At 44.0% G+C, this 230,686-nt stretch carries 196 protein-coding genes, 4 tRNA genes and 1 riboswitch (2 of these 201 cut by a window edge); of the genes, 113 read left to right on the forward strand and 87 right to left on the reverse strand.

Annotated elements, in window-relative coordinates; translation table 11 throughout:
• Positions 1–300 carry the end of a T9SS type A sorting domain-containing protein gene (locus AC0J2F_RS09000; RefSeq protein ID WP_473007363.1) on the forward strand. The gene continues 2,508 nt to the left of window position 1, outside the view, so the window shows 300 of its 2,808 coding nt (coding positions 2,509–2,808); its start codon lies off the left edge, out of view; its stop codon occupies positions 298–300.
• 59 nt (positions 301–359) lie between these two features.
• Here the strand turns inward: AC0J2F_RS09000 and AC0J2F_RS09005 are convergent, their stop codons facing one another.
• On the reverse strand, positions 360–2,126 hold the full coding sequence (locus AC0J2F_RS09005) for a 1-deoxy-D-xylulose-5-phosphate synthase (RefSeq protein ID WP_473007364.1): 1,767 nt from the start codon (positions 2,124–2,126) through the stop codon (positions 360–362).
• Positions 2,127–2,194: 68 nt separating this feature from the next.
• Here AC0J2F_RS09005 and AC0J2F_RS09010 point away from each other — a divergent pair, with 68 nt between their 5' ends.
• On the forward strand, positions 2,195–2,644 hold the full coding sequence (locus AC0J2F_RS09010) for a nucleoside deaminase (RefSeq protein ID WP_473007365.1): 450 nt from the start codon (positions 2,195–2,197) through the stop codon (positions 2,642–2,644).
• Here the strand turns inward: AC0J2F_RS09010 and AC0J2F_RS09015 are convergent, their stop codons facing one another.
• The 6 genes from AC0J2F_RS09015 to AC0J2F_RS09040 all read right to left on the reverse strand — a co-directional run bounded on the left by AC0J2F_RS09015 (position 2,645) and on the right by AC0J2F_RS09040 (position 11,517).
• Positions 2,645–2,893, reverse strand: a complete 249-nt coding sequence (locus tag AC0J2F_RS09015; protein ID WP_473007366.1) for a hypothetical protein — start codon at positions 2,891–2,893, stop codon at positions 2,645–2,647.
• Positions 2,894–2,902: 9 nt separating this feature from the next.
• Positions 2,903–4,657 carry an aspartate--tRNA ligase gene (gene aspS / locus AC0J2F_RS09020; protein ID WP_473007367.1) on the reverse strand — a complete coding sequence of 585 codons (1,755 nt, stop codon included), beginning with the start codon at positions 4,655–4,657 and terminating at the stop codon, positions 2,903–2,905.
• 120 nt (positions 4,658–4,777) lie between these two features.
• Positions 4,778–8,305 (reverse strand): efflux RND transporter permease subunit, encoded by a 3,528-nt coding sequence (locus AC0J2F_RS09025; protein ID WP_473007368.1) that lies wholly within the window; start codon positions 8,303–8,305, stop codon positions 4,778–4,780.
• A gap of 1 nt (position 8,306) precedes the next feature.
• Positions 8,307–9,485 (reverse strand): efflux RND transporter periplasmic adaptor subunit, encoded by a 1,179-nt coding sequence (locus AC0J2F_RS09030; protein ID WP_473007369.1) that lies wholly within the window; start codon positions 9,483–9,485, stop codon positions 8,307–8,309.
• Between the two features lie 11 nt (positions 9,486–9,496).
• Positions 9,497–10,915, reverse strand: coding sequence for a TolC family protein (locus AC0J2F_RS09035; protein ID WP_374957274.1), 1,419 nt, complete (start codon positions 10,913–10,915; stop codon positions 9,497–9,499).
• A complete protein-coding gene (locus AC0J2F_RS09040) occupies positions 10,915–11,517 on the reverse strand; it encodes a TetR/AcrR family transcriptional regulator (protein ID WP_473007370.1) in 603 nt (200 codons plus the stop codon). Before AC0J2F_RS09040 ends, AC0J2F_RS09035 begins: the two co-directional genes overlap by 1 nt.
• A gap of 194 nt (positions 11,518–11,711) precedes the next feature.
• Between AC0J2F_RS09040 and AC0J2F_RS09045 the strand changes: the two genes are divergently transcribed.
• The 4 genes from AC0J2F_RS09045 to AC0J2F_RS09060 all read left to right on the forward strand — a co-directional run bounded on the left by AC0J2F_RS09045 (position 11,712) and on the right by AC0J2F_RS09060 (position 17,820).
• Positions 11,712–12,686: a polyprenyl synthetase family protein gene (locus tag AC0J2F_RS09045; RefSeq protein ID WP_473007371.1), complete on the forward strand. Its 975-nt coding sequence runs from the start codon at positions 11,712–11,714 to the stop codon at positions 12,684–12,686.
• A 108-nt stretch (positions 12,687–12,794) separates the two neighbouring features.
• On the forward strand, positions 12,795–15,530 hold the full coding sequence (locus AC0J2F_RS09050; RefSeq protein ID WP_473007372.1) for a 2-oxoglutarate dehydrogenase E1 component: 2,736 nt from the start codon (positions 12,795–12,797) through the stop codon (positions 15,528–15,530).
• A 27-nt stretch (positions 15,531–15,557) separates the two neighbouring features.
• Positions 15,558–16,778, forward strand: a complete 1,221-nt coding sequence (odhB, locus tag AC0J2F_RS09055; protein WP_473007374.1) for a 2-oxoglutarate dehydrogenase complex dihydrolipoyllysine-residue succinyltransferase — start codon at positions 15,558–15,560, stop codon at positions 16,776–16,778.
• Positions 16,779–17,010: 232 nt separating this feature from the next.
• Positions 17,011–17,820 carry a T9SS type A sorting domain-containing protein gene (locus AC0J2F_RS09060; RefSeq protein ID WP_473007375.1) on the forward strand — a complete coding sequence of 270 codons (810 nt, stop codon included), beginning with the start codon at positions 17,011–17,013 and terminating at the stop codon, positions 17,818–17,820.
• Between the two features lie 279 nt (positions 17,821–18,099).
• Here the strand turns inward: AC0J2F_RS09060 and AC0J2F_RS09065 are convergent, their stop codons facing one another.
• From AC0J2F_RS09065 to AC0J2F_RS09080, 4 genes are read right to left on the reverse strand one after another with little or no spacing between them, the layout of a single operon-like run.
• Positions 18,100–18,732, reverse strand: a complete 633-nt coding sequence (locus tag AC0J2F_RS09065) for a response regulator transcription factor (RefSeq protein WP_473007377.1) — start codon at positions 18,730–18,732, stop codon at positions 18,100–18,102.
• A 3-nt stretch (positions 18,733–18,735) separates the two neighbouring features.
• Positions 18,736–20,508, reverse strand: a complete 1,773-nt coding sequence (locus AC0J2F_RS09070) for a sensor histidine kinase (protein ID WP_473007378.1) — start codon at positions 20,506–20,508, stop codon at positions 18,736–18,738.
• Positions 20,490–20,735: a hypothetical protein gene (locus tag AC0J2F_RS09075; RefSeq protein WP_473007379.1), complete on the reverse strand. Its 246-nt coding sequence runs from the start codon at positions 20,733–20,735 to the stop codon at positions 20,490–20,492. Before AC0J2F_RS09075 ends, AC0J2F_RS09070 begins: the two co-directional genes overlap by 19 nt.
• Before the next feature lie 51 nt (positions 20,736–20,786).
• On the reverse strand, positions 20,787–21,227 hold the full coding sequence (locus AC0J2F_RS09080) for a retropepsin-like aspartic protease family protein (protein ID WP_473007380.1): 441 nt from the start codon (positions 21,225–21,227) through the stop codon (positions 20,787–20,789).
• Between the two features lie 53 nt (positions 21,228–21,280).
• Here AC0J2F_RS09080 and AC0J2F_RS09085 point away from each other — a divergent pair, with 53 nt between their 5' ends.
• From AC0J2F_RS09085 to AC0J2F_RS09130, 10 genes are all read left to right on the forward strand, one after another.
• Positions 21,281–22,051, forward strand: a complete 771-nt coding sequence (locus AC0J2F_RS09085) for a TatD family hydrolase (RefSeq protein WP_473007381.1) — start codon at positions 21,281–21,283, stop codon at positions 22,049–22,051.
• A gap of 9 nt (positions 22,052–22,060) precedes the next feature.
• Positions 22,061–23,101: an asparaginase gene (locus AC0J2F_RS09090; RefSeq protein ID WP_473007382.1), complete on the forward strand. Its 1,041-nt coding sequence runs from the start codon at positions 22,061–22,063 to the stop codon at positions 23,099–23,101.
• A 79-nt stretch (positions 23,102–23,180) separates the two neighbouring features.
• Positions 23,181–23,271 (forward strand) — tRNA-Ser (locus AC0J2F_RS09095).
• A 620-nt stretch (positions 23,272–23,891) separates the two neighbouring features.
• A complete protein-coding gene (locus AC0J2F_RS09100; RefSeq protein WP_473007383.1) occupies positions 23,892–24,545 on the forward strand; it encodes a hypothetical protein in 654 nt (217 codons plus the stop codon).
• A gap of 286 nt (positions 24,546–24,831) precedes the next feature.
• A complete protein-coding gene (locus AC0J2F_RS09105; protein ID WP_473007384.1) occupies positions 24,832–25,974 on the forward strand; it encodes a ligand-binding sensor domain-containing protein in 1,143 nt (380 codons plus the stop codon).
• 218 nt (positions 25,975–26,192) lie between these two features.
• Entirely contained in the window at positions 26,193–26,996 is an 804-nt protein-coding gene (locus AC0J2F_RS09110; protein WP_473007385.1) for a MotA/TolQ/ExbB proton channel family protein, read from the forward strand.
• Between the two features lie 20 nt (positions 26,997–27,016).
• Entirely contained in the window at positions 27,017–27,457 is a 441-nt protein-coding gene (locus AC0J2F_RS09115) for a hypothetical protein (protein WP_087523523.1), read from the forward strand.
• Positions 27,458–27,466: 9 nt separating this feature from the next.
• A complete protein-coding gene (locus AC0J2F_RS09120; protein WP_473007386.1) occupies positions 27,467–28,075 on the forward strand; it encodes an ExbD/TolR family protein in 609 nt (202 codons plus the stop codon).
• Between the two features lie 27 nt (positions 28,076–28,102).
• On the forward strand, positions 28,103–28,597 hold the full coding sequence (locus tag AC0J2F_RS09125; RefSeq protein WP_087523519.1) for an ExbD/TolR family protein: 495 nt from the start codon (positions 28,103–28,105) through the stop codon (positions 28,595–28,597).
• Between the two features lie 71 nt (positions 28,598–28,668).
• The gene (locus tag AC0J2F_RS09130; protein WP_473007387.1) at positions 28,669–29,385 is read left to right on the forward strand and encodes an outer membrane beta-barrel protein; all 717 of its coding nucleotides are present in this window, start codon (positions 28,669–28,671) and stop codon (positions 29,383–29,385) included.
• Here AC0J2F_RS09130 and AC0J2F_RS09135 read toward each other — a convergent pair.
• From AC0J2F_RS09135 to pyrH, 7 genes are all read right to left on the reverse strand, one after another.
• Positions 29,380–29,985, reverse strand: a complete 606-nt coding sequence (locus tag AC0J2F_RS09135) for a hypothetical protein (protein WP_473007388.1) — start codon at positions 29,983–29,985, stop codon at positions 29,380–29,382. The genes AC0J2F_RS09130 and AC0J2F_RS09135 overlap by 6 nt on opposite strands.
• Positions 29,985–31,439 (reverse strand): RNA polymerase factor sigma-54, encoded by a 1,455-nt coding sequence (rpoN, locus tag AC0J2F_RS09140; protein WP_473007389.1) that lies wholly within the window; start codon positions 31,437–31,439, stop codon positions 29,985–29,987. The genes AC0J2F_RS09135 and rpoN overlap by 1 nt, the downstream gene beginning before the upstream one ends.
• An 81-nt stretch (positions 31,440–31,520) precedes the next feature.
• Positions 31,521–32,963, reverse strand: a complete 1,443-nt coding sequence (asnS, locus tag AC0J2F_RS09145; protein WP_374957288.1) for an asparagine--tRNA ligase — start codon at positions 32,961–32,963, stop codon at positions 31,521–31,523.
• Positions 32,964–33,022: 59 nt separating this feature from the next.
• Positions 33,023–35,425: an efflux RND transporter permease subunit gene (locus tag AC0J2F_RS09150; protein WP_473007391.1), complete on the reverse strand. Its 2,403-nt coding sequence runs from the start codon at positions 35,423–35,425 to the stop codon at positions 33,023–33,025.
• A 67-nt stretch (positions 35,426–35,492) separates the two neighbouring features.
• Positions 35,493–36,716: a hypothetical protein gene (locus AC0J2F_RS09155; protein WP_473007393.1), complete on the reverse strand. Its 1,224-nt coding sequence runs from the start codon at positions 36,714–36,716 to the stop codon at positions 35,493–35,495.
• A gap of 81 nt (positions 36,717–36,797) precedes the next feature.
• Positions 36,798–37,352: a ribosome recycling factor gene (gene frr, locus AC0J2F_RS09160; RefSeq protein WP_374957290.1), complete on the reverse strand. Its 555-nt coding sequence runs from the start codon at positions 37,350–37,352 to the stop codon at positions 36,798–36,800.
• A gap of 47 nt (positions 37,353–37,399) precedes the next feature.
• The gene (gene pyrH / locus AC0J2F_RS09165) at positions 37,400–38,107 is read right to left on the reverse strand and encodes a UMP kinase (RefSeq protein ID WP_374957291.1); all 708 of its coding nucleotides are present in this window, start codon (positions 38,105–38,107) and stop codon (positions 37,400–37,402) included.
• 111 nt (positions 38,108–38,218) lie between these two features.
• Between pyrH and AC0J2F_RS09170 the strand changes: the two genes are divergently transcribed.
• Positions 38,219–38,923 carry a spondin domain-containing protein gene (locus AC0J2F_RS09170; RefSeq protein ID WP_374957292.1) on the forward strand — a complete coding sequence of 235 codons (705 nt, stop codon included), beginning with the start codon at positions 38,219–38,221 and terminating at the stop codon, positions 38,921–38,923.
• Between the two features lie 70 nt (positions 38,924–38,993).
• Here AC0J2F_RS09170 and tsf read toward each other — a convergent pair whose 3' ends face one another.
• The 4 genes from tsf to rplM all read right to left on the reverse strand — a co-directional run bounded on the left by tsf (position 38,994) and on the right by rplM (position 41,620).
• Positions 38,994–39,815, reverse strand: a complete 822-nt coding sequence (tsf, locus tag AC0J2F_RS09175) for a translation elongation factor Ts (RefSeq protein ID WP_473007394.1) — start codon at positions 39,813–39,815, stop codon at positions 38,994–38,996.
• 52 nt (positions 39,816–39,867) lie between these two features.
• On the reverse strand, positions 39,868–40,632 hold the full coding sequence (gene rpsB / locus AC0J2F_RS09180; protein WP_473007395.1) for a 30S ribosomal protein S2: 765 nt from the start codon (positions 40,630–40,632) through the stop codon (positions 39,868–39,870).
• 149 nt (positions 40,633–40,781) lie between these two features.
• Positions 40,782–41,168 (reverse strand): 30S ribosomal protein S9, encoded by a 387-nt coding sequence (gene rpsI / locus AC0J2F_RS09185; RefSeq protein WP_374957294.1) that lies wholly within the window; start codon positions 41,166–41,168, stop codon positions 40,782–40,784.
• Positions 41,168–41,620 carry a 50S ribosomal protein L13 gene (rplM, locus tag AC0J2F_RS09190; RefSeq protein WP_087523494.1) on the reverse strand — a complete coding sequence of 151 codons (453 nt, stop codon included), beginning with the start codon at positions 41,618–41,620 and terminating at the stop codon, positions 41,168–41,170. The genes rpsI and rplM overlap by 1 nt, the downstream gene beginning before the upstream one ends.
• 204 nt (positions 41,621–41,824) lie before the next feature.
• Between rplM and AC0J2F_RS09195 the strand changes: the two genes are divergently transcribed.
• Positions 41,825–44,482: a DUF5916 domain-containing protein gene (locus AC0J2F_RS09195; RefSeq protein ID WP_473007396.1), complete on the forward strand. Its 2,658-nt coding sequence runs from the start codon at positions 41,825–41,827 to the stop codon at positions 44,480–44,482.
• Positions 44,483–44,484: 2 nt separating this feature from the next.
• Here AC0J2F_RS09195 and polA read toward each other — a convergent pair whose 3' ends face one another.
• The 5 genes from polA to AC0J2F_RS09220 form a co-directional block, all read right to left on the reverse strand.
• Positions 44,485–47,316, reverse strand: coding sequence for a DNA polymerase I (gene polA, locus AC0J2F_RS09200; protein ID WP_473007397.1), 2,832 nt, complete (start codon positions 47,314–47,316; stop codon positions 44,485–44,487).
• A gap of 163 nt (positions 47,317–47,479) precedes the next feature.
• On the reverse strand, positions 47,480–48,685 hold the full coding sequence (locus tag AC0J2F_RS09205) for a tail fiber domain-containing protein (RefSeq protein WP_374957297.1): 1,206 nt from the start codon (positions 48,683–48,685) through the stop codon (positions 47,480–47,482).
• Between the two features lie 141 nt (positions 48,686–48,826).
• The gene (locus AC0J2F_RS09210) at positions 48,827–49,573 is read right to left on the reverse strand and encodes a response regulator (protein ID WP_374957298.1); all 747 of its coding nucleotides are present in this window, start codon (positions 49,571–49,573) and stop codon (positions 48,827–48,829) included.
• Between the two features lie 327 nt (positions 49,574–49,900).
• Entirely contained in the window at positions 49,901–50,890 is a 990-nt protein-coding gene (locus tag AC0J2F_RS09215; RefSeq protein WP_374959854.1) for an isoaspartyl peptidase/L-asparaginase family protein, read from the reverse strand.
• A 9-nt stretch (positions 50,891–50,899) separates the two neighbouring features.
• Entirely contained in the window at positions 50,900–53,821 is a 2,922-nt protein-coding gene (locus tag AC0J2F_RS09220) for a GH92 family glycosyl hydrolase (protein WP_473007398.1), read from the reverse strand.
• Positions 53,822–53,910: 89 nt separating this feature from the next.
• Between AC0J2F_RS09220 and AC0J2F_RS09225 the strand changes: the two genes are divergently transcribed.
• Entirely contained in the window at positions 53,911–55,146 is a 1,236-nt protein-coding gene (locus AC0J2F_RS09225) for a metallophosphoesterase (protein ID WP_473007399.1), read from the forward strand.
• A 55-nt stretch (positions 55,147–55,201) separates the two neighbouring features.
• Positions 55,202–55,498, forward strand: a complete 297-nt coding sequence (locus tag AC0J2F_RS09230; protein ID WP_374959856.1) for a thioredoxin family protein — start codon at positions 55,202–55,204, stop codon at positions 55,496–55,498.
• Here the strand turns inward: AC0J2F_RS09230 and AC0J2F_RS09235 are convergent.
• Both AC0J2F_RS09235 and AC0J2F_RS09240 read right to left on the reverse strand, forming a co-directional pair.
• Positions 55,482–56,120 (reverse strand): polysaccharide deacetylase family protein, encoded by a 639-nt coding sequence (locus AC0J2F_RS09235; RefSeq protein WP_473007400.1) that lies wholly within the window; start codon positions 56,118–56,120, stop codon positions 55,482–55,484. The two genes, AC0J2F_RS09230 and AC0J2F_RS09235, sit on opposite strands and share 17 nt — an antisense overlap.
• A gap of 4 nt (positions 56,121–56,124) precedes the next feature.
• Positions 56,125–59,433: a glycosyltransferase family 117 protein gene (locus AC0J2F_RS09240; protein ID WP_473007401.1), complete on the reverse strand. Its 3,309-nt coding sequence runs from the start codon at positions 59,431–59,433 to the stop codon at positions 56,125–56,127.
• 166 nt (positions 59,434–59,599) lie between these two features.
• Between AC0J2F_RS09240 and AC0J2F_RS09245 the strand changes: the two genes are divergently transcribed.
• Positions 59,600–59,672: transfer RNA gene (locus AC0J2F_RS09245), tRNA-Gln, on the forward strand.
• Positions 59,673–59,889: 217 nt separating this feature from the next.
• Here AC0J2F_RS09245 and AC0J2F_RS09250 read toward each other — a convergent pair.
• The 11 genes from AC0J2F_RS09250 to AC0J2F_RS09300 all read right to left on the reverse strand — a co-directional run bounded on the left by AC0J2F_RS09250 (position 59,890) and on the right by AC0J2F_RS09300 (position 69,439).
• Positions 59,890–60,363, reverse strand: coding sequence for a cupin domain-containing protein (locus tag AC0J2F_RS09250; RefSeq protein WP_473007402.1), 474 nt, complete (start codon positions 60,361–60,363; stop codon positions 59,890–59,892).
• Positions 60,364–60,796: 433 nt separating this feature from the next.
• Positions 60,797–61,150, reverse strand: coding sequence for a DUF6686 family protein (locus AC0J2F_RS09255; protein ID WP_374957305.1), 354 nt, complete (start codon positions 61,148–61,150; stop codon positions 60,797–60,799).
• 177 nt (positions 61,151–61,327) lie between these two features.
• Positions 61,328–61,480, reverse strand: coding sequence for a hypothetical protein (locus AC0J2F_RS09260; protein WP_473007403.1), 153 nt, complete (start codon positions 61,478–61,480; stop codon positions 61,328–61,330).
• A 45-nt stretch (positions 61,481–61,525) separates the two neighbouring features.
• Positions 61,526–62,392: a sigma-70 family RNA polymerase sigma factor gene (locus AC0J2F_RS09265; protein WP_087523450.1), complete on the reverse strand. Its 867-nt coding sequence runs from the start codon at positions 62,390–62,392 to the stop codon at positions 61,526–61,528.
• A 149-nt stretch (positions 62,393–62,541) separates the two neighbouring features.
• Positions 62,542–63,507, reverse strand: coding sequence for a succinylglutamate desuccinylase/aspartoacylase family protein (locus tag AC0J2F_RS09270; protein ID WP_473007404.1), 966 nt, complete (start codon positions 63,505–63,507; stop codon positions 62,542–62,544).
• Positions 63,508–64,923, reverse strand: coding sequence for a hypothetical protein (locus tag AC0J2F_RS09275; RefSeq protein WP_473007405.1), 1,416 nt, complete (start codon positions 64,921–64,923; stop codon positions 63,508–63,510). It abuts the gene before it with no gap.
• Between the two features lie 16 nt (positions 64,924–64,939).
• A complete protein-coding gene (locus AC0J2F_RS09280) occupies positions 64,940–65,743 on the reverse strand; it encodes an RMD1 family protein (protein WP_473007406.1) in 804 nt (267 codons plus the stop codon).
• A 4-nt stretch (positions 65,744–65,747) separates the two neighbouring features.
• Positions 65,748–66,074, reverse strand: coding sequence for a hypothetical protein (locus AC0J2F_RS09285; protein WP_473007407.1), 327 nt, complete (start codon positions 66,072–66,074; stop codon positions 65,748–65,750).
• 2 nt (positions 66,075–66,076) lie between these two features.
• Positions 66,077–67,051, reverse strand: a complete 975-nt coding sequence (locus AC0J2F_RS09290; RefSeq protein WP_473009382.1) for a deoxyhypusine synthase family protein — start codon at positions 67,049–67,051, stop codon at positions 66,077–66,079.
• The gene (speB, locus tag AC0J2F_RS09295) at positions 67,041–67,982 is read right to left on the reverse strand and encodes an agmatinase (RefSeq protein WP_473007408.1); all 942 of its coding nucleotides are present in this window, start codon (positions 67,980–67,982) and stop codon (positions 67,041–67,043) included. Before speB ends, AC0J2F_RS09290 begins: the two co-directional genes overlap by 11 nt.
• 5 nt (positions 67,983–67,987) lie before the next feature.
• Positions 67,988–69,439 (reverse strand): type III PLP-dependent enzyme domain-containing protein, encoded by a 1,452-nt coding sequence (locus AC0J2F_RS09300; RefSeq protein ID WP_473007409.1) that lies wholly within the window; start codon positions 69,437–69,439, stop codon positions 67,988–67,990.
• A 422-nt stretch (positions 69,440–69,861) separates the two neighbouring features.
• Here AC0J2F_RS09300 and AC0J2F_RS09305 point away from each other — a divergent pair, with 422 nt between their 5' ends.
• Together AC0J2F_RS09305 and AC0J2F_RS09310 are read left to right on the forward strand one after the other, a co-directional pair.
• Positions 69,862–70,398 (forward strand): mechanosensitive ion channel domain-containing protein, encoded by a 537-nt coding sequence (locus AC0J2F_RS09305; RefSeq protein WP_473007410.1) that lies wholly within the window; start codon positions 69,862–69,864, stop codon positions 70,396–70,398.
• Positions 70,399–70,532: 134 nt separating this feature from the next.
• A complete protein-coding gene (locus AC0J2F_RS09310) occupies positions 70,533–70,754 on the forward strand; it encodes a hypothetical protein (RefSeq protein ID WP_087523442.1) in 222 nt (73 codons plus the stop codon).
• A 55-nt stretch (positions 70,755–70,809) separates the two neighbouring features.
• Here the strand turns inward: AC0J2F_RS09310 and AC0J2F_RS09315 are convergent, their stop codons facing one another.
• A complete protein-coding gene (locus AC0J2F_RS09315; RefSeq protein ID WP_473007411.1) occupies positions 70,810–71,631 on the reverse strand; it encodes a universal stress protein in 822 nt (273 codons plus the stop codon).
• Positions 71,632–71,779: 148 nt separating this feature from the next.
• Here AC0J2F_RS09315 and rimP point away from each other — a divergent pair, with 148 nt between their 5' ends.
• From rimP to infB, 3 genes are read left to right on the forward strand one after another with little or no spacing between them, the layout of a single operon-like run.
• Positions 71,780–72,247 (forward strand): ribosome assembly cofactor RimP, encoded by a 468-nt coding sequence (gene rimP, locus AC0J2F_RS09320; protein WP_420378728.1) that lies wholly within the window; start codon positions 71,780–71,782, stop codon positions 72,245–72,247.
• Between the two features lie 10 nt (positions 72,248–72,257).
• Positions 72,258–73,490, forward strand: coding sequence for a transcription termination factor NusA (nusA, locus tag AC0J2F_RS09325; RefSeq protein ID WP_087523439.1), 1,233 nt, complete (start codon positions 72,258–72,260; stop codon positions 73,488–73,490).
• Between the two features lie 44 nt (positions 73,491–73,534).
• Positions 73,535–76,183: a translation initiation factor IF-2 gene (infB, locus tag AC0J2F_RS09330; RefSeq protein WP_473007412.1), complete on the forward strand. Its 2,649-nt coding sequence runs from the start codon at positions 73,535–73,537 to the stop codon at positions 76,181–76,183.
• A gap of 54 nt (positions 76,184–76,237) precedes the next feature.
• On the opposite strand, the gene AC0J2F_RS09335 is transcribed toward infB, so the two are convergent.
• The gene (locus AC0J2F_RS09335; RefSeq protein WP_473007413.1) at positions 76,238–76,642 is read right to left on the reverse strand and encodes an SPOR domain-containing protein; all 405 of its coding nucleotides are present in this window, start codon (positions 76,640–76,642) and stop codon (positions 76,238–76,240) included.
• Positions 76,643–76,869: 227 nt separating this feature from the next.
• Here AC0J2F_RS09335 and AC0J2F_RS09340 point away from each other — a divergent pair, with 227 nt between their 5' ends.
• From AC0J2F_RS09340 to AC0J2F_RS09380, 9 genes are all read left to right on the forward strand, one after another.
• A complete protein-coding gene (locus AC0J2F_RS09340; RefSeq protein ID WP_473007414.1) occupies positions 76,870–78,201 on the forward strand; it encodes a c-type cytochrome in 1,332 nt (443 codons plus the stop codon).
• A gap of 27 nt (positions 78,202–78,228) precedes the next feature.
• Positions 78,229–81,291, forward strand: coding sequence for a TAT-variant-translocated molybdopterin oxidoreductase (locus AC0J2F_RS09345; RefSeq protein WP_473007415.1), 3,063 nt, complete (start codon positions 78,229–78,231; stop codon positions 81,289–81,291).
• Between the two features lie 25 nt (positions 81,292–81,316).
• A complete protein-coding gene (nrfD, locus tag AC0J2F_RS09350) occupies positions 81,317–83,047 on the forward strand; it encodes an NrfD/PsrC family molybdoenzyme membrane anchor subunit (protein ID WP_473007416.1) in 1,731 nt (576 codons plus the stop codon).
• A 3-nt stretch (positions 83,048–83,050) separates the two neighbouring features.
• A complete protein-coding gene (locus AC0J2F_RS09355; protein ID WP_473007417.1) occupies positions 83,051–83,587 on the forward strand; it encodes a DUF3341 domain-containing protein in 537 nt (178 codons plus the stop codon).
• A 4-nt stretch (positions 83,588–83,591) separates the two neighbouring features.
• A complete protein-coding gene (locus AC0J2F_RS09360) occupies positions 83,592–84,260 on the forward strand; it encodes a c-type cytochrome (protein WP_473007418.1) in 669 nt (222 codons plus the stop codon).
• Positions 84,261–84,286: 26 nt separating this feature from the next.
• Positions 84,287–85,639 (forward strand): quinol:cytochrome C oxidoreductase, encoded by a 1,353-nt coding sequence (locus AC0J2F_RS09365; RefSeq protein ID WP_473007419.1) that lies wholly within the window; start codon positions 84,287–84,289, stop codon positions 85,637–85,639.
• Between the two features lie 31 nt (positions 85,640–85,670).
• The gene (locus AC0J2F_RS09370; RefSeq protein WP_473007420.1) at positions 85,671–86,735 is read left to right on the forward strand and encodes a cytochrome c oxidase subunit II; all 1,065 of its coding nucleotides are present in this window, start codon (positions 85,671–85,673) and stop codon (positions 86,733–86,735) included.
• A 19-nt stretch (positions 86,736–86,754) separates the two neighbouring features.
• A complete protein-coding gene (locus tag AC0J2F_RS09375; RefSeq protein WP_087523429.1) occupies positions 86,755–88,578 on the forward strand; it encodes a cytochrome c oxidase subunit I in 1,824 nt (607 codons plus the stop codon).
• 89 nt (positions 88,579–88,667) lie between these two features.
• Entirely contained in the window at positions 88,668–90,074 is a 1,407-nt protein-coding gene (locus tag AC0J2F_RS09380) for an MATE family efflux transporter (protein ID WP_473007421.1), read from the forward strand.
• Here the strand turns inward: AC0J2F_RS09380 and AC0J2F_RS09385 are convergent.
• The gene (locus tag AC0J2F_RS09385; protein ID WP_473007422.1) at positions 90,071–92,266 is read right to left on the reverse strand and encodes a DUF5916 domain-containing protein; all 2,196 of its coding nucleotides are present in this window, start codon (positions 92,264–92,266) and stop codon (positions 90,071–90,073) included. The genes AC0J2F_RS09380 and AC0J2F_RS09385 overlap by 4 nt on opposite strands.
• Before the next feature lie 131 nt (positions 92,267–92,397).
• Here AC0J2F_RS09385 and ruvB point away from each other — a divergent pair, with 131 nt between their 5' ends.
• From ruvB to tsaB, 26 genes are all read left to right on the forward strand, one after another.
• Positions 92,398–93,423 (forward strand): Holliday junction branch migration DNA helicase RuvB, encoded by a 1,026-nt coding sequence (gene ruvB / locus AC0J2F_RS09390; protein WP_473007423.1) that lies wholly within the window; start codon positions 92,398–92,400, stop codon positions 93,421–93,423.
• Positions 93,420–94,766: a cytochrome P450 gene (locus AC0J2F_RS09395; RefSeq protein WP_473007424.1), complete on the forward strand. Its 1,347-nt coding sequence runs from the start codon at positions 93,420–93,422 to the stop codon at positions 94,764–94,766. The genes ruvB and AC0J2F_RS09395 overlap by 4 nt, the downstream gene beginning before the upstream one ends.
• A 140-nt stretch (positions 94,767–94,906) precedes the next feature.
• Entirely contained in the window at positions 94,907–96,250 is a 1,344-nt protein-coding gene (locus AC0J2F_RS09400; protein ID WP_473007425.1) for a cytochrome-c peroxidase, read from the forward strand.
• A gap of 35 nt (positions 96,251–96,285) precedes the next feature.
• Positions 96,286–97,224 carry a tRNA epoxyqueuosine(34) reductase QueG gene (gene queG / locus AC0J2F_RS09405; protein ID WP_473007426.1) on the forward strand — a complete coding sequence of 313 codons (939 nt, stop codon included), beginning with the start codon at positions 96,286–96,288 and terminating at the stop codon, positions 97,222–97,224.
• 82 nt (positions 97,225–97,306) lie between these two features.
• Positions 97,307–99,607, forward strand: a complete 2,301-nt coding sequence (locus AC0J2F_RS09410; protein WP_473007427.1) for an NADP-dependent malic enzyme — start codon at positions 97,307–97,309, stop codon at positions 99,605–99,607.
• Between the two features lie 80 nt (positions 99,608–99,687).
• Positions 99,688–100,269: a Holliday junction branch migration protein RuvA gene (ruvA, locus tag AC0J2F_RS09415; protein WP_473007428.1), complete on the forward strand. Its 582-nt coding sequence runs from the start codon at positions 99,688–99,690 to the stop codon at positions 100,267–100,269.
• Between the two features lie 3 nt (positions 100,270–100,272).
• Positions 100,273–107,658 (forward strand): T9SS outer membrane translocon Sov/SprA, encoded by a 7,386-nt coding sequence (gene sov, locus AC0J2F_RS09420; protein ID WP_473007429.1) that lies wholly within the window; start codon positions 100,273–100,275, stop codon positions 107,656–107,658.
• Positions 107,659–107,684: 26 nt separating this feature from the next.
• Positions 107,685–108,065, forward strand: coding sequence for a glycine cleavage system protein GcvH (gene gcvH, locus AC0J2F_RS09425; RefSeq protein ID WP_087523421.1), 381 nt, complete (start codon positions 107,685–107,687; stop codon positions 108,063–108,065).
• Between the two features lie 55 nt (positions 108,066–108,120).
• Positions 108,121–108,444 (forward strand): VanZ family protein, encoded by a 324-nt coding sequence (locus tag AC0J2F_RS09430; RefSeq protein ID WP_473007430.1) that lies wholly within the window; start codon positions 108,121–108,123, stop codon positions 108,442–108,444.
• A gap of 55 nt (positions 108,445–108,499) precedes the next feature.
• Complete coding sequence (locus AC0J2F_RS09435) at positions 108,500–109,222, forward strand: energy transducer TonB (protein ID WP_473007431.1); 723 nt, start codon at positions 108,500–108,502, stop codon at positions 109,220–109,222.
• A 145-nt stretch (positions 109,223–109,367) separates the two neighbouring features.
• Positions 109,368–110,150 carry an energy transducer TonB gene (locus AC0J2F_RS09440; protein ID WP_473007432.1) on the forward strand — a complete coding sequence of 261 codons (783 nt, stop codon included), beginning with the start codon at positions 109,368–109,370 and terminating at the stop codon, positions 110,148–110,150.
• Positions 110,151–110,368: 218 nt separating this feature from the next.
• The gene (locus AC0J2F_RS09445) at positions 110,369–112,477 is read left to right on the forward strand and encodes a gliding motility protein RemB (protein ID WP_473007433.1); all 2,109 of its coding nucleotides are present in this window, start codon (positions 110,369–110,371) and stop codon (positions 112,475–112,477) included.
• Between the two features lie 106 nt (positions 112,478–112,583).
• The gene (cyoE, locus tag AC0J2F_RS09450) at positions 112,584–113,492 is read left to right on the forward strand and encodes a heme o synthase (protein ID WP_473007434.1); all 909 of its coding nucleotides are present in this window, start codon (positions 112,584–112,586) and stop codon (positions 113,490–113,492) included.
• Positions 113,489–114,073, forward strand: coding sequence for a cytochrome c oxidase subunit 3 (locus tag AC0J2F_RS09455; protein ID WP_473007435.1), 585 nt, complete (start codon positions 113,489–113,491; stop codon positions 114,071–114,073). Before cyoE ends, AC0J2F_RS09455 begins: the two co-directional genes overlap by 4 nt.
• Positions 114,074–114,118: 45 nt before the next feature.
• A complete protein-coding gene (locus AC0J2F_RS09460; protein WP_087523414.1) occupies positions 114,119–115,096 on the forward strand; it encodes a cytochrome c oxidase subunit 3 in 978 nt (325 codons plus the stop codon).
• An 18-nt stretch (positions 115,097–115,114) separates the two neighbouring features.
• Complete coding sequence (locus tag AC0J2F_RS09465) at positions 115,115–115,498, forward strand: cytochrome C oxidase subunit IV family protein (RefSeq protein WP_087523413.1); 384 nt, start codon at positions 115,115–115,117, stop codon at positions 115,496–115,498.
• A gap of 201 nt (positions 115,499–115,699) precedes the next feature.
• Entirely contained in the window at positions 115,700–116,353 is a 654-nt protein-coding gene (locus AC0J2F_RS09470; protein WP_473007436.1) for a hypothetical protein, read from the forward strand.
• A 3-nt stretch (positions 116,354–116,356) separates the two neighbouring features.
• Complete coding sequence (locus tag AC0J2F_RS09475; RefSeq protein WP_473007437.1) at positions 116,357–116,986, forward strand: SCO family protein; 630 nt, start codon at positions 116,357–116,359, stop codon at positions 116,984–116,986.
• The gene (locus AC0J2F_RS09480; protein ID WP_473007438.1) at positions 116,983–117,519 is read left to right on the forward strand and encodes a DUF420 domain-containing protein; all 537 of its coding nucleotides are present in this window, start codon (positions 116,983–116,985) and stop codon (positions 117,517–117,519) included. The genes AC0J2F_RS09475 and AC0J2F_RS09480 overlap by 4 nt, the downstream gene beginning before the upstream one ends.
• Positions 117,520–117,862: 343 nt before the next feature.
• Positions 117,863–118,570, forward strand: coding sequence for an ABC transporter ATP-binding protein (locus AC0J2F_RS09485; RefSeq protein ID WP_473007439.1), 708 nt, complete (start codon positions 117,863–117,865; stop codon positions 118,568–118,570).
• Positions 118,563–119,807, forward strand: coding sequence for an ABC transporter permease (locus AC0J2F_RS09490; protein WP_473007440.1), 1,245 nt, complete (start codon positions 118,563–118,565; stop codon positions 119,805–119,807). The genes AC0J2F_RS09485 and AC0J2F_RS09490 overlap by 8 nt, the downstream gene beginning before the upstream one ends.
• A gap of 1 nt (position 119,808) precedes the next feature.
• Positions 119,809–121,068 (forward strand): ABC transporter permease, encoded by a 1,260-nt coding sequence (locus tag AC0J2F_RS09495; protein ID WP_473007441.1) that lies wholly within the window; start codon positions 119,809–119,811, stop codon positions 121,066–121,068.
• Positions 121,069–121,098: 30 nt separating this feature from the next.
• Positions 121,099–122,259 (forward strand): efflux RND transporter periplasmic adaptor subunit, encoded by a 1,161-nt coding sequence (locus AC0J2F_RS09500; RefSeq protein WP_473007442.1) that lies wholly within the window; start codon positions 121,099–121,101, stop codon positions 122,257–122,259.
• 62 nt (positions 122,260–122,321) lie between these two features.
• Positions 122,322–123,764, forward strand: coding sequence for a TolC family protein (locus AC0J2F_RS09505; RefSeq protein WP_473007443.1), 1,443 nt, complete (start codon positions 122,322–122,324; stop codon positions 123,762–123,764).
• Between the two features lie 3 nt (positions 123,765–123,767).
• The gene (locus AC0J2F_RS09510; protein ID WP_473007444.1) at positions 123,768–125,051 is read left to right on the forward strand and encodes an efflux RND transporter periplasmic adaptor subunit; all 1,284 of its coding nucleotides are present in this window, start codon (positions 123,768–123,770) and stop codon (positions 125,049–125,051) included.
• A gap of 4 nt (positions 125,052–125,055) precedes the next feature.
• Positions 125,056–125,715 carry a tRNA (adenosine(37)-N6)-threonylcarbamoyltransferase complex dimerization subunit type 1 TsaB gene (gene tsaB, locus AC0J2F_RS09515; RefSeq protein WP_473007445.1) on the forward strand — a complete coding sequence of 220 codons (660 nt, stop codon included), beginning with the start codon at positions 125,056–125,058 and terminating at the stop codon, positions 125,713–125,715.
• Here tsaB and AC0J2F_RS09520 read toward each other — a convergent pair.
• The 3 genes from AC0J2F_RS09520 to AC0J2F_RS09530 form a co-directional block, all read right to left on the reverse strand.
• A complete protein-coding gene (locus tag AC0J2F_RS09520) occupies positions 125,712–127,826 on the reverse strand; it encodes a thioredoxin domain-containing protein (protein WP_473007446.1) in 2,115 nt (704 codons plus the stop codon). The two genes, tsaB and AC0J2F_RS09520, sit on opposite strands and share 4 nt — an antisense overlap.
• Before the next feature lie 64 nt (positions 127,827–127,890).
• Positions 127,891–128,091 carry a dodecin family protein gene (locus tag AC0J2F_RS09525; protein WP_473007447.1) on the reverse strand — a complete coding sequence of 67 codons (201 nt, stop codon included), beginning with the start codon at positions 128,089–128,091 and terminating at the stop codon, positions 127,891–127,893.
• Between the two features lie 109 nt (positions 128,092–128,200).
• The gene (locus AC0J2F_RS09530; protein WP_473007448.1) at positions 128,201–129,106 is read right to left on the reverse strand and encodes a NifU family protein; all 906 of its coding nucleotides are present in this window, start codon (positions 129,104–129,106) and stop codon (positions 128,201–128,203) included.
• A 341-nt stretch (positions 129,107–129,447) separates the two neighbouring features.
• On the opposite strand from AC0J2F_RS09530, the gene AC0J2F_RS09535 reads away from it, so the two are divergent.
• On the forward strand, positions 129,448–136,842 hold the full coding sequence (locus AC0J2F_RS09535; RefSeq protein ID WP_473007449.1) for a choice-of-anchor L domain-containing protein: 7,395 nt from the start codon (positions 129,448–129,450) through the stop codon (positions 136,840–136,842).
• Positions 136,843–136,846: 4 nt separating this feature from the next.
• Complete coding sequence (locus tag AC0J2F_RS09540) at positions 136,847–137,845, forward strand: PorP/SprF family type IX secretion system membrane protein (protein WP_473007450.1); 999 nt, start codon at positions 136,847–136,849, stop codon at positions 137,843–137,845.
• Between the two features lie 46 nt (positions 137,846–137,891).
• Here AC0J2F_RS09540 and AC0J2F_RS09545 read toward each other — a convergent pair whose 3' ends face one another.
• Positions 137,892–139,058 (reverse strand): vWA domain-containing protein, encoded by a 1,167-nt coding sequence (locus tag AC0J2F_RS09545; RefSeq protein ID WP_473007451.1) that lies wholly within the window; start codon positions 139,056–139,058, stop codon positions 137,892–137,894.
• 197 nt (positions 139,059–139,255) lie between these two features.
• On the opposite strand from AC0J2F_RS09545, the gene AC0J2F_RS09550 reads away from it, so the two are divergent.
• From AC0J2F_RS09550 to AC0J2F_RS09560, 3 genes are read left to right on the forward strand one after another with little or no spacing between them, the layout of a single operon-like run.
• Complete coding sequence (locus AC0J2F_RS09550; protein WP_473007452.1) at positions 139,256–141,505, forward strand: histidine kinase; 2,250 nt, start codon at positions 139,256–139,258, stop codon at positions 141,503–141,505.
• Entirely contained in the window at positions 141,502–142,233 is a 732-nt protein-coding gene (locus AC0J2F_RS09555; protein ID WP_473007453.1) for a LytR/AlgR family response regulator transcription factor, read from the forward strand. Before AC0J2F_RS09550 ends, AC0J2F_RS09555 begins: the two co-directional genes overlap by 4 nt.
• A gap of 6 nt (positions 142,234–142,239) precedes the next feature.
• Entirely contained in the window at positions 142,240–142,770 is a 531-nt protein-coding gene (locus AC0J2F_RS09560; RefSeq protein WP_473007454.1) for a gamma carbonic anhydrase family protein, read from the forward strand.
• Here the strand turns inward: AC0J2F_RS09560 and murI are convergent.
• The 8 genes from murI to AC0J2F_RS09600 all read right to left on the reverse strand — a co-directional run bounded on the left by murI (position 142,755) and on the right by AC0J2F_RS09600 (position 150,751).
• Entirely contained in the window at positions 142,755–143,543 is a 789-nt protein-coding gene (murI, locus tag AC0J2F_RS09565) for a glutamate racemase (RefSeq protein ID WP_473007455.1), read from the reverse strand. The genes AC0J2F_RS09560 and murI overlap by 16 nt on opposite strands.
• A 68-nt stretch (positions 143,544–143,611) precedes the next feature.
• Positions 143,612–144,127, reverse strand: a complete 516-nt coding sequence (locus tag AC0J2F_RS09570; protein WP_473007456.1) for an OmpH/Skp family outer membrane protein — start codon at positions 144,125–144,127, stop codon at positions 143,612–143,614.
• A gap of 52 nt (positions 144,128–144,179) precedes the next feature.
• Positions 144,180–145,049, reverse strand: a complete 870-nt coding sequence (locus AC0J2F_RS09575; protein ID WP_473007457.1) for an OmpH/Skp family outer membrane protein — start codon at positions 145,047–145,049, stop codon at positions 144,180–144,182.
• Between the two features lie 43 nt (positions 145,050–145,092).
• A complete protein-coding gene (gene bamA / locus AC0J2F_RS09580; protein ID WP_473009383.1) occupies positions 145,093–147,642 on the reverse strand; it encodes an outer membrane protein assembly factor BamA in 2,550 nt (849 codons plus the stop codon).
• 4 nt (positions 147,643–147,646) lie between these two features.
• Entirely contained in the window at positions 147,647–148,387 is a 741-nt protein-coding gene (locus AC0J2F_RS09585; protein ID WP_473007458.1) for an isoprenyl transferase, read from the reverse strand.
• Between the two features lie 2 nt (positions 148,388–148,389).
• The gene (porG, locus tag AC0J2F_RS09590) at positions 148,390–149,085 is read right to left on the reverse strand and encodes a type IX secretion system protein PorG (protein ID WP_473007459.1); all 696 of its coding nucleotides are present in this window, start codon (positions 149,083–149,085) and stop codon (positions 148,390–148,392) included.
• Between the two features lie 93 nt (positions 149,086–149,178).
• Positions 149,179–150,072 carry an NAD kinase gene (locus AC0J2F_RS09595; protein ID WP_473007460.1) on the reverse strand — a complete coding sequence of 298 codons (894 nt, stop codon included), beginning with the start codon at positions 150,070–150,072 and terminating at the stop codon, positions 149,179–149,181.
• 22 nt (positions 150,073–150,094) lie between these two features.
• Positions 150,095–150,751, reverse strand: a complete 657-nt coding sequence (locus AC0J2F_RS09600; RefSeq protein ID WP_473007461.1) for a CBS domain-containing protein — start codon at positions 150,749–150,751, stop codon at positions 150,095–150,097.
• A gap of 84 nt (positions 150,752–150,835) precedes the next feature.
• Here AC0J2F_RS09600 and AC0J2F_RS09605 point away from each other — a divergent pair, with 84 nt between their 5' ends.
• The 8 genes from AC0J2F_RS09605 to clpX all read left to right on the forward strand — a co-directional run bounded on the left by AC0J2F_RS09605 (position 150,836) and on the right by clpX (position 159,073).
• Positions 150,836–151,549, forward strand: a complete 714-nt coding sequence (locus tag AC0J2F_RS09605) for a pyridoxine 5'-phosphate synthase (RefSeq protein WP_473007462.1) — start codon at positions 150,836–150,838, stop codon at positions 151,547–151,549.
• Entirely contained in the window at positions 151,549–152,313 is a 765-nt protein-coding gene (locus tag AC0J2F_RS09610) for an alpha/beta fold hydrolase (RefSeq protein ID WP_473007463.1), read from the forward strand. The genes AC0J2F_RS09605 and AC0J2F_RS09610 overlap by 1 nt, the downstream gene beginning before the upstream one ends.
• 104 nt (positions 152,314–152,417) lie before the next feature.
• Positions 152,418–153,668, forward strand: coding sequence for an OmpP1/FadL family transporter (locus AC0J2F_RS09615; protein WP_473007464.1), 1,251 nt, complete (start codon positions 152,418–152,420; stop codon positions 153,666–153,668).
• Between the two features lie 23 nt (positions 153,669–153,691).
• Complete coding sequence (locus AC0J2F_RS09620; RefSeq protein ID WP_473007465.1) at positions 153,692–155,224, forward strand: G-D-S-L family lipolytic protein; 1,533 nt, start codon at positions 153,692–153,694, stop codon at positions 155,222–155,224.
• Between the two features lie 59 nt (positions 155,225–155,283).
• Positions 155,284–155,637, forward strand: a complete 354-nt coding sequence (locus tag AC0J2F_RS09625; protein WP_087523379.1) for a phage holin family protein — start codon at positions 155,284–155,286, stop codon at positions 155,635–155,637.
• Positions 155,638–155,715: 78 nt separating this feature from the next.
• The gene (gene tig, locus AC0J2F_RS09630) at positions 155,716–157,038 is read left to right on the forward strand and encodes a trigger factor (RefSeq protein WP_087523378.1); all 1,323 of its coding nucleotides are present in this window, start codon (positions 155,716–155,718) and stop codon (positions 157,036–157,038) included.
• 93 nt (positions 157,039–157,131) lie between these two features.
• On the forward strand, positions 157,132–157,806 hold the full coding sequence (gene clpP / locus AC0J2F_RS09635; protein WP_473007466.1) for an ATP-dependent Clp endopeptidase proteolytic subunit ClpP: 675 nt from the start codon (positions 157,132–157,134) through the stop codon (positions 157,804–157,806).
• A gap of 34 nt (positions 157,807–157,840) precedes the next feature.
• On the forward strand, positions 157,841–159,073 hold the full coding sequence (clpX, locus tag AC0J2F_RS09640) for an ATP-dependent Clp protease ATP-binding subunit ClpX (RefSeq protein WP_087523376.1): 1,233 nt from the start codon (positions 157,841–157,843) through the stop codon (positions 159,071–159,073).
• Here clpX and AC0J2F_RS09645 read toward each other — a convergent pair.
• Positions 159,070–160,584 (reverse strand): GH3 auxin-responsive promoter family protein, encoded by a 1,515-nt coding sequence (locus AC0J2F_RS09645; RefSeq protein ID WP_473007467.1) that lies wholly within the window; start codon positions 160,582–160,584, stop codon positions 159,070–159,072. The genes clpX and AC0J2F_RS09645 overlap by 4 nt on opposite strands.
• A gap of 45 nt (positions 160,585–160,629) precedes the next feature.
• On the opposite strand from AC0J2F_RS09645, the gene AC0J2F_RS09650 reads away from it, so the two are divergent.
• Both AC0J2F_RS09650 and AC0J2F_RS09655 read left to right on the forward strand, forming a co-directional pair.
• Positions 160,630–161,433 carry a DUF2797 domain-containing protein gene (locus AC0J2F_RS09650; RefSeq protein ID WP_374958254.1) on the forward strand — a complete coding sequence of 268 codons (804 nt, stop codon included), beginning with the start codon at positions 160,630–160,632 and terminating at the stop codon, positions 161,431–161,433.
• Between the two features lie 61 nt (positions 161,434–161,494).
• A complete protein-coding gene (locus AC0J2F_RS09655) occupies positions 161,495–161,734 on the forward strand; it encodes a hypothetical protein (RefSeq protein WP_473007468.1) in 240 nt (79 codons plus the stop codon).
• Here the strand turns inward: AC0J2F_RS09655 and AC0J2F_RS09660 are convergent.
• On the reverse strand, positions 161,727–162,359 hold the full coding sequence (locus AC0J2F_RS09660) for a LysE family transporter (RefSeq protein ID WP_473007469.1): 633 nt from the start codon (positions 162,357–162,359) through the stop codon (positions 161,727–161,729). The genes AC0J2F_RS09655 and AC0J2F_RS09660 overlap by 8 nt on opposite strands.
• Before the next feature lie 53 nt (positions 162,360–162,412).
• Complete coding sequence (locus tag AC0J2F_RS09665; protein ID WP_473007470.1) at positions 162,413–163,105, reverse strand: queuosine precursor transporter; 693 nt, start codon at positions 163,103–163,105, stop codon at positions 162,413–162,415.
• A gap of 104 nt (positions 163,106–163,209) precedes the next feature.
• Between AC0J2F_RS09665 and folK the strand changes: the two genes are divergently transcribed.
• Entirely contained in the window at positions 163,210–164,319 is a 1,110-nt protein-coding gene (gene folK / locus AC0J2F_RS09670) for a 2-amino-4-hydroxy-6-hydroxymethyldihydropteridine diphosphokinase (RefSeq protein WP_473009384.1), read from the forward strand.
• Here folK and AC0J2F_RS09675 read toward each other — a convergent pair whose 3' ends face one another.
• Positions 164,320–164,856 (reverse strand): RNA methyltransferase, encoded by a 537-nt coding sequence (locus tag AC0J2F_RS09675; protein ID WP_473007471.1) that lies wholly within the window; start codon positions 164,854–164,856, stop codon positions 164,320–164,322.
• A gap of 103 nt (positions 164,857–164,959) precedes the next feature.
• Between AC0J2F_RS09675 and mutS the strand changes: the two genes are divergently transcribed.
• The 4 genes from mutS to AC0J2F_RS09695 all read left to right on the forward strand — a co-directional run bounded on the left by mutS (position 164,960) and on the right by AC0J2F_RS09695 (position 168,718).
• Complete coding sequence (gene mutS, locus AC0J2F_RS09680) at positions 164,960–167,575, forward strand: DNA mismatch repair protein MutS (protein ID WP_473007472.1); 2,616 nt, start codon at positions 164,960–164,962, stop codon at positions 167,573–167,575.
• Positions 167,576–167,667: 92 nt separating this feature from the next.
• Positions 167,668–167,740, forward strand: a tRNA-Gly gene (locus AC0J2F_RS09685).
• 32 nt (positions 167,741–167,772) lie between these two features.
• Positions 167,773–167,858 (forward strand) — tRNA-Leu (locus AC0J2F_RS09690).
• 587 nt (positions 167,859–168,445) lie between these two features.
• Entirely contained in the window at positions 168,446–168,718 is a 273-nt protein-coding gene (locus tag AC0J2F_RS09695) for a hypothetical protein (protein ID WP_473007473.1), read from the forward strand.
• A gap of 68 nt (positions 168,719–168,786) precedes the next feature.
• Here AC0J2F_RS09695 and AC0J2F_RS09700 read toward each other — a convergent pair whose 3' ends face one another.
• On the reverse strand, positions 168,787–169,164 hold the full coding sequence (locus tag AC0J2F_RS09700) for a VOC family protein (RefSeq protein WP_473007474.1): 378 nt from the start codon (positions 169,162–169,164) through the stop codon (positions 168,787–168,789).
• 442 nt (positions 169,165–169,606) lie between these two features.
• On the opposite strand from AC0J2F_RS09700, the gene AC0J2F_RS09705 reads away from it, so the two are divergent.
• From AC0J2F_RS09705 to AC0J2F_RS09720, 4 genes are all read left to right on the forward strand, one after another.
• Positions 169,607–169,960: a hypothetical protein gene (locus AC0J2F_RS09705; protein WP_473007475.1), complete on the forward strand. Its 354-nt coding sequence runs from the start codon at positions 169,607–169,609 to the stop codon at positions 169,958–169,960.
• Between the two features lie 140 nt (positions 169,961–170,100).
• Positions 170,101–172,161, forward strand: a complete 2,061-nt coding sequence (locus tag AC0J2F_RS09710; RefSeq protein WP_473007476.1) for a tetratricopeptide repeat-containing sensor histidine kinase — start codon at positions 170,101–170,103, stop codon at positions 172,159–172,161.
• Positions 172,162–172,287: 126 nt separating this feature from the next.
• Positions 172,288–172,971 carry an aquaporin Z gene (aqpZ, locus tag AC0J2F_RS09715; protein WP_473007477.1) on the forward strand — a complete coding sequence of 228 codons (684 nt, stop codon included), beginning with the start codon at positions 172,288–172,290 and terminating at the stop codon, positions 172,969–172,971.
• Between the two features lie 199 nt (positions 172,972–173,170).
• Positions 173,171–173,842, forward strand: a complete 672-nt coding sequence (locus AC0J2F_RS09720) for a response regulator (RefSeq protein WP_473007478.1) — start codon at positions 173,171–173,173, stop codon at positions 173,840–173,842.
• Positions 173,843–173,920: 78 nt separating this feature from the next.
• Here the strand turns inward: AC0J2F_RS09720 and AC0J2F_RS09725 are convergent, their stop codons facing one another.
• Positions 173,921–174,274 carry a hypothetical protein gene (locus AC0J2F_RS09725; RefSeq protein ID WP_473007479.1) on the reverse strand — a complete coding sequence of 118 codons (354 nt, stop codon included), beginning with the start codon at positions 174,272–174,274 and terminating at the stop codon, positions 173,921–173,923.
• Positions 174,275–174,497: 223 nt separating this feature from the next.
• Between AC0J2F_RS09725 and AC0J2F_RS09730 the strand changes: the two genes are divergently transcribed.
• Together AC0J2F_RS09730 and AC0J2F_RS09735 are read left to right on the forward strand one after the other, a co-directional pair.
• Positions 174,498–175,271, forward strand: coding sequence for an XRE family transcriptional regulator (locus tag AC0J2F_RS09730; RefSeq protein WP_473007480.1), 774 nt, complete (start codon positions 174,498–174,500; stop codon positions 175,269–175,271).
• Positions 175,264–175,932: a DUF2461 domain-containing protein gene (locus tag AC0J2F_RS09735; protein ID WP_473007481.1), complete on the forward strand. Its 669-nt coding sequence runs from the start codon at positions 175,264–175,266 to the stop codon at positions 175,930–175,932. Before AC0J2F_RS09730 ends, AC0J2F_RS09735 begins: the two co-directional genes overlap by 8 nt.
• Here the strand turns inward: AC0J2F_RS09735 and AC0J2F_RS09740 are convergent.
• On the reverse strand, positions 175,909–177,165 hold the full coding sequence (locus AC0J2F_RS09740; protein WP_473007482.1) for a 3-deoxy-D-manno-octulosonic acid transferase: 1,257 nt from the start codon (positions 177,163–177,165) through the stop codon (positions 175,909–175,911). The two genes, AC0J2F_RS09735 and AC0J2F_RS09740, sit on opposite strands and share 24 nt — an antisense overlap.
• A 96-nt stretch (positions 177,166–177,261) precedes the next feature.
• Between AC0J2F_RS09740 and AC0J2F_RS09745 the strand changes: the two genes are divergently transcribed.
• Both AC0J2F_RS09745 and galE read left to right on the forward strand, forming a co-directional pair.
• A complete protein-coding gene (locus AC0J2F_RS09745; RefSeq protein ID WP_374960191.1) occupies positions 177,262–178,419 on the forward strand; it encodes a DegT/DnrJ/EryC1/StrS family aminotransferase in 1,158 nt (385 codons plus the stop codon).
• 4 nt (positions 178,420–178,423) lie between these two features.
• Positions 178,424–179,452, forward strand: a complete 1,029-nt coding sequence (galE, locus tag AC0J2F_RS09750) for a UDP-glucose 4-epimerase GalE (protein ID WP_473007483.1) — start codon at positions 178,424–178,426, stop codon at positions 179,450–179,452.
• On the opposite strand, the gene fabD is transcribed toward galE, so the two are convergent.
• From fabD to AC0J2F_RS09765, 3 genes are read right to left on the reverse strand one after another with little or no spacing between them, the layout of a single operon-like run.
• Positions 179,449–180,333 (reverse strand): ACP S-malonyltransferase, encoded by an 885-nt coding sequence (gene fabD / locus AC0J2F_RS09755; protein WP_473007484.1) that lies wholly within the window; start codon positions 180,331–180,333, stop codon positions 179,449–179,451. The genes galE and fabD overlap by 4 nt on opposite strands.
• Positions 180,334–180,365: 32 nt before the next feature.
• On the reverse strand, positions 180,366–181,208 hold the full coding sequence (locus tag AC0J2F_RS09760; protein WP_473007485.1) for a fructosamine kinase family protein: 843 nt from the start codon (positions 181,206–181,208) through the stop codon (positions 180,366–180,368).
• Between the two features lies 1 nt (position 181,209).
• Entirely contained in the window at positions 181,210–182,082 is an 873-nt protein-coding gene (locus tag AC0J2F_RS09765) for a dihydrofolate reductase (RefSeq protein ID WP_473007486.1), read from the reverse strand.
• Positions 182,083–182,133: 51 nt separating this feature from the next.
• On the opposite strand from AC0J2F_RS09765, the gene AC0J2F_RS09770 reads away from it, so the two are divergent.
• On the forward strand, positions 182,134–183,216 hold the full coding sequence (locus AC0J2F_RS09770) for an aminotransferase class V-fold PLP-dependent enzyme (RefSeq protein WP_473007487.1): 1,083 nt from the start codon (positions 182,134–182,136) through the stop codon (positions 183,214–183,216).
• On the opposite strand, the gene AC0J2F_RS09775 is transcribed toward AC0J2F_RS09770, so the two are convergent.
• The 8 genes from AC0J2F_RS09775 to AC0J2F_RS09810 all read right to left on the reverse strand — a co-directional run bounded on the left by AC0J2F_RS09775 (position 183,213) and on the right by AC0J2F_RS09810 (position 189,515).
• A complete protein-coding gene (locus tag AC0J2F_RS09775; protein WP_473007488.1) occupies positions 183,213–183,494 on the reverse strand; it encodes a DUF427 domain-containing protein in 282 nt (93 codons plus the stop codon). The two genes, AC0J2F_RS09770 and AC0J2F_RS09775, sit on opposite strands and share 4 nt — an antisense overlap.
• Complete coding sequence (locus tag AC0J2F_RS09780; RefSeq protein ID WP_473007489.1) at positions 183,491–183,955, reverse strand: hypothetical protein; 465 nt, start codon at positions 183,953–183,955, stop codon at positions 183,491–183,493. The genes AC0J2F_RS09775 and AC0J2F_RS09780 overlap by 4 nt, the downstream gene beginning before the upstream one ends.
• Complete coding sequence (locus AC0J2F_RS09785; RefSeq protein WP_473007490.1) at positions 183,955–184,398, reverse strand: energy transducer TonB; 444 nt, start codon at positions 184,396–184,398, stop codon at positions 183,955–183,957. Before AC0J2F_RS09785 ends, AC0J2F_RS09780 begins: the two co-directional genes overlap by 1 nt.
• 66 nt (positions 184,399–184,464) lie before the next feature.
• Positions 184,465–185,289, reverse strand: coding sequence for a thymidylate synthase (locus AC0J2F_RS09790; protein ID WP_473007491.1), 825 nt, complete (start codon positions 185,287–185,289; stop codon positions 184,465–184,467).
• Between the two features lie 82 nt (positions 185,290–185,371).
• Positions 185,372–187,081: a NupC/NupG family nucleoside CNT transporter gene (locus AC0J2F_RS09795; RefSeq protein ID WP_473007492.1), complete on the reverse strand. Its 1,710-nt coding sequence runs from the start codon at positions 187,079–187,081 to the stop codon at positions 185,372–185,374.
• Positions 187,082–187,085: 4 nt separating this feature from the next.
• Complete coding sequence (locus tag AC0J2F_RS09800; RefSeq protein WP_473007493.1) at positions 187,086–187,694, reverse strand: bifunctional nuclease family protein; 609 nt, start codon at positions 187,692–187,694, stop codon at positions 187,086–187,088.
• A gap of 86 nt (positions 187,695–187,780) precedes the next feature.
• Positions 187,781–188,746: an electron transfer flavoprotein subunit alpha/FixB family protein gene (locus AC0J2F_RS09805; protein WP_473007494.1), complete on the reverse strand. Its 966-nt coding sequence runs from the start codon at positions 188,744–188,746 to the stop codon at positions 187,781–187,783.
• A 22-nt stretch (positions 188,747–188,768) separates the two neighbouring features.
• Entirely contained in the window at positions 188,769–189,515 is a 747-nt protein-coding gene (locus AC0J2F_RS09810) for an electron transfer flavoprotein subunit beta/FixA family protein (protein WP_473007495.1), read from the reverse strand.
• 212 nt (positions 189,516–189,727) lie between these two features.
• Here AC0J2F_RS09810 and AC0J2F_RS09815 point away from each other — a divergent pair, with 212 nt between their 5' ends.
• The 3 genes from AC0J2F_RS09815 to AC0J2F_RS09825 all read left to right on the forward strand — a co-directional run bounded on the left by AC0J2F_RS09815 (position 189,728) and on the right by AC0J2F_RS09825 (position 195,928).
• A complete protein-coding gene (locus AC0J2F_RS09815) occupies positions 189,728–190,705 on the forward strand; it encodes a pyruvate dehydrogenase complex E1 component subunit beta (protein ID WP_473007496.1) in 978 nt (325 codons plus the stop codon).
• Positions 190,706–190,770: 65 nt separating this feature from the next.
• On the forward strand, positions 190,771–193,248 hold the full coding sequence (locus AC0J2F_RS09820; RefSeq protein ID WP_473007497.1) for a DUF5686 and carboxypeptidase-like regulatory domain-containing protein: 2,478 nt from the start codon (positions 190,771–190,773) through the stop codon (positions 193,246–193,248).
• Positions 193,249–193,423: 175 nt separating this feature from the next.
• Positions 193,424–195,928 carry a sodium-translocating pyrophosphatase gene (locus AC0J2F_RS09825; protein ID WP_473007498.1) on the forward strand — a complete coding sequence of 835 codons (2,505 nt, stop codon included), beginning with the start codon at positions 193,424–193,426 and terminating at the stop codon, positions 195,926–195,928.
• Between the two features lie 53 nt (positions 195,929–195,981).
• On the opposite strand, the gene AC0J2F_RS09830 is transcribed toward AC0J2F_RS09825, so the two are convergent.
• From AC0J2F_RS09830 to AC0J2F_RS09855, 6 genes are all read right to left on the reverse strand, one after another.
• Positions 195,982–196,830 carry a phosphatase PAP2 family protein gene (locus AC0J2F_RS09830; protein WP_473007499.1) on the reverse strand — a complete coding sequence of 283 codons (849 nt, stop codon included), beginning with the start codon at positions 196,828–196,830 and terminating at the stop codon, positions 195,982–195,984.
• Between the two features lie 64 nt (positions 196,831–196,894).
• Positions 196,895–197,428: a hypothetical protein gene (locus AC0J2F_RS09835; protein ID WP_473007500.1), complete on the reverse strand. Its 534-nt coding sequence runs from the start codon at positions 197,426–197,428 to the stop codon at positions 196,895–196,897.
• 29 nt (positions 197,429–197,457) lie between these two features.
• On the reverse strand, positions 197,458–198,072 hold the full coding sequence (locus AC0J2F_RS09840; protein ID WP_473007501.1) for a deoxynucleoside kinase: 615 nt from the start codon (positions 198,070–198,072) through the stop codon (positions 197,458–197,460).
• A 14-nt stretch (positions 198,073–198,086) separates the two neighbouring features.
• Positions 198,087–198,857, reverse strand: coding sequence for a hypothetical protein (locus AC0J2F_RS09845; protein WP_374957349.1), 771 nt, complete (start codon positions 198,855–198,857; stop codon positions 198,087–198,089).
• Positions 198,858–198,875: 18 nt separating this feature from the next.
• Entirely contained in the window at positions 198,876–199,562 is a 687-nt protein-coding gene (locus AC0J2F_RS09850; RefSeq protein ID WP_473007502.1) for a response regulator transcription factor, read from the reverse strand.
• A complete protein-coding gene (locus AC0J2F_RS09855; RefSeq protein ID WP_473007503.1) occupies positions 199,555–201,030 on the reverse strand; it encodes a sensor histidine kinase in 1,476 nt (491 codons plus the stop codon). Before AC0J2F_RS09855 ends, AC0J2F_RS09850 begins: the two co-directional genes overlap by 8 nt.
• 127 nt (positions 201,031–201,157) lie before the next feature.
• Here AC0J2F_RS09855 and AC0J2F_RS09860 point away from each other — a divergent pair, with 127 nt between their 5' ends.
• From AC0J2F_RS09860 to AC0J2F_RS09875, 4 genes are all read left to right on the forward strand, one after another.
• Complete coding sequence (locus tag AC0J2F_RS09860; RefSeq protein WP_473007504.1) at positions 201,158–202,003, forward strand: GLPGLI family protein; 846 nt, start codon at positions 201,158–201,160, stop codon at positions 202,001–202,003.
• 101 nt (positions 202,004–202,104) lie between these two features.
• A complete protein-coding gene (locus tag AC0J2F_RS09865; RefSeq protein ID WP_473007505.1) occupies positions 202,105–202,998 on the forward strand; it encodes a GLPGLI family protein in 894 nt (297 codons plus the stop codon).
• A 34-nt stretch (positions 202,999–203,032) separates the two neighbouring features.
• Complete coding sequence (locus AC0J2F_RS09870; protein ID WP_473007506.1) at positions 203,033–205,792, forward strand: carboxypeptidase regulatory-like domain-containing protein; 2,760 nt, start codon at positions 203,033–203,035, stop codon at positions 205,790–205,792.
• Between the two features lie 80 nt (positions 205,793–205,872).
• Positions 205,873–206,409: a hypothetical protein gene (locus tag AC0J2F_RS09875; protein ID WP_473007507.1), complete on the forward strand. Its 537-nt coding sequence runs from the start codon at positions 205,873–205,875 to the stop codon at positions 206,407–206,409.
• Positions 206,410–206,455: 46 nt separating this feature from the next.
• On the opposite strand, the gene AC0J2F_RS09880 is transcribed toward AC0J2F_RS09875, so the two are convergent.
• The 7 genes from AC0J2F_RS09880 to AC0J2F_RS09910 all read right to left on the reverse strand — a co-directional run bounded on the left by AC0J2F_RS09880 (position 206,456) and on the right by AC0J2F_RS09910 (position 214,390).
• Complete coding sequence (locus AC0J2F_RS09880; protein ID WP_374959154.1) at positions 206,456–207,940, reverse strand: vanadium-dependent haloperoxidase; 1,485 nt, start codon at positions 207,938–207,940, stop codon at positions 206,456–206,458.
• 46 nt (positions 207,941–207,986) lie between these two features.
• Complete coding sequence (gene metK / locus AC0J2F_RS09885; RefSeq protein ID WP_473007508.1) at positions 207,987–209,243, reverse strand: methionine adenosyltransferase; 1,257 nt, start codon at positions 209,241–209,243, stop codon at positions 207,987–207,989.
• Positions 209,244–209,371: 128 nt separating this feature from the next.
• Positions 209,372–210,601 (reverse strand): ammonium transporter, encoded by a 1,230-nt coding sequence (locus AC0J2F_RS09890; protein ID WP_473007509.1) that lies wholly within the window; start codon positions 210,599–210,601, stop codon positions 209,372–209,374.
• 8 nt (positions 210,602–210,609) lie between these two features.
• Positions 210,610–210,945, reverse strand: a complete 336-nt coding sequence (locus AC0J2F_RS09895) for a P-II family nitrogen regulator (protein WP_473007510.1) — start codon at positions 210,943–210,945, stop codon at positions 210,610–210,612.
• A 149-nt stretch (positions 210,946–211,094) separates the two neighbouring features.
• On the reverse strand, positions 211,095–212,021 hold the full coding sequence (locus AC0J2F_RS09900) for a hydroxypyruvate isomerase family protein (RefSeq protein WP_473007511.1): 927 nt from the start codon (positions 212,019–212,021) through the stop codon (positions 211,095–211,097).
• Between the two features lie 14 nt (positions 212,022–212,035).
• Positions 212,036–212,656, reverse strand: a complete 621-nt coding sequence (locus tag AC0J2F_RS09905) for a gluconate 2-dehydrogenase subunit 3 family protein (RefSeq protein WP_473007512.1) — start codon at positions 212,654–212,656, stop codon at positions 212,036–212,038.
• Positions 212,657–212,668: 12 nt separating this feature from the next.
• A complete protein-coding gene (locus tag AC0J2F_RS09910) occupies positions 212,669–214,390 on the reverse strand; it encodes a GMC oxidoreductase (protein WP_473007513.1) in 1,722 nt (573 codons plus the stop codon).
• A 128-nt stretch (positions 214,391–214,518) separates the two neighbouring features.
• On the opposite strand from AC0J2F_RS09910, the gene AC0J2F_RS09915 reads away from it, so the two are divergent.
• From AC0J2F_RS09915 to AC0J2F_RS09990, 16 genes are all read left to right on the forward strand, one after another.
• The gene (locus AC0J2F_RS09915; protein WP_473007514.1) at positions 214,519–215,535 is read left to right on the forward strand and encodes a sugar phosphate isomerase/epimerase family protein; all 1,017 of its coding nucleotides are present in this window, start codon (positions 214,519–214,521) and stop codon (positions 215,533–215,535) included.
• Between the two features lie 25 nt (positions 215,536–215,560).
• Complete coding sequence (locus tag AC0J2F_RS09920) at positions 215,561–216,784, forward strand: nucleoside permease (protein WP_473007515.1); 1,224 nt, start codon at positions 215,561–215,563, stop codon at positions 216,782–216,784.
• Positions 216,785–216,786: 2 nt separating this feature from the next.
• Complete coding sequence (locus AC0J2F_RS09925) at positions 216,787–217,926, forward strand: Gfo/Idh/MocA family protein (RefSeq protein WP_473007516.1); 1,140 nt, start codon at positions 216,787–216,789, stop codon at positions 217,924–217,926.
• Positions 217,927–217,930: 4 nt separating this feature from the next.
• The gene (locus AC0J2F_RS09930; protein ID WP_473007517.1) at positions 217,931–218,983 is read left to right on the forward strand and encodes a sugar phosphate isomerase/epimerase family protein; all 1,053 of its coding nucleotides are present in this window, start codon (positions 217,931–217,933) and stop codon (positions 218,981–218,983) included.
• Between the two features lie 11 nt (positions 218,984–218,994).
• Entirely contained in the window at positions 218,995–219,750 is a 756-nt protein-coding gene (locus AC0J2F_RS09935; RefSeq protein ID WP_473007518.1) for a 3-keto-disaccharide hydrolase, read from the forward strand.
• A gap of 120 nt (positions 219,751–219,870) precedes the next feature.
• A riboswitch (SAM riboswitch) is annotated at positions 219,871–219,980 on the forward strand.
• A 122-nt stretch (positions 219,981–220,102) separates the two neighbouring features.
• On the forward strand, positions 220,103–221,404 hold the full coding sequence (locus AC0J2F_RS09940; RefSeq protein WP_473007519.1) for an O-acetylhomoserine aminocarboxypropyltransferase/cysteine synthase family protein: 1,302 nt from the start codon (positions 220,103–220,105) through the stop codon (positions 221,402–221,404).
• A gap of 76 nt (positions 221,405–221,480) precedes the next feature.
• The gene (locus AC0J2F_RS09945) at positions 221,481–222,482 is read left to right on the forward strand and encodes an alpha/beta fold hydrolase (RefSeq protein WP_473007520.1); all 1,002 of its coding nucleotides are present in this window, start codon (positions 221,481–221,483) and stop codon (positions 222,480–222,482) included.
• Positions 222,457–223,614: a homoserine dehydrogenase family protein gene (locus AC0J2F_RS09950; RefSeq protein WP_473007521.1), complete on the forward strand. Its 1,158-nt coding sequence runs from the start codon at positions 222,457–222,459 to the stop codon at positions 223,612–223,614. Before AC0J2F_RS09945 ends, AC0J2F_RS09950 begins: the two co-directional genes overlap by 26 nt.
• 27 nt (positions 223,615–223,641) lie before the next feature.
• Positions 223,642–224,067 carry an OsmC family protein gene (locus AC0J2F_RS09955; protein ID WP_473007522.1) on the forward strand — a complete coding sequence of 142 codons (426 nt, stop codon included), beginning with the start codon at positions 223,642–223,644 and terminating at the stop codon, positions 224,065–224,067.
• Positions 224,068–224,089: 22 nt separating this feature from the next.
• Complete coding sequence (locus AC0J2F_RS09960) at positions 224,090–224,506, forward strand: RrF2 family transcriptional regulator (RefSeq protein ID WP_473007523.1); 417 nt, start codon at positions 224,090–224,092, stop codon at positions 224,504–224,506.
• A 71-nt stretch (positions 224,507–224,577) separates the two neighbouring features.
• The gene (locus AC0J2F_RS09965; RefSeq protein ID WP_473007524.1) at positions 224,578–225,210 is read left to right on the forward strand and encodes a phosphoadenosine phosphosulfate reductase family protein; all 633 of its coding nucleotides are present in this window, start codon (positions 224,578–224,580) and stop codon (positions 225,208–225,210) included.
• Positions 225,211–225,290: 80 nt separating this feature from the next.
• The gene (locus AC0J2F_RS09970; protein WP_473009385.1) at positions 225,291–226,181 is read left to right on the forward strand and encodes a pyridoxal-phosphate dependent enzyme; all 891 of its coding nucleotides are present in this window, start codon (positions 225,291–225,293) and stop codon (positions 226,179–226,181) included.
• 30 nt (positions 226,182–226,211) lie between these two features.
• Positions 226,212–227,312, forward strand: a complete 1,101-nt coding sequence (locus AC0J2F_RS09975) for an acyloxyacyl hydrolase (RefSeq protein ID WP_473007525.1) — start codon at positions 226,212–226,214, stop codon at positions 227,310–227,312.
• Between the two features lies 1 nt (position 227,313).
• On the forward strand, positions 227,314–228,069 hold the full coding sequence (locus tag AC0J2F_RS09980) for a head GIN domain-containing protein (protein ID WP_473007526.1): 756 nt from the start codon (positions 227,314–227,316) through the stop codon (positions 228,067–228,069).
• 32 nt (positions 228,070–228,101) lie between these two features.
• A complete protein-coding gene (locus tag AC0J2F_RS09985; protein WP_473007527.1) occupies positions 228,102–229,226 on the forward strand; it encodes an acyloxyacyl hydrolase in 1,125 nt (374 codons plus the stop codon).
• 1 nt (position 229,227) lies between these two features.
• Complete coding sequence (locus AC0J2F_RS09990) at positions 229,228–229,977, forward strand: head GIN domain-containing protein (protein ID WP_473007528.1); 750 nt, start codon at positions 229,228–229,230, stop codon at positions 229,975–229,977.
• Here the strand turns inward: AC0J2F_RS09990 and gldA are convergent.
• On the reverse strand, positions 229,961–230,686 hold the 3' portion of the coding sequence (gene gldA / locus AC0J2F_RS09995; RefSeq protein ID WP_473007529.1) for a gliding motility-associated ABC transporter ATP-binding subunit GldA. It continues 177 nt past the right edge of the window; 726 of the gene's 903 nt are visible here — the last part of the coding sequence; its start codon lies beyond the right edge, outside the window — the gene reads right to left on this strand; the stop codon is at positions 229,961–229,963. The two genes, AC0J2F_RS09990 and gldA, sit on opposite strands and share 17 nt — an antisense overlap.

A 230,686-nucleotide genomic window follows, 5' to 3' on the forward strand; every position in this document is an offset into this window, starting at 1 on the left:
GGTATGTTTACCAATAAATTCTCAACCTTATCTACTAACGAGTTCACCAGTCCACTAGATGCTGTAGTGGTTTACCCTACGGTTTCTAACGGCTTGTTCAGCTTAGAGAGCAACACAGCCTTAGGCGAAACAAGCTTAACGGTTTACGGTATGGACGGACGTTTGGTAAATCAGAAGAACGTGACGATCAACGCTGGTTCTCCAATAACTATGGATTACCAAGGCTTGTCTTCTGGTATGTACTTCATTAAGGTAGTGTCGCAAGGACAATCAAGCACGAAGCGATTCATTATTCGCTAATTCGTGTCTAAGTATATTTGAAAAAGGAGCCTTTAATGGGCTCCTTTTTTTATGCTTTTTTAGAGGTAATTCGCTATCACGACTTTGATAGAATCACTGTCGTAGCCTGAGGCAGCTTTCAATTCGGGAATACTTCCGTGGTCTGGGAATACCCCTTGCACACCTAGAGATTCAATGGTGATCTTTGCGTTTTTAAATGCGGCATATTCGGTTACTGCGGAGCCAAATCCACCGGCAACCACACCATCTTCTACAGTGATCACAGTTTCGTAATTTTCAAAGACCATATCCAACATATGATGATCCAATGGCGCTAAGAACTGCAGGTCGTAAACACTTACTTGGTGTTTTAGCTGTTTAGTAGCTTTTAGCACATCGGTCAAAACAGTTCCCAAGCTAAGTACGGCCACTTTGCTGCCCGACTGTATGGTTTTCCCTAGTCCGAGATGTATTTTCTTTACGGGCGATCGCCAGTCGATGACCTGTCCGCGCCCACGCGGATAACGTATAGCGATAGGGTTCTTTAAGCCTTGAGTGACGGTATACATGATGTTGCGCAGATCGGCCTCATTGGCCGGGGCATAGATCATAATATTTGGAATACATCGCAGGTAAGCCAAGTCAAAGATCCCGTGATGCGTCGGGCCGTCTTCTCCAACTATACCCGCGCGATCCAAACAAAAGATAACCGGAAGCTTTTGCAAACACACATCGTGTATCACCTGATCATAAGCCCGCTGTAGAAAGGTAGAATAGATGTTGCAAAACACCTTATAGCCTTGAGTTGCCAGACCCGCGGCAAAGGTTACGGCATGCTGTTCTGCAATTCCTACATCGAAAGCTCTTTCCGGAAAGGCTTCCATCATATACTTTAAAGAACTCCCTGTAGGCATAGCGGGTGTAATACCAATGATCTTCGGATCTTCTTTGGCAAGTTCTACCAAGGTATGTCCAAAGACATCTTGAAATTTTGGAGGTAGTTTTTCTGCGGATTTTGGCAAGAGCTCTCCCGTCTTGCGGTCAAATTTTCCCGGAGCGTGATAGGTTACCTGATCGGCCTCGGCTTGTGCCAAACCTTTCCCCTTTTTGGTAATGACATGTAAAAGCTTTGGACCTTTAACGCCTTTGAGTTCCTCAAATGCCTTGATCAAAGCTTCGAAATCATGACCATCGATAGGGCCCTTATAGGTAAAATTAAGGGCTTCGAATATGTTGTCTTGTTCTGGAGTGTTGTTCAGGGTGGCTTTTAGCAAATATTCTTTCAGCGCACCTACAGAAGGGTCTATGCCGATCGCGTTATCGTTTAAGATCACTAAAAGATTAGCATCGGTAACCCCGGCATGGTTCAACCCTTCAAACGCCATTCCGCTGGCTATAGAAGCATCGCCAATGACAACTATATGTTCTCGGCTGAGGTTTCCGGCTAGCTTGCTGCCAATGGCCATTCCCAGTGCCGCAGAGATTCCTGTGCTGCTATGACCAACACCAAAAGTATCATAGAGACTTTCTTCTCGTTTGGGGAAACCGCTTATCCCACCCAGCTGTCTGTTGGTGTGGAAATTATCGCGTCTACCGGTTAAGATTTTGTGTCCGTAGGCCTGGTGTCCAACATCCCAAACCAATTGATCATCCGGAGTATTAAAACAATAGTGTAGGGCAATGGTAAGTTCTACAACCCCCAAGCTTGCCCCAAGGTGTCCGGCCTTAGCTGCTATAACATCTAAAATGAAATCGCGGAGTTCCTCTGCCAATTGTGGCAGTTGTCGTTCCTCTAATTTTCTGAGGTCATTAGGAGAATCTATATGTTGCAGCAGTTTTGCTTCCACAGCTACAAAAATAAGAAAGCTCCCAGAGCTGCTGCTCGGAATTGCGGTGAAATCGTATTTTTGCTCTCATGCCAGCACCTTTTGACGATACATATTTTATGAAGAAGGCCTTACAGGAGGCACAAGAGGCATACCGTCAGGGAGAAATTCCCGTGGGTGCAGTAGTGGTCGCTGGAGGTACAATTATTGCCAGAGCACACAACCTTACCGAAACGCTTACCGATGTAACTGCACATGCAGAGATGCAGGCCATCACAGCCGCCGCCAATTATCTCGGAGGCAAATATCTACACGATTGCACGCTTTATGTAACCTTAGAACCCTGTCAAATGTGTGCTGGGGCATTGTATTGGAGTCAGATCTCCCGAATTGTTTATGGGGCTCGCGATATGGAGCGAGGTTGTATCAACCTAAATACTAAGTTGCATCCCAAGACTAAAATCACTGGAGGTATCTTAGAAGAAGAGGCCGCTAGCTTGATGAAGCAATTCTTTATAGAAAAGCGAAACTTGAATTGATTACTCTTCCTCGTCTCCGTGTTGATAACGACGCATCCGTTTTATATTTTCTTCGCTGAGCATATAGCGCGATAGATCTCTTCCGTTGTAGCGAGAATAAATAAAAAGCGGCATAAGCACAAAGAAGCCCACCACTAATCCGCAGCCAATCAGAAGATCACCAAAACTAGGATCGTCTGTTTTAAAGTAGAAGCCGGTGGCAATGGTCGCCACTACAGTCAATAAGAGTATGCGCTGAAAAAGCACCATCTTCTTTGCTTATTCCGGCAAGTTTAGGGCAAGACAAAGCTCGTCCAGTTGCTCTTGGTCTATAGGTGCAGGAGCATCGATCATTACATCGCGGCCAGAGTTGTTCTTCGGGAAAGCAATGAAATCACGAATGGTCTCTTGTCCACCTAAAATAGAAACCAAACGGTCCAGTCCAAAAGCGATACCTCCGTGTGGGGGCGCACCGTATTCAAAGGCATTCATTAAAAACCCGAATTGAGCCTTGGCCTCCTCTGGAGTGAATCCGAGGTAATCGAACATCATGGCCTGAGTTGCTTTGTCGTGGATTCTGATAGAACCTCCACCGATCTCGTTTCCGTTCAGCACTAAGTCATAGGCATTGGCTTTTACCGCACCCGGATCTGTTTTAAGCAGTTCTATCTGCTCTGGTTTAGGCGAGGTAAAAGGGTGGTGCATGGCGTGGTAGCGCTCGGTGTCCTCATCCCATTCCAAAAGCGGGAAGTCTACCACCCAAAGTGGCGCAAATTCGTCGGCTTTGCGCAATCCAAGGCGCTCTGCCAACTCCATACGCAAGGCACTCATTTGTGCTCTTGTGGTATTGATGTCTCCAGAAAGCACGCAGATCAGGTCTCCGGCCTGGGCTCCTGTTCGTGCTGCCCATGCCGCCAAGTCGTCTTGATCGTAGAACTTATCTACAGACGATTTGAAGCTACCGTCTTCGTTACAGCGCACATAGACCATTCCTTTAGCGCCAATTTGTGGACGCTTTACCCAATCGATCAATTTGTCGATCTCCTTTCTAGTAAATGTATTCGCCCCCGGAACGGCAATACCTACTACCAATTCTGCGGTGTTGAATACGTTAAAATCCTTGTGTTGGGCAATATCGTTGAGCTCGCCGAATTCCATTCCGAAGCGAATGTCTGGCTTGTCGTTTCCGTAGCGTTTCATGGCCTCGTCAAAGGTCATACGTGGAAAATCGCCTACAGTAACTCCATTGATCTCTTTCAGCAGATGACGGGTCAAGCCTTCGAAGGTATTTAGAATGTCCTCTTGGGTTACAAAAGACATTTCACAGTCAATTTGAGTGAACTCCGGTTGGCGGTCTGCGCGCAGGTCCTCATCTCTAAAACACTTCACGATCTGGAAATATTTGTCTAATCCACCTACCATAAGCAATTGCTTAAAGGTCTGCGGAGATTGTGGTAAGGCGTAGAATTGCCCTTCGTTCATACGACTAGGCACTACAAAGTCACGAGCACCTTCTGGAGTCGATTTAATGAGGTAAGGAGTTTCTACCTCAACAAAATCTTGTGCAGAAAGATAAGTGCGAACCGCATTGGTCACCTTGTGGCGAAATACCAAATTATTTTTTACAGGATTTCTGCGGATGTCTAAGTAGCGATACTTCATGCGCAGATCTTCACCGCCATCGGTCTCGTCCTCTATGGTGAATGGAGGCGTTTTAGCCGTGTTCAAGATGGTCATTTCCGCTACCAAGATCTCGATGTCGCCAGTAGGCATGTCTGGGTTCTTGCTTTCTCTTTCGATCACTGTTCCTTTGATCTGTACCACAAACTCGCGGCCCAAGGTTCTGGAGCTTTCCATTAGTGCTGCCGAACTTCGCTCCTGATCAAAGATGAGCTGCGTGATTCCGTAGCGGTCACGTAAATCTGCCCAAACCATGAATCCCTTGTCTCTGATCTTTTGGATCCATCCGGCCAAAACAACTTCTTCTCCAATGTGTTGCGCGCGCAAGTCGCCGCATCTGTGTGATCTGTACATTGCTTAAAATTTTGCGCTGCAAAGTTAAGAAGATTAGCCACAATCTAGCGGCTTAAGGCAACAAAAAAGCCGAACAACACTTCTGCTGTTCGGCTTTATAAAAGTTATTGGGAGAACTCCTTATGCTGCAGGGTCTACAGCTACGGATTCGGCTTCAGATTTTCTTCCACTTCTCCAATTGGCAAGTCTTGTTTTGATGCGGTACACTATATAGAAAAGCAGTGGTACAATGATCAAGGTCAAGAAGGTCGCAATGATAAGGCCATAAATAACAGCCCAAGCCAAAGGTCCCCAGAAGATCACATTATCACCTCCTAAGTAGAAGTTCGCATCGAAATTGGCAAAGAGGTTAAAGAAATCAATGTTCACCCCAATGGCCAAAGGAATAAGTCCTAGTACCGTTGTGATAGCCGTTAAAATCACCGGACGCAAACGCGCGCGGCCTCCTTGAACTATCAGCTCTTGTACTTCTTGCTTAGACAACATTTCATGATCCTCTAGGTCTTTTTCCACCATTTTACGATCTATCAAGAGTTGGGTGTAGTCCAAGAGTACCACCCCGTTGTTCACTACAATTCCCGCTAGGGAGATGATTCCCATCATGGTCATCATGATAACAAAGGAGGCTCCGGTAATTAAGATACCACCAAATACACCTATAAAACTCAAAAAGATAGCGATCATGATGATCGTCGGTTTAGAGATAGAGCTAAACTGGAAGATCAACAACAACATGATCAGTCCCAATCCTGCCAAAAAGGCAAAATTCAAGAAAGCTTGTTGTTTTGCTTGTTCTTCTAGCTGACCGGTAAAGTCGATCTTGATGTTCTTAGGAATCTCTGCCTCTAAGAAGCTCGCGCTCTGCGTTTGGATCTCACCTACCACTGCTCCTGCATCGACAAAGCCTGGCGCTAGGGCAGAGTATACAGTCACTACACGTTTAGAATCCTTGTGCTTAATAGCGCTAAAGGAAGAGGTATTGCGTTGCTGGGCAACAGCAGAAACCGGGATCTCCTTGATTCGGCCAGTGCTTTGATCTCTAAAAGTGATGTTTTGATCAAACAGCGCAGAGGTATTGTAGCGATCGTTCTTGTCAAAACGCACATAGATGTCATAATCTTCCCCATCTTTCTTGTATACACCTGCCTTCTCTCCAAAGAGCGAACGTCTGAGCTGGTTTCCGACCAAGCCTACGGCAACACCTAGTTCTCCTGCTTTTTCACGGTCTACCGCTACTTGCATAGAAGGCTTACCTTTGTTCACATCGATCTTTAGCTCGTCTATACCAGCAATGTTTTTGGTATTGATATAGGTGCGCAGTTTTTCTGCAGCTGCAATAAGCTCTTCATAGTCATTTCCTTCTAGTTCGATGTTGATCGGGTAACCAGCAGGTGGCCCTACAGCATCTTTCTCCACCGAAATGGAAACTCCAGGATAACGTCCTTTAAGTGCCTCTTGTACTTTTTTACGTAATGCTTCGGAGTCTTTATCGCGACGGAACTTATACTCACGCATGGTCGCCGTGATCTTACCGCGGTGTGGCATCTCGGCGCTACTACCTCCATCGGTATTTGGATTACCAGCGCCTTCTCCAACTTGTGAAACCGCAGATTCAACCAGGAAGTTGTAATCGCCGTCTTGGTATTCGCTGGCATTAACCGTTTGGTAGACCACTTTTTCAATGTCTTTGGTAATGGCATTGGTCTTGTCAATGTCGGTACCTTCAGGGTATTCGATATAGACTATGATCTGGTTAGGCGTGTTGTCTGGGAAGAATTCTACCGCAGTACGGCCGCTACCAATAGAGGCTCCGAAGCCCATAAAAGTAACGATCAGCAAAGCAAAGATCCCCACAATGAACACCACAGGTTTTCTGCCGCGAAGTGCCCAAGCTAGGAAATTCTGGTACTTACGCTCTAACCATTTTAAGAAGGTACGCTGAAAACTATTTGCTGCTCCTTTAAGCACATATCTATACACCCAGAACATAGCTGCTGTAAAGATCATAAGGGTTCCAAATCCTTTGATAGGAGGCGCTGTAAAATAGATCAACAGTCCAAGCGGAACCATAATGGCGCTCAAACGGATCAGTTGTTTGCGGCTCAGCTGACGCTCGCCAACTTCCATGAACTTAGACACCAACATGGAGTTGATGAAAATTGCCACGAATAAGGACGATCCTAAAACCACAGAAAGCGTAATCGGGAAGTAGATCATGAATTCTCCCATGATCCCGGGCCAAGTTCCTAGCGGAACAAAAGCTGCCACTGTTGTAGCGGTAGAAATAATGATCGGGAAAGCGATCTCTCCAATACCTTTCTTGGCTGCTTGAATTCTGGACATGCCTTCTTCGTCCATCAGTCGGTATACGTTCTCAACAACTACAATACCGTTGTCAACCAGCATTCCCAAGCCCATAATAAGGGCAAAGAGGATCATGGTATTCATGGTATAGCCTAGGGCCGACAAGATCATAAAGGACATGAACATCGACATTGGGATAGCGAATCCAACGAAAAGCGCGTTCCTAAATCCTAAGAAGAACATCAGTACACCAACCACGAGAATGATACCGAAGATGATGTTGTTCACCAGGTCACTAACTTGATTTACCGTTTTTTCAGATTGGTCATTAGACTTGGAGATGGTTACGTCTTGAGGGATAATGGTTTCCCCTTTCTCAACACGCTCCAGAATGGCATCGACCTGCTCTACAGCAGCGATCATATTTTTACCAGAACGCTTTTTCACATCTAACATAACCACGTTCTCACCAAAATCTCTGGCATAAGTGGTCTTGTCTTCTTCCTTAAAACGAACATCGGCAATGTCGCTCAAGTAAACGGGATTTCCGCCTTCTGATTTTACGACAAAATTGCGCAGCTGCCCCGGGTCATCTATTTCACCAAGTATACGAATGGTGCGTCGTTGTCCACTGGTAACCATATTTCCTGCAGACATGGTCATATTACCATTTCTGATGGAGTTGATCACGTCGTCAAAACTCACTTTGGCAGCCATCATTTTGTAGATGTCCACGCCAACTTCTACTTCTTTGTCTTGAGCTCCACGGATATCTGCTGCTTTGATCTGCTTGATATCCTCTATCTCATCCTGTAGGTATTCTGCATATTCCTTGAGCTTCTCTACAGTGTAATTTCCTTTGAGGTTTACGTTCAAGATCGGCATCTCTTCGGATAAACTCAGGTCAAAGACATTGGGTTCTACCTTGGCGCCGTTAAAGGTTGGCCAGTCTTCATTGGCTACCTCGCTGTCTACCTCGTCCTTGACTTTTTGCTTGGCGAGCTCAACCTCAATATCCTCTTCAAATTCCACAGTTATGATCCCGTAGTCCTCTTGAGAAGTAGAGAGGTATTCTACCACTCCAGAAATGTTCTTGATCTTGTCTTCTAGCGGATCAATGATAAGGCGCTCAATATCTTCTGCGGTATTCCCCGGATAAGGCACAGAGATATAGATCTTAGTTTCGTTCACCTCCGGAAAGTTCTCTCGAGGCATGCTGTTGTAGGCCATTCCTCCTAAGACGAGGAAAATACCAATCATCACATAGATGATGGTTGGGTTATCTATGGCCCAACTGGAGAGTTTAAACTCCTTGTCGACTTGTTTTTTCTTTTTGGCCCCCATCTTATTGATTTTCTAGTGTTCTTACTTTCTGGTTGTTCTGCACGGTACGAGCCCCTTCGATGACCAAAGCGTCGTCTACGGCCAAACCGTTTGTGATCTCCACTACATCGCCTTGCGCAAGTCCGGTCTCTATATTCTTGCGAACAGCAATGTTACCGGTTCCGTCCTCTTTGGGTTGCATGGTGTAGACATACTGATCGCCGTTAGCATCTTCTGAGATCACGTTAAGCGGTATCAAAATAGCGTCTTCTGCGGTGTAATCATTGATCTTTAGACGGGCGTTGAGGTTGGGTTTTACCTCAGCATCCTTAGGCACATTCACCTCAATTCTAAAGGTGCGGTTGTCTGGATTGATGTAGTTTCCGGTCTGTGCTACGGTAGAGGTCACCGTCTTGCCCAAAACAGGGAAGAAGATCTCTACTTCTTTGCCAGTGGTCACTGTGGTCAAATAACGCTCCGGGATCTGTGCCTCAATGTACATATCGCCCAAATTCACCACACGGAACAAACCTTGTCCCGGCGCTACTACAGTTCCTTGATCGGTGATCACCTCGTCCACTATTCCGGAAAAAGGAGCTGTTACGTTGGTCTTAGCCAATTGTTGCTTGAGCTGGTTCACTGCATTTTGGCTGGACTCGTAATTGGTCTTGGCCTGCAAGTATTGGATCTCGGAACCTATCTTTTGGTCCCACAAACGCTGCTGGCGCTCAAAGGTTGTTTTGGCTAGTTGCGCTTGTACCTCTAATTGGCTGAGTTGACTAGATAGTCCTCCATCGTCGATCTTGCCTAAGATCTGCCCTTTGCGAACGCGTTGTCCTTCTTTGACATAAACACGAGTCAGGGTTCCTTGATATTCCGGATATACGATGACATTCTCGTTGGTCTTTACATCGCCTTGAATCTCTATATAATGCTTGAACAAAGTGTCTTTTACAGTTTGAACAGAGATCAAAGCTCCTTGGTCTGGCTCCAATTTTTGAATAGCAGCATCGAGACTTTGTATCTGCGTAGTCAGGGATTTTTGATCTTCATTTAGCGCGTCGCGGCGCTCGCGAAGCTTGCTAAGATCGCCTTCTTCTATGAGGTCGGCTACAGGGACCTCGCTTTTATTTCCATCACCACAGCTGACCACCAAAAGTGCGCTTAGTATTACTGTTAGGAATTTTAGTTTCTGGGTCATCTGAGTATTTTTTAGTTGTTATTTATGATGTTCGAATTGCTGATAGTGTCCAGCTCCGCCTTGCTGTTTATCACATTGAGCATGGCATTGAAATACTGTTGCTGGGCACTGTATAATTGCAGTTGTGCTTGTCTGAGATCAAAGCTAGAGGAGATCCCTTCGTCAAACTTGATCTGATTCTTCCTTTCTATGCGCTCGGCGAGATCTAGATTCTTCTTGGCATTCTCATAAGACTCTACACTGAATTTGTAATTGCTTTTGGCCGTGTCGAATTGCAGTTGAATGTTCTGAACAGTTTCTTTCAATTGGGTCTCCGCTTGATCCAAGGCAATACGCGCTTGTTGGGTTTTTGCTCCGCGATTTCCACTAGAGAAGATCGGGATGTTCATGTTTACTCCAAAAAGCGATTGTTGGAACCAACGCTGATCGGAATCAAAAAAGCTGAACTCGTCACTAAAGGCTTGTGTTCCGTAGTTTACAAAGGCACTTAATTGTGGTAGCGCACGGCTCTTTTCTAATTTAAGTTCTAAGGAGCGCTGTTCGGTCAAGTTGTAAGCTATCTTGTAATCGACGTTCTCTTCCATATTCAGGTTGGTCTCCAATGCGCCGAGTTGAATGTTCTGGTCTGCCAGATCATCTAAGGATTCTGTAAGTGTTACCGGAGTATTCACATCGATCCCTAAGGCTACATTGAACATTTGTCTTGCAATGCTTGCAGTGCGTTCCGCATTAGAGAGTTGGGTGGCGATCTCCAATAAGGTGATCTCTAATTGTTCAACCTCTTCTTGCTCATTAAGCCCATTTTCAAAGATCTTTTGAGCTTCGTAAAGGTTGTTCTCTAACTTTTCTTTATTGCTGCGGAAGATGCTCACCAGTTCGTCTGCAAGCAAAACCGAACCGTAAGCATTGATCACTCCACGACGCACTTCGAGTTGGGTCTTCTCGTTGGCATTTTCGGAGAAATCTAAAAAGGCACGCGCTGCTTGTAATCCGACGAGATAACTCCCATCAAAGATCAACTGATTAAGCGTTGCCGTTGCAGTGGCTTGTTGCTGGGTTCCAAATACAATTGGAATAAAGCCTTCTGGCACCGTGGGTTCTCGGTTGGGGGTAATGTCAAAGAAATCTTCTACCGTATTTACCACACTGCTGGTGTTGTCAAAAGCGGCCGCCGGCAATAGTGATACGGGCTGTTTAATAAAGTTCTGATACTGGATATTGGCACTGATCTGCGGCAATCCGGTCGCTGTGGTCTCCCACTTCTGTTTAATAGCTCGCGCGATGTCTCGTCGGGCGTTGATTGCGGTGTAATTGCTGTCTAGTGCAAAGCTTATGGCCTCTTCTAGCGTAAAATCATACGCTCGCTCTTCTTGAGCAGTAGCCTGGCTGAATCCAAACACAATACTGGCTAGGATCAATAATTTTCGCATTATTCGGTGGTGTTTATAAATTGATTGAGTATGTCCATTCCTTGGTCGGTGACAATGGCCCGTAGGTGATATTCCAAATAACTTTCCATGAGATAGCCTTTGGTGTATTTCTCCGGAGGGAAGATTGCCTCGTCTTTCATTCCTGTCATGCCATTAAAGTACATTCGGGCAATTAGATCTACGTCGATACTTGGCCTAAATAGTCCCATATCGACGCCTTTTTGCAAACTCTCAGACACGGATTCGTGCATCTTGTTGAACTGTGCCTTATGTAAGCGGCTGTAGGTTTGGGGATAATATTTCTTGAGCTGATACTGCGGGGATGCTTTTTCGTTCTTCAGATGATGCATTACGTACATTTTTATGTCGTAAAGCTCCACTATTGGATTAGCAGATTGCTCACAAATGGTGTCAATGCCATCGCAGATACTGTCGAACAAGAAAAAGGATACTGCGTCTACCAATTCTGTCTTGTTGGAGAAATGTACATAGATGGTTTTTTTAGAAATACCCATCGCATTGGCAATATCGTCCATGGTTACGCTTTTAAAGCCAAGGGTCAAAAAGAGTTCGGCAGCTTTGTTAACTATAGATTCTTTCACTGTTACGAATACGAAACTGTTTAATGTTTCGGAGACAAAAGTACGTTGGAAACTTTAAAAACATTTAAAGTTTCCTAGGTTTTAATTATTTATTAACATTTGCTTTATCGGTAAAATCTGCAGCAGAAGCTCTTGAATCACAATTTTTTGATAAGACCGTACTCGCAGTGCAACATTTGATTTATTTTTGCTCAATGATTTCTTTGGATCACTACCGCAATGCATTTATGCAGCACCTCGAAGCTGTTGCTAAGGACAGACAACCCGATAATCTATACGACCCGGTTCGTTACATTTTGACCTTAGGTGGCAAACGCCTGAGACCATTGCTCACTTTGGTGAGCTGTGATTTCTTTGGTCGGCCTTTTGAAGAAGCCATGGACGCCGCTGTTGCCATAGAGGTATTTCACAACTTCTCTTTGGTCCACGATGATATCATGGATCAGGCACCACTTCGCCGAGGCAAGGCTACAGTGCACACTAAGTGGGATCTCAATACAGGAATTCTTTCTGGTGATGCAATGCTGATCCTGGCTTATCGCTACTTTGAGAATTATCCTCCCGAAGTATTTAGGGAATTGGCCAAACTGTTCAGCCAAACGGCCTTAGAGGTTTGTGAAGGACAACAATACGATATCGATTTTGAGACCCGTACTGATGTTCGTTTAGAGGAGTATATTAAAATGATCGAATTCAAAACAGCTGTGCTCTTGGGTGCCGCCATGAAAATGGGGGCTCAGGTTGCAAAAGCTTCTGATTCCTGTTGTGAATCCATCTATCAGTTTGGAAAGAACCTTGGTATCGCGTTCCAATTGCAAGATGATTATCTAGACGCCTTTGGCGATCCGGAAACCTTTGGCAAGCAAGTAGGCGGTGATATCCTGTCCAACAAAAAGACCTTTTTATATATCCAGGCCATGGCTAGTGCGAATCCGCAGCAACACAAAGAGCTGACCCATTACTTTAGCTTAACCGATATGGAAGATTATGGAAAGGTTGAAGCTGTAAAAGCATTATTTGAAGCCACGGGAGCGGCAAGTGCTATCAAAGAAGAGATTGCGCGATATACCGAATTGGCCAATAGCGAACTGGAACGTGTCAAACTCGCTGACGACAAAAAGGAAGCCTTGAGACAGTTTGGTGCCATGCTCATGAAACGATCGGTCTAATTTTATGAGAAATCACAATTAATTCACAGACAGAAGATACCTTTGTATTAATGGATTTATTGTACTTTTGTACTTCTGTAGAAGCAATTCTGATGTAGTCTCCAAACTATGGACAAATACTCTTTTCTAAACGCAGTCCACACCTCTTATCTGGCATCGCTTTACGATCAGTATTTACAATTTCCTGACAGTGTAGAACCCAGCTGGCGCGCCTTTTTCCAAGGTTTTGACTTTGGAATAGAAAGTGGCTCTTTGGAAGCACTGGGAATTGAAGCTGTTCCGGGCGAACTGATCAAAGAGTTCCGTGTGGTGAATCTGATAGATGGTTATCGCGGCCGTGGACACTTGTTCACACGTACAAATCCTGTGCGCGAACGTCGCAAATACAGCCCAACCTTGGAGCTGTCTAATTTTGATCTAGCCGAAGAGGATCTAGACACAGAGTTCGAAGCCGGTTCTATTCTAGGACTTGGCAAGACCACTTTGCGTCAGATCATTGCCCATTTAGAGGCCATTTATTGCGATTCCATTGGGGTGGAGTATATGTATATCCGCAAACCTGAAGAGGTAAAGTGGATCCAGAACTGGCTGAACAACAACGACAATCACCCAAAATTCTCCGCAGAAGAAAAGAAACATCTGCTTAAAAAATTAAACGAGGCTATCTCCTTTGAATCTTTCTTGCATTCCAAATACGTGGGGCAGAAACGATTCTCAGTAGAAGGAGTTGACGCCTTGATCCCAGGATTGGACACGCTCATTGAGCGTGGTGCCGATATGGGAATAGAACAATTTGTCGTTGGGATGGCACACCGCGGCCGCCTAAACGTATTGGCTAATATATTCGGCAAGTCTCCAGAGGATATCTTTAGTGAGTTTGACAGCAAGGAATACGACGAAGAAGAACTCTTTGACGGAGATGTAAAATACCATATGGGATGGACCAGTTTCCGTTCCACAGATCAAGGCAAGCAGATCCGCATGGATCTTGCGCCTAACCCTTCGCACCTAGAAACGGTGAATGCTGTGGTGGAAGGAATTGCTCGTGCCAAGCTGGACAACCAATTGGACGGAAATGAAAAGGCAATTTTGCCTATTCTTATCCACGGAGATGCTGCAATCGCTGGTCAGGGAGTAGTGTACGAAGTTATTCAAATGGCTCAGCTAGACGGTTACCGCACCGGAGGAACCATTCATATTGTGGCTAACAACCAAGTTGGGTTTACCACCAACTATTTGGATGCGCGTTCTTCTACCTATTGTACCGATGTTGGGAAAGTGACCCTTTCTCCGGTACTACACGTAAATGCAGACGATGTGGAAGCTGTAGCACATGCCTTTACTTTTGCTCTGGAGTATCGCATGCAGTTTGGACGCGATGTGTTCTTGGATGTTTTGGGTTATCGCAAGTACGGCCATAATGAAGGTGATGAACCGCGATTCACTCAGCCTAAATTATACAAGGCCATCTCCAAACACAAGAATCCTAGAGATATCTATGCCGAACGCCTCATTAATGAAGGTGTGATAGACCAGGATTACGTTAAAAAATTAGAAAGCGACTATAAAAGCGAGCTCGAAGAAGATCTAGAGGCTTCACGCAAACGCGAGAAAACAGTGATCACTGAGATCCTTGCAGAAGACTGGGAAGATTATATCCTAGGAGATATAGACGATATAAAGCGACCGGTAAACACTAGTTTTAACCAAGAGATCTTGGATAGTTTGGCAAAGGGAATCTCTCAATTGCCAGGAGACAAGAAATTCATGCGCAAGATCCAACGTATCGTAGAAGATCGCAAAACGCGATACTTTGAAGGCGATAATCTGGATTGGGCCATGGGAGAACTTTTGGCCTATGCGACACTCATGCACGAAGGCTTCAACGTTCGCATTAGCGGACAGGATGTAGAGCGCGGTACTTTCTCGCACCGTCACGCGGTGATCAAGACCGAGGACGATGCGGAAGAGATCAACTTGCACAACGATTTGGATACGGAAGGGAAGATGTATATCTACAATTCCTTGCTGTCTGAATACGGAGTTGTTGGTTTTGATTATGGTTATGCCATGGCAGCGCCACGAACCCTTACAATTTGGGAAGCTCAATTTGGAGATTTCTCTAATGGCGCCCAGATCATGTTAGATCAGTACATCTCTGCTGCGGAGGCTAAGTGGAAAACTCAGAACGGCTTGGTGATGTTGTTGCCTCACGGTTACGAAGGCCAAGGATCTGAACACAGTAGTGCTCGTATGGAACGTTATCTGCAGCTTTGTTCGCGTCAGAATATGATCGTTGCAGATGTAACTACTCCGGCTAACCTCTTCCACCTGCTCAGACGTCATATGAAGTGGAACTTCAGAAAACCACTAATTGTCTTCACTCCGAAGAGTCTGTTGCGTCATCCTAAAGTAGTCTCTACTAAAGCGGAATTGGTTACAGGTAGCTTCCAAACCGTGATAGACGATCCGCAGGCCGATAAGAAGAAGATCAAATCTTTGGTATTCTGTACCGGAAAATTCTATTACGACTTGGACGAATACCGCGAAGAACAAGGTAGAGACGATGTGGCTTTGGTTAGACTTGAGCAGTTGTTCCCATTACCTACTGAAGAACTTAAAGAGATCATAGACAGCTATCCCAATGTCACCGATTATGTCTGGGCACAAGAAGAGCCTAGAAATATGGGGGCCTGGGGCTTTATGCTTATGAATTTCGATTTGGTAAAACTCCGCGTTGCATCGCGTCACGTTTACAGTGCGCCTGCAGCAGGAAGCAGCACCCGATCTAAAGCAAGACACAAACGCGTTATCGAATCGGTTTTCGAAACGCCAGAATCATAAATTACTAACAAGGAAAAAACGACCAGAATGTTAGAAATGAAAGTACCCTCACCGGGGGAATCGATCACAGAAGTAGAAATCGCTCAATGGTTGGTAGAAACCGGAGATTGGGTAGAGAAAGATCAGGCTATTGCAGAGGTAGATAGTGATAAAGCTACTTTAGAACTGCCGGCAGAAGCCAGTGGAATCATTACCCTGAAAGCAGAAGAAGGAGACGCAGTGCAGGTGGGTGAGGTGGTTTGCCTTATCGATACCGAAGCTGATAAGCCAGAAGGTGCTGGCAGTTCGGATGCTGATGCTAAGAAAGAAGAGGCTCCAAAACAAGAAGAGAAGGAGGCAAAAAAGGAAACCGCTAGCGAAAGCAAAACCTATGCTACCGGAACGCCATCCCCAGCGGCTAAAAAGATACTCGATGAAAAAGGTATAGCTGCCAAAGATGTAAAAGGAACTGGTCGCGACGGGCGCATAACAAAAGACGATGCTGTCAACGCGAAACCGTCTATGGGATCGCCAGGCCAAGGATCTCGAGGAAGCGAGCGCAAAAAGCTATCCATGCTTCGCAGACGTGTGGCCGAACGTTTGGTTTCTGCCAAGAACGAGACAGCTATGCTAACCACTTTTAACGAAGTGGATATGTCTCCGATCTTCGCCTTGCGCAAAGAATACAAGGAAACTTTTAAAGCCAAGCACGGAGTGAGTTTAGGGTTTATGTCGTTTTTCACCCTAGCCGTTGTACGCGCTTTGGAATTGTATCCGGATGTGAATTCAATGATAGATGGCGACTACAAGATCACTTACGACTTTAAAGATATCTCTATTGCGGTTTCTGGCCCTAAAGGCCTAATGGTTCCTGTTATTAGAAATGCAGAGAACTTGAGTTTTAGAGGTGTTGAGGCTGAGGTAAAGCGTCTAGCTATTCGTGCACGCGACGGTGAGATCACTGTAGACGAAATGACTGGAGGTACCTTTACCATTTCTAATGGTGGTGTTTTTGGAAGTATGCTTTCTACACCGATCATCAACCCGCCACAAAGCGGGATCTTAGGAATGCACAATATAGTAGAGCGCCCAGTTGCTGTAGACGGAAAAGTAGAGATCCGTCCTATAATGTATGTGGCCTTATCTTACGATCACCGCATTATTGACGGCCGTGAATCTGTTGGTTTCTTGGTTGCGGTAAAAGAAGCATTGGAGAACCCTACCGAATTACTCATGGACGGTAATCCTAAAAAAGCTTTAGAGCTCTAATTAAGAGTTATTTAAAGAATTGAAAGGCCCAGTATGGGCCTTTTTTTATGTCCTACCTCAGCTTTGAACTATACAAAGCCACAACAAAGCTTCTTTCGAAATTTATATTAATTACTGATAATCAATTACATAGATTGTTAAAAGAGATCAGATTTTCTTGTACAGTTTGTATGTATGAAATTGTGGTATTACACAGTAGGAGAGTCGTACATTGACTGTAGAACTAAATAACATGAAATTAACTACACTTTTTTACACCTTATTATTTTCTGTCGCTAGCATAGCACAGATCAACCCTATAGATTTTGAACCTGCCACTGGCGTGGGTGGTGATTGGACTTGGACGGTCTTTGAGAACGACGATAATCCTCCTTTAGAAATAGTGGTAAACCCATTTATTGAAGGCATCAACACCTCTCAAACCGTTGCCAAGTTTACCGCTCGCGTAAGTGGGGCGCCTTTTGCAGGTTGCGAAACCATGCACGGATCAGATATAGGAACTTTTACTTTAAGTCCAGAGAATGCCTTTGTCTCTATTATGGTTTACAAGACTGTGATAAGTGATGTGGGTATTAAATTCGCCACAACAGAGGGAGCTTCGACTGGCGAGATCAAGATCGCCAATTCGGTGATTAACCAATGGGAACGTCTTGTCTTTGATTTTACAGGAATCATTGATGAACCGTCGTCCACTGGAATTGATCAGCTGATCGTCTTTCCAGATTTTCAAACCCGAAGTACAGAGAATGTCATTTACTTTGACAATATCGTTTTTGGCGATAGCAGTTTGAGTGTGGATGAACCTGGTAGTGTTATAAAAGTAACCGCCATACCGAACCCAAGTACTACTCTTACTAAGATAGCAAGTGGAGAAGTGATCAACGCCATAGAAGTATACAACTTAATGGGGCAAAAGATCTTTGAGGCGGAGCCCGAGTCCATGAGCTATTGGCTTGATTTAAGCATATTTAAATCTGGAGTATACATTGTCCGGATATTGGGTGATGCGGCTAGCTCTTCTTTAAGAATAGTAAAATACTAGGATTAAAAAAACCCTCCGAGCGGAGGGTTTTTTGTTGGCTAAGACTAATTGATTAGCGTTAGAATGTTAAGGAGTAGTACTACGGAGGAGATCGATAAGATTACCACCATTAAGGTTTTATATTGTCTATAAGATAAGCTGTCTTCTATTTTCGTTTTCTGCATTTTCAAAGCAATAATTTTTGATATCTCAAAGATCGGCAAAATGTGCCCCTTTGCCAATACGTATAAATACGTATTTTGCCCAATTCAGCATATTTGAGGGTTTTTCCCCACAGCTTTATTCTAAGAAGATCTGATGCTTTTTGGCCCAAAGGAGCAGGCTGTTGGTCTTGGGTTCCAGATTGAGTTTGGAGATCATATTAGACCTGTGTTTTTCTACCGTTCGCGGAGAGATATACAGCTGATGCGCAATCTCTTTATTGGTCATATCGCGAGCGATAAGCCGGAGTATCTTCACTTCGGACGGTGTGAGATCGTCCAATAGTGTACAATCTTGAGACTGTTCTAATAGACGCGTAATGGACGGGGAGAAATAAGGCTGATCCTCTCCAATATTGCTAAGACAGATCTCGATTTCTTCTAAGGCCAACTCTTTGAGTATATAACCAAAAATATTGAGGTTCTTGGCGTTTCTAAATAGTTCAGGTTCCTTGTGCAGGGTTATTATAACGACCTTAGTCTTGAGCCCGTTCTTTTCGCAGGACTTGGCAATTTCCAAACCGGTCATCCCGGGCATCTCAATGTCTAAGATCGCCACATCTGGCTCACAGTTCAAGATCATTTGGCAGGCCAATTGTCCATCGCCGGCACTACCAACAATATTGTAGTCGCGTTCTTTTAAATAATCACTCAGTCCTTTAAGAATTAAAGGATGATCATCTGCAATGAATATTCTCAACGACTTGCTCATGAGTTATACTGGAATTGTAAGGTTTAGTTCTGTGCCTTGATCGGCCCGACTGTTAATTTTAAGTACACCATTTAACGATCTAACGCGCTCTTTGAGTGTTTTAAGACCAATACATCTAACGTCTTTTAGCTTTTCGGGTACATTGAAACCCTTGCCGTTGTCTTGTATGCTGATCTTTACTTCGGATCCCAGCTTTTTGATCTGGATCTTAGTAGCCTCGGCTCCGGAGTGTTTCAATACATTATTAAAACTCTCTTGGATGATGCGATATATGTTTAAGGCTTCTTCTTTACTGAATAAGGAGTCGACATTCTCAATATCCGCAGTAATAAACAAAGCACTGTTTCGATCTATTTGTACCACCATATTCTTAATGGCTCTGGTGAGCCCCAGTTCCTGCAATTGAAACGGATGCAAGGCCTGAGATATGGCTCTTACCTCGTCTATAGCCTCTCTAACCTTTTCTTTGTTCTCCTCGTCTCCGGACATGGTAAGACTGTTCTTTATAAGCAACAGATGTTGCCCCAAACCATCGTGTAGGTCTTTAGAGATTCTCTTGCGCTCCTGTTCTTGCGAAAGCAATAGCTTTTGGGCAAATTTTTGCTGTAGTGCCTGCTTTTCTTTAAGGCCTCTTTGCATAAAGACCAAATACACGATCCCGGTTACTAGTACTCCGGCAATTCCAGTAAATAATAACCAACGCTTAAAGGCCAAATTGTCTCTTTCCAACAGGCCTATATTGGCCGTTTGAGCTTGGATCTCGCGTTCCTTTTTTTCGGATTCATACAAGCCTTGGTAATAGAGTAGTAAATTGGTCTTCTGACTGTCAAAAAGCGAATCTTTTTTAGCTGTGTAGCGCTTGTGATATTCTAGGCCGAGTTTTGTATCACCCATGGCTGCAGTTATCTCGTACATATCGCGCAGCGCATTGACGATCTGTTCTTGATTGCCCAAGGTTTGGGCATCGGCCAGTCTCATTTCAGCAAATTCCAAGGCCTCCTTGAGCAAGCCTTTTCTTTTGAGTATAGTCGTTTTGGTAGCGTGGTAGTGCGATTCGGTGATCAGGTCCGTAGCGTTCTTATCTCTTAGCTCTTCTAATAACCCCAAATGGTATTCGGCTTTTTCCATTTGGTTCCTTTCTGCATATTGGGTAGCCAACAAACCGTGCACGGCAAAATAGTTGCTGAACTTATTCTGGGAGCTATCTAAATATTTGACAGCTTCTAAGAGTTGATTTTGGGCACTCACAAAGTCTCCGATCTTGCGATCGTCTACTGCTTGGTTGTAGTATTCTGAACTCAAGTGTTCGTAAAGCCCGAGTTCCTTGATTTGCCCAATAAGTTTTGCTCTTTCCAATTGAGCGGTCTCTAAAAAGCCGTGCATGCTAAACATGGTAATATTGCCCTGCTTAGCAAAGAGCATGTATTGGTAATCTCCCAGATTCTCAAAATAGCGTGAAGCGGTGTCGTAATCTGCAGAGGCATCTATGAAATTTCCAAGATTGGTATTGGCTTGCCCTCGGAACAAATAGGCATCGGCAACATATAGGGAGTCTTTGCCGCTATAGTGCTCTATGGCCATGGTGTAATCTTCTACTGCCTTTTTCTGATCGATCCTAAAATGAGCCCCTCCGCGTTTTAGATACAATCCTCCAACCAAGAAGGTGTCGTCTATTTGGTCTTTGTAGGGTAACACACGGTTTATAATCCTTACCGCTTCGTCTGGTCGGTTGGTCACATTTAGTGGATAAGAAATATTCATGGCCTTTTTAGCCATGCCGACATAATCTTGTGTTTCTCCGCTAGGTCGATATAGATTATACTGTGGTCAATAAAGACCTTATTGTCTCTTCTGTAGCTCAGCGCAAGTATAGAGTCTAAAGCAGTAAGTTTTTCTTGATCGGTTTGGGCTGAAGCATAAGCCTGCATATAAGGATTCCAGGCATTTTGAGCATGTAGCGTTGTGCAGCACAGCAGTAAGATGGTTAAACTTAGGCGTTTCATCACCTTGGGGAATTAATTGGTTGTCAAGTTCTTCAATGTAAAAATTTCTAGCTACATTTTAAAATACATACAATTGCGGCCGTAATCAATAACGGCACGGGCTTGTTTTAAAACATCAGCTCCGAGAATTCCAATAATCGGGTCTTCTCCTGCCTGTGCCAATCCGGCATTGACATGAGAGAGGTCCATCACTATAAAAGCCATGTTTGTGCGTTTCCAAGCTCCTAATTTGAGCTCGTTCCCTTCACTTATCTGTGTTTGTAGATCTGAGGCACCGGCACCTGTGGCCTTGATCTCACTCTCAGAGAACTGCATCTTTAAATTCTCGGCTTCGTCTAAGTTTATACAAGAGGTAGAAGCTCCTGTATCTACAATTAACCAACAGGAACATCCGTTGATCTTAGCGAGTACTTTGTAATGTAAAGTCAGGGTTTTCTTTAAAGAGAGGCGGGTAAAATCTGCATCTTCCAATAGGCTTCTCAGGCTGTTCAAATCTCAACTTTTGAGCTAAGATAGCTCAATAAAAAGGACTAGCTTTGCAGGCAATGCAATTTATAGACACTCATACCCACCTCTATGTAGAGCATTTTGACGATGATCGTGCAGCTATGGTAGCCCGCGCAACAGCTGCTGGTATCACGGAATTCTACATTCCTGCCATAGACAGCGAGTACACCCAACGGATGTATGAATTGGAGGCAGAATTTCCAGGAAAAATCCGCCTGATGATGGGGCTGCATCCCACCTCGGTTAAGGAGAATTACCAAGAAGAGCTAAAGCATGTATACGAGCAATTTGAAAAGCGAAGCTTTACCGCTGTAGGGGAGATAGGGATAGATCTTTATTGGGATAAATCAACTCTAGACATTCAGGTAGAGGCCTTCAAAGCTCAAATACAATTGGCTAAAAAGTTGGATTTGCCTATTGTTATCCACTGTCGCGAATCTTTTGATGAGATATTTGCCGTGCTGGAAGAAGAAAAGCACGACCGTTTGCGAGGAATTTTCCACTGTTTTACAGGGACGCTAGAACAGGCACATCGTGCCATTGGTTTTGGAATGTTACTCGGAATAGGTGGGGTGGCTACCTTTAAGAATGGCAAGATCGATAAGTTCTTAGCTCAAATACCTTTAAAGCATTTGGTATTAGAAACAGATGCTCCTTATTTGGCCCCAGTGCCGCATCGAGGTAAACGCAACGAGAGTTCGTATTTGCGTTTGGTAAGTGCAAAGTTGGCAGATATTTATGGGGTGAGTGAACAAGAGATCGCAACGCAAACCACGGCCAATGCCAAAAGGCTCTTTGAGAATTCGTAAGTTTATCCTGTGAGCACAGCACCAAAAATATTACTGATTTACACCGGAGGAACCATCGGCATGATGCGGGATTTTGAATCTGGCGCATTGTCTAATTTCGATTTTGATGCGCTCTTAGATCACATTCCGGAACTGCAGTTGCTTTCTTGTGAGATAGAAACTGTAAGCACCAGCGAGCCCATAGACAGTTCCAATATGCATCCGGAGCATTGGTTGAACTTGGTGCAGATCATAGCTGGGCATTACAACAATTACGATGGTTTTGTGGTTTTGCACGGCAGTGATACTATGGCTTATACGGGTTCTGCTTTGAGCTTTATGTTACAAGGCCTGAATAAGCCAATTATACTCACCGGATCACAATTGCCGGTTGGAGATCTGCGAACCGACGCTAAAGAAAATTTGATCACTTCTATAGAGATCGCCTCGGCCCAAAAGGAAGGTCGCCCGAGGGTATGCGAGGTGGGCCTTTATTTTGAGTACAAGCTCTTGCGGGCCAACAGATCTACCAAGATCAATGCCGAGCATTTTGAAGCCTTCGCTTCTTTGAACTATCCGTCTCTGGTAGAGAGTGGGGTGCATTTAGAGTTCAACGATGCTGCTTTATTGCCGTATGATAGTAGTGCTATCTTAGAGGTTTGCACTGCTCTTGAGAATCAGATAGCATTGGTAAAATTGTTTCCGGGTTTAACTGCGGAGGTGTTTGAGGCCATGACGGCTGCTGCTGGTCTTAAGGGAGTCATAATAGAAACCTTTGGCGCTGGAAACGCCCCGACAGCCGCCTGGCTACTCAATAGCATAAAGCAATTAATTGCTCGAGGGATTCCTGTGGTGAATGTGACGCAATGTTCTGGCGGAAGTGTTGCCATGGGGCAATATGCAACTTCTGTAGGCCTCAGAAATGCAGGGGTGATCTCTGGCGGAGACATAACTACAGAGGCTGCTTTGGCTAAGCTGATGTATCTTTTGGGAGCCTGCGTACCAAGAGAAGAACTCAAATCTAGATTCGAGAGCCCGATCTGCGGCGAAATGGACGAATTGCTGGCCTAATAATTAGGCTAATACTGATATTCTTTATTATTTTTGCCCACCCAAAAGCACGGTAAGATTTATTTACTGAGCGCTAATTAGAGAGGTGGCCGAGTGGTCGAAGGCGCACGCCTGGAAAGTGTGTATACGCCAAAAGCGTATCGAGGGTTCGAATCCCTTCCTCTCTGCCATAAAGTAGAAAACCCGGATCCTTGAGCAAGCTCATCGGTCCGGGTTTACACTTTACGGCAGGCCAGTATGTGCGAATGACAAAAAATGTCCAAGCTCGCTTGAGCATTTTTTGGAGTGAGTACATACAAGCTGCGGTAGCATCTGTCTCGCGAAGCGAGGCTTGTCAAGTCTTGTCAGTTTTCTACTTATGAACAGCTCTCCCTACGGGATGATTTGCGCAGCAAATCAATCCTAGGTCCAAGCTTGCTTGAGCATTTTTTGGAGTGAGTACATACCAACTGCGTAAGCAGTTACCTCGCGGAGCGAACTCCGAAGTCTCGACGAAGGAGTTTAGCGAGGCTTGCTAAGTCCTTTTGTTTTCTACTTATGAACAGCTCTCCCATCCGGGATGATTTGCGCAGCAAATCAATCCTAGGTCCAAGCTTGCTTGAGCATTTTTTGGAGTGAGTACATACCAACTGCGTAAGCAGTTACCTCGCGGAGCGAGGCTTGCTAAGTCCTTTTGTTTTCTACGTATGAACAGCTTTCCCTTCCGGGATCATTTGCGAAGCAAATTAATCCTAGTTTCAATTTCCCACAATTTCCCTAAATTCTAAAGCTCCCCGCATATTTAATACTTATGATAGCTTTCCCAAAAAGGTTGCAATTCTCCCTGCTATTAATACTAACAGCGTCCGCTGGGTTAGTTGCGCAAACAGAAGTATATATCAACGAATGGCAAGAGACCATTTCTAAAGAAGAATACGACAAAGAAGAATCTGAATCCTATTTTTATTTGGATTATGAAACGGAAGATTTAATAGTTCATGTAAAAGCTAAGCGAACTTTAAAAGGCAGCTTGGAGAAAATGACACACGAGCTGTTACGCGAAAACTTGTATAGCCGATTGGGAGAGGATATAAATGAAAGCGCGGTTATGGTCATTATTTATTCTCCAGGTATGGACGACTGTTTAAGAACAGGGAATAGATCGTCTATAAGGTCCAGTTTTAAAAGGTTGAACACCACTATCGAGAATATTGACCACACCGATTTGTTTTATGTTTATAATGAGCCTGAAGCCAATAAGACTTATGGTAAAGATTTAAATTGGATTCAAGACAAACAGAAAATCATCCAAGAATTGTTCTTCCCCATTCACTTTCCCTGTGGGAGTTTTGTGTTGATTGACCAAAAGGGTAATTATTATGCTTTTCGGGGGGAGTATGCGGTTGATCAGATTATGGAAGGCTTGAATGAACCTGAAATAACATTTTCAGGGGGTTTGGACTAATTTTTTGTGCAAGCGAATCTCCCACGCGAGGGATAGAGCGTCCTGTCTGAGCTCCTGCCAAGGGGCAGAGCGAGTAGCGAAAGCCCGACCCTGACCTAAAGGGCAGGGGCGCGGCCAACATCTACAAGAAAAACGTACCTTTAATTCTATGAAATGAGCACAAACAAATTTAATTACTAGTATACCCACCGTAATAATTAAATTTTTTGTGCGAAAGGGAAGCGGTTGATCTATGCAGATAATTTTTATTTGCTTGATTTTCGGAGAAATAAAAATTCTTAAATAGATGAAAAAGAAAACATTGAGGATCGCCTTGTATATCGTTCTGGTTATCTCGGTATCGATCGCGTCTTGCAAAGGCCAGCAAGAATCTAATGCTGGCACGACTGAGGTGCAGCAACAAAAGCCCGTAAAGCAGGCGGCCTTCCAATCCAACATTTTCAATCAAAGTCCTTATGGTGTGCCTGTGGACGATTTTGTCGAGATCTTTTACGAAGGGCAAGTGGCCCATTGGATACGGTCTTTGGCCGTAGATAAGCAAGGCCGCGTTTGGATGGGTACCAACCATTACGGAGTGGCGCGTCACGATGGAGCAGTTTTACAATATTTTGACGAGGATGATGGTGTGGGTAATAACAGGATCAATAAGATCTTGGTCGATGCTGCAGGCGATGTTTGGATAGCTACTTCTGGCGGCCTGACGCTTTTTAAAGACAATGCTTTTAAGAATTACACCACGGCAGATGGTTTGCCGGACAACGGGGTTTACGGCTTGTATATTGACCCTCAGGAGCGACTTTGGGTCGGGACGGGTAAAGGACTGGTCTATTTAGAGGACGGAACATTTCACAATTTTGAGGTTCCGAAACCTCAAATTGCCAACCCCAAGCCATCATTGGCTGCAGACGGTGTTGGCGATATATTTCAAGACCGCGAAGGCAATTTTTGGTTTGCTTTTGACGGCCAAGGGATTACTATTTATGACGGCTCTGCCTTTAGATTCCTTACGGAGGACAACGGCCTGCAAGACAATTCGGCCGGGGGCTTTTACCAAGACAAGCAAGGCGGAATTTGGATAAGCAGCATGAACGGAGGCATTAGTCGCTATGCCAATGGAGGGTTCAAACACTTTACTAAAGAAGGCGTAGTTGCTGGCATGGAGACCTCTGCAGTTTATGAAGACTCGTGGGGTGATCTGTGGTTTGCTGCGGAGCATCAAGGGGTTTATCGTTACGATGGAGAGACCTTTGAACTCTTTAATGAGCAGGACGGCTTGATCTCACAAGGGATTATCTGTTTTTTGGAGGACAGCCAAGGACGATTTTGGCTGGGTGGCTGGAAAGGGCTCTTTAGGTTTGACCGAGATGCACAGCAGCAAGGCAAACCCAGTTTTGTTGCTGTGACCCAAGACGGAGGGCCTTGGAACTGATTCCAATACCTTAATACTCAGGGGAGTTGTCTAGGCTTCTAAAAATCCCAATTCTCAAGCGAAATGAACCCAACACTGAGAAGCTGCTAAGAAAAGCCTGTTAATTTTGAATAAAAACCAAGTTTTTAGGGGCTTTACAATGTTATTTGTCTTTGTTTGAATAAATATTTTTTTATCTTTAAACCCTTAACTAAAAACAAACTTTTAAGTCGATAGCAATGAAAAAATTATTTTCTATTTTGGCAATTGCCGCCATGGTATGTGTAGGTAGTTTTAGTGCACAAGCTAACTCGTACAATGCCAACAATGTACACGAGGTAATCACCTCAGTAACATCTAACATTATTCAAGATGCAGATGCCGGAGCAGCTGACGAAGCTGAGAGCGCCGGTTTTCACCAAGAGCTTAAAAAGCGTTTCATTGAGGGAGGTCCTGGTTTCATGGGGATCGTACTTCTTTGTTTGATCCTTGGTTTGGCTATTGCCATTGAGCGTATCATTTACCTTAACCTTTCTACTACCAACACGCAGAAGTTGGCAGAGAGCGTTGAAGATGCGCTAAATAGCGGTGGTGTTGAAGCTGCTAAAGAAGTATGCCGTAACACAAAAGGACCTGTAGCATCTATCTACTATCAAGGTCTTGACCGCGCCGACGAAAGCATTGACGCTGCAGAGAAAGCTGTAGTAGCTTACGGAGGAGTTCAAATGGGACAACTAGAAAAGAACGTGTCCTGGATTTCATTGTTTATCGCACTGGCACCGATGCTTGGTTTCATGGGTACAGTAATTGGTATGATTCAGGCCTTCGATAAGATCGAGGCAGCTGGAGATATGCAGCCATCATTGGTAGCAGGAGGTATTAAAGTAGCACTTTTGACTACAGTATTTGGTCTTATTGTTGCGATTATCCTTCAGATCTTCTACAACTACATCATCGCTAAGATCGACAGCATCGTGAACAACATGGAAGATGCATCTATCACTCTTATCGATATGTTAGTTGACTACAAAAACAAGAAGTAATAATCACACCAATTTAAATTATGGGTTTACATAAAATTTTAAAATACGTAGCCTTAGCTCTGGGAGTCGTTGGCCTAATTCTATTAGGACGCGTGATTGCCACAGGAGACGAGGCTATTAAGAGTGACGCTGGCGTACAAGGCAGCGTAGTAGATCCTTTCATGTTCGTAGCATATGTAGTGCTCGCCATTGTATTGGTGTTGGTACTATTCTACGTAGTTAAAGGAATCTTTGCAGGGGATATTAAAAAGACCCTGATTTCAATAGGAGCATTCATTTTGGTTGTAGCCATTTCTTACGGAATTTCAGAAGGAGTTGAGACTCCAATGAAAGACGGTGAGGTGCTTTCTGCTAGCGGTTCACGCTGGGTAGGAGCTGGTCTTAGAACCTTTTACATTCTGGCCTTTGTAGCCATTGGTTCAATGCTCTTTAGCGGAATCAAGAAATTAATTGCTAAATAATTATAAGGTATGGCAAAAAGATCTGCACCCGAAGTAAACGCAGGGTCTATGGCGGACATCGCCTTCCTACTTTTGATCTTCTTCCTGGTTACGACCACGATCGAAGTAGACAGCGGTATCAGTCGTAAATTGCCTCCTATTGAGGACGTTGAAGACCCTCCGATTATTAAGCAAAAGAACATTTTTACTGTTCTTATTAATAAAGACGATTTGCTTCTGGTTGAAGATGAGATCATGGATATTAAAAACCTTAAGGAGGCGGCTATCGCCTTCTTGGACAACGGAGGTGGTTCAGGCGAAGAAGGCTGTGACTATTGCCGTGGTAAGAAGGATCCAACATCATCGGACAACCCTGATAAGGCGATCATTTCCTTACAAAATGACCGTTTTACCAGCTATAAAGCTTATATCGCAGTACAGAATGAGTTGGTAGCCGCGTACACCGCGCTTCGTGAGCGTGAGGCCCAACGTCTCTTTGGCAAGAGCTTCATTCAGATGGAGAGCGATGCTAAGGACGGGAGTAACTTCCGTGGCGATAAAGAAAAGCTGAAAGAGCAAATAGAACAAGTAAAGTTGTTGTTTCCACAAAAACTTTCCGAAGCCGAACCAAAAAAGTAGACGTTTAACCCTAAACTCAACAAGACTATGAGTAAATTCAAAAAGAAAAAAGGAGGCGATCTACCGGCAATTTCAACGGCCTCGTTACCGGATATTGTATTTATGCTACTGTTCTTTTTTATGGTGGCTACAGTGATGCGTCAGAACACGCTTAAGATCCAGAACAACTTGCCAACGGCAAACCAACTGGAGAAGCTTGATAAGAAAGACCGTATCATTTATATCTATGCCGGGAAGCCTAGTGAGCGTTATCAGTCCACTTTTGGACAAGAGGCGCGTATCCAGCTAGGAGACAAGTTTGCTGATGTAAAGGATATCAAACTCTATATTGAGTCTGAGCGTGCTAAGAAAAACGAAGCACTTATTCCTTTCTTGACAACAGCACTCAAGGTAGACAGTGAAACCAATATGGGACTGGTTAGTGATATTAAGCAAGAACTGCGTAAAGTAGAAGCTTATAAGATCAACTATACCACGCGTAAGGCGGTGGACCAAGCTCAGGTTTTCGAGAATATGAACTAAAGGTTTTTAGTTAATCTTTAAAACACCTCTGCAATGCGTAGAGGTGTTTTTTTTTAGGTATATTTAATTGGATGATCGCTAGAATTCTCTTTATTGGGTGCTTGCTGCTGACCACTCTCGGAGTTTCCGGGCAAGACCTAGGCCAAACAGAGGCCGTTAAAGACAGTGTGCCTGTAGACGAAAAGTACAGGGAGGACCAATTCTACTTTGGCCTTACTTATAATTTGCTTACTGATACTCCTGCGGATGTGAAGATCCGGGGTTTTACAGGAGGTGCACGCTTTGGTATTGTCCGCGATATGCCTATTAATTCTAAAAGAACCTTTTCGATTGGATTGGGTGCAGGTTTGGGATTCAATCGTTACGGAAACACCTTGGCGATCTCTGAGGATGCCAATGATCAATTGGTATTACAGGTTTTAGACGAGGAAACCAATTTTGAGAGTAATCGTTTTAGTGTCTATCATGTGGAGGTTCCTTTAGAGTTACGCTGGCGCAGCAGTACTCCCACTGAGTTCAAATTTTACCGGGTGCATACCGGAGTAATCTTTAGCTATGCCTATTGGAACAGGGCTACATTTGTGCAAGACGGGACGCGCTTTACCTTTGACAATTTAACTCAATTCAATCCGTTTCAGGCAGAAGCTTTTTTGCTACTGGGGTACAATACCATTAATTTTTACGCTGCTTATAATTTTACGGCCTTTTTTGATAGTGAGGCCAAACTGGCAGAAGAACCCGTGAACTTCAGACCCCTTAAACTCGGGATCCTCTTTTACTTCTTATAACCAATAACCTAAAAGGATCAACTGCGGCATAAGGCCTAAGAAAGCGCCTGCAGCTAATTCTACAGCGGTGTGAGACCGCGTATATAGCCTAGAGCTCGCAACCCAACCGTTTACAAAGAATAGCAATCCTAAAGCCGGTAACAGATTGGTAGAAAAATGCACACTGAGTCCAAAGACAAAAAAGGTCACACCAGAAACTCCCATCATATGTAGACTGGCTTTGAATTCAAGAACTGTTAACACAAAGGCCGCTAGCGTAGAGAACAAAACACCTACAAAGAAGAAGTACAGCTCTGGAGTGTCGTAGGGGTTATAGACCATCTTGAGCACCATGAGCAGCAAAACACATTGAATCATAAGCGGTGCTTTACGCTCTCTTACGGTTTCGAGCTGCATGGAAGAGATCCAACCCAAATTCCGCAGTAAATAAAAACTCACTATAGGGATACAAACCGTGACTATGAGTAAGGCGACAAGCTTGGTTTGAATGATCTGTGGTTCAAAGAAGCGGCGCGTTACGGTGTAATAAACAAAAGCCCCAAGCATTGGCATAAGCAAGGGGTGAAACAAATAGGCCGCTATGCGCAAGAATATTCCCATTAGATCTCTTTGCGTAAACGCGCAACAGGCAGGTCTAATTGTTCTCGGTACTTAGCTACAGTGCGTCTGGCAATAGGATATCCTTTTTCTTTCAGGATCTTGGCCAGTTTGTCGTCTGTTAAGGGTTTCTTTTTGTCTTCTTCGGAAATGGTGATCTCCAAGATCTTTTTGATCTCACGGGTTGAGACATCCTCGCCCTGGTCGTTCTTCATAGACTCAGAGAAGAACTCTTTGATCAATTTGGTTCCGTATGGGGTGTCCACATATTTACTGTTAGCCACTCGAGATACGGTAGAGACATCCATGCCAATGGTGTCTGCAATATCCTTTAAGATCATAGGCCGCAGCTTGCGTTCGTCTCCAGTAAGGAAGTATTCGTGCTGATAATGCATAATGGCATTCATAGTTACCAAAAGCGTCTGCTGCCGCTGTCTTATGGCTTCAATAAACCATTTAGCAGCATCTAACTTCTGCTTTATAAAGAGCACAGCATCCTTTTGTGATTTGGTCTTTTCCTTGGAGGCCTTATACCCTTTAAGCATATCCGAATACTCCTTAGACACGTGTAGCTCCGGAGCGTTTCTCCCGTTCAAGGTGAGCTCTAATTCTCCATCAACTATACGAATGGTAAAGTCTGGGACCACGTGCTCCACTATACGCGTACCGGAAGCATAAGTGCCACCAGGCTTAGGGTTTAACCCTTCAATTTCGTGTATGGCAGCGCGAAGTTCATCTTCGGTGATATTGAACTTATGTTGTAGCTTGCTGTAGTGTTTCTTGCTAAAGAGCTCAAAGGCGTCTTCTATGATATCTATGGCGAGTTGTACCTCTGCCGTTGGAGACTTGCGTTCTAATTGTAATAAAAGACATTCCTGCAAATTGCGCGCACCCACTCCGGCCGGATCCAATTGCTGTACCAATTCCAAGACCTGCTCTATCTTTTCTTCTGTGGTATAGACGTTTTGCGTAAAAGCCAGATCGTCCATAATATCGACTACGGGCCTTCTTATGTAACCGCTTTCGTCTACACTCCCCACCAAGAATTCGGCTATTTCGGCCTGCTCTTCATCTAGACGGAAAGTGTTTAGCTGGGTCATCAAAAACTGTGTAAAAGAAGTACCGGAGGCATAAGGCACCTGTTTGTCTTCATCGTCGCTGCTGTAATTGTTAGCCGAGAGCTTATAGGAAGGAATCTCGTCATCGCTCAAATAGTCGTCTATGTTTATGTCGGTCTCTATGGTATCTGCGTCGGACTCGTACTGCTCTTCTCCCTCGTAATTGTCTTCGCGCTCCTCGTTGCGGTCTTTGCCACCCTCTAGCGCGGGATTCTCTTGCATTTCTTGTGCAATGCGTTGCTCAAAGGCCTGTGTTGGCAGCTGGATAAGCTTCATGAGCTGTATCTGCTGCGGAGACAACTTTTGAGAGAGTTTAAAATTGAGCTGTTGTTTTAACATAAAAACTACTTCTACTTACAAGTTAAAAAAAACGATCTTAATTCTGGCTAAGATCGTTTTTAAGTCTTTGAGAAATTTTATTTAGAATTCGGCATTCTTTGGTGTTCTAGGATAAGGGATCACATCTCTAATGTTCCCCATCCCGGTCACGAATTGTACCAGACGTTCAAAACCAAGGCCAAACCCGGAGTGTACTGCTGTTCCAAACTTGCGCAGGTCTAAGTACCACCAAAGCTCCTTCTCGTCAATACCGAGGTCTGCGATCTTCTTTTTAAGTACATCGTAACGTTCTTCACGTTGTGATCCACCAACTATCTCGCCTATGCCAGGGAAAAGTACGTCCATGGCACGCACGGTCTTTTCATCTTCGTTTAGGCGCATATAGAATGCTTTGATGTTGGCTGGGTAATCGAACAAGATCACCGGACACTTAAAGTGCTTCTCTACCAAATAGCGCTCGTGCTCAGACTGTAGGTCTGCACCCCAATCTTCTATAGGATATTGGAATTTCTTCTTTTTGTTCGGCTTAGAATTCTTTAGAATATCTATGGCCTCAGTGTAACTAACCCTTTTGAATTGGTTACCCAAAACAAAATCCAATTTCTCGCGAAGCGGCATAGGACTGCGTTGGTCGGCCGGTTTGCTAGCTTCTTCCTTTAAGAGTCTGTCTTCTAGGAAAGCCAAGTCGTCTTGACAATGCTCAACGGCATACTTAATAACGTATTTGATAAAGTCCTCGGCCAAGTCCATATTGCCATCCAAGTCGCAAAAGGCAACTTCTGGCTCTATCATCCAAAATTCTGCTAAATGACGTGAAGTGTTCGAATTCTCAGCTCTAAATGTAGGGCCAAAAGTATATACTTTGCTAAGGCCCATCGCATAGGTCTCAGCTTCTAACTGCCCGCTTACAGTCAGGTTGGATTCCTTACCAAAAAAGTCTTCTTTATAGTCTACAGCGCCGTCTTCGGTAACTGGTGGATTTTGAGGATCTAGCGTAGTTACACGAAACATTTCTCCGGCTCCTTCTGCATCGCTTCCCGTAATGATAGGCGCATGCATATAGTAGTAGCCGTTCTTTTGGAAATATTCGTGTACCGCAAAGGCAAGCTTAGAACGCAAACGCATTACAGCGCCAAAGGTGTTGGTGCGCACGCGTAAATGTGCCTGCTCACGAAGTTTTTCTAGGGTGTGACGCTTCGGAGAGAGTACAGTTAGTTTAACCTCTTCCGGATCGGCATCCCCTAAGATCTCCACTTTAGAAACAGCAACCTCTACAGCCTGGCCGCTTCCTTGGCTTGCAACCAAGTTACCAGTTACGGCAATAGCAGCACCAGTGGTGATGCGTTTAAGCAATTGCTCATCGAAGTTTTCAAAGTCTACCACACATTGCAAATTCTTGATCGTAGAACCGTCGTTTAAGGCAATAAAACGATTAGAGCGGAAAGATCTCACCCAACCGCGTACAGTAATTTCTTGTAAGGAAGGCTCACTTTGGAGCAATTCTAAAACTTCTTTATAGCTCATAATTTGCGCTTTAACAGGGGCAAAGATAGCCGTTCGCAAAGACACGGACAAGCCCCGTTTTACTTATCCTTTAAGGATTCTATTTCTTCTTTATCCAAGATGATTCTCAAGGATGGTTTTCGCATGGTTTCTTGGTTGGCAATACTGCGTTCCAAAGAAAGTAGCAAAGAGGGGAGTAGCATTAGGTTTGATAGCATGGCAAATAGCAGGGTGGCAGAAACCAAGCCGCCCAAGGCCACTGTTCCTCCAAAGCTCGAGATCATAAACACCGAAAACCCAAAGAACAATACTATGGAAGTGTAGAACATACTTACTCCAGTTTCCCGCAGTGCTGCATAGACCGATTTGGAGATCTTCCATTTCTTGGCGATGAGTTCCTGCCTGTACTTGGCAAGAAAGTGAATGGTATCATCCACAGAAATACCAAAGGCAATACTAAAGACCAAAATTGTAGAAGGTTTAATTGGAATCCCAATAAAGCCCATCATACCAGCAGTCACTAGGAGTGGTAATAGGTTGGGCAGTAAGGACACCAAGATCATCTTTACGCTTCTGAACATCCAAGCCATAAAGATTGCAATTAGCAAAATGGCAAGAGATAAGGAGATGATCAGGTTGCGTACCAAGTAGCTTGTTCCTTTTTGAAACACTAGGGCCTTTCCAGTAAGGGTAACGGAATAGCGTTCTTTTGGAAATATCTTTTCTATCTCTGCTAGCAGATCGGCTTCAATTTCGTTCATGCGATCTGTAGGTGTGTCCTTGATAAAAGTGGTAATACGAGCGTATTGTCCAGTACTGTCCACATAGCTCTTCATAAGATTGGTACCATCCGCAGAATTTTTCGCAAACGAAAGTATAAAGGTCCGTTCTTGAGAATTGGGCAGCTGGTAAAACTCCGGGTTGTTATTGTAATACGCCTGTTTGGAATACTTCACCAAATTCACCACAGAGATCGGGTTAGAGAACTCCTGTATGTCTTCGATAACCGTGTGCAGCTGGTCCATGCGTTTTATGGTCGCAAGCTTCATCACACCTTCTTCGCGCTTGGTGTCAATGAGTATTTCCAAGGGCATCAGACCTTCGTATTCTTTCTCGTAGAAACGAATGTCTTTAAAGAAGGCTGCGCTCTTGGGCATATCTTCAATAATACTACCCGAAATCTCAATTTTGTAAATTCCAATGATACTAGCCGCCAATAAGATCACAGAAACCGCATAAATGGCAACCCTGTGATGCTTCACCATGTTTTCCATCCACGAGACAAAACTGCCTATCCAGCGTTTGTTCAGGTGTTTTAGGTGCTTGTATTTGGGAATGGCCATATAACTGTATACAATCGGAATAATACACAAACAGAGTATGAAAATGGCGATGATACAAATAGAGGCTACCGTACCGAATTCCTTGAGCAGTTGACTTTTGGTAAGTATAAATGTGGCAAATCCAGAGGCCGTTGTCACGTTGGTCATTAGCGTGGCATTCCCAACTTTGGTGATAACCCGTTGCAGGGACTTGGCTTGGTTTCCGTGGGATTTTATTTCCTGCTGATACTTATTGATCAGAAAGATACAATTCGGGATACCGATTACAATTATCAGCGGAGGAATCAGTGCCGTGAGCACTGTTATTTCGTAATGCAAGAGCCCGAGAATCCCAAAGGCCCACATCACCCCAATAATCACTGTGATCATAGAGATAAAAGTCGCTCTAAAGGATCTGAAGAAAAAGAAGAAGATCAGCGAAGTCACCAAAAGTGCGGCCCCAATGAACAAGCCGATCTCGTCTATGATGTTTTGAGAGTTCAGCGTTCTGATATAGGGCATGCCTGAGGTATAGACATCTATGCCGTAAGTATTCTCAAAGGCTTCTATCTCTGGGATAAGGTTCTTGATTATAAAGTCTCTTCGCGCCGGCGTATTGACCAGTTCTTTCTTTAAATAGATCCCGGTTCGAATAGATTGCTTGTTTGGGCTGTAGAGCAAACCCTTATAAAAAGGGAGCTTTTCGAACAAACGGTATTTATACCAAGCCAATTGTTCTGCCGTAGGGACTGAATCTGTAATGAACGGCTCTAGGTCAAAGCGCTGTTCTTTTTCGTTCTTATTAAGAACCCGCAAATCACCAACCGAAAGTGTCAGATCGATCTCTGGATATTGGGCTATTTTTTTAGAAAGCGCATCCCAAGCCAAAAAGTTTTCGGGGGTAAATATCGCAGTGTCTTTAACACCAATTACGATTAGGTTTCCCTCTTCTCCAAAGGTTTCCAGAAAACTGTTGTAGGCTATATTTACCTCGTGCTTGTCTGGCAGTAGATTGGCTTCGGTATAGGTAAATCGCATGTGTTTCCACTGCAATGCAAAGAAAACGGTAAGTCCTGCAATGACCACTAACATCAAGAGGCGATTCCTCAAAATGAATCGGGCAACTGCACTCCAAAAACCGATACTGAAAAGTTTATCCACTACTACGATTTACAATGCGCGCAAAGGTACTAAATTAAAGGCCAAAGCAGGGATTTTGTCGGGTTAATTAAATACTAAGGTAGAAGGTGAACTTAAAGGAAATGTTATCTTCAAATTCGGGCAAGTGATAGGCGCCGTAGCGATAGGCAAAACTCAGTCCAAATCCGGAGAAGATCTTATTGAGTTCCATACCGAGTTCATTGTAACCTTGTTCTAGGGTGTTGAAGTCCAAACCGAGATGTCTTTCTCTTTGTACCAGGGAACCCAAAGCGTGACGACTTATAAAGACAAGCTCTGGTTTTATTCGATCTGAGAAATAAAAACGTCTTAGGGCATGTCTTAGTTGCAAGGAAACCAACTTATCGGAGAAGAATTCACCAAAGTACATGGTTTCAAAACTCTGACGTCCGGCAACCGAAAAGCGCTGTAATATCCTATCCTTGGTGGGACTGTTCGGAAAGGCATGAAAAAGATGAGTGAGTGGAATATCGCCTATACCCAATTTACCTTCCAAGAGGATGTTGGTGCTTGAAAGATCGGTTCTTTTAATATAATAATCCAGTTTAAGACCGAGTTTGATGTATTCGAAATCGCCATCAAAAAAACTCCTCAATCCTTGGGAAACTTGAGCGGTGATCTTTGGGAATCCGTCAAAATACTCGATCTCGCCATCTTCACTCAAAAAGAAATTCGTTTTAGGGCTAAAGCGAAAAGAAGCCGTTGCCTCAGCAATTACATAATTGGAAAAGATCTCATTGCCAATCTCGAATTGGTAATCTTCTATTTGGGTAATATTACTGCGAGACAGCTTGAACTCCGCCAAGATCTTTGGGGTGAGTTGCTGCTGATAGTTCGTTGTCCAAGTTCGGTGTTTGTAGAACTGCGAAATATTTACCAAGCGCGGTTCAAAAACGTTATACACCCGAGCGTCGGTCAGGTAAAAGAAACTACCCAGTTCAGCAATGTCATCTACATAGGTGAGGCTGAGCCAGGACTTAGGTTCTTTGGCCAGTCGAATACTTCCTCCAAAACTGTACTTCCATGCCTGATCTTTGAATCCGCGGGCAAAATAGCCGCCGAATTTTAGACTTTCAAACAGGCGATCGTTGGTGGTTCCACCCATCCCCAACCGGATCCCTTCATAGTTGTTGTATTTGATCAGATAGCGCAGATCGAAATCGAAAAAAGAGAGGGGGTAGAACCCCGATTTAAATACCGAAGGTGGTTTTTCCGGGATACTGTCTTGCGTTGTCACAACAGGACGCTGCGCTAGGGCCAGAGAGCTGGTCAACAGAAATAGCAGTATAAACGCAACAAACTTTTGCAATAGGCTAACTAAAAAAGGCCCTTGCGGGCCTGAATTGACGAGGGCTTACACCGTCATTATTTCTTTTTCCTTGGTGCTCAAAATAGCGTCGATCTGAGTAATGTGCTTATCGGTCATTTCCTGAATATCGATCTCCAGGTTCTTTTTCAGATCTTCAGAGATGTCGAGTCCTTTAAGCTCATTATTGGCAGACTTGCGTTCGTTGCGAACACCTATCTTAGCTTCTTCGGCCTCAGAGCGTGCCTGCTTGGCAAGTTCTCTACGGCGCTCTTCGGTAAGTGGTGGCACGTTGATAATCACGCTCTCTCCGTTGTTCATTGGATTAAAACCCAAGTTGGCCATTTGTATCCCTTTTTCAATTTCTGGGATCAAGGCCTTTTCCCAAGGCTGAATAGAAATGGTCATACCGTCGGGAGTATTCACATTGGCGACCTGACTTAGAGGCGTTGGAGTTCCGTAATACTCAACCATAACACTACCTACCATAGAAGGAGATGCTTTTCCCGCTCTAATGTTGAGTAGTTTCTTTTTTAGGTGGTCGATCGATTTGTGCATGCCTTCTCGGGCAGCATCAATAATAAAGTCTATTTCTTCATCCATAAAACCAAATTTATAGTGGGCAGGTCAAAAATCAGGCCAAAAATTCGTTAAATATTGACCTTGGTTCCTATGTTCTCTCCGCTGACTACTTTCCCCAAGTTGCCTTGAGTATTCATGTCAAAGACAATTATAGGAAGCTCGTTTTCTTGACTTAACGTAAAAGCTGTAGTGTCCATTACTTTTAGCCCCTTCTTTATAACGTCGTCAAAGGAAATATAGTCAAATTTAATCGCATCGGAGTCTTTTTCCGGATCGCTGGTGTAGATTCCATCAACACGGGTTCCTTTAAGGATCACATCGGCACCGATCTCTATAGCGCGTAAAACTGCTGCGGAGTCGGTGGTGAAGTAAGGATTTCCGGTTCCCCCACCAAAGATAACAACACGTCCTTTTTCTAAATGGCGAATCGCTTTTCTGCGGATAAAAGGCTCGGCAACCTCATTGATCTTAATGGCACTTTGCAAACGGGTCGGAACCTGGTTGTCCTCTAGGGCACTTTGCAGGGCGAGTCCGTTTATAACAGTTGCCAACATTCCCATATGGTCACCTTGCACGCGGTCCATACCGCGAGAGGCTCCTGCAACACCCCTAAATATGTTCCCGCCACCAATTACTATGGCCACTTGAACACCCTGATCTATGATCTTTTTGATCTCTCTGGCGTAGTCGTCTAAACGCTCCGGATCGATACCATATTGGCGTTTTCCCATCAGGGCTTCTCCGGATAATTTCAGTAAAATTCTCTTGTATTTCATGCCTTAGCGCGGGTTTGTGCAAATATAGTCAGAAAAAGTAATTTTTTATCGGGAACAACGTTCCAGTGATAGGTTCCATTTAAAAAATACTATCTTTAGAAAAAATAAATTATGCAAAAGTTTCTATCTCTTGCGCTTGTGGCAGCCCTAGTATTGACAGGCTGTTCGAGCGACGACAACAACAACACTGACGACGGAGGAGGACAAGGCGATAATCCGGTTACAGCCACATATCGGGTTACCTTTACTCCCAATTGGACTGAAGATCAATTCCCTACAGATTATCCGGCCAATGCTGGTTTTTCTGCAATGGTTGTAGCAGTTCATGCTCCCGGCAAAAATGTATTTAGGTTGGGTCAGCAAGCCAGTGCCGGTTTACAGGCATACGCAGAGACTGGAGACAGCAGTGACCTTATTACCGACCTGAGCAGTCAGGGAACGGAAGATAGCGTGGATTTCTTTGTGACAGCTTCTGCAGCTGGCTCAGGACCAACAGGAGCGCAATCTGTAAATGTTACTGTTGATCCAGAAAAGACCTCTATCAGTTTTGTGGTATCAATGAATCCAAGTCCAGATTGGTTTGCCGGAATCGACGGTTTCTCTATTGTTTTACCAAGCGATGCTTTGGTAAGTGAAGAGACCTTGACCCTATCAGTTCTCGATGCTGGGACCGATAGTGGAGACACTTATACTTCTCCAGACAACCCTACGAGCCCACAGAGTGTGATTGCCGTGGTAAATACACCTCCTATTGGAACTTCTGGTGGATTGACGCCTGCAATTGGTTCTTTAACCATTACGCGTACTGATTTGTAAAAGTCAAAATACAAGCATAAAAAAACCCGCTTCAGTAGAAGCGGGTTTTTTTATTTATATGATTGGATGCTTATCCAAGAGCAACGCGCTCAAAAGCAACAACGTTTACGTCTCCAATAGTTTTAACGTATTGAGAAACACTCTGCTTGTTGTCTTTAATGAAAGCTTGGTTTACCAAAGTGTTGTCTTTAAAGAAACGCTTTAGTTTTCCTTTAGCGATGTTGTCTAACATCTCTTCTGGCTTTCCTTCTTGACGCAATTGATCTTTAGCGATCTCGATCTCTTTTTCGATAGTCGCTTGGTCTACACCATCTTCGTCTAATGCAACTGGATTCATTGCAGCGGCTTGCATAGCTACGTCTTTTGCTACTACGTCGGCACCGTCTACATCAGCAGAAAGTCCAGTCAAAACAGCGATCTTGTTTCCGGCGTGGATATAAGAACCTACGAAAGGAGCTTCCAATACACGGAAGTCACCGATCTCGATCTTCTCACCAATAACACCAGTTTGCTCAGTCAATTTGTCCTGAACAGAGATCCCGTTAAAATCGGCAGCTAAAAACTCCTCTTTAGAGCTGCTTGCTAGTGCCAATTCAGCTAGATCGTGTGCCAAAGAAACGAAAGAATCGTTCTTAGCAACGAAGTCAGTTTCACAGTTTAGGGAAACGATAACTCCTTTAGAAGCTCCGTCGTTTACCTTTGCAATAACAGCTCCTTCGCTAGAATCACGGTCAGCGCGCTTTGCAGCAACTTTTTGACCTTTCTTACGAAGGATCTCGATAGCCTTGTCGAAGTCACCATCGGCCTCAACCAAAGCTTTTTTACAGTCCATCATCCCCGCTCCAGTTGCTTTACGCAATTTGTTTACATCTGCGGCTGTGATATTTGCCATTTTTTTCTGTTTTAAGTGTTGTAACTTGAACGGTTTGGCCGCTCAAACTAATTTATTCTTCTTCTTTTTTGGCAGCTGCTTTAGAAGCTGCTTTTGGAGCTGCTTTAGCTTCTCCTTCTTTAGAGGCTTTACGCTCTTCCAAACCTTCGATGATCGCATCAGAAACCTGAGAAACGATCTTGTCAATACTCTTAGAAGCATCGTCGTTAGATGGAATCACATAATCAACTTCACGAGGGTCGCTGTTGGTATCTACCATAGCGAAGATCGGAATGTTCAATTTTTGTGCCTCTTTAACTGCAATGTGCTCACGAGTCGTGTCCACGATAAACAAAGCACCTGGCAAACGGCTCATGTCAGAGATAGAACCTAAGTTCTTTTCCAACTTAGCACGCAAACGGTCTACTTGCAATTTCTCCTTCTTAGAAAGAGAGTCAAAAGTACCGTCTTGCTTCATGCGATCGATAGCTGACATCTTCTTAACCGCCTTACGGATGGTTACAAAGTTGGTCAACATTCCACCAGGCCAACGCTCGGTGATGTACGGCATGTTTGCTTTGCTTGCTTTATCTGCCACGATGTCTTTTGCTTGCTTCTTAGTAGCAACAAAAAGGATCTTGCGTCCGCTAGCGGCAATCTTTTTAAGTGCCTCGTTAGCTTCTTCAATTTTAGCAGCAGTCTTGTACAGGTTGATGATGTGGATTCCGTTGCGCTCCATATAGATATAGGGAGCCATGTTTGGATTCCATTTACGAGTGAGGTGCCCAAAGTGCACCCCGGCGTCGAGTAATTCTTTTACTTCGATTTTCTTTGCCATTTTGTTTTAGTTTACGTTCTGTCTAGATAGCAACGCACCCTATGGGGTGGTTTAGATGCTAAACTAACTTTCTGCCTAAGGGCAGAAATAACAGCTTTTCAATAATAAATGAACGGTTGGCACTTGCCGCTTGAGGCAAGTGCGGCCAATTAACGTTTAGAGAACTGGAATTTCTTACGCGCTTTCTTCTGTCCGAATTTTTTGCGCTCTACCATTCTTGGATCTCTAGTCAACAAGCCTTCTGGTTTAAGGTTTGCACGGTACTCCTCGTTTACTTCGCACAAAGCTCTTGAGATCGCCAGACGAACAGCTTCTGCTTGTCCGGTGATTCCACCTCCAAATACGTTCACTTTAACATCGTAGTTTCCTTCGTTGTCAGTCAACATGAACGGTTGGTTCACTTTGTAACGTAGTGCGTCTGTAGTAAAGTATTCATTCAATGAACGCTTGTTTACAGTGATGTTTCCTTTTCCTTCAGAAACATAAACGCGAGCAACGGCAGTCTTTCTTCTACCAATCTTGTGAATAACTTCCATTACTTTTCGTTAAGATTAATTGTTTTTGGTTTTTGTGCTTCCTGTCCGTGTTCTGCTCCGGCGTAAACTTTTAGGTTTCTGAACAATTCAGCACCAAGTTTGTTTTTTGGGAGCATGCCTTTTACAGCTTTCTCAACAACACCTGCAGGATTCTTTTCTTTCAACTCTTGAGCGGTTAGTGAACGCTGTCCACCTGGATAACCCGTATGACGGATATACGTTTTATCGGCCCATTTGTTTCCAGTAAGTACTACCTTTTCGGCATTGGTGATGATCACGTTGTCACCACAATCCACGTGAGGGGTGTAGCTAGGTTTGTGCTTTCCTCGTAGCAATTTTGCAACTTCAGAAGCCAAACGACCTAACGTCTGTCCTTCAGCATCAACGTGCAACCACTCTTTGTTTACAGTGTTTTTGTTAGCAGATGCTGTTTTATAACTTAATGTATCCACCCTTTTAATTTTTTGTATTAAACATTCCTTATTTGGACAAAATCGGGGTGCAAATGTACTATTATTTATTTGAATAACAAGCGGTGAAGACTTAAAATGCAGAGCCCTCTACAAGGACGGTTCGATGTTAAACTTCTATTAAAAAAATCTTAAAAACTGTCACGTTCGGAAACATTCAGTGTCTTTTAATCAAACTAACTAACAATGTTGCGTGCCCTTTCACTAAGCGCGGCACTATTTTTTGTGTCCGCAAGCGCCCTTTTTGCGCAAGATTCTATTTACGCTAAACGGTCCTATACCACTACTTCCATAGGCGAAACAACTCCTCCTAAAATAGATGGTCTTTTAGACGATGCGGCTTGGGATCTGGTCGAATGGACTACAGATTACGTAGAGTTTCAGCCCGATGTAGGTACTGCTCCGAGTGAACAGACCAAAATGAAGATCGTATACGATCAGAAGAATTTATATGTGGCCTTTAGGTGTTATCAAGAAGATCCATCGACTATTGAGCGTCGTATGGGGCGTCGTGATGATTTCCCGGGGGATTGGGTAGAGATCAATTTAGACAGTTTCGGAGACGACAGAACAGGTTTTAGTTTTACAATCTCGGCCAGTGGAGTTAAGGGCGATGAGTTCATTTCTGAGAACGGTAATTTTGACGACAGTTGGAATCCGATCTGGTATACTGATGTCAATGTAGACGACGAAGGTTGGACAGCAGAAATTAGAATTCCGCTGAGTCAATTGCGTTTCGGAAACGACTACGAACAAGTTTGGGGTTTGCAATCAACCCGGCGTTACTTTAATAATGAAGAGCGTTCTTTGTGGCAACCTTTACCGGCAAATCCGCCAGGATGGATAAGTGAGTTTGGCGAATTACGTGGACTTATCGGGCTGCAACCACAAAAGCAATTGGAGATCCAGCCGTATACCTTGGCGCAGTTAGATACTTACGAGCCGCAACAGGGAAATCCGTTCCGCACCGGAGAAGACACCAAATTCACAGGTGGTCTTGATGCCAAGATCGGGATTACTAATGATCTTACTTTAGATCTCACCATCAACCCGGACTTTGGTCAGGTTGATGCAGATCCTGGTGCCATTGCCTTGGACGGTTTTGAGATCTTTTTTCAAGAGCGTCGTCCTTTCTTTGTTGAGAACAAGAATGTTTTTGATTTCCGTTTGGGAGGAGGCGCCGACAACGTATTCTTTTCGCGAAGAATTGGACGAAGTCCGCAAGGATTCACTACCGCTAATGGAGCTCGCGGGGAATTTGCAGATATCCCGATCAACTCCACCATACTGGGGGCGGCCAAATTCAGTGGAAAGACCAAAGACGGTTGGGCTGTGGGTGTTCTAGAAAGCGTAACTGCTAAGGCGGTTGCAGATATTCAGCTAAGCGACGACCAAGATGTATTGGCCAGTATAGAGGAGCTGGGAGAGGCAAGAGAAGAGGTGGTTGAGCCGCTGACTAACTATTTTGTGAGTCGTGTTCAGAAAGACTTCAATGATCGGAATTCTTATATAGGAGGAATCTTTACCGCCACGCACAGAAATATGGAAGACCGACTGAATTTCTTGCATTCTCATGCCTACTCTGGAGGAATCGATTTTAAGCACAATTGGAAGGACAGGAAATACTATATAGAAGGTAGCACCGTACTCAGCTCTGTCCGAGGAAGTGCAGAAGCAATTGCCCGCACACAGACCTCTTTGACCCATCTTTTTCAACGGGTGGATGCAGATCACGTGGAGGTAGATCCGAATCGCACCAGTTTAACGGGGACTTCGGGTCGCTTTGAAATTGGGCGACAAAGTGGTGACTGGCGCTATAATTTTGGAGGTAACTGGCGTTCTCCGGAGTTGGAACTTAACGATATTGGGTTCTTGCGCCAGGCAGACGACATACGTCAATACGCCAATGTACGCAGATTCTGGAACAAGCCAACTTCATGGTTTAGGCAGGCCAATCTAGGTTTCAATCAGTTTACGTCTTATGATTTTGAAGGTAATTACAACCGCATTCAATACGAGGTGAACGGTTTTATCAATTGGAAGAACAACTGGTGGACCGAAGTTGGAGGAGCACATAAACCACGGATCTTTACCAATACCTTCTTGCGTGGTGGGCCGCGTTGGCGATTCAGTCAGGAGAATTTCTTCTTTCTTTTCTCTGGGACCGATCAGCGCAAGCGCCTCAGCGGTACGCTTGGTTATGTACATTCGGATGCGAATCAGAACAACTTCCAGTTCAGACGCTATGTGTTGAGACTGCGGTATCAGCCAATAAATTCTTTAAGCGCTTCTCTGGATGTAGAATACGAGAAGAATCCCAATAAGACCCAATACGTGTCTGAAACAGTTTTTGGGCAAACGCCGAGGTATATCTTAGGAGAGATCGATAACGAATCACTCAGTACTACTTTGCGTGTCAATTATAACATCAATCCAAACTTAACGATACAGTATTACGGACAACCTTTTATTTTCAAGGCGAGTTTTACCAATTTCAATTATGTTAATGACGCCACTGCAGCAGATCTCAATGAGCGCGTTATTTGGTACGACGACAATCAGATCTCTTTTACAGATGGGCTTTATTCGGTAGATGAAGATCGCGACGGAAACACCGATTACGCTTTCGGGAATCCAGACTTTGCTTTTGTACAGTTTAGATCGAATTTGGTCTTGCGTTGGGAGTATATTCCCGGCTCAGAGATCTTTTTGGTCTGGTCACAAGGCATCACTGGCTTGGGCGATCCCAGTAATGATTTCAATACCATTATTGACAATCAACTCTTAGGGCAACGTCCGCAGAATACCTTCTTAATCAAGGCAACCTATCGCTTTGTACTTTAAAATTAGTGGGCTTCGAGCCAGTTTTGGCCGAGGCCCATATCCACTACCAACGGTACAGCTAGTTTGTAAGCAGACTCCATTTTTGAACGGATCATAGCGCTGACCTTCTCCAGCTCTGGCTTGTAGACATCGAATACCAATTCATCGTGAACTTGCAGGAGCATTTTAGTGCGGTATTCTCCAGATTCAAGTTCTTTGTAGATATCGATCATAGCAATCTTGATAATATCTGCAGCACTACCTTGAATAGGTGCGTTCACTGCGTTGCGCTCCGCAGCACCGCGAACCACGGCATTGCGACTGTTGATGTCCTTTAAATAACGACGACGCCCTAAAACCGTTTGCACATAGCCATTGTCTCGTGCAAAATCAACCTGTGCTCCCATATAGTCACGAAGCTTTGGGTAGGTTTTGTAATAGGTTTCTATGAGCTCTTTAGCTTCCGTTCGATTCAGATCGGTTTGGTTACTCAGACCAAAGGCAGATACGCCATAAATGATCCCAAAGTTCACCGTTTTGGCATTGGAGCGTTGTTCTCGTGTTACCTCGCTCGGGTCCACTCCGAATACTTTGGCCGCAGTCGAGGTGTGAATGTCCTCACCTTTGTTAAAGGCATCGATCATATTGTCTTCTTCGCTCAAAGCAGCAATAATGCGCAGCTCTATTTGCGAGTAATCCGCTGCGAGTAGCACATGCTCTTCATCTCGAGGTACAAAGGCCTTTCTAACCTCGCGCCCACGTTCGGTGCGGATAGGAATGTTCTGCAGGTTCGGATTATTGCTACTTAGTCTGCCTGTCGCTGCAACGGTTTGCATATAATCGGTATGCACGCGCCCACTTACCTCAGAGACCTGAAGCGGTAGCGCATCTACATAAGTACTTTTGAGTTTGCTGAGTCCGCGGTAGCTCAAAACATCGCGGATGATCTTATGGTCCTTTGCCAAATAGGAGAGTACATCTTCTGCGGTCGAATACTGGCCGGTCTTGGTCTTTTTTGGCTTGTCCACCAATTGCAACTTTCCGAATAAGATGTCTCCCAACTGACGTGGCGAGGCAATGTTGAACTCCTCTCCCGCAGCCTCGTAAATATCCGCCTCTAATTTCTTGATATCCGTATCTAAGGCTCCGGAGAGCTCTCCCAAGAAATCCTTGTTGAGGTTGATTCCTTCTAGTTCCATGGCGGCCAGAACGCGTAAAAGGGGAATCTCTATTTCTTCAAATAATTTCTGAGTATTGGCCTCTTGCAGCTCTTGTGCAAAATGCTGTTTGAGCTGTAAAGTAATGTCTGCATCTTCTACGGCGTACTGGGTTTGCTTGTCCAGCGGAACATCGCGCATAGAGAGCTGGTTCTTTCCTTTTTTGCCAATGAGCTCCTCGATCTTAATGGGCGTGTAATTCAAATAGGTTTCAGCCAGTACGTCCATATTGTGGCGCATGTCTGGATTGATCAGGTAATGTGCCAACATGGTGTCAAAAAGTGGTCCTTTAACGGGCATGTTGTATTTGGCTAGTACCTTGATGTCGTACTTTAAGTTTTGCCCGATCTTTTCAATTGTTTCGGATTCAAAGAAGGGACGGAAATGCTCCAAGAGCGCTTGGCATTCGGCTTGGTGGGCAGAGAAGGGTACATAGTAGCCTTTGCCTACTTCCCAAGAAAAGGCAATCCCAACCAGTTCGGCAACTAGCGGATCCAAACCTGTGGTCTCGGTATCAAAACAAACACTGCTTTGTTTGAGTAGTTTGTCGATCAATAATTTAACACCTAGATCGGTGTCTATGCTTTGGTAAAAATGATCGGCCACCGCGGCAGTCTGTCTGCTAGAGCCAGAAGTTGCTGTCTCGCGGGCATCACCTTGGGCATCAAATAAGGAGAATTGCCCGGCACCAGCTGTTTTATTTGTTTTTGGCGCAGCTGCTTTTGGCGTATCTGCGGTATTGGTTGAGGCAGCTTCTTGGTTAAAGGTCTTTAAAAAATTGTCTATCAGACGTCTGAATTCCAATTCTTCAAAAATAGCTTTTACCGCGTCTGTATCGGGTTCTGAAAGCTCAAAATCCTCCGCATCGAATTCTACGGGGACATCCAATAGGATTTTAGCCAGTTCCTTAGACATAAGACCGAGTTCTTTTGCACCCTCGACCTTCTCTTTCATTTTGCCTTTAAGCTGATCGGTATTGGCCAAAAGACCTTCCATAGAACCAAACTCCTTGATGAATTTCTTGGCAGTCTTGTCACCAACTCCTGGTAAGCCCGGAATATTGTCTGCACTATCTCCCATCATCCCCAAATAATCAATCACCTGCAACGGATCATCAACCTCAAATTTGGCCTTTACCTCTTCTACGCCCCAAGTCTCATATCCGCCTCCAAAAACCGGACGATACATAAATATACTATCGCTTACTAATTGCGCAAAATCCTTATCTGGGGTTACCATAAAGGTCTGATATCCTTCTTTTTCGGCCTTTTTGGCTAGTGTCCCGATTACGTCATCGGCCTCATAGCCTTCTTTGACCATTATCGGAATGTGCATAGCCTCCAAAATGCGGTAAATGTAGGGAACGGCAAAAAGAATGGGTTCCGGAGTTTCATCGCGATTGGCCTTGTAGTCAGAGAACATCTCATTGCGGACATCGCTACCTCCTTTGTCAAAACAAACCGCCAAATGATCCGGGCGCTCGCGTTTAATTACATCTAAGAGGGAATTCATAAAACCCATAATGGCAGAGGTGTTCTCGCCTTTGGAATTCACTCTTGGATTTTTGATAAAAGCGTAATATCCCCTAAAGATCAGGGCGTAAGCGTCGACTAAAAAAAGTCTTTTGGAATCGGACATAATTGTGGTTCGTTATTGCGTTTAAAGGTACAAAAACAGCGGCGGAGTCCTTTTAAAAGTTATGAACGATTCTAGTAATTTCAAACTGCGATCAATAAAAAAAGCCGCTCCCCACAGTGGCTTTTCTTCTCAAAACACAATAATGCAAATGCACTAATGTAGATTATTCTTCGGACACAGCAAGAGCTTCTGACTTGTTATTTTTATCGCCTCCTTCTAGAGCTGCTATACGCGCTTCAAGCGCTGCGTATTGAGCTAACTGTGCTTTCAATTGTGCGTTCTCTGCTTCAAGTGTCTGTACCTTATCGTTAAGTTCTTTTATTCCGGCTGTGAGCAAGGGGGTGATCCGGGTATAATCAACCATCATAGGATCTACGTTAGGGTCGCTGTCTTCTTCTCCAGTGACTATTTGCGGTAAAACTGTTTTTACTTCTTGAGCAATAAATCCTAATTCTCTTTGGCCTAGATTGGTTTTAAACTCATACCATTTAGGATTGATCTCCTGTATCATGGACAAGGCATCAGTGACCTCTTCAAAATTGGTTTTAAGTCGCACATCCGAAGAAGTTACCACCTGAATCCCCGTACCAGCTGCCGTGCCAGAAATACGCCCTGAGACCGTGGCCCCGCTACCTCTGAAAAATCCAATATAATAGGCGGAGGCATTGGGCGAGCTAGCGGCTAATCGAACAGAAATCCCATCGGCAGTAGAGTCGGTGCTTTCGTTGTAAAAGTCAGCAACAAAACCCGTGGTGTTATCGGTCACATCTAATTGCTCATCTGGATTGGTTAAGCCAATACCAACCGAGCCTCCATTAAAATAGGTGTCTCCTGTTCCTGCAATTTGAGTGGTACGAATTCCTGCAGAAAAAACATCTACCAGGCCTGTTGTCCCTGTGCTTGTAAGATCAATAAGACGAGTTCCCGTCACATCCGTTTGGTTAATCTGTAGATCTCCTCCTACGCGTGTATTCCCTGTATTGCTAATTCGGAACTTGGCCGTGCCGGCATCTTGCACCTCAATGTAGCCTGCCCCATCCAAATTATGGATTAAGTTGTTCGCTCCGAAAGTAATCGTCGTTTCCTGGCTTAGAGACCCACCCAGTTGGATATCATCTGCGGATTCACTGAGTCCATTACTGGCCGTGGTGCTTTCAAGACCGCTTAGGGTGGTCCAGCTCAGATTTCCTGCAGTATCTGTTACCATTACCTGACCGTTCGTTCCTCGGCTTGCAGGGAATGTATAATTGTTGGCTGTTGTTGTGCCTATGGCCACGTCTCCTAGAAAATATCCTGCGTAGCTACCAGTTTTCAAAGCAGAACTGTAAATACCATAGTGAGTGCCTCCAGCAGAATCTGCTATATCCAAATAATAGCCATATTTGTTGCCAATTCCGGTGTCAAAGAACTCTGTAAAAGCGCCATAACGCGTACCGTTTCCACCAGAAGCCCCAAAAAAATTGTACAGGCCATAGAAGGTTCCGTTATGCCCTCCCGTAATGTTGTAATTCTACACGCCATAGAAGTCAGTGAAACTACCAGCTACCAGATTGCGCATTCCAACGGCGGTTGTTGTGGTTCCTTGAAACCTGTTAAAGAACCCAATGCTTAAAGAAGAAGTTGAGGTTCCGAAGGAGTTGTCCACGCCAAATAAATACCCAAAGGAGGCAGTCGAAACAGAATTTGAGAACGAGTTAGACACTCCCGAGATCGCACTTTGATTGGTCCTGGTTATGGAGTTCAAAATTCCGTAAGTATTGGTTACCGATGTGCTAGGTGCCGCCTCGTTTATCCTGTTATAGAGGCCGTAAATAAAACCATTACCCGTATTTTCTAGATCGATGGTTCTTGTGCTGCTCGCATCGATATCCAGGGGATAGTTCACCGTCGAGGTACCTATTCCCACGTTTCCATCCGTAAAAATATCGTCTGAGGAAGAGCTCGGAGCTGCAGTGGTTCCTTCCTGATACCGTACCTCTTTAATGCGGTCTATGGTGTTTGGATCGGTCTGAGAAGTGAGAAACAAATAGGGAATTGCGCGTTTGTCGAGCTCTTGTGCAAGTTCTATTCCGTCTTGGTCACCTTCTAATTGTATGTCTAGAAGTACCAGATCGGCTTGTCGTTGTCCTAAAAATTCTATAGCCGAGGCATAACTATCTGCATCGCCGATCACCTGATAGCCTTGTTTCTCTAAGGCTGTTTCTATGGTAACGGCGATTAAAGGTTCGTCTTCGACAATTAGGATTTTAAGTGACATAACTGATCTAACTGGCGTTAAGCTACTGAAAGTTATCTTTTTCGAGTGATTTTTTTAGTCAGAGTCGCTGTTTTTTTAGTGAGGATGTCGTTTTTTCGGACCCTCGCCAATTAGAAAATAGAAAAGCTGCCATAAATGACAGCTTTTCGCCCCAAATTTGATCGATTACCCGAAGGCATCAACCTACTTATGTAACTCAAAGATAGGAATAATTACAGTTTAGCCGTAATAAAATGTGTACTTCTTCTTGAAAAACAGGTATTTACCCTTGTTGATTGGGTTTTATGTCTTTGTCAACCTTAGTCGTTGATGTGGAGCGGCTTATGGCTACTTGTTGTAGAAGTCAGACTCGAAGTTTTTGTTCTCATCTCCTTGGAATTGGGTAGCCCAGAATCCCTTGTGAATTGCGTAATACCCCGTCTCTCCTTTTTTGTTCATGGCAATATAACCCACCTGAAAGTCCTTGTAGTTACTGCCCGGCTTTTCAACTATGCGTCTTATAGCTTCTTCACAAGCTTCTTGTGGAGATTTCCCTTGACGCATCAGTTCTACGATAAGGAAACTACCAACGGTTTTCACTACCTCTTCCCCAAGCCCTGTGGCTACTGCAGCACCGATCTCATTGTCAACAAATAAACCGGAACCGATAATTGGGCTATCGCCTACACGGCCTTGCATTTTATAGGCCAGCCCGGAAGTGGTGCAACCTCCTGCCAAAGTGCCGTCCTTGTCCATGACCAACATGCCTATGGTATCGTGGTTCTCAATGTTGATGATAGGTTTGTACTGAGAAGTTTCTTTCCATTTTTCCCAAGCCGCCTTAGACTCCGGAGTAAGTAGATCTTCTGCTTCCAAGCCTATGGATAGCGCATGCATTTCTGCACCTTTACCAGCCAGCATAACATGCGGGGTGTCTTCCATTACAGAGCGAGCCACCGTTATGGCGTGCGTTATATTTTGCAGATAAACCACAGATCCGCAGTTACCCGTATGATCCATAATACAAGCATCTAGCGTGACATTTCCGTCGCGATCTGGAAGGCCGCCCTTACCCACAGAACTATTTTTAATATCGGCTTCTTCTATCTTGCAACCGGCTTCTACCGCATCGAGCGCAGAACTGCCTGCGGCTAGACTGTCCCAAGCAGCTTTTGTGGCATTGTTCACATTCCAAGTAGCCAATACTACAGGGCCTCCTGGTCCGGTATCTGCCACTTTGTTTTCTTCAGAGTTCTCTGCACAGCTCATAGCTGCGGCGGGAATTCCTAAGGCTAAACTTCCAAGAGAAGTATTCTTTAAAAAGGTTCTGCGTTTCATGGGTTGGGTTTATTCGATTGTTATTTCATCTACAAAGATCCAGGCCTTACCGTTATACGGCGCGCCTAAATGCCACTCGGGCAGATCGCCAAAATTCTTGGCTACTATTTTAATGTATCGGGCGCTGTAACCACTCATGTCAAAGCTGGCCGTTTCTATTTTACTGTTTTCGTCCTTTTGTCCTGCATTAAATCTTACCGTGGGTAGGTTTTTATAGAATTGCTGCGGATTGGTTGATACATAACACTCCACTTCGGTGGGTAAAAATATCCAACTTCGCTGGTCCTGTAAAAAACTCACCTTGATATTGTCTATTGGTTTAATACTGCCCAGATCTACTATGGCAATCACATCCTGATCTTGATATCCTTGCCAGGCCCCGGTTCTAAAGTCTTCACTGCCGCGAATACCATCTATAAGCGCGTCGTTACCACCAGCATTGTATTGATTGGCAAACTCTGACTCCAAGCGGATGCTACGATTGGGGTCTACCTTGTAAAAGGCAGTTCGAAGCACAGTGCTTTCCACTGCTCCAACCTTGGCGTAGGTCTCTAAGACAGCATTCTCTGAAATGGTAAATGGGTTGTCATAGGTTTGGAATTCCCCCTGGTCTAAGCGGTAATAGATAGTCGCTTCGGCATCGATAGATTCCAATTCGATCAAGGTGTTCTCCTTAAAGGCAATATCTCCTGAGGCAATAAAGGGAGGAGTCACAATAAGTTCGTCGGTTATTGCAGATTTGGGCAAGGCTTCGCCCGCTTTTGCCCAGTCAGATGGATCTGGACCCATTTCAAAGCTTAACCAACCACCGTCTATAATTTCATTGTGATATAAGAAGCTTCTCTCTAATGGTTTTCCGTTGAGACTTGCACTTTGGATGTAATAATTGGCTTCGGATAAGTTGTTGGCAATAACCGTGAACTGCTTACCGTTCTCCAGATTTATGGTCGCTTTTTCTAGTAGCGGTGTCCCGATTATGTACTGATTGCTCGCTGGTGTTACCGGATAGAAGCCCATCGCACTAAATACGTACCAAGCGCTCATTTGTCCGCAGTCTTCATTACCCGAAATACCGTCTGGTGCATTGGCGTAAAGATTACGACCAATTTGCTGCACATACTTTTGCGTCTTCTCTGGTTTACCCACAAAGTTGTACAAATAGGCCATGTGGTGAGAGGGTTCGTTGCCGTGTGCATACTGCCCAATAAGTCCTGTAATGTCTGCCTGATCACGACCAGAAGTCTCCGTTTTTGCCGTAAATAGTTCATCCAAATGCACTTCAAAAACTTCTGGGTCTCCCATTAGCTGAATCAATCCATTAATATCCTGAGGGACATACAAACTGTACTGCCAGGCATTGGCCTCCGTATAATTAAAGTTGACCTCATAAGGGTCAAAAGGAGCAAACCATTGGTTTCTAAAGCGGCCTTGCATAAACCCGCTGTCTGGATTGTAAACATTCTTGTAATTCTGAGCTCTGCGGATGTAATTCTTGTAATCTTCTTGCTCGCCCATGGCCTTAGCCATTTGAGCAATGGTCCAGTCGTCATAGGCGTATTCTAAAGTCTTGGAAACCGACTCGCTTTCCAGTTCCATGGGTACAAAACCAAATTCTTTATAGCCCTCTAAACCTAAGTGATCGCGGGTAGCACTGTGTTTCATAGCTTCCAGTGCCAAGGCAGTGTTGTAATTGCGCAGGCCTTTCATATAGGCGTCCGCTATAACAGGAATACCGTGATACCCTATCATACAGCCCGTATAATTGGCGCTGAGGTCCCAAATAGGGATAATACCGCCTTCTTTATACTTGGCCAACATGGTATTTACAAAATCGTTGGTGCGCTCTTGTTCTATTATGGTGTATAAAGGATGTGCAGCTCTGTAGGTGTCCCAAAGAGAGAAAACCGTGTAGTAGTCAAAAGCTGTGGTTTGATGCACTTTAAGATCCATCCCGCGATAGCGACCATCCACATCCTGATACAAATTCGGCGCAAGCATGCTGTGATACATGGCCGAGTAAAAATTATAAAGCGATTCTTCTTCGGAACTTTCAACCACAATTTTCTGCAATTGCGCTTCCCATTTGGCGGCTGCCTCTGTTCTGAGTTGGTCAAAGCTCTTATCACCCAGTTCAGACTCCATATTTGCTTTAGCCCCTGCCTCATCAACTGCAGAAATTCCAACAGATATTAGGAGCGGACCTGGTGCTTCGCTATCAAACTCAAAGGCTGCCTTACGTTTTTTAGTACCCTCTCGTAAAAAGGTGACCTCTTTAACAGCTTTTGAGAATTTGAGATGGAAGTAAAAGCGCTGATCTGTGGCCCAAGCCTCAGAAAAACGATAACCGCTAAATTCAGTATCTGACAGTTGTTCAATTTTATAATCGAGCAATTTATCGCGGTGGTCCAGATCTAAAATAATGAACTGCTTAACACCAGGTTCAAAATCGTAGCGATGCATCCCGGAGCGTTCACTTACAGTTAGACTTACGGTAACTTTAGCGTCGTCTAGCTTTACTTGGTAGAATCCTGGGGTTGCAATTTCATTTTCGTGGGAGAATTTTGAGCCATAACCTGCTTTCCCATCTGCTCCATTGTTAAAATTCAAAGAGTTCGTTGGTGAAAGTAGCAGGTCTCCGTAATCGCTAACTCCTGTTCCACTTAAGTGGGTGTGAGAGAATCCGTAGATATAATCGTCAGAATAGTGATAACCGCTACAACCGTCCCAACCGTCCAAACGAGTATCCGGACTGAGCTGCATCATTCCAAAAGGTAGTGTGGCTCCAGGGTAAGTGTGGCCATGACCACCTGTGCCGATAAACGGATTAACATAGGAGGTAAGTGCTTTTTCTTGTTGAGCAGGGGCTGGGCCTTGAGGAGAACAGCCAATAAGAAAGGCGAGCAGGAGGCAGCCTGTCAGGAGTCGATACATTGCGTTGTTTTGAATGGGAAGTTACGAAAACCGTTAAAAAAAAGTGAAGCCTTTTAACAAGCGTCCTGAAAGCCAGTATCTTTGTTTTTATGAATATAGGATGGATCATCTTCATTGCCATTTATTTGGCCGTGGACGTATATACTTTTCAGGCCATTAAAACAGTAACCGGCAACCGTTGGGTGCACATAGCCTATTTTGCTGTGTCGCTTGTAGTTTTAGGCTTGTTCGTCTATCAGATCTCGGCCATGTCTGGCAATCGGGTGATGACTCCATTGCGTATGTACAGCTTCGGGACCTTTATTGCCGTATTTGTGCCTAAACTCTTTGTACTTGTCATTGTATTGTTAGGAGAAGATCTGGTGCGGATAGCAGTAGGTTTATACTCCAAGTTCGGTAGTCATGAAGGCAGTTTTTATATGCCGTCACGACGCAAGTTTATAAGTACACTGGCCTTGGGTGCTGCGGCTATTCCATTTGGAGCTTTGTTGTACGGTATGTTTAAAGGACGTTACAACTATCAGGTCTTAAAGTATGAAATGACCTTTGAAGACCTGCCAGATGCTTTTGATGGTTATACCATTACGCAGATCAGTGATGTGCACTCTGGGAGTTTTAGCAATGCGGAGAAGGTTAAATACGCGGTAGACCTGGTTAATGAGCAGCAGAGTGATGTTATTCTGTTCACGGGAGATTTGGTCAATGATCTGGCTTCAGAAATGCTGCCGTGGAAATCGGTATTTGCTGCCTTAAAAGCAAAGGATGGCGTCTACTCGGTCTTAGGAAACCACGATTATGGAGACTATTTCAATTGGACTAATGCTGAAGACAAAAAACAAAATCTAGAAGATCTCAAGAACATTCAACGAGAAATGGGTTGGGACCTCTTACTGAACGAGAACCGTTTTATTGAGCGTGACGGGCAACGTCTTGCACTTATTGGCGTTGAGAACTGGGGAAAAGGCGGCTTTAAAAAAGCTGGAGACCTGAAACGTGCTTGCGAAGGAGTTGCTTCAGACGATTTTAAGATATTGATGAGTCATGATCCGTCTCACTGGAGAGCAGAGGTGATACCTCATCAAGATCATTTTCACTTGACCTTAAGTGGACATACCCATGGCATGCAGTTCGGGATAGAGATCCCAGGACTGGTGCGTTGGAGTCCGGTAAAGTGGCGCTATGATGAATGGGCTGGCATTTACGAGCGGGCGGGGCAATACATCAATGTCAATAGAGGATTCGGATTTATAGGGTATCCCGGACGTGTTGGAATCTGGCCGGAAGTGTCTGTGATCACACTGAAAAAAGGGCCTAAAACCGTATAATTGCCTCAAAACACTATATTTGTATTACTGATCACCAATCTCATACGGGAATCATATGTCAAAATTTGGAGAATTAATAGAAGCCGACATTCCTGTACTCCTCGATTTTTATACCGAATGGAACGAGCCTTCAACAGCTATGCATCCCGTTTTGCGCGATGTAGCCGCTGCTTTGGGTGACAAGGCCAGAGTGATTAAGATCGATGTGGACAAGAACAAAGAGTTGTCCGATGCCTTACGCGTTAAAGGCCTTCCAACCTTGATGATCTACAAGAACGGCGAAATGAAATGGCGTCAGAGCGGCGAGCAAGATGCAAACACCTTGATCGGTCTGGTTAAGGAATACATTTAAACGCAAATCCCTTCTCACTAAAATACTTTAGTACTTCGGGTAAGGCTAGTTGCAGTCTTGGCCAAGCTTTATTGCTGTCGTGAAATACTACGATACTTCCAGCTTGGGCGTTATCGATCACATTTTTAGTACAGGCTTCTGGGGTTAGGGCTGTATCAAAATCTGCAGAGAGCACATCCCACATAACAACCTGAAAGCCTTTTTTCTGTAAAGCTTTGGCCTGTTTGGAACGCAACTGCCCATAAGGAGGTCTGAATAGTTTATGAATTTCTTGTCCCGCCTCCATTTCCATAAGGTTTTGGCAGCTGTCTACTTCTCTTAAGTAAGCTGCCAAAGGTGTTTTCCAGCCTTTGACATGATGCATGGTATGGTTAGATACGCGGTGTCCACCAGCTATCAATTGTTGGTAGATATCAGGATGTTTACGCACATTGTCACCTATACAGAAAAAGGTGGCTTTTGCATTAAAGTTTGCTAAGGTGTCCATGACCCATCGCGTCACTTCCGGGATGGGGCCATCGTCAAAAGTGAGGTATAGAACCTTTTCTGCTGTATTGATACTCCACAAGCGCTTCGGGTAAACCGCTTGAAGCACTTTAGGCATTTTTACAGCATATTTCATCAATTTACTGGCTTTCTGCCGCGCTATCTAGAGCAGAGGTGTCTGCTGGTATCAGTAAAGGATCCTCATCTTGGTAAAGATCTAGATCGTCTGTGTCTTCATCAAAGAGACCTTGCCTGATATAAAGGGCTTTGAACATCTCCAGATAGGAGTTAAAGGTGGCGAATTCTTGTTCTATGAAATCGTCAGCCTCACCGGGTACGTTAAGCTGATATACCAAAGATCTGTAACGCTCTACATCTGTGAGTATGTCAGAGACCAAGCGGTCTTGCTCTCTAGGACTGAATTGGTCAAAGAAAATCAGTTTTTCTTGGTATTTCTGAGCAACTTCCTTGAAGATCTCTCTTGCCTTTTCGTTTTCTCCAATGGCATAATAAGCTCGTATGTATGGATCTAGCATAGTATAGAACCCAAATTTTTCAACTGGCATCTTTTCCATGGCCAGGTCTAAAATGGTCTTGGCTTTGTCGTTTTTGCCTGCTACAATTAAGCTGTCTGCCAAACGTGATAAGTTTGAGCGATAGGTCAAGGCGTTTCTGCGTGTTTCCGGATCGTGATAAATGTCTTCACTACCACTGTTACCCCAATCCCAGTTAGTTACGATATCGTACATCTTATCGGTATCGATACGGCCCATTTCGTATGGATTATCCGGATCGCGTGGAGTTTTTATAGGTACGAGTTTGTAGGTCACTCCGTCGAGTTGTAAATAATCCTTCATCCAGAGGTAATCATCGTCTCCGAAGCTACCACCAGTAAAGTAAATAGGACGTTCCCAATCGTTATTGGCAATGATGTCGAGCATCAATAATCGATTTTTATAAAGGACATCTCCATTGAGTTTAATGTCGATATATGGCACAATCAGATCCGCATCCTTAGGGTCCACAATGCCGTACTTCAGCACGTTTTCTTTGTTTACAGGAATTCGCACGGTCTTAGAAGGGAAAGTGCTAATTTTTTGATTGTTATCTGGCAAGGTGATCATGGTTCGTGGGTCGTCAGATACTATCCAATTGAGCCATTCTTTGATGTTCACCGGTTCATCAGTAACTTCTTGGGCAAACACAAAATCACGTGTCCCATAGCGGTATTGGCTGTGAGTCATTTGAGACGGAATAGGTGCGCTGGTGTAGGCCGCCTTTTTCATGTCGTCTATATACCAATCTGTTTGGAAAAGACTTGTGTTAACTGTTCTAATATCTTGTCTATAGCCTTCTATTCCCTGGGCATACCAAAGAGCAAAGGTGTCGTTATCGCCAATGGTAAATAGAATGGAATTCTCATCGCAGGAGTCCAGATACATCTTAGCCATGGAATTGGCTGTAAAACGGTTCGAACGATCGTGATCGTCCCAGTTTTGGGAGATCAGTAGGGCAGGAGCCGCAAGCATTCCAATAACTACAACCAATGGAGCAACTACTTTAGGAGTGCTGTATTCTTTAATCAAGTCAAAGAGGGCATAAACTCCAAAGCCTATCCACATAGCAAACATATAGAAGGAACCTACCAAGGCGTAGTCGCGCTCGCGAGGTTCAAAAGGTCTTTCATTAAGATAAACCTTAAGAGCAATTCCTGTAAAGAGGAAGAACACTAAGAGTACCCAGAAGTACTTCGGATTCTTATTGGCTATAAAGAACACCCCAAGCAAGCCGAGTAATAAAGGCAGGAAAAAATAGGTGTTTCTTCCTTTGTTGTTCAAGGCATCGCTAGGTAAATTGTCTTGAGGGCCTAAACGCATCTCGTCTATGAACTTTATTCCACTGATCCAATTGCCGTGCAAAACGGTTCCTTGGCCTTGAATATCGTCTTGGCGGCCTGCAAAATTCCACATGAAATAACGGCCGTACATATAGCCAAACTGGTACGAGAACATGAATTGAATATTGTCCCAGAAGCTCGGTTTTTCTATGTCTAGTACGCCGGCAAATTCCTTTAAGAATCTGTGATATCCTTCTGCATCAACATAGCCTAGACTATAGGCTTCTTTAAACTTGGCTACTTCTTGTCTAATGACCTCTTCGCTGAGGTACTCTCTTTTGATACTGAAATCCAATCCGTCTGTATAGGCCAAGTAATTAGCACTGTGCTCTATACTCCACATGCGCGGGAAGATCGCTTTCTGACGATCGTCTGTGTTTTGTTTAGCGAGTTTGTAGTTGTTTACAATCTCGTAGCGGCCGAGTTCCTCGTTCTTCTCGTATTTCGGCTTATCGTCTACATAAGGAGTAACAGGGTCTAAACCCACATAGTCTTCTGAGAATTGCGGTCCGTAAAACAAATGCGTCTCCGGATACTGCTCTCGGTTGTAATAGGCCAATAATTCGCGGGCGTTATTCGGGTTGTTCTCGTTGATAACAGTCCCGGCATTGGCGCGAACTGGTAGCATAAGCCAACTAGAGAATCCGACAAAAATAAAAAGTACACAAAGGGCCAAAGTGTTGAGTTTAGCATATCCCTTTTTACGAGTGAATTTAAGCACGTAATAAAAGATGCTGATGTATAGCAAGGCAGCAATAATGGTCCCTGAATTGAATGGCAGCCCAATCTGATTCACAAAGAAGATCTCAAAACCACTAAAGAGTTTCATGCTCAGTGGTAAGAGTAACTTAAATATGAACAACAGAATTGCTACTACCACCACATTGGCTATGACAAAATTCTTAACGGTGACCTTCTTGGTGTTTTTAAAGTAGTAGAGGAATCCGATTGCTGGTATGGTCAAGAGTCCCATGAAGTGTACCCCAAACGAAAGCCCGACTATTAGAGAGATCAAGATAACCCACCGGTCTCCTCCGGGTTTGTTCATTTCTCGTTCCCAACGCAATCCGCAGTAAAATAATACCGCCAAGATCATATTGGCCATGGCATAGACTTCTGCTTCAACCGCATTGAACCAAAAGCTATCTGTAAATGCAAATGCTAGCGAACCCACACCAGCGCTTCCTAAAACAGCAATTGCTGTTGCGTTTTCCTTGAGCTTTTCTTTGCCTATTACGTTCTCTAATAACATGGTCAGCGACCAGAACATAAAGCCAATTGTAAAGGCACTGGCAAAGGCAGACATGAGGTTAATCGTATATGCAATGCTTGCAGGATCCATGGCGAACCAAGAAAAGAAGGCGCCTAGCATTTGATACAATGGTGCCCCTGGTGGGTGACCTATCTCTAAGTTAGAGGCCGTAGTGATGTACTCTCCGGCATCCCAGAAACTGGCAGTAGGTTCTAAGGTCAAGATGTAAACGATAAGCGAAACGCCAAAAACGCCCCAGCCCAACAATAGATTCCATTTTTTAAAAGCTGCCTCTTGCATAAACCAAAGTTTTTTAACTCCCAGCGAAGGTAATAATATTTATACTCTTGCTGGCACTTACCCTAACGTTTACACGAACTTTAGCGTATCTTTAAGAGGGTAAATTTTCCAGTTTTTGTTTGTAGAAGAAAAAACTTGTCTTAAATTTGCGCACTCATTATGGAATTGGCCCATGGTGTAACTGGCAACACGTCTGATTTTGGTTCAGAAGAGTCTAGGTTCGAGCCCTAGTGGGCCAACATATTTAAAGAAAGGTCTTAAACAAAAGTTTAAGGCCTTTTTTATTGGATCAGCATGGGCTCTCAAGCCCTCCCGCCGGCTGGCCCCTTCGCTAAAAATGTCCACTGGACATTTTTTAAACGCTCGGTCCCCCAGTGGGCCAACTTGATCAACCCGAGCATTCGCTCGGGTTTTTTGTTTTTGGGATTACTTAGAATACAGCTCGGCGATCTTGGATCAATCCTGAAGCTTTTCGGCCACGGCATCATAGTATTCTTGTGAGAGCACTTCGATCCACTCGGTGGGTTGATCTCCACCGTAAAGGGCTAAATAGGTAACATCTGATGTTTTGGTAGAAGAATGCCAATGTTCTGTATTCTTTTCGCAAACTATTACGTCACCTGCCTTGAGAATTATCGGTTCTTTTCCTCTTTCCTGATAGTAGCCAGCACCATCGACGTAGATCAGTACTTGCGGAGAGTTGTGTTTGTGCCAATCCAAAGTAGAATTTGCTTTAAAAGTGGCTTTGGTGATGTTGTAGTTGAGGTCCCCGTCCGCAGAAACCAATCGGTTTAACCAGGCTTCTCCTAAATAATGGGTGTTGGGTGCTTTGGTGCCTTCTGTTAAATAGGAAGAAACAGTGTATTTATTATTTTGGCCAAATAACTTAAGGCAGGTCAGTAGAAGAATACAGGTCAGAAGTCTATTCATGCTAGTCTTGGTATGTGGTTCATTGCAAATATTTTTGAACTAAAAAGATACGTTTATTTCAACTATTTATTAGTGGCTTATTTAGTTAATTTTAAATCAGTCTAAACACAAATAGCAGTAAATCAGCTATTTAAATTCAATCTAAGGTAAGGGAATCGTAAATTTGAGTAAATCAACACTGAAAAAAGATGGCTATATCCTTAGGAAACAGTTGTATCAATTGCGCTAATTTGGTGCTGAATGACAATTGCAAAGTACACGGAGTACAGGTAAGACAGAATTATACTTGCGAGCGTTTTGAAATTAAAGCGTCTCTTAATAATGATGCAAGTTGTGATTCTTGTGCCAAGTTTGGTAATTCCAGCTGTGCGCATCCAGCTCAAGCGAAATCAGGCGTATTGTGCTCTTCTTGGGCACCAGAACACGTGACCGCTTAGTTTAGTAAAAGCGTATAATCTATATCCAGAACCGTAAGTGAAGCTTGCGGTTCTTTTTTATTTAAGCGCACCAGTTCTTGTAAAGCATCAAACTCTTGTTTGGTAAAGACCAAAGACAGGTTCTTCTGCATGGTGTAGATAGGAATGACCCTCTTTTTGGCACTCTTGGCGAATTTACAATCCCAATATTCTACATCTATATTGGTCAAATAAGTGTCAAAGTTTAAAAGCTCCTCATCGGTAAATTCTAGGTACAGGTTGTTAAAGCTAAGCTGGAATTTCTTGCAATTTTCACAGTAGGCTAATTCGCCATGTACATTCTTTGATAGGACCTGAACAGCGTGACACATAAGCAGTGAATTTATTTTATCGCAAGACTATTTTTGCGATTCTAATGCGATACAAAAGTAAGTCACAAAATTCGTTATTTAAAATAAATCTAAATAAAAATAGTTAAAATTTCCAGCCTCTTTCAAAAAAAAACCCAGCTGAGATTAGCCCGGTTTTCTTATAATTTCTGCGGATGATCAAATCATAGCAGACTTGGTAAGCCTGGTCAAGGTTTTGACTATAGGTTTGGCAGGTCTTCTTCGACCTACACGAGCTCCTTGCCCAGTTGCTTGTGCGCCTTTAATGGATTTGAAATCGGATAGGGGAGTTGCATTGTTTTCTTTAATCATGCGTTGTTTTTGAATTTATAATTGAATTATATGTTTGCTTAGTTCTTAACCGAGATAGCTTTGTAAAACAGCTTTCGTGCTCGGTTTGCGACGTAAATTGCGGATAGCGCGATCTTTTATTTGTCTTACACGCTCTCGGGTTATTCCAAAGATCTCACCGATCTCACCCATGCTTGTGGCGCGGTTATTACCGATTCCGAAATACATTTTAAGGATGTCGCTCTGGCGCCCAGGCAATTCGTCTAAGACCATCTCTAAGTCGGTCTGCAAGGCTTCTTGCATTAATGACTCGTCTGGTTTTAAGGTGTCTTTAGATTTGGTAAGTGCGTAGCGATCTGTAGTCTCGCCGTCTTTAATTGGGGCGTCCATAGATAGGTGTCGCCCTGAATTTTTCATACTGAGTTTGACATCGGCAACATTCATGTCTATCTCATTGGCAATTTCTTGCGCTGTTGGCGGACGTTCATGAGCTTGCTCAAGGTGAGAATATGCGCGATAGATCTTTTTTAGAGCCCCGATCTTGTTAGATGGCAAACGGATCATTCGGCCTTGATTAGAAATGGCACTGATAATAGATTGTCGGATCCACCAAACTGCGTATGAAATAAACTTGAACCCACGCGTTTCGTCAAAGCGCTTGGCGGCTTTGACAAGACCAAGGTTTCCTTCGTTGATAAGGTCCGAGAGATTCATTCCTTGTCCTTGGTACTGTTTTGCAACAGATACTACAAAGCGCAAATTGGATCTTACCAGCTTATCGAGTGCCTGTTGGTCTCCTGCTTTAATGCGGTGTGCCAACTCGACTTCTTCTTCTGCCGTGATCAAAGGGATCTTACTTACTTCATTCAAGTAGGCGGTTACTGCTTTGGAGTCTCTTAAGGTGACTTGCTTGGTAATTTTGAGTTGTCTCATTCAATCTGATTTTACTAAAAACATAAAAAAATCGACCAAAAAAGCAAGAAAATGTCCAATTTTGGGTCAGTTTTAACGAAAAAACGCTCAAAATTCAATGTGTTTTGAATTTGAGCGTTTCTGCCGATCAATTAGATCTTTTAAAAGGTCTATACTATCCCTAAATGGATGAGGCGACTTCCGGTTTGCCCCACTGGGTTTACACTTTGACCAATGACCACACCTTTTTCAGGGGCGTAATATTCTTTGACCACTTCGCCAAAAACATTGCGTACAGTAGCTATATGATCGCCTTTTTTGAGTTTTTGGGTCAGCTTGGTATGCACCTGAATGATCCCGCCTTTATTACTGTAGATCCAATACGAGCGTTTGCAGATGATAGGCTTCTCCTCTTCTTGCTCGATTTTAGTCTCGTACATTCCCAAATAGGCCATAGTGTTGAACACCCCAGAAAGTCCTGAACGGATCATTCCTTTTTGAAATCGATCTGGGTCGCCTACCTCTACCGTAATGGCATCAATCCCGTAGTCTGCCGCAGCGCCTCGCAGGGTTCCATCTTTAGGTGGTGCATTGAGAATGATCTGCGGATTCTGTATGCAGGCCAACTGATATGCGATCTTTGAAGACAGGTCGGCGCGAACATAAAAAGAGTTGATGCGGCCAAAGCTCGCCGTGTGCAGATCTAGCATATAATCGAAATGCTTTACGATCCTATTAACGATCCGGTGGGCATAAACTTGAGAACGGTTCCCGTCTTTCTTTCCGGGCATGATACGGTTTAGATCTGCACCGTCCAGAAAGCGGCGCTCGTTGAGTAGTATTGAAGGGATGTTCATAACAGGAATCCCAACTAAAGTCCCAGAGAGTTTATCCAGTTCTAGCTCAGCAAAAACCTTCTGAATAACCGACATTCCATTAAGCTCATTGCCATGAACAACTGCCGTTAGTCCAAGGGTTGGACCCTCTTCTTTTCCTTTGGCGATCATTACGGGAATGAATATAGGTTGGCCTATTCCGTTAGACACGATTTGCAGCCAGCGATAGCTTAGACTACTGTGTTCAAAGCTTTCTAGGTCGAGTTGTTTAATAACCGGAATATTGTAAAAAGTGTTCATCTAGATAATTTCTTTGATCAACGCCGAATCGTCGTTGAGTGATTTAAAGAGTTTTCTTTTCAGCGTTCCTTTACTGCTGATGAGTTGGATCGCCATTTTATCTATAGCTATAGAGGTCAATACAGTTTGAATATAACCTTCGATCAGATCGTCTAGCCCTATCCCCAAATTGTTGAATACCTTGCGTTCCATAAGCAGTAACCTTTTTGTATCTGAGCCCCAACTACCGTCATCGTTTAAAATCGAGAGGTTTGTTCCCAAAATATCCCAAGAAGATTTTCCGTCAGTCAAACTATCCTTTAGCGGTGCTTTAGCCCGTCTGGAGTAAATGGAAAGTGGTCTATAACCTTCAGGAGTGGCATGTATCATCATGCGAAAATCCAGCACATAAGATTCTCCTTTGGCATTGGGCATAGTACCCACGTGGTAGAACATGCCTTCTGCGGTGGTTGAGCTCCAGTTGTAATTACCCACAAGACTTTGAACGATGAATTTGTCGTAGTCAAAATCTAAGGCCATGAAATCCTCAAGTTCTTTTTCATTGACTATGGTGTATACCCCCTGACCGGCATTGCTATATGGGTTCTTAACTACTGCCTTTCCCCCAAAGTTTGCCACCCAAATCGGGATCTCATTCTTATTCACATCCCAAATGGTATGAGGAGTAAGGATCTTTAGATTCTTTTCTGCCAGTTCAGCATTGAAAAAGGAGTAGGCCTTTGAGGCTATCATTTTGTTTCGACCTCCTGCCAAGCAAACAATAGTAGGGTTCACAATCACCGTTTTGCTGTGAATTGGTAGTCTGTTCCAAGGTTTTTGGGTCAAATAGCGAAACACCAGTCGCAGCGTTTTCCATTGGCCGTCAACATTGATCTTTATGTAATCTCCGCAAGTGTCAATATGGTCGTTGGCTTGCTTGTCATAAAAGGGAACCAGATAAACTTCTTGCTTTAGCATATCGGCAAGGGCGTGGGCATAGCCAGAGGCCTCCATAGGGTTCTTGTCGTAGATCACCGCCAAGGTCTCTGTCTTTTTCTTTTTTAGCAATGGCTTAATGGTCGCCTCGACGAACTTGCGGTAACCGCCTTGTTCGTTGAACTCGTCAAGTAGTGGCATGGATTTCTGCCCGGAAGGGCAAGAGTTGTTCTCAATGACCACCATTTGTCTTTTCCCAGTCGCCGTGGTAACGTGTAAGAGGTCTGCACCGGACAGGTGATAGTATTTAGGCTTGTATTGTAATAACTCCAAAAGCTCGTCTGGCTTTACGGTAGGGTTTAAATGACAATACCGTTTTACGATCTGCTTCGGATTTAGATTTAGAAAATAACTTACCATTGGGTGAATGGTAGCATTTAGAGACTTTTCATACCAGTGATTTTCCGGCTCAAAAGTCCCCGGTGCAACAGTTGAAATCATGGGTTGCGAATAGGGATTAAAATATTTTTAGAATAAAGAGGTCTACAATCTCCACAGCGATCAAGATGATAATGATCCATTCTAGGATACTGCTCTCTTTGTGAAAGCTCAGTTCCTTAAAGAGATCTAAATTCTCCTTGACAATATTGAGTTGTTCTTGTATGCTTCTGTAACGGTCTTTAAGGTCGAATTTCAGCACCAATTTTTTGTGCAGTTCTTCCAAGGCCATATCGTCCCAGACCAGATCCGGCACATCGATGATATACAGGTTCTCTGCAACCTTGTTTTTTAGGTTGAGCACCTTGCCAATGTATTTTTTAAGCGGGGTGCCTTTTAGACTCAGTTTTCCTTTCAGCTCCAATTCAGTGGTGTGCATACGGGTGTCTTCCAACAGTTTTTCACACCAAAAGGAAAAACTATCCATAGCCACAGATTGCGCTAAGTGGAGCAACACCAAATGAATGGTCTCCGCATTTTTACTGTCCAGGCAAACCTGCTCGTGGTTCACAGTGGTTTTCTTGTCATTCAGGCTTAAAACCAACTGATCTTTTCGCCACTCCTTAGCAGGCATAAGCCCTTTGCTGTTAGACTTTAAATAGGCTTCCAAAACTTCACGGCGCCTTGAATTCAAATTCCAATGCACCACTACGCCATAGCGGAAAACGGCTGCAAAGCCCTCGTCGAAGCCTAGCATTAGGCCGTCGGCATCGCTATGCAATACCTTGTCGGCCCATTGCTGTTGGATCTCCTTTAAGTGAAATCCCAGTGCCATATGGCAAGCAAAGGCCGTATGTTTTTCAATCACGGCCTTTGCTGCCACAGTATTATGAGTATTCAAAGTCATCGCTATAATCGGAATAGTCTGCACTATCCTCTATATCGTCGCTCTGATAGCTATAGTCTTGGTCCTCGTCATCTTCTGCAAGGGCTTTGTCTATAGCTTCGTTCAATTTTCTGCTCACCTTTACCAAGTAAACGGCATTTGAGGTTTTCACCTCCAAGCAATACACCCATTGGCCTTGAGCATTCTTGAATTGAATAAGTTGCTCGGTGTCGTAGCCGTCAGGGTATTGCTCAAGCAATTGCTGCATCACCTCTGGCTTCATTTTTTGGTAATCGACTATGATCCTTTGTACTGAGTTGGTATTCATGATTACTGATTTAATAGGTAAGCAAATACTAAGGGTGCCACAATAGTAGCATCGCTTTCAATGATAAATTTCGGAGTCTCTATGCCCAGTTTTCCCCAAGTGATCTTTTCATTGGGTACAGCTCCAGAATAAGATCCGTAGCTGGTCGTGGAATCACTGATCTGACAGAAATAGCTCCAAAATGGGGTGTCGGTGCGCTCCATATCCTGATAAAGCATAGGTACCACACAGATCGGAAAATCGCCAGCAATACCGCCACCGATCTGGAAGAATCCCACTCCTTTTTCACCTTGCTGGGTATACCAATCGGCCAAGAAGGTCATGTATTCGATCCCAGACTTCATGGTCGATGCCTTGAGCTCTCCTTTCATAACATAACTGGCAAAGATGTTTCCTAAAGTAGAATCTTCCCAACCTGGAACCACCATAGGCAAATTCGCCTTGGCTGCAGCTAGCATCCATGAATTCTCAGGATCTATTTCGTAGTATTGTTCCATCACTCCAGAAAGCAATAGGCGATATAGGAATTCATGCGGGAACAAACGCTCCCCATTATCTTCTGCCTGTTTCCATAGCTCAAAGATGTGTTTTTGAATACGTCTAAAGGCTTCTTCTTCCGGAATACAGGTATCGGTAACGCGGTTAAGTCCACGCTCTAACAATTCCCATTCTTGCTCCGGAGTTAGATCGCGATAATTCGGAACACGCTTGTAGTGGCTATGGGCCACAAGATTCATCACGTCTTCCTCTAGGTTGGCCCCAGTACAAGAAATGAAGTGGATCTTATCCGCACGGATCATAGGGGCCAAGCTCTTGCCCAGCTCCGCAGTACTCATGGCTCCCGCTAAGGAAACGAACATCTTATGACCATTTTCCAATTGCTGCTCGTATGCCTTGGCAGCATCTACTAGCGCCGCAGCATTGAAGTGCAAGAAATGGTCTTCTATAAAGTTTCGGATAGAACCCTTAGTACTCATCGTAGTCATCGTCAAATGCGTTTTGTAGGTTCTTATCTTCTTTGTAATAGCCGCCTTCTTCCTGGTCGTCTGCAGGACTATCGGCATACTTATAGCTCAACATTTTGTAGTACAGCTTGGCTGCGAGGAATTCAGAGGCTTGTTGCCCTGGCATAGGACACAGCTCCACCAAGTCAAAGCCAACCACATTCTTATCTCTAAATACCTTCTGTAAGAATTCCAAAGTCTCGTACCAGAATAGTCCACCAGGCTCGGGAGTTCCTGTAGCTGGCATAATAGAAGGGTCTAAAGCGTCCAAGTCCACGGTGATATAGACATTGTCTGTCATGCAGGCCATAACCTCTTCCATCCAATCATCATTATTGGCCATGTCATGAGCAAAGAACACATTGTCTTCATTCATTTCTGCTTTTTCAGAAATATCCATACTGCGGATTCCAACTTGAACCAAATTCGCAGTTTGGTTTATCTCGTGCATGGCGCAAGCGTGATTGTATGGGCTGCCTTCGTAAACAGCGCGCAGATCCGCATGAGCATCCAATTGCAATACGGTTAGGTCTTCGAACATTTCATTGCAAGCGCGCATAGCACCGATAGAAATGCTGTGTTCACCACCCATAAGGGTAATAAACTTGCGTTTGTGCAAGTGCTTTTTGGTAGCGTTATACACCTGTTGCACCATATCTTCTGGGCGCTCAAAACCGTCTAAGGGTTCGTTTAAGAAGATCCCTTGGCGATAGACTTCCGTATCGGTCTCGATATCGTAAAGTTCCATGTTCTCGGCAGCGTGTAAAAAGGCTTCTGGCCCTTTATCTGCTCCTTTGATCCAACTGCTGGTTCCGTCATAAGGAACTGGCAATAGTACTACATTGGCCGAATCGTATCCGGCGAATTCTGCCGGGATTCCGGCAAAGGTTGTTTTGGTTTTCATTGTTATTAAGAATAAAGTTGGGCCCAAGTAGTTTCTGTAGCGTTCTGATCTTTCGCTGCGGAGTTTTGGTATCCCAAAATCTTTAAAAAGTCTTCTGATTTTTGTTGTTCTGCAAAAACGCTTACCTGCAATTCTTGATTTTCGTCGCGTTGTATCAATAAATGTTTTGGCTGCGGAATCAGGCAGTGCTGCAATCCGCCGTAACCACCAATGGTCTCTTGATAGGCGCCTGTATTGAAAAATCCGATATAGAGCGGTTTGGTCTTGCTGAACTTGGGTAAATAAATGGCATTGAGGTGCTGCTCTGAGTTGTAGTAGTCGTCGCTGTCACAAGTGAGTCCTCCCAGAAGTACACGCTCATAACTATCGTTCCAGCGGTTTACGGCCATCATAATGAACCGTTTATTGATGGCCCAAGTGTCTGGAAGTGTGGTGATGAACGAGGAGTTGATCATGTTCCATTTTTCGCGGTCGTTCTGCTGCTTTTGATACAGCACCTCGTAAATAGCGCCTCCGCTTTCGCCAACGGTAAAACTGCCAAACTCGGTAAAGATGTTCGGAACAGCAACCCCGGCTTCGTCGCAGGCGGTCTTTATCTGATTTACGATCTCGTCTATCATATAGGCGTAGTCGTACTCAAATGCCAATGAGTTCTTGATCGGGAATCCGCCGCCTATGTTCAAGCTGTCCAAACTTGGGCAAACTTTCTTTAGGGCGGTATATACCTTAAGACATTTTAGAAGTTCGTTCCAATAGTAGGCGGTATCGCGAATTCCGGTATTGATAAAAAAGTGTAGCATTTTAAGCTCCACCTTAGGGTCGTTCTTTATGGTCTGCTCGTAAAATGGCACAATGTTCTTGTATCCAATTCCCAGACGAGAAGTGTAGAACTCGAACTTAGGCTCCTCTTCTGAAGCGATTCGAATGCCAATTTTATAATTGGAGTCAATGGCCTGACTCAGCAAGTTGATCTCTTCGTAGTTGTCTATAATAGGGATACAGTTTTGGTGTCCGCTATTAATGAGCTCTGCGATGTTTTGAATGTAACGGTCGCGTTTAAATCCATTAGACAGTACAAAGGTGTCGTTGTGTATTTTACCACTGGCTTTCAAATGGTTCACTATGTCCATATCAAAGGCCGATGAGGTCTCTATGTGAATATCGTTCTTTAGAGCCTCGTCCAACACATGCTTAAAGTGCGAGCTCTTGGTGCAATAGCAGTAGTGGTATTTGCCTGGGTAATTGTGTTTCTCAAATGCCCGGGCAAACCAATCTTTTGCCAGATTGATGTTCTCTGATATCTTGGGCAGGTAGGTGAACTTTAGTGGTGCACCGTGCTCTGCGATAAGCTTCATCAGGTCAATTCCGTGAAATTGAAGCTGGTTATTTTTTAGTTGAAATTCCTTTTGAGGGAATACATAGGTTTGATCGATTAGATCGAAGTACTTGGTTTTCATTGTGATGTTAAATGCAATTAATAATTATAAACAGCGGGGTTTATAATGCACTCACACACGTATGTAATAAAGACTGAAGGCCGCAACAGGAATACGTTGCGGTTGGAAAATCGGTTCAACGGAAGTTAGCCCTAAAACTCGTTGCTTTATCCGTAAAGCGGCTTTTGAATTTGACTTCCTAATTTTCAAAAGCCCGAGTTCGAAAACACGGTTCATGATGTTTGACTAATGATCTCGCTATGATTACGAAATCTGGGTACAAATAAAATCAAAAATTGAATTGAAAAAACATTTTTCAAAAAAATTTAGAAAAATTTAAATTCAATTAAAATATTGATAATGAATATATTAAATATAAATATCGAAATTATTTTCTTTTTTGATCTACCTATGATGTAATTTTAAGCACTAAAATCAACCTCATGTTGACACACAAACTAATTTGGACAGCTATCGTATTGACACTCTTATTTATAGCTGTTTTTCTAGGGAGACATTTCTTGCGACGATTCTCTGTAATGAAGAGCCTCGATGGCAACCGAAGAAAGGTGGTCCTAAACCTACATTATATATTGGTATACAGTTTGGCAGCTGTATTCCTGGCCGTAGTTTGGGGTGTGCAATTGGAAGACTTCACGGTATTTATAAGTTCTATCTTGGCCGTGTTAGGTGTTGGTTTTTTTGCCCAATGGTCTATTTTATCCAATTTGACTGCAAGTGTTATTCTCTTTTTTAATCATCCTGTTCGAATCGGAGATCGCATAAAAGTGATCGATAAAGACTACAATTGGACAGGTGTAGTGACCGATATTACCGGTTTTTATCTCTACATGACAACAGACACAGGAGAATACTTAACCTTGCCCAACACCTTGGTGCTGCAAAAGGGTATCGAATTACTACCGAAACACACGGTAGAAATCACTGAAGATCAGGAAGATGATGCTTTAATTGACTAAGCCATAAGCACTGCATATAGTTGCTATAAATTTTGGTTATGTTTAGTTTTTGTTTTGAATAGTTAAACAAAAGCTAAAATTCTAGTTTTCAAGACTAACAAACATTAGCTTTATCCTATTAATATTTAATAGCTATGAGCCTATTTGATAAAGCCCAAGAATTTCTCAGCAGAAAGATGAGTCATATGTCTACTAGCGACAGGGTTAAAGCTTCGCGCGAAGCAAAGGCCTTGGTTCTAGGACTAAACGAAATCTACAAACAAAATAAAGATGCGACTATCATGGATCTCATGAAGACCATCACCGTGAAAAAGAGAAAAATTGAGAAACGTTTATATCACGTACCCACAGTTTAAACTTACTGTGATTTAGACACTTTGTAAAAAAAGGCGGTTCGTTAGGACCGTCTTTTTATATTTTAAAAGTAATCACAGGGCGTTGGGCATGGTTGACCAGATCTTCACTAATGCTGCCATTGAAGAAATGAGATAAACCTTTACGTCCGTGAGTAGACATACCTACCAATTGCGCATTTTTTTCTTTGGCAAAATTCAAGATGCCCTTTTCTACAGAATGATCGTTATAAATATTGAGGGTGTAATCTTCCAGTCCCATACCCTTAATAAAATTGCGCATCATGCTCAAGGCCTCGTCCGAGGTTTTGAAATCGCTTACTGTATTAACAAAGAGTAAATGCATTTGGGCGTTTATACGTTGGGCAAATCGATAGGCCTTGTCAAGTGGAACTCGGCATTCCTCAGAAAAATCCGTAGCAAATACAAAGTCTTTGATGTCAAAGTCATCGTGATCGTTCTTTATGACAAGTACAGGGCGCTCTGAGGTCCGCACCACCTTTTCGGTGTTACTTCCAATGAACATTTCCTTAAAACCACTTGCGCCGTGAGATCCCATAACAATGAGGTCTATATCGTTTTTTTTGATAGCATCTTGTATACCTTCGTATATCTCACTGTAGGCAACCTCCTGATAAACATTAATCCCATCAAGGTAGGGCTTGCGTTCCATTTCTTTGAAGTTCTTCTCGGCGAGTTTTATAAAAAAGAGCGATTCCGGCAAGTGTTCGTTGCTTCCGGAATTGGCCAAATGTATGGGCAACTCCAGCAAATGAAGTAGATAGATCTCTCCGTCGTGTTTGCGAGCCAGATCGGCCGCAACTTTTAAGGCGTATTCCGCCTGCTCCGAAAAATCAGTGGGAACTAAGATACGTTGCATGTTGGTCGATTTAATGTTAGTATCAAATTACGAAATAAACCCGTGCCTCTATGGCTTTTAAGTATCAAAAATTATTGCTATATTTGCAGCGCATTTATAGGGAATTGAGAACTATGAGGGGACACAAAGTCCCCTCTTTTTATAGACCATGTTCAGAGAAAAAGTTACGGAACTCGTACAGGCGGCCTTAGAAGAGCGGCCCGATCTCTTTTTGATTGACTTGCAAATAGGTGAGGCGAATCAGATCAAGATCGTCATCGATGGTGACAAAGGCGTAAGTGTAGAAGACTGTATAGCCATGAGCCGAGCAGTGGAGCACAATCTCGACAGAGAGGAAGAAGATTTCTCTTTAGAAGTCACTTCTGCAGGAGCAACAGTGCCTTTGGCCATGCCGAGACAGTACATTAAGAACATTGGTAGAAAGTTGTCAGTAAAGACTGCGGAGGGCACCACCATAGAGGGGGCCTTAACAGCAGCAGACGATTCAGGTTGTACCCTGAGTTGGAAGACCCGCGAGCCTAAGCCTGTAGGTAAAGGCAAGGTGACAGTGCAAAAAGAGGCAACATTGGCTTATGCTGATATTGCCGAAGCAAAAGTGATGATCAATTTTAATTAAGAATAAGCAGATGGAAAATCTCGCATTAATCGAATCATTTTCAGAGTTTAAGGACGATAAGCTGATCGACCGTGTAACGCTGATGGCGATTTTGGAAGATGTATTCAGAAGTGCTTTAAAGAAAAAGTACGGAGATGACGATAACTTTGACATTATCATAAACCCAGACAAAGGGGATTTAGAGATCTGGCGCAACCGTATTGTTGTGGCCGATGGTGAAGTTGAAGACGAGAACCAAGAAATCTCATTGACCGAGGCCCGTAAGATCGAGCCTGACTTTGAGGTTGGCGAAGATGTATCCGAAGAAGTGAAACTTATTGATTTAGGACGCCGTAGCATTTTGGCTTTGCGTCAAAACTTGATCTCTAAGATTCACGAACACGATAACACAAATATTTACAAGCAGTTCAAAGAGCTGGAAGGTGAAATTTATACGGCAGAGGTGCACCACATACGTCATCGTGCTGTAATTTTGTTGGACGACGAAGGCAATGAGATTATTTTGCCAAAAGACCGTCAGATTCCATCAGACTTCTTCCGCAAGGGAGAGAACGTACGCGGTATCATTGAAAGCGTGGAATTAAAAGGAAACAAGCCTGCGATCATCATGTCGCGCGCAAATCCTCTTTTCTTGGAGAAGTTGTTCGAACAAGAAATCCCAGAAGTTTTCGATGGTCTGATCACTGTTAAGAAAGTGGTCCGTATTCCAGGAGAGAAGGCAAAAGTAGCTGTAGACTCTTACGATGACAGAATCGATCCTGTAGGTGCCTGTGTGGGTATGAAAGGATCTCGTATTCACGGTATCGTTCGCGAGTTGGGCAACGAGAACATAGACGTGATCAACTACACGAACAACATTCAGTTGTTTATCTCACGTGCTTTGAGTCCTGCGAAGATCACTTCCATGAAATTGGACGAAGAGAACAAACGCGCCGAGGTTATTTTGAGACCTGAAGAGGTTTCTAAGGCCATTGGGCGTGGCGGACACAACATTCGACTTGCTGGCCAACTTACTGGCTACGAGATCGATGTTTTCCGTGAAGGAGCGGAAGAAGACGTAGAATTGACAGAATTCTCAGATGAGATCGAAGATTGGATCATTGCAGAATTCAGCAAGATCGGTCTAGATACCGCTAAGAGTATTTTAGAAAAAGAAGTCGGCGATCTGGTTAAAATGACCGATCTGGAAGAAGAAACCATCGTCGAAGTAATGAATATTTTAAAAGAGGAATTCGAGGAGTAAATTGTAACTTGCGGATTCTTAATAGCTAAGAGAGAAGCATATTTATGGCTGAAGTAAAAACAATGAGGCTTAGTAAAGTATTGCGAGAATTTAATATCTCGCTCGATCGTGCCGTTGACTTTTTAAAGGAAAACGGATTCGAGGTGGAGGCACGTCCTACCACCAAGATCACGGGAGAGGAGTATCAAATTCTGTTCGATGAATTTCAGACGGACAAAAGCAAGAAAGTAGCCTCAAAAGAAGTTGGTGAAGAAAAGCGCAAGGAGAAAGAAGAACTCCGGATAGCTCGTGAACGCGAACTGGAAGAAAAGCAGCAACGCGCGACTTCCAAAGTGATCAAAGCTAAAGCGCAGCTCGATGGGCCAAGGGCAGTAGGGAAGATAGACCTAGAGCCTAAAAAGGAAACTCCTGCCCCCGAGCCTGAGCCACAGCCAGAACCGGTTAAAGAAGAGCCTAAGCCTAAAGCAGAGAAAAAGGAAGCTCCAAAGGCGAAAGCCAAAGAAGAGCGAAAACCTAAAGCTGAAGAGAAAGAGGCAGAGACTGCAAAACCGGACAAGGTAAAAACCCAGTATAAAAAACTGGATGGTCCTAACTTCACAGGACAAAAGATCGATCTGGATAAATTCAAAAAACCAGAACGCAAGAAGAAAGACGAAGATAAAGACGCCAAGAAGGGTCCTGGTTCTAATGAAAAACGCGGTAAGCGTCGCAGAATTAGCAAAGAACCATCTGGTGGTCGTGATAACAGACGCGGCGGAAACAGGCGTTCACCTATAATTAAGGAGGAGCCGTCCGAAGAAGAAGTGCAAAGACAAGTGCGCGAAACTCTTGAAAAACTTCAAGGGAAGAGCAGCAAAGGTAAAGGTGCCAAATACCGTCGTGAAAAGCGAGACTCTCACCGTGAAAAGACGGAGAAGGAATTGGCAGCAGCAGAAGCGGAAAGCAAAACACTGCGTGTAACAGAATTTGTTACTGTAAGTGAGGTTGCCACCATGATGGATGTATCTGTAACTCAGATCATCTCTGCCTGTATGTCTTTGGGGATGATGGTAACTATGAACCAACGTCTGGATGCAGAAACATTATCAATCGTTGCCGAAGAGTTCGGTTTCGAAGTGGAATTTGTCACTGCAGATATCGAAGAGGCGATTCAAGAAGTAGAAGACGCACCAGAAGACTTGAAGTCGCGTGCACCTATCGTGACTGTAATGGGTCACGTTGACCACGGTAAGACCTCGCTTCTGGATTATATTCGAGATGCCAATGTGATCGCCGGAGAATCAGGAGGTATCACCCAGCACATCGGAGCCTATGGGGTGACTTTAGAGAGCGGTCAAAAGATCACTTTCCTAGATACTCCAGGTCACGAAGCCTTTACCGCGATGCGTGCTAGAGGTACACAAGTGACTGACTTAGTGATTATTGTGATCGCTGCAGACGACGACATCATGCCGCAAACCAAAGAAGCGATCTCTCACGCGCAAGCAGCGGGAGTACCAATAGTATTTGCCATTAACAAGGTAGATAAGTCAACGGCCAACCCAGACAAGATCAAAGAAGGTCTTGCGCAGATGAACCTCTTGGTAGAGGACTGGGGTGGAAAGATCCAGTCTCACGACATTTCAGCCAAAACAGGTCAAGGAGTGAACGAGCTCTTGGAGAAGGTATTGCTAGAGGCCGAGCTACTCGAACTCAAAGCAAACCCGAACAAACCAGCTGTTGGTAGTGTTATTGAAGCCTTCTTGGACAAGGGTAGAGGATATGTTTCTACTATTTTGGTTCAAGCGGGAACACTTCAAATAGGAGATTATGTGCTTGCCGGACAACACTCTGGTAAGGTCAAAGCCATGCAAGATGAGCGCGGCAAACAAGTTAAGAAGGCTGGTCCTGCAACTCCAGTGTCCATTTTAGGTCTGGATGGAGCACCTCAAGCTGGTGATAAATTCAATGTCTTTGAAGACGAGCGTGAGGCCAAATCTATTGCGGCCAAGCGTACACAATTGCAGCGCGAGCAGTCTGTAAGAACTCAGCGTCACATTACGCTAGATGAGATCGGACGTCGTATTGCTCTTGGAGAATTTAAAGAGCTTAACATCATTCTTAAAGGGGATGTTGATGGTTCTGTGGAAGCCTTGACGGATTCGTTCCAGAAGCTTTCTACAGAAGAGATCCAAGTGAACATCTTGCACAAAGGTGTAGGTGCGATCACTGAAAGCGACGTGCTTTTGGCCTCTGCATCTGATGCGATCATCATTGGATTTAATGTTCGTCCTATGGGTAACGCCCGTCAGGTTGCCGATAAGGAAGAGATCGATATCAGAACATACTCGATCATCTACGACGCTATCAACGATCTTAAAGATGCGATGGAAGGTATGCTTTCTCCAGAAATGAAGGAAGAAATCACCGGAACTGCCGAGATCCGAGAGACTTTCAAGATCTCGAAGATCGGTACCATTGCAGGATGTATGGTGACCAACGGAAAGATCTACAGAAACTCTGGAGTGCGACTTATTCGCGAAGGAGTGGTGATCTTTACTGGAGAGTTGGCCTCGTTGAAACGATTTAAAGACGACGTAAAAGAAGTTTCTAAAGGATATGACTGCGGTATACAGGTCAAGAATTACAACGACATCAAAGAGGGTGATATCATTGAAGCCTTCCAAGAAGTTGCTGTTAAAAAGAAGCTTTAATTACAAGCGATATATCAAAAAAAAGCGACCAATTAGGACGCTTTTTTTTTGTGCTTAATCGTCTTTTTTCTTTGCCCTGCTTCGTTTTATCGGAAAGGCGGCCGGAAACTTTTCTTGAATCTTAACCAAGGCCTGATCGGCTTCAAGACGGGTGCTAAAATTACCCACCCAAACCTTGTAGTTCGGGGTTTCGTATTCTATGCTTGCCGGCCAAGCAGAAAAGCTGTTTCTGTAATTGCGCAAGGTGGAATTTGCTGTGTTAAGCTCGCCGTAGTAAAGCTGTATGGTGTAGCCGTCGGCTAGTTTATTATCTTTTTCCATGGACTTTTTAAGAGCGAGCAGTTCATTTATCTGCGGATCCGCATCTACAGTAACTTGGGCCTGTTGGGCCCACAAACTCGAACTTAAAAACAGGCCTATAAGACCTAAAATCAACATTTTAATTTCTCTTGCTTTCATCTTAGTAATTCGCTGTGTTTGCAAAGGTATAGCTTTATAACTCATTGCGTTGATTTTTTATTATTTAGAATGGTTATAAATTGCCAATTAACAATCCATTCACACTTTTTAGAATCGACTTTATGTCGTAGTTTTGTGCCGTTATTTATGGCTTCAAAAATGGCCTTTTTTGACTAGCAAAAATCGCAAATACGAAGCCGCTTAAAAGACGATAATTAACCTGAAGTATGAAAAAGGCGACACACCGTTCGTTAACTACCAGATTATCACTCACTTTACTAGCATTTCTGCTATCGTTTTCAACCCTTACTTTTGGTCAAGAGCCAGCTGCTGCTGACGCTGCTGCCCAAGCTGCACCCGCTGCCGATCTAGGTGGTGATCCAGCTGCTGGGAAACAGTTGTTCAATGCCAATTGTGCTGCTTGTCACAAACTGTATCAGAAAATGACTGGTCCTGCACTGTTTGGTGTTGGAGACAAGTACGAAAAAGAGTGGCTTTACAAATGGATCCGCAACTCTCAGGAGCTGATCAAATCCGGTGACGCCAGAGCCGTTGCCATTTCCAACGAGTACAACGGAGCGGTAATGAATGCATTCCCGGCCTTGTCAGACGAAGATATCGACAATATCATCGCCTACACTTACACTCCAAAACCTGTGCCAACAACTCCTGTTGCTTCAGAACAAGCTGGTGGTGGAGGCGGAGGCGTTTCCAGCGACATCATCTTGGCTGTCTTGGCACTAGTGTTCTTGATGTTGGCCATCATGCTCTACTTGGTTAACAAAACTTTAAAAAGAATTGCCGTTGCTAACGGTGTTGAATATGAAGATAAAGAGCGTGCTGAGCGTTTGCCAATTTGGAAAGCTTTTGCTCAGAACCAGTTCTTAGTTTTAGTGAGCGCTATCTTCTTACTGCTAGCAAGTGGATACTTCGCTTACGGATGGATGATGCAAGTAGGGGTTGATCAGGGTTACGCTCCAGTACAACCAATTCACTACTCACACAGAATCCATGCCGGAACTAACCAGATCGACTGTAAGTATTGCCACAGTTCTGCTCGCAAGAGCAAGCACTCTGGGATTCCTTCGCTGAACGTTTGTATGAATTGTCACAAGAACATCGCTCAGGTTGGAGACAAGACTTACCAAGAAGGTATCTCAGAATACCAGATCGATTACAACAAAGAGATTCAAAAATTATACGACGCTGTTGGATGGGACAGAGACAATCAGCGTTATACCGGAGAGACCAAACCGGTCAAGTGGGTGCGTATCCACAACCTTCCGGATTTCGCATACTTTAACCACTCACAACACGTAACTGTTGCAGGAGTGGAGTGTCAGACCTGTCACGGTCCTGTAGAGGAAATGGAGATCATGTATCAGTATTCTCCACTTACTATGGGCTGGTGTATCAACTGTCACCGCGAAACCAATGTTAAACTAGAGAGCAACGAGTACTACGCTAAGATTCACGAGTCGCTTTCTAAAGAGTATGACTTCCCAACCCTAACTGCTGCGCAAAACGGCGGATTGGAATGTGGAAAATGTCACTACTAAATCACTAAAGGCAAATTTCGATTATATATGGCATCGAACAAGAAATACTGGAAAAGTGTTGAGGAGCTGAAAGATCACAGCCCTATTCTTGAGACGCTACGACAAAACGAATTCGTTGAACCGATTCCTACAGATGAGTTCCTTGGGGACACTCAGACCATGGAGCAGTCTTCGACTTCCAGACGTGACTTCTTAAAATTCGTTGGATTTTCTACCGCAGCAGCTACCTTGGCTGCCTGTGAGGGTCCTGTAATTAAATCTATTCCTTATGTGAACGCTCCGGATGAGATCGTTCCTGGGGTGGCTAATTATTACGCGACCACTATCGCAGACGGTTTTGATTTTGCCAGCGTGCTTATCAAAACACGTGAAGGAAGACCTATCAAAGTTGAATCTAATGATTTGGCCATGCACAACGGAAGTGTGAACGCTCGTGTTCATGCCTCTGTACTTTCTATGTACGATACACAGCGTTTAGCTGGGCCAATGATCGGTGGAGAAGCAGCGACTTGGGCAGAGTTTGACAGCCAAATGGCTGCTAAGCTCAATGCAATGTCTGGGCAAGAAGTAGTATTGCTTACACAGACCTTTGCTAGTCCGTCTACTTCAAAATTGATCGGCGAGTTCACTGCCAAATATCCAAACGTTAAACACGTAGTTTACGATACGGTTTCTAGCTCTGAAGCTTTAGATGCCTACCAAAATAAATTTGGTGTACGCGCTTTGGCAGATTACGATTTCTCTAAAGCAGAGGTCATTGTTTCTGTTGGAGCTGATATACTTGGAGATTGGCAAGGTGGCGGATACGATGCTGGTTATTCTGCCGGACGTGTTCCTAAGAACGGTAAAATGTCTCGTCACATTCAGTTCGAAACCAATATGACCTTATCTGGTGCTAACGCAGACAAACGTGTTGCCGTTAAGCCATCAGACCTTAAAAAGATAATGAATGCCCTTAACGGAGGATCTACCGCTGGGCTTTCCGATAAAGTTGCAGAAGCTGTTCGCAACGCAAAAGCTCAACTTGCTGCTGCAGGTTCGCGAGGAGTTGTGGTTTGCGGAGCAGAAGATGTTGCTTGCCAGGCTATGGTGTTAGACATGAACGCTAACTCTGTAGTTATGGACGCTGCTAAACCTCGTATGGTTCGCCAAGGGAGCAAGGCAGAAGTTCTTAAAGTATTAAACGGAGTTAAGAATGGAACTGTAAAAGGATTGATCGCCGTTGGTGTTGATCCTGTCTACTCTTTCCCTGGAAATGGTTTTGCCGAAGCTTTCGCTAAGCTTGAGCTGAGCGCTACTTTCGCAATGAAGGCCAACGCTACCGCAGCTGCTTCTCAGTTTGTAGGTGCAACGCCTCACTATTTGGAGTCTTGGGGTGATGCTCAGATCAAAATGGGTTACTTCAGCTTGCAACAACCAACCATTCGTCCGTTGTTTGATACACGTTCTTTCCAAGATACGCTATTGGCATGGATGGAGAGCGACAAGACTTACTACGATTATATTAAGGGCACTTGGGCGTCTATCCTTGGAGGAGCTTCTTGGAACGAGGCCTTACAAGATGGTGTCTTTAGAAGTGATGTTGAAGTAGCGGTAGACGCTGCGGAAGCAAACACAGATACAACTCTAGAAGATGCTACTTCTAATGGAGCTCAAGATGGAGCTGCCGGAGTAATGGAGCTACTTCTTTATACTAACACCGCAATTGGTGATGGGCGTCAGGCTAACAACCCTTGGTTGCAAGAAATGCCAGACCCGATCACTCGCGCTTCTTGGGATAACTACTTGACCATGGCTGCTGCAGATGCTACTGTACTGGGTATAGTTAATGAGAATGTTGCCAACGGCGCTTTGAACGGATCTTACGCCAATGTGACCGTAGGAGATGTAACGCTTAATAATGTACCGGTATATATTCAGCCGGGACAGGCTAAAGGAACTGTTGGACTTGCTTTAGGTTACGGGCAGACCAACGCTATTCAGAAAGAAATGCAAACCGGAGTGAACGCTTATGCGCTTTACAACGGATTCAACATGATGCAAGCAGGTGTAAAAGTAGAGAAAGCCTCTGGTATGCACGAATTTGCTTGTGTTCAGTTGCACAATACTATGATGGGTCGCGATATTATTCGCGAAACCACCTTAGATGTATATAAGGACGGAGATGTACACGATTGGAATCCGATTCCAGAAGTGTCTAAGGATCACCAGGAAATTCCTGTGACCTCTCCAGACGCCGATCTTTGGGATCCGTTTGACAGATCTATCGGTCACCACTTTAATATGTCTATCGACCTGAACGCTTGTACAGGTTGTGGGGCTTGTGTGATCGCTTGTCATGCAGAGAACAACGTTCCTGTAGTAGGAAAATCAGAGGTACGTCGCAGCCGCGATATGCACTGGTTGCGTATTGACCGCTACTACTCCTCTGAAGAAGACTTTGCAGCAGATGCAAAGAAGAAAGACGATATGTCTGGACTTTGGGGAGACAATGGTTCTCTAGGAGGATTCGGAGAAATGGAAGATCCGGCAGAGAATCCGCAAGTAGCCTTTATGCCAGTAATGTGTCAGCACTGTAACCACGCTCCTTGTGAGACTGTGTGTCCAGTAGCCGCTACTTCTCACGGGCGTCAGGGTCAGAACCACATGGCTTACAACCGTTGTGTGGGTACACGTTACTGTGCGAACAACTGTCCTTATAAAGTACGTCGCTTCAACTGGTTCTTGTACAACGAGAACGACGAGTTCAACTATCACATGAATAACGACCTTGGTCGTATGGTATTGAACCCAGATGTAGTAGTGCGTTCACGTGGAGTTATGGAGAAATGTTCTATGTGTATTCAAATGACACAGAAGACCATACTAGACGCTAAGCGTGACGGACGTACTGTTAAAGACGGAGAATTCCAAACCGCTTGTTCTAATGCATGTTCTGCAGGAGCAATCACCTTTGGAGATATCAACGATCACAGCAGTGAGATCTACAAGAAGAAAAAAGACAGTCGTATGTATCACCTACTAGAAGCTGTAGGTACTGAGCCTAACGTGATGTACCAAGTGAAGGTGAGAAACACTAAAGAATCGTAACTACTAAATAATTTTAGCAAAGGATATGGCATCGCATTACGAAGCACCCATTAGAAGACCTTTAGTAACAGGTAACAAAACATACAGTGACGTCACCCGTGACGTAGCTGCGCCTGTTGAAGGTACTGCCAACAAGCAATGGTGGATAGTTTTTTCCATTGCACTGGTTGCATTTTTATGGGGAATAGGATGTATCGTTTACACCGTTTCTACAGGAGTTGGAACCTGGGGTCTTAACAAGACCGTAGGTTGGGCCTGGGATATCACCAACTTTGTTTGGTGGGTAGGTATTGGTCACGCGGGAACGCTGATCTCTGCGGTACTGCTCTTATTCCGTCAAAAATGGAGAATGGCAATTAACCGATCTGCAGAGGCGATGACCATCTTCTCGGTAATTCAGGCTGGTTTGTTCCCGATCATCCACATGGGACGTCCTTGGTTGGCGTACTGGGTACTACCTATTCCGAATCAATTTGGTTCACTTTGGGTAAACTTCAACTCACCACTACTTTGGGACGTATTCGCGATCTCTACCTATTTATCAGTTTCTTTGGTATTCTGGTGGACAGGATTATTGCCTGACTTCGCGATGATCCGCGATAGAGCGATCACTCCTTTTACTAAGAGAATTTACAGCATCCTTTCATTCGGATGGTCTGGACGTGCCAAAGACTGGCAGCGTTTTGAGGAAGTATCTTTGGTACTTGCCGGTTTGGCAACGCCACTTGTACTTTCTGTACACACCATTGTATCCTTTGACTTTGCCACTTCGGTTATTCCAGGTTGGCACACCACGATCTTCCCACCGTATTTCGTTGCTGGGGCGATCTTCTCAGGATTCGCCATGGTAAACACCCTACTTATCATTATGCGTAAGGTGTCTAACTTAGAGAACTATATAACTATCCAGCACATCGAGCTTATGAACATTGTGATCATGATCACTGGTTCTATTGTGGGTGTTGCTTATATCACAGAGCTTTTCATCGCTTGGTATTCTGGAGTAGAGTACGAACAGTACGCTTTCCTTAACCGTGCTACCGGACCTTACTGGTGGGCATATTGGGCCATGATGACCTGTAACGTATTCTCTCCGCAGTTCATGTGGTTCCCTAAACTTAGAAGAAGCATCATGTTCTCTTTCTTCATCTCGATCGTGGTAAACATCGGAATGTGGTTTGAGCGTTTTGTGATCATCGTGACTTCATTGCACCGTGATTACTTGCCTTCTTCTTGGACGATGTTCTCACCAACTTTTGTTGATATTGGGATCTTTATCGGAACCATTGGATTCTTCTTCGTATTGTTCCTGCTTTATGCGAGAACCTTCCCGGTAATTGCTCAGGCAGAGGTGAAGTCGATCCTTAAATCTTCTGGAGATCGTTACAAAAATCTAAGAGCAGAGCAAGGTGACGATGCCCCGCATTACACCATGCCCAATACAGCAGTTAAGGTTGAAGCAGCTCCAGTAGCTACCCTATCCGAAGCAGATAAAGCAGCAGGCATCAATACTTTGATTAGCAAGCTTGGTAGCTTTAATCCAGACACCGACACTGCAGACGATTTGAAGAAGATCTCTGGAGTTGGTCCTAAAATGGAAGAAAAATTACATCAACTCGGTATCTACACCTTTGATCAGGTGAGCAAGATGACCGATGCAGAATACGATCTATTAGACAGCATTATTGGCGAGTTCCCGGGGCGTGCAAAGCGCGACGATTGGGCTGGTCAAGCTAATGAACTTAAAAATCAATAACGGATGGCTTCAAAAGTAATTCACGCACTTTACACAGACGACGACATTCTGTTGAATGCCGTTAAGCAGACCCGTAAGGCACACTATCACATAGAAGAGGTGTACACGCCTTTCCCGGTTCACGGACTAGAGAAAGCAATGGGCCTTGCAGATACGCGAATCGCCATCTGTTCTTTCTTGTATGGATTGGTTGGACTATCTGTTGCGATCACTATGATGAATTTCATCATGATAGAGGATTGGCCACAGAACATCGGTGGTAAACCGAGTTTCAGCTATATCGAGAACATGCCTGCCTTTGTGCCTATTATGTTTGAGATGACGGTATTCTTTGCAGCGCACCTTATGGTTATTACCTTTTATATGCGCTCTAAACTTTGGCCGTTCAAAAAAGCTGAGAATCCAGATGTACGTACCACAGACGATCACTTTTTAATGGAAGTTGATCTTGGCGGACACAGTGCAGAAGAAGTCTCTAAATTCCTAACCGGAACTGGAGCAACAGAACTTAAAATAGTAGAAAAGGAATCAGACCACTAGACCTATGAAGCGTTTATTAAACCTATCCTTAATTTTTGCAGCGGCATTGTCGTTGGTGGGTTGTTTTGACGAAAGCAAGCCAAATTACCAATACATGCCCAATATGTATGAGCCTATAGGTTACGAGACTTATGGGGAATACGAGATCTTTGAGAATGGTCAGTCGGCCTTATTGCCGGCACCAGGGTCTATTCCTCGTGGTTGGATGCCATATGATTATCCAGACACTGTAGAAGGAAAAGAATTGGCCACTGCCGAACTCAAAAATCCGCATCCAGTTACGCAAGAGAACTTGGATAAAGGCAAAGAACTATACGACATTTACTGTGCAGTATGTCACGGAAGCAAGGGTGACGGACAAGGTATCCTTATGAAGAACGAAGTATTCTTAGGGATTCCGTCTTATGCTGATCCAGGACGTAATATCACCGAAGGAAGTATCTATCACGTACAGATGTACGGATTGAACTCTATGGGATCTTATGCCTCTCAGACCAACGAATTAGAGCGTTGGCAGATCACCATGCACGTACAAAACCTTATGGCTGCGCTTAAAGGAACAGAACCTTTAACTGTAGTGGAGCCTGAAGCTGCTGCTGTTGATGCCGTGGAAATGATGAGTGATGACGCTCACGGCGACGACTCACACAACGATACAGACGAAGCACATTAATAATAGACAAAAGAGATTATTACGATATGTATACGCTACCTAACAAATTAAAACTTTTCGCTATTATTTTTATGGTGGTTGGCGCCTTGGGTATGATAGGAGGATTCCTAGCGGTACCTGCGGATGTAGAAGAGGTAAAAACCATGATGGCCAGTCACGATGACGGTCATGGCGGAGGTCACGGCGATGCTACTGCAGCACATGGCGATGGTCATGGTGAGGCTGGAGCGCAAGCAGGAGAAGACGCTCACGGAGGAGATGCTCATTACGAGCATGTACTAGGGCAGTTGCAAAACCGTCCATGGGCAGCTGTCTATGTTGCATGTTTCTTCTTTATGATGATCGCTCTTGGAGCTTTGGCATTCTACGCTATTCAATACGCCGCACAAGCTGGTTGGTCTCCAGTACTCTTTAGAGTGATGGAGGGAATCACCGCTTACTTGCCTGTAGGAACTGTGATCCTATTTGTATTGTTGCTTTTGTCAACGCTACATTTTAATCACTTATTCCACTGGATGGATGCCGATTTGGTAAATCCAGACAGCGATAAATTTGACAAGATCATTGCTGGTAAATCCGGTTTCTTGAATACGCCTTTCTTCTTGATCCGCGCAGGTATCTTTATCTTAGGATGGAACCTATACCGCGCCATCTCTAGAAAGTATTCTTTGAAATTGGACGAGACCAACGATCCTGCATACTTTAAGAAATTATTCAAGTTCTCTGCCGGTTTCCTAGTTTTCTTCATCGTTACAGAATCGATGATGTCTTGGGACTGGATCATGAGCTTTGATCCACACTGGTTCTCTACCTTATTTGGTTGGTATGTGTTTGCCGGAATGATGGTTTGTGCCATCACGGTGATCGCTATGGTGACCATGGTATTGAAATCTCAGGGGTATCTGGAATTTGTGAATGACAGCCACATCCACGATTTGGCCAAGTTCATGTTCGGATTCAGTATTTTCTGGACCTACCTTTGGTTCTCTCAGTTCATGCTGATTTGGTACTCTAACATTCCAGAAGAGGTTACCTATTTCGTAACCCGTATTGAAGACTTTAACCTCCTGTTCTTTGGAATGGTAGCGATGAACTTTGTGTTCCCATTGCTTATCCTTATGAACAGTGATTACAAGCGAGTGAATCTGTTTGTTATCATGGCAGGTATTATTATTCTGGCAGGTCACTATATAGATGTATTTGTAATGGTTATGCCATCTGCAGTAGGTACGTCTTGGTACATTGGAATGCCAGAGATAGGAGCGCTTATGTTCTTCTTCGGATTGTTTGTCTTTGTCGTGTTCACAGCACTCACCAAAGCGCCGTTATTGGCTAAGGCAAACCCACTCTTGAAAGAAAGTAAACAGTTCCATTATTAATAAGTTATAATATTAAAGAAGAGTTATCACGATGACCGCATTTTTATACTTAGTAGTAATCATCCTTTTCGCTGTCAGTATTTGGCAGATGAGCAAGATCCTATCCATGTCTAAAGCAGGAGAGGACAGTAGCACTTCTCAGATCGCCAATGACAAGGACAACAAGATCAACGGAAAACTCATGTTGGGCTTTGTTATCTTTATTTATGTACTGGCATTCGTTTCTTTCTACAAATGGTCAGATGTCTTACTTCCGGATTCGGCCTCTGAGCACGGAGTAGATATTGATCAATTATGGTTGATCTCTATGATCATCATCTTTATTGTAGGGATAATCACCCAGTGGTTATTGCACTACTTTGCCTTTAAGTACAGTGGCAAGAAAGGACAACGCGCTACTTTTTATGCAGACAATGATCGTCTGGAATTTATTTGGACCATCATTCCAGTTATCGTATTGGCGGGACTGATTATCTACGGATTGTTTACTTGGTCAGACATTATGAATGTCGACACCGAGGACGACCCATTGGTTATCGAGCTTTACGCTTACCAGTTTGACTGGCGTGCCCGTTACGCTGGCGATGACAACATCTTAGGAGACGCTAACGTTCGCCTTATCGAAGGTGTTAACCAATTAGGTCTTGACGCTTCTGATCCAGATGCACAAGATGATATTATCGTTAATGAATTACACCTGCCAGCAGGCAGAAAGATCCTCTTTAAAATGCGTTCTCAGGACGTGTTACACTCGGCCTATATGCCGCATTTTAGAGCTCAAATGAACTGTGTACCTGGAATGGTAACTCAGTTTTCGTTTACTCCTACCAAGACCACCGAGGAGATGCGTTTAGACGATGAAATCATTGCGAAGGTTGAGCATATCAACGCTATTCGCAATGAAAAGAACGTAGCTCGCGCAGCCGAAGGCTTAGAGCCTTTAGAGTTGTATGAGTTTGATTATTTATTGCTATGTAACAAGATCTGTGGTAACACGCATTACAACATGCAAATGAAGATTGTTGTGGAGACGGAAGAAGAATTCAACGAATGGCTTTCGAAACAGGACAATTTCGCCACAACTATGAAAAATTAAAAAAAGAATTTTTACAGGTATGTCAGCACAAGGATACGCACACCCGGTCGAACATGATGATCACGGACATCATCACAAAGAAACCTTTATAACCAAGTACATCTTTAGCCAAGATCACAAGATGATCTCCAAGCAGTATTTGATCACAGGGCTGTTTATGGGAATCATTGGTATTGCTATGTCATTGATCTTCCGTTTGCAGTTGGCTTGGCCAGATAAGCAATTCACCATTTATGAAGTGCTTCTCGGCAAGTGGGGAGAGGACGGAATTATGGACCCTTCTGTATACTTGGCATTAGTTACGATTCACGGTACTATTATGGTATTCTTCGTACTAACGGCAGGTTTAAGTGGTACCTTTTCCAACCTTTTGATTCCATTGCAGATCGGAGCCCGTGATATGGCGTCCGGTTTCTTGAACATGGTTTCGTATTGGTTGTTCTTCCTATCGAGTATCATTATGGTAATGTCTCTCTTTGTTGAAGCAGGACCTGCTTCTGCCGGATGGACAGTTTACCCACCACTTTCGGCATTGCCTCAGGCCATTCCAGGTTCTGGAGCAGGTATGACCTTGTGGTTGGTGTCGATGACCATTTTCATCGCTTCCTCACTTCTAGGATCTTTGAACTATATCGTAACGGTTATCAACTTGAGAACAAAAGGTATGTCTATGACACGCCTTCCACTAACCATTTGGGCGTTCTTTGTAACGGCTATCATTGGTGTGATCTCGTTCCCAGTACTATTGTCTGCCGGTCTTATGATGGTTATGGACAGAAGCTTCGGAACTTCGTTCTTCTTGTCTGATATCTACATTGCTGGAGAGGTATTGCACAACCAAGGAGGTTCGCCGGTACTTTTCGAGCACTTGTTCTGGTTCCTAGGACACCCAGAAGTATATATTGTACTGCTACCGGCACTAGGTATTACTTCTGAGGTTATCGCGACCAACGCCCGTAAACCGATCTTCGGATACCGCGCTATGGTTGCCTCTATTTTGGCTATCGCATTCTTATCAACGATCGTATGGGGTCACCACATGTTTATCTCCGGAATGAATCCATTCTTGGGATCTGTATTTACCTTTACGACCTTGCTTATCGCGATTCCATCTGCAGTAAAAGCATTTAACTATATCACAACCCTCTGGAAGGGTAATCTGCAGCTCAACCCAGCCATGCTGTTCTCCATCGGATTGGTATCTACCTTTATCACTGGTGGTCTAACTGGTATCATCTTGGGTGACTCTGCACTAGATATCAACGTACACGATACCTACTTTGTGGTAGCGCACTTCCACTTGGTAATGGGTATCTCTGCCCTTTACGGACTCTTTGCTGGTGTATATCACTGGTTCCCTAAGATGTTCCAAGGACGTATGATGAATAAGAACCTCGGTTATGTTCACTTCTGGATCACCGCTATCGGTGCCTACGGGGTGTTCTTCCCAATGCACTTCATTGGAATGGCAGGATTACCGAGACGTTACTACACCAACTCAGCCTTCCCATACTTTGATGATTTGGCAGATGTGAACGTAGTGATCTCTATCTTCGCCTTCATCACTGGTGCGGCGCAGTTGGTATTCTTATACAACTTTATCCACTCTATGTTCTACGGTAAGAAAGGACCTAAAAACCCATGGAATTCCAATACTTTGGAATGGACCGCAGAAGTAAAGCACATTCACGGAAATTGGGACGGACCAATTCCAGAAGTACACCGTTGGGCTTACGATTACAGTAAACTGAACAAAGACGAATCAGATTATGTGATCCCGGGACAAGACTTCGTACCGCAGCACATTCCGTTGCAAGACAACGAAGAAGAAATGAATCACTAGGCAGTAATAGCTTAGATATCTTAAAACCCTTCCCATTTTGGAAGGGTTTTTTGTTCTATATTGCTGCGCAACTAACTATCGCCTTCCTTATGGAAACTCCCAAAAAAGGTTTGGGGTATTACCTCGGTCTGCTGACTACTGCTGTAAAGGGCAGTCAACAAGATTTTACTACAGGCAGCATTCGTCGAGCTATCTTTATGCTCTCTGTACCCATGGTGCTTGAAATGATGATGGAATCGGTCTTCTTTTTAGTCGATGCCTATTTTGTTTCAAGTTTGGGGGCTAATGCCATTGCCACTGTTGGTCTTACCGAATCCGTGCTTACGTTGGTCTATGCTGTCGCCATAGGCCTCAGTATGGGAGTTACTGCCATAGTCGCGCGGCGTATAGGGGAGAAGGACACCGAAGGCGCCCGCAGAACCGCGGTACAAGCTATTATGCTCGGAATATTGGTGGCGAGTCTTATCAGTGTAATTGGTATTATGTTTCCTAAGGATATTTTAAGGCTGATGGGCGGACAGCCAGATCTTATAGAAGAAGGCTTCCGATTTACGCAAATACTTTTAGGAGGAAACGTTACCATCATGCTGCTTTTCTTGATCAATGCGATTTTTCGAGGCGCAGGAGATGCTGCCGTAGCCATGCGCGTACTGATCTTGTCCAACCTTTTGAATATTGTATTAGATCCTTTACTCATTTTTGGATGGGGCCCAATACCAGGCTTTGGAGTGCAAGGGGCAGCAATAGCAACTACTATAGGAAGGGGTAGTGCAGTGATCTTTCAACTTTTGATTCTTTTCTACGGATGGAGCCGCATTAAAGTTGGAATCAAAGACATAGTTGTGCGCGCCTCAGAGATGATCAATTTGGTCAAAGTATCTTTGGGAGGTATTGGACAGTTTATCATAGGAACCTCGAGCTGGGTGTTCTTAATGCGGATCATGGCCGAGTTTGGCTCCGAAGTACTCGCTGGTTACACCATCGCAATTCGAGTCCTCATGTTTACCCTAATGCCATCTTGGGGTATGAGTAATGCTGCAGCTACTTTGGTGGGTCAAAATCTGGGAGCCGGTAATCCTGAAAGGGCTGCCATCTCAGTATGGAAGACCGGAAAGTACAATGCTTATTTTATGGTGCTGGTATCTGTATTCTACTTGCTTTTTGCTGAGGGAATACTCAAGATCTTTAGTGACGATCCGGAAGTGATCGGTAGTGGCGCATTAAGTCTACGGGTTATTGCTGCCGGATATGTTTTCTATGCCTACGGAATGGTTATCATCCAAGCTTTTAACGGTGCGGGAGACACTAAAACACCTACAGTGATCAATTTCTTTTGCTTTTGGCTATTCCAGCTGCCCTTTGCTTATTTGGCAGCCGTGAGTTTCGATATGGGGCCTTTGGGAGTGCTCTTGGCCATAACCTTGGCAGAAGTACTCATAGCGGCTATAGGCATTGCACTATTCCGTAAAGGAAAATGGAAATCCGTTAAAGTTTAGAGATACAGCCAGTAGGTCAACTTCAAGTTGATGGTTCTAAAGCGAGGCGCAAATACATCGTCTGTAAAGTAGTTGTCGTTATACACCAAGAACAGATCCGAGAGCGGAGCGAATCGCCATTGTAATCTAGAGTTGATCCCTAAATTCCCCTGATTGGAATTGTATTGAATAAAGGTGGCCCAAAACAGTGACTTATTAAAGGTCACATCTATACGAGGTCCAATAAGCCAGAGTTCGTTATCGGAATAAGGTTCCGGCAGGTTGATCTTGTCGTAACGACCTTCTGCAGAAAGGGTCAAGTAGGGTTGCAAGCGCAGGTTCAGATCTAAGCGCTGGGTATAGATAGAGCCGTTAAAGAATCCCCCGAAAGTACTTCTCACATTGAAAAAGAAGGCCTTTCTGTTGTCTGATCTGTATTCCAGATCAAAGGAGGTGTATTCGTATTCAGAATTTGCAGGTAAGGGCACTCCATCGGCTAGCGAAGGGTCAAATTCGTTGAAAAGATAAACGTATTGATTCCGCATTGTAGCCTGAATGTTAGCCGTGTTCTTTAGTTCAGCTTCCCAGCGGGAGATCATGAAATAATCCGCCAGTTGAAAATCTAAATTTGGCCTCCAAATCACTATCGGAGTAAAACTGAAGATGTGCCGGTTTATAAAACCTTTCTTAGGGAACCACAAATGCTCTATCTGCGGATCTAGTTTAAAGATATCCTTACGGCGCACAAAGCCTAGGTCAGAATTAAAATCCTCGCCTACAAAAACACCACTGGCTCTAACGCGCCATCTACGACTGTTATACTGCAAGCGCGCGCCTGCAGAAAAATCATCGTCTCCGGTATTGCGCTTAAAGGATTTATGCGCAAAGAATTTTCCGTTCCAACTGTTGTCGGCATTGGCCAGATTATAGTCCAAACCAACAACGCGATTGTATTCTTCTTCAGGTTCTAAAAAGGGTTCGTCACCAGTTGCCTGACGGTTTATAAACAGGGCACTAATGTTAGAGCGGCTGAATACCCTGTGCTGTAAAGCCACCACCATATTGTTGTTCCCAGAGATCTCGTTGGCCTCATCGGCTGTGGTCTGCATGTTTAAAAACCCAATTCTAAAGTCGTTATTTACCTTTCCACTAAGTCGCGCTCCGGCTATAATGTCGTTCTGAATAGTATTGCCGTCTGCATCACTTGCAATTCCAATACGTCTTGAAAAGAAAGGGTTGGCGTCTCTAGAATTTCCGAAATCGGCAAAAAGGTCGTTGTTCTCAATAAAGAATTGCCTGCGTTCGGGTAAGTTCACCTCAAAACGCGAGAGGTTGGTCACTTGTTGATCTACCTCCACTTGAGAAAAATCTGGGTTTATGGTCACATCGAGATTCAGACTGTTCCAGAGCGTAAAACGCGCATCGCCTCCAAATTTGAATTCGCTAAAAGGGTCGTTAATATCGTAATCTTTACCTACTAAACCATTTACATATGGAATAATAGAAATCGGACTCTTAGAATTACCCAAAGGCTTTTCAAAGACCATGTCACCCATATAGGCCAGATTGAAAATGAATTGATTCTGAGGAATTCTGATCCAAGTGGTGCGTTCGTTGTCTTGAGTATCGAACATATAGGAGTTAAACCTCCACTTAGTTTCTCCTTCGTTGTATTTAAAAGCAGAAAGAGGAATAGCCCATTCGCAAATGTAATAGCCGTCGTATTGTTTGGTCTCGCCCACCCATTTAGTATCCCAACTGGTAGTGAATCCTCTTAGCTCTGTACCTCCGCCAGAAACCAAAGCCTCTCGTAATACTCCTGCAGGGTTACTTCCAAATAAGAAGGCGTTCACGCCATCGTTAAAGGTGTCGAACATTAGCGTAACATTGTCGCTACCTCCAGCTCTAAAGTCGCGGCGCAAAGAAGGAACGATATAATCGTCACCAATGGCTTCCACCTTGATACCCACATAAAGTTTGCGATCGTCAAACATGAATCTGATCTCTGTCTGATTGCGGGCCTGTAAACTGTCGGTTGGGAAATATTGCCAGAAGTTGGTGGCAGGTTCTGCTGTTTGCCAGGCAGGCTCATCCAGTATGGCGTCTACTGTGATCTCTTCGGAGATGTATTTGACCGTGACGCTCTTGGTTTGCCCCAGGCTGTAAAATACGGTCAAAAGCGCGACGTAAGTGGTAATAAGATTACTTCGCATGTCAATGGTTGGTTGCTGAGCGAAATTACCAAAAACTATGGGCGGGAACCTACATATTAACGTTCCTTTGTGATTTCAAATAATAGACCAAGCACCGTACATTCGACACCCCAAGTTTGTATATTTGTTATATGAACGAGCACTTGGACCCAACAGGGGATCATTTCACTCCCGAAGAGCAAGACGTAGAACGCAAGTTAAGGCCGCTGGCCTTTGACGATTTTACGGGCCAATCTCAGGTTTTGGATAATCTAAAGATCTTTGTTGAGGCTGCTAACTTAAGGGACGAAGCCTTAGATCACACCTTGTTTCACGGTCCTCCTGGTTTGGGGAAAACCACCTTGGCCCATATACTCGCCAATGAACTTGACGTAAGTATTACCGTTACTTCTGGCCCCGTATTGGATAAGCCAGGTGACCTTGCCGGACTGCTTACCAATCTGGATGAGCGCGATGTGCTTTTTATTGACGAGATACACCGACTGAGTCCTATAGTAGAGGAATATCTTTACTCGGCTATGGAGGATTACAAGATCGATATCATGATAGAGACCGGTCCCAATGCTCGAACAGTTCAGATCAATCTCAATCCCTTCACCTTGGTAGGAGCCACAACGCGCTCCGGACTATTAACGGCACCAATGCGGGCTCGTTTTGGGATTTCCTCCCGATTAGAATACTACAAGACCGAGCTGCTAACAACTATTATTGAGAGAAGTGCCGGAATTCTAAAAGTGCCTATTACCATGGAAGCTGCTATTGAAATAGCCGGCCGCAGTAGAGGTACGCCGCGTATTGCTAATGCTCTTTTAAGACGGGTTCGCGATTTTGCACAGATTAAGGGAAATGGCACCATAGATATTGCCATTGCTAAATATGCCCTTGAGGCGTTAAATGTTGATGCCCACGGCCTGGATGAAATGGACAACAAGATCTTGGCGACCATTATTGACAAATTTAAAGGTGGTCCGGTAGGAATCACCACGCTAGCAACCGCGGTCTCTGAGTCAGGGGAGACCATAGAAGAAGTATACGAACCCTTTTTGATCCAGCAAGGCTTTATTGTTAGAACTCCGCGCGGGCGAGAAGTTACCGAGGCGGCTTACAAGCATTTAGGGCGTGTTCCAGGTGCAACTCAAGGCGGACTGTTCGAATGACCAAAGTGCTCAATACAGACTTTCCGCGAGTCGGTTTCTTAAGATTCTTAAGGCACGCATCTAACATTGTCAAAAATCCATTACCCTTTCACCACGCGAATTTCGAGCGCCTTGGAGACACCTTTGAACTTCGCATAGGACCAGCGGCAAGCGTTATCTTTTCGAAGAATGCCGAATATTTGCGCTATACCCTTCAGAAGAATCAACGTAATTACACGAAGAGCAAGATCCAAACCAGGGATCTGGCCAAATATGTAGGGCGTGGCTTGTTAACTGCCGAGGGGGATCATTGGCAGCGACAGCGCAAGCTCATACAGCCTGCTTTTCACAAAAAGCAATTGCAATTGTTGTTAGATACCATGCAAAAGGTCATTGCTGTGGAACTGCAGAAGATCAAGTTAGACGAGGCGGCAAACATACACGAGGTATTCAACGATTTGGCTTTCCAAACGGTCATTAAAACACTTTTTGGCGGGGGTGTTACTGCGGAGCAGATTGCGCAATTGCAACGCACCACAGAAGAGGCCCAACAGATGATGGTCAAGGAGCTGCGGCAACCCTTCTTGGTCTGGTGGTTTAAAAGCAGTGGCAAGATTAAAAGACACTTGGATGCTGTGGGTGAAGCCAGAATAGTCCTAAAGGAATTGGTGAATCAGCGGCGCGCCAGTGGCAAGCGCTATGACGACTTACTGGACATGCTCTTAGATGCGCGCTATGAAGACGGTTCCGAAATAGAAGAACAGCAACTCATTGACGAGATCTTGATTCTATTTGTTGCTGGTCATGAAACCACATCTAACGCTTTGACCTTTACCTGTGAGCTTTTGGCACGTCATCCGCAGGTGTTACAAAAGGTTCAAGAAGAGGCGCTTGCATTGACTCGTTCTGGCGTAGATATTATGACCATGCTTAAAGAGGCCGTTTACATTCAGCAGGTCTTGCAAGAGTCTATGCGTTTGTATCCGCCGGCCTATTTTATCGATCGGGTGAATTATAAAGAAGATCACTTAGGCGATTATCGCTTGCCAGAAGATTCAACTTTACTCTTTTCGGTTTATGAGATCCACAGGTCAGAAACCTACTGGGAGCGACCCTTGGAGTTCGATCCGGACCGATTCGATCCGCAGCAACCCAGACAACACAGCGACTATTATTTCCCCTTTGGCGCAGGGCCACGCATGTGCATAGGGAACAACTTTGCCATGTACGAGATGATCTTGGTTATGATACAGCTCTTTAGCGTCTTAAGTTTAGAAGAGAAAACTACTCCCATACAGATCAGACCTTTAATCACTTTGAAGCCAATGGATTCCAATTTAACTTTCGGCGTTTTAAAGAGTTAATCATATTAAAATATTGTCAACAATCGTTACTGGTCTACACTTATTAGCACTCTAACGTAATAAAAAAGCATTTAAAAATAATAACCATAAATACTTAAAGTTCAAGGCATTAAATGGTTATCTTTCCTAAAAATAAAATCATGACAAAACTTAAACAATTATTTTTTTTGGGCTTTTTTACATTATCACTAGGGGCATGTAGTTCTGATGATACTTACCAAAATGTAGATGATGATCTTAACTCAGTTTTAACTGAGAAAATTAATGAGTTATACGGAAGTGTGAGTCCATTAATTCTTCCAGAGGATGTTGATTTAGTTAGTATTCCGAGCGATCCAAATAATCCGCTAACAGTATCCAAGATAATCTTGGGTAGATTATTATTTCATGAAACAGGAATAGGCACAGATCCAATGCAACCGCAAGGAATGAAAACCTATTCGTGTGCTAGCTGTCATCATGTTGATGCTGGATTTCAGAGTGGTCTAAGACAAGGTATAGGTGATGGTGGTGTAGGTTTTGGTTTCGCGGGGGAAGGTCGAGTGCCGAGCGCACTATACCTACCTGCAGAGTTAGATGTTCAGCCTATTCGTACGCCGAGTGCTTTGAATTCAGCTTTTCAGAAAGTGATGCTTTGGAATGGTCAGTTTGGAGCAAAAGGTCCTAATGAGGGAACAGAAGCTCAGTGGACAGTAGATACACCTAAAGAAGTAAATAATTTAGGTTTTGAAGGTCTTGAAACACAGGCAATAGCTGGATTAGGTGTGCATCGTTTGGTCATAAATGCTGATGAAATTATTGGTTCTCCTTATCAAATTCTATTCGACGACGCCTTTTCTGATGTGCCATTGAGTGATAGGTATACAAAAATTAATGCGGGTCTCGCAATAGCAGCTTATGAAAGAACACTTCTTTCCACAGAAGCACCTTTTCAGCGTTGGTTAAAAGGTGACGATTCGGCAATGACAGAAAACCAAAAAGAAGGGGCACTCTTATTTTTTGGAAAAGCGCAGTGTTTCCAATGTCATTCAGGTCCTGCGCTGAATGATATGAAATTTCATGCATTAGGAATGAATGACTTACAAGGACCTGAAATAGTAACGGAGGTTGATGATGCGACTAAAAAGGGAAGAGGCGGATTTACAGCTAACCCCGATGATAATTACAAATTTAAAACCCCTCAGTTATATAACCTGAAAGATGTAACATTTTATGGGCATGGAGGAACATTTGAATCCGTTAAATCGATCATTGAATACAAGAATAATGCGATCTCTGAAAATAATGAGGTTCCTGATGAACAATTATCAGATAAATTTATCCCTTTGAACTTAACAGATAGCGATATCAATTTACTTACTCTATTCCTTGAAGAAGCGCTATACGATAGTGGATTGAGGCGATTTATTCCTGATTCATTACCAACTGGAAACTGCTTCCCGAATGCTGATACTCAATCTTCAAGCGATTTAGGTTGTGATTAATTTTAAAACATTAGTAGTATAATTTTAATTATAGTTTGAATCTAGCTACTAGTTATACGCAAAAAATTAAGAAAGTTGCCCAGCGCTTGGGGTTTTTAAGTTGTGGTATAAGCAAGGCCGAGTTTTTAGCAGAAGAGGCCCCGCGATTGGAGCAATGGCTCAAAGCTGGCCTGCACGGGCAAATGGCCTATATGGAAAACCATTTCGATAAGCGATTGGATCCCACGCTCTTGGTGCCAGGCGCTAAAAGTGTCGTCTCCTTGCTGTATAACTACTATCCGCAGCAAAAACAAGACAAGGACAGTTTCAAGATCTCCAAATACGCTTATGGAGAAGATTATCATTATGTGGTCAAAGACAAGCTCAAGGAATTGATGCATGTTCTTAGCGAAGAGATCGGGGAGATAGGTGGGCGAGTCTTTGTAGATTCGGCTCCGGTTTTAGACAAGGTTTGGGCCGCAAAAAGTGGCCTGGGCTGGATAGGAAAACACAGTAATCTGCTCAGCAAGAAAACAGGAAGTTTCTTTTTTGTGGCCGAGCTTATCATAGATCTAGAATTGGAATATGACCACCCGGTGACCGATCACTGCGGCACTTGCACGGCCTGTATCGATGCTTGCCCTACGCAAGCGATTATTAAGCCCTACGTGGTAGACGGTAGCAAGTGTATCTCTTATGCTACCATTGAGTTAAAGGAAGCTATCCCGACGAGCTTTTCCGGGCAGATGGACGATTGGATGTTTGGCTGTGACGTTTGTCAAGATGTTTGCCCTTGGAATAGATTTAGTAAACCGCATTCGGAATCTAGGTTTAATCCAAAACCCGAATTACTACAGTTAGATAAAAATGCTTGGCGAGAACTCACCGAGGAGGTTTTTGGAGAGCTCTTTAAAAAGAGTGCCGTGAAACGGACTAAATACACTGGTCTTATGCGAAACATTGTATTTTTAGATCGCGACACGCCATCGCAATAAACTAAAAATACCACAGAAGTGGTCATTTTTGCCCACAGGAATGGTAAATTTGTGGCTTGAATAGCATCAAAAAATTCCAGGGATGAGTAAACCCACCAAGAGAAAAGAAGCACTTGATTATCACGCCAAACCACGGCCGGGTAAAATAGAGGTAGTTCCTACCAAAAAATACAGCACCCAGCGCGATCTGTCATTGGCCTATTCACCGGGGGTTGCAGAACCATGCCTGGAAATAGAGAAAGACAAGGCTAACAATTACAAGTATACCAACAAAGGTAACTTGGTTGCCGTAATCTCTAACGGAACTGCAGTATTAGGACTGGGTAATATTGGGCCTGAGGCGTCCAAGCCAGTTATGGAAGGGAAGGGCTTGCTCTTTAAGATCTTCGCTGGAATTGATGTATTTGATATTGAGATCGATACCGAGAATATAGACGAGTTTATCGATACGGTAAAACGGATAGCTCCTACCTTTGGTGGGATCAACTTAGAAGATATCAAGGCTCCAGAGGCTTTTGAGATAGAGACCCGCTTAAAGCAGGAGCTCGATATTCCGATCATGCATGACGATCAGCACGGTACGGCGATCATTTCTACGGCAGCCTTACTAAACGCCTTAGAGATCGCAGAAAAAAATATTAGCGATGTGCGTATAGTTATCTCTGGTGCTGGTGCGGCAGCTGTAAGTTGTACGCGCATGTATATTGCATGTGGCGTTAAGCCAGAGCATATAGTGATGCTTGATTCTAAAGGAGTAATTCGCAAGGATCGAGACGGACTTTCTAAAGAGAAAGCAGAGTTTGCTACAGATCGAAAGATAGATACTTTGGAAGAGGCATTGCAAGATGCAGATGTATTTGTTGGCTTGTCCATTGGAAATATTGTAAGCCCAAAAATGCTTAAAAGCATGGCGGCCAAACCTATTGTTTTTGCCTTGGCAAATCCAGATCCGGAGATAGCCTATGATCTGGCCTGCAAGACTCGAGACGACATTATCATGGCCACAGGGCGTAGTGATCATCCGAACCAGGTGAACAATGTACTAGGTTTTCCTTTTATTTTCCGCGGAGCGCTCGATGTCCGAGCCACCAAGATCAATGAAGAAATGAAAATGGCCGCAGCTTTGGCTTTGGCCGAATTGACCAAACAGCCGGTTCCTGAGCAGGTGAATATTGCCTACGGAGAGACCCGCTTGAATTTTGGTAAAGATTATATCATCCCTAAGCCTTTTGATCCAAGACTTATTGAAGCGATTCCGCCGGCAGTTGCAAAAGCGGCTATGGAAAGTGGTGTTGCTACTGCGCCAATTAAAGACTGGCAGGCTTATGAGGACGAATTGCTCGCTCGCATGGGTAACGATAATAAGATCGTGCGCTTGCTTATTAACCGAGCCAGAACCAATCCGAAGAAAATTGTATTTGCAGAAGCAGACCATTTAGATGTATTGAAAGCAGCCCAGATCGTATACGAAGAAGGTATTGCAACTCCGGTTCTGTTAGGACGCAAAGAGACCATCAAGGAGTTGATGGAAGAGATCGATTTTGAAGGAGAACTTGATATTATTGATCCAAAGGACGACGAAACCTTACCACTTTTAAAGTCCTATGCCAAGACCTTTTGGGAGAAGCGTCGCAGAAGTGGTATTACCCTTTACGATGCAGAAAAACTGATGCGCGAGCGCAACTATTTTGCCTGTATGATGGTGAACGAAGGTGATGCAGAAGGCTTGATATCTGGCTATTCCAGAGCCTATGCTTCCGTGGTGCGACCGGTCATAGAGACCATTGGGCGGTTTGATGGTGTGGATAAGGTGGCCACTACCAACCTCATGCTCACCAAACGCGGGCCACTCTTTATTTCTGACACGGCGATCAATATAGATCCTACAGCAGAAGACTTGGCAAAAATAGCTCATATGACTGCTTATACCATGAAGCTCTTTGGGGTGAGCCCAACCATGGCTATGGTGTCTTACAACAACTTTGGTTCATCTAAACATCCTGCGTCGGAGAAAGTGCGTAAGGCAGTGGAGATTTTGCATCGCGATGTGCCACAACTCTGTGTGGATGGTGGATTACAAGCGGACTTTGCGCTCAATCCGGAAATGCGTGGAAGCAAGTATCCCTTTTCTAAGTTGGGTAAAAAGAAGGTCAATGCACTGATCTTCCCAAATCTGGACGCGGCCAACAGCAACTACAAATTGCTCAAGGAGTTTGACGATGCCGATTCTATTGGACCTATTATGCTGGGTCTTAAAAAACCGGCGCACATCTTACAATTGGGAGCTACCGTAGAAGAAATTGTCAATATGGTAGCTGTTGTGGTGATCGATGCGCAGCAAAAGGAAAAGCGCGCCAAAGAGCAAGCAAAAAAGCAGGGCTAAACCCCTAGCTTTTTAACGCTGTATCTAACTAGTCAATGTGAATAATTATGCTATATTTGGGTTTTTATCAGAGTTAGCGAATGATAACCCACTTAAAGGGAAGACTAGTTGAAAAATCGCCTACGTCTGTTGTAGTGGAATGCAACGGAGTAGGTTATGAGGCTCACATCTCATTACACACGTTTTCTTTACTCCCTGAATCGGAAAATGTAAAATTGTTTACCCACTTATTAGTGCGGGAGGATTCGCATACGCTCTACGGATTTTTCGAACCTTCGGAACGCGAAATTTTCAAGTTATTGATCTCAGTTTCGGGCGTAGGAGCCAGCACGGCCAGAACCATGTTGTCCTCACTGCCTCCAAAACAAGTTCAGCAGGCCATTGCCGCGGGCGACGTTGCAGTCATCCAAGGCGTTAAAGGAATTGGTGCAAAAACGGCGCAGCGCGTCATTCTGGATTTGAAGGACAAGATCTTGAAAGTGTTTGCAATGGAAGATGTTTCGGACTTTTCGAGCAATACGAATAGAGATGAAGCGTTATCTGCTTTAGAGACTCTTGGTTTCAGTCGAAAACAGACCGACAAGGTGCTGAATAAGATTGTCCAAGAGGATCCGAACGCGAGCGTTGAATCCATCATCAAACTAGCTTTAAAAAACTTATAACAATTGAACAGGGAACATTACCGCAAGGCAAGGCTGCTTAAGGGCCTGATATTCCTTTTTAGCATACTAACTACCGCAACAACACTAGCCCAGGATCCAGCGGAAACCGTAACGGACTCTACTAAGACTGGCTTTGTCATGGGTCGTATGGAACTTCCAACCAACAGTGTGGAAGATTCTTATACCTACGATCCGATCACAGACCGCTACATCTACACCCAGAAAGTAGGTTCCTTTGATATCACTTATCCAACCATACTTACTCCAGACGAATACCACGATCTGGTCCTGCAGGAATCCATGCGGGAATACTTTAAAACCAAGATCGACGCTGCCGATGGTAAAAAAGACGGCTCAGAAGAAGATCAGAAAAATTTATTGCCCAACTTTTACGTAAACTCGAATTTCTTCGAGACCGTATTTGGAGGTAACACCATAGAGGTGATCCCACAAGGATCTATTGAAATGGATTTAGGGCTCTTGTTCACCAAACAAGATAACCCCGCTTTTTCACCGAGAAACAGAAGGAACCTAACCTTTGATTTTGACCAACGCATCTCTTTGAGTTTGTTAGGGAAGGTCGGGAAGCGTTTGCAAGTAACGGCGAACTACGATACAGAATCGACCTTCGATTTCCAGAATCAGATCAAATTAGAATACACACCTACAGAAGACGATATTGTTCGCAAGATCGAAGTAGGTAACGTGGCTTTACCCCTAAATACAAGTCTTATCACAGGAGCACAATCGCTTTTTGGGGTTAAGACCGAATTGCAATTTGGGAAGACGCGAATAACTGGAGTTTTCTCTGAGCAGCAATCGGAAACGCGCACTGTTGTGGCAGAAGGTGGCGCTACAGTAACAGATTTTGAGATCTTCGCCTTGGATTATGACGAGGACCGTCACTTTTTCCTTTCGCAATACTTTAGAGATCGCTACGATGCTAACTTAGAGCAGTATCCATTTGTTAGCACACAGATCCAAATTACCAGGGCAGAGATTTGGGTGACCAATAGAACACAGAACACAGAAAATGTTAGAAACATTGTTGCCTTGCAGGATCTTGGTGAATCTGATCCAGACAAGATTGGTTTACTAACGGTGCCACCGGGCTTTATCAATGCTGCTCCGTCTGCCTTGCCGGACAACTCCAACAACGACTTTAACCCCTTTGGAATTAACGGGCCGGCAGAAAGTATCTTGAACGATGCAATTCGCGATGTGGCTTCGGTAGAAGCAGGATTTGGCGGATTGCCTGTTCGCGAAGGAATCGATTATGCTAAGCAAGAGAATGCGCGTAAACTACAGCCCAACGAATATACCTTACACCCAAAACTCGGTTACGTTTCCTTGAGCCAACGCTTGAGTAATGATGAGGTTTTGGCAGTAGCATTCCAGTATACCATTAATGGTCGCGTGTATCAGGTTGGAGAATTCTCTAACGATGGGGTGAACTCTACAGGTTCTAACCCAGATGACGATATGGATGGTATTCCGAACATTGCAGACGTGGATATCAATGGCGATGGAGTCAACGACAACGGAACCGATAGCGATGGCGATGGAATCAACGATAGCAGTGACGTAGACCAAACGGGAGGAAACGACGTAAATGTAGACGGAATTGACGATAATGTGGTCTTTGCAGAAGGCTCTCCGCAGAATCTCGTCCTAAAATTGCTAAAGAGTAACATCATCAATGTAGAGACCCCAACTTGGGATCTGATGATGAAGAACATCTATAATCTGGGTGCTTTCCAGTTGGAGCGGGACGATTTTAGAATGAACATTTTGTACACGGACCCTTCTCCTTTGAACTATATTACTCCAGCACCAGGAGCAGAAGATATTTTTCCAGCAGATATAAACCAAACCACACTTTTACGTGTTTTCGACCTGGATCAGTTGAACTACAACAACGACCCGGTTGCAGAAGGAGACGGTTTCTTTGATTTTGTTCCAGGGCTAACCGTAGATCAGCAAAACGGACGCATCATCTTTACCAAGGTGGAACCATTTGGTGAATACCTCTTTAATAAATTAGGTAATAACCTGGCTTCGGAGAATTACGATGTACCTACTACCTATAACGCCAACCAGAACCAATACGTTTTCCGTGAGCTTTACGCTTCTACCAAGACCTTTGCAGAGCAAAATGCGAGTGAGAAGAACAAGTTCCAGTTAAAAGGGCGTTATAAGTCCTCTGCAGGAGATGGAATCCCTATTGGAGGATTCAATATCCCTCAAGGTTCGGTAACGGTTTCTGCCGGTGGACGTGTGCTTGTAGAAGGAGTAGACTATACCGTGAACTATCAATTAGGACGTGTACAGATATTGGATCAGGCCTTGTTGAACAGTAATACGCCAATTGAGATCACAACGGAGAACAACTCTGTTTTTGGACAGCAAACACGTCGATTTACAGGATTGAACATTGAGCACCAGTTCAATGAGAACTTTATGGTTGGTGCTACTTATTTGAATTTGAACGAGCGCCCGATCACTCAAAAAGCCAACTACAGTTACGAGCCAATTAACAATACCATCGTTGGACTGAATGCGAATTATTCGACTCAAGTGCCGTTCTTAACGCGCATGGTGAATCACCTGCCAAACATCGATACCGATGTGGAATCTAATGTTTCCTTGCGTGGGGAATTTGCCTATCTCTTTGCAGGAGCACCTAAGGTGAGCAATTTCGATGGAACGGTGACTACTTATGTGGACGACTTTGAAGGAGCACAGACTGCCTTAGATATTAAAACCCCGCTGAGCTGGTTCTTATCTAGTACACCAGTTGGTTTTGGAGGAGAGTTGCCCAATGGCGATTTGGCCTACAACTACAACCGCGCCAAGCTAGCCTGGTATACGATTGACCCTATCTTTTACAGCCGTCAGCGACCAGATGGAATTACCGACGACGACCTTTCCAGTTTTGCGACCAGACGTGTATTTATAGACGAGATCTTCCCAGAAGTTGACATTGTACAGGGGCAGACACAAGCTTTATTTTCTTTAGACCTTGCGTATTTCCCAGGAGAACGCGGACCATACAACTACAACCCTGAAGCCGGAGGAACCAATACATTGCCGAATCCTGGTAGCCGATTTGGGGGTATCTCTAGACAGTTGACCTCTACGGATTTTGAAAGAACCAACGTAGAATACATCCAATTCTGGCTCATGGACCCGTATGCGCACGATACCAGTCTTACCGATCGCGGAAAATTAACCTTTAACTTGGGTAATATTTCTGAGGATATTCTTAAAGACGGTAGAAAGCAATACGAGAACGGACTTCCGGCAGACGGAGGTACTTCTAATACAATTCCAACGGTTTACGGTAAAGTGCCGTCACAACAATCGCTCATTTACACCTTTGATACTACAGGACCAGACAGAGAGAATCAGGATATCGGTTATGACGGTATCAACGATGCGGGTGAGGCAGCTACCTTCCCAGCTTTTGCAAGTTTAGAGGATCCTGCCAATGACAACTATGTTTTCTTTTTGCAGGCTGAGGGTAATATCATTGACCGATACAAACAATACAACGGAAACGAGGGTAACTCCCCAGAAGCGGTGACCAACACCAATCGCGGAGCAACACCACAACCCGATGTAGAAGACATCAACAGAGATAACACCATGAATACCGTAGACAGCTACTTCGAATATGAAGTGCCTATCTATCCAGGTATGAGTGTAGAGAACAACACCAGTATTAACGGAGCGTCTCAAGACTATATCACCGACGTTAAAGAATTGGTAGTAACCTTAGAGAACAATACAGACATTCCGGTGCGTTGGATCCAATACAAGATCCCTATCAGTGCGCCAGATCGTGCGGTGAATGGTATTGCAGATTTCCGTTCGATCCGTTTCATGCGTATGTATATGTCAGAGTTCCAGCAGAACACAGTCTTGCGTTTTGGAACTCTAGATCTGGTACGTGGTGACTACCGTCGTTATTTGGAGACTTTGGATATTACCGGAGAGGATAACGAAGGAGACGATACCTTATTCGAAACAGAGGCAGTGAGCATTGAGCAGAATGAGAACCGTGTTCCAATTCCTTATGTCTTACCTCCAGGAGTACAGCGCGAGGAACTAGTCAACAATAACAATAACATTCGTCAGAACGAGCAATCGCTCTCCATTCGAGTCGTTGGGCTCGAACCGGGAGATGGTCGTGGGGTGTATAAGAACTTTAATGTGGACATGCGTCAGTACAAGAACTTGGAGATGTTCTTACACGCAGAATCCATTGCTACAGAAACGCCTTTGGCAGATGGAGAACTAGTGGCCTTTATGCGATTGGGTAATGACCTTTCGCAGAATTACTACGAGATTCAGATCCCGTTAAATACTACTTCTTTTGGCACTTCAGATCCTGAAGGTATTTGGCCTATTGAAAACCGATTGAATTTACCGCTTACCCTTTTACAAGAGGTGAAGGCCCGCGTAAATGCTTTGGGATTATCGGCTGCGGATGAGGTCTTTTTCACGGAGTCAGAGCTAGGCGGCGATGTAGGGCCTGAGAACGAAATGCGAATTGGGATCAAAGGTAATCCGAGTTTTGGTGCAGTGCGTACCATTATGCTAGGGCTTAAGAACCAATCGAACCGCGAAGTTGCTGGGGAGGTTTGGTTCAACGAATTGCGTTTGTCTGACCTGGAGAACAGCGGCGGTTGGGCAGCCATTGCCAATATGGATGCCAATATCGCAGACTTCGCTACCGTTAGCGCAAGTGGGCAGCGTTCGACCATTGGTTTTGGTTCTTTAGAGCAAGGACCTTTGGAGCGTAGCTTAGAGGATGTGCAATCATACGACTTGGTAACCAATGTAAACCTAGGGCAATTGTTGCCTAAATCTTGGGGTGTTCAACTGCCGTTCAACTACGGACGTTCCGAGCAATTGGTCACGCCGAAATACGATCCTGAGTTCCTAGATGTGGAATTGGATGTGAGCTTGGAGAACGAGGTCACCGATGCCGAACGCGATGCACGTCAGCGTCAATCTACAGAATACACCAAAAGAGAAAGTATCAACTTTATCGGAGTGCGTAAGGATCGCACTACCGAAAAGACCCCAATGCCTTATGACATTGAGAACTTTACCTTCTCTTACAGCTATAACGAAGAGAACCACCGCGATTTTGAGATCGAGGAATCTCTTAGTCAGAATGTCAACTTGGGAGGTACGTATAATTTCAACTTTCCGCAGAAAACCTTTGAACCCTTTAAGAAAAGCGACTCGCTCTTTAGAGGAAGATATTGGAGATTCTTAAAGGATCTGAACGTAAATTATCTGCCTACGAGTTTAACGGTTAATTCTGGCTTTATGCGACAGTTCAACTCGCAAAAGTTCAGAGAGATCAACTTGCCAGAAGGCGCCTTGGGCTTACCGGTATTGTATCAACGCAATTACACTTTCGACTTCCAGTTCACACTTAATTATAATTTGACCAAGTCCTTGCGTTTCAATTTCAACTCGAACCGAAACAACTTTGTCAATAATTTCTTGAGCGATGGAGGGCTTATAGACGATCCTGATGCAGGAGTTTGGGATGGCTTCTTCGACCTTGGGGAACCCAACCGACATTTCCAATCCTTACAGCTCAATTACGATCTGCCGTTCAATAAATTCCCATTCTTGGAGTTCATTAGGGCAACCTATTCCTATACGGGAGATTATCAATGGCAAGACGGATCTGATCTTTATGACAATATTACTATTACTACTTCAGATGGCGTTCAGGACACTTATAACTTGGGTAATTCCATTCAGAATGCGAGTACACACCGTATTAATTCGACTTTAGATTTTACCAGTTTCTATCGCTACTTAGGAGTGAAGAAGAAGAAAGCTCCGGGCGACGATGGAAATTCTGCTACTCCGAGCAGCTCTGTATTTAGCAGCGGAAATGCCAAAGGCGGAAACACTGGTGGCGGTGGTGTTGCAGGAGGCCCTCCGGGTGCCGGTGGCGACGATGCCGATGCCGATGGTAAACCAAAATCGAAACTCTCTGCCGGAGATAAGGCCTTAAATACGGTTATCGGAATTGTAACAGGTCTTAAACGTGCACAGTTCAACTATCAAGAGAACCGAGGTACTTTCTTACCAGGTTACTTGCAATCCATTGGATTCATTGGAACCTTAAAACCAACTACCGGATTTGTGTTTGGTAGTCAGGCGGATGTACGTGCCCTTGCTGCACGTCAAGGTTGGCTTACTATTTTCCCAGAATTCAACCAGCAGTATACCACAACCAAGAACAATCAGTTGGATTACCAAATGACCTTTGAGTTCCTGCCGGATCTGAAGATCGATCTGAATGGTAATCGTACCTTGTCTGAATCTTATGCAGAGAATTATATTGTACAAGACGGACTCTACGAATCTTTGACCCCAAATACTTTTGGGAACTTCAATATTTCGACCATGCTAATTCGCACGGCTTTCCAAAGCAGTGATGAGTTCAATTCAGAGACTTTCAATCAATTTAGAAGCAATCGATTGGTTGTTGCGGAGCGATTGGCGCGTGATTTCTACGGAACGGATGACTTCCCGAGAGATCCATCTACTGGTTTCCCAGTTGGATTTGGACGTAATAACCAAGAAGTGCTCTTGCCGGCTTTCCTTTCGGCCTATACCGGGCAGGACGCCAACGATGTGCGCAAAGGTCTATTTAGAGATGTGCCACTGCCTAATTGGGATGTCAAGTATACAGGACTGATGCGCTTGAAGTGGTTCAAGAAGAATTTTAAGAGATTCTCAATTCAGCATGGATATCGTGCCGGTTATACTGTGAACCAGTTCCAGAGCAATTTGGACTTTAACGAGGACAATCCTACGGCCGTAGATCAGGCCGGGAACTTTAAGAACCGATTGATCTTATCTAACGTAAACTTGACGGAGCAATTCAGTCCGCTAGTGAAGGTTGATTTTGAAATGAAGAATTCGGTGAAAGTTTTGGCAGAAGTGCGTACAGATCGCGCTTTATCGCTTAGCTTTGCAAATAACTTGTTGACCGAGATCCAAGGAACAGAATACATCCTCGGATTAGGGTATCGCATCAAGGATCTCCGAATAGGCACTAACTTTGGTGGCAAGAAGAAGATTCTAAAAAGTGACTTGAACTTTAAATTAGATGCCTCGATTAGAGACAACAAGACCATTATTCGTTATTTGGATATTGAAAACAATCAGGTGACTGCCGGGCAGACCATTTACGGCTTGCAGTTTACGGCAGATTACGCTTTGAGCAAGAATTTAACGGCCTTGTTCTATTACGATCACACTTTCTCGGAATACGCTATTTCTACGGCCTTTCCGCAGACAACGATCCGTACTGGACTGACGTTACGATATAATTTTGGGAACTAATACTATCAACTTATAATATTGCTGAAATGAATATACCAGCCAATCTTAAATACACCAAAGATCACGAGTGGGTTTCTATAGACGGAGATGTCGCCACCGTTGGTATTACTGACTTTGCCCAAGGAGAACTTGGAGATATCGTTTATGTCGAAGTAGAGACAGTAGACGAGACCTTGGACAAAGATGAGGTTTTCGGAACTGTAGAAGCTGTTAAGACAGTTTCTGACCTATTCTTACCTTTAAGCGGAGAGATCATTGAGTTCAATGAATCTTTGGAGGATGCTCCGGAGACAGTTAACTCAGACCCTTATGGTGACGGTTGGATGATCAAAGTAAAGATCAGCGATCCATCAGAAGTAGAAGAATTACTTGACGATGCCGGATATAAAGCCCTTGTTGGCGCCTAAATCGCTACTTTTTTTCGCCTTATCGTATACAGTACTGCTTACTGTGGTATCTATTATGGAACGAACCGATTTACCGCAAGTTCCATTGTTTCCGAATCAGGATAAACTGGCACATTTCCTCGCCTATGCGATTCTAGGGGTTTTATGGGGAGCTTTTTGGTTGCGCAAACGCGAACCGGGCTTCTGGAGACCTTACCTAATAGTGCTGCTTTTCACCTCCTTGATTTATGGTACAATAATTGAGATTTTACAGGGACAGATCACCCTAAGTAGAAGCGCCGATGTGTACGATATCGTCGCAAATACGGTGGGAATGTTAGTTGGCGCGACGGCAATTTTTTATTTGCGATTAAAAGTCGGGTTAAATAACAAAGTTTAATTCTTTTTTCGCTAGAAATTCTATATTTTAGCGAGCATATTAATTCAGAAACGCAATGGAACCGAAGAAAAATCCTAAAGCAGATTTACGCAAAAGAAGTGTTTACTTCTTTCAGATCGGAATGATTGTAATGCTTTTACTGGCATGGCAGGCCATAGAGTATAAGACTTACGACAAAGACGCCTTGGCTCTAGATCAACTGGAACTCGACGAGGAATTCGAAGAGGAAGTACCAGTTACAGAAATTCAGAATCAACCTCCACCACCTCCACCACCACCACCGGCACCAGAAGTGATCGATATCGTGGAAGACGAAGAGGATGTTGAGGAAACGGTGATCGAATCTACAGAAACGGATCAGGAAGAAGAGATCGTTGAGATCGAAGAGATCGAAGAAGTAGAAGAAGAAGTTATTGCAGATGTTCCTTTTGCAGTTATTGAAAACGTACCGATTTACCCAGGTTGTGAGAACGCTGGGAACAACGATGCTAAGAAGCAATGTATGTCTGAAAAGATTAGCAAGTTCGTAAACAAGAAGTTCGACACGGAACTGGCTGGAGAACTTGGTCTGTCTGGACGTCAGCGTATCGCGGTACAGTTTAAGATAGACCGCAACGGAAACGTTGTAAATGTACGTGCTCGTGCACCACACCCAAGACTGGAGCAAGAGGCTGTCAAAGTAGTTCAATCACTTCCAAAAATGACCCCAGGAAAGCAGCGAGGAAAAGCTGTAGGGGTATTGTACTCGCTACCTATCCTTTTTGCTGTACAGGATTAATTTCTAAAAAGTTTCAACCAAATAGATCCCGCTCTGCCAGCGGGATTTTTTTTTGGCATCAATCTTGTATGTTAAAAACTTTAACATATCGATGCCGCACTGCGTACTAGCCAAAGTAGTGCGGTATCTCTAAAAGTCAGTAGTCATGAAACAAGATGCCAAGAAAACAGACACTAACCAACTGACTTCCATCCAAAAAAAACGCCAAGTAAACCTGCGCTGGAACCATACGCGCAATTTTCAACTTGGTATGATCTTTAGCCTACTGTTCGTCATTTTTGTGGTCGAAACAGTACGAGTCGAAATCAAAGAGATTCCCATTACCTACACCGATGATTCGGAGGGGGAGGTCTTTGTGATGCACAATTTTGTTATTGAAACGGTAAAGCAAAAGGTGGAACCGGTAGCCAAGGCCGATCCGCCCAAACAGGTACGCACGGTAATTAAGGTTGTAGAAAACCATGCGTCTACAACAACCACGACCTTGACAACAGACCCGCCAGTAGTGGAGGTGACTTCTGGAGCTAATTTGGTAACTACCGATGCTCCAAAAGAAGAACCGCCGCAGCCGATCTATATTAATAATGTGATGCAGATCCCAACCTTTCCCGGTTGTAATGCCGACGCGGATAGAGCGGAGCAATTGGAATGCTTTACCCGGATGACCCACAAGTTTGTACAGCGAAGGTTCGATTATGATATTGGGGCAGAGCAGAATCTTTTGGGTAAAGTACGTATTGCTTGTCAATTTACGGTAGGGCCAGATGGTGTAGTAACTGATATTAAGGTTCGAACCAGTAATGAAGCTTTGGAAAGGGAAGCTATCTCCGTGATAAAGAAACTACCGCAAATGCAGCCTGGAATGCATCAAGGAAAGTCAGTTCCGGTGATATTTTCGCTGCCCATCATCTTTCAGATACACGATTAAGAGTTATCCCGCCACCCGGCGGGATTTCTGCTTTTAGGATTGGCAAAAAAACGTATCTTTCGAAAGCCTATTTACGCTTTATGAAATGAGCACAAACAAATTTAATTCCTAGTTTACTCGCCGCAATAATTAAATTTTTTGTGCGAAAGCGAAGCGGTTGATCTATGCAGATAATTTTTATTTGCTTGATTATCGAAGAAATAAAAATTTTTAAATAGATGAATTTTCGACTGCGATCCGTCCTTGTTTTTTTCTTCTTTAGTTGTTTCTCTATTCGAGCCCAAGAAGCACTCTCCGACATTGAAAAGTATCCTGTTTTTGAGTCCTGTGCAGGGCAGAGCGGCCAGGCTTTGACAGCATGTTTTAACAACACACTTCAAAGTTATTTCTTCGAAAACTTCAAGACACCAGAGATAGTTTCAGAAGAGAATTATGTTGGTACTATGGTCTCTCTGTTAGAGGTGACTGCTAAAGGTGAGTTTAAGGTGCTTTATACGGAAGCTGCCTATCAAGAACTCAAAGATGAAGTAAAACGCGTTTTAGAGTCACTACCTGAAATAGAACCAGCGACCTACAATGCTAAGCCAACCTATGTACAGTTTCAATTCCGTGTAGACCTTCCAATAGGATCTTCTCCATTAACATCCGCAGTAAACACAACTGACGAGACGCCTACAACAGCATCCGACGTAGTGCAAGACCAGTATAAAAACGAATACGAGGAAATTAAAAGTTTCCCATACCAGAACGAAGAGTACACCAGCCAGCTGAACATTCCGCTATCACATCAGAATTATGCGCTCTTTGACCCTGCAATGAACCAAGTTGGGATCAACAATCACACGGCGCAAAAACCATTTGTCTATGCGGAAGTGAACAAGTATTACGACTTTGAGGCGGCTAATCAGCAGCTTTTGAAAAAGAAATCTTCGTGGTTGGGTCGCAAATGGTGGAACGAACATATGGGCATAGTCAAAGGAGAAGACTATTGGTTTACCATAGACCCCGGCGTGGATCTACAAGTGGGTCGCGGCGACGGCGTGGATACTTATAATAATACGCGCCTGGTCTATTTTCAAGGAGGTCTAGGTAAAAAGCTAAATTTCTTCGCTGCGGTTTTTGAAAGTCAAGGTCGTTTTGCGGGTTATTTTAATCGCTATGCGGAGTCCTTGCGTCCTGATGGTGGGAATCCGGCAATAATACCGGGTAGGAATATTGCAGAGCCATTCCGCACAGATTCTTATGACTATCCGGTAGCAGAAGGTTATCTGTCTTATGCACCGAGTAAGCATTTCAATGTGCAATTAGGACACGGTAAGAACTTTATTGGAGACGGATACCGTTCTCTTTTGCTGAGTGATAATTCATCGCCATATCCTTATCTGAGACTCAATACCACTTTTTGGAAGCTCAAATACACCAACACCTGGATGTCTTTGCGAGATGTGCGTTCTGAAGTGACCTTAGACGGTTCTTTCAGAACCAAATACATGGCCAATCACTATCTGAGTATCAATGTTACCAAGCGTTTGAATATTGGGCTTTTTGAGGCCGTCATGTGGGAAAACGACAACGACCGCGGATTTGACGTAAATTATCTCAATCCGGTTATCTTTTACCGTGCTATTGAATTTACCACAGGCTCAAGAGGTGGAAATGCCATCATTGGACTGAGTGGAAAATACAAGTTCTCGGATCAGATCAATGCGTACAGTCAGGTTGTGATAGATGAATTCTCATCCGGAGATGTCTTTGGCGGCGATCAGAGTTGGAAGAACAAACTAGGTTTTCAATTGGGAGCTAAGTATTACAATGCTTTTGGGGTGAAGAACCTCTATCTGCAGGCGGAATATAATCAAGTTAGACCATATACCTATTCTCACAATTCTATCGTACTCAATTACGGGCATCAGAATCAACCTATGGCCCACTTATGGGGAGCCAACTTTAGAGAAGGAATATTGATAGCTCGCTATTTTAACGGGCGCTGGTTTGGCTCGGCCAAACTGACTCTTGGTGAGCGCGGTTTTGATTTCAATACTACAGAAGACAGTTTCTACTATGGAGGCGATATTTACAGAGACGAAGCAGACCGTCCCTTTGATACAGGGATAGAGATCGGGCAGGGGAACACCACTTCGGTTTTTATAGGAGAATTCCAAGGCGGATATTTAATTAACCCTGCTACCAATTTAAAGGTCTATGCGTCGCTCTTATTCCGCGATTTTACACCAAACGTTGATACTGCGACCGAATTTGCCTCTAGTTCTACTTGGTTCAATCTTGGTATTCGAACCGATCTTTTCAACTGGTACTTTGATTTCTAAGAGCAGGCCCATTTTATTAGTGGGCTGTTAAATTGTAATTTCCTTTGTACTTGCATTGGCTGGCAGCAGTTTATGGAGTATCTTTGCACGAGCAAAATAAAGCGGAATGCAACCGGTTTTGGAGACGCAAAAAGCAAGCATATCAAAAACATCTCTGCTCAGGGATTTCGCCGAGATCACTAAGGTGAGGCTGTCGGTATCTGTTGTATTCTCATCCGTAGCCGGTTATTTATTAGGAACTCCTGTAATAGACTTTACAGTATTGCTGATGCTCGCTTTAGGGGGCTACTTTATGGTTGGCGCATCTAATGCCTACAACCAGATCATAGAACGCGACTTGGATGCACTCATGGACCGCACCAAGAACAGGCCTATTCCTGCAGGTCGTATGAGCGTACAATCGGCCTTTATCATTGCCACGCTTTTTACCATTCTGGGGATTGGGACACTTTATGTGATCAACCCCAAAACAGCTTTGTTCGGGGCCATCTCCATCTTTATGTACGTTAGTTTGTACACACCGCTAAAAACTAAGACCCCATTGTCTGTTTTTGTTGGTGCCTTTCCTGGTGCCATTCCTTTTATGTTGGGATGGGTTGCGGCGACCAACGACTTCGGAATTGAAGCAGGAACACTATTTATGATCCAGTTCTTTTGGCAGTTTCCGCATTTTTGGGCTATTGGCTGGTTCTTGTACGACGATTATAAGAAAGGCGGATTCTATATGCTTCCCAATGGCAAACGCAATAAAGGCACCGCGACTCAGGTGGTCTTATACACTTTATGGACTGTGCTTTGCTCTTTGATTCCTGCTTTGGGGATTACAGGTTTGTTCTACGTGAGTCCAGTTGCTGCGGCTATTATTGGCTTGTTGGGAGTTTGGTTCTTATGGGCCGCCATAAAACTCTACCGCAAGCAAGATGCAAAGACCGCAAAACGATTAATGCTTACCAGTGTGAGCTATATTACCCTTTTACAGATCATTTACGTAGTTGATAAATTCATTAATGTATGACGGAATTAGAACAGTATGAAATGGACAAGGCCAGACGCGCCAAGCGTATGATGCTCTGGTTTGGGATCATTAGTTTATTGATGAGCTTTGCGGCCTTTACCTCGGCCTTTATTGTAAGTAGTGAGCGAGACGATTGGGTCGCAGACTTCCAAATGCCGACTGCCTTCTTTTTAAGCACTCCGGTAATTATTTTGAGTAGCATTACCATGTGGCTCGCCTTGCGTAACATCAAAGAAGAAAAACGCAGTCAAGGAATGCTATTTCTTGTGGCTACTTTTATCCTTGGTGTTACATTTGCCGGCTTGCAGTTTTACGGATTCAGACAGATCACTTACGACCTGGGATACTATTTCACCGGGGAGTCGAGCAACATTACCTACACCTATGTTTTTTTGATCGCTTTCGTGCATTTATTGCACATATTTGCAGCGCTGATAGCCTTGGGAGTGGTAATTTATAACCATTATAAACAGCAATACACCAAAGGCAATACCTTAGGTGTCGAACTAGCAGCTACTTTCTGGCATTTCGTGGATCTGTTGTGGATCTATTTGTTTTGCTTTTTATATTTCGTTAGATAATAAAATTGATTATTTTTGCGACAATCATAACGTCAACTTCTTTTTATGGAAACAACTGTTGTTGAAACAGGTACTGAAGGAAAAATCTGGGGTGGTGGAAACCGACCATTACGAGCCAGTTATGGTAAGATGATGATGTGGTTCTTCATCGTTTCTGATGCCCTTACTTTCTCAGGATTTTTGGCCTCTTACGGCTTTTCTCGATTCAAATTCATCGATTCCTGGCCAATTGCCGACGAAGTATTTACTCACGTTCCTTTCGTGCATGGAAACTTCCCGATGTACTATGTGGCCTTCATGACGTTTATTCTGATCTTTTCTTCCGTGACCATGGTGTTGGCGGTAGATGCAGGTCATCAGATGAAGAAAAACAAGGTTATCCTTTATATGTTCCTTACCATCATTGGTGGTTTGATCTTCGTAGGTTCTCAGGCTTGGGAATGGAAGACATTCATTAAAGGTGATTACGGAGCGGTAGAAACTAACGGAGGTCGTATTCTACAATTTGTAGATACAGATGGCAACCGTGTTGCTCTTGGCGAGATTGCTGCAGAGTCAACGCAGCGTGAAGCGCATACGCGCAGCAACGGTATCTGGTACGAGACCGACTCAGAAACACTATCTACTTACACTTTAGACGATATTAAAGCCGGATTCGCAGCAAACGACAATTTGCTGATCAGAACCCAATACCTAGACGAGAACGGAGAGAAGACCGTACTTAGTCGTGAGGAGTCTTTGACTAAACTCAACAACGACGGCAAGCTCATCGTAGAAGGAGCAAACTTGATCCGCAATGAATACGGATCTCCGCTCTTTGCAGATTTCTTCTTCTTCATTACTGGTTTCCACGGATTCCACGTATTCTCTGGAGTAGTGATCAACATCATCATTTTCTTCAACGTGATCATTGGAACTTACGAGCGCCGCGGTCATTACGAAATGGTTGAAAAAGTTGGTCTTTACTGGCACTTTGTAGACTTAGTTTGGGTATTTGTATTTACCTTCTTTTATCTGGTATAAATTCGATTATAAAGCATTATGGGACACGAGCATAAATTAGAGATATTCAGAGGACTGCTTAAATTCAAGTCCAACGTTTCCAAGATCTGGGGTGTATTCATTGTACTTTCTATTGTTACAATAATCGAAGTAGCCTTAGGTATCTATAAGCCTGCCTTTTTGGTAGAGGGTCGTTTTCTGGCCATGAAGTACCTGAACTGGATCTTCATCATTTTGACACTCTTTAAAGCATACTATATCACTTGGGATTTCATGCACATGCGTGACGAGACCAAAGGCCTTAGACGCGCCGTAGTTTGGACGGCAGTATTCTTGATCTGCTACTTGGTGCTAATCGTACTTTTAGAAGGAGATTACATCTATGAGGTCTACAAGAGTAACCACATCAAATTCAACTTTTAACAATTGAATTAACGAAACTGAGCCTCGCTTTTAGCGGGGCTTTTTTGTATTTTTGTATTCGAAAGTGCTTTAGACTTTAAACAAAGGTTAAACACATTTTTTTGCATTGGCTCCTTGTCTTTTGAGAGCAACATGGCACTAAAAATTCGGGTTTAACTGTCTACTTGTAAAAGTCTCAACCACTTCTTTATTTAACTGGTTATGAAGAAGTTTTTTGTTTTAGGTTTTTTATTCATCTTACCGCTAGTGGCCTATATGTTCTTTGCCGCTGCGGATCACAACTTCTCCATGCTTCCCACTTTGGGAGAACCCATTTCAGAATTGCCAGAAGGCACTAAGAGTCTGCGTGGAGATAGCATCATTTTTGACAGTAATATTACTGTAATGGGATTCTTAGGTAAAGATGCAAAGAGTCGATATGGCCATGTGTTCAACCTTGCCCATAAGATATATACGCCTTACTCAGAATTCTACGACCTACAATTCGTTTGGTTGATCCCAGAGGGCGCAGAAAGCACAATTCCTGATTTGGAAGAAAAACTCAGTAAGATCAAAGAGACCAGTAAGTGGCAATTCGTGGTCTTGTCCGATCAGCAAATAAGAAAACTCAAAGGCGAGCTAGGCTCTCCCTATCCTTTGGATGACGATCTGGGTTCCAACTACGTATATATACTCGATAAGGACAAGCGTCTTAGAGGAAGAAACGACGATGAAGACCAAGGCATACTCTACGGTTACGATGCTACGAACGTTGCAGAGCTAGACGATAAAATGGACGATGATATTCAAGTTATCTTAGCAGAATACCGTCGCGCCTTAAAGAAGAATGACAAATACAAGCGCAAGCAACTTTAGCCCATGAACAAATCGTATTCGTATATAGGAATTTCTTTTATCATACTGATTTTTGGGATCTGGGCGGTACCTAAAATTGTAGGCAGCATGAATCAGCCGGAACTAGCTACCATTGGCCCTGTTCCGGAATTCGAATTCACCAATCAGCGCGGCGAGACCATCACCAATGCAAATTACCAAGGTAAAGTATATGTGGTGGATTTCTTTTTTACCACCTGCCCAACCATCTGCCCAGTAATGAGTAGAAATATGGTCAAGTTACAAGACGAGTTCTTTGGCAACCCCAATTTTGGTGTTGCTTCTTTTAGTATAGACCCAACTTACGATACACCAGAGGTGCTGCAAGCTTACGCAGAAAGTTATGGGATAACCAACCCTAACTGGCACCTTATGACCGGAGAAAAGATAGACATTCATACCCTGGCTAATAACGGTTTCAATCTATATGTGGCCCAAGATGAAACTGCAGAAGGTGGCTTTGAACATTCCGGTTTCTTTGCTTTGATAGATCAGCAAGGAAATATACGCTCCCGATTGGACGAATACGGAAACCCAATTGTGTATTACAACGGTACCGAAGCCGATCAAATTCAGATCCTCAAAGAAGATATCAAACAATTATTAGAACAATGAATACAACATCCCCAAACGCAGAACTGAAGTACAAAAAATTAATCTGGGCACTCTCTATTGCCATTCCTTTGGCAGTAGCCGTCTTATTCGGTATCAGAATCCCCGGAGTAGAACGCCTCGGCTTTTTGCCTCCAATTTACGCAGGGATCAACGGCTTTACCGCTGTGGTCCTAGTGTTGGCGGTAATACAGATAAAGAAAGGAAATCGCAAAGCGCACGAGTCATTGATGAAGACCGCAATAGTGTTGTCGGCCTTGTTTTTGGTCATGTACGTGGCTTACCATATGACATCAGATAGTGTAGCCTACGGCGGCGAAGGCGTACTGCGTTATATCTACTTCTTTATTCTGATCAGTCATATTACCTTGTCAATCGGGATCATACCACTGGTACTTTTTACATACGTGCGAGCCCTTTCAGAGCAATTTGACAAACACCGCAAGCTGGCAAAGATCACTTTTCCAATTTGGCTCTATGTTGCCGTTACTGGTGTTATCGTTTATTTTATGATCTCTCCTTATTATCCTGCATAATGCAAAGAATTGGCTACATACTGGTTTTTCTCTTTCTCTTTACTGCGGATGCCGACGCGCAGTGCGCTATGTGTCGTGCTGTATTAGAAAGTGAAGAGACGCAGAATGCTGCTCGGGGAGTAAATAACGGCATCGTATACCTGATGGCCATTCCCTATATTTTAATGGCAGGGCTAGGTTACGCTATATATCGAAGTAGGAGAAAAGTGCAGGAGAGCAAAAATTAACAAGACCTTAATATTCTCCCCTGTAACAAAAGTCTTATTTAGCGGTCTATTTACCAAGACCGTCAAGTAACCAACAACAAGGCGGCTTCATTAAAAACACCTTAAGGTGCAATGATATGATAGCCATCAAAGATCTACATAAGTCCTATCACATGGGCAGCAATTCCTTGCATGTACTCAAGGGAATCAATTTCGAAGCGAAAGAAGGGGAGATGATAGCCATTATGGGCTCCTCCGGATCTGGAAAATCTACATTCCTGAATATTTTGGGTATGCTCGATGAGGCAGATCAAGGTTCTTACGATCTCGACAATGTGCCCATCAAGAACTTGAATGAGAAGGTAGCTGCGCGTTATCGCAATGAATTTTTAGGATTCATCTTCCAGAGTTTTAACCTTATCACATATAAAAGCGCCTTAGACAATGTCTCTATGCCCTTGTATTATCAGGGTGTGAAGCGTTCCGTACGCACGGAAAAAGCCATGCACTATCTGGAAAAGGTTGGGCTGGCCGATTGGGCTACGCACCTACCTAGCGAACTCAGTGGAGGGCAAAAGCAGCGTGTGGCCATTGCCAGAGCGCTAGCCAGCGATCCTAAAGTACTATTAGCGGATGAGCCTACAGGAGCTTTAGATACCAAGACTTCTTACGAGGTAATGGAACTTATCCAGGCCATTAATGACGAAGGCAAGACCATACTTGTGGTTACTCACGAAGAGGACATTGCACATATGTGTAAGCGAATCGTTCATCTTAAGGACGGGAAGATAGTAGACGATCAACGCGTAGAACAGGTGCGCGCCAAATCTCCGGCTCATGTTTAATCTAGAGCGCTGGGAAGAAATATTCGAAACCATTCGCAAGAACAAATTGCGAACTTTCCTTACGGGGCTATCTGTAGCCTCTGGGATTTTTATTTTGGTTATTCTGTTGGGATTCAATTCTGGGATCTCCAACGGTGTTCGTGAAGCTTTTGAAGAAGATGCCACCAATCGTATCTCTATTTGGACAGGAGTGACAAGCAAGGAGTATAAAGGTTTAAATCCTGGTCGCTATGTACAGTTGCGGAACGAAGATTACCAAACACTCAATCAGAAATACGAAGATCAGATAGAATACCGCACTTCGTTGTATTCCTTATGGGGAGGTCAGGTGACCTATGGCAAGGAGTCGGGTAACTACCGTATTGAAGGTTCCGATCCTGATCAGCAGTTCATTGAGAATGAAAGTATGGTCTCCGGTCGCTTTATCAACAAGAGTGACCTAGACGAAGTTGCCAAAGTAGCCGTCATTGGAAACCAGATTCAAATGGATCTTTTTAAAGGGGAAGAAGCCGTTGGGAAACAAATAAAGATCTTTGGGATCAACTTTTTAGTGGTTGGAGTTTTTACCGATCCGGGAGGCGCTCGTGAAGAGAACCGAGTGTTTATTCCTATTACCACGGCCCAAGGGGTGTTTAATGCAGGAGATCGAATACGCTCTATTGCCTACACCGTGAAAATGTCCGAGAACTTTGACGAAGCCGTCGCCTTATCGACCGCAATGGCAGAAGGTTTGGAGTCTGATTTAAAGACCAAACACAGCGTGGCCCCGGACGATCGTAGCGCTGTTCGTGTTTTCAACACTTTAGAAGAAGCAAAAAAGATCTACGGTCTTATCGATACCATTAGAGCTGTGTTCTGGTTTATCGGAATTGGAACCATAATTGCTGGAGTTGTAGGGGTGAGTAATATCATGCTCATTGTGGTAAAAGAACGTACTAAAGAGATCGGAATCCGTAAGGCGATAGGGGCTTTGCCAAGCTCTATCATTGGAATGATCATGCAAGAGGCGATCTTTATCACTGCAATTGCAGGTTTTATCGGCTTGTTTGCTGGCGTAGGCCTTTTGGAGGCTGTCGCTCCTTATGCGGAGACCGATTTTATCAAGTCCCCGCAGGTGGATTTCAACACCTCTATCACTACAGTTTTTGTGCTTATCGCCGCTGGAGCCCTGGCCGGTTTTATTCCTGCCAGACGCGCTGCCAATATTAAACCAATAGAAGCCCTAAGAGACGAATAAGATGTTTAACAGAGATCGTTGGAGCGAAATATTAGAGGCTTTAAATGCCAACCGATTCCGAACCTTTTTAACGGCTTTCGGTGTATTCTGGGGGATCTTTATCTTGGTCTTGCTCTTGGCTTTGACCAACGGACTTAAGAACGGAGTCCAGGCAGACTTTGGGAACTTTGCCACAAACTCGATCTTCATGTGGTCTCAAGGAACCTCTATGCCTTACAAAGGTTTGCCCAAAGGGCGATATTTCAATTTTAAGCTGAGCGATGTTCAGGCCTTAAAAGAACAGATCCCAGAACTCAAATACGTATCTCCAAGAAACCAATTAGGTGGTTTCAGAGGGTCCAACAATGTTACCCGCAACGAAAAAACAGGAGCTTTTGATGTCTATGGAGACTATCCGGAGTTCATCAATCAGCAGCCTTTAGACATTATGGAAGGACGCTTTTTGAGCTATTCAGACATAGAAGACAAACGCAAGATAGCAGTCATTGGTCAAGATGTGATAAGAACCTTATACGACAAAGGAGAAGAGGTTATTGGCAGTTATATCAAGATAAGCGGAATCAACTTTTTGGTAGTGGGAACCTTTAAGAATGCCAACTCACAAGGCGACAACGAGCAAGAAGCCAATACCATCTATATTCCTTTTACCACTTTTTCGCAGGCTTTCAATAGAGCTGATAATGTAGGTTGGATGGCCATTACGGCACATGACGATGTAAGCATTACCTCTGTGAAGCCTCGTATAATGACTTTAATGCGAGAACTGCGTACAGTACACCCAGATGACAAACGTGCTATTGGCCATTTTGATCTGGCCGAGGAGTTTGCAAAGGTCACCGGTTTGTTCAATATCCTAACAGTAGTTGGATACTTTGTGGGAGCTTTGGTCTTGCTTTCTGGCGTTATCGGGATCAGTAATATCATGCTTATCGTTGTAAAAGAGCGTACCAAGGAAATAGGGGTACGTCGTGCACTTGGTGCTTCGCCTTGGAACATTCGTTCGCAAGTACTGCAAGAGTCGCTAGTGCTTACTATAATTTCTGGGATGGTGGGAATTTCATTTGCCTCTGGTATCATCTGGATCATGAATACCGTGCTGGATAATGTGGGTCCTGTAGAAAATTTTGCCAACCCTAGTGTTGGGATAGGCGTTATAATAATCGCATTGAGTATACTGATCATCTCCGGACTTTTGGCTGGATTGATCCCAGCAACTCGTGCCACACAAATGAAACCAGTAGATGCCTTGCGCATTGAATAACCGTAATACCAAGACATTAATTCAAAAATCATGAAACGAAAAGGAACCATCATTGTACTCGGACTGATATTGGTCGGATTTATATTCGGAATCCGCTATATCTATTTGAAGGATAAAGAAGATCCTGTTGTTTATAAGACCGAGCAAGCCACAACGGCCAGTATCGTTAAAAAAACAGTAGCTACTGGGAGCATAGTACCTAAGGAGGAGGTCCTTATTAAGCCGAATATCTCTGGTATTATAGATGAGATCTTTGTAGAGGCGGGCGATTTTGTAAAAGCAGGAGACCTCATCGCAAAGGTCAAAGTTGTACCTAATGTCTCTGCTTTAAACAGTGCGCAAAACAGTATTCGTTCGGCTCAGACCCAACTCGATGCAGCCCGATTGGCCTTTGAGAATCAAAAGAACATTTATCAGCGTCAAAAGAACCTATTCGACAAGGGAGTGATCTCTGCCAATGAGTTTGACAATGCGCAAATTACCTACAACCAAGCAGAACAGCGTTACCGCGCAGAACAGGTGAACGTAAATGCGGCTCGTCAGAATTTTGACATCATCAAGACCGGGACAACTGCCGGTTTGGGAGCCGCGGCCAATACCGAGATCCGTGCTACGGTATCGGGCATGGTACTTGACGTTCCTGTAAAAACAGGAAACCAAGTGATCGAGGCCAACAACTTTAATGACGGAACTACTATTGCCACTTTGGCCGATGTAGAGCAGATGATCTTTGAAGGTAAGGTAGACGAAAGCGAAGTTGGAAAGATCAAAGAGAATCTTCCCTTAGAGATCACTGTAGGTGCTATTGAAAACGCAACATTTGACGCCGTACTAGATTATATCGCTCCTAAAGGGGTAGCAGAGAACGGAGCCATTCAGTTTGAGATCAAAGGAACTTTGGCCAAGATCGATTCTACCTTTATTAGAGCAGGTCTAAGTGCAAATGCATCGATCATATTGGCGCGTGCAGACAGCGTAATGGCTGTAAAAGAAGCCTTGGTGCAATACGATCCTAAAACGCAAGAACCTTTTGTGGAAGTAGAGATCGGCGATCAAGAATTTGAGCGCAGAGATCTGGAGCTGGGCGTGAGCGACGGCATTCAGGTAGAGGTTAAATCCGGAATCACTAAAGAAGATAAAATTAAAGTTTGGAATCAACTCAAACCGGTGGCGCAGTTTGGCGGCCGCTAATTTAGTTACCTTTGTGTAACACATTTGACTATCCATAGACTTATTCAATACACACACTTATTATGAAGCAGCTTGTTGTCCTGTTCCTGTCGCTTTTTGTTAGCACACTGGCCTTTGGTCAGAAAAAATGGACCCTAAAAGAATGTGTAACTTATGCTTTGGAAAACAACATTTCCGTTAAGCAAAGTGAGCTCGATATAGAGAATGCTGAGATTGATAAGATCGACGCTTTTGGGAATTATTTGCCAACCTTAAACGGTAACGCATCTAACTTCTGGAACACGGGTCTTTCTCAAAATATTACTACCGGTATCTTAGAGACGCAGACTTCTCGTAACTTCTCCTTAGGAGTCAATGCGGGGGTTCGTGTATTCGCCGGTTTGCAAAACCTGCGTGTAATGCAGCGTGCCAAGATCGCAAAACTAGCTGCAGATTACGGCCTTTCTAGAATGAAGGACGATATCTCCTTGCTTGTTGCGAACAGTTATTTGCAAATCCTGCTCAACAAAGCCAATGTGAATGCGCTAAAAGCGCAGAATTTGGTTACGCAGCAATCCATAGCGCAGACTCAGGAATTGGTAGACGGAGGAATTTTACCTAAAGGAGATTTGCTCGAGATCCAAGCGACCAATGCTGGTGAATTGCAAAATATCGTAGTTGCAGAGAACGCCGTAAGGATTTCTTTGATCAGTTTGGCACAATTGCTTCTAATTGACGATTACGCTAGCTTTGATATCGAAGACGAAGGCTATGACCTAGTAGACGAAGGCATCATTGAAAAGACTGCTTCGGAGATATTTCAAGCCGCTACAGAGAATCGCAGTGAAGTCAAGATCGCAGAATCTAATGTAGACTTAGCCCAAAAAGATCTACAGATCGCAAGAAGTAGCTATTATCCAACGATCAATGCCTTCTTTAACTACAACACTCGTGAGTCAGATCTTTCGCGTTTTACCCAAACGGTAGATCCCAATGACCCGACCCGTATACAAGAGATCGGTTTTGTGGACGAGACCGGACAGACCGTGTCTGCTGTAGTGCCGAACACGATACTACAGGAACTACCTCCGCGCTCCTTTATAGATCAGTTGTATCTAAATGACGGTATCTCTTATGGAGTACAAATGAATGTTCCTATCTTTAACGGCTTTTCTACGCGTAATAATGTAAAGCGCCGTTTGGTGAACTTAAAGCGTCAAGAGTTCCTTTTGGAGCAAGCTAAATTAGACCTGGAGTCTAATGTCTATCAAGCATATGTAGACGCAGAAGGATCTAAAAAGGCTTACGAAGCTGCAGTAGTAGCACTGGAGTCTCAAGAGTTAGCATATCAGTATGCTAAAGACAGATACGATGTAGGAATTACAAATGCGTTCGACTTCAGTCAATCTAAATTGCGTTACGACAACGCCTTGATAGAAGTGAACCGTTCTAAATACGATTATATTTTTAGGCTAAAGGTCCTTGAACTTTATTTTGGGGTCCCCGCAACAGAGTTAAAATTCTAAACCATGAGTAAAAAGACACTAATCATCATAGTTGCACTGGTAGTCGTAGGGCTTATTGCCTTAGTGATGCTGCGTAAATCTGGAACCATTGGCGGTGACGGAGATTACCGCAAAGTGGAACTGACAAAAATTGAGCCGATCGACATTATAGAGACGGTTGCCGCTACTGGGAAAATTCAACCAGAGGTGGAAGTAATGATCTCTTCTGAAGTCTCTGGTGAGATCATTGAACTCTTGGTAAAAGAAGGCCAACAGGTCAAAAAGGGTGATTTGCTTTTGCGAATCAATCCAGACCTTATTCAGGCGGCCTTGAATCAATCGCAAGCGAGTTTGCAGAGTGTTCGCGCTAACCTATCACAAGCGGAGGCGAGTTTAAAGAATGCTGAGTTGAACTACAACAGAAACAAATCACTCTTTGAAAAAGGGGTGATCTCTAAGCAAGACTGGGACCGTTCTGTGCAAGAATACGAAGTAGCGCAAGCCAACAAGCAATCGGCATATTACAATGTGCAAAGTGCTGCCGCTTCTGTAAAGCAGAGTCGTGATAACTTAGGTAGAACAACCATTTACGCTCCTATGGATGGAACCATCTCTAAACTAGATGCTGAACTTGGAGAGCGCGTAGTGGGAACTGCGCAAATGGCAGGTACGGAGATCTTGCGCGTTGCCGACCTTTCCAATATGGAAGTTGAGGTAGACGTAAATGAGAACGATATTGTAAAAGTATCTCTTGGAGATTCAACTATAGTAGAGGTAGATGCTTATCTGAAACGCGAATTCAAAGGAATTGTTACAGAAATAGCTAACTCCGCAGAAAGCACACTTACCGCAGATCAGGTGACTAACTTTAAAGTAAAAGTGCGCATTCTAGATAGTTCTTATCAGGATCTTTTAGAAGGCAAACCAGAATTCTATTCGCCTTTCCGCCCTGGAATGACTGCAACGGTAGACATTATTACCAACAAGCGAGAAAAAGCAATAGGTGTGCCTATCAGTGCCATTGTAGTTAAAACCGATACGACTTGTACTAAAGGTCCTGCTGTGCGCAGAACTGAATCCGGAGATCAGGAAAAGTTTGAGACCGTGTTCGTGCAAGCTGGAGAAGAAGCAAAATTACGCGTAGTCGAGACTGGCATCCAAGACGATTCCAATATTGAGATCATCTCTGGTCTTCAAGAAGGAGACGTTGTGGTCACTGGGCCGTACAATACCGTTACCAAATTGCTTAAATGCGGTGACGCAATAAAAGAAGAATCAGAAGCACCAGCGGAAGAAATAGAAGAATAGTATTATGGCAGTAATCCTGGCATTAGAGACAGCCACCACGAATTGTTCGGTGGCTGTTGTCAATTCAAGCGGAGCCGTTCAAGTCAAAGAAGACTACGGGTCTAAGTATTCTCACGGAGAAAAACTACATGTCTATATAGACGAGATCTTAAAAGATGCAGGTCTAACCCAAAATGATCTCCAGGCCGTAGCCGTAAGTGCTGGGCCTGGCTCATATACGGGGCTTAGAATTGGTGTTTCGGCAGCCAAAGGCCTGTGCTTTGCTTTAGATATTCCCCTTATAACTATCGGCACCTTAGACAGCTTAGTGCGCCAGTTGGATGCAGATGAGGGCCATTTGGTGGCCATGTTAGATGCACGTCGTATGGAAGCTTACACGGCTGTTTACGATAATAGCTATCAGAATCTGGTTCCTGTGCAACCACAAATTTTAGACCAGCAAAGTTTTACTGAGATCTTGGAAGCTGGACCTGTTACTTTTATTGGCACAGCCAATGAGAAGTTCTCAGCTATTTGCTCGCATAAGAACGCTAATTTTATAAACGACAGGCTGCCCTCAGCAAAAGAACTTATAGATTTGGCACAGGCCAAATTCGAAGCTGGAGATTTTGCCGATCTGGCTTATTTTGAGCCCGATTATCTAAAGGCTTTTCAACCGGGTTAATAACCCATTAGCGGTAGGGCTTCTGCTGCAGTTCTCACAGGGAGTTTACAAGTATTGTTTACACAGACGTAAACAAAAGTCTCTCCTTCTATAAATCGATTTTTAAGCAGCGGAGCATCGCTCTCGGTTGTGCTGGCTGCAATCATTTTATTAGGGATGTATGTTTTGTTGATCTCGGCCAAAACTTCTTCAGCCTGCGGTCCAACTACGACCAATTCGTAAAACTCATTTTGAAAGTTACGTCCCAGCTGCATCCAATTGCTAAAACTAGTCGGATAAGCAGCTACTTCTGGTAGTACATTGTGCAACATGGTTTGGGCATCTTTGATCCAATCTGGTTGGTCAAAATAATGACCTAACTTCAATAAATTATGCGCCATAATAGAATTAGAAGCTGGTATCACATTGTCTCGGTACTCAATGCTTCGGCTTACCAATTGTGCGTCTTGGTCTGAGGTGAAATAGAAGAGGCGAGAATCCGTATAGCCAAAATGTTCTTGAGCGTACTCTAAGAGCGATTTGGCCAAATTCAACCACTGCTCATCAAAGGTGGTCTCGTACATGGCAATAAAACCGTCTATGACACTGGCATAATCTTCCAGGTAGCCATTAATGGTACTTTTTCCATCCTTAAAGCTGTGCCATAAACCGCCATCGGTCTTGAGTTGTTTGTCCTTTATAAAGTTCGCGTTTTTTGTTGCTGCCTCTAGAAACTTCGGTTCGTTAAACACGCGATAGGCATCTAAATAACCTTTCAGCATAAGTCCGTTCCAAGAGGTAAGACTCTTGTCGTCTAAACCTGGGTGCGGGCGTGTATTTCTATAATCGAGCAGGGTTTTTTTCCAGACTGATTTTAATGCGTCTAAGGTGTTTTGATCTAGCTGATGGGCTGCCGTAAATTCTGTATCAGCTTGCTGTCTTATCAGTACATAGGCATCTTCCTCTTCCCATTTACCGTAATTGTTTATGCTGTAATATTCTTTGAATAATGCTGGCTTCTCAGTGATCAGAGAGTCGATCTCTGCTTCGGTATAGATATAGTAAGCACCTTCTTCCAGTTCCCCATTAGGGCCTTTGCTATCGGCATCCAAAGAAGAATAAAAGGCTCCAGACTCGTGTGTCATCTCATCGGCCACATATTGCAAAGTTTCGTAGACCACTTCCTTGTAAAGCGGGTTTGGGTCTACCAAATAAGCATCGCTGTATAAGCTAACCAGTTGGCCATTATCGTACAACATCTTTTCAAAGTGCGGAATGTGCCAGCGCATGTCGGTAGAATATCTGGCAAAACCACCACCGACATGGTCATAAACACCACCGAATGCCATTTTTTTAAGTGTCAGCTGCACAAAATCCAACAATTCCTTGTCCTTAGATTCTACTGCATAACGCAATAAGAAGTGATAATTGTTAGGCATCATGAATTTAGGAGCTTGAGCTATACCTCCGTCCTTATCGTCAAAGCGATTGCTCCAGGCAGCCACTATACTGTCGGTTTTCAGGGCAGAAAAATCAACCTCATTGCGATTTATTTCTACCAGATCTAAAGATTTTATCCCAGCTTCTAAGCGAGCCGCATAGTCTACCAAACGTTCTGGACTGTCTTCGTATAAGGTCTGTATTTGTGATAGTGCTCGTTTCCACTCGTCCTTTGGAACATAGGTCTCTGCCCATACAGGACGTCCGTCAGGAAGCGCAATAACATTAAGAGGCCAACCTCCGCGACCTTTCATAAGCTGAATGGCATTCATATAGATCTGATCTACGTCTGGACGTTCCTCACGGTCTACCTTTATATTTATGAAATTCGCATTCATCACCGCTGCAACGGCGGTATCTTCAAAAGACTCGCGCTCCATAACATGACACCAATGACAAGCGGCATAACCTACGCTGATCAACATTAGTTTGTTCTCGCGTTTAGCTTTGGCCAAAGTAGAGTCGTTCCAAGCGTACCAATCCACTGGGTTGTGTGCGTGTTGTAACAAATACGGACTGGTTTCATTGACAAGAGTGTTGGTATAGGCGAAATCTTCCACAGTATTAGGATTTGAATTGCATGCTAGCAAGATCAGTGCAGCGAGGATAGAGAAGAGATAGGATTTGAACATGGGTAGAATTAAAATGCGCCAAAACCCGAGGATTTTGGCGCATAAATTTAGCGAATTTCAAAGTCTATTTGACCTCGAAAGTGATTTTAACATTAACTCGGAACTCAGTAACCTCATCTTTGTCTACAATTGCACTTTGCTCTTGCACGTATACCGATCGAATGTTCATCACACTTTTATCCGCTTGTTTTACAGCGTTCTTGGTTGCATCTTCCCAACTGGTGTTGGAATTAGATAGTACCTCGATAACTTTTAAAACTGCCATAACTTTTTTGTTTAGTGATTACAGCCTAAAAGTAGTTCTACCCCAAACCAACCAAGCAGTCTAGAACGTAAATTTTTTACGAGATGTATTTGGTCGAAAAAAGAGGTTTTTAACCGTTAATGGCTTCCACGTAAGATACCTTGCCTTGGAGCATTTCTCGCAACATGGTCTCGATACCATTCTTTAAGGTCACGGTGCTGGAAGGACAACCGCTGCAGGCTCCTTGCAGAATGACCTTAACGGTTTTGGTGTTGGCGTCATAAGAATCAAAAGCGATGTTTCCGCCATCTCCTGCTACTGCGGGCTTCACATACTCATCCAAGATCTCCACGATCTCTTTAGAGATGCCTTCCAGTTCTTGTGGTTTTACGGGAACGATCTTTTCTTCTGTCTCGCGCTCCTCGGTCAAGATCGCATCGTCTAAAATGGTCTTGCCTTGGGCAACATACTGGGTTATGAAGTCACGCAATTCTTGTGTTACTTCTTGCCACTCGATTCCTTCGAGTTTCATAATGGAAATATAATTCCCGCTCATAAAGACCTCTTTCACAAAGGGGAAACGAAACAAGCGCAAAGCCAAAGGTGCATTCTTTGCCGATTCCAAGGTCTTGAATTCGTAAGTGTCGTTAACCAAGGTCTTGTTGGCTACGAACTTCATTACCGAAGGGTTTGGAGTTACCTCGGCATAGACCGAAACAGGTACATTCTTTGGAGCTTCTGCTTTAGTGATCACGGGTTTTTCAGAATCTAGATAGGCGGCGATCTGCTCTGCTACTTGGTCCTGAACATCGGCCCACTCCACAATGTTGTAGCGTTCAATGGCCACAAAGTTCTGAGAAACATAAACGGTCTTTACAAAAGGCAAGAAAAACAACTCTTTAGCCAAAGGACTACGTCCGGCCTGATCTATATTCGCAAATTCAAAACTTTCCGACTGTGTCAAAAAGGTATCTGTAACAAATTTGACAATAGTGGGTTGCGAAGTTGGCTCTATTGTAACGCGACGAGTTTCCATCAGAAATTGTTTTTTTGCAAAATTACGAAATGCCACACTTCTAATTCAATTTTTAGTCTTAATTCGATGCCGATTTCATGCAGATTTTACCTATCGGTTTACAGTTAAAATCGAAACGTGGAATTTTAAGGAAATACTTGAATGTTAAATAATTCGGGTTTTTTGTGTTTAAACTGTTATATACGTAACGGTTAAGCAAAAGTGGGTTTAAGAATGTTCAGCTTTTTTTCCCGTTTTAGCGGCTGATTTTATTGCGATTGTCAATATATCTCAGTTACTTGCAAGGCTCCTATACCCTCAGGGTCAAGGCCTGCCGTTATAACTAACAACCGACCAACGCGATGAAAAAGCTCTTATTTCCCCTCTTTTTCCTCCTGGCTACGCTATATGGTTTTTCGCAAACCATTGTGATGCAGGATGGTACTTTCAACACCTGCACAGGAACATTTGTCGATTCCGGTGGAACAGCTGCTCCGTACGGTAACAGTGAAGATTTTACCATAACACTCTGTCCGGACACTGCCGGGATGGCAATCACCTTGGATTTTAGTGTCTTTGCTACAGAGACAGGAGGCGATGTAATGACCATTTACGACGGCCCAGACACGACCAGTACAGTTATAGGGTCCTTTAGTGGCCCAACTTCCCCAGGCACAGTGTATACCAGCCCCGCCACTACAACGGGTTGTTTAACGATACGATTTCAGTCTAATGCAGTGGTCTTTGGAGCCGGTTGGGAAGCTGCCATTAGCTGTATTTTGCCTTCGGATATTCCTTTATCTCCATTTATCAACGTAGACACCACCACCTATACGGTTCAAGAGCTGGTAGAAGATATTTTGATCGACAGCCCTTGTGCCGAGAGTTCCAACTATACCTCAAGTACGGGGATCGATTTTGGAGATGTGAATGGGATTGGTTATTTCAACGCAGAGGGGAGTGGTTTCCCATTTGCAGAAGGAGTGATATTGACTACGGGGTCTGCGGAGGAGGCAGAAGGCCCTAACGATGAGATTCTAGGAGCTGGTGGCTGGCCTGGAGATGCTGATTTAGCTGCTATTTTAGGTATCCCACTCGCAGAACTTAACAATGCTTCTTACATCCAATTTGACTTTGTGCCTTCCATACCGGAGATCGCTTTTGATTTTATTTTTGCTTCGGAGGAGTACAATCAAGGTTTCGAATGTAGTTTTTCGGATTCCTTTGCCTTTATCTTAACCAATACGGCGACCGGTGTGGTAGAGAATCTGGCAGTTTTGCCAGGTACGACCATCCCTATTCAGGTAACCAACATTAGACCGGATGTTCCTGGCGCATGTGCCGCGGTCAATGAAATCTATTTTGATACATATAACTTTTTGCCTTTTGCAGACGAGACCACGGCTCCAATTGATTTTAATGGGCAAACCACGGTACTTACCGCAATGGGAATGGTAACTCCCGGAGATCCCTACAACATCAAACTCGTTATTGCAGACAACCAAGACGACCTTTACGATGCAGCTGTATTTATAGAAGCAGGTAGTTTTGATATCGATATTAATTTAGGAGATGATATTTTGATCTCGGACGGATCTGCACCTTGCGAGGGCGAGACCATAGCCTTGAGTTCTGGTGGAGGTTCTCCAGGAGCAACTTATCAGTGGTATATCTTTAACGATGCCACTGGAATGTTCGATGCTATTCCTGGTGCAACTTTACCAACCATAGTGATTGACACTCCAGGGCTTTATCGTTTGGAAGCCATTTTTGCTTCTGGCTGTAATGTTTCTGATGAGGTCTTGGTAGAATTTTTCCCTGCGCCTGTGCCGGGTATTCCAGACCCTCTTACTATATGTGATGACGACAACGACGGTTTTGCCGCTTTTACCTTAACCGATGCCGATGCGCAGATCATTGATGGTGCCACTGGTGTTAGTGTACGTTACTATTTGAATACTGCAGATGCCGAAGCTGGAGGGGCAGGGGCAGCCTTGGCAAGCCCTTATACTAACATTTCTAACCCGCAAACGGTTTATGCCCGATTGGAAAATGATATTACACGTTGTTTCAATATAGTCGAGCTTGAACTCATAGTTTACGATACTCCTGTTTTGACAGATCCGATTCCCAACTTTGTGGTCTGTGATGACGATACCGACGGTTTTTTTGTCTTCGATCTCACTTCTTGGGATACTCAAGTCACTGCAGATCCTACTGATCTTACCATCAATTATTACGAGACATTAGCAGATGCAGACGCGGCTACTTCGCCAATTACGCCAGCAGATGCTTACACCAATGTTAGCAATCCGCAGACCATATACGTCCGATTGGAGAACACAGACGGTTGCTCCATAGTTGGGCAATTCGATCTGATAATCAATCCGTTACCTGTTTACACGCCACCAGTCAATTATGAGCTTTGTGACTATGACGACGTCCTGGATGATTCCACCGAATTCGATCTCAGTACAGTGACTACGGCCATGACGGCAGACGATCCTTTACTCAACGTAAGTTATTACTTAACCTTGGCCGATGCAGAAGCCGGTGCTCCGGCCTTGCCATTGTTATATACCAATATAAGTAACCCTCAGACCATCTGGACGCGTATAGAAGTGGCAGCCACAGGCTGTTTTGTGATCGAGTCTTTTGATCTGGTTGTCTTAGACACGCCATTTGCGAATCCACCGGTCTCGCTTAAGGAATGTGATACAGACACAGATGGGATCGATGAGTTTGATCTTACTCAGGCCGATGCTGATATCATTGGTGGACAAACTGGGGTCTTTGTAAACTACTATTTCACCTTGGCAGAAGCGGAAGCAGGAGATCCAGCCACAGCGCTACCAAGTCCGTATACTAACGTTACTAGTCCTCAAACCGTCTATGCCAGAATTGAAAATGCAGTTACGGGCTGTTATGATGTTACCGAATTGGAACTTATCGTGATTCTCGCCACACCGCTTCCAACCTATCAGCTGTGTGATGATGATGTAGCAGATGGTTTCACTGTTTTTGATCTCACCCTTTGGGATTTTGAGATCGCTGCGGATCCGACAGGACTAGACATCACTTATCACGAGACTGCTGCAGATGCCTCTGCAGGAACCCCTGTAATCACTCCTGCAGATGCATATACGAACACCTCAAATCCACAGACCATCTATGTGCGTGTGGTTAACTCAGACGGTTGTGTGACCATAGGTCTCTTTGATCTGGAAGTACTACCACTCCCTATTTTTACACCGCCCACACCTTTGGGAATTTGTGACGATGCTGTCCTAGACGGTTTTGCTCCCTTTGACCTCACGGTAAAGGATCCAGAGATCACTGGGGGAGATCCTACGCTAAGTGTGACTTATTATTTAACAGAGGCTGATGCCGATGCAGCAACAGGAGCATTGGTTTCTCCTTTTACCAATACTTCGAACCCACAGATCATCTATGCGAGAATTGACGATAGTACTACCGGTTGTCACGATACAACACCGATGGAACTTATTGTTTACGCTCCACCAACTGCCTTCCCCCCAACACCATTAGAGCGTTGTGATAATGATGCGGACGATGTAGCTCTGTTTGACCTAACTCTGGCCGATGCAGACATTATTGGTGGACAACCTGATGTCTTTGTGAACTACTATTTAACCTTAGCAGAGGCTGAGGTTGGAGATCCGGCTACTGCCTTAGTTTCTCCATATGCGAACGTTTCTAATCCGCAGATCGTTTTTGCGCGTATTGAGAATTCGATCACCGGATGCTTCTCTACTACGGAGTTGGAACTAATAGTGCTTCCTGCTACAGATATTGGAACTTTTGACCGTATTGAGCTTTGCGATGATCCAATAGCCGACGGTTCTACCACCTTTGATCTTACTATATACGACACCGTAGTGGTTCCTGACCCGACAGGGCTTACCATTACTTATCACACTACTCCTGGAGATGCTGCAGTAGGAGCTGCGCCAATTACACCGGCAGACGCTTATAACAATGTCACCAACCCACAGACCATTTATGTGCGTACAGAAGATTCTGAAGAATGTGTGCAGTTGGGACAGTTCGATCTTTTTGTAATTGCCAGACCACTCTTTACAGTGCCTACGCCTTATGCGCTTTGTGAAGATGATGTGATCGATGGCTTTACAGAGTTCGATCTTACCGTAAATAACTTAGAGATCATTGATGGGAATCCGTTCTATTCTGTGCAGTATTATTTCAGTGATGCTGATGCGGAGGCAGGGGTGGATCCACTACCGCCTATTTATACTAATGTGGTGAACCCACAGATTATCTACGTTCGTGTAGACGATTCTTCCACGGGTTGCTACGGAGTGCAACCTTTGGAGTTGATCGTAGTGAATCCTGATGCTGCGATGACACCAGAACCACTAACATATTGCGACCCTGACAATGACGGTTTCGGTGAATTCAACCTAGAGGATGCAACCTTAGAAATTACAGGTGGCGACCCAACACTTACGGTGACCTATCACGAAACAGAGGCGAACGCAGAAAGCGGATTGCTTCCACTTTCAAGTCCTTACAACAATATCGTATTTGGAACCCAGACCATCTATGCCCGAGTGGAGACTCCTTTGGTAGAAGATTGTTTTGTTGTGGTAGAACTCCAACTAATAGTTCTAGACACGCCTCAGATCTTAGACCCGGAGCCTTTATTGGCTTGTGATGACAATGACGATGGGATAGTGGTGTTTGATTTAACGGTTAAAGACCCAGAGATCTTGGACGGTTTGGACCCTGCGGACTATACGGTAGAATACTATGAGGATGCGGCCTTCACGTCGCTGATCGCTCCTGCTACGGCCTATACGAACTTGACCAATCCACAGACGGTCTTTGTATTGGTTACCGACAACACGAACCTGTGTACTTCCACAACCACTCTGGAGCTGATAGTAAACTTTCCACCGGAGGTTTTCCCACCGGCGCCTTTGGAGCTTTGTGATGTAAATAATCCGGGCGACGAGGTCGAGGAGTTTGACTTGGAGTTGGCTACTCCAGAGATCACAGGAGGGGACACTTCATTGATAGTGACCTACCACGAGACTGCTGCAGATGCAGACACGGGAGACAACCCACTTACGAGTCCTTATACCAACACGAGCAATCCACAGACGATCTACGTACGGGTAGAGGATCCAGACACGGGCTGTTTTGTAAGCGATGTGGTTACCTTAGACTTACGTGTAAACCCACAACCGAGTCCAACGCCAGATCCTACTCCAATAGAGATCTGTGATGAGGACAACGACGGTTTTGTAGACAATTTTATACTCACCGATAGAGATGTAGAGATCATTAACGGGGAGCCGGATGTAGTGGTGAGCTACCACGAGACCTTGGCAGACGCCCAGGCCGATCTGTTCCCACTAGTATCGCCTTATGCGAACATAGTGGCCTACAGCCAGATCGTCTACGCCAGAGTGGAGAACACCCTGACGGGCTGCTTTACCATTGTAGAGTTGGAGCTTATTGTATTGAACTCCCCGGAGCTACCTTTAGAGATCGAAGACTATGTGATCTGTGACGACGACGATGACGGCATAGCGGTGTTTGATCTAACCACCAAAGATCCGGAGATCTACGGCAGCCAAGACCCAGCGACGCTAGATCTTACTTATCACCTAAGCGAGGCAGACGCCTTGGCCGGAGTGATGCCAATAGTAACGCCATCGGCCTTTGTGAACACGACCAACCCGCAGACGATCTGGGTACGCTTATTTGACCCAGTGACGGGCTGCGCGAGTGTGGGCAGCTTTGAGCTGATTGTGAGCTTGCCACCGCTTATTGCAGCGCCAGGCGATCTGGATGCTCTGGAGCGTTGTGACGACGAGACGGCAGACGGTTTTGCGAGCTTTGATCTGACTCAGGCAGAAGACGACATTACCCTAGGTGCCCCAGGCTTACTGGTACAGTACTACACCACAGAGATGGACGCTCAAGACGATACCAACGCCATTGATCCGGCTACGGACTACACCAACACGGTGAACCCACAGACGATCTGGGTAAGAGTAACGGACGGGGACACGGGCTGTGTGTCGTTCACGACCTTAACGATTAGAGTATTGCCTAACCCATCACCGAACACGGATCCAGATCCGATAGAGGTGTGTGACGAGGTTACGGTAGGCGATGGGATAGAGGTTATAGACCTAACCCAAAGAGAGGCAGAGATCATAGGTGGAGAGCCAGGCGTATCGGCGAGTTATTATGAAACTGAGGCCGATGCACAGACGGGCGATCCACTCTTGGCCATAGCCGATCCGACGGCCTACAGCAATATAGAGACACCACAGATCATCTGGGTACGCATTACCAACGATACTACAGGCTGCTTTACCTTGGTAGCCCTGCCGATTATAGTACACCCACTACCGGAGGCTCCGGAAGTGAGTGATTATATCATCTGTGAGGTAGCTACCGACGGAGTAGCGACCTTTGATCTAAACACGAAGATCCCAGAGATTCTAGGTGGACAAGATCCTACAGACTTGGAGGTTACCTTCCACGAGGTGGAGGCCGATGCCGATGCAGGCATCAACGCCATTGCCACGCCAGAGGCCTTTGTGAATGTGACCAACCCACAGCCGATCTATGTGCGCATCACCAATACGGTAACGGGCTGTTACTCGGCCACACAGAGCTTTAACATCGAGGTTAGAGAAGGTGCCACGGCCACGCCGCCGGCAGCAGTGTATCGCATCTGTGATAATGTAGGCGACGGCACGGACGGCATCGGGGAGTTTACCCTCTCTACCCAAGATGCAGAGATACTGGGCGGACAAGATCCAGTGATCTATGTGGTTAGCTACCACGCTAGTGATGCAGACGCCACTACGGGCGACAATGCACTACCGGACAGCTATATCAACACAGAGAACCCACAGGTGATCTGGGCCCGAGTGACCAATACGGACACGGGCTGTTTTGCGATCACTACACTCACCCTAGAGGTATCACCACTACCGGTGATCACCTTGGAGGATAGTTATAGATTGTGTGTGGATGAGTTTGGCAATCCGATCCAGAACGAATCGGGCGAAGCCTCTCCACCGGTAATCAACACAGGTTTGAGTGATCTGGACTACACCTTTGAGTGGTTCTTAAACGGCAATCCATTGCCAGAGACCACTTCGAGCATTGTGGCCAGAGCAGGAGGAACTTATACGGTTATTGCAACGGAGACCACCAGTGGTCTAGGATGTAGTGCCGAGGCCTCGACTACGGTGACGGTATCCTCGCCACCGACCACATTCAGTGCCGAGGTGATCACTAGTGCCTTTGCAGACGATCATCAGATCCAAGCGGAGGCTTCAGGACTGGGTGTGTACTTCTTCCAGTTGGATGACGGACCACTGCAAGAGAGCGGACTGTTCACCAATGTGAGTCCGGGAGATCACATTGTGACCATAGTGGATCAGAACGGATGTGGAAGCGTGAGTATCCCGGTAGGAGTGATCGACTATCCGCTGTTTTTCACCCCGAACCAGGACGGCTTTCATGACACATGGAACATCATAGGAATCGCCAGTAACCCTAAGGCAAAAATTTATATATTTGACAGATTTGGAAAACTGCTCAAGCAGCTGAGTCCACTAGGTCCAGGCTGGGATGGAACCTACAACGGAAACCCGATGCCATCTAGCGACTACTGGTTCCAGGTGATCTATGAGGAAGACGAAGTTGAAAAAGAATTTAGAGGACACTTTACCTTAAAAAGATAATTGCATGAACTTGAAGAAATTATCCCCAATCATTGCCCTACTTGTATGCGGTATAATGAACGCACAGGAAGGAATTCCGGTGTACTCAGATTACCTATCGGACAATCTGTACCTACTGCATCCATCTATGGCGGGAGCTGCAAACAGCAATCAGATCAGGCTATCTGCTAGACAGCAGTGGTTTGACCAGAATGATGCACCGAATTTGCAGACCCTGGCCTTTAACGCCAGATTGGGAGATCAGTCGGGAATAGGAGCGATCTTATTCAATGACCAGAATGGATACCACGCCCAGACGGGTGGATATATCACCTATGCACACCATATTATGTTTTCAAGATCTCCAGTGGATCTGAATCAGCTTTCCTTTGGATTGAGTGCGGGCTTGGTACAATCAACCTTAGATGAAACAAATTTTGACCTAAATGACTTTGACCCTGTTATTGCAGGGATCATTCAAAGTTCGTCATACTTTAATGTGGATGTGGGAGCTTCTTATAACTTTTTGGATTTCTCTGCCCACTTTACGGTAAAGAATTTGATATTTAGAAATAGAGGATTGTTTTCTGAGGATTTCGAATCAGCAAATCAGAGACGTTATTTACTATCTGCAGCCTATACCTTTGCTACGCGTTATACTGGGTGGACCTTTGAACCATCTACCTTGTTTCAGCTTACTGAGCGTACAGGAGAAAAGTTTGTAGACCTTAACTTTAAAGCCTACAAAGAAGTAGACTTTGGTCGGGTTTGGGGAGCATTGTCTTATCGCAGAAGTTTTGACGGAGCTGAATTCTTAGACGGTGTAAATATTGGCGATCAGAAACTGCAATTGATCACGCCGGTTGTAGGTGTGAACTACGGTCAATGGTTATTTGCCTATACCTACTCTTATCAGATTGGAACGGTACGTTTTGATACCGGTGGATTCCATCAGCTCACTGTAGGCTTCGACTTCGGAAAACGCAGAGAAGAATACGATTGTAATTGTCCTGCGATCAACTAATAAAAAAAGCCCCGATGATTCGGGGCTTTTTATTTTTTAGGAACGCTTATCGTTCCCAGGTATAGTTTTTCTTTTCCGCTTGTTTCTTAATGGCTTCCAACATGGCATTACCTAAGCCATTGGTGCCTTCTTCCTTTTGCTTCTCTGCAATAAAGAGTCTGCGCTTTTCATTGAGTTTCTGGATCTCTTTCTGGATCTCGGCTCTCGCTGCGGCTTGTTTGTCTACATAAGCTTTTATTTCTGCTGCAGATTTCCCTTTTAATTCCTCTGGTAAGTATTCTTCTTCGAGTTCTTCCAGTTCAAAATCTTCATCGGCTTCTATAGCATCTACAAGATCCCAAGTAGTATTCTTATACATACCACTTCCTTTACTCACAGTTCTACTTACGGCATTGGCTTTTCCATAGGATTCTGCATTGCTATCCTGCACGGCTTGTTGTTCTGCTTTTGCATAGCCTATTCTTCCATAGCGTACATAGGTCTGATTGAGTTTAAGGTTCAATTGCAAGATCACATCGTCATAAGGAGAAGCAATGTGCACCGTGCGCTGGTTGTGGTCTATTGCCATATAGTCTCCATAAGTAAGATCGGCACCGTCCTTCCACTTGCTGTGTACACCTTGATTAAAATCTCCGCAGAAAATAGTGTTAACCACGACACCTTTTTCCTTGGCATCTTGTGCGGCATCTTTATAACTCACTCGACCTTGAGTAAAAGGCTCGTTTCCTGCAATAAAGACCATTTTTAGGTCGTCTGCATCTTTACCCCAATCTAATTGGTTTAAAGAGGTCTGTACTACCTGTCCACAATATTCGCTTCCGCCATTGGTGCTTAAAGAGAACAGTTCTTTAGAGACCTCGTCCAGATCTTGGGTAAAGTTCAATACCTGTCTTATATGTCCTTCTTGACTCGGCAGGCCATCGTTCCCGTATTCGTATAGTGCAATCTGTAAATTAGGTTGAACTGATTTACAGCGGGCATATGACAGTTCATTAACGATCTCCCAGAGCTGGGCTTTTGCTTGATCTATTAGGCCATCCATGGAATTGCTGGTATCCAATAAGAGCGCGACCTTAATGAAGTGTTTGTTAGGTTCTGTTTTTGGTAGCGGATTTGCTATTGCCAATTCGTTGTCTGTGGTGTTTACCTCTCCCTTGCATGATGGTAAGAGCATCACACTCAATAAACAGCTTGCTAATAAAATTCGTTTCATCTTGATATCATTTATTTTACTGTTGTAAAACTAACGGGGTGGGCAGAAAGGAAAAAGGCAGAATGAGGCAACTCGGCTATTCGATTAGGGAACTTCATGACAGTTTTAGGCAAGTGGTCAATTTTGGCCTAATATTAGCATTTATGGTCACTGAGCAGTTTTCTTTACTGCTTAAAAAAGCCTAAGTTTACATCAATATGTCTGCTAGATACACATATATATTACTTTTTCTAGTATTGCTTGGATTTAGTCCGATGAGCCTTGCTCAGGTCGATTCCAATAGCGATGGCAGAACGAGATTACAAGCACGGGAGACCTTTATTCTCAAAGGGAGCATCTTTGACGACGAATTGTTAGAGCCCATCAGCAATGCTAATATTGAAATATCAGGTGGTGCATATACAACTACCGATGCCGCAGGCGACTTTAGCATTCGCGCGCGTGTGGGCGATCAATTAATAGTAACCAGCGATGCCTTTGAAACGGTCTACTATGAGATTCAAGACGATCAAACCGTGCGCATCTTGGTTAAGAAAGCTCCAGCTGCAGAACGCAGTGCAGTAAGCAAGAAAAAGCTTTCTTCTCGCCAACAATATTATGTCAATGTGTTTCCTAAGTATATGGATTCGGCCCGCATGTTTCTCAAACAAGATGCTAAGAAGAGTATCGAGTTCGTGACACAGGCCTTAGAGTCTACAAGAGATCAACGCCCAACGCCAGCTCAAAACGGAATTGCTTTTGAGACCTTAGGCGATATAAACGACTATTGGCTGCAACACGATCTGGCTGTAGAGAATTACAAGAGCAGCTTGCGTAGCTTACCTAAAATAGCGGTAGAGATCAAACTCGCTAGAACGTACAGAAATAACAAGAATCATCAAGAGAGTCTGCAGACCTATCAGCAGCTTTTGGAAAAGAATTTGACCAATTACCAGACCGTAGAGGTCTATGAAGGTTTAGGAGATACCTATATCGCTATTGGCGATCTGGACAACGCAGTAGACAATTATCAGCGTGGCTTACAAGTGGCCAAAGACCACTTGATCACTCCTAAGATCACCAATTTGAATTCCAAGATCGGAGAGGCTTATGCGGCGGCAGGTTCACCAAACATCGCTAATGATTATTTTGAGAATTCCTTGGAATTAGCTGCGGATGAGAGTGAAGTGCGATCTGCCAAAGAACAGTCTAAGGTGGCAGATTTTTACAATGCCAACCGAGACTTTGACAAGGAGATCAAACTGCGCACAGAGACCTTGAGCATGTTGGATTCTTTAGACCTTACTGTCATTAAATCCGAAGACGATGCCGTAGAGGATCTCACTCCACAACGTCAGAATTACAAAATTGCCAATGCTTTGGTGGCACAAGATAATTATCAAGCTGCCATACCCTACCTAGAAAAGAGTATTTCACAGGCAGATGCCAGTGGCGATCTTGTAGTGCAGAAAGACGCGACGCGAAAACTTTCGGAGATATATCGCGATCTGGGGATGACCGAAAAATCTGCTAGCAGTTACGAAAACTACGTGGCAGTGGTAGACGAACTTTATCGCAGAAAAGAACAAGAGCTCTCTCAGGCGGCGCGTTTTAGCCGTGACATCGCCTTAAAGCAGAATCGGATCACCAGTTTGGAGAACGAACGTCAGCTCAACGAGTCCCGTTATAAATTGGCCTTTGAGAATCAGGAGTTGATAGAAAAGAATAACAAAGTGCAGAAGTGGATAATTGCTTCACTAGTAGCCTTGGCTCTGGTGCTTCTAGCCATGGCGTACTTTTTAAATAAAGGTATCCGTCAGCAAAAATACGCCAACAATCTTTTGGCCTTAAAGTCGCTGCGGACCCAAATGAATCCGCACTTTATTTTCAATGCGCTGAACTCGGTAAATAGTTTTATTGCCAACAATGACGAGCGGACAGCCAACAAATACCTTTCTGATTTTTCCAGACTGATGCGTTCTGTGTTAGAGAATAGCGAAGAAGACTTTATTCCGCTTTCTAAAGAGATCGATCTGCTGAGCATTTACACCAAACTGGAGCATTTCAGATTCCAGGATAAGTTTGACTACGAGATCATTTTAGACGAAAAGCTCAAGGTCGATGATTTTGTGATCCCTCCCATGCTCTTACAGCCATATATAGAGAATGCTGTCTGGCATGGCTTGCGATATAAAGAAACCAAGGGTAAACTAGAGATCCGCTTTGATCAAATAGATGCGGAAACCATTACAATTACCATTTCCGATAATGGAATTGGACGGCAAAGATCTAAGGCCTTAAAAACAGCCAATCAGAAGAAACAACAATCCAAGGGGATGGGGAACATTAAAAAACGCATCCAGATCCTGAATCAAATGTATAAAGACAAGGTGGACGTAACCGTTAGCGATCTGGAAACAGACGGCAGCGGAACCCGTGTGAGCCTTATTGTAAAGAAAGATAAATGACCCTAAAAGCCATCATAGTAGAAGACGAGGAAACCAGTAGAGAGATCCTTAGGAATTATCTGAAAAAGTATTGCCCAACGGTAGATTTGGTCGGAGAAGCGGCAGGGATAGACGAGGGATTGACCCTAATCAGAAATCACGAGCTAGATCTGGTCTTTCTCGATGTAGAAATGCCCTATGGCAACGCCTTTGACCTTTTAGATAAGGTGGGTGACAGAACCTTTGAAACAGTTTTTGTCACGGCCTATGATCATTATGCCATCGATGCCTTGAATGCTCATGCTTCCTATTATTTGTTAAAGCCGATTTCTATAGATGAACTTATCAAGGCGGTAGACTATGTTACCGAGATTAAACAGCAAGAGGAGCGCTTGCAAGATCAAGTCTTGGTGCCTTCTTCTAAACAGGTGCAGGGCAAGATCACTATCCCTTTGCAATCGGGTTTTGAGGTTTTAGCGGTAGATGATATCCTGTATTGTCAGGCCGATGACAATTATACCCAGATTTATTTAGAAAAGGGTAAAAAGCTGGTCAGTAAAACACTTAAGTATTTTGAAGATATTTTGGCCGAACAAGGCTTTGCACGTATCCACAAGTCCTATTTGGTCAATGTGAACGCCGTGGTAGCCTACAACAAAGGAAAGGGTGGTAGTGTAGTGCTGAGCAATGGCAAGGAACTATTGGTCTCCGCAGCAAAGAAGTCTGCGCTCTTGTCTTATTTTAAATAATCGATTATGCATATTTTACCTGTACGCGGTATACATCCGCAGATCCCTGAAGATTGTTTTATAGCCCCAAATGCAACTATAATTGGGGAAGTGACAATGGGTCCGCGTTGTAGCGTGTGGTTCAATGCGGTGATTAGGGGAGACGTTCATTTTATCAAAATAGGGGAGCAGGTTAACATTCAAGACGGTGCGGTTATTCACGCCACTTATAAAAAGTCCCCAACCACCATTGGAAACAATGTTTCCATAGGGCACAACGCCATTGTACACGGTTGCACCATACACGATAATGTACTTGTTGGGATGGGTAGTATTATTATGGACGATTGTGTGATCGAGTCAGGAAGTATCATTGCTGCAGGAGCTGTTCTGACCAAGAATACTCATGTTCCTGCGGGGAGTATCTATGCCGGAACACCCGCTAAAATGATCAAATCAGTCAGTGCTGAACTTTCTACGGGAGAGATAGATCGAATTGCCAACAATTATGTGAAATACGCCTCTTGGTTCAAAGATCCGGATCAGAAATCCTTATAACTGATCTGTTTTTGGGCTGTATTGTCTGCTAGGAGTTTTTTAAGCACCTCTGGATCGCCGTTGGTGTAGAATACGTGCTGTGGGTCTTGTTGCTCACAAAGAAGCTCGTTTTGCGTTAGAATGCGCTGGGTTTGACGCGCTACGGCCAGGCCACTATCTATAATTTTCACTTCATTGCCAAGTAAACTACTAATAAGCGGGATAAGATAAGGATAATGACTGCAGCCCAATACCAAATGATCCACCTTCGCGGCCTTCATAGGAGCCAAATACTTATTGAGCAGCTCTAGCATCTGAGGACTCTGTATTTGGTCGCTTTCAATAAGTTCTACCAAGCCGCTTCCAATAACTTCAATGACTTGTATGTCTTTGGCGAAGGTTTCAGAGGTCTTTGCAAAAAGAGCACTACTTAAAGTTCCTTGTGTGGCCAGTATACCAATGCTTTTAGTTTGGGTTTGTAAAGCGGCAGGCTTAATAGCTGGTTCTATTCCAATAAAAGGGAGGTCGTAGGTTGCTCTAAGATGATCTATGGCGTTGGTAGTGGCAGTATTGCAGGCAACCACTATGATCTTAGCTCCTTGAGCAATTAAAAACTCCGTATTCTTAACACTCAATGCCGTGATCTCGGCCTTGGACTTCTTGCCATAAGGTGCATTGCGACTGTCTGCCAGATACAAGGTTTGCTCCATAGGCATTTGGACTTGAATGGCACGCCAAATGGAAGTGCCGCCAACACCCGAGTCAAAAATACCGATGGGACCTTTTTTGTTCATGAGCTAAAAATAAAAAACTGCCTCCGGGAATCCGAAGGCAGTTCTTAAAAAGTTTAAAGCAGATAAGATTAAATACCCATCTCTTTTTTAACGGCAGTCAAAAGGTCTGGTCCATCACAAAGGATAACTCCGTTCCCTACAGCGCAATCCAATACGTATTGGTATCCTTGCTCACGGGCTACTTTCTGAATTGCAGCACGCGCTTTTTCCAATAGTGGAGTCATAAGGTCAACTTCTTTTTGCTGAAGGTCCTTAAGTGCGTTTTGCTGATATTCCTGAATTTTCTTTTGCATATCCTGAACCTCTTTAGAGCGACGGATGTTCTCATCATCGGTCTTGCTCTCGGCCTCGGCATTGTATTGCTTCATTTTAGCTTCCCACTCTTGAGCCATAGTTTTGATCTCAGCATCATAAGTGGCTTGCAATTTCTTTAATTGGTTTTGTGCGTCCACCATGCTCGGCATAGCTTCTACCAACTTTTGGGTGTCAATATGGGCAGTTTTTGCCGCATCTTGAGCTTGCACAAATCCGGTAGCTCCAACAAACAACACCAACGCTACGCATAAAGATTTCAAATGTTTCATTGTAATTGTATTAATGTTTAAGTAAGTATATAGATTATCAATTTAATGTGAGTTAAAGGCCTCCGCCATCGTCTTCACCTCCGTCGTCGTCGTTATTCTGACGTGCAGCACGAGCGGCGTCGATGGAATCTTTTCTGGCTTGACGCTCGGCCAACAATCTGGCTCTTCTAGCGTCGAACTCTGCTTTTTTAGCAGCGCGCACAGAGTCACGTACTCTTTTGCGTTCTGCCAAAAGTGTTTCTCTTTCGGTTTTTTGTGCGGCCGCAGCAGCAGCGCGCTCTTGGTTCTTAGCTTCTATTTCTTGCTCTTTTGCCGTAACTACAGCATCTTCTTCTGCAGATAGCGCTTCGCGAGCTTCGATCTCTTCTTTATCTTTTTTAGATGTGGCCTGAGTTCGTTTAGCCGCTCTGTTGATAGAGCGTACTACCTGGTCACTGATATCATTACGCTCCGCAGCAAACAACATAACAATGTCTGCAGACTTGTCGAAGATAAAATCGTATTTCTTGGCCTCTGCGATCTCTTGAACGATGTTGAAGACTTGATCTTGAACAGGCTGTACCAATTGTCTGCGTTGGATAGCTAAATCGCCATTAGGCCCAAAACGCTTCTGCTGGTAATCCAGTACTTCGTCTTGTTTTACTTGGATCTCCTCTTCACGCTCCTCTATCAATTCCTTGGTAAGCAAAACGCGTTCATTGCTCAAGTCGACCTTCATTTGATCTACTTCTGCCAGTTTCTTTTCAATGTCCTTTTTCCACTGCTGAACCTTGTTGTCCAATTGCAGGGAAGCCTCTTGGTATTCCGGAACGTTCTCCAGAATGTACTCCATATCAATATAACCGATACGCGCTCCACGTTGCGCATAGGTCAGGCTGCCGATCATAAGGGCAGAAGCCAAGAGAATTAATTTTAATCGCATAATCGTCGTTAGTTGAGTAATTGAAAATATCGTGCCAAAACGTTTAAAAACGTTGACCAATTATAAAATGCGTCTCCCATCCATTTGGCTCGATTCCACCAGGAATAGGGTCGAAACCGTATCCGAAATCGATTCCCAAGAGTCCAAACGCAGGCATAAATATACGGATTCCTGCGCCAGCAGAACGATTAATAACGAAGGGATTATAATCTCTAAAACTATCCCAAGCCGCTCCACCTTCAATGAACGTCAATGCGTATATGGTTGCCAGTTGTTTTAAACTGATAGGGTAACGCAGTTCTAACGTAAATTTGTTAAAAATCGTATTTCCATCAATGGTCGATAGCGATTGGTTTGGATAACCGCGCAACTGAATCACTTCACGACCATCCAAAGCAAAGGCTCCAAGTCCGTCACCACCCACAAAGAAACGCTCAAAAGGAGGGATCCCACGATCGTTGTTATAGGCACCCAAGAAACCAAATTCAGCATGGGTTCTTAGTACTAATTTATCGACAACACGAGTATACCAGGTTGCGTTGAATTTGATCTTGTAGAATTCCAACCACTTGAAACGCTCTTGGTCAATTCGCGCCTGATCTGGATTACCGTTAGCATCTTGGAATTCCGGATCGTTTTGCAAATTGGCAAAGTCTGTATTGCTAAACAGCGACCATGGCGGCGTTAGTTTAGCCGTCAAGGCAAACTGCGAACCTCCTAAAGGATAGATCGGGTTTACCGTGGTGTTGTCACGACTCAAACCAATAGTATAAGCCAAGTTGTTGGAGAATCCATCACCAAAAGTAAATAGGTTGGTAACATAATTCTTCAGGTCAAAGTGCTGGAAGCTTACCGCATGCGAGATTTGGAAATAATCATCAGGCCACTTGAGGCGTTTTGCAATTCCCAAAGATCCACCAGTGATTAAGAACTTACGCGAACGGTCTGCATCTCTACTTCTAAAGTCAAAAAAGAACTGTACGGTATGCGAGAACGAGGCCGAGAACTGTATCGGTTTACGACCACCCAGCCAAGGCTCAATAAATGACAAACTGTACGTTTGGAAGAATGTACTGGCCTGCGCTCTTAGGGATAAGGTTTGTCCGTCTCCCATCGGAAGCGGCTTGTACGCCTTTCCGTTAAAGATATTTCTAATGGAGAAGTTGTTGAACGAAAGCCCAACGGTTCCTACGAATCCACCTCCACCGTAACCACCTTGTAGTTCGATCTGGCTCGATCCTTTCTCCACTACAGAATATTCCATATCTAGGGTACCGGAATTCGGATCTACGTTCTTAAAGTTCGGTGAGATCTGCTCAGGATCAAAGTATCCAACCTGTCCCAATTCGCGAACCGTACGCACTACATTGGCTTTCGAATAGATTTCGCCTGGGCGCGTTCTAAGTTCCCGATATACCACGTGGTCATTGGTACGGGTGTTCCCAACCACGGTTACGTGATCAAAGTAAGCTGGTTTTCCTTCTATGATACGGATCTCGAAATCTATGGTGTCGTTTCTTACGTTTACCTCCACAGGGTTAATACGAGAGAAGAGGTAACCGTTGTTCTGGTATTGGTTGGTGAGGTCTAAAGCCTCCGGGTCGCCTACATCGGCAATGCGTTCCTCTAGGAGTACTCCGTTGTAGGTGTCTCCTTTTTGGATTCCCAAGACACGGCTTAGCAATTCGTCACTAAAGACACTGTTTCCGATGAAATCGATATCTCCGAAGTAGTATTGATTTCCTTCTTCGACTGTTAGCTCAAGGGCAACTGTATTGTCGGATTTGCGAATTAAAGTATCCCTCACGATACGCGCGTCGCGATAACCGTTCTCTTTGTACTTGTCGATGATGGATTGCTTATCTGCTTCGTAATCGTCGCGGATATACTTAGAGCGTTTCCAGAATCGCAAAGGGAATTTTTTCTTGGTATTCTTCATGGCCTTCTGAAGCTTTGCGTCAGAAAGCGCTTCATTGCCATCAATAGTGATCTGATCAACTTTAACGCGTTCACCTTTGTCTATGGCGATAGCCAAGTCTTGTTTGGTGTCCAAACCAGTAACGGAGTCAATCACAGCAGAGGTGCTCATGATCACTTGGGCATTTAGAAAGCCTTGTTCGCGATATTTGTTGAGGATATAATTCTTAGTGGTAGTAAGCAGGTTTTGCGTAACCTTTTGCCCTTTTTTAAGCTCGTTATCGTTGATGATATCGCGAGCCTTACGATCTCTTATACCAGATATAGAGACATTGTTCAAGGTTGGTAGCTCCTGGATGCTGATCTCTAGATCTACCACATCGCCTTCCATACGGGTCACATAAATGCTGATGTCTGAGAACAGGTTCTGATCCCAAAGGTTGGTGATGATGTCGCTCAGGCGTTGCCCTGGCACATAGATGCGCTCTCCGGATTTAAGCCCGGTAAAGGTAAGTACGGTCTGTGCGTTGTAACTTTTGAGTCCTGTGATCTCAATATTACCGATCTCGTATTTGCGATTGGCGTCCAGATCGCGTTTCTGACTGAAGCCGGAAAAGCTCAGCAGCAATAACAGCAAGAGAAGGGGTAAAGTTCTTTTATAGGAATTCAAAAATATAGTGTTAGTTGAGTTGTTCACTGGTCTTTCCAAATCTGCGTTCTCTGTTTTGATAATTCAGAATAGCCTCGTATAGATTTTCCTTTCTAAAATCGGGCCAAAGTACCTCTGTAAAATATAATTCCGCATAAGCGATCTGCCAGAGTAAAAAGTTGCTTATACGCTGCTCTCCACTGGTGCGGATCAACAGATCCACGTCCGGTAAATTAAGCGTGTAAAGATGCTTATTTATAACGTCTTCATCAATCTTTTCAATCGAAATTATGTTATTTTTAACTTTGGAACTTATTTCTTTAATAGTTTTTGTGATTTCCTCTCTGGAGCCGTAACTCAGGGCCAATGTCAAGGTCATTTGCTCATTGTCTTTTGTGGCTTCAATTACTTCATTGAGTTCCATTCTGGCCTTGTCTGGCAAGTCCTGAAGGGCTCCAATTGCTCCGAGGCGTATGTTGTTTTTCTGTAAGGTCTTCAGCTCTTTTTTAAGGCTAGAGACCAAGAGTTTCATAAGGGTTTGTACCTCTAATTTGGGACGATTCCAGTTTTCTGTCGAAAAGGCGTAAAGTGTTAAAAAAGGAATGCCTAATTCGGCAGCCCCTTCAACTACTTCTTTTACGGCTTTGGCACCGCTTTCGTGACCTTTGGTTCTGAAAAGACCGTGCTTTTTAGCCCAACGACCATTACCGTCCATAATTACGGCGAGGTGCTGTGGCAGCTTATCTTTATCGATACGGTCCAAATCGTTCATTGCTAAAAGTTACAATAACAAGGTTGGCGACCAAAGGTAAAGCTCAAGGTAAGTCCTGTGAACACGTACCAATCGTCGCTGTTTAGGTTGCCAAATTTAAGGCTTTGGTCGTCTGCTAGATCCTTTACCGGATTGCTGCCGTCCAAGGCGTCTGTTAGGGTATATCGGGCTCCAAATTCAATTCCGAGAATCATCTTGGTTCCTAAGGTAGCTTTATAGCCAACAACCATTGGGATCGCGAAATCCCAAGCGCTGTCAAATTTACGAATCACATCGGTATTAGGGTCCCTAAAAAGGTTATTATATCGAAAATACGTCAAACCGGTATATAAATAGGGTGTACGTTGTGGTTGTCCAGAATACATATTGAATTCCAGGAAGTTAAATTCAAGTCCGAGCGATGCTTCTGTTATCGAATTGGTAAAGGTATAAGCGCGTTGGGCACGTCTGCTTTCGCTGGATTTGGTGTCGTCTCCTTTGAGGTTGGATTGGATTAAAGTAAAGCGGAAGGCATGTCTGGGGCCGCGATTCCATTTGAGGATTCCTCCAAAGTGAAGCGTGTTAGGCGAGATGTAATTGGTGCGTCCTACGTCGCCAATAAAATTGGTTCCGCCCAGAACAGCTCCTATCTCGTAGGTTTGACCGAAGCTCATAAAGCTTCCTAATCCCATAAAAAACAGCAAAAATAAGGCCCTCATATCCCTGAAAAAACGTGCAAATATAACAATAAACTTGAGGTATCCACAGCCTTAACTGCATCCTCCGAGAAGTAAAACAGTAAAACGCCTCTTTTATTGTTTAAAATTGCGCTTGTCTTCGCCCCAAAGAAGCTTCTGTCTTATGGTTTTAATAAAGCTGTCGTGGTTGAGTTGAACCAGAGAAATTGTAAAGGGAGCTCGAGTGATCTCCACCTCAGTATCGTTGGCCAAAGTTACGATCCTGGAATCTAAAGAAAGTAGATAAGAATCCTCACGTCCGTACACTTGCAAGCCGATGGTCGTATCGTCGGGAATAACAAAGGGCCTGGCGTTGAGGTTATGCGGGGCAATAGGGGTGATCACGAAGGAGTTTGATTTTGGATCGATAACAGGCCCTGCGCAGCTCAAAGAGTAACCCGTTGAACCTGTAGGTGTAGCCACAATAAGCCCGTCGGACCAATAACTGGTCAAATACTCGCCGTTGAGCTCCGTAGCAACCCGTATCATGCTGGTGGTGTTCTTTCTGTTTACGGCAACCTCGTTCAAGGCAAAGTTCAGCACTCCTTCCATGGCAGTGGCAGGAGTAGTTTTTACTTGCAGCAAACTGCGCTCAGAAATGGAGTATTCTCCGTTTAGGATATGATCTATATGTTCTTTTAGATCGTCTTTTTGAATGGTGGCCAGAAAGCCTAAACGGCCTGTGTTGATTCCGACAATAGGAATATTCAGGTCCTTGACGTAAGTGATGGAACGCAAGATCGTCCCGTCTCCGCCAATACTAAAAAAGAGGTCGAAAGAATCATCCAAACTGCTAAAGGTCTCAAAACCTTCGTAGTCCTTTTCGATGTTCTCATTTGCTCGTATTAGCTCCAAAAAATTGGCCTCAATATAAACATCGGCCTTGGCTTTATCTAGCGCGTTGAGTACTGAAGCGATATAGCCGCCCGAATTTTTGTGGTAAAATTGTCCGTAGATCGCGATTTTCATGCGCAGCTTTTAAAGGCTTAGATTACATGTTTAGGTACTTGTCCAGATATTTGGAGCGTTCTTTCAAACTATCCATGTAGGTGTCTTCCGCATGTTGTGATACGATATTGTATCCGTAGCGTCTAAAGGTTTGCACTATGGTGTTGATTCCTGTAGGTGCAATTTTTACGGTAGCTTGAATAAGATCGTTCTCCATATGAGAAACAAATACACCCAAAAGTCTGGCGTCGTTGGATTCCACGATCTGACAGATCTCGCTAAAAGAATAGTCATTCACGCCCTTTTCTACAATGATAATGCCTCCGGCTTCGTGTAAAAATGGTGTTTCGCTGAACAGGTTCATAATATCACCCAACTCGAAATAACCCAAATACTGTTGATTGTCGTCCAATACGGGCATGATGTTGCTGTTGTATTGGGCAAAGGCTTCGAGAACGTCCAGCCAATTGGTCTTTTCGCGAACAAAGAATCCTTCTAAGGCATACTGCACATCTAAAAGTGTTTTGTCGCTTTCAAAGCAATGCGCATCTGTCTCGGAGATACAACCCAAATAGGTGCCCTCATTAAAAACTGGCAGATGGGAATATGTCAGGTTATTAAAAGTGTTCTGCACTTCCTTAACCGTAGTTTCCAAGCTGAAAGGTCTAACGTCGTTTATGATATATTCTTCCGTGTTCAAGCCGTTAATTTTTATGCAAATTAATCAATTTTAAGGAGCATGAGCCCTTATCATCTTCGTATTTTTGTAATCAAATACTAAGCCATGACGCGATTAAGCGTAAATATCAATAAAATTGCCACCCTGCGCAATGCCAGAGGAGGAAACGTACCCAATCTGCTAAAAGTAGCTGCCGATATCCAAGATTTCGGCGCTCACGGAATCACCATCCATCCAAGACCGGACGAGCGTCATATTCGCTATCAGGATGCGCGAGACCTAAAGGCAGTGGTTCATACTGAGTTCAATATAGAAGGTAATCCTGTTGGGAGTTTTGTCGATCTGGTCAATGAAGTTGTGCCAGAACAGGTCACTTTGGTGCCGGATGCAGAAGATGTATTGACCTCCAATGCCGGTTGGGATACCCAAAAACACAAGGACTTTTTAAGCGAGATCATTGCACAATTCAAGGCTAAAGGCATGCGGACCTCGATCTTTGTAGATCCGGTTCCAGCCATGATAGAAGGAGCTGCTTTGGTCGGGACAGATCGGATAGAGCTCTACACAGAAGCCTACGCCAGCGGTTATGCCGCCGGAAATAAAGAAGCGGTAAAGCCTTATACGGCTTGTGCTCAATTGGCACATGAGCTCGGTTTGGGTGTAAATGCCGGTCATGACCTGTCGTTAGATAACATCGCCTTTTTTGCCCAGCAGGTTCCAAACTTGGACGAGGTATCCATAGGGCACGCTTTGATCTCTGAGTCGCTTTATCTGGGCTTGGAGAATGTGGTGAATATGTATATTAATAAGTTGAAGTAATGAGCGTTTTGCACTCACGTATTCTTGGAGAAGGTCAACCTTTAGTGATCTTGCACGGGTTTTTAGGCATGGGTGATAACTGGAAAACCTTGGCCAATAGATTTGAAGCAGATGGTTTTCAGGTCCATTTGGTAGATCAGCGCAATCATGGGCGTAGTTTTCACGCTAGTGGATTCTCTTACGAATTAATGGCCGCAGACCTGTTGGCCTATATGGATCATCACGGCTTGGAAAAAGCGAATTTGATCGGACATTCTATGGGCGGGAAGACGGTTATGGAATTTGCTGTCAACTATCCACAGCGAGTTTTAAAACTCATTGTTGCCGATATCGCGCCTAAAAGCTATCCGCAGCACCATCAAGCCATATTGAAAGGTCTGGGCTTGCTATGGGATGCCCAATTGGACAGCAGATCGCAAGCAGACGAACTTTTGGCTACTGAGGTGCCGGATGCTGGGGTAAGACAGTTTTTATTAAAGAACTTGTATTGGAAAGAGAAAGGAATCCTCGGATTGCGCATGAACTTGCCGGTACTAGCTGAAAATATAGAAGAGGTAGGCAAGCCTTTAGCTGCTGATGCGCATTACACGGGTCCAACTTTGTTTTTAAAAGGTGCGCGATCTGATTATATCCTTCCTATGGATGAAATTTTGATCAAACGTCATTTTCCAGAGGCACAAGTGGTGGAAGTTGGCGAGGCCGGCCATTGGCTACATGCCGAAAATCCTAGGGAATTTTACCAAAATGTTATAGATTTTTTATAACATTGCACAACATTTATTATGTATGCATAATAAATAGGTAGTACTTAAAAAGAACTACCTTTGTAATTGAACTAATACTACAAACTAATTTTTAATCCCTTTTTATGAAAAAATTACTCATTTTCGCTGTTTTTGCGTTGACTGCGGCGGTGACTTATGCAGGTGGATACCGAGTGAGTCTACAGGGGCAGAAATCTCTGGCTATGGGACACACGGGTGTGGCAGTCGTGAACAGTGCCGAATTGGTGTTTTTTAACCCTGCCGGTATGGTCTACCTGGAAAACAAACTCAACATCTCTGCTGGGGTGAGCGGTGTGTTCTCCGACGTTAAATTCCAAAATTCAGAATTTGGTTACACTTCAGAGACTGACAGTCCTGTTGGAACCCCTTTCTATTTGTATGCTTCTTATAAGGCAACCGACTGGCTAGCTTTTGGATTAGGAGTGTACACGCCTTACGGAAGTTCTGTTGAGTACCCGACAGACTGGGCCGGATCGCACTTGGTTAACAATATTGAGTTGGCTGCTATCTTTGTACAGCCTACAGTATCTGTTAAATTATTCGACGAGTTGAGTATCGGTGGTGGACCTATCTACGTGAGCGGTTCTGTAAACTTTAACCGAAACTTGAACCGTACTTTAACTGATCTTGATGGTAACAGAACTAATGTTACTGTTGATGCTTCTGGGGTAAATGCCTGGGGTTATACTATTGGTGCAATGTTTACACCAACAGACAAGATCAAGATTGGATTCAACTACCGTTCAGAGATTATTTTGGACGCAGAAGGTGGTGAGGCCGATTTCGAGAATGTACCGAATTCACCTTTGACTCCTTTTGCTGATACAACCTTTGATGCTTCACTTCCTCTTCCTGCGGAATTGACAGTTGGATTCTCGTATGAGTTCTGTGAGAAATGGTTGTTCGCTTTCGATTTCAACCGTGCTTTCTGGGATGTATACAACTCCTTGGATATCGACTTTGCAGATCCGAACATCCCTGATTCCTTTAACAGAAGAAACTACAAGAACGCTTCTATTTACCGTTTCGGGTTACAATATGAGGCTACTTCTAAGTTTACCTTGCGTGCAGGATACTACTTTGATGAGTCTCCGGTGCAAGACGGGTTCTTCGCTCCAGAAACTCCGCGTAACGATTCTAACGGATATACTGCTGGTTTGACTTTCAACCTAAGCGACCGTTTCCAGATCGATGCTTCATTCCTTTACTTACGATTCAAAGAAGTTGACGCTTCTTACGATTTCTACTTTGAGAATGGGGTAGCCGTACCTTTTGGAGGAACTTACAAGTCGAGCTCATTCATTCCAGGTTTGGGAATCTCCTACAGACTGTAATCACAACTTAATCTGATAAGCATATGAAAACATATATTAAATATTTATTTGTCGCTTCTGCAGCTTTCTTTGCGAGTTGTGAAGTTGATTTTGACGAACCGATCACTGACGAAGGCTTCTACACCACAGGAGAGGCCAATATGTCTAGTTTTGTTGCCGTGGGTAACTCCCTAACAGCCGGATACGCTGACGGTGCATTATATATCACAGGACAAGAGAACTCTTATCCTAACATTCTTGCCAACCAATTTGCACTTGCAGGTGGTGGGGCATTCACCCAGCCTTTAGTTGATGACAACTTAGGTGGCTTGTTATTAAGCGGTAACCAGATCGCTGAGAACCGCTTTGTGTTGGCTGTAGATGCTAACGGAAATCCTGGTCCTGCTCGTTTGAGTGGTATGCCAACCACCGATGTGGCTAACGGTCTAGCAAGTCCATTCAACAATATGGGTATTCCTGGAGCTAAGAGTTTCCACTTAGTAGCACCTGGATACGGTGATGTTAACGGAGTACTTACTGGAACTGCGAACCCGTATTACGCGCGTATCGCTACTAGCGGTTCTGCTACTGTAATTGGAGATGCAACCTCTTTGAATCCATCTTTCTTTAGCCTTTGGATTGGAAACAACGATATCCTTTCTTACGCTACTAGTGGAGGTTCTGGAGTTGATCAGACCGGAAACCTAGATCCGTCTACTTACGGACCAAACGATATCACAGACCCTAACGTATTTGCTTCTGTATTCAGTCAAGAAGTTGAAGCACTTGCAGCTGGTGGATCTGGTGGTGTTGTTTTGAATATCCCAGACGTAACATCTATTCCTTATTTTACAACAGTGCCTGTAAATTCTATTCCTCTTGATGCTGCTACTGCAGAGGCTTTGAATGCTAACTTTGCGCTTTACAACGACCTTGTATTGCCTGGTTTGGTTAGCTTCGGAGTTATTACTGCGGAAGAGGCTGCGATGCGTACCGTATCTTTCTCAGAAGGACTAGGAAACGCGCCTATCATTGTAGATACTGATCTTACTGACGTTACTACAATCTTACAAGGGCCTCCTGCGAATTTACCTCCGGATGTTGCAGCGCTATTAGGACAATTGCGTCAGGCTAACGCCAACGACCTTATCGTTCTTCCTGCTGCTAGCGTATTGGGTACTCAAGTAGGTGACGATCCTACAGCGATCAATGGAGTGTCTGTTCCATTGGCAAACCAATTTGTTCTTACTGCTACTGAGCAAGCTCGTGTAGCTGCTGCAGGAGCTGCATATAACGCTGCTATTCAAAACATCGCTGCGGCTAACGACATCGCTTTTGTAGACGCTAGATCTGCTTTGGCCCAAGTTGCTAACGGTGGTGTGATGAGCGACGGTGTAATGTTGACCAACGAGTTTGTTACTGGTGGAGCTTTCTCTTTAGATGGAGTTCACCCAACGCCTCGTGGATATGCTTACACAGCAAATCTGATTATCGATGCTATCAATTCCAAGTACGGAGCCAATATTCCAAATGTGGATATAGGAACCTTTGGAACGGTAACCTTGAGCAACGACTAGGTTCGTAGCTAAAACATAGAAAAAAGCGTTATCTTAGGGTAACGCTTTTTTTTTATGAAATGAATACACTTATCAAAATAGCCCTTACGGCCGGAGCTGTACTTATCTTGGCCAATGTGCTTCCGGGTGTTGCTGTGTCGGGTTATTGGGGCGCTATCATAGTTGCAGTGGTCTTGGCTATCTTGCGCTTAGTGGTCAAACCCTTGCTCATCCTCTTCACTTTGCCCTTGACCATTTTAACCTTAGGATTGTTCCTCTTTGTGATCAATGCGATTATCGTGCTTTTAGCCAGTGAGCTTTTAGACGGATTTAGAGTGGATGGATTCTGGTGGGCCGTACTGTTCAGCGTCCTTCTATCCTGCTTACAAGCCTTTGTCAATTCCTTGGTCAAAGAAGAAAAACCAACCTCCTGATAATCAAGTTTTGGTTCCCTTGCTGATGGCTTAAAAAAGTCGTACTTTTGCCCTCCGATTTTCAGAGAAAAACACATTATGAACATCAGCAGAACCGATATTGATGATTTGAACGCCGTAGTAACTGTGGCGATCGAAAAAAAGGACTACGCAGAGAAGGTAGACACCATTTTAAACAACTACAGAAAGAACGCCAACATTCCTGGTTTCCGCAAAGGACATGTGCCAATGGGAATGGTAAAGCGCCAATACGGGAAGGCCGTTTTGGTTGACGAGGTGAATAAGCTGTTGCAAGACTCCTTGCACAAATATTTGACTGAGGAGAAATTAGAGGTATTGGGTAACCCACTGCCTAAGAACGAGACCGACATAAATTGGGATGGAGACGATTTCAATTTTGAATTCGAACTAGGTCTTGCTCCAAAGTTCGAGGTGGATCTAAAGCCTAAGAAAGCGGTGACCCACTACAAGATCGTTGCCGATGACGAAATGATCGACAATCAAGTAACCAGCATCCGCAAGCAATACGGAAAACTCATTAGCCAAGCAGAAGTTGTAGAAAGTGCGGAGATTACCGGAACTTTCAAGAACGAAGAAGCAGGTATCGACAACAAGACCACCTTATCTCTGGATCGCGTTGACGGAAAGCGTCAGCAGAAAGCATTATTAGGAGCAAAAGCAGGTGAAACGGTTAAGTTGAAGACCAAGTCCATGTTTAAGGACGATCACCAAAACCAACACGTCTTTGGAGTATCTCACGACGATGCACACGGCTTGGATGTTGAGGTAGAATTTACCATCGACGAGATCAACACTCGCGAGCTCGCTGAAATGAATCAGGAGTTGTTTGACAAGCTTTTTGGAAAAGACGTTGTGAAATCAGAAGCAGAATTGCGCGAAAAGATCAAAGAAGATGCAGAGCGTCAGTTTGCTCAACAAGCAGATCAGAAGCTTCTTAACGATGTAGTAGAAACCTTAATAGACAACACCAAGTTCGATCTGCCAGACGGTTTCTTAAAGCGTTGGTTGCGCGTTGCAGGAGAGCAAGAACTTTCAGAAGAGGAGGCCAACGCAGAATACGAGCGTACCGAAAAAGGCTTGCGTTATCAACTTATTGAAGGCAAACTTCGTGCAGAGCACAATTTACAGGTGACCTTTGACGAGCTTAAGGATTATGCACAGAACATGATCAAGGCACAAATGGCACAGTTTGGGCAAATGAATCCTTCTCAAGAAGAGTTAGACGGAATCACTGCCAGAATAATGAGCAACCAAGAAGAAGTACAACGCTTGCAAGAGCAGTTGAACGGGCAAAAGATGCTTGATTTCTTTAAGGAAAATGCCAAACTGAAGACCAAAGAAGTCACTTATGACGCCTTCGTGAAAGAGGCCTACAGTTAAACCGGCTTATTTTAATTATCTTTAGGCGTCGAATCCGAGAGGATTCACGCCTTTTTTGTCAATTAAAAAACACCTAATTAATCTAGTATTTCAATGGATTACGGAAAAGAATTTAAAAACTTTGCTATAAAGGACCAAGGGATCAGTTCTACCTATTACGATAAGATCGTAAGTAGCATGTATCCTGTTGGTCTAACACCAAATATCATCGAAGAGCGTCAAATGAACATTGCGATCTTCGACGTATTCTCGCGTTTGATGATGGATCGCATTATCTTTCTAGGTACTGGGATCAATGATCAAGTAGCCAATATCATTCAGGCGCAATTGTTGTTTTTGGAGAGTACAGACTCTACCAAAGACATCCAGATCTACATAAACTCACCAGGAGGAAGCGTATATGCCGGTTTAGGTATTTATGACACCATGCAATTCATTAAGCCTGATGTAGCTACTATCTGTACCGGAATGGCAGCTTCTATGGGAGCTGTACTGTTGTGTGCTGGTGCCGAGGGGAAACGCAGTGGTCTAACGCACTCTCGCGTGATGATCCACCAACCTTTAGGAGGCGCTCAAGGACAGGCAAGTGATATTGAGATCACTGCCCGAGAGATCTTGATCTTAAAAGAAGAATTATATCGAATCATTGCCAAGCATTCTGGCCAGACCTATGACAAGATCTACCAAGATTCAGATCGTGATTACTGGATGAAGGCAGACAAAGCCAAAGAATACGGGATGATCGACGAAATACTAACCCGAGGCTAATAGCCGTTAATGCTTTACTCGAATACCCAAGAAGATGGCGAAAGAAGAATTAGAATGTTCGTTTTGCGGGCGTAAAAAGCCAGAGACCAATTTGCTTATTGCAGGTTTAGATGCACATATTTGTGACCGCTGTATTGAACAGGCACATGGCATAGTTGTAGAAGAAGCTACTCACAGCAGCAATGCGGAGCTTTCTAAGGAACTGATGCTTAAAAAGCCGAAAGCCATCAAGGAGTTTTTGGACGAGTACATCATTGGGCAAGAGCACACCAAAAAGGTGATGTCTGTTGCAGTATACAATCACTACAAAAGATTGTTGCAACCGCCTTCTGATGACGACATCGAAATTCAGAAAAGCAATATTATCATAGTCGGGCAAACCGGTACCGGTAAGACTTTAATGGCCAAAACTGTGGCGCGTATGCTTAACGTGCCGCTGGCCATTGTAGATGCTACAGTACTTACAGAGGCAGGTTATGTAGGGGAAGATGTGGAAAGCATTTTGACCCGTTTGCTTCAGGCTGCAGATTACAATGTGGAAAAGGCCCAAAATGGGATCGTTTTCATAGATGAGATCGATAAGATCGCCCGTAAGAGTGATAACCCTTCAATTACCAGAGATGTCTCTGGAGAAGGCGTACAGCAGGCTTTGTTAAAGCTCTTAGAGGGGACCACTGTCAACGTACCACCTAAAGGAGGGCGTAAACACCCGGATCAGAAGTTCATCGAAGTAAATACAGAGAATATCCTATTTATTGCCGGTGGAGCTTTTGATGGGATAGAACGCGCTATTACCAAGCGTTTGAACATGCAAGCCGTTGGATTTAGCGCTTCTAAATCAGACGATGCCTTTGAGCGCGATAACTTGCTCAAATATATCATTCCTAAGGATCTAAAAGACTTCGGATTGATTCCTGAGATCATTGGGCGCTTGCCTGTACTCACTCATATGGACCCGCTTGACAAGGGAACTTTAAGAGCAATTCTTACCGAGCCTAAGAACGCGATCGTAAAGCAATACAAGAAACTCTTTGAGATGGACGATATTGACTTTGTGATCACCGAAGAGGCACTAGATTACGTGGTGGACAAAGCTATCGAGTATAAATTAGGAGCACGCGGATTGCGTTCGCTTTGTGAAGCCGTTCTTACCGATGCTATGTTCGAGATGCCAGGTACTGAAGATCGCCAACTTCATGTCACTAAAGAGTACGCTGAGAAGAAACTCAACAAGTCGACCATAAAGAAACTCAAGGCCGTTTCTTAAGCATTCAGCTTTAATAATTCCTCTAAGTAATCGCGGGTATTTGCCAAGCGAGGTACTTTGTGCTGTCCGCCGAGCTTGTCCTTTGCTTTTAGCCAATCGTAGAATACCTTTTCACGTCCAAAGTGAACCGTGGGCAAATTCAAGGTCGTGTTGTTGTAGCGCTTAGCTTCGTAATCGGAATTGACCTCTTGCAAATATTTATCCAGTAGTTGCGTAAACTCTTTTTGATTCTGCGGAGGGGTCTTAAATTCAATAAGCCATTCGTGTGCACCCTTATCTTTGCCTTTCATAAAAATTGGTGCGGCTGTGTAATCTACGATCTCGCATTGGGTCTCTTGCGCAACTTTCTTTAGAGCGATTTCTGCATTTTCTATTATGAGTTCCTCTCCGAATACATTGATATGATGCTTGGTGCGTCCACTTACGCGAATGTGGTAAGGTCTAACCGAGGTGAACCTAACCGTATCTCCTATTTTATAGCGCCACAGGCCACCATTGGTCGTGATCACAATGGCGTAATTCTTGTCAACCTCCACCTGATCTAGCGGTATAACACGCTCTTCGGCCGTGCCGTAAGTGTCCATCGGGATAAACTCGTAAAAGATCCCGTAGTCAAGCATGAGCAGCAGATCCTTACTATCGTTCTTGTCTTGAATGGCAAAGAATCCCTCTGAGGCGTTATAGATCTCGTAGTACTTGAACTGATCCCTTGGAAGAATCTGCTTGTACTGATCTACATAAGGCTCAAAGCTCACTCCGCCGTGAAAGTACACCTCTAAATTCGGCCAAATATTAAAGAGATTGTCTTCTCCTGTAGAAGTTAAAACCTCATTGAGCAACACAAGCATCCAAGACGGTACTCCCGCCAAACTTGTTACGTTTTCCTGTATAGTCTCATTAACTATGGCTTGCATTTTGGTTTCCCAATCTGCCATGAGTGATACTTCACTGCTCGGGGTGGAGCTAAATTCAGCCCAAAATGGCATATTGTCTATCAGAATTGCAGACAGATCGCCAAAGGCTGTGCCGTTGCTCTTGTATAGCTCCTTGCTACCTCCTAAGCGCAAACTCTTCCCAACAAAAAGCTGAGAGTCCGGATTGTTGTTCAAATACATACAGAGCAGATCTTTGCTTGCCGCATAATGACAATCCTCCAAAGATTCATTGCTAACAGGTATGAATTTGCTTTTGCTCGAAGTGGTTCCGCTGGATTTGGCAAACCACTTGATAGGAGTTGGCCAAAATATGTTGGGTTCGCCCTGTCTGGAGCGCTCTATCAGATCTTGATAATCCTCATAGCTGCTAATGGGCACACGGGCTGCAAAGGTTTCGTAGTCTTTAATATCCTCAAAACCATAGCGCTTGCCAAGCTCGGTATGCTTTGCTTTAGCCAGCAAATTACTCAGTAGTTCACGTTGCACTTCATCTGGGTATTTTAAAAAGAGTTCTATCTGATGGAACCGCTTTTTTAAAAACCATGAGGCAATAGAATTTACAATGGGTATTGGCATTTATTTGCGCTATCTTTAGACGATAAAAATAGGAATTTTAGACATATGACCTATAGCGGAGTACTGACAAAAATGAAGACCCAAAACGGCCAGCCCGTCCAGTATTATTTGGATTTCGAGTCGGACTTTATCAATGTGAACCAATTATTGGGTAAGACCCTCAGTTTGCAATTCCTCAAGTTTGAGTGTCTTAACTGCGGATTGGACAAAAAGATCTTTCGTCAAGGGTATTGTCATGACTGTTTTTACGATGTGCCTCAAGCTGCAGATTGGATCATCCGTCCGGAACTGAGTAAAGCACATTTAGACCAAGAAGACCGCGATCTGGCCTACGAGAAGAAAATGCAACTGCAGCCGCATATTGTCTATTTGGCAAACTCCAGTTCGGTGAAGGTTGGGGTCACCCGGAAAAGCCAGGTGCCAACCCGTTGGATAGATCAGGGTGCTCATGAGGCAATTGCCATAGTGGAGGTTCCCAATCGTTATTTGGCCGGAATAACCGAAGTTGCTTTAAAGGATCAGGTGAGCGATAAGACCAATTGGCGTGCCATGCTAAAAAATGACATTCAAGACGAAGACTTGGTTGCTTGGCGTGAGAAGTTATTACCACTTGTGCCCGAGGAGGCTAAAGACTATGTCTTGGACAGACAGAGCGAAACGCATTTAGATTTCCCGGTGCAGCAATATCCGGAGAAACCCAACAGTCTCAACTTGGTAAAAGAAGGCGCATATACAGGCAAATTAGTAGGCATTAAGGGGCAGTATTTGATCTTTGAAGATCAGACAGTATTCAATGTTCGCTCTAACGAAGGGCTTTTTGTGGCTTTAGAGGTTGGGATTCCGGCTTAAGTATTTCTTTAACAGCTTTTTAGTATTCCAAGGACAGAACAAGCCTTAAATTTGTAAGGCTATGAAGAAACTAAAGATATCTGCCATGTCCTTGGTGTACATCACCACCCTTTTATTGGTTACCCTAACGGTAATGGTAACGATGGACCTTCCTTTTAACTGGGTATTTTACTTAAGTGTGCTTGGACAAGTTTTTGTGGTGCTGATGGTTTACCGTGTACTTACCGACGACTATTCGACCGACAAGACTTTCGAAGACTTCTACGAAGATTACGACACCGAATCCCAGCGTTTTAGATAACCCACAGTTTTAGGGCTTGAACTACCGCAATACCGATCAAGGTAATTCCTATCGCTGTGTGCATGCATACTTGTTTAGTTGAATTGAGCTGTTTTTCGGCCAAGCGCTTACCTGTAGATCCGTAGATCATGAGTATGCCTACCTTTCCCAGAAAAACTCCGAAGAAAAAGAACAAGAGGTAGCTGCTTTTGAGCATAGCAGACAAGGTCACATAATTGTTATTTACTATAGCTATGGCAACCAACCAGAATAATAAAACGGGTGGATTCACCGCCGCCAAGAGATATCCTTGAAGCAGTCGCTTGATCGGCTTGTCTGGCTGTGCCTGTCTGGTCTTTAGCTTTGGTAATCTGTTCTTGATAATAAAAAGTGTCCCTGCCAAAAGAAATGCTACTACAAAGATCACTTTTACCCAGACATGCATCTGCAAGAAATCTGTAACTAACATACTGTAGCTAATGGCCAGCAATGCCAAGGTGATCTCACCCAAGCCGGCTCCGAAGGCGATTTGTTGCCCTTGCAAAGGCTTGCCTGAAGCAGCGGCACTGACAACTGCAATATTGGAGGCTCCCGGAAAAGCTCCGCCTAAAGCCGCTAAGAAAACACCGATTATCAGATAGATCATAAACATGACTCTTTAGTAGTCATGACAGATAGCACCTTACAATGTTTAGTTAATTATTCGAGTTCTTCGCTGCCTTGCAGTCCAAAAAGGCGTCTTAAATAATAAACGCCAGCATAGAGTAGCGGGGTGTCTAATAACGCAACCAAGATCTTAAAAAGGAAACCGCTGATCAGTAGACTGCTAAAGATTTCCCAAGGGATTTTACCAAAACTACACAGCAGAAAAAGCACGGTAAAGGTGTCTACAAATTGCGAAGTGAAGGTAGAGAAGTTGTTGCGCAACCAAAGGTGCTTGCCTTTGGTGATCTTTTTCCACCAATGGAAAATGTGGATGTCTATGTATTGTGCCAATAAATAGGCCATCATGGAGGCAAATACGGCTACCGCTGTTGCTCCAAAGACCAAGGTAAATATCTCATTGTCCAGTGGGCTGGTCGGGATAGCATTGAAATGGTTTGCTGCCATGACAATTCCCAGGGAGAAGAAAGATGCAAAGATTCCCGTGGTCACCATTTGATTAGCCTTCTTTTTACCGTAGACCTCACTGACAATATCCGTGATCAAAAAAGTGATCGGGTAGGGCAGTACGCCTACGGAGATCTCGAAAGTGTAAAGTCCAAAAAAATCAATAGCCACAAACTTCTGAAAAATCAGGTTTGAAACTACCAATGAAGTTATGAATAGGGCCGCAAGAATCAGGTAGATGCGATCTGCCAAGGCCCCGTTTTTTGGAATCGATTTGCTCACCTAGCTAAGTTACGATTTTAATAGAACACCTTTACAGAATTTAGCTTAGTTTACGTATTTTCGCTGCTACCTAAAAGCCAATATTTATCAAACCAAAACGTACCATATACCTCGCACTTGGCAGTAATCAAGGCAACCGATTCGAGCAGTTGCAGGCGGCGGTAGATGCACTTTTTGAGACTATTGGTGATGTGCGAAAAATCTCTGCTGTTTACAGTTGTCCCGCCTTGGGTTTCGAAGGGCCGGAGTTTTTGAATTGCGTTCTGCGGATGGAGTCTGATCTGCCTAATGGTAAACTCATAAGTGAGGTACTTCGGATAGAAAAAAGCTTAGGTAGAGAACGATCAAAAGATGCTGGATACACTTCTCGAACTATCGATATTGATGTGATTGCTGTGGAGGATGAGTGTATCGACACCAAAAAGTTGCAAGTGCCACATCCGGCCATGCAAGACAGGCGATTTGTATTACAACCCATGCATGACATTGCTGCAGATTGGAAGCATCCCAAACTGGGTAAAACCGTGGGAGAGTTGTTGGAGTCTTGTCAGGATTCCTCTGTGCTGAGCAAGCAATCTAAATGGCTGCGCAATCCCAAGAAGAATCTGCATTTGGATCAGTTCAAATATTTAGCCATTGAAGGTAATATTGGCGCGGGTAAAACCAGTTTGGCAACTTTGATCTCCGAAGATTTTAACGCAAAATTGGTTTTGGAACGCTTTAAGGACAATCCGTTTCTGCCAAAGTTCTATAAGGATCAGAATCGTTATGCCTTTCCTTTAGAGATGTCTTTCTTGGCCGATCGCTATCAGCAATTGCTAGACGATATTTCGCAATACGATCTGTTTAAGGAATTCATTGTGGCCGACTATGACCTTTACAAGTCCTTGATCTTTGCTAAAGTTACGCTGCAGCAAGAGGAGTATGCGCTTTATAAAAAGCTATTCCACTTGATGTACAAGGAGATCGCTCGCCCGGATCTCTATGTCTATCTCTATCAAACTACAGAAAGCCTACTGGCCAATATCAAGAAAAGAGGCCGCTCTTACGAATCTGACATTCAGCCTGACTATCTGGAAAAACTCAATAAAGGGTATCAGGAGTATATAAAATCCTTTCCGGAAGGTACCGTAAAGGTTGTGGATGTATCGGACTTGGATTTTGTTGCCAATCGGGCCGATTACCTAAAGGTCTTAAGGGCAATAGTCAGCTAATTAGCCGTTTAATTTCTGGAAGATATCCCAAAGAACCACGCCTGCGCTAACAGCGATGTTCAGGGAGTGTTTGGTGCCGATCTGCGGAATTTCTATCACCCCGTCACAGCAGTCTATAACACTTTGCTGCACGCCTTTTACTTCGTTGCCAAAAACAACTGCTAGTGGTGTTTTTTGTGGGGTGAATTCACTTAAGCTTATGGAATTTTCTGTTTGCTCAACAGCAAAGCTGACAACGCCTTCGGCTTTGAGCTTTTTGATCAACTCTGCACAGTCTTCAGCGTACTCCCAAGCTACGCTATCTGTAGCTCCTAAAGCTGTTTTTTGAATGTCTTTATGCGGAGGAGTGGCAGTGATTCCACAGAGGTAGATCTTTTCTATCCTAAAGGCGTCTGAGGTTCTAAAGACACTCCCTACATTGTTTAGACTGCGGATGTTATCCAGCACAACTATTAGTGGTGTTTTTGCTGCGGATTTAAACGCTGCAACCTCCAAACGATCCAGTTCGCTATTGCGAAGTTTTCTAAAGTCACTCATGCGATTGCAAAGGTAGCCTATTGTTAATAAAAGGGAATAACTCTAAGGGCTCGATCTTCTCTAAAAATCGCAGTTTTTCTACTTTAGCTTTTCAACCCTATTTATGGCCACAAAAGTCACTCCTTTAATGAAGCAATACAATGCCATCAAGGCCAAGCACCCTGATGCGCTCTTGCTTTTTCGAGTTGGAGATTTTTATGAGACCTTTGGACAAGACGCCGTGCGTGCCGCAAAGATTCTCAACATAACGCTTACGGCCAGAAACAACGGCGGAGACAAGACCGAATTGGCTGGGTTTCCACACCACGCGCTTAACACCTATTTGCCCAAGTTGGTCACTGCTGGTTGCCGCGTGGCCATTTGCGATCAACTGGAAGATCCGAAGCAAACCAAGACCATAGTAAAGCGAGGTGTTACTGAACTTGTTACTCCAGGTGTTGCTATTAATGACGATATTCTACAAGCTAAGAAGAACAATTTCTTAGCGGCTATTTATCCGTCTAAGAAAGAATTAGGGGTGGCCTTTTTAGATATTTCTACCGGAGAGTTTTTGGTAGCAGAAGGCAGCTTGATCTATATTCAAAAGCTTTTGCAAAACTTTAGTCCGGCTGAGGTTTTGTTCTCCAAGCAAAAACGCACTTGGTTCAAAGACCATTTTTCTGCAGCTCTTAATGTATTTTATTTAGAAGATTGGGTCTTTCAACCCGAATACGCCAAGGAAAAGCTTACCCAACATTTCAATACACTAAACTTAAAAGGATTTGGTGTGGAGCAAATGGAGCAGGCGCAGATCGCTGCAGGAGCCATTATGCATTATTTGCAAGAGACACAGCATTCGCGTTTAGAGCATATTACGAATATTTCAAGGATCGCTGCAGATAAGTATTTGTGGATGGACCAATTCACCATTCGTAACTTAGAGTTGTATCACCGTTCTAGCTCCGAGGCTGTAACCTTATTGGATATTCTAGATCATACCCAATCTCCTATGGGAGGTCGTATGATGCAACGATGGCTTGCATTACCGTTGAAAGACCTTAATGCGATTAATAGCAGACACGATCAGGTAGCACATTGGGTGTCAAATCCGGAAGCTTTGGAACGCCTTAGAGGACAACTGGCTTATATCAGAGATCTGGAGCGCTTGGCCTCTAAAGTTGCTACGGCTAAAGTGAATCCTCGGGAAGTAGTGACGCTAAAAAATTCTCTTGAAGCCCTGGTTCCTCTAATTCAAGCGGTGCAAGATGGATCTGGAGATATTTTCAATGACCTACTAGAAAAATTAGATCCTTGTGATACACTAAGGGAACAGATCAAGGCTACCTTAGACGAAGAAGCACCAATTTTGCTTTCTAAAGGAAAAGTGATCGCTGCTGGCTTTAATGCCGAATTGGACGAATTGCGCGAAATAGCCGGAGGCGGTATCGCCTATTTGGATCAAATGGTTGCCAGAGAGGCGGAACAAACGGGAATCAGCTCGCTCAAGATCGCTTCTAACAACGTATTTGGCTACTATATTGAGGTGCGAAATACGCATAAAGACAAAGTGCCGGAACATTGGATCCGCAAGCAGACGCTGGTTAATTCAGAGCGCTATATTACCGAAGAACTCAAAGAATACGAGCAGAAGATACAAGGCGCAGAGGTGCAGATCGCCATTTTAGAATCTAACTTGTATCAGGAGCTTTTACAAGCTATCATGCCGTATTTGGGCAAGCTACAGGAAAATGCCCAGGCTGTGGCCGCAATTGATTGTCTGTGTAGTTTTGCACATTTGGCAATTACCGCCAAATATATCCGCCCACAAATGAACGACGGTTTTGAGATCAATATCAAAGATGGCCGTCATCCGGTGATCGAAAAACAACTCCCGCCAGATACGCCTTATGTTGCTAACGATGTCTTTTTAGACCGTGGGCAACAACAGCTAATCATGATCACTGGGCCTAATATGAGTGGTAAGTCTGCTATTTTAAGGCAAACTGCATTGATCTCGCTGATGGCGCAAATGGGATGCTTTGTCCCTGCCGCTTCGGCAGATTTAGGTGTCGTGGATAAGATTTTTACTCGAGTAGGGGCCAGCGACAATATCTCTATGGGAGAATCTACCTTTATGGTAGAGATGAATGAAACGGCGAGTATTCTCAACAATATTTCAGAACGTTCTTTAGTACTCTTGGATGAGATTGGTCGTGGTACTAGTACTTATGATGGAATCTCTATCGCTTGGGCCATAAGCGAATACTTGCACGAGCATCCGGCCAGACCTAAGACGCTTTTTGCAACCCACTACCACGAGCTCAATGAGATGACCGATCGCTTTGAGCGTATTAAGAATTACAATGTGTCTGTTAAGGAGACTTCGGATAATGTATTGTTCTTGCGCAAATTGGTCCCTGGAGGTTCTCATCACAGTTTTGGGATTCATGTGGCCAAGATGGCTGGGATGCCCGATACGGTAATAAGAAGGTCCAACAAGATCTTAAAGCGATTGGAGACCTCGCATTCGTCTGAGCAACTGAACGATAAGATGAGTCAGGTTGCAGAAGAAGAGCTGCAACTCAGTTTTATTCGCTTGGACGATCCTTTACTAGAAGAAATAAGAGATGAGATTCTAGAGCTAGACATTGATACCTTAACTCCGGTAGAGGCTCTTATGAAACTCAATGAGATCAAACGTCTTCTTAGCCGTAATCGTGCAGAACGCCTCAAGAAATAGCTAGAATATTCTCAAAAAAATACTTTTGTTTTCTCATAAAAGTTTTAAATTTGCCTCCGCTCTTACAACAAAGAGCACGTTCTTTTAAACATGCGAAAATAGCTCAGTTGGTAGAGCGCCACCTTGCCAAGGTGGAGGTCGCGGGTTCGAATCCCGTTTTTCGCTCAAAATGGCTAACTGCCATTTAAGTCCAAGTTGCAGAAGTGGTGGAATTGGTAGACACGTTGGACTTAAAATCCAATGGGCAGTAATGCCCGTGCGGGTTCAAGTCCCGCCTTCTGTACTAATAAGGGAAAACCCCGACTCGAATGAGTCGGGGTTTTTTGTTTTAAACACGCGCCAAGCTCGCTTGAGCGCGTGGGAAAAACAAAAAACCATCAGCGCACAGCGCTGGGGTTTTCATTTTTCAACTGGTCATTGCGAGACTCACGAGCGAAGCGAGTAATTCCCGCCCTCACCCCGCGCTAGGGATGGAAGCGAAGTACCGTGTACTGCGAACAGCCCGACCCTGAAGTGAAACGAAGCGAAGCGAAGTTTCTACTTCAGGGGAGCGCCCAAATCCAACCCCTCATAGCATCAATTCAAATACACTTAAGCGCATTCCAACGAATTTTTCGTTCGCTTTCGGTAGTTAGATGTAGGTTTAAGGTATAGTTTATCATAATATCAATAATTGTAAATCTGCAGAGGATGAAAGAGCTAGGAATAGTAATCAATTGCTGTGGGCGGGAGTTGTATTTGGCTAGTGAGGAATTTTTAAAAAAGTACAGAGACTGTGAGATCATGGAGGTATGTATGGTCTAGAGTGATAATAGCAAACCATCATTACGACTGCTGCGTCAATTGCAGCGGTATTGCAAGAGTATTTCAATGGTAAAGATTAATAGAAATAAGTCAGAGGCCTACGCGCTTAGAGCTGGAGTTCGTTATTTAATAGGGAACTTTAATTTGCCTGTGATTGCAGTTGTTACGGGAATTGAACAGTACGCTTTAGACCAAGTACTAGAAGCTCTGGCTGGGCTTAAGGATACAATTTTAGAAGAAGGTCTTAGGCCACATGACGGACGTTTTATTATGAATGTTAGAGACAGGCGTATTGTTCAGATCATGCCACAAGATCTTGGCTTGAAACGAACGGCTTAAGTGTTGAAGGGAATTTCTAGATGTTGTTTACTTGCCAACTAAAGTATGCTTACCGAAGCAGCTTGTTTTCAATTTACCCGCCACGGCGGATTCTTGCGATACGCTCCTCCCCAAAAAAGGATGATCTTGTTTCCGGCAGGATCGGTAAGACGTGCTTCTCGCCAACCCCAGCTTTGGTCTGTAGGTAAAAGTTCAAAGCTTATACCCAGTTCTTGCAGACGTTGAACTTCTGCGTCGAGCTGCTGGGTTTCAAAATAGATCACAGGAGCTTCGCCAACTCCCAATTTATCAATTTGGTGTATGGAAAAAGTGGCGTCTCCCTGTGGACATTCAAAGCGAACGTAACGAGGAGCAGCATTGACAATAATTTTAAGGCCCAAATGCTGGTAGAAAGCGACACTGGCTTCCATATTTATGCTGGGTACGGTTACTTGATTGAGGTTCATATAGCTAGTGAGTGGAATTTATAAATAGTGCTAATAACCGCTTGTGGCGGTTCATTAATCGGTCTAAGTTAGTGCCAATATTTGACAATGTGAACTCCTACAAAGAGGGCGAATAAATGGCCGTTTACAGAAAAACCGTAATAAATTTCGTACAAAAGTTAAAAATTTATTTATCTTTGTAGGAAACTACGCATAGCTATGTGTCGAATATTGCAGGAGATACTGTAAGAAGTTTCTTTAAAGCAACCAACCTCACACTTGACATATTAACTATTTAGTCTGTCCTGGCTTTGCATTAAAAAGCTGAGGAACAGTACTTTTTTGTCTTCTGCCTTGCAGAAGGCTTATAAAGATTTTTGGGGCTGCAATCTTTACCGATATAAGATTACGGCTGCCTTACAATAATGATTAGTAACAACGTTTAACTAAAAACTAGACAAAGATGAATCGCTTAAAACTATTGTTCCCCATTTGCGCCCTAGGTTTCTTGTTCTTTGCTTGTGAAGCAGAGCCGGTAGAAGAAGCATTGGAAGCTAATTTTAGTGTAAGTCTATCTGAGCTTGAGGCTACAGAGGACTTCGCCAATAGCGATACGGATCAACGCGCTACTGATGATGACGATGATTACGTAGATGTAGATGGAAAGAGCGCAGCAACAGACGACGATGACGACTATGTAGACGTAGATGGTCGCAGTGCTAATACTGACGATGACGACGACTATGTCGATGTTGACGGGAGAAGCGCCCAGACCGACGACGATGATGACTACGTGGACGTAGACGGTCGCGGATAAATTCTACTATATCATTGCGGTTTTTCCCGCATTGAAACAGTGGGTTTGCAGCTTAGTTTGCAGCTGGGCACCTAAGAAATAACAGTTTTGTGTTTTTTGGTTTGAATCAAAAGGCATAATCGGTTATATTGGGTGTCGAAATGGCACCGCTATACCCAAATCGAATCAAAGACTATATAAGAACCATACAGATCCTTGTGATGTGTATGGTTTGCTATTTTGTAGTTTCCTGCAAGCACGAAGGCCCTTCTGGAGCTGAGGTCCCAAGCACGGTCCAAGATTCTGTAATGGCAATCATTGATGAAATTGCTGTAGGAGATCAACCTCGTACTGTTTTAAAGTCGCAATTGTTGCGCGCTTTTCGTCTTCACGGTCTGATCCAGAACGATTCGGTTAAGAAATTGGTGCTAGATTCGATTGCCAGAAATAGTTTGCGCTATCGCAACGAAGAATTGGCCCGCATGTCTGCAGAGCACTTACAAGACATAGCTGTGGCCGGCAGCGACACTTTGGGTATTGCCAAGGCCCATTGGTATCTGGGTCATTATTATTTAAGACAAGATCAAATAGACAGTGCTGCCAATAAATTTTACTATGCGGAACGCTTCTATAGACTCTCCGGAGACTTCTTAAACGCGGGGAAATCTATATTGAATCTGGCAATCATTCAAAAGAACCAAAAAGACTACATAGGTAGCGAACGCAGTACGGTTCGTGCCTTGGAATTCTTAGAAGGTACCGTAGGAGAGGAGCGCAGCATTGCTTCTGCCTATAACAATTTGGGGATCATTGCCAAGGATACTGAGAAATACGACCTCGCTATAGAATACCACAACAAGGCTTTGGAGTACAGAAGAGAGATCGATAATACTGCTTTGGAGGCGAGTTCCTTGAATAATTTGGGAATTGTTTACACCAATATGGGGCAATATGAAGAGGCGATAGCCATGTTCGATAGTGGTCTTGAAAATGACAGTCTGTATCATCAGCGGCCCATTACTTATGCCAAGCTCTTAGATAATAAGGCCTATGCGGAGTTGCAGGGTGGAAAAAAGGAGGGCTATCCGGAAGCTTTTATGATCCCATTGCGATTGCGAGACAGTATTTCAGATAAATCTGGGAAGGTGCAAAGTTACCTGCGTTTGAGTGAATACCATTTAATGATGGATTCCATAGCAAAGAGTCATGATTATGCCAAGGAGGCCTTGGCTTTGGCACGTGAGATCGGATACCAGCGCGGGGAGCAAGAATCTTTGCAGTTGCTCGCGAAAAATTCGGAGCCTGCTGTGGCATTGGCCTACAACAACAGGTTTATAGCCATAAATGACAGTTTGCAAAAGGCAGAGCGTTCCTTTCAAGATAGATTTGCCCGACTGCGTTTTCAGACCGATATTCTGGAAGATGAGAAAAACCGTGTTGTTCAGGCCAATAAACAATTGCAATTGGTATTGCTGAGTCTTATTGCCTTTGCCTTATTGGGGTATATCATTATTCAACGTAGAGCCAATCAGAAGGAGTTGCTTTACCAAGCAGATCAACAGAAGGCTAACGAAGAGATCTACAGTTTGATGTTGTCTCAAAAGGTAAAGTTAGAAGAGGGGCGCCAGATAGAGAAACAACGCATATCAGAAGAACTCCATGACGGAATATTGAGCAAGCTCTTTGGTGCTCGATTGAGTTTGGATAGCCTTAACGCCAAAGTGGATTCCAAGTCAGTAGGAGTTCGACAGTCTTATATACAAGAGATCAAAAATATTGAAAGCGAGATCCGCTCCATATCGCATGAGCTAAACGCCAATACCTTTAACAGTGAGGTTATGTATGTGGACGCGATCGAAAAACTACTACGTGACCAATGTAGTATTCACAATATAGATTTTGATCTGACCAGTGATCATAAGATCGATTGGGAAAGAATGACCAACGACAAAAAAGTCCACCTGTATCGCATCATTCAAGAGGCGCTTCAGAACATCATGAAGCACGCTAAAGCAGATGAGGTCTCTGTCCAATTTGCGCAATTGGTCAATGGGGTTCGTCTTATTATTGAAGACGATGGTGTGGGTATGAATATTCACAAGGTTAAACGTGGGATAGGTCTAAAGAACATCAAGTCCCGTGTAAAACAGATCGAAGGTAATCTGAAGATCAAGAGTGAGGAAGGCAAGGGTACCCAGATCACTGTAGATTTCGCAGTCTAAGCCACGACCTATCCATTGGTCGAATATATTGGTCATTTATCTTTTTCGAATTCCTTTTTACAGTCTCAAGAATTCTTTGTCCTTAATAATCATGTACTTAGGTTCTCTAACTAATACTGAATTATTATGAAAAAATTCGTTGCAGAAGCCATTGGAACCTTTTGGTTGGTCTTTGGCGGTTGTGGATCTGCCATGCTTGCGGCAGGCGTTGAGAACGTTGGGATCGGATTTATGGGTGTAGCATTGGCATTCGGACTTACCGTAGTCACCATGGCCTATGCCATAGGACATATCTCTGGAGCTCATTTGAATCCTGCAGTAACTATTGGTCTTTGGGTAGGTGGACGTTTCTCCGGAAAAGAGGTTGTTCCTTATGTAGTTTCACAATGTATAGGCGGTATCATTGCTGCGGCTGTTCTTTATGTCATTGTTACCGGTAACGGCTCTGAAATTGGTGGTTTTGCTGCCAATGGTTACGGGGCGCATTCTCCTGGAGGTTATTCCATGGAATCAGGTATTCTAACCGAATTTGTATTGACACTAGTATTTCTGGTTGTCATCATGGGGGCTACGCATAAGAATGCGGCTTCGAAATTTGCCGGTCTTGCCATTGGTCTGGCCCTGACTTTGATCCATTTGATAAGTATCCCAGTAACCAATACTTCGGTGAATCCTGCTCGAAGTTTGAGTCAGGCGATCTTTGTTGGAGGTTGGGCACTCGCTCAACTTTGGGTCTTTATTGTATTTCCTATCGCTGGAGCCATTTTCGGCGGACTTTTATACCGTTGGTTGTCTGGAGGAAACAACTAAGCTATACTATTGAAATTCAACAACAAAAAGGGGCCTCAGCGCTCCTTTTTTACATCTTAAACGTGCTGTTTTTACGGGAAACAAGTAAATCTCTCATTGGCTAATTTTTGGTATATTGTAAAAGCAACAATAAGCGTAGAAATTAGTTAGAAAGGCGAATAGAAGAAAACATAAGATCACTCCCTATACTTGATCCCATATGAAGACAAAATTAAACGTGTTGATGGTAGATGATCATCCGATCATTATAGAAGGATATCGCAACACACTCTACGACAATTTTAACGAGCAGTACACCTTGATGATCGATGTGGTTTCCAACTGCGATGATGCCGCTAAGGCCATCAAAATGAACCGCAATGAAAAGCCTTATGACGTAGCACTGATCGATATAAAATTACCACCTTCTAAAGACGGAAAGCTCACCTCTGGAGTTGATGTTGCTATTTTACTGAGACAGCTGCATCCAAAATCCAGAGTGATCATTCTAACCATGCACAACGAAGATGGACGTATCCACAACATATTGCAGAATATTAATCCAGAAGGATTTCTGATCAAGAGTGACTTGACCTCGAGTGAGCTCAGTCGCGCTTTCGAAGAAGTTGCAGACGGACGTACCTATTATAGCGCCACGGTAAACAATCATTTTAGAAAAATGATCAGCAATGATTTTTCATTAGATCAAAAGAATCTGCAGATCTTGTTCCACCTATCTCGCGGAGTGCAGACTAAAAACTTGAGCAATTATATCAACCTTTCTTTAAGCGCGATAGAAAAGCGAAAGAACCACATTAAAGAATTGTTCGATATTAAATCCGCCAACGATGAAGTGCTTATAGAAGAAGCTCGTAGAAGAGGGTTCGTATAAACACTCTAAAGAAGATGTATAAAAAAAAGGCCTTGCGATTGCAGGGCCTCTTTTTTTAGTGTTGATGGTCGGTTTTACTTATAGAGAACCAGCGTCATCAACAGCGTCTTTTACAGCGTCTGCAGCACCTTTAACGGCATCTTTAGCTCCATCTACAGCCTTATCGGCAGCTTCCTTAGCATCGTCCATAGCACCTTCTGCAGCATCTTTAGCGTCTTCTACAGCGCCTTCAACAGCATCAGCAGCATCGCTAGCAGCATCTTCTGCAGCATCCATGGCGTCTGAGGCAGCACCTTCAGCAGCATCAGCAGCATCGCTTGCAGCGTCAGCAGCATTTTCTACTGCGTCCTCAGCTTTCTTTTCAGTTTCTCTACAAGAAGTAAAAGAAACAGTCATAAGCACAACAAATACGCCTAAAAATAACTTCTTCATGATAAATCTAGATTAGTGATTAAAGAACCAAATTTACTATTTTTTTTAACACTTTAACAAATTTCTAACAATTTATCGAATACGCAGAAATGCTGTGTATTTCGTCGATTCTTTGCAATTTTCATCCTTCTTTTTGTCATTTCGCTAAAAGTGTGTGGTTAGTGCCAGTAGGAGATATTCCCATTACTTGGAAAATTTCCAAAAAAAAGCCTTACCTTGAGGCATGCAACAGCAACTATCTACAGCCGCAATTCGTTTCAAGAAGGTCCGCGAATCTTTGGGATTTACGCAACAGGAGTTCGCTCAAAAGCTTGGCATAAGCAACTCCACAGCAGACATAGAGAGAGCCAAAACCAAACTTTCGGGCGCAGTGGTCATGGAACTCTTGAGACAGTTCAATATCAATCCTTTGTGGTTGTACGGCAAAAGTCATTCTCAGTATTTATCGCCTCAAGGTGTTTCGGTCATGCCAAAAGTGATCACCGTTGACAATGCCGACCAAGAAAATATCTTATTGGTCAATCAGCGCGCGGCAGCTGGATATCCCCAGAACGTTGGAGACCCGGAGTGGGTACAGAGTTTGCCTGCATTCTCAATTCCTTTGCCCGAGTATCGCAATGCAACCTATCGCGGGTTTCAGGTAGAAGGCGACAGTATGTTGCCCAACATTAGGCCAAATGAGTGGGTGCTGGGCAGGTCCGTGGGTGATCTGGGAGAAGCGACTAACAACAAGATCTATATAGTGGTGTTGCAGGATTCTGTCTTGGTGAAGAAATTAGAAAAATTGCCAGACCCTGCTAAAGTGCGCTTGGTTTCTTTGAATCCAGCTTATTTGCCCATTGATGTTCCGGTGCAATCCATTCAAGAACTGTGGTTGGTCAATAGCAAAATCAGCTTTGGTTTGGAGTCCGACGGCAACAACAGTCTGTTGCAGCAATTACAGCATTCTATGGATGAGCTCAAAGGGCAGATCAACAGACTTCAGGCCGATGAATGACACTTCAGCTGGCTTTAAGGCCATGATTGCTTTTTTGCGCAATTTGCAAAAGAATAACTCCAAAGATTGGATGGATGCCCACCGAAAGGCTTATCATGAGGTGCGAGATTTTTATGTCGATTGGCTCGATATGATGAACCTGGAATTGGCTAAGATAGACCCTGATTATTTTGACACGCCTGGTAAAAAGGCCATCAACCGGATCAACAATAATTTAATGTTTCATCCCAACCGACCGGTTTACAAGGATCACTTCGGAGCTGGTCTGGATCAACTGAGCAAACAAGGAGATTTCTATATAGAAATCAATACCAAGGATGTTTTTATTGGTGGCGGATATTGGCATCCTGATCCGAAATCGCTCCGCAGTATTCGACAAGCCATTGACTACGACGGAGAGCGTTTTAAGGCAGTCTTGAACAAACCGAGTTTTAAAAAGCGTTTTGGAGGTCTAATTCCGGCAGATTCGCTTTCACGTCCTCCAAAGGGATTTTCAGAAGAGCATCCGCATATAGAACTTCTCAAACGAAAGGCCTTTGCGGTCTCTTGTAATCTTGAGCATAAACAATTGGAAGGTCCTAATTTCAATAAGGAAGTGATCGCAATTTACAAGGAGATGCTGCCCTTTAGACGCTATTTAAACCAGGCGATCACCGTATAGCTCCTGGATCTTATCCATGATCTTGGCTGTTGCTCCTGTGTTGCTATTGATATAGTGTTCACAGATCATTCCGGTCTGAGATCGAAACTTCTCATCTGCTAACATTTTGGTCATGATCTCGGTAAAGCCTGCGGCCGAATCTACAGCATATAGCCCAGCCAGATCCAATAGTTTAACTGCCTCTGGAAAATCTTCGAAATTCTTACCAATTATAATTGGCACGCCAAAAGTTGCTGGCTCTAAAATATTGTGAAGCCCTGTATTTCCCATGGCTCCACCAACATAGGCAATGTCTGCATAATAATACACCTTGGTCAAGTAACCCACAGTGTCTAAGATCAAAATTTTGGCTTTTTGCAAGTCCTGTCCTCCGGCCTCTGTAAAGCGAACGGCCTTATCCCCCAGAGCGGCTGCCAGACGCTCAATACCCTTGGGATTCATGGAGTGTGGCGCCACTATTGTTTTGAGTTGCTTGGCAGCTTCGGAATTTAAAAAGTCGAGAAATACCGCTTCATCCTCTGGCCAACTGCTGCCAATAACTAAGGTGGTCTGACCGGAGCAAAATTGCTCCATAAAGTCCAATTTGTTGTCTTGCTCTATCTGATGCGAAACTCGATCAAAACGCGTATCACCACTTTGGCTTGTATTTTCAAATCCGTGACTGTTTAACAGCTGTAAGGACGATCTATTCTGCACAAAGATCCAATCCACCGTTTTTAGTGCTTTGAGTAATAACTTTCCTGTAGGTTTAAAAAATGCCTGCTCTTTTCTAAACAAAGCAGAGACCATTAGGTTTGGAATTTGCCGCTCTTGCAATTCCAAAAAGAAATTTGGCCAGACCTCGTACTTTACGAATATGGCGAGCTTTGGATTGACCAGGTCTAAAAATCGTTGTGCATTGGCTTTGGTGTCAAGAGGCAAATAGGTCACCACATCTGCTTTGGCTGATTTGTGTTTTATCTCATAACCAGAAGGCGAAAAGAAACTCACTACCAGATTGGTTTTGGGGTACTTTGTGGCCAATTTTTCTAGAACTGGCAGCCCTTGTTCGTATTCTCCTAAAGAAGCACAATGCATCCAGATCACATTTTGTTTTCCGGCCATTTGTTGCTCCAGCTTTTTAAAAAGTCCTTTTCTACCGTCCACAAAGGCCTTCATCTTGGGGCTGAACATACCCAAGACACCCAGCACTGGGCTGCCTAAGTGCGTTAAAAAATTGTATAAGGATCTCATAGAAATGACTCGAGCTAAAATACGTTTCTTTGCCCAAATAGATTGCTAAGGGCGGGGTAATTTCGTAATATTGTTAGCAAAATCATACCCTCAGAAATGAAGAAGATCCAAATGGTAGACCTTCAGGGTCAATATCAAGAAATAAAGGAGCAGGTAGACAGTTCTATCCTTGATGTAGTTGCATCTGCCGCTTTTGTGAATGGCCCGGAAGTACACAGTTTTCAAAAGGAATTGGAAGACTATTTGTCGGTTAAACATGTGATTCCTTGTGCAAACGGTACCGATGCGTTGCAAATTGCAATGATGGGTCTTGGTCTTAAGCCAGGAGACGAGGTGATCACTGCGGATTTTACCTTTGCTGCTACAGTGGAGGTGATTGCGCTTTTACAGTTGACTCCGGTTTTGGTCGATGTGGATCCTGTTAATTTCAATATAGACATTGCTGCAATTAAGGCTGCCATTACACCAAAGACCAAAGCGATCGTTCCGGTGCATTTGTTTGGACTTTGTGCAAACATGGATGAGGTTATGGCCTTGGCCAATAAACATAAGTTGTTTGTAATAGAGGATAATGCTCAAGGGATAGGCGCTAATTTTACTGCTAAGGACGGCTCCAAAATTAAAACCGGGGTGATCGGAGATGTTGGGACAACCTCATTTTTTCCTTCCAAGAACTTAGGGTGCTATGGTGATGGGGGAGCGATCTTTACTAATAATGACGATTTGGCACACACCATTAGAGGCATAGTGAATCACGGGATGTATGTACGATATCACCACGATGTGGTTGGTGTAAATAGCCGTTTAGATTCTATCCAAGCTACGGTGCTCCGCGCTAAATTGCCACATCTAGATCGCTACAACAACACCCGTAGAGATGCTGCCAGAAAATATACTGCTGCGCTCCAGGCGAGCCCGCATTTGATCACTCCTACAGGAAAGTGTGATACCACTAATAGCGTTTGTGATACTTGTGACTGCCATGTTTTCCATCAATACACCTTGCGTGTTACCAACGGCAAACGCGATGCTTTGGTGGCGCATTTGAACGAAAAAGGAATTCCTTGTGGGGTGTATTACCCTATTCCGCTGCACAGACAAAAGGCGTATACCGATACCCGTTACAACGAAGCTGACTTTAAAGTGACTAATCAGTTGAGTGACGAAGTGATCTCACTGCCAATGCATACGGAGTTGGATCAGGAGCAGATCGATTTTATCACTACGACCATTCTTGAATTTTTAGATAACTAAGCTCATGTCTGGTAAAAGAATACTTGTTACAGGAGGTTTAGGTTATATTGGCTCCCACACCGTAGTTTGTTTGCAAGAGGCCGGTTTTGAGGTGTTGGTTGTAGACGATTGTTCGAACAGTTCAGAGAAGGTGTTAGACGGGATAGCTGCAATTAGTGGTAAAAGACCGCATTTCTCTAAACTCGATCTTCGCGATAAAAAAGCTGCTGAGGCTTATTTTGAGAGTCATTTGAACATAGACGGTGTGATTCACTTTGCAGCATCTAAGGCAGTAGGTGAAAGCGTTGCCGATCCTTTGAAGTATTATGAGAATAATATTGGTGGGTTGGTATACGTGTTGCAGGCCTGCGTGAAACACCGGATCAACAATTTTATATTCAGCAGCTCCTGTACGGTTTATGGGGAGCCCGACAGCTTACCCATAGATGAGTCTGCTCCAGTTAAGCCGGCAGCATCACCCTATGGCAACACCAAACAGGTGGGTGAAGAAATTATTATAGAGAGCTGTAAAGCCTATGGGCTCCAAGCGATATCACTGCGGTATTTCAACCCTATTGGGGCACATGAATCTGCCGAAATAGGAGAATTGCCCTTAGGAGTCCCGCAAAACCTCGTGCCTTTTATAACTCAAACAGCGGCAGGCATCCGAGAGGAACTTCAGGTCTTTGGCGACGACTACCCGACGCCAGACGGCAGCTGTATAAGAGATTATATTCACGTAGTGGATATTGCAGAAGCGCATATGGTAGCATTATACCGTTTGCTTGAGCAAAAGAACAACTCAGACTACGAGGTCTTTAACTTGGGAACGGGTGCCGGGAGCTCTGTCTTTGATGTTATCAGTACATTCGAAAAGGTGAGTGGGCAAGCCTTGCCATATAAGGTTGCCAACAGGAGAGCAGGAGACATTATTTCTGTCTATGCCGATACCAAAAAGGCCAATGAAGTTTTGGGTTGGAAGGCTCGATTCAACAATGAAGATGCCTTGGGTTCCGCGTGGAAATGGGAAAAAAAAATTCGTTCTAAGTCTTAAGCGATCTCGGCTTTTTGAGTTTCTTTAGAGCGATCAATTTTCTTGATCAGACCTTGTAATACATTCCCTGGTCCAACTTCAATAAAGGTTTCAGCACCATCAGCGATCATTTGCTGCATGCTTTGTGTCCATCTAACAGATGCGGTTAGCTGTTTTATCAAATTGGCTTTAATGGCTTCTGGGTCCGTAACTGCAGCGGCTGTCACGTTTTGATAGATAGGACAAATTGGTGCGGAGAAAGCAGTTCCCTCTATAGCTTTGGCTAGTTCTTCTCGAGCTGGTTCCATTAATGGAGAGTGGAAGGCACCTCCAACCGGAAGCATAAGGGCGCGGCGGGCGCCGGCTTCTTTTAGGCTTTCGCAGGCAGCTTCTACAGCAGGTACTTCTCCTGAAATAACCAATTGCCCAGGGCAGTTATAGTTTGCAGCAACAACGATTCCCGCTGTTTCTTCGCAAACCTTTTCCACTACGGCATCTTCTAAACCGAGTACTGCGGCCATTGTAGAGGGTTGTAGTTCACATGCTGCTTGCATGGCCAAGGCTCGTTTAGAGACCAGAGCCAATCCGTCAGAAAAATTCAAAGCACCACTTGCTGTCAAGGCAGATAGTTCTCCCAAGGAATGTCCAGCAACCATATCTGGGGCAAAATCGCTACCCATAACCTTAGCTAATATCACCGAGTGCAAGAAAATTGCTGGCTGCGTTACTTTGGTTTGCTTTAAGGCCTCGGCATCACCGGTGAACATAATGTCAGTAATTGAAAAACCTAATTGCTCGTTTGCCGCTTCAAATAGCGCTTTAGCTTCTGCGGATGAATCGTAAAGGTCTTGTCCCATTCCTGTGAATTGAGCCCCTTGTCCTGGAAATAAATATGCCTTCATAGTGGTTTAATTTGGCGGTAAAAATAAGCTTTTTAGCTGTATTTGTTCAGTGTCCTATTCACACTGGCTAAATAACTGCTTCCAAAGAGATTGAGATGCACAAGCAGATAATAGAGCTGGTAAATGTCCAAGCTAGATCGCCAGTTGGGATCCAGATCTAAAGCGCTGCCATAAAGCGTAAAAACAGTCTCATCAAAGCCACCAAATAGGTCCATCATGGCTAGATCCATCATAGCAATACCGTAGGAAATTGCAGGGTCTATTAAGACCGGACCAGATGCTCCAGAGAGGTAATTTCCGTTCCAAAGGTCGCCGTGGATTAGTGCGGGTCTTTGTTTGGGAATCAATTCTTCTAGCCGCTTGTAGAACGCTTCTCGCTTTAAGGTATAGTTGCTGGCTGCAGCCATGTTAAACTGAGGTTCTAGTCTATCGTTTATATAAAAGTCCAGCGCACTATTTTGAAGCTGGTTGTGTTGCGGGAGGGCTCCTATAAAATTGTCGTGATCCAAGCCGAATTGTGGCTGACTCTTGCTGTGCAAGCTGATGAGTTTCTCTGCAAAATTCTCCCAAAAATTGAGGTCTGGAGTTCTTTGGGCTACAAAACGCATAACCAATGCTGTTTCTGCGGAGGTTTGAATTAGTCCAAGCAATTCCGGAATGGCGAATGTTTCACTTTGAGTTAAATGAACTAAGCCTTTGTATTCAGCGATCAAGGATTCTACTTTGAGCGGATCATTTGCAACTTTGACCACCCAAGGTCCGCTGGGAGTTTCTAATTTAAGGGTCAAGTGAATGTCACCCCCAGAAAGTGGGGCGTATTTCTGAATAGGGCCGGTGAGCTCCGCTATGCGCTGTTGAAGCTCTGAGCCAAACATCTTATTTTCTCAAATAGGTTTCAAAGACGAATTCGTAGGCATGTTTTTCGTCCTTTGGATGTTTTTCTGAATTGACCAACTTCCAGACGCGGTCATCTATATCTGGAAAGAAGGTATCCGCCTCAAACGCACCGTGGACTCGTGTGAGTTCTATTTTGTCTGCATGGGCTAAGGCCTGTTTATAGATCTCTCCGCCGCCAATGATAAAAGGGTTGGCGTCGTGAGCAGAAACCTCAAGCGCCTTTTCTAGTGAATTTACCACGATACAATTTGGATTCTTGTATTCAGGATTTCTGGTGATGACTACATGGATTCTATTTGGGAGCAGTTTCGGAAAGCTTTCAAATGTCTTACGACCCATTATGATATGGTGCCCTGTGGTGAGTGCCTTAAAACGCTTAAAATCTACCGGTAAATGCCATACCAGGTCATTGTCTTTTCCCAACTCATTGTTGGCTCCTGCAGCGGCAATCATGGTTAGGGTATTGTTTCGCCCTGTTTTGTCTGGGCTTGGGGCTCCAGTTTGCAAGGATGCTTCCAATTCGGCAATTTTGGCTTCTTGCTTGGCTTTGAGTTTTTCCAATTGCTTGGATTCCCAAACTTTGCCCATGAACTTGGAGGTAATAAAAACCGTAAAGGTGTGGTACAGCAATAAACAGAACCAGACCAGTATCACCCAGATAAACCAATCTGTCATAAACTCTTCGCCATAACCTAGGCCTTTATTGAGAATTACCATCAAGAGGGAACCGATCAGAAAGACCACAAAGTGCGCATACAATCTTTTTTTCTGTCGGATGCGCTTGGCTGCGTATTCGAACTGCGCCTTTTGCTCCTGATCTATCTGCGGTTTTTTACTTGATTTTGAAAACATTCTAGCTACATTTATAAAGTCAAAGTTACCAAAAAATACGCCGCTTTTGCTATGATAGATCTCGAGAATGAATTTCCGCCTTTAAAAGATTTTACCTACCTCAATACAGCTTCATCTGGCTTAATTCCCAAGACGGTCATTGCTTGGCGACACCAGCACGACGAGGATTTCTTGCAGCAAGCCAGCTTGTTTAGAGACGATCATAAAATACTGATCGAGCAAATTCGGCAATCGGTAAGTGATTATTTTAAGTCCGCCATGGACGAAATCGCTTTGATCCCAAATTTCACCTTTGGTTTCAATACGCTCTTAGATGGCTTTGACCCAAAGATGGAGTTCCTTATGCTTAAAGGCGACTATCCTTCACTGAATTGGCCGGTAGAGAGGCGGGAGTTTGAACATCGCTATGTTCCTATTGACAAGAACTTAGAGCAAAATATTATACAAGCTTTTGAGCAAAAACCGCCAGATGTCTTTGCTTTTTCTCTTGTCCAGTACATCAGCGGTATTCGTTTGAGTTTTGATTTTTTGGCGGATTTAAAACGGGCCTATCCAAGTACTTTATTGGTTGCAGACTGTACGCAATTCTTAGGGACAGAGGCGTTCGACTTCAAGACCTCGCCATTAGATGTAGTTATTGGCAGTTGTTACAAATGGATGCTTTCGGGCTATGGCAATGGTTTGTTGTTTGTCAAGGATACTGCCAAGGCCAAGCTTTACCCAAAAGTGATAGGTTTTAATTCTACAGAGTACAAGAGTTTTGAGAGAGAAGATGCTCCCTTCAATCGTCTTTTTGAACCTGGGCATCACGACACATTGAATCACGGAAGTGTTGCCCAGGCTATTGCTTTTGTGAACAGCTTAGGAACAGAAAACTGTTTTAATGCTCTAACGGCAATTAAGAAAAATGCGATGGAAGCTTTTGTGAACCGTGGGCTGATAGACGACTTTATTGCTGCTCGAAAGGAACATTCCTCTATTTTTAATTTAAAACTAAGTAGTACGGATTATTACAATTTGCGAGAAGCAGGTGTAATAAGTTCACTGCGAGGTGATGGAGTTCGCGTGAGTTTCCATTTTTACAACAGTACCAGAGACCTAGATAGATTGCTGCAACTCTTGGATGCCCGTTAGTCGATAATTGAAACACCTTTCCAAAATGCCACATGATCTTTGATCTCTGAGGCTGCAGCTTTTGGGTTCGGATAGAACCAAGCTGCATCTGGATTTTCCTTTCCGTTCACGCTTAAGGTGTAGTAGCTGGCTTCACCTTTCCAAGGGCAAGTGGTGTGCGTAGTACTTGCTTTAAAAAAGCTTTTCGCTATGGAAGTCGGAGGAAAATAATGATTGCCTTCTATCACCACGGTTTGGTTGCTTTCTGCAATTATTTGATCGTTCCAAATGGCTTTCATGAGTTCTTCTTCTTGCGCTTTTTCTTCTTTTTGTCAGGATCTGGAGCTATGGCAAATAGCACTGGGAGTGCGTAATTTACAGCAACCGCTTCTCCGTCTTGGTAGCCTGGCTGCATATTCGGAATGAGTTTTATGACCCTTTCCAGCTCCTGATTCACTTGTAAATAATCTCCACGGATCATTATGTTCTCTATAGTGCCCGTTGCACTTATTTGGAACTGAGCCGCAAGTCTGTGACGCCCTTCTGGCAAACCTAAATTTTGTACAAGCTCCAAATCGAAATTCTCATTGACAAATTTTTGGATGCTTTTACTCATACAAGCTTTAAGCTCCCCGTTGTCACCTTTACAGCCCGGGTAAACAGGAACTTGTTCTAAGTTTGCAAAGGGGACAGCAGTTGTTTCTTGTGCTGTGATAAGGCTGGAACATGTCAATAATAGAAATAGGACAAGCCGTTTCATTATTTGCCCGTTTTGAAAGTAAAGGGCACCTTATAAGAGATCGCCTTGGGCTTTCCGGCCAACATTCCCGGCTTCATTTGAGGAATTTGGAGGATGTTTCTGCGCGCCTCTGCTTGAAGTGCTTCGCTACCACCACTTGTAGATACAATCTCTACTTTTCCTTCTGTGTTGATTACGAAATCTACGATCACACGACCTTGGTCGTTGTTCTTATAGGCTTCTGCAGGGTATTTAAAGTTCTTGGCAATATGTTTTGAAAGCATGGTAGTGAAACACTTGTTCATGGCGGTAGGGTCACCAGAAGAGTCTTCGCATCCAGGCCATACAGGAGGTAGTTCCCGCATGGTCACTTTGTTCTTATTTACATCTCCCCATTCATCTTGGGCGACACTGAGACTAACGGTAAATACCAAAGCAAGGGTAAAGAGCAATTTTTTTGTCATAGTAAGTTGGTTTAACTGCAGCTATAAATGTGCAGTTTATTTGTAACGCAAAATGGGGATCAAAAATTATACCGCAACGGCACCTTTGATGTGTGGATGCGGATTATAATCCACTAAGGTAAAGTCTTCGAACTTAAAGTCAAAAATATTCTTCACTTCTGGGTTGAGGATCATCTTAGGCAGTGGGCGAATATCTCGAGAGAGTTGTAGCTCTAGTTGCTCAAAGTGATTGCTGTATATATGCGCATCGCCAAAAGTGTGTACAAAGTCGCCTGCTTCATAACCGCAAACCTGGGCTACCATCATGGTCAGTAGGGCATAAGAGGCAATATTGAATGGAACACCCAAAAAGATATCTGCAGATCTCTGATACAATTGGCAAGACAACTTACCGTCTGCAACATAGAATTGGAAGAATGCGTGACACGGAGGTAATGCTGCCTTGCCGTTGGCAACATTCTCAGAAAAACTTACCGAAGTGTCAGGAAGCACACTCGGGTTCCAAGCACTGACTAGCATTCTGCGACTGTCAGGATTGGTTTTAAGACCCTCAATTACAGCAGTGATCTGATCGATTCCGTCGGAGTTCCAATTGCGCCATTGGTGTCCATATACAGGTCCAAGGTCGCCGTTTTCATCTGCCCATTCATTCCAGATACGCACGCCATTCTCTTTCAGGTAGTCGATATTGGTATCGCCTTTTAAAAACCAAAGCAGCTCGTAAATAATGGATTTTAAATGAAGCTTCTTGGTGGTAACCATGGGGAATCCTTCACTCAGATCGAATCGCATTTGATATCCAAATACACTTTTTGTTCCGGTGCCGGTTCTGTCTGTTTTGAGTACGCCTTCTTGCATTACGTGGCGTACCAAGTCGTGATATTGCTTCATGAAATTTAGGCTAAAACTGGCTCTAAAATAGCAAAAATGGAAGCAAAAAGTAAGGGCCTTCCGGCGGGATTTCCAATAGTTATTAACCGATCAACATTCCCGCGATAGTCGCGGTCAGTAAGGCGGCAACTGTACCTCCAATAAGCGCTTTTATTCCAAAGGCCGCAAGGGTTTTGCGTTGTGAAGGCGCCAATACACCAATACCCCCAATTTGGATTCCAATAGAAGCAAAATTAGCAAATCCGCAGAGCGCATAAGTTGCAATAACAATAGATCGGTAGTTGGACAGTGCTCCGGATGTTTTGAGTTCACTTAAAGATGCATAGGCAAAGAACTCGTTCAAGATGGTCTTCTCTCCTAAGAGTTGACCCACCGTGACCATATCCTCCGCAGGAACACCAATAATCCAAGCTACTGGAGCAAAGACATTTCCTAAAAGAAACTGCATGGAAAGTCCGTCATATCTACCATCTGTCGCTGCCATGATCATATCATTAAGCCCAGTCGGTGCACCGATCATATCCATAGTGATCCAATTGAAGACAGCCATTACTGCGGTAAACACCAGTAGCATAGCACCTACGTTAACTGCAAGTTTAAGTCCTTCAGTAGTCCCTCGGCTAATAGCGTCCAAAAGGTTACTACCAATTTTATCTTTTGAGATATCCAACTTGCGGTTGACCTCTTCTGTCTCAGGATACAACATTTTAGCAATGATGATCGCGGCTGGAGCAGACATAATGGAAGCCGTAAGCAAGTGCTTGGCAAAAATGGCCTTTTCTGCATCACTCTCTCCTCCCAAAAATGCGATATAGGCTGCAAGTACACCGCCAGCAATGGTAGTCATACCTCCGACCATTAAGCACAACATTTCAGATTTGGTCATTTTGTCCAAATAAGGCTTAACGACAAGTGGAGCTTCTGTCTGTCCTATAAATATGTTAGCAGCTGCCGCTAAGCTCTCTGCACCAGAAAGACGCATGGTCTTACTCATTACCCAGGCAAATCCCTTTACCAAGCGTTGTAATACACCTAAATAATAGAGTAATGAAGTAAAGGCAGAAAAGAAAACTATGGTCGGTAATACTTTAAAGGCAAAAATGTATCCAAAGGTGGTGGTGTCGCTCACCAGTCCTCCAAAGAGGAATTCGGCCCCAGCTTCACTAAAATTCAAGAATTGCACCACCTTGGCAGAAAGCCAATCAAAGGCATTGGCCACCGCATCAACTTTTAGAACCAAGATGGCAAAGATCAATTGCAGACTGAGACCACTGAATACCAAGCGCCAGTTGATCTTTCTGCGATTGCTGGAAAGTAAATAGCAAATGCTCAATAAAAAGAACATTCCTAAGGCTCCACGCCATAAGCTGTTAAGGCTCAACCCAACACCCTCGTCTATGTCTAGGGCAAGAGATTCGGTCTCTTGTTGAGGTAGATCTTTGGTAAAACTGTAAAGCACCCCATGTTCGGTGAAACGCATCAGTGTGTCGTTTAGCGTTTCTATTCTGTAGCGACGAACCGTATCTGTAGGTTGCTCGTAAAAGAAGATGAGCAGGTCATTTTGTCTCGTGTAATCTCCGCTGGCTACTAAAGTGTCTTTAGCTAGTAGGCTGTAATGAAATCTGTTATTCTCAAGTAGAAGGCTGTCCAATTGCTTATCAATAGCGAAGAGAGAGTCTCCCACCGCGTTCTCAATGGCATCGAACTGCCAGCTGCCTGTTTCTGACTCTTGTGCAAAAGCATGGGTAATGGCCATTAGGCCCAAAAACAGCAGGATAATTTTTTTGATCATGTACTTAGGAACGTTTGGAGATCTCGTCTCGAATGCGGGCGGCTTTTTCGTAATCTTCATTAGCTACTGCCTGATCGAGCATTTCATTGAGCTCTTTAATCGTGTATCCGCTGTAGTCTTCGCTTTGGGTACTAGATGGCTCATCTGCGATGAGTTGCTCTACAAGCGAAGGCGCTTCTTCTACTTCTTCTGTAGCATTGCCTTTTAAAAAGATTCCTGCTTTGTCTAAAATATTCTTATAAGTAAAAATAGGAGCCTTGAAGCGCAAGGCCAAGGCAATAGCATCGCTGGTGCGAGCGTCTATGATCTCTTCGATCTTATCGCGTTCGCAAATGATACTCGAATAAAACACACCGTCTACCAATTTGTGAATTATCACCTGCTTTACCTGTATATCAAAGCGGTCGGCAAAATTCTTAAAGAGGTCGTGGGTGAGTGGTCTGGGAGGTTTGATTTCCTTTTCTAAGGCGATCGCAATGGATTGGGCTTCAAAGGCGCCAATGACTATAGGGAGTTTTCGCTGTCCGTCCACTTCGCTCAAGATGAGTGCATAAGCCCCATTTTGGGTTTGACTGTAAGAAATTCCTTTGATATTTAAACGAACCAGACTCATTGATTATAAGAATAAAGAAAGGCTGTTAAAGACAGGACTTTTCCCATTTTTAACAGCCCTTTATTCGGCAGCCAATTTAGCAAAAATTACGCGTTATTGGCTTTAAATTGCTTTAATTTTTCGGTCAATCGTGGCACCACATCAAAGGCGTCTCCAACGATACCGTAATCTGCGGCTTTAAAGAATGGCGCTTCCGGATCGGTATTGATCACCACCTTTACTTTAGAGGAGTTGATCCCCGCCAAGTGTTGAATAGCTCCGGAGATTCCAATGGCGATATACAGGTTAGAGGCTACTGGCTTCCCAGTTTGTCCAACGTGTTCGCTATGCGGTCTCCAACCCATGTCGCTCACTGGTTTAGAACAAGCAGTTGCAGCACCTAAGGTCTCTGCAAGCTCCTCTACTAAATGCCAATTCTCTGGGCCTTTCAGTCCGCGTCCGCCAGAGACAACAACTTCCGCATCGGCGATAGTTACTTTGTCCGTGGCTTTATCAACTGCGGTAACGGCTACACCACTGTCTCCAGCTAAATCTACTCCAAAAGCAGCTGCAGCAGCAGCTCCAGCGTTCTCTTGCAAACCGTAGGCGTTTTTGGCCAAGCCAATTACAGTTACGTCTGTCTTAAGCTCGTTAATAGCGAAAGCCTTGTTGGTGTAAACGGTAGATTTTACTTTCATTGGGCTAGTGCTCTCAGGAAGTGCAACTACATTAGGAGCGTATGCTGCTCCGAGTTCAACAGCCAAAAGAGGCGCTAGATATTTGCTGTTGGCGCTGGAGGAAACGATAATCGTTTTCGCTCCAGCTGCTTTTGCTGCTTGCGCTAGGGCAGCAGCATAGTTCTTAGCGTTAAAGGTCTCTAAGGCAGCGTCATTGATCTCCATCACCTTGTCGGCTCCGTATTGGCCAAGATCTGCAGCGTTTCCGCCATTGATACTTACGGCAGTGACATCACCTCCGGTTGCATTGGCAACACCCTTGGCGTAAGAAGTCAATTCAAGGGCTACTTTCTTAAAGGATCCTCTTTCTGATTCGGTATATACTAATACTGACATAATTCTTCTTTTTTAAGGGCGATTAGATCACCTTTGCTTCGTTGTGTAACAAATCGATTAATTGATCTAGGTTCTCCGGATCTACCATGGTCACGGCTCCTTTAGCCGCAGGCTTCTCAAAAGAAGTTATTGAGGCATGGGCCTCTGCGGCATCCGCAGGAACAACATGTAAAGGTTTCTTTCTGGCCATCATGATCCCGCGCATGTTTGGAATGCGAAGGTCACTTTCTTCTACTAATCCTTTTTGACCACCAATTACTAAGGGTAGGCTAGTCTTTACGGATTCTTTTCCACCATCTATCTCGCGAACTGCAGTAGCGTCACTACCGTCTATTTCTAGGTTAATACAGGTGTTCACAAAATTGGCACCCAACATGGCGGCCATCATTCCTGGAACCATTCCGCCGTTGTAATCAATACTTTCACGACCGGCAATAATAAGGTCATAACCTCCGTCTTGAGCAACTTTGGTAAGTTGCTTGGCAACAAAGTAACCGTCGGTAGCAGGAGCATCAACACGAATGGCTTCGTCAGCACCAATAGCCAAAGCTTTACGCAGAGTTGGTTCAGAAGAGGCGTCGCCTACGTTGGCAACGTGCACAGTAGCGCCTTGTTTCTCTTTAAACCACATGGCTCGGGTAAGACCGAATTCATCATTAGGATTGATCACAAACTGTACGCCGTTGGTGTCAAATTTGGTATCGTTATCGGTGAAATTAATTTTGGATGTAGTGTCTGGAACGTGACTAATACACACTAAAATCTTCATAGTTCAGACTTTTTTAAGCTGTTTTTTACTGGGATCAAAGTTAGCACTATAATTTCGAATTTTTACTATGCATGCATAATAAATTTTTCAAAAAATTGCACTTATTTCATATTTCTTATGGCTAAGGAGTCGAATAAATAGTATTTTTGTTTTTCTCAAAAAATGAAGGAGATGTTCGATCTTAGATCGACTTGAAATCCAAAGCGATAAATATGAAAACCATACAATTCAGAGAAGCAATAGCAGAAGCGATGAGCGAAGAAATGCGTCGCGATGAATCTATCTATTTAATGGGAGAGGAAGTAGCCGAATACAACGGTGCTTATAAGGCCTCTAAAGGTATGTTGGACGAATTCGGGCCAAAGCGTGTGATCGATACGCCGATCTCCGAGCTCGGTTTTGCCGGGATAGGAGTAGGAAGCGCCATGAATGGGAACCGTCCTATTATTGAGTTTATGACCTTTAACTTCTCTTTGGTTGGGATCGATCAGATCATCAACAATGCCGCAAAGATGCGTCAGATGAGTGGTGGACAGATCAACATTCCTATGGTTTTTAGAGGTCCAACGGCTTCTGCCGGTCAGTTGGCTGCAACGCACTCTCAGGCTTTTGAGAGCTGGTATGCAAACTGTCCAGGACTAAAAGTTGTGGTTCCTTCAAACCCAGCCGATGCTAAAGGCCTATTAAAAGCTGCTATTCGCGATGACGATCCGGTGATCTTTATGGAGTCTGAGCAGATGTATGGTGATAAAGGAGAAGTGCCAGAAGGCGAGTACCTTATTCCACTTGGAGTTGCAGACGTAAAACGCAGCGGTGAAGATGTGACCATAGTTTCTTTTGGTAAGATTATTAAGGAGGCCTATAAGGCTGCAGATGCTCTTGAGAAAGAAGGTATCTCCTGTGAGATCATTGACCTGCGTACGGTACGCCCAATGGATCACAACGCTATTTTAGAGTCTGTAAAGAAAACCAATCGCTTGGTGATTCTAGAGGAGGCTTGGCCGTTTGGTAACGTGGCAACAGAGATCACTTATCAGGTGCAAAGTCAGGCTTTCGATTACCTAGACGCTCCTATTGTTAAGATCAATACAGCCGATACGCCAGCGCCTTATTCTCCAGCTCTTTTAGAAGAATGGCTTCCCAATAGTGAAGATGTTGTTAAAGCCGTTAAAAAAGTGCTTTACAAATAAAATCTAGGCGCAGTTTTTGCGTTCTAACTGCTTCAGACCAGAAGCGGCCCTGGCCCCCATTGTCTATGAGAGAACAACTACTTGTCTTACTGTTGCTGTTTACTTCATTGAGCCTAGCTCAAACGAAGATCAGTGGTGAGGTGTTCGACGAGTTTGGAGAGCCGGTTCCTTTTGCCAATGTGATCTTTAAGGATTCTCAAGAAGGTACAATTACCAATGAGAACGGTCGATTCTATTTGGAATCGGACGAGAACTACGACACGGCTGTGGTTTCCTTTCTAGGTTATACCACCAAAGAAGTGCCCCTTACAAGTCGTACCACCTACAATATGAAGATCGAGCTGGCAGAAGAAGCCTCCAGTTTGGGTGAAGTGGTCGTATTTACCGGAAAACAGTCAAAGAAAGACAATCCAGCTATCGATATTTTGCGCAAGATCTGGGAGAATCGCCGCGAGAATGGGGTTAAAAAGTTTAGACAGTACGAGTATGAGAAATACGAAAAGCTCGAATTCGACCTAAACACGATCGACTCCGCCTTAATAAAGAGTAAGGTCTTTAAAGGCATGGAATTCATATTCGATCAGACCGATACCTCTAAGATCACCGGAAACACTTACCTCCCTATTTTTATCAACGAAGCTTTTTCTAAGGTCTATGGAGATAATATAGAAAAGTTGCAAAAAGAGATCCTAGAAGGCAATAAGAACTCGGGTTTTAGTAACAATCAAACCATCATTGAGTTTGTCAAGGACCTCTATTCGGACTATGATGTTTATGACAACTACATCAAGTTCTTCGACAAGGCCTTTACCAGTCCGCTTTCTAGAACGGGGATAAACGTATACAATTATGTCTTGCTAGACTCGGCCTATATAGGCGATAAGTGGTGCTACAATATTGTCTATTACCCAAGGCGCAAGAACGAACTTACTTTTAAAGGCGATTTTTGGGTGAACGATACCACCTGGGCCATCAAAGAGATCAATATGCAAGCCACTAAGAGTGCCAACTTGAACTGGGTACGGGAGGTTTATATTGAGCAAGAATTCGACGTGCTGAATGATTCTATCTTTCTGATAACCCGAGACTACTTTCTGAGCGACTTCAGTTTGCGCAAAAAAGAAGGAGCCCGAGGTATTTATGGAAAGCGAACCACGCTTTACGACAATTACCAGTTCGACAAGCCCAAGGAAAGAGATTTCTATAAAGTGCAAGTGGATCCATACGATTATGAGGTCTATAACCGCCCAGACGAGTTTTGGGATACCAACCGTATGGAGGCGTTAAACAAGGATGAGAAGCAGATCTACACCTTGCTAGATACCCTTAAAACAGTTCCGCGTTTTAAAACGCTCTACAATATAGGTAGTGTTTTGGCTAGTGGTTATTACGAGTTTCCCGGCTTTGACTTCGGACCTGTTTTTTCCACCTTTGGATTCAATGAGGCAGAAGGGCTGCGGATCCGTTTAGGCGGACGAACCTATTTTGGACGAAACGATATGTGGCGTTTAGAAGGTTTTGGTGCCTATGGTTTTAGAGACGAGCGTTTTAAGTTCGGGCTGTCCGGAAAGTGGTTGTTAGACAGAAGATCACGCTTTATCATTTTTGGAGGGCACAGAAAAGACACCGAGCAAACGGGAGCTTCCCTGACCAATACCAATGACGTACTTGGCAGAAATTTAGCTTCTTCTGCGTTGATCACTGTAGGAGCCAATGATAGGCTTACACGAATAAACTTAAGTACTGCTGGTTTTGAGTTTGAGCCATACAAGAACTTTGTCTTTAGAACGACTGGTTCGTTTAGGACACTCAGTTCTGCTACTCAAACCTTTAGTCTGGACTATTTTGACGAGAATGGCCAGGTTCAATCAGAAGTAAGTCAAGCTGAGCTTTCTACAGGGATTTTCTATACTCCTGGGCGCAAAACCTCGGGCTATGGGGTGGAGCGAACCATCATTAACGACGGCGGATTTGCTTCGGTCTTTGTGGGAGCCACCTTTGGTGTCAAAGATATCTTTAACAGTGATTTTGAATACCAGAAGTTACAGGCACTCTATACGCAACCCTGGAACATCGGTGGTTTTGGCCGCGCCTATACCACCATAGAGGTTGGGAAGATCTTTGGTGAGGTGCCTTTAAGTTTGTTGAGTCCTATTCCAGGAAACCAAACGCTCTTTAGTATCTATAATACCTTTAATCAGTTAGACTTCTATGAATTTGTAAGTGATACCTATGCTTCTTTCCACCTGCAGCACGATTTCGGTGGGCGTTTCTTTTCACGCATTCCTTGGCTAAGAAAGCTAAACCTAAGAGAAGTCATTGGTTTTAGAGCGGTTTATGGAGAGATTTCCGATGCCAACATCGCCCTAAATGCTTCGAATTTGGTGTATCAAGCCCCAGAAGACGTTTATTGGGAATGGAGTTTAGGTATTGGGAACATTTTCAAGGTATTCCGTTTGGACTTCAACTTTAGAGGAAATTATCTCGACAATCCAGATGCTAGGCGTTTTGGAGTAACAGGCACCTTTGGCTTCAGTTTTTAAGTCCGTTCTGAGATTCTTATTTCATTAGGCCTTATTGATCTATTTAACCCACTCGTTTTCAATTTTTTAGAGAGGCCTTTATTTAGCGTGCGATATTTGCGATTCTAAATTTTATATCCCGACTGATTTCACTACTTTTGCGGTCGCAAATTGAAAGTCAACTAAAAATAGAAATATGTTAGAATCAAACATTATTTGGGTACCTATCGCACTAGCTGTATTAGGTCTTCTATTCATGCTTGTTAAAATGAGCTGGGTAAAGAAGCAGGCTGCCGGAAACGAGCGCATGCAATCCATCTCTAAAAGTATCAAAGAAGGGGCACTTGCCTTTTTGAATGCGGAGTACCGTTTGCTACTGATCTTTGTTGTGGTAGCATCCGCAGCATTGTTTGGAGTGTCTCAAATGGTTGAGACAACAAGCATTATGATTGTTCCTGCATTCATCCTTGGTGCATTCTTCTCAGCTTTGGCTGGAAACATCGGGATGCGCGTTGCAACAGAAGCAAACGCACGTACTGCAGAGGCAGCTAAGACAAGTCTTCCTCAGGCATTGCAAGTTTCCTTTGGCGGTGGTACAGTAATGGGATTGGGTGTAGCCGGATTGGCTGTATTGGGTCTAAGTTTACTATTTATGTTCTTTGTAGGGCAATTCATGGGAGCTGATGGCTCTTTCTACGACAACATGACCATCGTACTTGAAGCGCTTGCAGGATTCTCACTTGGTGCTGAAAGTATTGCGCTTTTTGCTCGTGTTGGTGGTGGTATCTACACCAAAGCTGCCGACGTAGGAGCTGACCTTGTTGGTAAAGTAGAAGCGGGTATTCCAGAAGATGATCCACGTAACCCTGCAACTATAGCAGATAACGTTGGTGACAATGTAGGAGACGTTGCCGGAATGGGGGCTGACCTGTTTGGTTCATATGTAGCAACTGTATTGGCTGCCATGGTATTGGGTAATTACGTTATCCGTGACATGAGCGCTGGTGCGGCATATACAGATGCATTTAATAATATGGGGCCTATCTTACTTCCGCTAGTAATTGCTGGTGTTGGAGTTTTGGCATCTATCTTGGGAACCTTCTTGGTTCGAATTAAAAACAACGACGCTAAAGAAGCGCAGGTACAGAAAGCCTTGGATATGGGTAACTGGTTCGCTATCATCATTACTTTGATCGCTAGTTACTTCCTTATCGGTTGGATGTTGCCAGAGACCTTGACCATGAACTTCTTTGGCGAAGGTGCTAAAGAGATCGCTTCTATGAACGTATTCTGGTCTGCATGTATCGGATTGGCTGTTGGAGCCTTGATTTCTTTCGTTACTGCATACTACACTTCTCTAGGGAAGAAACCGGTACTAGATATTGTACAGAACTCAGGAACTGGTGCTGCAACAAACATCATCGCTGGTCTTGCTGTAGGTATGAAATCTACTCTTTGGTCTGTATTGCTTTTTGCTGCTGCTATCTACGGTTCTTATGAACTAGCCGGATTCTACGGAGTAGCACTAGCTGCCTCAGCTATGATGGCAACTACTGCTATGCAGTTGGCAATCGATGCATTTGGTCCTATCGCAGATAATGCTGGTGGTGTTGCAGAGATGAGCGAACTAGAAGAGCACGTGCGTCAACGTACAGACATCCTTGACTCGGTAGGTAACACAACTGCTGCTGTTGGTAAAGGGTTTGCAATTGCTTCTGCAGCATTGACTGCCTTGGCCTTATTTGCTGCTTATGTAACCTTTACAGGTATCCAAGGGATCAACATCTTTAAAGCTGATGTATTAGCTGCCCTATTCGTAGGGGGAATGATTCCTGTAGTATTCTCTGCCTTGGCTATGAAGTCTGTAGGTAAGGCTGCTATGGAAATGGTAAAAGAAGTACGTCGTCAGTTCAAAGAGATTCCTGGTATCATGGAAGGAACTGGAACTCCGGAGTATGCGAAGTGTGTTGACATTTCAACTAAAGCTGCTTTGAGAGAGATGATCGTTCCTGGATTGATCACCATTGTAACTCCTATCGTTATTGGATTGGTATTCGGTCCTGAGCCACTAGGAGGTTATATGGCTGGTGTATGTGTTAGCGGTGTAATGTGGGCTATTTTCCAGAACAACGCTGGAGGTGCTTGGGACAACGCTAAGAAATCATTCGAAGCTGGTGTTGAGATCGACGGTGAGATGACCTACAAAGGTTCCGATGCGCACAAAGCTGCTGTAACTGGTGATACTGTTGGTGATCCATTTAAAGATACTTCAGGGCCGTCTATGAACATCTTGATCAAACTTACTTGTTTGGTTGGATTGGTAATTGCTCCGATCTTAGGAGGTCATGGTGACGAAACTGCGTATGCAGAGAACGTGATCGAGGCTGGTAACGTAAAGTTTGTTTCTGAGGATGGTACTACAACCATCATCAAAATGAACGGAGATGCCACTGCTATGGCAGAAGGTACCGAAGATATCACCGTAGAAGTAACTATGGACAAGGATGCTGAAGCAACTGCAACAGCTACTGTAAAAGTTACTAAAGACGGTGAGACCACTACCGAAACTTTTACTGGAACCCCAGAAGAAGTAGAGGCTAAGGTTGAAGCTTACAAAGGTGCTGAAGGTGCTAAAGTGGAGATCGTGGTAAAGAAAGAAGTAAAAAAGGTTGTAGAAGGATCAGAAGAGTCTTCTAACTAATTAGACCTTTAAACATATAGAAAAGCCGCTCAAATTGAGCGGCTTTTTTTGTTTTAAAATGTTCCTATCAAACCAACGGTAGAGGGTCCGGTGATGAAACGCCAACTTATCCTATTGCGATTCTTGTAGGTGTTCTCGTAGCGTTTACTGCCAAATAAGAAATTGTCTACACTGTCTACAACGGCAATGCTTATGGCTGCTCCCAAAACAATGTCTGATACCCAATGGGCATCGTCCCAAAGTCGCGAAATAGGAGCAATACTCCCTAAGGCATAAATACCAGACTTTACCCAAAAGTTGTCAAATTGTTTCGCTATGGAATGCGCCATAGAGATAGACAAGATCGTGTGTCCTGAAGGGAAGGAGTGGTATCTGGCTGTACCTTTAAAGGGTTCAAATTCAAAAGGGCCGGTAAAATCATCAGGGCGTGCGCGACCAACTGCTGTCTTAAAGAAGGTTTGAAAGAGTCCAGAGGTTGCTGCGGAGGCAATAATGAGCACTCCGGTTTTACGCACCTTCTCATTTTTGGTCAAGAGTCCGAAGCCATAAATCCCTCCGGAAACCATAAAGAAGTTCTGCGGACTGCCAAAGTACCATCCAAATTCCTTTAATACTCCCGGTGCTTTGGGTTCTTGTTCGACAAAATAATTCCGGGCAGATTGATCAAGCGCCGTGAACATAGAGGTTACCGTAAGCACACTGACAGCAGTCAAGTAGTTATCTCCTTGCCATCTAACAGGAGCCGTTATGCTGTGTTTAAAACCTCCAAAGGCGCTTTTTGCGTCGTATTTAAAGGTCTGCCAAATATTGGCGTCGGCTTGTAGTGTATCTAGCGAGGATCGTTGCGCTAGACCATACTGACTCAGCAGGAATATAAATAAGGGTAATACGATTCTATGCATGTAAATAGGACGTAGGTAAACACGATTCTTTACACACAAAATAAGCTATTTGCCTATGTTTTGTTTATCTGGAAAAAGTGGCCACAAATACGGCATCTACCTCGCCTGTGCCAACAGGGGTGTCTAGCATCTCTGTTTGTTCAATGCGCAAGCGCAAGCTATCTTCTGTTAAAAGTTCTACAGTTATAGTAGCATCCTGATCATCTGCAGTTCCAGTTATAACTAGGGTATTGTCAGATAAAGTCCACATGCCGTCACCAATTAGATCAAGATTCTCTAATGTTTCCGTTTCACTCACTCCTAAGAAAGTAGTAGTGACTGTCATTGAAAATTGCCCGTCCGAGGTTACGGTATTTGGGTCTTCAGAGAAGGTGATGGTGGCATCAATATCGAAACCTTCGCCTTCTTGGGTCGCTGTGACCGGAAGACCTTCTACTGTTGTAGTGATGGTAGAGTCGAAATCTATGGTCTCTGCCGTCCATGTACCTGCCAAAGAGGCTTCAACTTCTTCTTGTGTAGTGTTACTGTCGTCATCTGAGCTGCAAGCGATATACATAGGTGCAAGCAGCAAAAGGGCTAACAATTTTAAATTTTTCATGATCGATCTGGGTTAAATTAAATATGTTTTTAGAATAATCCATGAAGTTCCGCGTCAATGCGATTGATCACATTTCCTAGGTCTTCTGGCTCATCTACAAAGTTCAAAGTATCTACGTCAAAGATCAGTAGGTTGCTCTTATCGTAGTCGTGTATCCAAGCTTCATAACGTTCGTTGAGTCGGCTTAGGTAATCTATGCTGATGGAATTCTCATATTCACGACCACGCTTGTGGATCTGGCTCACCAAATTCGGGATCGAGCTTCGCAAATAGATCAAAAGATCTGGTGCTTCGGTCACACTTTCCATAAGGTCAAAGAGTGAACGGTAGTTCTCGTAGTCGCGATTGGTCATTAGCCCCATAGCGTGTAAGTTGGGAGCAAATATGTAGGCATCCTCATAAATGGTGCGATCCTGAATGTAATCCTTGCCACTTTCTCGTATGTCTACGATTTGTCTAAATCGACTGTTTAAAAAGTAGATCTGCAGGTTGAATGACCAGCGCTCCATCTGGTTGTAAAAATCATCCAGATAGGGATTGTCTTCCACATCTTCGAAATGGGGTTGCCATTTGTAGTGTTTGGCCAATAATTTGGTGAGCGTAGTCTTTCCTGAGCCTATGTTTCCGGCTATCGCAACATGCATAAAATGAGGATTCTTTAGGGTTTGGTTAGCTTGAAGGAGTACACGAAATCTCCATCGTAAATATACAGGATTTCTGAACTTAGTTGCAAGTCTTTCACGGCTATTTTTACGCCTTCCACTCGCGGTTTAAACTCGCCTTCGGAAGCCTCGGTAAAGTAAATAGTTCCGGCTTTGTCCAAGGCCAATACACCTCTGGGTGAAGAGGTCCACAATCGCGTATAGCCCGGATTGTCGTAGCTGCGCAAAATACTCCCGTAAACATTATAGGTAATGACCTCTTCTTCTGTAAGGATATGGCAAAAATTAAAATCACTCGCTGTAGAAAGCAAATTGCCTTGAATAGGCTGAGAGATGATACTGCGTTTGCCAGAGCGATAGTTATAGAGCTCCAGTTGCTGTGCATCTTTATTAAAAACCCAAACACTGTTGTTGTTGGCCATGCGAACTGTCTCAATATTCAAATAGTCTTCCACTTGGTTGAAGTTGATCCGTTCTATTTCGTTCAAGGTGTTGTCCAAAAAGACCACAATGTTGAAATCGGCGTAATAGACCAAGATTCTCAAAGGGTTTATAATGTCTACTTCGGTAATACTGCCTAGGGTAAAATCGGCATAGTTCCATCTATCTTTATCGCTGGTCTTGATCAGTGCATTATTGACTAAAAAATAGGTGTTCTTATAAGAGTCTACCCCTATAAAACGATCGGCGTCCAAAGGCATTTTATCCTTTAGCTTGAGTTGTCCAAAGGCCATGACTGGTAAGAGTAGGAAAAGCAACAGCTTCATGCTGTCAAGATACAAAAACTAATCGCAAATCAGCTTGTATCCGAAGCCGCGCACATTGACAATCTGCAAGGAGGAATCGGCCTTTAATTTCTTGCGTAAATTAGAGATGAACACATCCATAGAGCGGGCGTTGAAAAAGTCGTCGCTGCCCCAAAGTTTTTTAAGAATGAACGAGCGATCCAGCAATTGATTCTTGTTGGCACAGAGGTGAAACAACAATTCACTTTCTCGGTGGGTGAGTTTTACCGCGGTCTTGTCCTTATACTGCAACTCTTGCCGGTTGGCATTGAAGTTAAAATCGCCCAGAGTGAAATTGGTATTCTTGCTCGGTGCATCGTTTTGTTTTAGCGCGTTTTTAATGCGAACTATCAGCTCTTCCATAGAAAAGGGCTTTTTTAAATAGTCGTTACCACCTAAGTTGAAACCGTTGACCACATCTTCGGTCTGTGATTTTGCCGTAAGAAAGATTATGGGCGTTTGCGAATCTTCTGCTCGGATCTCTTTGGCCAAGGTAAAGCCATCTTTTACGGGCATCATTACATCTAAAACCAATAGTTCTGGTTTTTCTAAAGCGTACGCCTTTAAGGCATCGTCACCATTAGTGCAGAGGGTTACCTTGAACTCTCTGGTTTCCAGGCTTTCTTTGATGATCTGTCCCAGAGCCGGTTCGTCTTCTGCCAGCAAGATGTGTATCGCTTTATTCATGAGGGATCGATAGGGTAAAAGTAGTTCCGTCTTTGGTGGATACACTTATTTGTCCACCGTGTTTTTCTATGATGTTCTTAGCGTAATACAGGCCAATGCCAAAACCTTTAATATCGTGGGTGTCGCCTTTAGGAACGCGGTAGAATTTCTCAAAAATGCGTTGGCTCTGCGCTTTGGTCAAACCATTCCCGTTGTCGTGAACAGCTATTTTTGCTGCGGAGGCATCCGAAGTAATATTCAAGCTTATCGTATCTCCTCCGTATTTGAGTGCATTGTCAATAAGGGTATTAATCACATTCTCTAAATGGAAGGGATCAACATTAACGGCTAAGCTTTCTGGCGCTGCATTAAGGCTGATGCGCTTATTGCTTCCAACATAGGCTTCGGGTAATACCGCCAAGCGTTTGCAAAGTGTAACCAGGTCCAACTCTTCCTTATTCAATACTAAAGCATTGCTATCTAAAGTAGCTGTTTCTAAAAGCTTCTCTACCATGCCAGACAGCTTTTTGACCTGCTCTTGAGACATGGCTGCATACTTTTTACTCTTCTCGGGATCGTTGTCTGTGTTGAACTTCTGAATTCCTTCTAAGGCAACACCAATAGTTGCCAAGGGTGTTTTGAACTCATGGGTAATGTTGGAGATCAGATCGTTCTTGATCTCTGCCAATTGTTTTTGCTCACGAATTATTTTGAGCAAATACAGCAGACAACCTATTATACAGGCCACAAAGATGAGCGAGAGTCCTAAACTCACGCCATTGCGATGTAAAATAAGTGGCGTGGTATTCTTGAAATACAGATCTAAGGTCGCGTCTGCCAATAAGAAATTAGACTTGGCCTTTAGTGTTTGTGCTGCATCATTAGCAGAAAGTTTACCAAAGTGCTGTTTCTCTGCCCAAGGTGCTTGGTATTCCAAGCCATAGTCTATCCAAAGTTCGCGCTGGTGGAGCTCTTCGTGAAATAATGAATCTAAGACAGGCAGCGACATTTGATCCTCAGCAAAAGAGATCACAATTTTGTTGGTCAGAAGTTCAAAGGGGCGTCTGCCCAAACGGCTAAAGAAGCTGCGTAGGGTGTCTCTTATTTTAAGTTGAGGGCGCTCATTGGCTACGGAGTCTATAATACTGACGGCGGTAAAACTCGATCCGTTTAAAGAATCGGTGAGTTCAAAATGTTGAATAGTACCTCCAGAAATACTGTCTATAAACTCCCATCGGTCTGGAAAGTTAAAGGAAGGGTTGTCTATACTTACCGTTAAGGTATCACTAGCAAAAAGCATACTTTGCTTTTGAGCGAGTTGGGTGAAATAATCGTCGACTGCTTTATTGAGACTGACCTGCACGTCAGAGATCAACTCTTTTTGTTCTGCCTTAAAACTGCGATAAAACCAGTATCCCTGCAGGCAAAGCGTGAGCGCAATTGCCGCGATGATAAAATAGAGTATGCCTTTGTATTTTGTTGGCTTCATGGTCCAAAAGTAGGTGTAATAGGAGGCATTTTCCAAATTGCTTAACAGTGCTTAACAATGCTTAACTTGGCTTAATATTAGGTTTGTGCATCTTTGTGGTGTCATCAAAACAAAAAATAGAACAACTATGAAGACTCTCGTTTACCTTTCATTGGCATTGACCTTTTTTATTGGAAGCGTGCATGCCCAGGACTTTCAAGGAATAGCCACTTACAAGACCCAGCGCAAGTTGGATATCAAATTAGACAGCACCCAGGTTTCTTCTGAAATGCAAGAGCAATTGCTGGCTATGATGAAGAAACAGTTCGAAAAGGAATACACTTTAGACTTTAATAAAGATGCCTCTTTATACAAGGTGGTGGAATCGCTCGAGACACCAACGGTGAGTGGCGGAGGCATGCAGATCGTTGTAGCCGGAGCCGGAGAGGCAGATGTGCTCTACAAGAACATTTCCGAGAATCGTTTAGCGAACAAAAGTGACATCTTTGGAAAAAGCTTTCTGATCAAAGATTCTTTGCCTAATCTAGAATGGACGCTCACCAAAGAGACCAAGAATATTGGGGAGTACACTTGCTTTAAAGCTACCAGAACTGAAACCCGTACGGTTCAGTCCTCTTTTAGTAGTAACGAAGAAGAAGGTACCGAGGCTAGTAGCGAAACCACAGAAGAGGAAATTACCATTACGGCCTGGTACACTCCGCAGATTCCTCTAGGGCACGGACCCGGGAGACACCACGGTTTGCCTGGCTTAATTTTAGAGATCTCTGACGGTACACAAAGCATACTTTGCAGCAAGATCGTTCTCAATCCTAAAGATGGTGTGAAAGTAGAAGAGCCGACCAAAGGCAAAGAAGTTACACAGGAGGAGTATAACGCTATCATGCAAGAGAAAATGAAAGAAATGCAAGAGCGTTATCAGCCAGACAATCGCCGTGGCAACGGAAACAGTTTTGAGATCAGAATTGGCGGTTAGTGAAATTTAACAAAGCTTTAGTAAACCTCTTGGGCTGCTACGAGTCTAAAGGCTTTAAATTAGCTTAGCTTTTCAACACTAAACTGTTAATTTTCAAGGAAATGAAAAAACTACTACCCCTAATGTTGATGCTTTTGAGTATCACCATGAGCGCTCAGGAATTCAGCGGAAAGGCCTACTACCAATCAAAAACTACCGTAGATATGGATTGGGGCGGTCGCGAAATGACCGAGGAGATGAAAAAGATGATCGCTGAGCGTATGCGAAAATATCTGGAAAAGACCTATGTGCTTTCCTTTAACGGGCAAGAATCCATATACAAAGAAGAAGAGGTTCTAGAAACCGATGCAAATGGAGGTAGTCGTTGGATGGGGATGATGATGGGCAGCTTTACACCGGGAGATCAATACAAGAATTTGGAGACTGGTCAATTGGTGCAGGAGCAAGAGTTCTATGGTAAACAATTCTTGATCCAGGACGAAATTGCCAATTTGGAATGGGAAGAGACCAAGGAGTCTAAAATGATCGGACAATATCTGGCCATCAAAGTCACCGCGGTAAAAAAGATAGACGAAAACGACTGGAGTATGGCTCGCCGGAGAGGCGGAAGAGATCGCGGAGAAAATGCCGACCAAGAAAAGGCAAAGGACTCCACCGATACTGCCAATGCCGATGATGACCCAATGAGTCAGATCGAGATTCCTAAGGAGGTCATTGTAACTGCATGGTATACACCCATGATCCCAGTAAAACACGGACCAGGAGAATATGGCGGATTGCCGGGGCTAATCTTAGAGCTCAATGTTTATAGAACCACTATTCTCTGTTCTAAAATTGTAATGAATCCAGAAGACCCAATCGAGATCAAGGCACCATCTAAAGGGAAAGTCGTGACTCGCGAGGAATACCAAAAGATCGTAGCCGATAAAATGGAAGAAATGCGCGAAATGTGGGGCCGTGGACGCGGTGGCAGTCGCGGAGGATTCCGAGGTTAATCAATCAATCAATCAAAATACAGTGCAGCCAACCATGAAGAAATTACTCTTTATAAGTATCCTATTGTCTTTATTTAGCTTTGACGCGGACGCCCAGAGCATTAAACTAAGAGGGGTAATCAAAGACTCTATCGGAGAACCTTTGGAACTCGCAAACATTATCGCTACCATTAAAGAAACAGGCGAGATTGAGTCTTACGCCATAACCAATTACGAAGGGCGCTATCAATTAGATTTACCGACTAACAATACCTACACGCTAAAGGCTAGCTTTTTAGGCTTAGAGACAGTGGAGTTCGATTTGAATGTGGCGGAAGGGGCTTCGGACATGACCCGAGACGTAACCTTGAACCCAGCACCCAATCAATTGGATGGGGTAGAGATAGTCTACGAGATGCCAGTTACGGTAAAGGGCGATACTATTGTCTATAATGCAGATTCCTTTACCACAGGGAACGAACGCAAATTAGAAGACGTGATGAAACAGCTCCCTGGAGTTGAGGTCAATGACGATGGGGAGATAGAAATAGAGGGCAAGGCTGTTACCAAAGTAATGGTGGAAGGAAAGGACTTCTTTGATGGAGATTCTAAACTTGCCACCAAAAATATCCCTGCAGATGCTGTAGATAAGGTTGAGGTTCTAAGAAATTACAATGAGGTGGACCAGATGCGTGGGCTGGGTAATGATCAGGATAACATCGCCATAAATATCAAACTCAAAGAAGGGAAAAAGAACTTCTGGTTTGGGGAGGTTTCTGGTGGAATCGGCTTTGATAGTAATGAGAAAGAACGCTATTTGGTATATCCGAAGTTGTTCTACTACAGTCCGGATTACAGTGTGAACATAATCACAGACTTCAATGATATTGGACAAGTACCTTTCACATTTAGAGACTATTTCAACTTTACAGGCGGTTTTAGAAATTTCAATCGCGGTGGAGGTACTAATTTCAACATCAATACAGGTGACTTAGGGTTTGCAGTGGGGCAGAATAACCGCGCCAATGCCATCGAGACATCCTTCTTGGCGGCGAACTTTAGTTGGAACGCCAGCAAGTCATTAGACATCAGTGGTTTTTCTATCCTCTCGGATAACAGAACCAGCTATATCACCAATACGATCCGCAATTATGTGGCTACAGGAATTACTGAGACTACAAACAATATCAACGATCAGCGCACCCAGTTGGGGATGCTCAAGATGAGTGCTATTTACAAGCCAAACTCGAACTTTCAGTTGGATTATGATGTGCTTGGAAAGACCTCTGACCAAAGTGAGGTTAGCGCTATCGTCTCCACAGTAAACAACAATCCGAACGAGATCAACGAGGATGAGAATACCACGCCTTTCTCTATAAATCAAAACATCAATGCCTATTACACCTTAGATGAGAACAACATCTTTGCTGGGCAGCTGCAGCATTTATATCAAGACGAGGATCCTTTTTACAGTGTGATCCAAGATTCGATTCCGTTTAGAGGAGTCTTTACGCGGGTAAATCCAGCAGCGCCTTTTGATAGTTCGCAAGATACTTTTGACCCGCTGCAGCGCATGGATCGTTACGATGTGAATCAGCAGCGACGCATCAAGACCAACAAATTAGACGCCAAGGTAGATTACTACTACGTGATCAACAATAAAAGCAATGTGAATATCAATGTTGGGGCGACTTTGAGCCGTCAAGATTTCAATTCGGGGATCTTCCAAGAATTTATGTTCACTGGGCCGCCATCTGCTTTTGAGGACGATGAGTTCAACAACGACGTGACCTTTAACTTCAGCGATTACTTTTTAGGTGTAAACTACAAGTTCAAAACGGGAATATTCACTTTTACCCCAGGAGCAACTTTGCATAATTATCGCGTTAAGAGCGAGCAGTTGGGAAGCGTTTCAGAGAATAACGAATGGCTCGTCTTACCAAACTTCAACGCCATAGTGGAGCTTAAAAAGAGCGAGAACATTCGCCTTAATTATTCTATACAAGCGCAGTATACAGACGTGAACAATTTTGCCGAAGGCTACATCTTTAACAATTACAACCGTTTGTTTAGAGGTAACCGCAATTTGGAGAACGCCTTTGTGCACAATTACAATCTGACCTATTTCAGCTTCAATATGTTCAACTACACCAATGTCAGTGCGAACATCAATTATACGCGCCGTATTGAAGCCATTAAGAACAATACCCAGTTGGCAGGTATTACTCAGGTTTCTAATCCTATCAACTTGGACAGCAATTTTGCAGACGAGACTCTCTCTGCCTTTGCAAGATTCACCAAGAACATCAAACGCCTGCGCTTTGCTGTGGGTGGAAACGTGAGTTGGGGGAAATTCAACAACATCATTAACGAGGACATTCGCGAGAGTATCAACTTTACCCAGAGCTATAACGGTAGTTTGAGAACCAGCTTCCGCGAATGGCCAAATATTGAATTGGGGTATCGTTTAACGCTCAACAACTATGACAATGCAGGGGTGGAGTCTACCTTTACTACCCACCAACCGTTCGTGAACTTTGACGCCGTATTCTTGCAGAATTTCACTTTTAATGCTGAGTGGAGTTACTTCAACTATACCGATGCAGCAGGAACCATTGAGAACACCTATTCGTTCTTAGATGCTAACCTGTATTACCGAGAAAAAGACAGCAAGTGGGAATATCAGTTGCAGGCCACCAACCTTTTGGATGTGGACTTTTTAAACAACGACAGCTTTAATGAAAACTTCAACAACACCTCGCAGTTCTTTGTGCTGCCTCGAATAGTGATGTTGATAGTCCGTTACGAGCTGTAGTGTGATTGATGCAATGAAATAGAAAAGGGAGCGCTAAATGGGCTCCCTTTATTGGTTTGATTCTTGATGAACTGAAGGACATGAAAAAGCTAATAATTGTAATCTCGGTATTGTATTGTGAAGTCTTGTTTGCTCAGGTTAAGACATCTAGGATACTGTATGTGAATGAGTCAAATATTGAACTGTGGCTGAATAGCCAAACGACTTACTCATCAGGCTCTCAGCCCAGCGAAGATGGTTTTGGTCTAGAGCTTAATTCCTTGCATGGAATCAATATATTTGGGGTTATTTCAATTACTGCTGGTCCTGGAATTGCGTTTAACTTTGGGGAACAACAGCAGGCATTACCAATAGTGGGTCAAGTCAAATGGTCTTTGAATAGGTTTGATCGAGAAGGTCCATTCATTGTGCTGAACGCGGGAAGGAATCTTGTTCTTGGTAATTTTCGACCAGGTAGTTCTGCTAAATTGGGTGTGGGGTGGACTTTCAAAACCACTCAAGGCTTACAGTATGATTTAGGCTTTTTTAGAAAGTCCAAAGAATTCACTCTAAATGAATCCAATAATTTCAATCTACAAACAGAATCTCTAGGAATATTCTTCGGAATAAGATTATAAGCGCGTTATTACAAAAAAAAGGAGCTCTAACGGGCTCCCTTTTTTGTTATTCTCCAATCGGTTCTCCGATATGTTTTTTATAGAACTTCCAGACATGGTGGGCCACATCTCGGCCAAGTTCGAGTCCGGCGACATTGTCTGCTTGTATGTGATACCCGCCTAAAACTCGAGAAATTCCAGCCATTTCTGCTGTTTCTGTAAAAGTTGGAAATTCTAAAGTAACGGTATCTCCTAAATGTTCAGGCTCTGTCATCGCTCCGGCTACAAGCTCTACAGAGCTCCCGAATTCATCGCTTCCTGTCCAAAGTTTAAGTGCCTCGCCACATCCTCCACTAATGGTACTGTGACCGGAAACATAGCTTGGAAAAGGAGGGCATAAAAATGTTTCTGGTGAGTATGGACGCCATTGTGAACCGTCCATTTCTATCATGCCTTGGCCTTCGCCTCCCCAGGCTTTGATCTTTTGTTGATCGTAATACTTATGAACCAAAGCATAAGGTCTGGCATAGTCGTAGAACATTTTAGAATCCCATGAAGCTATAAAACCATCCATGGCCACGACTTGGTTGTAGAAGTACATTTTTACATCCTCATCTAGGGTGTGTTGATCTCTTACGGAGATTTCTTGGGCGAACTTGAACCAATGGCCTGCTTGTTGCACAGACTGCGGTCCATCTCGCATAAATTCTACTAAAGCCTTCTGATAATCGGTAAGCCCTGCTTGCATTTCAATGACTTCTTTCACTTCTTCTTCCAATTGATCTGATCCGATCATTGGTGGTGGTCCAGGTCTATATTGACTGGCGGAATCTAAAGCAATAGGAGTTACTAACTGCCAGTAAGGAGTAAGGCATTCTGGAGCATATCGACCGCCTTGACCATCGGCGAAATATTTTGGTTGCCAACGATTCGGGTCCACATTCTTGTCTGCGGAGTTTACAGGTTGATAGCCGGTATAATTAAAATAAGGATTACCGGCAGAGCCATCTTCCTCGCCGTATTGGTTGGCACCATCATTTTTTCGCGCCTCTATCACGGCCTTTGCAGCTAAATTTCCAATTCCTTCTGGTGTGGTCGGATCCATGGACATATTGTCTGGATCCATGCCTAACTCGCGCATATAATCATTGAAAATTTCACTATCTGAATAGTAGTATTCGTTCAGCGTGCGTAAAGCGGCATAACTAATGGCAATTTCTTTATTCTTTAAGTTGCGCTGCGCTTCTGGCACCCGCTCAACGCCGTTAAGATATACGGGAATAGCTTTGTCGTCATAACGAGACCAAGCATCAAATACCGCTACTTGAATCAATCCGAGATAACGTGAGGTAATGGTTGGACGTGGTTTAAAGCGTTCGGTATCATAGGCGGTGCCTAGAATTGCCATTTGTCCCCATTTATAAGCTAAATTGTCTTTTCCCTTGGGTTGTGCGGATTCTTGAGTGCTAATGTTGTTGTCGGTCTGGGAAGAGTTCTCCTTGCAGCTCGAAACAAGAATGATCAGCACAAGTGCTAAAAGTTTCTGTTTCATAAAATTATGTTTGCGATTAGTCGATCTCGGCAAACATATAAAAATCTTATAAATTAAAAGCTGATTTTACTTCTTGCAGGTAATCTAATTTTTCCCAGGTAAACAATTCTACTGTCTTTTCAACGCGTCCGGAGTATGGGCTTTCAAAGATCTTATGGACTGTTTCTGGCTTGCGACCCATATGTCCGTAGGCAGCAGTTTCAGAATACATAGGGCTACGCAATTTTAGTCGGCTTTCAATAGCCGCTGGGCGCATATCGAAGATTTCGGTAACTTTTTCAGCTATTTCACCATCTGACATGGCTACTTGGGCAGTACCATAGGTGTCTACAAAAATAGAGGTTGGCTCTACTACGCCAATGGCATAAGACACTTGGACCAAAACTTCCTTAGCGACTCCTGCAGCAACTAAGTTTTTGGCAATGTGTCTGGCAGCGTATGCGGCAGAGCGGTCTACCTTAGACGGGTCCTTTCCGCTAAATGCTCCACCCCCGTGAGCGCCTTTACCGCCATAGGTGTCCACAATGATCTTACGGCCAGTAAGTCCCGTATCACCGTGTGGGCCACCAATAACAAATTTCCCAGTAGGGTTGATATGGTATTTAATATCGTCGTTAAAAAGCGCCTGAGCATAAGTCGGCAATTTGCTTTTCACTCTAGGGATCAAGATCTCAATGAGGTCTTTTTTGATTTTGGCCAGCATGCGGTCGTCGTCGCTGTCAAAATCGTCGTGCTGGGTAGAAATCACTATGGCGTCAATGCGCTGAGGTGTGTTGTCGTCACTGTATTCTATGGTGACTTGACTCTTGCTGTCTGGACGCAGGTAAGTGATTTGATCGTTTTCTCTGCGGATGGCAGCCAGTTCCTGTAAAATAGAGTGAGAGATCTCTAGCGCCAAAGGCATATAGTTTTCGGTCTCGCTGGTGGCATAGCCAAACATCATTCCTTGGTCTCCGGCACCTTGCTCTTCTTTGCTAGCGCGGTCAACTCCTTGGTTAATGTCCTGAGATTGCTCGTGGATCAATGAGATCACTCCGCAGGAATCACCACTAAACTTATAAGCGCCTTTGGTGTAACCGATCTTGTTGATCACTTCTCGGGCTATTTGCTGTACGTCCAAATAGGTATTGCTCTTCACTTCACCAGCCAAGACCACTTGTCCGGTGGTCACTAGAGTTTCACAAGCCACTTTGGCTTCAGGATCAAAAGCTAGAAAATGGTCTAGCAATGCATCGCTGATCTGATCGGAAATTTTATCTGGGTGTCCTTCTGATACGCTTTCAGAGGTAAATAAATAGGCCATAAACAGGAATATTCTCGTGTCTGTATTGCGCTCTTGGTCGCTGCTGACTGTACTAAATTACAGTCCACGCCAAGCTACGCCTAATCGGCCTCAAAAATACATAAAAAATACTTCTTAGCGAGAGCAGTTTAATGCTCGTTCAATCTAAAATCAGGGTAGGCAGTCATGCCGTGTTCGTGGGTGTCTAAGCCTTCTATCTCTTCTCTTGCTGTTACCCGCAGTCCCATGGTGCGTTTGATCGCATAGAGAATTACAAAAGAAGTCAGGCAGCAGAATCCGGCTATGATCAAGATAGCTTTGGTCTGTATCCACAGTTGTCCCAATCCGGCTTTGTCTCCGAATATGCCTACGGCTAAAGTTCCAAATACGCCGCAAACCAAATGCACAGAGATAGCTCCTACCGGATCATCTAATTTTAATCGATCAATAGTACTAATGGCTAGCACACAGAGCCCTCCTGAGATGGCTCCAATGATCATTGCTTCGTTAGGCGACATGACATCGGCGCCCGCAGTTATTCCAACCAAACCAGCAAGGACGCCGTTGAGAATCATTGTCACGTCATAAGATCTAAACTTAATATAGGAAGTAAAGAAAGCACCTACAGCGCCCGTGGCTGCTGCCAATGAGGTTGTAACCAACACCAGCGATACTGTGGCGGGGTCCGCGCTCAGCACGGATCCACCATTAAATCCAAACCAACCAAACCACAGCAAGAATACACCCAGGGTCGCCAAGGGTACATTGTGTCCGAAGATGGGTTTTATTCCATCCGCAGTATATTTTCCAATTCTAGGGCCTAACAAGATAACGGCGATCAAGGCGGCCCAACCACCTACTGAGTGCACTAAAGTAGAGCCTGCAAAGTCATGAAAGTTCATTTCTGCCAAGAAACCTCCGCCCCAATGCCACATACCTACCATTGGATAAATGAGCCCAACGTAGAGCAACGAGAAGATCAAAAAGCTATTGATCTTGATGCGTTCGGCTACAGCTCCTGAAACAATGGTAGCGGCTGTTGCTGCAAACATGGCTTGGAACAAGAATTCGGTGTAAAAGGTATAACCTACATTGTAGGTTTCGGTCAGGCCGCCATTGGGGAGCGGCAGCCCGAACCCTTTAAAACCAAAGTATTCACCAGCAAAAGCTTCTCCAGGGTACATGAGGCTGAACCCAAAGAAAGCGTAAGTAGAAAGTCCGATAGCCAGTATCATTACATTTTTAAAGAGAATGTTGATGGTGTTTTTAGAACGTGTTAGGCCAGATTCCAAAGAGGCAAAGCCCAGATGCATGATGAATACCAAACCAATTGAGATCATCATCCATACGTTGTTGATGGTAAAAACTGCGTGTTCCATTGCTTCTGTTATAGGGTTTGTCCACCGCGTTCTCCGGTGCGAATTCTGTATACTTCTTCTATTGTGCTCACAAAGATCTTTCCGTCGCCCACACTACCTGTTTTGGCAGATTCGATGATCGCTTTGATGGTGCGCTCTTCAAAGTCGTCATTGACCACTATAGAAAGCCATCGGCGTTGGATATCACTGGTCTTATATGGAACGCCACGGTAAACAGATCCGTGTTTTTCATTGCCTTGTCCAGATACGTCCCAATAAGAGAAGAAATTCACCTCCACTTCGTGTAGGGCTTGTTTTACTTCTTCGAACTTTGATTTCCTGATGATCGCCTCGATTTTCTTCATAATCTATGAGTTGATGTCTCAAAAATATAATTTTAAATAGTATACCCCCTAAAAAAATAGGGGGTAGTATTTAATTTTTATCAACATAATAAAAAATACCCCTAAAAAATTAGGGGTATTAAAATTATATGCGAAATATTATGATATCCTTAATCGAAGTTTGACGCAGCCAAATAAGCATTGATCACCGCTTGTTCTCCTGCTTTATCGGGCATGGAGTTGCCGTGCTCCATTCCTAAAATTCCTTTGAAGCCGCGGTCGTGAATGTACTTAAAGACATTTCTGTAATTGATCTCTCCGGTACCGGGTTCATTGCGTCCGGGATTGTCTCCTATTTGGAAATATGCGATCTCGTCCCAACAAGCTTCTATGTTGGGGATCAGGTTGCCTTCTTGAATTTGTTGGTGGTAGATGTCAAAAAGAATTTTACAAGAGGGACTGTTCACCGCTTGACAGATCTGATAGGCCTGAGGTGATTCGGTCAAGAAAAGTCCTGGGTGGTTTCTAAAATTCAAGGGTTCCAAAACCATAACCAATCCGTGAGGCTCTAAGATCTTGCAGGCTTTGCGCAAGGCGTTTACGACATTGGCCGTTTGATAGTCTTTAGAAAGTCTGAGGTTTATGTGGCCTGGTACCACAGTCATCCATTTGGCGCCAATACGTTTGGCAACGGCTACAGAATCTTCAATGTCTGCCAGAAATTCTTTAAGATAATCTTCCTTGCCACTGGCTAAGTTGGGTTCACTCCAATAGATTTTATGTGCTACAAAGACTCCCATGGTCATGTTGTGCTTTTTAAGCAATGCTGCCATGGCCTCTTGAGTAGCAACTGACCTGCCTTTGAGTTCGTTGTCTTCGAAAGCAGTGAAACCCTGATCTGCCATAAACTGAATCTGATCTAAAATGTCGGGTCCTGCATGTGCTTTGAACATGCCGTCATGCGGTGCGAAATGCAAAGGGAATTTGTTCTTTGCCGTTACAAAAGCGTTGGCAGCTTGCGCTTTTAGGCTGCCTCCTAAAAACGAAGCGCCCACCGAGGCGAGCGCTACATTATTAATGAATTGTCTTCTTTTCATTTTTGGATGCGTTACTATAGTGAATAACGTTTTCCTCCGGTGAGGGTTTGCAAGTCGTCGCAAACATAAGTTCCCGGTACAGGTTCGTATACCAAATACTCTTCTCCCATTTGTTGGGTGGTCAAGTAGCCATTAATGCACATCCATTTAAGTCCGTTCAAGAACTTCGAAACAGTAAGCGGCGTATCGTCCTCTAAAGCCTCAACACTCTGATTGGTGCCCGGTGGGTCACGCTTTTCGTCTCTAGGGTGTAACATATTGGCATCTAAAAAGGCCATATAATTCTCGTCTGTCATTACAGAAAGATCTTCGCCATGCTCGGCTTTCATCATCCCGATAACTTCTCCAAAGACGTTTTGGATCTTTCCTTGGTATTTTACGGTAGATACCTCATTCCAATAAGTGTCGATAAACTGAACCACGTTGAGTTCTGTCGCTGCTGGAGTCTCCTCTGTTTTAGGGAGGAAAACATCAGCAAAACGGCCAACGATCATCCCTTGGGTCTCATCCATAAAAACCGGAACCCATTTTGGGTCCGAACTGGTGCAGCTCTCCAATAAACTAAAGAGCGCAGGTGAAGCCACTACAAAACCTGTAGTAAGTCCAATATTTTTTAATGCTTGTCTTCTATCCATGGTTTTTAGTGTTTATCCTTCTTTCATTTTCTTGAATTGCTCTGCCGCATGATTCGCTGCACGAGCAGTAAAGGCCATATACCCCAGTGATGGGTTGTGACATCCAGCAGAGGTCATAAAGGAGCCGTCTGTTACGTACACGTTCTTACATGCATGAACCTGATTCCATTTGTTCAAAACAGAGGTCTTTGGGTCACGACCCATACGAGCGGTTCCCATTTCGTGGATCCCAAGTCCCATACCGCCTATATCATCATAGGTCACAATGTCTGTGAATCCACCAGCTTCTAGCATTTTAACGGCCTGCTCTTTCATGTCCTCACGCATGGCGAGTTCGTTCTCCCCAAAATCAGCGTCGAAAGTAACGGTAGGCAAGCCCCATTCGTCCAACTTCTCGTAGTCTAGGTACATGCGGTTACTGTGGTCTGGCAAAGTCTCGCCAAAGGCCAAAAGATTCATGCTCCATTCCCCTGGCTTTAAAATGGCTTCTTTAAGTTCTGGACCGTATTTCAATTCGGCTACCATATCGCCATAAGATCCACGATTGGCTCCACCTTGATATCCATAACCACGTTTAAAGGTAGGAACGTCGGTATCTCCGCCTAAATTTCTAAAACGCGGAATATAGATTCCATTGGCACGACGGCCTTTGAAGTATTTATCGTCAAAACCAACAGCCTTTCCTCGAGCACCAACTCTAAAGTGGTGGTCCATCAAATTGTGTCCAAGTTCTCCAGAATCGTTTCCTAATCCATTAGGAAATCGGTCCGATTTTGATTGTAAAAGAATAGAGGTCGATGCAACAGCAGATGCACAAAGGAAAATGATCTGAGCTTTAAACTCAATCTTCTCTTTGGTCTCGGCATCGATCACGCGAACTCCGGTTGCTTGTTGTGTGGCATCGTCATAGATCACCTCATAAACAATAGAGTTCGGTCTTAATGTCATATTCCCGGTCGCTTCCGCAGCAGGTAATGTACTACTGTTGGAACTAAAATAAGCTCCGTAAGGACAACCGCGCATACAGCGGTTTCTGTACAAGCACTGAGAACGCCCTTTTCCAGGCTTGGTTCCTTCTGTGATGTGAGCTGCCCGCCCGATGGTTAAAACACGACCATCGTCAAAGTTTTCGGCGATCTTTCCTTGCAAGTGCTCCTCTACACAATTGAGCTCCATCGGCTTCAGAAACTTCCCATCAGGCAAAATGTCTAAGCCGAGGTTGGTTCCACTTACTCCTATATAATCCTCTACATAGTCATACCATTCTTTTACATCCGCATAACGAACAGGCCAATCCACGGCAATGCCTTCTTTTTTATTGGCTTCAAAATCGATATCTCCCATGCGGTAGCTTTGACGCCCCCACATTAGTGATCTACCTCCAACGTGATAACCTCGGATCCAATCGAAACGACGGTCTTCATTGTATGGATGCTTTTGGTCATCTACAAAGAAATGCTGATGCGCTTCGTTGGTTACATAACCTGTACGGTGTTGCTTGGGTTTCTTTAGGCGTGTTTCGCGGGAAGCAGTGCCTCCGTTTGGTAGATCCCAAGGATCTAAATTAGCCGTAGTGTAGTCTTGTGGGTGCTCAACCATGCGACCGCGCTCCAAGACCAAGGTCTTAAGGCCATTCTCGCAGAGCTCTTTGGCGGCCCATCCGCCAGAAATCCCCGTACCTACTACGATCGCGTCGTATTCAGCATCAGGATTTGGGAGAAAACAACTTGTCATTATACTGTTTAGTTTTGGTAAGATTAGCTGTAAGGTGTTATTTTTACAGAGCAACTAAATTAATTATCTTATCTGTAATAAATCAAATTTATTATTGTTAATTTGATGTCCTTTCTAATTTTTTCCTAATGAAAATGCAATTAACGCGACAAAACCTTGCACTTCTCACATTGATGCTATTGGTCTTAATGCTAGGGAGTTGTAAGTCTGAGAAAGAGCAAAAAACTACTGCAAATCAGATCGAAAACAGCTCCGAAAACGTTGTCGAAAAAACTAAGACTCCTTTCTTTAAATTATCCTTAGCGCAATGGTCCATTCACAGAATGATCCGAGAAGAAGGCATGGATCCTTTTGACTTTGCTGCCTATGCTAAAGACAACGGATTTGCCGGGCTGGAATATGTAAGTCAGTTGTACAATTCGGCTATGGAAGAATACGACAGTAAAGACGAAGCTATAAAAGCTATCACGCAACGACTCAAGCAAGAAAGCGAAGCGGCCGCAATGGAGAATTTGATCATCATGATAGATGGCGAAGGCGATCTGTCGGTCAATGATGAAGCTGCCCGTAACTTAGCGGTAGAAAATCACAAGCGTTGGGTCGATGCTGCGGCAGAGTTGGGTTGTCATTCTATTCGTATCAATCTCTTCGGCTCTTTGGATGATGAAGAGTGGAAAGTAAACAGCATAGACGGAATGTCTAAATTAGGTGCCTATGCCAAGACCAAAGGTGTGAACGTTCTGGTTGAGAACCATGGCTGGCAGTCTTCTAATGCACCTCTTTTAATGGAAGTGATCAATGCTGTTGGATTGGACAATTGCGGAACCCTGCCTGATTTTGGAAACTTCTGTGTCAAGAGAAAAGACGGAGCCAAGTGGGGCGAGTGTGAAGAAGAGTATCCGGATATTTACCAAGGGGTTCAACTTATGATGCCTGCTGCCAAGGCAGTGAGTGCCAAATCTTATGACTTTGACCAAGACGGCAACGAGACCACCATAGACTACGCCAGAATGCTTCAAGTAGTAAAAGATGCTGGTTATACTGGATATATCGGCGTGGAATACGAGGGTAGTAATCTTTCCGAACAAGAAGGGATTGAGGCCACTCGTGATCTGCTGATCAGCTTGGGAAGCAAAATGAACTAACAACCATACTAACTAAATAAACACAATGAAAAAATCCACCTATTTTCAACTCTCCTTCATGATGTTTCTAGAATTCTTCATTTGGGGAGGTTGGTTTGTAACCATGGGGATCTATTTGACAAATACCTTGGGTTCTGATGGAGGAGAAACGGCCATGGCCTATTCCACTCAAAGTTGGGGGGCGATCATCGCACCTTTTATCATAGGGCTTATTGCAGACCGATACTTTAATGCAGAACGCATATTGGGTGTGTTGCACTTGGTTGGTGCCGTGCTGATGTATCAACTGGCCAATGCCGAAAGTTTTGACGCTTTCTACCCGTATGTATTGGGTTATATGATAGCCTATATGCCAACCCTGGCCTTGGTGAATTCGGTGAGTTTTAATCAACTTTCGGATCCGTCTAAACAGTTTCCGCGTATTCGTGTTTGGGGAACCGTGGGCTGGATCATAGCAGGAGTTTGTATTAGTCGAATTTTCCTTTGGGATTCCGAATCAGGGATCGCTGACGGCTTGTTGCGCAATACATTCTTAATGTGCGCTATTGCCAGTGCTGTTTTGGGTGTATTCAGTTTTACACTTCCTAAAACACCACCGAGCTCTACAGAACGCGCGAGTATCTCTACTATTTTAGGTCTGGATGCCCTAAAGTTATTGAAGGACAGAAACTTCTTGATCTTCTTTATCGCTTCTGTTTTGATCTGTATTCCGTTGGCCTTTTACTACCAACACGCCGGACAGTTCTTGGGTGAGGTAGGTGTAGATAAACCGGCAGAAAAGATGGCTATTGGGCAATTCTCAGAAGTGTTCTTTATGCTGCTATTGCCTTTCTTTTTTATGCGCTACGGATTTAAGAAAACCATTCTTGTCGGGATGTTAGCCTGGACAGTTCGCTATTTGCTTTTTGCTTATGGAGACCCGGATGGTATGTATTTTATGTTGCTGATAGGAATCGCGCTTCACGGTATCTGTTATGACTTCTTCTTTGTGTCAGGGCAGATCTATACAGACAGTAAGGCAGGCGAAAAATATAAGAGTGCCGCACAAGGGCTTATTACCTTGGCTACTTACGGAGTCGGTATGTTAATAGGATTCTGGATAGCTGGTAAGACCACAGATGCTTTCGCTATTTCAGAGACCGAACATACTTGGAATCAGATTTGGCTGTATCCTGCAGCATTTGCAGCAGTAGTATTTGTATTGTTTGCACTCCTGTTTAAAAACGAGAAAGTAGAATACCAACAATAATTATGGCTCAAAAAATAAAGTGGGGCGTACTTGGCGGTGGAGGTGATTCCCTTATCGGGGTTTTACACCGCGTGGCTGCCAGTATGTTCGATGCATATGCGCTTACCGGAGCGGTTTTTAATCCGGAACTACAAAAGAGTATAGACTTTGCTAATGAACTCGGCATACCAACAGATCGTATTTATGCAGATCTGGATGCTTTTATTGCTGGGGAGTTGGCTATACCAGAGGCCGATCGGATCCAGGTTGTCTCGGTACTAACACCCAACTTCTTACACTTTCCAATGGCTAAGCAACTCTTAGAGAACGGCTTTCATGTGATTTGCGAAAAGCCCATGACCATGAGTTACGCGGAAGCGTTGGAGCTACAAGCAGTACAACGCGCAAGTGGAAAACAATTTGCTTTAACGCATACTTACACGGGCTATCCAATGGTGCGTCAAATGAAGCAAATGATTGCTCAAGGAGCCATAGGTAAGATCCAAAAGGTAGACGTACAATACTATCAAGGTTGGATCAATCCAATCATTCATGATCCGAAGCTGAGAAAGACCACTTGGCGTTTGGATCCTGATAAATCAGGTATTTCCTGCTGTATGGGAGATATTGGTGTACACGCATACCAAATGCTTGAATTTGTCACAGGCCTTAAAGTGCAATCTATCCTTGCAGATTTGAATCATCTATACGATGACAACCAAATGGATATAGACGGCACTGTGCTCTTGCGTCTTGGCAAGAATGTCAAAGGTGTGCTTAGGGCCAGTCAGATCGCCACTGCAGAAGAAAACAACTTTACTGTTGCCGTTTATGGCGACAAAGGTTCCCTTAAATGGGAGCAAGAAAATCCAAACTATGTGTATTGGCTAGAAGATGGTCAACCTATGCGAACGCTTAAACCTGGACATGCGTATAACGATGCCCTATCTTTAGATGGGACAAAACTCCCTCCTGGACATCCGGAAGGGATCTTTGATGCCATGGGTAATATTTACAAAGGCATGGCCAAGGCCGTTCGCGGACAAGAGCATCATCCTGGCGAGTTTCCGGGTATGGAAGACGGTGTGCGTGGAATGTACTTTATTGAACAAGCCGTGGCTTCACACAGTCAAGGAAATGTTTGGATCGATTTAAACGCATAAAGCAATGAAAACAATAAAAGGACCTGCTGTTTTTCTAGCACAGTTCATGGATGATAAGCCACCGTTCAATTCATTGGATGGACTCTGCGGATGGGCACGAGATCTTGGATACAAGGGTATACAGATCCCAACTTGGGAAACCCGTTTAATAGACCTTAAATTAGCCGGAGAAAGTAAGACCTATTGCGACGAACTTAAAGGTAAGATAGCAGACTACGGCCTTGAGATCACAGAACTTTCTACGCACTTACAAGGGCAATTGGTTGCCGTGCATCCGGCCTACGATTTAATGTTCGACAATTTTGCTCCGGACGACTGCAAAAACAATCCGGCCAAGCGTACCGAATGGGCGCGCCAACAGTTGCTTTCTGCAGCTAGAGCAAGTAAGCATTTAGGTTTAAAGGCGCATGCTACTTTTAGTGGTGCTTTGATGTGGCATATGTGGCATCCGTGGCCGCAGCTTCCCACTGGATTAGTGGATATGGGCTTTAAAGAATTAGCCGCTCGTTGGCTACCACTTTTAGATGAATTCAAAGACAACGGAGTTGCCGTTTGTTATGAGATACATCCGGGAGAGGACCTGCACGACGGGGTGACCTTTGAGCGCTTTTTGGAAGCGACTGGTAAGCATGAGGCGGTGAATATTCTGTATGATCCTTCGCATTTTGTTTTACAGCAGCTCGATTACCTTACCTACATAGACCACTACCACGAGTTTATCAAGGCCTTCCACGTTAAGGATTCTGAATTCAAGCCTACGGGTAAAAAAGGAGTCTACGGCGGATACGGCGATTGGAAAGACCGTGCAGGGCGCTATCGTTCCTTGGGCGATGGGCAAATTGACTATAAAACTGTTTTTAGTAAACTCACCGAATACGGCTGTGATGTTTGGGCTGTGATGGAATGGGAGTGTGTTATAAAAAGCCCAGAACAAGGAGCGCGCGAAGGCGCCAAATTCATTGCCGATCACATTATCGAGGCTACCACAAAACGCTTTGACGATTTTGCTGGGGCTGAGATTGACAAAGAAAAACTTAAGAAAATTCTAGGATTATAATACTCAACAATATGAAGAAGTTAGTTTTATTCATGGCTGCAACAGCCATGATTGCATGCAAAAATAATCAGACTACTGCCGATGCAGAAACAGAAAATGAGGCAGAAACTGAAGTAGTAGCAGGTGATGAAACGCCAGCAGAATCTGAATGGGAAATCCTCTTTGACGGAACTAATTACGATCAATGGAAAGGATATGGTGCTGACGCAGTTTATGACAATTGGACTATTGAAGACGGTGCTATGGCATTCACTCCAGGAGAAGAAGGCGGCAAGAATATCATCACAAAAAACACCTATACCAATTTTGAACTCTCTTTGGAATGGAAGATTTCTGATGCCGGAAACAGTGGAATTTTTTGGGCTGTAGTTGAAGACCCGAAATTCAATGAAGCCTATGAGACTGGGCCAGAGATCCAAGTATTGGATAATACCGCTCACCCTGATGCTAAAATCGGAGACGGAACGCATTCAGCGGCCGCCCTTTATGATATGATCGCTCCACCAGAAGACAACACCAAACCTGTTGGGGAATGGAATTTATGTGTGCTCGAAGTCAACCATAAAACCAATCAAGGGAAGGTGACTTTCAATGGGAAGGAACTCTATACTTTCCCAGTACACGGGCCAGAATGGGATGCGATGGTAGCCGATTCCAAGTTTGCTACTTGGGAAGGATTTGGTAAATCTCAAACAGGTCATATAGGCTTACAAGACCACAGTGACAAGGTGTGGTATAGAAACATTAAAATCAGGCCATTGGATTAAATTCTCAACAACTTGAATCATATATAGAAGCCTAAAATTTTCAAAAATTTTGGGCTTTTTTTGGATTTTTCAATTTTGTGTCGCAATATTTGTGCTCATAAAGTTCAAACACTTATTGAAATGTTATCAAGAAAGGTGGAGGGATTAGACCCTGTGAAGCCTTAGCAACCCTTTGTCTCTTTGTGCAAAGAAGGTGCTAAATTCTACCGGACGCTCCGGATAGATAACTCAAGACCCAGTTCCCGATCTAGGAATGGGGTTCAATTTCTTTATAACATTTTTCTTTAAGTACGCTTTTTTAAAGCGCATTTGACTTTTGAATTAATTCAGTTTAACTCAAAAAGAAAGAAAAATGAGTACCTCAAAATTTGCGACCGCAGCCTTGCATGCCGGTCATGACACAACCAATCACGGCGGAACCAGAGCCGTGCCTATTTATCAATCTACCAGTTACGTTTTTGACAACAGTGACCATGCAGCCAACTTGTTCAACCTGAGCGAGACCGGTTACATCTACACCCGAATCAATAATCCGACCTGTGATATACTAGAACAGCGACTCGCTGCTCTAGAAGGTGGAATCGCTGCGGTGACCACTGCCTCAGGCACTGCGGCCATTGCCACCACCTTGCAAACGCTTTTACGTGCTGGTGACCACATTGTAGCATCAAACAGTCTTTACGGAGGGACTTTCAACTTGCTGAACGTTACCTTACCGCGCTTGGGGATCACCACAACCTTTGTAGACCCTGCTGAGCTCGATAGTTTCACCGCTGCGGTTCAAGATAATACCCGAGCGATCTTTATTGAATCCCTAGGGAATCCGAAGCTGGATGTATTGGATATTAAAAATATTGCAGATCAAGCCAGAGCTGCTAAAGTTCCATTGATCGTTGACAATACAGTGGCTACACCCTACTTGTTAAACCCTATTGCTCACGGTGCTAATATTGTGATTCATTCTTTGACCAAATACATCAACGGCAACGGAACCGCTTTAGGTGGCGTTGTGGTAGATGCCGGTACCTTTGATTGGACCAACGGCAAGTTTCCAGAGTTTACAGAACCCTCTCCCGGATATCACGGTTTGGTTTATGCAGAAGTGCTCAAGGAGGCTTCCTTTATTGCTAAACTGCGCATTGAAGGGCTTCGCGATTTCGGTGCTGCTTTGAGTCCCTTCAACGCTTTCCAGATCTTGCAAGGATTAGAGACCTTGGAGATCAGAATCAAGAAGCATTCGTCTAATGCTTTGGCGCTTGCCAAATGGCTTCAAAGTCAAGAAGAAGTGGCTTGGGTGAACTATCCTGGTTTGCAAGAGAGCGATTATTATCCACTGGCTCAAAAGTACCTGCCGGAAGGTCAAAGCGGAATAGTGACCTTTGGGTTAAAGGGCGGATATGAAGCTGCTAAAAAGGCCGTAGACGCAACCCAAATATTCTCTTTATTAGCCAATATTGGAGATACCAAGTCTTTGATCATCCATCCGGCTAGTACAACGCATCAACAACTTTCTGAAGCAGAGCAGCAATCCACAGGGGTAACCCAAGATCTGATCCGCCTCTCAGTAGGCTTGGAAAATGTGGACGATCTGATAGGCGACCTGCAGCAGGCATTTGCTAAGGTATATGGCCCACAGCCTGTTGCTACAAACTAATTGTGTTTGGATTATTAGTGTTTAATGTTAGCTAAGCTCCGGCGGTAAAAAGCTGTCGGAGCTTTACTAAAGCGTTATGAAAGATTTACAGAAAGTTTCTATAAAACGGCATGCTGCGGCAGTGGATGCGCCTTTTGATTTTGTCAGTTATCAACTTTTTGGCCCGGCGCTGCACACAGCACCTGTTGTACTTGTGTTACACGCTTTGAGTGGAAACTCTTCGGTCTGTGGTCCTCAAGGATGGTGGAATGGACTCATAGGAGACGATCAATCCATAGATACTAAAAAGTTTACCGTTCTAGCCATCAATTCACCCGGAAACGGATATGACGGACAACTGTTGGACAATCCTTATGCCTTCCGTTTAAAGAATGTTGCTTCTTGGGTATTAGCTGCGCTGGATGAGATAGGTCTTAAGGATCTCTATGCAGTAATTGGCGGCTCCTTAGGAGGGTGTTTGGCTTGGCAGCTCGTTGCCTTGCGCCCCGACTTGTGCAAGCATCTCATTCCTGTTGCGGCTCATTGGAAAGCCAGCCCATGGGTAGTAGCACAAGGTATGGTCCAAGATAAGATCCTTTCCAATTCAAAGGAACCTTTGTTCGATGCCCGAGTGCACGCCATGACCTTTTATCGAAACCCAAATGCGTTTATCGTGAAATTTGGCAGTGATGACAGCCTACAAGCTGCCGCTTCCGTTTATGATTGGCTGCATTTCCACGGGTGTTCTTTAAAGGATCGCTTTACACTAAAAGCCTACAAGTTTATGAATTGGTTGTTGACCACCCACGATTGTACGAACAATGAGCGCGGCATAGAAATGGTCTTGCGCGCTTTTAAGGGTGAGTTGCATTTAATAGGAATTCAAGATGACCTGCTCTACAGCGAAACAGATATTAAGCAAACCGCTTCACTTGCAAGAGCTTTGGGAGTACAAGTGCATCACCACCGTTTGATCTCCGAGCAAGGGCACGACGCTTTTCTGATCGAACAAGAACAACTCGGCAGTTTTATTGCATCGGTCTTTGCCGGGACCACCTTAAAAAACGATAGTTATGAGCTTAGTAAAAGCCCCCGATAATATTTTAATTCCTACTTCCAAGATCGATCTGGATAAGATCAGAAACAAGCAGATTCATCTGTTTATCATTGGTCATGGACAAGTAGGCGGATTACTGATAGACCAATTGATCGCCGAGCGAGAAAAGCTTAAAAGACGACGCAGAATTGACCTCGCAGTGGTAGCCGTGGCCAATTCAAGTACTGTACTATTCGATAAAGATGGCCTCGATAAAGACTGGCGCAGTCGCAAGCAGGAGCAAGGTGAGTCCTATACAATTCCGCAGCTGATAGAAAGAGCGCATCGACATGGATTATACAATACCGTAATGGTAGACAATACGGCAAGCCCTAGCTTCGTGTTGAATTATTTGCCTTTTATAGAAGCTGGATTCTCTTTGGTGTCCAGTAATAAAGTGGCCAATACACTCGGTATGGAGTTCTATGATAATTTGCGAGAAAGGCTGGCCAAAAGGCAACAGGATTATTTGTACGAGACCAATGTTGGTGCCGGTTTGCCACTAATAGATACCATTAAATTACTACATCTTTCTGGTGAGAACATTACCCAGATCCGAGGTGTTTTCTCGGGTTCCTTGAGTTATATTTTTAATCGTTTCAGCGCAGAACAAATTGCATTCCACAAGGTTTTGGAGTCTGCTATAGCTAAAGGCTATACCGAACCAGATCCGCGAGAGGATCTTTGTGGCAACGATGTGGCGCGTAAACTTTTAATTTTAGCCAGAGAGCTCGCCTTGCATTGTGAGTTCAATGAGGTGGCTGTAGAAAACCTGATCCCAGAACCCTTGAGAGGACTCTCTACAACTGCCTTTTTAGATGATCTTCCTGCTTTGGATACTCACTTTGACAGCATTCGCGCTTGCTGTGATAAAGATGAGGTTTTGCGCTATGTTGCCACCTTAGACGGAGACCTTGCTGACGATTTTGGCGCACAAATGTTTGTCCGGTTAGAGGCGGTGCCTAAGAACAGTATGCTCGGTCAATTACAAGGAAGTGATTCTATCTTTGAGATCTACACAGAGAGTTATGGGTCTAATCCGATAGTGATTCAAGGAGCAGGGGCGGGGCCACAGGTAACGGCACGGGGAGTCTTTGGTGATATTTTGCGCATTAGCGAAAGAGTTTCTGCTTAACTTTGTGGTTTTACAACTACTATGAAAATGCAAGTACGCCTTCAGCGCAAAAACGACGAATATCTATTTCACGGTACAGGTAAGACCGGAGTGGCAATTCCTATTGACAACACCTCAGAAGCGAACGCCACAGGCGCAAGTCCTATGGAATTATTACTAATGGGCATTGGAGCCTGTAGCGCTATTGATGTGGTTGCCATACTTAAGAAACAACGACAGCGCATTGAGGATTATTCCATGGAAGTGAATGGAACCCGTCACGAAGTTGAAGGTGCTAAGCCGTTTAAGGCTGTAGAAGTCATCATTAAGCTCGAAGGTGCGATAGATCCTGCCAAGGCTTTGCGTGCCGCAGACTTGAGCTTCACCAAATACTGTTCGGTCTCTTTGACCTTTGAACCTCAGGTCCCGGTGACCTACAGTGTGATGGTCAATGGGCAATTAATTCAAGAATAAAAATTACCTTTGAGAGTAGATTATGCTCTCTAGGAAAACCAAATACGGATTAAAAGCCCTTGCTTTTTTGGCTAAGTGGCAGGACGACAGTCCTGTACAGATCTCTGTGATCTCTGAGTCCGAGAATATCTCCCAGAAATTCTTAGAAAGTATTTTGCTCACCCTGCGCAAGGCGGGATTTTTGAGTTCCAAAAAGGGGAAAGGCGGCGGATATTATTTGCTCAAGGATGCCAGTGAGATACGTATTTCAAATGTTTACCGCATTTTGGAAGGACCCATAGCCATGGTACCCTGTGTTAGCTTGAATTTTTATGAAAAATGCGACGATTGTCCAGATGAAGACGCTTGTAGTGTGCATCGGCTTATGATTCAGGTTAGAGATAATACCCTTTCAATTTTGGAAAATACAACCCTGGCCGATCTCATCACCGAAGAATAAGATGGATTTTTTTATTAGAAAAAAGCTTTTACTTTTGTAAAGTCTACTAATCCGATAGGATAATTATATTTATGATCCTCATTCCTTCCGAAAAGCTGTCGTTGTTCAACAAGAATCTTTTGAATGAATCTCCAGAAGAGATCATAAAATTTGTGTTGGAGTTAAGCTTCAAGCCAGTGTTAACAACAAGCTTTGGTAAATACTCGGAGGTTTTAATACAAGCAGTAACTGCGCAGAATCCGCAGATAAAGGTCCTCTGGTGTGATACCGGATATAATACAATACAGACCTATGAGCACAGTTCCTTGCTATGCGAAAAATATAAGTTGGACCTCAGTGTTTGTATTCCTAAATATACCAGGGCGCACAGCGAGTATCTTTGGGGTGAACCTGGTATGGATAATCCTAATCACCAGAAATTAACGCAGGTCCTTAAGTTAGATCCTATAGAGATTGCTTTTAAGACTATTCAACCAGATCTGTGGTTTACTAATATTCGTAAAGGGCAGACGGCTTTCAGAGATCAATTGGATATTCTGAGTCTAAGTCCGCAGGGAATATTGAAAGTGAGTCCATTTTTCCATTTTTCCGATTCGCAACTGGAGGCCTATGCGCAAAGACACGGTTTGAGTCTTAATCAACTATACAACGATCCCATAAAAGCATTATCGAAAAGAGAATGTGGTATCCACTTTTCGAATTAGAACTGCTGTTGTATTTTTAGGGAGTGAAAACAATTCCATCCAAAGAACAGGTCCAAAAGGCCATGGATACTGTTGGGCCTATGGTTCACAGGACGCCAGTATTACAATCGCGCTTGCTCAATGCCTTGAGCGGGGTAGAGCTCTATTTTAAATGTGAGAACTTTCAACGTATGGGAGCCTTTAAAATGCGGGGCGCTATCAATGCCATATCGCAGTTGTCTGCCCAGCAAAGAGCCAAAGGTGTTGTCACCCATTCCTCCGGAAATTTTGCACAAGCGGTTACATTAGCCGCTGCAGAGCTTGGGGTACCGGCCTATATTGTTATGCCAAGTTCGGCGCCACAGGTTAAAAAAACAGCTGTAATAGGTTATGGCGGAAAGGTATCTGTTTCTGAACCTACCTTAGAAGCTCGAGAAGCAATGGCCTCAAAAATCCAAGGCGAAACAGGTGCAACCTTTTTACATCCTTCTAACGATATACCCGTAATACTTGGGCAAGGTACGGCAGCCATTGAATTGCTAGAAGATCATCCTGAATTAGAGGTGGTGCTCACTCCTGTTGGCGGCGGAGGCCTACTAGCAGGTACTGCGCTGGCTGCACATTACTATGGAAATGGCTGCAAGGTCTATGCAGGAGAACCAATGGAAGCAGATGATGCCTATCGATCGCTTAGGAGTGGTAAAATTGAAACCAACGAATCCACCAATACGGTGGCTGACGGCCTAAGAACCCAATTGGGAGATAATAATTTTCCTATAATTCAGCAGTTGGTAGAAGATATTATTAGAGTTGAGGAAGACGAGATCGTTGCAGCTATGCGTCTTATTTGGGAACGAATGAAGATCATAATTGAGCCCTCTTGTGCTGTACCCTTTGCGGCAGTCTTGAAGCGGCCAGAACTCTTTGCAGGGAAGCGTGTTGGTATAGTGCTCTCTGGTGGGAATGTCGATCTTAACGAGCTCCCTTTTTAATCTGTAAGGAATTTGGTTATTTTTAGGCCCATGAAGAAATGGCTTGCCGTCTTGATCTCTTGTTTGCCACTCGCGCTATTGGGGCAGCAAACTACGGCACAGTCCGAATTCTTTGAGGCCAATTATTTCTACGGCAATATTGTAGAGCATAACAAAGATGTTGCACACCTGATCACCGGACATCCGGAAGGAATTATATTGAGCTACAACCGACGTAGCTTTGGGCAGCAAGAATGGCAAGGCCTATACAATTATCCAGATTTTGGATTCTCCTTTATTTATCAAAACCCAAAGGAGCCCGCCCTTGGGCAGACCTATGGGCTTTATGCCCATTACTCCTTTTACTTCATTAAGCGTTTGTTCCGCTTCAAGATCGGACAGGGAATAGCCTATGCGACCAATCCGTACGATCTGGAAACCAATTTTAAGAATAATGCCTACGGCTCTCGTTTGTTGAGCTCGACCTTTGTACAGACCGATCTGGTATTGCCGCGTTTGTATAAAGGCTTCGGATTGCATTTGGGAGGTTCCTTAGTGCATTATTCCAATGCGAATTTTAGGGCTCCGAACACCAGTACCAATACCCTGGCGGTACATTTGGGAATGAGTTATGACTTGGATTCTACGCAGACTTTGACTTATCCAGATGAAGAGCTAGATAACACCTACACGGAACCCTGGCACTTCAATGCCGCGCTTCGATTTGGGCTAAATGAAAGTGATTACGTCGGTTTGGGGCAGCACCCTTTTTTAGTGATTTCTGCTTTTGCAGACAAACGATTGAACCGTCGAAGTACTATTCTGGGAGGCTTTGATTTTTTCCTGTCACGATTTTTAAAGGAAGAGATCACTTATAGAGCAATTGCATTTCCTCGAGATGGAATTCAAGGTGATGAAGATTGGAAGCGGGCAGGGCTCTTCTTGGGTCACGAATTACATTTTGGAAAACTAGCACTGCTTACCCATGTGGGCTATTACCTGTACTATCCATATGACTTTGAAGGACGTTTTTATCAGCGGGTTGGGCTTAAACACAGCATTAATAAAAAATTATACGGATCTCTAGCGCTAAAGCTCCACTGGGCCAAAGCGGAAGCACTTGCTTTTGGAATAGGGTATCGATTCAATTAAGATGAAAAAAGTAGTACTTCTAATAGTTTCTTCCCTTTTGCTCTACGGATGCAGTAGCAGTAATGCACCCGATTGTTTGCAAGTTGCGGGTGATCTGGTTAGCAAGGAATTTGAAATTACTGACTTTTCACGTATCCGCATAGAGGATGGAGTACGTCTGGTAATTCGCGAAGCTCCTTCGTATAATGTTGTGCTAGAAAGCGGCGAGTTTTTGATTGACGATATAAGTGTTGAAAAGCAAGGTGAGCTTTTGGTCGTGAAAAACGATAACGCTTGTAATTTCTTTAGAGAATACGGATTGACCACGGTTTATGTTGAAGCTCCTAATATTACCGAGATCCGCAATAGTTCACGCTTTGAAGTGCGCAGTGAAGGGGTGTTGAATTATCCACAACTTTTGCTGCTGAGCAACACTTCTGGTGAAGTTAGTTCAGGTAGAAAAAGTGGAGATTTCTTTTTAGAGGTCAACTCTACAAGCTTACGTGTGGTTGCCAACGGCATTAGTGTATTCTACCTTTCTGGTCAGGTCCAAAGTGGTGCTTTTGTGTTTACGGACGAGCAGCCGCGTCTAGAAGCGCGTGATCTTGTGGTTCAGAATATGCAAATCGTGCAAGTGAGTGCCAATAAGATGATAGTCAATCCGCAGCAATCCATAACCGGAGAGATACGAGGAACAGGAGATGTAATTTCTGTCAATAGACCACCAACCGTGGAGGTAGAAGAACTTTTTACAGGCAGATTGCTCTTTGAAGATTAAAACCGCCACAGCAAATTTTTCGTAGATAACATATGAACCTCCGCCCGCTCTATCAATTCTTTTTCCTCGTTTTGTGCGGTACAACTGTGGTTTGCGCTCAGCAGCCAGAGCAAAAGCCATTTTCGTTGCAGTTCGACTATTTCTACGGAACCATAATGGAGCACAATCCGGACTTGAGTCACTTGATAACAGACCATCCCGAAGGATTTGTGCTAAGCTACAATAGAAAAACTTACGGTTTCAATGCTTGGGAGAGGCGCTATAATTACCCGGATTGGGGATTCACCTTTACCTATCAGAATTTTAAGAATGAGTCGCTCGGTGAAAACTACGGCCTTTATGGACATTTCAATTTCTACTTTTTAAAAAGGTCTCTAGTGCTGCGGATAGGACAGGGAATAGCCTATGCGAGTAATCCCTATGACAGGAACGAGAATTTTCTCAACAATGCCTTCGGAACGCATTTGTTGAGCACCACCATGCTCAAGTTCGATTACGTTAAAGAACGCTTTTGGAAAGGCCTAGGTTTCCAGGCCGGATTTACGGTTATTCATTATTCCAATGCTAATTTACGAGCGCCTAACAACAGTACCAACACCTTTGCTTTTAGCGCGGGACTGAATTATCAGTTCGATTATCAGGATTTTCCCGACTATGTGCCTTTTGAAGGTAAGACCCCTTACTCAGAGCCTATTCATTTCAACCTGGTCTTGCGTGGAGGGGTGAATGAGAGTGATGTTGTTGGACAAGGGCAATTCCCCTTTTATGTAGTTTCTGCTTTTGCAGATAAACGGATCAATCGTAAGTCTACTTTACAAGCAGGAGTGGATGTGTTTTTTGCTGAGTTTTTAAAGGAATTGATCTATTACCGCTCCGTAGCATTTCCAGAAGAAAACTTTAGTGGAGACGAGGACTGGAAAAGGGTGGGTATCTTTATTGGACACGAACTGCGCTTCAATAGAGTTGCCTTTGTTTCTCAGCTAGGTTATTATGTGTATTATCCTTTTGATTTCGAGGGGCAATTATACAACCGATTAGGTTTAAAAAGGTACTTCGGTAAGAATGACCGTCTCTTTGCAGGCGTAACGGTCAAGGTACATGGAGCCAAGGCCGAAGCTGTAGAATTTGCTGTAGGTATTCGATTTAACAAACTGTGATATGAGAATTTGGACCTTCTTACTTGCTGTTGTTTTGCTATCATGTGATAGTGATAATGCTTTGGATTGTTTCCAGACCAATGGAGACCGTGTGCAGCAAGAATTCGAGTTCGAGGCCTTTAGTAAAATTCGCGTACGAGAACGCGTAGAGCTTGTGCTCAAACAAGGCGATAGGCATTCGGTGGTCATAGAAGCAGGAGAGAATTTAATACCTGATATAACGGCAATAGTGGAAAATGGCGAACTCATACTACGTGATGCCAATGCCTGTAATTTAACACGGGATTACAGACCTACCATAGCCTTTGTGACTAGTCCTGATATTAAGGTGATCAACAACCAATCTGGTCGCACTGTTAGAAGCGATGGCGTTTTGAGATATGAAGAACTTATCTTAAAGGCAGAGGACTTTACAGAAAATGACCGGGTCAATGTAGACGGAGATTTCGATCTAGACATAGAAGTACAAGAGCTGATTGTCTCTACCAATAACTTGTCTAATTTCTTCTTGAGAGGAACGGCCGATATTGCAGATTTTAGAGTCTTTAGTGGTGATTGTCGCATAGAGGCAGAAGGTCTTATCATTCAGCATGCGAAGCTGTTTCATCGGGGGACGAATCAAATGTTTCTGAATCCGCAGCAATCTATAAGCGGAGAGCTGAGAAGTGTTGGAGACGTGATCTGCTCAAATAGACCTGCAGTAGTTGAGGTCACGGAGTATTACACAGGCCGACTTATTTTTCTGGATTAGTCAACTCTCTAAATAGGCTCTCCAGATTCTTGTTCTTCTGATTGAGTTGTAAGATCTTTAATCCGTTGTCGTGCGCAAAGTCGAATACAGCAGCTCGCATATCTTCCTTAGTATTAAAATGGAGCAGGTAAGTGAATTCGTGAATGTTCTCTACTTTAGAAACCTTTGGCAAGCGATTCAAAGCCACTTCTTCTACTCTAAAATCAAAGGCCACCTCCACAATTTGCGCCTGGTCACCTTTCAATTCACTGAGTTTATGGTCGGCCACGATCTGCCCTTTATTGATCACAATAACACGATCGCATAGCGCTTCTACTTCTTGCATAATGTGCGTTGACAAGAAAATGGTCTTCGAGGCAGCTGTTTTTCTAATAAGTTCCCGGATCTCGAGAATTTGGTTTGGGTCCAAGCCAGTTGTGGGCTCATCTAAGATCAGTACCTCCGGGTCGTGCAGCAGTGCCGCTGCCAAACCTACACGCTGTCTATATCCTTTGCTCAAACTACCAATGCGTTTATGAGCCTCCGGGGTCAGCCCGGTTTGTTCAATTACTTCGGCAATTCTATCTTTAGTTGTTTTGTGTAATTGTGCATGTTGGCTCAGGTACTCTTTAACATACATCTCCAAGTACAAAGGATTGTGCTCCGGTAAATATCCTACACTGCTGCGCACTGCCATAGGCGCAGTGATCACATCCTGACCATTCACCAC

Source organism: Gilvibacter sp. CC01 (assembly GCF_055755295.1).

Bases quoted from the DNA above. Each gene is read 5' to 3' on its own strand.
- AC0J2F_RS09610 (WP_473007463.1), top strand. From the start codon at position 151,549: ATGAGCGTTTTGCACTCACGTATTCTTGGAGAAGGTCAACCTTTAGTG.
- AC0J2F_RS09355 (WP_473007417.1), top strand. From the start codon at position 83,051: ATGGCTTCAAAAGTAATTCACGCACTTTACACAGACGACGACATTCTG.
- AC0J2F_RS09525 (WP_473007447.1), bottom strand. From the start codon at position 128,091: ATGGCAGTTTTAAAAGTTATCGAGGTACTATCTAATTCCAACACCAGT.
- speB (WP_473007408.1), bottom strand. From the start codon at position 67,982: ATGAAAACCAAAACAACCTTTGCCGGAATCCCGGCAGAATTCGCCGGA.
- AC0J2F_RS09625 (WP_087523379.1), top strand. From the start codon at position 155,284: ATGAATACACTTATCAAAATAGCCCTTACGGCCGGAGCTGTACTTATC.
- AC0J2F_RS09615 (WP_473007464.1), top strand. From the start codon at position 152,418: ATGAAAAAATTACTCATTTTCGCTGTTTTTGCGTTGACTGCGGCGGTG.
- AC0J2F_RS09235 (WP_473007400.1), bottom strand. From the start codon at position 56,120: ATGAAATATGCTGTAAAAATGCCTAAAGTGCTTCAAGCGGTTTACCCG.
- AC0J2F_RS09380 (WP_473007421.1), top strand. From the start codon at position 88,668: ATGGAAACTCCCAAAAAAGGTTTGGGGTATTACCTCGGTCTGCTGACT.
- AC0J2F_RS09860 (WP_473007504.1), top strand. From the start codon at position 201,158: ATGAAGACTCTCGTTTACCTTTCATTGGCATTGACCTTTTTTATTGGA.
- AC0J2F_RS09270 (WP_473007404.1), bottom strand. From the start codon at position 63,507: ATGAACACTTTTTACAATATTCCGGTTATTAAACAACTCGACCTAGAA.
- AC0J2F_RS09495 (WP_473007441.1), top strand. From the start codon at position 119,809: ATGTTTAACAGAGATCGTTGGAGCGAAATATTAGAGGCTTTAAATGCC.
- clpP (WP_473007466.1), top strand. From the start codon at position 157,132: ATGGATTACGGAAAAGAATTTAAAAACTTTGCTATAAAGGACCAAGGG.
- AC0J2F_RS09835 (WP_473007500.1), bottom strand. From the start codon at position 197,428: ATGAAAAATTTAAAATTGTTAGCCCTTTTGCTGCTTGCACCTATGTAT.
- AC0J2F_RS09705 (WP_473007475.1), top strand. From the start codon at position 169,607: ATGAATCGCTTAAAACTATTGTTCCCCATTTGCGCCCTAGGTTTCTTG.
- AC0J2F_RS09065 (WP_473007377.1), bottom strand. From the start codon at position 18,732: ATGAGCAAGTCGTTGAGAATATTCATTGCAGATGATCATCCTTTAATT.
- AC0J2F_RS09720 (WP_473007478.1), top strand. From the start codon at position 173,171: ATGAAGACAAAATTAAACGTGTTGATGGTAGATGATCATCCGATCATT.
- AC0J2F_RS09115 (WP_087523523.1), top strand. From the start codon at position 27,017: ATGGGTTTACATAAAATTTTAAAATACGTAGCCTTAGCTCTGGGAGTC.
- clpX (WP_087523376.1), top strand. From the start codon at position 157,841: ATGGCGAAAGAAGAATTAGAATGTTCGTTTTGCGGGCGTAAAAAGCCA.
- AC0J2F_RS09730 (WP_473007480.1), top strand. From the start codon at position 174,498: ATGCAACAGCAACTATCTACAGCCGCAATTCGTTTCAAGAAGGTCCGC.
- AC0J2F_RS09735 (WP_473007481.1), top strand. From the start codon at position 175,264: ATGAATGACACTTCAGCTGGCTTTAAGGCCATGATTGCTTTTTTGCGC.
- AC0J2F_RS09725 (WP_473007479.1), bottom strand. From the start codon at position 174,274: ATGAAGAAGTTATTTTTAGGCGTATTTGTTGTGCTTATGACTGTTTCT.
- AC0J2F_RS09895 (WP_473007510.1), bottom strand. From the start codon at position 210,945: ATGAAGAAAATCGAGGCGATCATCAGGAAATCAAAGTTCGAAGAAGTA.
- AC0J2F_RS09520 (WP_473007446.1), bottom strand. From the start codon at position 127,826: ATGTTCAAATCCTATCTCTTCTCTATCCTCGCTGCACTGATCTTGCTA.
- odhB (WP_473007374.1), top strand. From the start codon at position 15,558: ATGTTAGAAATGAAAGTACCCTCACCGGGGGAATCGATCACAGAAGTA.
- AC0J2F_RS09980 (WP_473007526.1), top strand. From the start codon at position 227,314: ATGAAAAAAGTAGTACTTCTAATAGTTTCTTCCCTTTTGCTCTACGGA.
- AC0J2F_RS09230 (WP_374959856.1), top strand. From the start codon at position 55,202: ATGTCAAAATTTGGAGAATTAATAGAAGCCGACATTCCTGTACTCCTC.
- AC0J2F_RS09820 (WP_473007497.1), top strand. From the start codon at position 190,771: ATGAGAGAACAACTACTTGTCTTACTGTTGCTGTTTACTTCATTGAGC.
- AC0J2F_RS09240 (WP_473007401.1), bottom strand. From the start codon at position 59,433: ATGCAAGAGGCAGCTTTTAAAAAATGGAATCTATTGTTGGGCTGGGGC.
- AC0J2F_RS09560 (WP_473007454.1), top strand. From the start codon at position 142,240: ATGCATATTTTACCTGTACGCGGTATACATCCGCAGATCCCTGAAGAT.
- AC0J2F_RS09490 (WP_473007440.1), top strand. From the start codon at position 118,563: ATGTTTAATCTAGAGCGCTGGGAAGAAATATTCGAAACCATTCGCAAG.
- AC0J2F_RS09445 (WP_473007433.1), top strand. From the start codon at position 110,369: ATGAATTTTCGACTGCGATCCGTCCTTGTTTTTTTCTTCTTTAGTTGT.
- gcvH (WP_087523421.1), top strand. From the start codon at position 107,685: ATGAATATACCAGCCAATCTTAAATACACCAAAGATCACGAGTGGGTT.
- AC0J2F_RS09025 (WP_473007368.1), bottom strand. From the start codon at position 8,305: ATGGGGGCCAAAAAGAAAAAACAAGTCGACAAGGAGTTTAAACTCTCC.
- AC0J2F_RS09620 (WP_473007465.1), top strand. From the start codon at position 153,692: ATGAAAACATATATTAAATATTTATTTGTCGCTTCTGCAGCTTTCTTT.
- rpsI (WP_374957294.1), bottom strand. From the start codon at position 41,168: ATGGAAGTTATTCACAAGATTGGTAGAAGAAAGACTGCCGTTGCTCGC.
- porG (WP_473007459.1), bottom strand. From the start codon at position 149,085: ATGAGGGCCTTATTTTTGCTGTTTTTTATGGGATTAGGAAGCTTTATG.
- AC0J2F_RS09335 (WP_473007413.1), bottom strand. From the start codon at position 76,642: ATGAAAGCAAGAGAAATTAAAATGTTGATTTTAGGTCTTATAGGCCTG.
- AC0J2F_RS09395 (WP_473007424.1), top strand. From the start codon at position 93,420: ATGACCAAAGTGCTCAATACAGACTTTCCGCGAGTCGGTTTCTTAAGA.
- tsf (WP_473007394.1), bottom strand. From the start codon at position 39,815: ATGGCAAATATCACAGCCGCAGATGTAAACAAATTGCGTAAAGCAACT.
- mutS (WP_473007472.1), top strand. From the start codon at position 164,960: ATGGCCACAAAAGTCACTCCTTTAATGAAGCAATACAATGCCATCAAG.
- AC0J2F_RS09540 (WP_473007450.1), top strand. From the start codon at position 136,847: ATGAACTTGAAGAAATTATCCCCAATCATTGCCCTACTTGTATGCGGT.
- AC0J2F_RS09290 (WP_473009382.1), bottom strand. From the start codon at position 67,051: ATGAGTACTAAGGGTTCTATCCGAAACTTTATAGAAGACCATTTCTTG.
- ruvB (WP_473007423.1), top strand. From the start codon at position 92,398: ATGAACGAGCACTTGGACCCAACAGGGGATCATTTCACTCCCGAAGAG.
- AC0J2F_RS09255 (WP_374957305.1), bottom strand. From the start codon at position 61,150: ATGTGTCACGCTGTTCAGGTCCTATCAAAGAATGTACATGGCGAATTA.
- AC0J2F_RS09775 (WP_473007488.1), bottom strand. From the start codon at position 183,494: ATGAAAGCCATTTGGAACGATCAAATAATTGCAGAAAGCAACCAAACC.
- AC0J2F_RS09365 (WP_473007419.1), top strand. From the start codon at position 84,287: ATGTATACGCTACCTAACAAATTAAAACTTTTCGCTATTATTTTTATG.
- AC0J2F_RS09850 (WP_473007502.1), bottom strand. From the start codon at position 199,562: ATGAATAAAGCGATACACATCTTGCTGGCAGAAGACGAACCGGCTCTG.
- tsaB (WP_473007445.1), top strand. From the start codon at position 125,056: ATGGCAGTAATCCTGGCATTAGAGACAGCCACCACGAATTGTTCGGTG.
- pyrH (WP_374957291.1), bottom strand. From the start codon at position 38,107: ATGAAATACAAGAGAATTTTACTGAAATTATCCGGAGAAGCCCTGATG.
- AC0J2F_RS09915 (WP_473007514.1), top strand. From the start codon at position 214,519: ATGAAAATGCAATTAACGCGACAAAACCTTGCACTTCTCACATTGATG.
- AC0J2F_RS09310 (WP_087523442.1), top strand. From the start codon at position 70,533: ATGAGCCTATTTGATAAAGCCCAAGAATTTCTCAGCAGAAAGATGAGT.
- AC0J2F_RS09275 (WP_473007405.1), bottom strand. From the start codon at position 64,923: ATGATTTCAACTGTTGCACCGGGGACTTTTGAGCCGGAAAATCACTGG.
- AC0J2F_RS09505 (WP_473007443.1), top strand. From the start codon at position 122,322: ATGAAGCAGCTTGTTGTCCTGTTCCTGTCGCTTTTTGTTAGCACACTG.
- AC0J2F_RS09485 (WP_473007439.1), top strand. From the start codon at position 117,863: ATGATAGCCATCAAAGATCTACATAAGTCCTATCACATGGGCAGCAAT.
- AC0J2F_RS09745 (WP_374960191.1), top strand. From the start codon at position 177,262: ATGAAGAAGATCCAAATGGTAGACCTTCAGGGTCAATATCAAGAAATA.
- rimP (WP_420378728.1), top strand. From the start codon at position 71,780: ATGTTCAGAGAAAAAGTTACGGAACTCGTACAGGCGGCCTTAGAAGAG.
- AC0J2F_RS09655 (WP_473007468.1), top strand. From the start codon at position 161,495: ATGAAGAAACTAAAGATATCTGCCATGTCCTTGGTGTACATCACCACC.
- aqpZ (WP_473007477.1), top strand. From the start codon at position 172,288: ATGAAAAAATTCGTTGCAGAAGCCATTGGAACCTTTTGGTTGGTCTTT.
- AC0J2F_RS09930 (WP_473007517.1), top strand. From the start codon at position 217,931: ATGAAAACAATAAAAGGACCTGCTGTTTTTCTAGCACAGTTCATGGAT.
- AC0J2F_RS09085 (WP_473007381.1), top strand. From the start codon at position 21,281: ATGCAATTTATAGACACTCATACCCACCTCTATGTAGAGCATTTTGAC.
- AC0J2F_RS09475 (WP_473007437.1), top strand. From the start codon at position 116,357: ATGAACAAATCGTATTCGTATATAGGAATTTCTTTTATCATACTGATT.
- AC0J2F_RS09575 (WP_473007457.1), bottom strand. From the start codon at position 145,049: ATGCGATTAAAATTAATTCTCTTGGCTTCTGCCCTTATGATCGGCAGC.
- cyoE (WP_473007434.1), top strand. From the start codon at position 112,584: ATGCAACCGGTTTTGGAGACGCAAAAAGCAAGCATATCAAAAACATCT.
- AC0J2F_RS09400 (WP_473007425.1), top strand. From the start codon at position 94,907: ATGACAAAACTTAAACAATTATTTTTTTTGGGCTTTTTTACATTATCA.
- AC0J2F_RS09015 (WP_473007366.1), bottom strand. From the start codon at position 2,893: ATGGTGCTTTTTCAGCGCATACTCTTATTGACTGTAGTGGCGACCATT.
- AC0J2F_RS09360 (WP_473007418.1), top strand. From the start codon at position 83,592: ATGAAGCGTTTATTAAACCTATCCTTAATTTTTGCAGCGGCATTGTCG.
- AC0J2F_RS09135 (WP_473007388.1), bottom strand. From the start codon at position 29,985: ATGGGAATATTCTTGCGCATAGCGGCCTATTTGTTTCACCCCTTGCTT.
- AC0J2F_RS09955 (WP_473007522.1), top strand. From the start codon at position 223,642: ATGCAAGTACGCCTTCAGCGCAAAAACGACGAATATCTATTTCACGGT.
- nrfD (WP_473007416.1), top strand. From the start codon at position 81,317: ATGGCATCGCATTACGAAGCACCCATTAGAAGACCTTTAGTAACAGGT.
- AC0J2F_RS09285 (WP_473007407.1), bottom strand. From the start codon at position 66,074: ATGAATACCAACTCAGTACAAAGGATCATAGTCGATTACCAAAAAATG.
- AC0J2F_RS09265 (WP_087523450.1), bottom strand. From the start codon at position 62,392: ATGAGACAACTCAAAATTACCAAGCAAGTCACCTTAAGAGACTCCAAA.
- AC0J2F_RS09760 (WP_473007485.1), bottom strand. From the start codon at position 181,208: ATGTTTGGCTCAGAGCTTCAACAGCGCATAGCGGAGCTCACCGGCCCT.
- AC0J2F_RS09435 (WP_473007431.1), top strand. From the start codon at position 108,500: ATGGAACCGAAGAAAAATCCTAAAGCAGATTTACGCAAAAGAAGTGTT.
- AC0J2F_RS09990 (WP_473007528.1), top strand. From the start codon at position 229,228: ATGAGAATTTGGACCTTCTTACTTGCTGTTGTTTTGCTATCATGTGAT.
- AC0J2F_RS09345 (WP_473007415.1), top strand. From the start codon at position 78,229: ATGGCATCGAACAAGAAATACTGGAAAAGTGTTGAGGAGCTGAAAGAT.
- nusA (WP_087523439.1), top strand. From the start codon at position 72,258: ATGGAAAATCTCGCATTAATCGAATCATTTTCAGAGTTTAAGGACGAT.
- AC0J2F_RS09945 (WP_473007520.1), top strand. From the start codon at position 221,481: ATGAAAGATTTACAGAAAGTTTCTATAAAACGGCATGCTGCGGCAGTG.
- AC0J2F_RS09790 (WP_473007491.1), bottom strand. From the start codon at position 185,289: ATGAAGCAATATCACGACTTGGTACGCCACGTAATGCAAGAAGGCGTA.
- rpoN (WP_473007389.1), bottom strand. From the start codon at position 31,439: ATGTTAAAACAACAGCTCAATTTTAAACTCTCTCAAAAGTTGTCTCCG.
- AC0J2F_RS09870 (WP_473007506.1), top strand. From the start codon at position 203,033: ATGAAGAAATTACTCTTTATAAGTATCCTATTGTCTTTATTTAGCTTT.
- AC0J2F_RS09510 (WP_473007444.1), top strand. From the start codon at position 123,768: ATGAGTAAAAAGACACTAATCATCATAGTTGCACTGGTAGTCGTAGGG.
- AC0J2F_RS09865 (WP_473007505.1), top strand. From the start codon at position 202,105: ATGAAAAAACTACTACCCCTAATGTTGATGCTTTTGAGTATCACCATG.
- AC0J2F_RS09770 (WP_473007487.1), top strand. From the start codon at position 182,134: ATGATAGATCTCGAGAATGAATTTCCGCCTTTAAAAGATTTTACCTAC.
- AC0J2F_RS09815 (WP_473007496.1), top strand. From the start codon at position 189,728: ATGAAAACCATACAATTCAGAGAAGCAATAGCAGAAGCGATGAGCGAA.
- AC0J2F_RS09605 (WP_473007462.1), top strand. From the start codon at position 150,836: ATGACGCGATTAAGCGTAAATATCAATAAAATTGCCACCCTGCGCAAT.
- AC0J2F_RS09970 (WP_473009385.1), top strand. From the start codon at position 225,291: ATGGTTCACAGGACGCCAGTATTACAATCGCGCTTGCTCAATGCCTTG.
- AC0J2F_RS09315 (WP_473007411.1), bottom strand. From the start codon at position 71,631: ATGCAACGTATCTTAGTTCCCACTGATTTTTCGGAGCAGGCGGAATAC.
- AC0J2F_RS09045 (WP_473007371.1), top strand. From the start codon at position 11,712: ATGATTTCTTTGGATCACTACCGCAATGCATTTATGCAGCACCTCGAA.
- AC0J2F_RS09800 (WP_473007493.1), bottom strand. From the start codon at position 187,694: ATGAGTCTGGTTCGTTTAAATATCAAAGGAATTTCTTACAGTCAAACC.
- AC0J2F_RS09300 (WP_473007409.1), bottom strand. From the start codon at position 69,439: ATGAAAACCAAGTACTTCGATCTAATCGATCAAACCTATGTATTCCCT.
- AC0J2F_RS09075 (WP_473007379.1), bottom strand. From the start codon at position 20,735: ATGAAACGCCTAAGTTTAACCATCTTACTGCTGTGCTGCACAACGCTA.
- infB (WP_473007412.1), top strand. From the start codon at position 73,535: ATGGCTGAAGTAAAAACAATGAGGCTTAGTAAAGTATTGCGAGAATTT.
- galE (WP_473007483.1), top strand. From the start codon at position 178,424: ATGTCTGGTAAAAGAATACTTGTTACAGGAGGTTTAGGTTATATTGGC.
- AC0J2F_RS09195 (WP_473007396.1), top strand. From the start codon at position 41,825: ATGTTGCGTGCCCTTTCACTAAGCGCGGCACTATTTTTTGTGTCCGCA.
- AC0J2F_RS09460 (WP_087523414.1), top strand. From the start codon at position 114,119: ATGGAAACAACTGTTGTTGAAACAGGTACTGAAGGAAAAATCTGGGGT.
- AC0J2F_RS09220 (WP_473007398.1), bottom strand. From the start codon at position 53,821: ATGTATCGACTCCTGACAGGCTGCCTCCTGCTCGCCTTTCTTATTGGC.
- AC0J2F_RS09710 (WP_473007476.1), top strand. From the start codon at position 170,101: ATGGCACCGCTATACCCAAATCGAATCAAAGACTATATAAGAACCATA.
- AC0J2F_RS09430 (WP_473007430.1), top strand. From the start codon at position 108,121: ATGGAACGAACCGATTTACCGCAAGTTCCATTGTTTCCGAATCAGGAT.
- AC0J2F_RS09465 (WP_087523413.1), top strand. From the start codon at position 115,115: ATGGGACACGAGCATAAATTAGAGATATTCAGAGGACTGCTTAAATTC.
- AC0J2F_RS09035 (WP_374957274.1), bottom strand. From the start codon at position 10,915: ATGCGAAAATTATTGATCCTAGCCAGTATTGTGTTTGGATTCAGCCAG.
- AC0J2F_RS09050 (WP_473007372.1), top strand. From the start codon at position 12,795: ATGGACAAATACTCTTTTCTAAACGCAGTCCACACCTCTTATCTGGCA.
- murI (WP_473007455.1), bottom strand. From the start codon at position 143,543: ATGAACAAAAAAGGTCCCATCGGTATTTTTGACTCGGGTGTTGGCGGC.
- AC0J2F_RS09120 (WP_473007386.1), top strand. From the start codon at position 27,467: ATGGCAAAAAGATCTGCACCCGAAGTAAACGCAGGGTCTATGGCGGAC.
- AC0J2F_RS09110 (WP_473007385.1), top strand. From the start codon at position 26,193: ATGAAAAAATTATTTTCTATTTTGGCAATTGCCGCCATGGTATGTGTA.
- AC0J2F_RS09370 (WP_473007420.1), top strand. From the start codon at position 85,671: ATGACCGCATTTTTATACTTAGTAGTAATCATCCTTTTCGCTGTCAGT.
- AC0J2F_RS09920 (WP_473007515.1), top strand. From the start codon at position 215,561: ATGAAAAAATCCACCTATTTTCAACTCTCCTTCATGATGTTTCTAGAA.
- AC0J2F_RS09855 (WP_473007503.1), bottom strand. From the start codon at position 201,030: ATGAAGCCAACAAAATACAAAGGCATACTCTATTTTATCATCGCGGCA.
- AC0J2F_RS09940 (WP_473007519.1), top strand. From the start codon at position 220,103: ATGAGTACCTCAAAATTTGCGACCGCAGCCTTGCATGCCGGTCATGAC.
- AC0J2F_RS09925 (WP_473007516.1), top strand. From the start codon at position 216,787: ATGGCTCAAAAAATAAAGTGGGGCGTACTTGGCGGTGGAGGTGATTCC.
- AC0J2F_RS09225 (WP_473007399.1), top strand. From the start codon at position 53,911: ATGAATATAGGATGGATCATCTTCATTGCCATTTATTTGGCCGTGGAC.
- AC0J2F_RS09810 (WP_473007495.1), bottom strand. From the start codon at position 189,515: ATGAAGATTTTAGTGTGTATTAGTCACGTTCCAGACACTACATCCAAA.
- AC0J2F_RS09780 (WP_473007489.1), bottom strand. From the start codon at position 183,955: ATGAAACGGCTTGTCCTATTTCTATTATTGACATGTTCCAGCCTTATC.
- AC0J2F_RS09935 (WP_473007518.1), top strand. From the start codon at position 218,995: ATGAAGAAGTTAGTTTTATTCATGGCTGCAACAGCCATGATTGCATGC.
- AC0J2F_RS09950 (WP_473007521.1), top strand. From the start codon at position 222,457: ATGAGCTTAGTAAAAGCCCCCGATAATATTTTAATTCCTACTTCCAAG.
- AC0J2F_RS09305 (WP_473007410.1), top strand. From the start codon at position 69,862: ATGTTGACACACAAACTAATTTGGACAGCTATCGTATTGACACTCTTA.
- AC0J2F_RS09215 (WP_374959854.1), bottom strand. From the start codon at position 50,890: ATGAAACGCAGAACCTTTTTAAAGAATACTTCTCTTGGAAGTTTAGCC.
- AC0J2F_RS09660 (WP_473007469.1), bottom strand. From the start codon at position 162,359: ATGATCTATCTGATAATCGGTGTTTTCTTAGCGGCTTTAGGCGGAGCT.
- AC0J2F_RS09700 (WP_473007474.1), bottom strand. From the start codon at position 169,164: ATGAACCTCAATCAAGTAACCGTACCCAGCATAAATATGGAAGCCAGT.
- AC0J2F_RS09985 (WP_473007527.1), top strand. From the start codon at position 228,102: ATGAACCTCCGCCCGCTCTATCAATTCTTTTTCCTCGTTTTGTGCGGT.
- AC0J2F_RS09535 (WP_473007449.1), top strand. From the start codon at position 129,448: ATGAAAAAGCTCTTATTTCCCCTCTTTTTCCTCCTGGCTACGCTATAT.
- AC0J2F_RS09910 (WP_473007513.1), bottom strand. From the start codon at position 214,390: ATGACAAGTTGTTTTCTCCCAAATCCTGATGCTGAATACGACGCGATC.
- AC0J2F_RS09010 (WP_473007365.1), top strand. From the start codon at position 2,195: ATGCCAGCACCTTTTGACGATACATATTTTATGAAGAAGGCCTTACAG.
- AC0J2F_RS09440 (WP_473007432.1), top strand. From the start codon at position 109,368: ATGAAACAAGATGCCAAGAAAACAGACACTAACCAACTGACTTCCATC.
- AC0J2F_RS09410 (WP_473007427.1), top strand. From the start codon at position 97,307: ATGAGTAAACCCACCAAGAGAAAAGAAGCACTTGATTATCACGCCAAA.
- AC0J2F_RS09595 (WP_473007460.1), bottom strand. From the start codon at position 150,072: ATGAAAATCGCGATCTACGGACAATTTTACCACAAAAATTCGGGCGGC.
- frr (WP_374957290.1), bottom strand. From the start codon at position 37,352: ATGGATGAAGAAATAGACTTTATTATTGATGCTGCCCGAGAAGGCATG.
- AC0J2F_RS09375 (WP_087523429.1), top strand. From the start codon at position 86,755: ATGTCAGCACAAGGATACGCACACCCGGTCGAACATGATGATCACGGA.
- AC0J2F_RS09130 (WP_473007387.1), top strand. From the start codon at position 28,669: ATGATCGCTAGAATTCTCTTTATTGGGTGCTTGCTGCTGACCACTCTC.
- aspS (WP_473007367.1), bottom strand. From the start codon at position 4,657: ATGTACAGATCACACAGATGCGGCGACTTGCGCGCGCAACACATTGGA.
- AC0J2F_RS09070 (WP_473007378.1), bottom strand. From the start codon at position 20,508: ATGGCTAAAAAGGCCATGAATATTTCTTATCCACTAAATGTGACCAAC.
- AC0J2F_RS09675 (WP_473007471.1), bottom strand. From the start codon at position 164,856: ATGAGTGACTTTAGAAAACTTCGCAATAGCGAACTGGATCGTTTGGAG.
- AC0J2F_RS09340 (WP_473007414.1), top strand. From the start codon at position 76,870: ATGAAAAAGGCGACACACCGTTCGTTAACTACCAGATTATCACTCACT.
- AC0J2F_RS09975 (WP_473007525.1), top strand. From the start codon at position 226,212: ATGAAGAAATGGCTTGCCGTCTTGATCTCTTGTTTGCCACTCGCGCTA.
- AC0J2F_RS09585 (WP_473007458.1), bottom strand. From the start codon at position 148,387: ATGAACGATTTGGACCGTATCGATAAAGATAAGCTGCCACAGCACCTC.
- metK (WP_473007508.1), bottom strand. From the start codon at position 209,243: ATGGCCTATTTATTTACCTCTGAAAGCGTATCAGAAGGACACCCAGAT.
- asnS (WP_374957288.1), bottom strand. From the start codon at position 32,963: ATGAGCTATAAAGAAGTTTTAGAATTGCTCCAAAGTGAGCCTTCCTTA.
- AC0J2F_RS09170 (WP_374957292.1), top strand. From the start codon at position 38,219: ATGCAAAAGTTTCTATCTCTTGCGCTTGTGGCAGCCCTAGTATTGACA.
- AC0J2F_RS09795 (WP_473007492.1), bottom strand. From the start codon at position 187,081: ATGATCAAAAAAATTATCCTGCTGTTTTTGGGCCTAATGGCCATTACC.
- AC0J2F_RS09845 (WP_374957349.1), bottom strand. From the start codon at position 198,857: ATGAAGCTGTTGCTTTTCCTACTCTTACCAGTCATGGCCTTTGGACAA.
- AC0J2F_RS09570 (WP_473007456.1), bottom strand. From the start codon at position 144,127: ATGAAACATTTGAAATCTTTATGCGTAGCGTTGGTGTTGTTTGTTGGA.
- AC0J2F_RS09830 (WP_473007499.1), bottom strand. From the start codon at position 196,830: ATGCATAGAATCGTATTACCCTTATTTATATTCCTGCTGAGTCAGTAT.
- AC0J2F_RS09825 (WP_473007498.1), top strand. From the start codon at position 193,424: ATGTTAGAATCAAACATTATTTGGGTACCTATCGCACTAGCTGTATTA.
- AC0J2F_RS09645 (WP_473007467.1), bottom strand. From the start codon at position 160,584: ATGCCAATACCCATTGTAAATTCTATTGCCTCATGGTTTTTAAAAAAG.
- AC0J2F_RS09260 (WP_473007403.1), bottom strand. From the start codon at position 61,480: ATGATTAAAGAAAACAATGCAACTCCCCTATCCGATTTCAAATCCATT.
- AC0J2F_RS09125 (WP_087523519.1), top strand. From the start codon at position 28,103: ATGAGTAAATTCAAAAAGAAAAAAGGAGGCGATCTACCGGCAATTTCA.
- AC0J2F_RS09500 (WP_473007442.1), top strand. From the start codon at position 121,099: ATGAAACGAAAAGGAACCATCATTGTACTCGGACTGATATTGGTCGGA.
- AC0J2F_RS09470 (WP_473007436.1), top strand. From the start codon at position 115,700: ATGAAGAAGTTTTTTGTTTTAGGTTTTTTATTCATCTTACCGCTAGTG.
- AC0J2F_RS09695 (WP_473007473.1), top strand. From the start codon at position 168,446: ATGGTAAAGATTAATAGAAATAAGTCAGAGGCCTACGCGCTTAGAGCT.
- AC0J2F_RS09385 (WP_473007422.1), bottom strand. From the start codon at position 92,266: ATGCGAAGTAATCTTATTACCACTTACGTCGCGCTTTTGACCGTATTT.
- AC0J2F_RS09100 (WP_473007383.1), top strand. From the start codon at position 23,892: ATGATAGCTTTCCCAAAAAGGTTGCAATTCTCCCTGCTATTAATACTA.
- AC0J2F_RS09875 (WP_473007507.1), top strand. From the start codon at position 205,873: ATGAAAAAGCTAATAATTGTAATCTCGGTATTGTATTGTGAAGTCTTG.
- AC0J2F_RS09890 (WP_473007509.1), bottom strand. From the start codon at position 210,601: ATGGAACACGCAGTTTTTACCATCAACAACGTATGGATGATGATCTCA.
- AC0J2F_RS09455 (WP_473007435.1), top strand. From the start codon at position 113,489: ATGACGGAATTAGAACAGTATGAAATGGACAAGGCCAGACGCGCCAAG.
- AC0J2F_RS09650 (WP_374958254.1), top strand. From the start codon at position 160,630: ATGACCTATAGCGGAGTACTGACAAAAATGAAGACCCAAAACGGCCAG.
- AC0J2F_RS09785 (WP_473007490.1), bottom strand. From the start codon at position 184,398: ATGACAAAAAAATTGCTCTTTACCCTTGCTTTGGTATTTACCGTTAGT.
- AC0J2F_RS09550 (WP_473007452.1), top strand. From the start codon at position 139,256: ATGTCTGCTAGATACACATATATATTACTTTTTCTAGTATTGCTTGGA.
- AC0J2F_RS09965 (WP_473007524.1), top strand. From the start codon at position 224,578: ATGATCCTCATTCCTTCCGAAAAGCTGTCGTTGTTCAACAAGAATCTT.
- AC0J2F_RS09545 (WP_473007451.1), bottom strand. From the start codon at position 139,058: ATGAAACGAATTTTATTAGCAAGCTGTTTATTGAGTGTGATGCTCTTA.
- AC0J2F_RS09905 (WP_473007512.1), bottom strand. From the start codon at position 212,656: ATGGATAGAAGACAAGCATTAAAAAATATTGGACTTACTACAGGTTTT.
- ruvA (WP_473007428.1), top strand. From the start codon at position 99,688: ATGATAACCCACTTAAAGGGAAGACTAGTTGAAAAATCGCCTACGTCT.
- AC0J2F_RS09805 (WP_473007494.1), bottom strand. From the start codon at position 188,746: ATGTCAGTATTAGTATATACCGAATCAGAAAGAGGATCCTTTAAGAAA.
- rpsB (WP_473007395.1), bottom strand. From the start codon at position 40,632: ATGGCAAAGAAAATCGAAGTAAAAGAATTACTCGACGCCGGGGTGCAC.
- AC0J2F_RS09530 (WP_473007448.1), bottom strand. From the start codon at position 129,106: ATGGAAACTCGTCGCGTTACAATAGAGCCAACTTCGCAACCCACTATT.
- AC0J2F_RS09030 (WP_473007369.1), bottom strand. From the start codon at position 9,485: ATGACCCAGAAACTAAAATTCCTAACAGTAATACTAAGCGCACTTTTG.
- AC0J2F_RS09900 (WP_473007511.1), bottom strand. From the start codon at position 212,021: ATGAAAAGAAGACAATTCATTAATAATGTAGCGCTCGCCTCGGTGGGC.
- AC0J2F_RS09880 (WP_374959154.1), bottom strand. From the start codon at position 207,940: ATGAAACAGAAACTTTTAGCACTTGTGCTGATCATTCTTGTTTCGAGC.
- AC0J2F_RS09105 (WP_473007384.1), top strand. From the start codon at position 24,832: ATGAAAAAGAAAACATTGAGGATCGCCTTGTATATCGTTCTGGTTATC.
- polA (WP_473007397.1), bottom strand. From the start codon at position 47,316: ATGTCCGATTCCAAAAGACTTTTTTTAGTCGACGCTTACGCCCTGATC.
- fabD (WP_473007484.1), bottom strand. From the start codon at position 180,333: ATGAAGGCATATTTATTTCCAGGACAAGGGGCTCAATTCACAGGAATG.
- AC0J2F_RS09840 (WP_473007501.1), bottom strand. From the start codon at position 198,072: ATGCATGTTGCGATAGCCGGAAACATAGGCTCAGGAAAGACTACGCTC.
- AC0J2F_RS09210 (WP_374957298.1), bottom strand. From the start codon at position 49,573: ATGTCACTTAAAATCCTAATTGTCGAAGACGAACCTTTAATCGCCGTT.
- AC0J2F_RS09060 (WP_473007375.1), top strand. From the start codon at position 17,011: ATGAAATTAACTACACTTTTTTACACCTTATTATTTTCTGTCGCTAGC.
- AC0J2F_RS09480 (WP_473007438.1), top strand. From the start codon at position 116,983: ATGAATACAACATCCCCAAACGCAGAACTGAAGTACAAAAAATTAATC.
- AC0J2F_RS09765 (WP_473007486.1), bottom strand. From the start codon at position 182,082: ATGTTTTCAAAATCAAGTAAAAAACCGCAGATAGATCAGGAGCAAAAG.
- AC0J2F_RS09960 (WP_473007523.1), top strand. From the start codon at position 224,090: ATGCTCTCTAGGAAAACCAAATACGGATTAAAAGCCCTTGCTTTTTTG.
- AC0J2F_RS09250 (WP_473007402.1), bottom strand. From the start codon at position 60,363: ATGAATAGACTTCTGACCTGTATTCTTCTACTGACCTGCCTTAAGTTA.
- tig (WP_087523378.1), top strand. From the start codon at position 155,716: ATGAACATCAGCAGAACCGATATTGATGATTTGAACGCCGTAGTAACT.
- AC0J2F_RS09740 (WP_473007482.1), bottom strand. From the start codon at position 177,165: ATGAGATCCTTATACAATTTTTTAACGCACTTAGGCAGCCCAGTGCTG.
- AC0J2F_RS09555 (WP_473007453.1), top strand. From the start codon at position 141,502: ATGACCCTAAAAGCCATCATAGTAGAAGACGAGGAAACCAGTAGAGAG.